This is a genomic window from Maribacter sp. MMG018 (genome assembly GCF_018100785.1).
In the GTDB taxonomy this organism is placed as follows: Bacteria; Bacteroidota; Bacteroidia; order Flavobacteriales; family Flavobacteriaceae; genus Maribacter.
Window position 1 is genome coordinate 865,073 of sequence record NZ_JAGJEC010000001.1, and the last position, 230,686, is coordinate 1,095,758.

A 230,686-nucleotide genomic window follows, 5' to 3' on the forward strand; every position below is an offset into this window, starting at 1 on the left:
TAGGACTCTTGGGCGTTGGTATAACTGAAAAGAAATACGAAGAAAGGAATAAGGATTTTCTTGAGGCTCATAGCGATTGAAATTGATGAATTTTGAGATATAAAAAAATGAACAACTATAAAAGTTTACAATTTAATAATAATCGCCTGAAAAATGTAAGAATGAGGATATCTTTAAAAACTAAGTTAGTTAGCGGGTTGTGCATGTAACAACTTCATTCCGGTAGAAGATCTAGGTTTAAAACCTGTCCAGTCTTTTTCATTCGAATTTTCCTGTAGGTTTAAAAACTTGTCGTTGTCTTGGTTTTTAAGATGCTTACCTATGAACGCGGTTACAAAATGTTGATTGATGTTATTCATTTTGCGTTGATCCCATGATGGTTCTGCGTATCTATAGTACTCATCTATATGTAAACCAGGTGCTAAAGCTTCCGCTGGTGGAGGGTTAGGCGCTACGTTATGTCTTGCATTCATATAGGTCAATAAGTACCGGTCTGCATTGATTGCACCTTCATAAATTGCTTTAATTCCTTTTTCGTAACCCGATATGTCATCTTGGCTTCCGGCAATAAAGAATGTCGGAGTTTTTAACCCTTTTAATCCTTCTGCATCCCAAACGCCACGCTCCATTCCCCACGGGGCAAATGCTACAATTGCTTTAATTCTAGGGTCGATCATTTTTTCGTACGCTGCATTGCCTGCCATATTTACGGACATTGCAGTGCTACCGCCTGTCATTCCTTTAAAGAATTGACCTAAGCCGGCACTATACCCGGCTCCGCCAACATTTAAAACTCCGTAACCGCCCATAGAATATCCTATTATAGCGGTGTTGTTGGCATCTACTAATCCTTCAACAATATTTTTGGAACCTTTAGCGCCTAATTTTTCCATTTCATTGATTACGAAACGAATGTCTTTTGGTCTGTTCAATAAGGTGCTTTGAAAAGCATTGGCATCTTTAAAAGTAGAATCTGTATGGTCAATAGCTGCAACGATATAGCCCTTCGATGCTAAATTTTCTGTCAAATAGGTCATTAGGTATCTAGAGCCTACGTAACCGTGAGATACCACTACCAATGGGAATTTCTTACCTTTCAGTGCTTCTGCATCTCTGTAAGCCCTTCCTTTAAAAGTAAACGGTATTAATGGTCTAAGCGTATCGCCTCTTGTTCCCATTACTTCATCATAAACTACGGTTTTGGCAGTATCGCTTACACTTGCAGGATACCAAACTTCAATAGTAATAGGGCGGTCATAAGTTGGGTCTTTACCTTCTTTTGAATTTAAAATATCGACTTGATAGGGGTTTGTTAGGTGTACGGTCTGTACACCAACTTTATATTCGCCCCTCGCACTTAATTCTGGTGCGTCGGGCATTTGGTCTCCGTATAAGAAGTCTGGTGTTTGGGCATTTACAGTATTAATCGTTAATCCGTTAAAAAGGAAGGCGATTAACGATATCGAAAATAAAAGTGTTTTAAATTTCACAATTGTTAGTTTGTTGGCCTAAATATAATAATACTTTAAATAATTAGTATTTTCTGTTTAAGATATTCAATAAGAATTTTTTATAAGGATGCCGCTCTTGCTTGTTCTTGAATAAATAGAATTATCTATTACTACTGAGAATTAACCATTGAAATGTTTAACTGATTCTCAATTTGATAATTATGCTTGTTTATAAATGCTAATAAAATCTTAAAATTAATATTTACACGTCAAAATGTTTAATTTTATTAAAGACTAACATCAAACTATCAAAATGAAAAAGCACCTTACCAATGCCGGCATAATCATGCTGGCACTTTTACTATTGCCTTTATCCTTGTCATCACAGAGAAGAAAGAAATCTCAAAGTACCACACCTACCTACCCAGAAGAATTATATTCTAGTTTAGATTATAGATTGATAGGGCCGTTTAGGGGCGGACGCTCTGCTGCGGTAACTGGAGTACCGGGAGAACCGAACCTGTTTTATTTTGGTGCCACGGGTGGTGGTGTTTGGAAAACAATGGATGGCGGTAGAACCTGGGAGAATATCTCCGATGGTTATTTCGGGGGAAGTATCGGTGCCGTTGAGGTCGCTAAAAGCGACCCCAATGTTATTTATGTAGGCGGAGGAGAAAAAACCTTGAGAGGGAATGTTTCTTCGGGATACGGAATATGGAAATCTGAGAATGCTGGAAAAACCTGGGTTTCGGCAGGGTTAAAGAATAGTAGGCACGTGCCCAGGATTCGTGTACACCCTACGGATTATAACATAGTTTATGCTGCAGTTTTGGGTGATATCTATAAACCTACAAAAGAAAGAGGTATCTATAAGAGTATTGATGGAGGTAAAAATTGGAAACAAATACTTTTTGTAAACGAACAGGCCGGTGCCGTAGACCTTACTTTTGACCCCAACAACCCAAGAGTTTTATATGCATCTACTTGGATGGCACAAAGAACCCCCTATAGTTTAATTAGTGGAGGAGAAGGATCGGCCTTATGGAAAAGTACCGATAGTGGTGAAACATGGACAGAAATTTCTAAAAACGAAGGTTTTCCAACGGATACTTTGGGAATTATCGGGGTAACGGTTTCGCCAAAGAATTCGGATCGTGTATGGGCCATTGTTGAGAACAAGGAAAAAGGAGGGTTGTACAGGTCAGATGATGGCGGTAATAAATGGACCTTGGTAAACAGCGAACGTAAATTGCGCCAAAGGGCATGGTATTATACAAGAGTGTATGCCGATACCGAAGATGAAGATGTGGTTTATGTACTAAATGTAAGCTATCATAAATCTACCGACGGCGGTAAGTCGTTCAAATCTTTCAATGCACCGCATGGAGACCATCATGATCTATGGATATCTCCAGAAAATGGAAAGCGTATGATTATCGGTGATGACGGTGGCGCACAGATTTCATATGATGGAGGCGAAACCTGGAGTACTTATTATAACCAACCAACGGCCCAGTTTTATAGGGTAACTACCGATAACCATTTCCCGTACCGTATTTATGCGGCGCAACAAGATAATTCTACCGTGCGTATAAACCATAGAAGCGATGGTTCTGCGATTACAGAAGATGATTGGGAGCCAACAGCGGGTGGAGAATCAGCATGGATCGCCGTGGACCCCAAAAATGATGATATCGTATACGGAGGTAGCTATGGTGGATTCTTAACGCGTGTGAACCACGAAACGGGAACGGTAAGAGGTATCAATGTTTGGCCGGACAACCCTATGGGTGCTGGGGCAGAGGCTATGAAATATCGCTTTCAGTGGAATTTCCCGATAATCTTCAGTAGACATGACCCTAAGAAACTATATACTTTTTCCCAACACGTTCATGTTTCGGAAAATGAAGGTCAGAGCTGGAAAGTGCTAAGTGGAGACTTAACCCGTAACGATCCTACTAAACTAGGTTCTAGTGGGGGACCTATCACACAAGATAATACCAGTGTAGAGTATTATTGTACCATTTTTACGGCAAACGAAAGTCCTTTAAAAGAAGGTTTGTTGTGGGTTGGTAGCGATGACGGACTAATTCATGTCTCAAAAGATGGGGGCGGAACATGGGAAAATGTGACTCCTGCCAATATGCCGGAATGGAATATGATCAACAGTATTGAACCGTCCGCTTTTGATGAAGGTACCTGTTATGTTGCGGCTACACGGTATAAATTGGGCGATTTTAAACCTTACTTGTACAAAACTACCGATTATGGACAGACTTGGACTAAAATAACCAATGGCATCAATAATGAACACTTTACAAGGGTAGTACGTGAAGACCCAAAAAGAAAGGGATTGCTTTATGCCGGTACAGAAACGGGGATGTACATTTCTTTTGACGACGGTGCCAATTGGAGCTCCTTTCAGATGAACTTGCCCATAGTCCCTGTAACGGATCTAACTATTAAAGACGATAACTTGATTGTGGCGACACAAGGGCGTAGTCTATGGATTATTGATGATTTGACCGTATTGCATCAATTGGACGAGAGTAAAAAATCATCCAATGCCATTTTATACAAGCCAAAAGATTCGTATCGTACAAAGGGGAGAACGGCAAGAACACCTTCTAAAACGTCCGGTGAAAACCATCCAAACGGGGTAGTCACACATTTTTATCTTAAAGATCTTTCAGAAAAAGATAGTGTGTACCTAACATATACCTCTATGGCGGGCGATACACTTGCAACATATAGCAATGTTGCCAAGGAAAAAGATAAAAAATTGAAGGTTGAAAAGAGGGGGAACACCTATGTATGGAATACGAGGGGAAAAGGAGCCAAAAAGTTGAAAGGAATGATTTTATGGGGAGCGAACTTGAACGGAGCCAAAGCTGTTCCCGGAAATTATAAGGTACACCTAAACGTGAACGGGACATCCGTATCGGAAACTTTTAAGATTCTTCCCGATCCAAGGGCGGAAGTTTCTGTTGCCGATATGCAAAAACAGTTCGATTTTATCACCGATGTCAACAATACTATTAATAAGGCGCACACCTCTATCGAAAAGATAAGAAATGTAAACGGGCAGTTAGATGCCTTTATCAAACAGTATAAAAATAACGACTCGGTTAAAGATTTGATTTCCAAAGCCAAAACAATGAAAGAGAATTTAGGGGAAGTAGAAAAGGCATTGTATCAAACTAAGAACAGGAGTAATCAAGATCCGTTGAACTTTCCTATTAAGTTGACCAATAAGTTGGGACACTTGAACAGACTGGTGAGTATGGACGATTTTCCTCCAACGGATCAAGATATTGCCGTGAAGAACGAACTAACGACCAAGATCAACAGTGAACTGGATAAGTTTGATGCCGTTATGTCAAAAGAGCTTCAAGAATTTAATAAATCTTTCAACGATCTTAACCTGAACTATCTGTTCGTTGAATAATTAAGGGCCAAATAGGTCAAGAAACCATGAAAAAAATTATAATAAGCCTCACTTTTGGGTTCTTGGCCTTTGCTGCCTTTTCCCAAGCCGCAAACGAATATTTTAAACCAATAAAGTACCGTAACATTGGCCCGTTTAGAGGGGGGCGATCGGTAACCGCTTCCGGGGTTGTTGGTGATCCAATGACCTATTATATGGGCACCACGGGTGGTGGTCTTTGGAAAACCGAGACTGCAGGCCAAAAATGGGAGAATATTTCTGACGGGTATTTTAAAACTGGATCTGTAGGTGCGGTAACCGTTTCAAGATCAAATCCTAATATCGTGTATTGTGGAATGGGAGAGCACGCCCCAAGAGGGGTAATGACCTCCTATGGAGACGGCGTATATAAATCTACCGATGCCGGTAAGACCTGGAAACATATAGGTCTTGAAAAAACACAGCATATTTCTAGGATAATTATCCACCCTACGAATCCGGATGTGGTGTATGTAGCCGCGCAAGGGGCCTTGCACGAAGGTACTTCTGAAAGAGGCATCTATAAGTCTGTAGATGGCGGAAAAACATGGAAAAACACCTTGTTCGTGAATAATTTGACGGGGGCCTCCGAACTGTCCATGGATGCCAATTATCCCGAAATAATGTATGCCGCTATGTGGGAACACCAACGTAAGCCCCATAAGGTAATAAGTGGAGGGGAAGGCAGTGGTCTTTATAAATCTACCGATGGGGGAGAAACTTGGTTCAAGATACACAAAGGTCTGCCCGAGGAAAAAGGAAAGATGGCGATAGCGGTGAGTCCTTCAAACTCAAATAAGGTGTATGCCTTGATCGAAAGTGATTCCAATGCCGATAAAGGCGGATTGTTCGTTTCTTCAGATGCAGGTGCTTCTTGGTCTATGGTCAGTGGAGATAATAGGTTGGTGCAAAGGGCGTGGTATTACATTGAGGTTTTTGTTGATCCTAACGATGAAGATACGGTCTATGTGTTAAGTGCACCGGCATTACGCTCTACCGATGGTGGCAAGACATGGAAAACGATTCATATACCACATGGCGATACGCATGATCTTTGGATCAATCCCCAGAACTCCAATAATATGGTATTGGCCGATGATGGCGGAGCCACCATTTCTTTTGATTTTGGAAAAACATGGTCTACCCAGAACAATATGCCAACGGCCCAATTTTATAGGATCAATGTAGACAACCTGTTCCCATACAATATTTATGGCGGTCAGCAAGACAATACCTCGGTTCGTATTGCTAGCCTGTCGATGGGCAGACGCAGTATCAACGAACAAGACTGGACGTATGCCGCGGGAGGGGAAAGTGCTTTTTTGGCCTTTGACCCCGATAACCCGCGATATGTACTTGGAGGTAGTTATTTAGGCACCATAGAGGTGTTGGACATGGAAACCAAGGGTTCTACCAATATTATGGCGGCACCCATTCAATACTTGGGTCGTGAGGCAAGGAACATGAAGTATCTTTATAATTGGAACGCACCTATTATTGGCTCTAAACATGAGCCCGGAACCTATTATCACGGAGCTCAATTAGTGTTGAGAACAAGGGATATGGGAGTTACATGGGAAGAAATTTCTCCCGATCTTACAAGGGATATTGATGAGAAACAAGGTAATGGAGGTGGGCCATATACCAACGAGGCCGTAGGCGCCGAGAACTATGGCACCTTGGCCTATATGATAGAGTCTCCCCATGAAAAGGGTGTTTTTTGGACCGGTAGCGATGATGGTTATGTGCATGTTACAAGAAATAACGGGGAGCATTGGGAAAACGTAACCCCAAAAGGATTAAAAGAGTGTTTGGTCAATGCCATCGAGGTTTCTCCACACGATCCCGCAACCGCTTATATTGCTACGACAAGATATAAGTTCAACGACTATACCCCGGCGATATATAAGACCACAGATTATGGTAAATCTTGGACGAATATAAGTGAGGGTATTCCATACGGTTCATTTACAAGGGTTGTTAGGGAAGACGAGAACCGAAAAGATCTACTTTACGCAGGTACCGAACAGGGAATGTACATTTCGTGGAACGGAGGTAAGAAATGGGAGCCTTTTCAACTGAATTTGCCCATTACTCCGATTACGGATCTAAAAGTGCATCAAGGTAATTTGATTGTGGCCACATCGGGTCGTTCTTTTTGGATATTGGATGATCTGGCTGCGTTGTCTCAATATCAACCAAAAAACAAAGAATTGAAAATTTTAAAACCGGGTGTCACCTACGCCGGGTCATGGGGAAGTTCCTTAAACAGCAGTTCAGAAAAAGTAACCGGCACCGATGATTTTGAAGGGGTGAATCCGGCGAATGGTATGGTCATCTATTATGAATTGCCCAAATTGGAAGATGGCACAAAACTATCTATGGAGATTAGGGATGTGAACGGAAAACTGATTAGAACTTTAAGCTCTGAAAAGGATCCTAATTATAAACCCCATAACGGGGGAGGTGCACCACCGGCTCCAATTCTTTCGAAAAAGGAAGGGTTGAACCGTTTTGTATGGGACATGGGGCATTCTATAATACCCAGTATTCCAGATACCTATATCGAAGCGAATTTTAGAGGGCACAAAGCCATTCCCGGTGTTTATGATATAAGATTGACCGTAGGAGATAAAACAGTTTCGACAAAAGGAGAGATCAAGGCTGTGCCAACTTTTGAGACCAAGCCGGGGCAATATGGGGAATATGATGTGCTCATGACCGAAATGGAAAAGAAAATCACCGATATGCACCATATGGTGAATCGTTTGTATGCTATACAGAAAGATTTAAAAGAAGTTCTAAAATCCGTAAAGGACGAGGCCATCAAGAAAGAAGGAGGGGCATTGTTGGAAAAAATGGATGCTTGGGACCATGATATGATTCAGCGAAAATCACAGGCCTATGACGATGTTGAGAATTTTCCGAACAAATTTACGGCAGAGTACCTGTTTTTGTTGAACCAAACAAGTGGCAGTATCCCTAGGGTGAACCAATCTAATTTGGATAGAAAAAAAGAACTGGACCAACGGTGGATACAATTAAAGAACAGGGGAGAGGAAATAATGAAAAAAGACTTGCCCGCGTATAACAAACTACTTTGGCAGGCAGGTATAGGGGCGTTAAGGATATAGTGGTTTTGAATGGGGATGTACAGGTTGGCATGTAATTAGTTTTGCTAACTTTGGTTTCTCTGTTTAAGTTAAAGGCATATATCGATGACCGAATATTATAATTATATAAAAGCCCTGCATTTAATCTTTGTTATTACATGGTTTGCAGGGCTTTTTTATATTCCAAGGTTGTTTATTTATCATATCGAAGCGAACCAAAAACCTTCGCCCGAAAAGGAAATAATCAGCGAACAACTAAAACTAATGACCAAAAGGCTGTGGTATATTATTACTTGGCCATCGGCTATTTTGGCTACGTTTTTTGCTATTTGGTTATTGATATTGGCACCTCAATGGCTGAGCCAGTCATGGATGCACGTTAAACTACTGTTTGTAGTATTGCTCATTGCCTATCACCTTAGAAACCATAGTATATTTAAGAAATTTCAGCGTGATGAGATCGTTTACAGCTCCAATTATATGCGTATTTGGAACGAAGTAGCTACCTTGATACTCTTTGCCGTTGTCTTTTTGGTGATATTGAAAAGTGCCTTCAACTGGATTTTTGGGGTCGTGGGAATCGTCTGTTTGGGAGTGTTACTTATGTTGGGTATTAAACTATACAAACGCATAAGAAACAAGAACCCGGAAGCCTAACGCATAACGCAACCAATTCTATTGGATGGCTATCTGTGCATGAACATCCGATTTTGGTGCGATATTTGCTAACTTTGATGAAACTTCGATCCTTTGTTCAGTAAATTTTCTCTAAGATCCCGGATTTTTATATCAATGATTCTATTGGTATTGGTCGCCTCTGTGCTGATCATGGGGGTTACGATATATCAGTTTAGGGAAATAAATATCGATTACCATCAAAACAGGATGGAAAGAAAGGAAGAACAGATCAGGCAAAGTATTGATCTAGCGATTCAAAAAACAACATATCCGGTAACTACAGAAAATTTAGGACTAATATTTAAAGATGAAATTTATGAGATTGCGGTAGTACAGAACATGAACTTTAACCTGTATACCTTAGATGGTCAACTTATAAAAAGTTCTAGGCCGAAGTTTGATAACGATCCCGTGCCCACTTGTTTGTCAGCGGAAGTTTTAAATAATCTGGAGGCCAGCGTAGATAAACGCTATGTAGAGAAGAACTCAGCGGCCGGTGATCAATACCAAGCTTCGTACACATATATTTCCGACAGGCAGTTTAAACCTATCGGCATTCTTAATTTACCGTATTTTGAAGACAATTCTTTCAATGATAAAGAGTTGAAAGAGTTTTTGGCCAGATTGGGGGGCGTCTATTTCTTAATGCTCTTATTGGCCATAGGTCTTGCATATTTTGTTTCAAAGTACATTACAAGGTCTTTAGAAACTATTTCTGGAATGATGGAGAGAACCGACCTTACCAGACGAAATGAGAAAATACATATCGACAAGCCTGGCGAGGAAATCGAGAAATTGATCTCTTCTTATAACGCGATGATAGACGAACTTGGGCAGAGTGCCGCCAAATTGGCAAAAAGCGAGAGAGAGCAGGCGTGGCGGGAAATGGCCAAGCAAGTAGCCCATGAAATAAAGAACCCTTTAACTCCAATGCGTTTGAGCGTTCAGAGTTTTCAAAGAAATTTTGACCCTAACGATCCCGATATCAATGAAAAAGTGGATGAATATTCTAAAACACTTATTCAGCAAATAGATACTATGAGCAGCATAGCCTCGGCTTTTTCCAATTTTGCCAAAATGCCTGCGCAGCAGAACGAGACGTTGAACATAGTCGAAGTCGTGAAATTGGCATTGGATATTTTCAATGAGGATTATATACATTTTATTACCGAGGAAGAAAAGATTATTGCCAAACTAGACCGTACGCAGTTGGTCAGGGTGGTTACCAACTTGGTAAAAAACGCCATTCAGGCTGTTCCAGATGTAGAATCGCCCAGAATTTTGGTTTCTGTGGCCGTAGAGGATGATATGGTAAAAATATCGGTTGCGGACAATGGCGTGGGTATAGAAAAAGAATTAGAGGATAAAATTTTTGAACCAAAATTCACTACCAAAACAAGTGGTATGGGCTTGGGCTTGGGTATGGTAAAGAATATTGTCGAAACTTATAAAGGAACTATTAAATTTACGTCACAACCAGGCAAGGGTACCGTATTTTGTGTGAAGTTCCCGAGAGAAATAATGTCCAATAAATAAAATAGAGTTTATGTCTTATAATACAATTCTAGTTACAAAAAAGGAAGTGGTGGCTACGGTGGTCATTAATCGTCCAAAAAAATTGAATGCCCTTAACAAAGAAACCATTCAAGAACTTCATGAGGCCATTTCGGCACTGAACGATGATGAAGATGTTAAGGTAATCGTTCTTACAGGTAGTGGTGAAAAGGCTTTTGTGGCAGGTGCCGACATTTCTGAATTTGCCGATTTTTCTATGGAAGAAGGTCAAAAATTGGCTGCCAAAGGCCAGAAACTGTTATTCGATTTTGTGGAGAGCATGTCTAAACCTGTGATTGCCGCTGTTAACGGTTTTGCTTTGGGAGGTGGTTTAGAATTGGCTATGGCCTGCCATTTTAGGATAGCCAGTGATAATGCTAAAATGGGATTGCCAGAGGTTTCCTTAGGTCTTATTCCCGGATATGGAGGTACACAGCGTTTACCACAGTTGGTTGGTAAGGGCAGGGCAATGGAGATGATCATGACCGCCGGTATGATCTCTGCCGAGCAGGCTAAAAATTATGGCTTGGTGAACCATGTAACTTCGCAAGAAGATCTATTACCGTTATGTTATAAAATAGCCGATAAAATATGTAATAATTCTTCAGTGGCCATTTCATATGCAATAAAAGCGGTAAATGCGGGTTTTATGAATACTGTTAACGGTTATGAACAGGAAATAGAGGCCTTTGGAGCTTGTTTTGGAACAGACGATTTTTCTGAAGGTACTACGGCCTTTCTAGAGAAAAGAAAAGCAGATTTTCCAGGTTCGTAACACTAAACCGGATCAATTATGCTTAATAAAATTATTGTCTTTTTATGTATCACGATGACCGTTGGGGCCTTCGCCCAAATGAACGATATAACCTATACTATAGGTGAAAAGTATAATGATAAATACAAATATTCCAATCTTTTGGCCATTGCGGACGATGGTAATGGAGGTACGGTAATCGTTAGGTCGTACTATACCGGTATCGTTCTTAAGCCTAAAGGTTATTTCGTAGAGCATTACAATAAAGATTTGGAATTGTTGTCCGAATTCAACTATAAGCTCAAGAATGCGAATTTTGTTAATGCCTACGTTAAGAACGGACAGGTATACCTACTTTTCTTAGAGTACAACTATAATAGAAAGGCTTATGAGTATCAGGTTCACAGGAGCCCCTATACAGACTATCATTTTACAAAAGAAACAATACTGAGTATTGTTTCAGAACCTGTGACACAGCCGTTGGACCGTAATTTTTACAACCGTAATTTTTCATCGGGATTTACCACTTCTGTGTTGTTCAATGATGAGAAATCTGCATTTGCAATTACCACACATTTCAAGAAACGTAAAGAGAACAAACATTTTATATATGTGTTCGATGCCAGTCTTAACAAATTGGTAGAGCACGATTTCTCGGAAGAAGTTGAAGAAAAGAATTATGCCTTTGAGACCGTGACTTTTTCTGAGGACTTGAGCAATGTTTATTTAGTGGGCAAAGCTTACTTTAAAAAGAAAAGGTTCAATGCCACAGAACGTAAGTTTCAATATGAAATGGTGCGTGTCTCCGCTTCTGGAAGAAGTGTACAGTCTTTCTATACCCCTGGAAAATTCCCAGAGGCGTTAAAACCTATCTTTCGGGGAAATGAATTGCTGTGTCTTGGTTTTTATGCCGACAGAAAGGATAATAGGTACAATGGTATTGCGTATTTTAAGCTAAATCGCAACACGCTTAACATAGAATCACAAAAATTCAATCCTTTCTCCCAGCAGTTTATGATGGACAAATTTGGCCGGGAAGAAGACAAGACCATAAAAAACCTCATTTTTAAAAGTATGGATATTAGTGCAACGGGTGAAATTCTTTTCAATGCGGAAGAGTATTTTACCAGCACCAGTACACAAGCCAATACCAGTGGTGGTAGGGTTATGGTGACCAGATATCATCATAACGATATCGTAAGTGCCAAACTACAGGCCAATGGAGACCTTATTTGGGCCAGGAATATTAATAAGACCGAAGTTACCCAAGGTGACGATGCTTATACTTCTTATAGCGCCTATACAAAAGGCGGGACTACCTATTTCTTTATTAGTACCGCTTCTGAAAACCCACAGCAATTAAGTGCGGAACGTATTATGTTTAAACAAGGGCTATCTCGTAACAGAAATATCTTTTTGATAAAATTGGACGGAAACGGTAAAATGAACTATGAAAAGGTAATCGATGATGGCGATGCCAGATTGCCCTTGATGGTTTCTAGGCCTCACATAGATAAGTCAAAGGACGAACTTATGTTCTACGCCAAAAGAGGGTCTAAAAAGCAATTGGTACGCGTAACTGTTAATTAATATGAGTTATTGGATTTATTCCATATTTTTGGAATAAATCCAATAAAAATGAATATCGAGAACCCCTTAAAAGGAAGGGGGGCACAAAAGAACACCCCTAATAGATTTCTTCGAGACATTTATGAGACCAGAAACGACTTTCTGGAATATTGTCGTATAGAAGGGGAAGAGGCAGATAATAACCGTACGCAGTACATTCCCATTTTTCCTAAAACCATCGTCAACAAGGTCACCAGTGCCGATGTAGGTATGATGTATTCCATGAATACCTACCAAGGGTGTGAACATGGCTGTATTTATTGCTATGCAAGAAATACACATGAATATTGGGGCTATAGTGCCGGGTTGGATTTTGAACGTAAGATCTTGGTAAAAAAAGATGCTCCCAAATTATTGGAGGCAAAGCTAAAAAGTAAAAACTGGAAAGCTTGTACGATCGTGCTTTCAGGAAATACCGATTGCTATCAACCTGTGGAGAAAAAAATGGAAATAACCCGCGCCTGTCTAGAGGTTTTCTTAAAGTACAGACATCCCGTGGGTATCATAACCAAAAATGCCCTCGTTTTAAGGGATTTGGACCTCCTTGTCGAATTGAACAAACATAGGTTAGTGGGTGTCAATATTTCGGTCACTTCTTTGAGTGAGGAAACAAGGCGAATTTTGGAACCTAGAACTACGACCATTAAAAAGCGATTGGAAACCATAAAAGTACTTTCTGACAATGGTATACCTGTAAATGCCATGTTGGCACCTATCATACCCGGAATCAATAGTCATGAAATATTGAACTTGGCGAAAGCTTTTTCGGAAAACGGGGCAAGGTCCTTTGGCTTTACGGTTGTGCGTTTAAATGGGGCCATAGGCGAAATATTTACAGATTGGATTAAAAAAACCATGCCCAATAGAGCGGATAAGGTTTTGCATCAGATACAAGAATGCCATGGGGGATCTTTGAACGATAGTCGTTTTGGTATCCGTAACCGCGGAGAAGGTATTATTGCAACCCAGATACATGATATGGTCCGCTTGGCCAAACATAGATATTTTATGGGTAAGGAGTATCCGAAGTTGAACACGACTCTTCATGAAGCTTATAAAACGGGGCAAATGCGTTTATTTTAAATAATTGAGTATTTGATTAAGGTTTGCCAAGGGGGGAAACAAAAAAAGCTACAACCAAGGTCGTAGCTTTTATCGCATTTTCTTTTATAAGGTGTTAGCTTAGTTCCCATCCTTTTCGGTAACTGCCTTTTACCCATTCATTGGCTTTATCCCAATTGGTTACTTTCATGTTATCACCGTCCCATAGAATTTTACGACGGCCCGGGTATTCAAAAGGATCCCAATCGCCCAATTTTTTACCTGGTTTCAATTTTTTGTACTGGAATGCCTTTATGGCCAAGTTACCCATCAAAACAGCTTCTGTCAATGGACCAGAGCGTTTAAAATCAGAAGAGGTTTCTTTTCCTTCCAAACATCCTTCCACAAAATTACGCTGATGTCCTCCCGTATCACCTTCTATTCTTTTTAGATAGGGTTTTGGCGGGGTCAACAGCTCCATGGTGCTAGAAGGCAATAACCTTGCATTTCTAGAATAGGTATCACAAACCAAAATGCCCCTTGTACCATAAAAAATACTTCCACCGCCACTATCGCCAATAGTTTCGCCGTCTTTTAGCTCATCGGGCAGGTCGGGCAGTAAACCACCGTCATACCAGTTAAGGGCTACGTCTCCGTGCTCGGCGGTATTGAATTTTAATCTTACTATCGAAGAAGCAGGGCAAGATTCACTATAGTCGGCCTCAACAAAATCACCTACCCAATTGGTAGTGCAACTTGCTTCCGCCTCTGTAGGATAACCAAGGTCTAAAACACTAAAAGGAGTTTCCATGATATGACAGCCCATATCGCCTAGGGCACCTGTGCCAAAATCCCAGAATCCTCTCCATTTAAAAGGAAGGTAGGCATCGTTGTAATCTCTCATTTGCGCGGTACCCAACCATAAATCCCAATCCAATCCTTTTGGTATACGATCTTTACCCGTGGGCAGGGGTACCCCTTGTGGCCATACGGGCCTGTTTGTCCAGCAATCTACTTTGTATACCTTGCCTATAATTCCAGATTTTATCCATTCTTTTGCTTCACGGCTACCATCACTAGAGGCTCCTTGGTTGCCCATTTGCGAAATGATTCCGTTTTCTTTGGCCACCTTGGTCATTATCCTGGCCTCGTTTATATTATGTGTCAAGGGTTTTTCAACATACGCATGTTTTTTGGCCCGCATAAATGGGAGCGCAATACTTGCGTGCATATGATCTGGAGTGGCAACCATGATAGCATCGATATCTTTCAGTTGCTTGTCATAGACTTTTCTAAAGTCCTTATATCTATTTACATCCGGAAACTTTTTGTACGTTTCTGCCGCTCGCCTGTCGTCTACATCACAGAAAGAAACGAATTTTACTTTTTTGGTCTCGTGTAATCCTTGAATAACACCTGCTCCACGACCACCGACCCCAAAGGCCCCCATGTAAAGGGTGTCACTGGGTGGAACATGGGTTTTGCCCATAACAAAACTGGGCACAATGGTAAATGCCGCCGATGCTGTTGCGGCGTTTTTGATAAATTTTCTACGTTGCATGATTATTGTATTTGGTCTAAGGGATTAAGGTACAAAAAATAGAAATTCATTAAAGAAATAGGCGATGTTTATTGAATTAATAATTTAAGACCCTTTTGATTACTGTTTAAATAAGGTATTGTGAAATCTGTTGTCGTTGGCTTTTATGGATGCTTAAAATGCATATTTATGTAAAGAAATCATCTATTGTTTAAAATTGTCTTAAGGTATGATCCAAATATACTTTGGTAACGTATAACCCTTTAGAACAAAACACCATAGGACATATTTATGAAAACAGTAAACACACCATTACTTCAGAAAAAATCGAACGAAGACGACGATCAGATCTCACCGAATTTTAAAAACGGATTCTTGCTAAAATCAAGAGTGCAATCGTTTCTAGAAAATGCCAATGCTTGGGGAGTTTTTGTTATGGGAAGCACCTTTGTCTTAATGTTGGCCTCTATTTATGTCGTGTATGTTTTACAGACCGATTATGAGCAATTTAATATAGAGAGAAGAAGCACTACGTTCGGAATGATCTTTATGGTCATTGCAGGTTCTCTATTTCTGTTCAAAGCAGGGTTTTTTGTTTATACGTTGTACAGATATTTTCGTTACAAGCCAATTTCTTCCGTTAGTGACGAAGAATTGCCGACCTGTACGGTAATCGTACCCGCTTATAACGAAGGGAAACAGGTTTGGGACACTTTAATGAGTTTGGCGGAAAGCGATTTCCCTAAAGAGAAACTTCAATTACTTTCTATAGACGATGGTAGTAAAGACGATACCTGGTATTGGATGCAAGAGGCCAAAAAGAAGTTGGGAGATAGGTTGGCCATTTATCAGCAACCCGAAAATAAAGGAAAAAGGCATGCCCTTTACCGTGGTTTTAATGAGGGTACCGGAGATGTGTTCGTAACGGTAGATAGTGATTCTATTGTTAAGAAAGATACATTAAGAAATTTGGTGAGTCCGTTTGTGACGAATGAAAAATGTGGTGCGGTCGCCGGTAATATTCGTGTATTGAACAATAAAGAAGCACTTATACCAAAAATGCTGGATGTAAGTTTTGTATTGAGTTTTGAGTTTGTTCGTTCGGCAGAAAGTAGTTTAAACTCTGTGCTATGTACACCCGGGGCATTGGCCGCGTATCGTAGAACGGCCGTTTTTGCTTGCCTACCAGAGTGGATCAACCAAAAATTTATGGGGCAACCTTCAGATATTGGTGAAGACCGTGCGATGACAAATATGATCTTGAAACAAGGCTATCACGTATTGTTTCAGAGAAATGCCTACGCATATACCAATGTGCCGGAAAAATATCAAGGTCTTTATAAGATGTTTATCAGATGGGGCAGAAGCAATGTACGTGAGAACATCGAGATGTCGAAATATGTATTCAAGAACTTTAGGGAGGGCTCTAAAAGCGGTACTAGATTGTTGTTTTTCAGTCAGGCTACAAAAATTGTAATGAGCTATCCTTTCTTATTGTTTATGATGTTCTTTGTACTTACACATCCTTTATTGTTCGTAAGCACTACTTTGTTGAGTATTTTAATACTATCAACGTTCCCGGTAATATTCTACGCCAAAAGATACAATTTCGTAGAATCTTTTTGGGCATACTCATATAGCATATTGTATACGTTCGGTTTGTTTTGGATTACCCCTTATGCTATAGCAACGGCCAATAGAAGAGGATGGTTGACAAGAGGTCTGCCAGAAAAAAAATAAACGGATAAAATTGTTTTTACGGGGGGGTAAGGTGAACACCATACTCCCCTTATTTTTTTATGAGGGACGCTGAGGTGTTAAAGGGTCCCATTCCTTATAAAATTGTTCTAAAAAGTTGAGCATATATTGATGGCGTTGCTCTGCCAATTTTTTACCGGTTTCGGTGTTCATCTTTTCTTTTAGCAATAATAGTTTTTCGTAAAAGTGGTTGATGGTCGGCGCTACCGATTTTTTATATTCTTCTTTTGTCAGGTCTAGTTTTGGAGCTATTTCAGGGTTGTAGAGAGGCCTGTTCTTAAAACCACCATAGTTAAAGGCCCTAGCGATACCAATGGCCCCTATGGCATCTAAACGGTCTGCATCTTGAACAATTTTTAGCTCTTTAGAGGAGAAAGAATTTTCTTTATCCCTCTCCAAACTATTTTTAAAAGAGATGTTCTCAATAATTTTTACAACATGGTCTATTGTTTCGTTTGAAACGTTTAAGGACGTTAAAAAATCGGTTGCCATCCTAGGCCCTATTTTTTCGTCTCCATCATAGAATTTGGCATCGGCAATATCATGCAGCAAAGCTCCTAAACTAACCACCAAGGTGTCTGCCTCTTCGTTTTTTGCTATAAGTAACGAGTTGTTGTAAACACGTTGAATGTGAAACCAGTCATGCCCACCTTCGGCATGTTTTAATGTGTCTTTTACAAAATTGATGGTTTTTTCGACAATTGCTGTGTCTGTCATTTAAAAGAATTTATTCCAGATACTACCGCAGCCTCTGTTTTGGCTATTAATTCATCGATATTACCTTTGTTTTCTATAGGTTCGTGTACATCAAAAGATACTTTGGCCCCAAGGCCCATGGGGAATTTTCCATAACGGACCAGTTTCCAAGAATTGTTGATGCTTATAGGGACTATTAGGGCAGAAGGGGCTTTCTTTAATAACATTTTAAGTCCCATAGGTTTAAAAGGCTTGGGATGACCGTCTCTACTTCTTGTGCCTTCCGGAAAAATAACGGCTGTTCTGTTGTGCTTTTCAATATAAGAACCAAGTTTTGCTATTTCCATTAGAGAAGCCTTGGCATCTTTTCTGTCTATTAAGACCGATCCCCCATGAACCAAATTGAAAGATACGCTTGGAATACCTTTACCGAGTTCTTTTTTACTGACAAATTTGGGGTGATGTTTGCGCATGTACCAAATTAATGGGGGTATGTCGTACATACTTTGATGGTTGGTAACCACGATCAACGGTCTGTTTTCGGGTATGGTATACGGATTGGTGAATCTGTAGGTGGTGCCTAATATATTGGTACACCTCATTAAAGACCAGTTAAGTACACTGACCACTCTTTTTAAACCTATATAGCCAAATAGTTTTAGGCCCAACCATTGTAAGGGGTGAAAAATTGCCAAGCATAAACCAAAGGCCAAAAAGAAAATAGGTGTAATGACGTATGATAAAACCTTGCTCATAATGCAAAAATAAAAAACCGCTCTTTTACGAGCGGTCATAAACTTTTAAAATAATCGAAGCAAAATGCCTAACAGAATTCGTTATATGCCTGGATCAAATTTTCGGCGATCATTTCTGCAGGTCTCCCTTCAATATGATGGCGCTCGATCATGTGTACCAATTCTCCATTTTTGAACAACGCCATAGATGGTGAAGAAGGAGGAAATGGAACCATTAAATCTCTTGCTGCATTTACCGCTTCGGTGTCTACTCCTGCAAACACGGTAACCGCATGATCTGGAGTTTTTTCGTTCTGTAAGCTCATTTTGGCAGCTGGCCTTGCATTGGCGGCGGCACAACCACAAACTGAATTTACCACTACCAATGTAGTGCCTTCTTGTTTAATAGCTTTTTCTACCGCTTCGGCCGTGTATAATTCTTCGAACCCGGCAGAAGCCAAGTCGTCTCTCATTGGTTTTACTAATTCCGCAGGATACATAGTCTTTTTTTTTAATTAAAAATCTGATTAACAAAGATAACCAATTAGAACTATTTCTTTATGTACCTTAACTTTTCCTTAGTTCTATAATCTCTTGTTAATATTTTATCTTTGGCAAATATCAAAATTGTGAAATGATTAAATGGATAGGAGCCTTGATAGGCTTTTTTATTAGAGGTCTTGCGGGTGCCATTCTTGGATTTTTCGCCGGCAGTGTCTTAGATAGTATGTTTGGGTCAGGTTCCGGTCAGGCACAAACTGTTTTTAAGGATTTTACCAGGCCTAACGTGTCCCCTGCAGATTTTGAACTCAATCTATTGTCGTTGTGTTCTATTGTAATAAAAGCAGATGGTCAAATAAGCCGACAAGAAATGGATTATGTGCGACAGTATTTTGTTGTCACTTATGGCAAAGACAAGGCCAATGCTATTTTTAGGACATTTAACGAGATAAATAAGAAAAGAGAAATTTCGGCGCAGCGGATATGTTCTTTTTTAACTCAGCGCACAAGGTATGAGGTAAGATTGCAATTACTACATTTTTTGTTCGGAATAGCACAGGCAGACGGTAATGTAAGTGCTCCGGAGATAAACAAAATTCAAGAAATCGCAGGTTACTTAAGGGTTTCTTCGAACGATTTTGAAAGTATAAAGGCAATGTTCATAAAGTCTGCCGACAATGCCTATAAAATATTGGAGATAGACAAGTCCGCATCGAACGACGAGGTTAAAAAAGCTTATAGGTCTATGGCCAAAAAGTATCACCCAGATAGGGTAAATACGCAAGATGCAGCTATTAAAAAAGGCGCGGAAGAGAAGTTTAAGCAGGTGCAGTTGGCCTATGAGACCATTCAAAAAGAACGTGGAATAAATTGAATGTAATTTAAGTTTGTTATGGAAGATTTTTGGTTTTATTTAAAAATGGGTCTGGATCATGTTCTGGATCTTGGGGCATACGACCATATTTTGTTTTTATCGGCCTTGGCCATACCGTTTACCTTTAAAAGTTGGAAAAAGGTACTTGTTTTGGCTACCGTGTTTACCATTACACACTGTCTCTCTTTAATGCTGTCGGTTTATGAGATAGTGGTGATGGATGTGTCTCTTATAGAATTTTTGATTCCCGTTACCATATTTCTTACGGCGATCTTTAACATACTGTATCAAAAAATGTTAGAGGGCAGTAAGAGTATAGGCCTGCATGTGATCGCTACCGCCTTTTTTGGTCTGATCCATGGTTTTGGGTTTTCAAACTATTTTAAAATGTTGGTTTCTGGGGAAGATGAAAAGGTTACCCCACTTATAGGTTTTGCTACTGGAATCGAAATTTCTCAGGTTACGGTCGTAATGATAGTTTTAATACTTGCCTATATCGTTCAAACCATTTTAAAAGTGAAACAACCTGTTTTTGTATGGGCGGCCAGTAGTATAGTGTTGTTGATTACAATACCGTTGTTATATCAGACGTTTCCTTGGTAGAGAGTTGTTAAAAATGTCTCTATCCTTTTGTAAAGGGGCCAGAAAGCAGGTATATTAGATAAACCGTGGCTTATGTCACATCCGAGATGAATAAATCGAAACAACAGAAATATGACAGGGCCTATTTAAGAATGGCCAAAGAATGGGGCAAATTGTCCTATTGTAAACGAAAGCAGGTAGGTGCTATTATAGTTAAGGACCGTATGATAATTTCAGATGGTTACAACGGTACCCCTACAGGTTTTGAAAACTATTGCGAAGATGACGAAGGGTACACCAAATGGTACGTTTTGCACGCCGAGGCAAATGCTATTTTAAAGGTAGCTTCTTCTACACAATCTTGCGAAGGGGCCACTTTGTATATTACACTTTCGCCCTGTAGGGAATGTAGTAAGCTAATTCATCAAGCTGGCATAAAACGTGTAGTATATCAAGTTGGGTACAAAGATGACTCCGGCCTTAAATTTTTAGAAAAGGCAGGGGTAGAAATCGAGTATATGCCCGAAATAGACGATTAGGTCTTAATTTAAAATCAATGAAGAACAAGTACAGTTACCTAATACCAACCATAATAGCCATGGCTTTGGCGCTCGGTATCTTCTTAGGAGGTAAACTGAACTTCAATGATACGCCAGAAAAACTCTTTACGACCAATTCTAAAAAAGACAAACTTAATCGGCTTATAGATTATATAGATTATGAATATGTAGACGATGTAAATACCGATAGTATCGTAGATATAACGGTTAATAGCATCTTAGAAAAATTAGATCCCCATTCTGTCTATATTCCAGAAGAGGAAATGACCCGGGTCTCAGAGAATATGAAAGGTGATTTTGTCGGTATCGGTGTTAATTTTTATCCGTATCATGATTCTATCGCCGTAATAAGGGCCATTAAAGATGGGCCAAGTTTTTCAAAAGGTATCAAACCTGGGGATAGAATTTTAATGGCCGATGATGATACTTTATATGGCAAAAGAATGCCCAATGAGGTTATAGTCGATAAACTTAAAGGTAAAGAAGGGAGTCCCGTAAAATTAACTGTCTATAGAAAATCTGAAGATAAAACGTTTACCGTTACGGTAAATAGGGGCGTAGTACCCATAAAGAGTATAGAGTCTTACTTTATGTTGGCTGATGATATGGGTTATATTAAAGTAAACAGGTTTGCGGAATCTACCTATAAAGAATTTAAATCTGCATTGAGGGAATTACAGAAAGAAGGAGCCAAGAAATTGGTTTTGGATTTAAGGGACAATCCTGGTGGATACTTGGGTATAGCGGAACAAATGGCCGATGAATTTTTGGAAGATGGAAAGCTTATTCTTTTTACTAAAAACAAAAAAGGAAAGATAGATAAGGTGTATGCAACGGACGACGGTAGTTTTGAGGACAAACCCGTTTATGTGCTGATCAACGAACGTTCTGCATCTGCCAGTGAGATCATAGCAGGGGCATTACAAGATAATGATATAGGAACCATCGTAGGAAGAAGGTCTTTTGGAAAAGGTCTTGTACAGCGAGAAATGGCCCTTGGAGATGGTTCAGCGGTTCGTTTAACGGTTTCTAGGTACTATACCCCTACAGGTAGAAGTATTCAAAGAACATATGCGAACGGTAACGATGATTATTATCAAAGGTTTATGGATCGTTACCACAGCGGTGAAATGATTTCGGTAGACAGCATCAAAGTTGCCGATTCTTTAAAGTACACGACCCCAAAGGGAAAGGTAGTCTATGGTGGTGGTGGAATTATTCCCGATGTGTTCGTGCCTATTGGAACAAATGAAGAAGAAGCCGTTGAAAGTATGGACAACTTAGGGTTCTTGTCCTTTTTTATCTTTGAACACCTTGACAAGGAAAGGGAAATGTATGCCGATTATACCAAAGAGGAATTCATCGATTACTATAAAGTAGATGACTATTTGTTCGAAAAATTTGTCAATTACTCGCTAGATCGCGATTTAAAGATGGATTTTTACGATTACGAGGCTAGTATAAAACTATACTTAAAGGCGGCATTGGCCGAGCAATTGTTCGATGCAAATGCCCATGCAAAAATTAAAAGCGCCATCGACCCTATGCTTATAAAGGTCAGAGAGTTGGATGGCGATTCTTTAGGGGTTGGGCAAGAGGAGGCAATGCACGCCAATAACTAATCTTCGTCTATATTTTTTTGTATTTTTTTGCTGGTATAAAAAATCAAGATCAACACTATGGCACATAGTGAAGCCATAATACCTATAATGGCGACAATACTATTGCCCTCGAAAGGGTCTGAGAAATCTACCAATGTAATGTTATATGCGATAAGGGCAATTGCCACTACAACCAAAATAATATAGAGTGTCTTATTCATAACCTATGATATTAGGTACAAAAATACGCTCTTTTTTACTGGTTAAAAAGCTCATTTATGTTCGCGGCGAACAATTTAACGGCTATGGCCATTAGAATAACGCCAAATACCTTCCTGATTACGTTGACACCGTTTTTTCCTAGAATTTTTTCCAGTTTTGTGGATGACTTAAGAACTATATAAACAAAGATTATGTTTATAACGATGGCAATGATTATGTTTTCAACATTATACTCGGCCCGTAAAGAAAGTATAGAAGTCAATGTACCCGCACCGGCTATTAAAGGAAAAGCTATGGGTACAATGGAAGCACTTTCGGGCTCGTCGTCTTTGTAGATAGTAATGCCCAATATCATTTCAATGGCCAAGAAAAAAATAATAAAAGCACCTGCTACGGCAAAAGAATTAACGTCTATACCAATTAAATCGAGTATTTCTTCCCCTAAAAATAGAAACGCGACCATAATGCAGGCGGCCACTACGGAAGCTTTTTCAGATTGTATGTGGCCTACCTTTTTTCGTAAGCCAATAATGATAGGGATACTTCCTAAAATATCAATAACTGCAAATAATACCATACTGGCCGTTGCAATCTCTCTTAAGTCAAAATTAAGGGTCATTTGAAAAATTTTTGCAAATCTACGTTTATAAATATGTCTTTGGATGTTTATTTGTAGAATATTATTGCGACCCCAATTTTAGAAATAACGTATCTTTCGGGTTTAAAATAAAATATGTTTCAGTTAGGTAAGAGTATAGTTTCTGAAGAAATTATAGAGAACGATTTTGTTTGTAATCTTAACGCATGCAAAGGAGCATGCTGTATCGATGGTGATGCCGGTGCCCCTTTAGAAGAAGAGGAAACGGAGATAATGGTAGATATCTACTCAAAGGTAAAACCTTACCTGAGACCCGAAGGCGTTGCCGTTATTGAGGATCAAGGGGCCTTTGTAAAAGGGGAAGATGGTGAATGGGAAACACCGTTGATAGAAGGTAGTGAATGCGCTTATGTTATTTTCGACGAAAAGAATATTGCCAAATGTGGTATAGAGGAGGCTTATAACAATGGTGATATAGATTGGAAAAAACCGGTATCCTGTCATTTGTATCCTATCAGAATACGGGAATACACAGAATTAACTGCCGTTAACTATCATAAATGGCATATTTGTGATCCAGCTTGTGCCTTAGGGGAAGAACTTAAGTTGCCGATCTACAAATTTGTAAAAGAAGCTTTGATTAGAAAGTTCGGGGAATCTTGGTATAAGGAATTGGAAGAGGTTGCTGAAGAACACCTTAAATCGTAGGGATGTGCAACATAATTTTGGTGCCCGAGGGTTTGTTGTCCTTATCGTAAATATCTATGATCTCTACCTGAAAAGAGTTTTCATAGTCTTTTGAGAAGTTGGCCAACCTTTCTTTGGTAATATCTATTCCTACAGATTTTCGTTTCAATACTTTATTGTTCTTTATTTTTTCTGCGGCATCACGTCCTACACCATCATCTGTAATCGCTATTTTTATAAAACCATCCGGTCCCTTGTTTATATCAAGGGTAATGTTTTTTTCCCCTTCCTTTGAAGAAAGACCGTGCCATAGGGCATTTTCTAAAAAAGGCTGTAATATGAGCGATGGTATTTTTACTACATGAACATCTATATCATCGTGTATGTTCACCTTAAAGTTTATTTCGTTAGAAAACCGTATGTTTTCAATGTTCATATATAACTCCACGGTTTCTAGCTCTTCGGCCAACGAAATTTCTCTTTGTGAGGAAGCTTCCAGTATTTTACGTACCAGTTTAGAGAACTTATTTAGATAATGAACGGCGTTTTTCTTTTCGTTGTTTATAATATATAGCTTAATTGAGTTAAGCGAATTGAACAAAAAATGCGGATTCATTTGGCTGCGAAGCATGGTTTGTTCCAAGGTTAAAAGTTTTTTTTCGTTATTTAGTTGGTATTGCCTGTATAGAATGTAGAGAATACCGGTGAGCAAGGCCAGACCAATACCGATAACGAGCAACATGGTCTTGTTTTTGCGAAGCCTTGTTCTAACATCCTCGTTTTCTTTTGCAAGTGTTTCTAACTGGTTTGTACGTTTTTCTGCTTCGTACCGTATGATCATGTCGTTTACGTACCTTAAATTAAGGTTGTTGGTTACTTGGTCTTCATATTTCTTCGATTCTTTATAAAAGACCATGGCTTTTTTGTAATCATCTTTTTTCATCCATAGTTCGGATAAAAACTTATTGGCTTCGGCAATTTCTGAAGGAAAATTATATTTTGTAGCAACGGATAACCCTTCTGTAAGATAAGTTTCTGCCGAAGTGTAGTCACCAACATTAAGGTAGGCCCAACCTAGGTTGATCAATACGGTAGAGATGATTGCCTGATCCCCAAGAGTCTTTGATCTTTCGAGGGCCGATGTCAGTAGTTCTAACGCCTCGTCTGTTTTTTTCTGATGCACATAAACATGGGCTATACTATATTGACATATGATCTTTCCTTTTTCAGAATTTATCTTTTCGTTGTATTCCAAGCTTTTTTCAAAGTTTTCCAGTGCCGGCTCTAACTGTGCCTGTGCTTCATAACATTCTCCGATATTTTGGTAATTTATGGCCAGCCCAAGCATATTGTTCAGTTCTTTTTCCAATTTCATGGACTGCTGAAACTTTTCAATGGCAAGGTCATATTGTTCTAGCAATTGGTATATGTTTCCAATGCTGTTCAGTGATACGTTAATACTTCGTTTAAGACCGTTAGAAGGGTTTTTTACCGTCTCGGCGAGTTCTAACGCTTCTTGACTGTAATCTAGTGCCGATTTGATCGCATCCGTTCTTCTGAATATAACACTGATCATATTAAGGCTATAGACCCTAAATTCTAAATTATCGGCTTCTGTGGCTATATGTAATGCTTCTTGAAAAAACTTTAAGGCTTTTGAAAATTGAGAAATATCCCGGTATACCCTACCCATATGGTTTAGGGCATAGATCTGACCTTCGGGGTAATGTCTGATTTCAGACCTTTTAACAACATATTTCATCAAGGTTGTATCCTTACGAAATGGGCGCAGCACTTTATCTATTTCAGAATAGGTGAGCGGGGCGGCAATAATTAGGCTGTCTACCGAATGTTTAAAGTTTTGGGAAACTTCTTGTGAGTAGGAACTTTGAAATATGAAAAAAGAAAATATCGAGACAATGATACTTCTACAAAAAAAGAATAATCTTGATGGGTTTAAATACAATGGTTTCAGAGATTCATACGATGCCATAAATTTCTCATAATAAATCTAAAAAGTCCGATTTCTTTTGTCTTGAAACAGGAATTTTATGGTTAGATTTTAAGACGACATAGCCATCTGTCTTAAGAAATTCTTTGATCTTATTGAGGTTAATGATGTAAGAATTATGGATTCTGAAAAAGGAATCATCGGGGAGTATCGTATTTACTTCTTTTAGTTTTTTTGTCAATACTATTTTTTGGCCGTCCGTTAGAAAAATAGTACTATAGTTTCCATCCGATTCCGCGTAAAGTATTTCATCGCTTTCAAGAAAAAGAAGTTTTCCGTCGGTGTTAAGGGTAATTCTTTTGTTTACCGAGCGAGAGTTGAAGTTTATAAGGATCTGCTCTAATTTTTCTGCGGTAAAATTTTTGGCATTGAACTTTTTGATCTTTACAATAGTGTCTTTAAGATCATCGGTATCTATGGGTTTTAGTAAATAATCAATGGCTTCGTTCTTCAATGCTTTGATCGCGTACTGGTTGTAAGCGGTTGTGATGACAACCGGAAAATTTTTGTTCGTCAGTTTTTGTATGAATTGAAACCCGTCCATTGTGGGCATCTCAATATCTAAAAACAAGCAATCTGGGGTGTTGATTTCTAGATACTCCAGTGCTTCGAACGGATTGGTGAAGGAAGCGGTCACATTTATTTCTTCACTGAAATTTGTGAGTTCCCAAGAAAGGCTCTGTAAGGCCTTTATTTCATCATCAACTATAACTGCTTCTAACATAGACATATGAATGTTGTACAATAAGGGAAGTTAAACAAAATTAAAGTTTACCAATTAGCGAAATATGATTTTTGTATCAATGGAAGCTAATCAAGTATAATCGGTATTAAATATATATAATGTTGTATAAATATAATAAAATCAGATTCTTATAAGAAAAGTAGCACAAGGTGATGAGTTTTTCCGTCTGTTTGTTTTTGGGTTTCTCCGTTTACACAAAAAAAACAGCAGATTATACATGTTAGTATTTACGATTTGATTCTTGCTTTAATTTAGGGGTAAATAATTTTCAATAAACAAAGCATACATGTGTTAGGTCTGTAATTAATTATGATTATGAAAAGATGTTTGATAATGTTCGTGGTTTTTTTGTTTTTGGTAATTATAGCGGCCAAGTTGGAAAGTAGAAATAATAAAGAGCCCTATAAAGGTGAAATTGTTATGGAAACTATAAATGTAAAGGGGTCTTATGACCATAAAAAAATAAGATAATAATCTCGATAAAGTGATGTACCAATTTTTTATTAAAACTACAAAGTTTGTTGTGTTGGGATTATTGCCTTTTTTGCTTATTTCCAATTCAGGGAAGGAAATTGGGTTGGTGGACTTGGAATACGATAAAACCTATTTGTCGGAAAGCGACCTGAAAGCGTATGTTGCATATCCATCTAAAGTGGAGTACCATACGAATCATGAAAAATTGAACGAAGGTGGGTTTTACAATACGTTAATGTTGAGCTTTGGGGATATAAAGGATAGTTCAAAGGCGACTATGGAATTTTTAATTTCTGAAAAAGGGGAATCCAAAGAACTGTCCAAGGGTATTTATCCAATAAATGAGATAGAAGGGTTTATAAATAATTTTGACGGAGTTTTTGGAGTGGCCAATGTAAATAAGCTCGGAGAGAAGCCATTTTTTGCCAAAAAAGGGTTTATACAAATCAATGAATTGAATATTAAAGGTGTTAAAGGATATATGGACGTAACACTGGTAAATGAGATAGGAATGACCATCAGGGTTACAGACAACTTTGATACCTATAAATAATGTACGGCCCAAAGAATATATACATATTCTGGCCAATGTTTTGAGCGCCAAAAAAGTAGCATTGACAGGTAACTGTTAAGTTGCAAGACTAATAAAAGGTTTCGGGGGAACTACCTTAATTAGCGCTTGGTGGGCATTTTCATTTATGAAGCATTGGGGGTCGTATTTTTTGCAATTACTTCTGTATTCTTAAGGCCAAGGCGATATGTCGCTTTGGCTTTTTTTAATAGGAATACTAAGTTCAGAGGCCGCATATGTTTTTGCCTTTCCATAGATGTTAATAATGGAATATATAACCTGTTCAGATGTTAAGGGTTAAGTCCTCTAAGAATGCGGTCTATAGATTATGAACGGAAAATAGATACATGTAAACACCTATTATTTTGTGAAGATGACAGATTAATGGTCTGTATTTTCTTTTCTAAACAATTTTTAGGGTTTTGGGTTTAACCACTTATGACAAGTGCCGTAAATAAAGGCATTTGTTATGGGTTAACTTGTGTTGGCCCTTGTCAAATAGCCCTCAATATTATGTTTTTTGATACTATAGATTGTTGATAAACAAGTTTTTATGTTTTTTGGCGCATTTGTGGCATGGTTGGTTACATACGTTGTACCTGTTTAGTGTATGGTTTCATAGTTTCGATTTGTAATCGAGAGAAAAATAAATTGAACAATTAAAGAATATGGAAATGGTGCAAAAAAAGATAGACAGTATGGCATTGGTTTTTTTAGTGATGATGATTATGGCCTTGGTAATGATATTAGCGGGCTTACCTAAGATCGGGTTTTACGGCCTATAAAAGAGTATAGTTAAGTGTAAAAAGAGATAAAGTTTTGTTTTAACCAATATTAAAATTTAGAATGATGAAAACCTTAAGAAAAAATCGAGTAAAAAAAGCTATAATGGTTTGCGGTGTATCGGCATTGATGCTTATGGGATGTGGCAAGGAAGATGCCATAAACCCATTAGGCGGTTGTTTTGGAGGTGCCGTGTGGACAGATAATATTTTAGATGAGTTGACAGAATGGGAGGCTGCGGCTCAGGCGTATTCCGATAACCCTACCGATGAAAATTGCAATAGATATAAAGAGGCCGCTAAGGACTATCTTGATTCTTTAAAGGGTATGGCCGATTGTGTACCTGGTACCAATAAGGCAGAATATGATCAAGCCATTAAAGAAGCAAAGGCAGAGGTTGACAGGGAAGGTTGTGATTAACATTGCACGACACTTTATGTAGTCGCATTACATTATACGGTGCTGCGCAATGATCTATTAAATGATGGAGTTATTTGTTAGTGTTTAATAAGGTCGTTAATATGGGTTAGGTTCCATAAAAATGTTTTTATGGGATTTAACCTGTTAACGACAGAATTCGTCTTTTTCGGTCTGCTAGTATAGTTTAGCTTCTTTTTATAATAATGATAACATATTTTGGAGGTACAAAATAGTGCCACGTATGCGATAAGTAGGTATAGATATGAGTACATATACCAAAGAAACGAAAAAGTAGTATAATTCTTACATTTTATATAGTGTTTTGTTGGTAAAAATCCTTTTTTTCGATGAAATACACCTTTTACCCAGCCTTGAATACCATAATAAAGGCGTATACAACAAGGCTAGGTTTTATAAAGTACCGGTTATTTTTGGCTTTTACCTTAAGTTTAAAGGAAGCTGTCTACATTTATATAGGCATCTATAACCGCCTGTTCTCCTTCTTTACCTGTTTTAGAATTACCGTGCTCCATACCTAGAACTCCTTCGAATCCTTTTTCGTAAATCCATTTGAGTACATTTTTGTAGTTGATCTCACCCGTTGTTGGTTCTTTGCGCCCAGGGTTGTCACCTATCTGTATGTATCCAATTTCGTCCCAAGTAAGATCCATGTTATGGATCAGGTGGCCTTCGGTCTTCTGCATATGGTATATATCGAACAAGATTTTACATGCGGGACTGTCAACTCCCTTGCATATCATATAGGTCTGGTCTGAATTTTGTAAGTACAGGTCGGGTGAATCGGAAAGGGGTTCCAATACCATGGTAAGGCCATGGGGTTCCAAGATTTCCGCGCCTCTTTTTAAGGCCTCGATAACATTGCCATCTTGTACACCAATGGGCAAACTTCTTTCAAACGCACCAGGTACAACGGTCATCCATTTGGCATTGACCCTTTTTGCAACTTCAACGGCACGTTTGCAGCCATCTAAGAATATATCAATATTTTCTTTTTTTCCAGCGGCCAAGGTATTGGCCATGTTGCCGCCTTTGTCAATTACAAAAACACCCATGGTCATTCCTCGTTTTGCAAGGGTTTCGCCAATTTTGGTCTGCATGGCAACATCTCTTTTCATCATTCCGTTATCCTCAAAGGCGGTAAAACCTTGGTCGGCCATAAAGTTAATCTGGTCAATGGGGTCTTTTCCGGCCAGCTCTTTGAACATGCCCAGATGAGGTGCATATTTTAAATTAAACTTATGGGGTTCTGATATCTTTCTGGTTTCATGGGCAAAGCTCAGTGCTCCCCCGAATGATAGGGCTCCTCCTGTAAGAGCAGATTTTTGAATAAAACTTCTTCTTTTCATATGGTTGTTGAATAAGAGGTTATTGGTTTTGTTTTTTGTGCAAAGCAAAAGAGTTAAAGGAGGTGATTACCTGCCTTTAACTCTTTATTGTACATGTGTTTATTATTCTTGTTTACAGAGACCAAGCTTTTCCTTGGGAAAGTTCTTGGGCATCTCCACAACCAATATATTCTCCTGGAACGGGAAGATAGGCCAAAACCTCTTCTCCTACATATTCAGAGGTTTTATACCCCCAAATTGTTAGGCCTCGTAGATTGTTTGCAAAGGCAAAACGAGCGGTTCCGTCATCTAATGTAGCAGATTTTCCTTCTGCTATCGCCTCATTATAGGTGGTTATGGATTCGAACATTTTGGCCTGATCATCTTTAGAAGTTTTAAGGGCACTTGCCAAGACAGGTTCTAGATCTTCAGGAGTAAGATCCTGTGCATTTTCTTTTCCAGAATCTTTTAACGCCTTGTCTATAAATTTGCCCATGGTCATTTTAAAGAAATCCTGATTTTCTTTTTCCATAACATCTTGGGAAAACTTGTCGATAAAAAGATCCACCTGTACCTCTGATGCTGAAAGCGTATCGGTCTTGGGGATGATGATATCCACCAGTTTGGTAATAACGCTGCCTTCGGCCTGCGTAAAAAATTCAGGCGTCCATTGGGCAACGGTTTCCCCCTTACAACTTTGCATGATACTTATAAGGGTAGGAGTCGCCACGGTATATCCCATGGCAAGTCCCATATTTTTGAGTGCTTTTCTTCTATCCATTATATATTTCCTTTTTTAAGTTCTTGAACTGCGTGGTTTGCCGCTCTAGCCGTAAAGGCCATATAGGTCAATGATGGGTTTACGCAGCTAGAAGAGGTCATAAACGATCCATCGGTAACATATACATTAGGTACATCGTGTAATTGATTATGTCCGTTTAGTACAGATGTTTTTCTGTCTCTACCCATTCTTGCAGTACCCATTTCATGAATTCCAAGACCAAGGCCAGTTGGTCCATCATGTCCTTTTACATCTTTGAATCCGGCTTTTTCCAACATTTCAACAGCAGATTCCTGCATGTCTTTACGCATGTTGAATTCGTTTTCTTGAAGATCTGCATCAAAAGTAACGGTAGGTAGGCCCCATTGATCAAGTTTGTCGTAATCAAGGGTGAATCGATTGTCTTGATAAGGGAGTACCTCACCAAACCCGCCAATACCCATTCGCCATCCTCCGGGCTTCAAAATATTCTCTTTCAGGTCTTTTCCATAGGCAAGCTCTGCAACCGTTTCTTCCCAGTTGCCCCTACTGGCACCTCCTTGGTAACCGAATCCACGTTTATAGTCTTTTCTGTTTGAAGAACCACCAAGGTTTCTAAATCTTGGAATATAGACACCATTCGGTCTTCTGCCTTTGTAATATTTGTCGTCATAGCCTTCAAATACACCACTGGCACCTACCCCTAAGTGGTGGTCCATGATGTTACGGCCCAATTGATCGGAATCGTTGCCCATACCATTAGGGAAACGGTCAGATCTTGATTGCATTAAGATAGATGTAGAGGCGATCGCAGAGGCGCAAAGGAAAATTACCTTGGCCTTGAACTCGTATTTTTCTTTGGTCACCCTATCTATTACTCTTACCCCCGTAGCTTTTTTAGTATCTGGGTCGTATATTACTTCATGTACTATAGAATCTGGTCTAAGGGTCATGTTTCCGGTAGCTTCCGCAGCCGGAAGTGTAGAGGAAAGACTACTGAAATAACCTCCAAAAGGACAACCTCTGATACATCTGTTTCTAAATTGACATTTTGTTCTTCCGTCGAAAGTTTTATCTCCCGTAATATGGGCTACTCGGCCCACGGTAACGGCTCGGTCATCAAAGGATTCCATTACCTTGTTCTTAAAGTGGTCTTCTACACAGTTCAGATCCATAGGCGGAAGAAAATCACTGTCCGGTAATTGAGGAAGATTAAGTGCTTCTCCACTAACCCCGATAAAATTTTCTACTTTGGAGTACCATGGGGCAATATCCTTATATCTAACGGGCCAGTCTACGGCAATGCCATCTCTTTGGTTTGCGGTAAAGTCGATATCGCTCCAACGATAACTTTGGCGACCCCATTGTAACGATCGTCCTCCAACGTGGTAACCGCGCATCCAATCGAAACGTCTTATTTCATTATAAGGATGTTCCAAATCGTTTACGAACCACATATGGCTGGCTTGGTTGGTCGTATAGCCGGTTCTGTGTTGTTTGGGCTGCTTCTCTATGATTTCTTTAGTAGCAACGCCACCGTTAGGAAAATCCCAAGGGTCTTTGTTGGCCGTGACATAATCATCGATATGCTTCACCATCCTTCCCCTTTCGAGAACAAGGGTCTTCAATCCGTTTTCACATAATTCTTTAGCGGCCCATCCTCCGCTAATACCTGTTCCGACAACAATCGCATCATACGATTCTTGTTCTTCGTTATAATAAAATTTGCTCATAGAAACTGTTTATTCCCTAAATTTATTAAATATTAAATTAATTCTATACATTTATTCTTTATTCTTCTTGCGAATATGACATCATTATAGATGTTTGTTGTGTTTAAAATTCATAGAAAAAGAAGGATAAATAAAATTAAATCAATTAGTTAACAAATAGAATAACCAGCGATTAAATGAAAAGAAGAAATTTTATTAGAAAGACCGCCGTTGCCGGTGTAGGGGTATCATTTTTGGGTACCTATGCATGTAAAGAGGCTAAAAAGGAAAATAAAAATGCCGTGGAAGCGGAAGGGGCCACTGAATTGGCCAAGCCGTTTTTTGAATTGTCATTGGCCCAATGGTCTATTCATAGAATGATCAGGGAAGAAGGCGTGGATCCATATACCTTTGCTGAAAAGGCTAAAAATTGGGGATTTACAGGGTTAGAATATGTTAGTCAATTATACAACCCCGAACTGTCGGACGCCAATTATTCTGAAGAAGCTATGGCCGCATTTGTAGAAAAATCCAATGCCGAAGCGAAAAAGCATGGAATGAAAAATGTTTTGATCATGATCGATGGGCAGGGGAATTTGGCTGTTAGTGATGAGGCAGAAAGAAACGAAACGGTAGAAAAACATAAAAAATGGGTAGATGCAGCTGCAGCGATGGGTTGCCACTCTATACGTGTAAACCTAAACGGTAGTAACGATCCCGAGGAATGGAAGAAGAATTCTGTTGACGGACTCACAAAACTAGCTACCTATGCAAAAGAAAAGAACATTAATATTTTGGTTGAAAATCATGGAGGTCTTTCTTCTAACGGGGCCTTGCATGCTGAGGTAATGGCGATGGTAGATATGGATAACTGCGGTACATTGCCCGATTTCGGTAATTTCTGTATCACAAGAAAACCCGATAGTTGGGACTGTGAGGTAATGTACGACAAATACAAAGGTGTTAAAGAGCTGATGCCGTATGCAAAGGCGGTAAGTGCTAAATCCAACGTTTTCGACGCAGAAGGCAACGAGGTAGAGATAGATTATGTTAAGATGTTGCAGATGGTGAAAGATGCCGGGTATACCGGTTTTATTGGTGTAGAATATGAAGGAAAAGAACTTAGCGAAGAAGAAGGCATAAAAGCTACACGTGATTTATTGTTAAAAGCGGCTAAAGCAGTTGTTTAGTAAAGCTTTGATTTGTTATGAAAGTATTCTTTAATGAATTGTTCGACTACAATTTTTATTGTAACAAGAAAATTATAGACGAGTGTGTTAAACTAGGTAAAGCTCCTGAAAAAAGTCAGGAGCTTTTTAGTCACATTCTAAACGCACATCATATATGGAACTCAAGAATTTTGGGAAAACCTTCGGAATATGATGTATGGCAAAAACATGACATTAAAGATTGGTCCGATATACATTATGAAAACCAAAGAAATTCATTTGAAATAACTACAAATGCAGATGAATTCGATAAACGTATCGACTATGAGAATTCTAAAGGTAGGCTGTTTACCAATACCTTACAGGACATGCTCTTTCATATTATAAATCATTCAACAGCCCATAGAGGGCAAATTTTAACAGATTTTAGAAACAATGGGGTCGACCCCATTGTTATGGATTATATTTTTTATAAAAGATAAATAGATTATGAGTATTGGAGTAAGAGCACAATTATGTGTTATGATGTTCTTGGAATTTTTTATATGGGGAGGTTGGTTCGTAACCCTTGGTACCTTTTTAGGTAATAATATACAGGCCTCGGACGGTGAAATCGCCTTGGCATTTTCTACACAATCATGGGGAGCTATTATAGCTCCTTTTATTATAGGTCTCATAGCCGATAGGTATTTTAATGCGGAAAGAATTTTGGGTGTTTTACACCTGTTGGGTGGCGTGTTATTATACCTTATGTACGGCACTGAATCTTTTAGTGTTTTTTATCCTTATGTATTGGGTTATATGATATTATATATGCCGACGCTGGCATTGGTGAATTCGGTTTCATTTAACCAAATGAACAATCCGGCCAAAGAGTTTTCTGTTATACGGGTCTTTGGTACCTTGGGATGGATAATCGCGGGCTTGCTGATCAGTTATTTGTTTAAATGGGATTCGGATGTCGGTATCTCCAACGGTCTTTTAAAGAACACCTTTTTAATGACTGCCATTGCTTCTTTGGTATTGGGCGTGTTTAGCTTTACATTGCCTAAAACACCACCTAGGGCAACAAGTTCCGAGAAATTGAACCTGCAGGAAATTTTAGGTTTGGATGCCTTAAAATTGTTTAAGGACAAGAATTTTCTTGTTTTCTTTATTTCTTCTGTGTTGATATGTATACCGCTGGCCTTCTATTACCAGAATGCCAACCCTTTCTTGGTGGAAATAGGAATGCAGAACCCCACAGGAAAAATGACGCTAGGGCAGATTTCCGAAATTCTATTCATGCTTTTGCTGCCTTACTTTTTTACCAAATTCGGATTTAAAAAAACCATAATGGTTGCCATGTTGGCCTGGGTGGTCCGGTATATTTTGTTTGCCTACGGTAATGTCGGAGAGCTTAGTTTTATGTTGTTGCTGGGTATTGCCCTGCATGGTATCTGTTATGACTTTTTCTTCGTTTCCGGTCAGATATACACAGATAGTAAGGCCGGAGAGAAATTTAAAAGTTCGGCCCAAGGGCTTATTACCTTGGCGACCTATGGCGTGGGGATGTTAATAGGATTTTGGATCGCCGGTAACATTTCAAATAGCTATTTGTTGAGTGATGGTACTCACGTTTGGGACATTATTTGGTTGTATCCGGCCGGTTTTGCATTTATAGTTTTGATTTTGTTTTTGCTTTTGTTCAAAAAAGAAAAAATAGACTATAAGTCTTAGAATTTTTATAAATTGAAAACTTGATAAAACTTAAAAATAAGATTACAACATGCCAAAGAAGATTAGATTAGGAATATTAGGAGGAGGAGGAGATTCCCTTATCGGGGTTTTACACAGGGTAGCTTCACAAATAAACGATAATTACCAGATAACGGGTGCGGTATTCAATCCTGATTATGAAAAGAATTTAGATTTTGCCAAAGAGATAGATGTTCCTTTAGATAGAATATATAAAGATTTTGATACCCTTGTAGAGGAAGAATTGAAATTGCCTGAAGATGAACGTATACAGGTGTGTTCTGTTCTTACGCCTAATTTTTTGCATTTTCCAATGGCCAAAAAATTGTTGGACAACGGTTTTCATGTGATTTGTGAAAAACCTATGACCACAACTTTGGAAGAGGCCAAGATTTTGTTGGAGGCCCAGCAAAAATCAGGTGCCGTCTTTGCCCTGACACATACTTATACAGGGTATCCTATGGTACGGCAGATGAGAGAAATGATAAAAGCCGGCGAAATTGGTAAGATCCATAAGGTAGATGCACGGTATTATCAAGGCTGGATAAACGAAATAATCCATGATAAGGACAAACGTAATTCTGTATGGCGCCTAGACCCCAAAAAGGCTGGTATTAGTTCTTGTATGGGTGATATTGGGGTACATGCCTTTAATATGGTAGAGTATACTACGGGGTTAAAAGTAAAATCTGTTCTTTGCGATTTTAATTACCTTTACGATGACAACCAAATGGATGTGGACGGTACCGTACTTATTAGAATGGGAGACCATGTAAAAGGGGTTATTCGTGGTAGCCAAGTCGCAACAGGAGAAGAAAATGGCCTTGCCATCGCTATTTATGGAGAAAAAGGAGCTTTTAGATGGGAGCAAGAAAATCCGAATTTCCTATATAAATTAAGTGATACCGAGCCGGTACAGATATACAAACCAGGGCATGCCTATAACTCTGAACTGTCATTGGACGGTACTAAGTTACCTGCAGGACACCCAGAAGGTATTTTTGATTCTATGGCCAATATTTACTTAGGCGCTGCACGTGCTATAAGGGGAGAAAAATACAATGATGGCGAGTTTCCGACCATTGTTGATGGTGTAAGGGGTATGGACTTTATTGTGTCTACCGTAGAATCCAATAAGAACGGTAATACATGGGTCGCCTTAGAAGACTAAGGTCGAACAAATAGTAAGTAATAAAAAAAGGGCGTTTAAACGCCCTTTTTTATTTTAAAATACCTTTTTAAATTCTTGGCAAACAATGATCATACTATCTCTTGGTTCGCGTCCAAAAGACCCTAGTTCTCTGGTGTAGTATTCCCAATGCACCTTTTTCCAATAGGCAAGACTTTTATCCCCTTCACCTTCTTTTTCGGCATATGATTCGTTAATACTAAAGTAAGGTCGTAATGTTACCGATGTTAATTGAATGATACATTGTGCTTCTCCCTCCCAATTTGTAATTACTATAAAGTCTCCTATTTTGGGCAATTTCTCTTTTCTATGCTGTATACCCAATAAAGAACTGGAAAAGGCCTTTTTAATACCTTTTTTCGTTAAATCGGCACAATTGTTGGCATCTTGTTCGTTATCATAAAAATGCATGGTCTTGGGGGCTTCGTGGAATGCATCTTCTAGATGTTTGTCCAAATAATCTCCCCACATGTTTCTTGCCGAAGTATTTTCCATAAAAGTTAGTGTTTACAACGAGTGTAATTTACTTTCAAAAGAAAGAAAATTCAAAACTTCCAATATAATTAAATCGATATTTTATAATCTAATAACGTTTTATCGTTTCTTTTTAAGAGAACTTACCTGTTTTTAACGCTTTGGCGGCATGGTTTGCAGCTCTGGCGGTAAATGCCATATAGGTCAATGATGGGTTTACACAACTAGAGGACGACATAAAGGCACCATCGGTAACATACACATTTGGTACTGTGTGTACTTGGTTGTGTTTGTTTACGATAGATGTTTTCGGGCTATGACCCATACGGGCACCTCCCATTTCATGAATTCCCAATCCTGGCCCAGAAGACTCTTCGTAAGGTTGAACATCTTTAAAACCGGCCGCTTTGAACATTTTTACGATTTCTTTTTTAATGTCTTTTCGCATGTTGTATTCGTTCTCCTTGAACTCTACATCAAAATCTAATTGGGGAAGGCCCCATTTGTCTTTTTCGGTTCTACTCAGCGTAACCCTATTATCATCATACGGTAAGAACTCTCCGAAACCGGTGACACCGATTTGCCATTTTCCAGGCCTTAAAATTTGCTCTTTTAAGCCTTGGCCGTAACCAAGTTCTGCCACCGATTCAGACCAATCTTGGCGACTTGCAGTACCTTGGTAACCAAAGCCCCTGAGGTATTCTTCTCTTTTTGTCTTTTCGTCGAGGTTTACAAATCGGGGAATATAGAAACCGTTGGCCCTTCGGCCTTTATAATATTTTTCTAAATAACCGTCAACTTTTGCCGTTGCCCCTAATTTATAATGATGGTCCATAATACCTCTTCCCAAGGCATCTGAATCATTGCCCAGACCATTTGGAAAACGTTCCGATTTTGATTGTAGCAAAATACCTACCGAAGCCATTGCAGATGCACATAGAAATATCACTTTTGCCTTAAACTCTAGTTTTTCATGTGTTTCTGCGTCTATTACCTTTACTCCTGTCGCTTTTTTGGTAGTGTCGTCGTAGATGACTTCATATACGATGGAGTTAGGTCTTAAGGTCATGTTTCCGGTGCGTTCCGCTGCTGGTAGCGTAGATGAGTTGCTGCTAAAATACCCCCCGAACGGACAACCTCTTGAGCATCTGTCACGGTTTTGGCAAGTTCCCCGGCCTTCTATATTTGCATTTGGATCCGTAATATGGGCCGTTCTTCCAATGGTGATCAACCGACCATCATCAAATTTCTCTGCAGTAATTTTTTTAAAGTCTTCCTCTACACAATTAAGTTTCATGGCAGGCATGTATTTGCCATCGGGCAACTGCTTAAGGCCAAGATTTTCGCCGCTAACCCCTATATATTCCTCTACCTTGTCGTACCATGGTGCAATGTCCTTATATCTAACGGGCCAATCTACCCCAATGGATTCTTTTTTGTTCGCTTCAAAATCGATATCGCTCCAACGATAACTTTGACGGCCCCAAGTAAGCGATCTACCACCGACTTGGTAACCGCGGATCCAATCAAAACGCTTGGTCTCTACATAAGGATGTTCTAGGTCGTTTACAAAAAAATGCTTGTTGTCATCTTTTGGCGCCCATAAAACACGGCTTTGTACGTGGTATTTTTTTTTGTCTTCTTTAGATAGTTCCCCTTTGTTGGGGTAATCCCAAGGGTCATCGTTCATGGTCGGATAATCTTTGATGTGGGTAACCATGGGTCCACGTTCCAATACGAGGGTCTTTAGTCCGTTTTCAGTAAGTTCTTTGGCTGCCCAACCTCCACTAATTCCTGTGCCAACCACAATGGCATCGTATATTTCATCCTGATTCATCCTTAAAATTTTATCTTTTTCTGATGGTATTTCCTATATTTATAAATTGTCGGCAAACAAATAAAGAAATACATAAATATTTCTCTAAATATAGTGTTTATTCACATATTTATAATTGGCAGATTAACAACAACATATAATAATAGATAGTAAATAAAGCATGAAAACAATTAAGGGACCGGGAGTATTTTTAGCACAATTTGTTGATAGCAAACCACCGTTCAATAGCTTGGACGGATTATGCAAATGGGCTTCGGATTTGGGATATAAGGGAATTCAAATTCCTACATGGGAAAGTTTTTTGATTGATTTGGACAAAGCTGCCGAGAGCCAAGTGTATTGCGATGAGCTAAAGGGCAAGATCAACTCTTATGGGCTGGAGATAACCGAATTGTCCACACATTTGCAAGGGCAATTGGTAGCGGTACATCCTGCATATGATTTAATGTTCGATTCTTTTGCCCCAAAAAATGTTCACAACAACCCTAAAGCAAGAACAGAATGGGCGGTAGAAACCGTTAAAAAGGCCGCAACGGCCAGTAGAAGACTGGGGTTGTCGTCACATGCTACTTTTTCAGGTTCTTTGTTGTGGCATACAATGCATCCATGGCCGCAAAGACCTGCCGGATTGGTAGAGATGGGCTTTGAGGAACTTGCCAAAAGATGGATGCCGATATTAAACCACTTTGATAAGGAAGGTGTAGATGTTTGTTACGAGATACACCCAGGAGAGGACTTGCACGACGGTGATACTTTTGAACGCTTTTTAGAGGCTACAAATAACCATAAAAGAGTAAATATACTCTATGATCCAAGTCATTTTGTATTACAACAATTAGATTATATAGAGTATATAGATTTCTATCACGAGTTTATAAAGTCTTTCCATGTCAAGGATTCCGAATTTAACCCTACGGGAAAAAAAGGAGCTTTCGGAGGATACAACGATTGGGGCAACCGTGCCGGTCGTTACCGTTCTTTGGGTGATGGACAAATAGATTTTAAAACCATCTTTTCCAAATTAACCCAATATGGTTGTGATGTATGGGCGGTTATGGAATGGGAATGTTGTATAAAAAGTCCGGAACAAGGTGCTAGGGAAGGAGCTGTCTTTATTAAAGATCACATCATAGAGGCTACCGAAAAGACCTTTGATGATTTTGCCGGTGCTGAAATAGACAAAGAGATGCTTAAAAAAATGTTGGGAATTTAATCAAATCATAGATACATGAAAAACGTAGTAATGGCAGCCATGCTAACCCTCTTGGTAATTGGTTGTAAGGAAAAACAAAAAGAGACGAGCACAGAGAAAGCGGAAGAAGTGGTTTCTGAACAAAAAATGCCGTCCGCCGAAGGGGAATGGACCATGATTTTTGATGGCAAATCGTTTAATGGTTGGCATGAGTATCTAAAAGATGGTGTTTCTGAAAACTGGAAGATCGAGGATGGTGCCATGGTTTTTTATCCTCCAAAGGAGCGAAAGGATGGAGAGCAATTTAATTTAGTCTCCGATACTGAATATACAGATTTTGTGCTTTCGTTGGATTGGCGCATTTCAGACGCAGGAAACAGTGGTGTAATGTGGGGCGTTAAAGAATCTCCCGATTTGTCGCAACCTTATTTAACAGGACCCGAAATTCAGGTGTTGGACAACGATAAACATCCAGATGGAAAGAATGGAACCAGCCATCAGGCAGGCGCCTTGTACGATATGGTGCCGCCTTCAAAAGATGTTACCAAACCTGTTGGTGAATGGAATACGATGGTCTTTACCGTTAATCATAAAACTAATGAAGGTAACGTTGTCTTAAATGGAGTTGAAATAGTTAAGTTTTCTGTGAACGACCCAGAATGGGGAGAAATGGTCTCAAAATCGAAATTTGCCGATTGGGAGCATTTTGCTAAATACACTACAGGAAAATTTGCCTTGCAAGACCATGGTAATGAAGTTGCTTTTAAGAATATAAAAGTAAAAGAACTGTAGACATCTGTTTTAAACCAAACCAACCGAACATGAAAAATAATTACATGGCTATCGTATTGATAGCATTATTACTTGCCTCTTGTCAAGAAAAAGTGAAAGAGGAGGTACAAGAAGAAAAAACAGAAGTGGAGAACAAGGTGATTGTGCATGAAGAGTATAGTGGCACAGAACCTACAAAGCCAGAAGAAACCGAGTTTTATGAGCCAAAGGTGCCCGTAGTACGCCCAACCTCCCAGAACGGAGCTCCAAGCGATGCCATAGTCCTATTCGATGGTACTGATCTGGACCAATGGATCTCTAGTGTAGATAGTACTGCTGCAAAATGGCATTTGAACGATGATGGTAGTATGACGGTGAACAATAAAACCGGTGACATTCAGACCAAACAGAATTTTGGCGATATTCAGTTACATATAGAGTGGAAGTCACCATTGCCGGTTCAAGGAGAAGGACAGCACAGGGCCAATAGCGGTGTCTTTTTAAATGGAATATACGAGGTTCAGGTGTTGGACCAAAATGATAATCCTACATATGTAAACGGACAGGTAGCCTCTATTTATAAGCAGCATGTGCCTTTGGCAATGGCATCGGTACCGACGGGTGAATGGAATACCTACGATATTATATACCATTCCCCTGAATTTAATGACAGGGGCGAAAAGATAAAGTCGGGTACTATTACCGTAATACATAATGGTGTTCTGGTACAGGATCATGTTGAGATAAAAGGTACCACCCCATATATAGGCTGGCCTAAGAACCCCGCACATGGCAAAGGACCATTGCGTTTACAGGATCACAGGGACGATAGTCGTGTAAGTTATCGAAATATATGGGTAAGAGAGTTGTAAGACACACCCTGTAAAAGGCAAAACAATTACCTTTGCTAGAAATCTAAATTCAACTTATGATTCAATCCATGACTGGATTCGGGAAGTACGTAGTTCAACTTCCTACTAAAAAAATTACGGTAGAAATAAAATCGCTCAACAGTAAGAGTATAGATTTAAATGCACGTATGCCATCAGCTTATCGTGAAAAGGAACTTGAGATAAGAAAACGTATTGCCAATTCGCTACAAAGGGGCAAAGTTGATTTTAACCTTTATATAGAGATTACCGGTGACGACACTTCTGCGCAAGTGAATGAAAGTGTGGTAAGGCAATATATGGATCAATTAAAGTCTATTGCCGACGGTACCGACATTCAGCTTATGGAGATGGCCCTGCGCTTGCCAGATGCCATGCGAACCGACAGGGAAGATATAGATGAACAAGAGTACGGGGCCATATTGGAAGCGCTGAACGGTGCCCTAGAGGAAATAAATAAATTTAGAACCGAAGAAGGCAATGTTCTAGAAAAGGATTTTCAGGAGAGAATACAGGTTTTAAAAAATCTATTGGAACAGGTCTTGGCAATGGACCCAGAACGCCAAGGTACTATTAGAGAACGTTTAGAAAGAGCCGTGCAGGACCTAAAAGTTGAGGTCGATGCCAATAGGTTTGAACAAGAACTTATCTATTATTTGGAGAAATACGACATTACCGAAGAAAAAGTACGTTTGGCCAATCATCTGGATTATTTTGAAAAAACACTGAAATCCAAAGATAGTAATGGTAAAAAATTAGGGTTTATTTCGCAGGAAATAGGTAGAGAGATCAATACTATAGGATCAAAGGCCAATTATGCGCCAATGCAACAATTAGTGGTTCAAATGAAAGATGAACTGGAAAAGATAAAAGAGCAAATGTTAAACGTACTGTAATGGAAGGAGGAAAACTCATTATTTTTTCGGCCCCTTCGGGAAGTGGTAAAACAACGATAGTACGTCATTTGCTCGGGATTCCGGAATTGAACTTGGCGTTTTCGGTTTCTGCAACCTCTAGACCTAGAAGAGGGAAGGAAAAGAACAAAGAACATTATTATTTCATGACCGTTTCAGAATTTAAAAATCATATAAAGAACGATGATTTTTTAGAATGGGAAGAAGTGTATCGCGATAATTTTTACGGAACCCTGAAGAGCGAGGTAGAACGTTTATGGGCTCAAGGAAAGAATGTGATATTCGATATTGATGTGGCTGGAGGTCTTCGTATAAAAAAGAAATTTCCAGAGAGAACGTTGGCTGTTTTTGTAAAGCCCCCAAGTGTAGACGAACTAAAGATCAGACTTAAAAAGAGAAGTACCGAGAGCGACGACAAAATAAATATGCGTATTGCAAAAGCATCGGTAGAATTGGCCACTGCACCCCAATTTGATAAGGTTATAAAGAATTACGATCTGGAAGTTGCATTAAAGGAAGCGGAAAAACTGGTGGCGGATTTTGTAGGGGCTGAAATTAGGGAGGACTAACAGGTAATATGGCCCTTTTTGATGTCAAAAGTATAATTGAGAATAGATAGATGAAAAAAGTAGGTCTTTACTTTGGTACTTTTAATCCTATTCATATTGGTCATTTAGTGATTTCGAACCATATGGTGGAGTTTTCGGAACTGGATGAGGTTTGGTTCGTGGTAACGCCCCAAAGTCCTTTTAAGACCAAGAAAACGCTTCTAGATAACCATCATCGCTATCAAATGGTGTTGGAGGCCACAGAAGATTATCCAAAATTGAAACCTAGCAATATAGAGTTCAATCTACCACAGCCCAACTACACCATAAATACCTTGGTTCATTTGGCAGAGAAATACCCGACAGGATATCAGTTTTGCCTTATTATGGGAGAAGACAACCTAAAGGGTTTTCATAAATGGAAAAATTATGAGACCATATTGGAGGACTATGAAATATATGTCTATCCTAGAATATCAAAAGGTCAAATAGAGCATCAATTTAAAGAACATCCATCTATACATCGGGTAAACGCCCCTATTATGGAAATATCTTCCACTTTTATAAGAAGAGAGCATAAGAACGGTAAAAATGTAAGGCCCCTATTGCCATTTGCGGTATGGAAATATATGGATGAAATGAACTTTTACCGTTGATCTAATTTAGTTCCGAAACTTTTGTAAGGGTATCAGTGCCAAGGTACTTGTCATCATTGTTATAATACCACGAACGTACTTTTGGCATTTTTATGTCATTGATATCGGTGGTTCCCTTTAACAAGATGTATTCTCCGTCGTTTTTAGATTCATCATGGTAAAATTGGTATACTTCCATGGCATAGGTGCTGGGGTCAAAATAAAAGTACCACGTATCTTTTCCGACGTTTTCATCGTATTTTACCTTTAACACCAAATATTCTTTTCCCTTAAATGATTTTTTAACCACTTTCTTGTCTATGATGGTTCCCGGGTTTTTTAATTTCATGGGTAAGCCATATAGGTACGTGTAGTAATTTTTCATCATTTCCGCCCTTTCGCAGGTAAGGTTCAATTCTTTTATGTCGGTTTGGTCAATTTCTGTGCTTCCATTCAGTTTTATAGTGCAATCCCCATTGTTTAATTCGGATTCTATGACGTTGCCGTCCTTTGAAACGATCGACTTAAAGAAGTTGGCCGGAAAATTGATCTGTACCTCGGTTTTTCTTAAACTGCTGTTAGGGGTCTCCATTTCAATAAACAGTTTGCCTTTAAAAGCAGGCCAATTATTATTGGGGTCGTGAAAAGAAATGGCTTTCTCTAGAAGTTGATCGCCGGTAAGCTCTTGGCCAAATGCGGCAATATTTAAAATGAGGGCCAGAGATAAAAAAAAGTACCTTGTCATATCGTTGTTTTATACGGACAAGGTACTTATAATTTTGGAGTTATGGGAGACTCTTATTTTTGGTGTTGCTCTGAAATGGTTGCGGGTTCTACAGAGCTATCATGTTCGTCATGGTACTGTTGTAGCAAGTTCATGGTCGAGGTCATTAAATCTTTTGTTTCAAGAAGTAACGAGAAATATAAGGTAGTGTTTTTAGGACTGGATTCCTCTGTACGTGTTCTTGCCACTTGGGTCTTTATTTTATCCGACACCATATCGAACAGTTCTTGTTTTTGTTCCAAGACCTTGCCGATTTCCTCAAATGACTGATTGGCAAATGCCGTTTGTGTCTGGTTTAAGATATCCTCAAGCTTAAGGTCAATCTCCTTCAATTCCTTGATTTGGTTGTATTTAAGCTTTTTGTGGTTGTTGTTTACATGTTTGTGGCTCACTTTTCCGATGTATTCCAAAGATTGGGCTATATCTGTCAAATAACCAAGAACATTAATGTAAAAGTTACTTGCGCCAACACTGTTTTCATCAAGGTTTTTTATGAAATAGAAAATATGATCGCGTAAATCATCGATTTCGTTCGACAGTTTTTCTCCTTGTTTCTTATTTTTCTTCAATAAGTTGACATCTTGCTTGGCAAGTCCGTTGATAGAGTTTTTGTATATTTTATTTGTTCTTTTAAGAACATTGGAGATATTGTCGGCACTTTCTAGTATCACACCTTGTATAGAGCTGCTTTCCGCTCTGTTCAGCGAATCTTCCTCACGTAGTTCCTTACTTTTTTTGTTGTGCGATATATAACTTCTTACCAATAACAAGATCGCTGCGAACAAAAGAATTGCTATGGCGGCACCTTTACCAAAACTGATCAAAGTGAGTATAATACCAGAGGCTACAAAAGCGATAATGGCCGTTCCGAACCACCCTCCGATAACATTAAGTACACCTGCTACCCTATATACGGCACTTTCTGCACCCCAGGCCCTGTCGGAAAGTGAGGTACCCATGGCTACCATAAAGGTTACGTATGTAGTTGACAAGGGCAGTTTATAAGAGGTGGCAATAGAAATCAATATTCCCGCTACCATCAAGTTTACGGCGGCACGAACCATGTCAAAAGCCGGAAGATCCTTTAGGTCCTTCTTCGATACATTGTTAACAGGGGGCTTATTAAACTGTTGGTCAATTTTATTTTGCCAGCTTTTTGGTAATATATAACTGGTCATTTCCGACATGGCTATGGCCAACCTGACAAATCCCCTTGAAAGAAAATTAGGTTGAAAACGTTCTTTGGTGTCTTCTTGGCTAGAAAGGTCTATCGAAGTTTGTACCACTTTTTTTGCTTTACTGGAAAACAGCAAGGTTATGACCATGATCATACCTGCAATGAACAAGAGCAAAGTGGGGGTGGCCACCTTTTCTGCCAATATGCCCATACTAAATTCTGTAGCATCTACACCCGATGCGAGCCATGCTTCGTACGATTGCCATGCGGCGATAGGTACACCTATAAAATTCACCAAGTCGTTACCGGCGAAAGCAAGGGCCAAGGCAAAGGTACCAACACCGATTATTAATTTGTAAATGTTGGTTTTTGCAAATTTTATTAAAATAAATGATAGGGTGGACCATGCCAGGAAATTTAAAAGAACCACCAAAATTAGATTGTGCTGTAAGAATTCCTTAATGGTAACACCGCCGATGATATCAAAACTTTCATTGGCAAAAGACGTTCCTCCTATACCCTTTATCAATATAAAATAGGTGATTGCGGAAAGGGCAAATCCACCGAACAGGGCTCCTACCCAAGAGGCCTTTTTTTGAAAGTCATAGGATAACAGCAATCTTGAGACCCATTGAACAATGGCCCCAACGGTAAATGCCACTATGACCGAGAGTAGTATTCCGAATATTATCTGTATGGCCTTATCGTTGTTAATGTACTTTACTACATCTATAAAGTCGCCTTGGGCCGCTCCGATCTTGATCAATGACATGGCAACTGCCGCACCAAGTAGTTCAAATACGATAGATACCGTTGTTGAGGTCGGCATACCTACGGTATTAAAGAAATCCAACAACAAGATATCGGTAATCATTACCGCCATAAAAATGAACATAATCTCGTTGAAATAAAATTCACTGGGATTAAATATGCCTTTTCTCGCCACTTCCATCATTCCACTGGAAAAAATGGCCCCTGCGGCGATTCCAAAACTGGCGACAATCATTATGGTTCGAAACGAAATAGCTTTGGAGCCGATGGCGGAATTTAAAAAGTTTACCGCATCGTTACTGACGCCTACCACAAGATCTGCTATAGCCAAAATAGCTAAAGCGATAAGCATTAAAAAATAGATGTTATCCATAATCGATTGTTCTATCAATTTGCAAATATCATTATCGTTGGCCGCTGTAATGTTACCTTAAGGTTATATTTTTCAGAAATGAACCTCGAGTTGCAATCTGTACATTAAATTATTCTGACCAGTTTCTAAGGTTAGGTGGCTTAGGTCGGTCTGAACCTTTAACTTATGGCCTACCACGTATTTAGAAATTCCTAAGGTATATTGTGTTCTAGAATTATTTTCGTTAAGCTCTTGATCTAGTCTAATATTCGTATACCGAGCGGATACTTCCCAATCATTTTTAAGCAAATAACCGGTTTGCAGGTTTAGTCCGTCCCCGATCTGTACTTCATCTCCGGTAAGGGATCCGTCCGAATTTTTGGCAAAGGGGTCGTCGGCCGTTCTGTGCGCATATTCGCCCATGAAAGAAAAACCGTTGTATTTGAACATGGCATCAACGAAGATGGTGTTGATGTCGGTGGCAAAGAATCCCGTATCGTTCACCATATAAGAACCTTGGTTGCTTCTTGTCTTTACTGCGTTTTTGTTAATGTCGTAGGTGGCCGCAAGCATTAATTTTGGCTTTTTTTCACGTATAAGGTCGGCTCCTACGTAATCACCTTTGCCCAAGAAATTACCAAAAGGCAATAATTCTATTCGGGTCGTATATTGGTGGCCTCCAAGGTTACCACTGGTAATATTTCTTCCTTCCCCTTGGGAGACGGCGAATATTTCTCGAATCATAAATTTTTCTGAGATATTGAATTTATGTCTTAATTGAAACCCTATATCGCGATCTATATTAAAATTGCTGTTCAATAAAGAGCGATCTACCTGTTGTAAATTACCTGATGAAATAACGCGTTCTATATTTCCGGGCAGTTTTGCTTGGCCGAACCACAATACAAAATTCTTGTAAAAATTCCATTTTACTACGGCATCAAAAATATATCTAGGGGCATTCCCCGTAAATTCTGAAGCACCCGAAAGGTCTCTATTAGAAAGTCCGAGTTCTAGTTTATAAGTCAATTTTGGGGAATAAGCATATCCGTTAAACTTAAATCGAGCCCTTCTGATCAAAAAATTTTGTTCAGGATCCACTAAGCTATTACCACTCGTATTCCAATCGGCAACTGCTTGTATTTGCATTCTGGCCCCAACTTTCATGGTCCAAGAGCTATCTCTCCCCACAAGGTTCAGGAGGCCATTGCCAAAAGAGGGTGCATTGGTCTCTTGGCCTATTATGTAAAATGAATTACATAATAATACCGCAAGGCAAAGAAGATTGATTTTCATCAATTATTGGTTTTTGTCGAATGCAAAATACTCAAAACAAACATTAACTCGGTGCTCTTTGAAAGTTAATTGGTGTCAATACTATGAGTGTTAGGAACAATGATGTGCCTGAGAGAACTTTTAAGTCTGTATAATGTAGGCTTGTAGGGATACAAAAAAGCTACCTTGGTCTAGGTAGCTTTAAGATTCCAAAAAAAAACTAGTCGACAAAAACCAATAGTAAATGAAATCCGGTATTTAAAAAAAGACAAAGTTGGATTTGGTGAACAAACTATTATTGTTCGCTTTTACTGGCCAATTTGATCTGTTTGGGGTTCGTGTTTACTTGGGCCAGGTCTATAGTCGGTAGGGCCTTTGCTTGCAGACCGCATTGAATGTATGTGCTCTCGTTTAGGCTTATGACTACTGGTAATTCCATTTCTTCATAACCCAAAAAGCGAACCAGAAGGGTGTACTCCCCAGGGGCAACATCGGTAATCTCAAAATTGCCATTGAAATTTGTATGGGTAGACCAATCGGTATTTTTTAAACTTACGGCTGCCATTAGCAAAGGTTCATTGAACATTTCCGCATTTAGCACCTTGCCGGTTATGGCGCCTGTAGACTGCGCAAAAGTTATGGTAGATATAAGGGTTACGACGGTAATTAGCAGTTGTTTCATCATCAAGCGATTATTTGCTTGCAAATAAAGTCATCATAGGTTAAGCTAAGGTTAGGTGCAGATTATTAGTGTATTTCCAAAAGGTTAAGATATGGCAAGTTACTTATAATTCTGATTGGAATAGAATGTCGTCTAATATTCAAAAAATGTATCTTGCGCCCAACTAAACAAGTATCATGGATTGGGAGCAATTACTTTCTTTACGTAGAAAGGGAGACACTAATAAAAGACTGCGTAACGAGCAGAACGAGACCAGGTTAGGTTTTGATGTAGATTATGACCGTATCATTTTTTCGGCCGCGTTTAGGAGCTTACAGGATAAAACTCAGGTAATTCCACTTTCTAAGACCGATTTTGTGCACACAAGGTTAACCCACAGTTTAGAAGTGTCGGTGGTAGGTAGAAGCCTTGGGCGGCTTGCGGGCAAAAGAATTCTTGAAAAACATCCATACCTCAAAGAAATTCATGGGTATAAGTTCAATGATTTTGGGGCTATTGTGGCCGCCGCCGCATTGGCACATGATATTGGCAACCCTCCTTTCGGACATAGTGGTGAGAAGTCTATAGGAGAATATTTTAAGAACGGTAAGGGCAAGAGGTTCAAGTCTGAACTTTCTGATAAGGAATATCAGGATATTATAGATTTTGAAGGGAATGCAAACGGGTTTAAGTTATTGACACAAGATAGGGCCGGAGTACCTGGTGGCCTGCGTTTAAGTTATGCCACCCTTGGGGCCTTTATGAAATATCCGAAAGAATCGCTGCCCAAAAGACCATCAAAACATATTGCCGACAAAAAATTCGGTTTTTTTCAAACGGAAAAAGAATCTTTTTTTGAAGTGGCAAAAGATTTGGGTCTGATACAGACCAGTATTGGACCCTCTGTTTCTTTTGCACGGCACCCTTTGACCTATCTTGTGGAGGCAGCAGACGATATCTGTTATACGATCATAGATTTTGAAGACGGTATTAACCTTGGGCTGATCTCGGAAGATTATGCTTTGGAATACCTTATTAAACTGGTAAAAGACTCTATAAATACCAAAAAGTATAATTCTTTAAAGTATAGAGAAGATAGGTTAAGTTATCTGAGGGCATTGGCCATAAACACCCTAATACAAGATGCGGTATCCATTTTTATGGATAACGAAGACAAAATACTGAACGGTACATTTGATGTTTCGTTGTTGGACAAGAGCAAGTACGAGGCTCAGGTAAAGGATATTATTAGTCTTAGTGTACAAAATGTTTACAGGGCAAAAGAGGTAGTGGAAAAGGAGATAGCCGGTTACAAGATAATTGCCGACATTCTTGAAGTGTATACAGATGCCTTGGTAGAAAAGAAGAACCAAAGTGCCTCGAACTACCATAATCTAATTTTAGAAACCCTGCCCGAGTTTTATCAGCGAACAGAGATTTCTTTATATGAAATATTGTTGAATACCTGTTGTTATGTGGCGAGTTTATCCGATAGTTCAGCAGTGCATATACACAATAAAATTAGTGGTAAGCAACTTTAAAAATCATAGGCGATGCCTACTGCCAACACTTGCTTAAATTGAATTTTGGGTACGCCGGGGTCGATTACCGTGCCATCATCGTTCTGTACCTCGTCAAACAAAATGTCGTCATCGTAGATCATTTGTGCGCCAATGGTTGTTTGTATGTATTTGTTGACCTTGAGCGTTAAATTTAGTTCCCAATCCACATCAACATTGCCAAAACTGTTAAGGTAGTCGGTGTATAAGTTCAATCTGCTTTTCATTTCCACGTTCTTGGCAAGGTTTACCTGCCAATTATGGGTAATAAGTATACCCAGCTCCATAAGATGGTTTTTTCCGGGCGTAATTACATTTCCATCATCGTCCAATACCGCTTTTTCTACACCAAAAGAACCTTTGTCGGCGAGATCTTGATCCAATACAAAAGTAGATTTCATGGTCAAAGGGGAGAGATAAAGGTTAAATTTTTGATTTTTACTTATATAAGAGGTACCCGCACCAAATAATAGATAACCCGGGGCCATGAACCTAGAGATCGGGGTGGCCCTGTCGGGGTACGTATACCCATTTGAAAACTGAGTATTAAAATTTAATTGAACAGAGTAATACCAATTACTGATCGTATCACGCCTGTAACCTAAATTGGAGCTAAGCCTAATAACATCTTCTGATTTTCTCAGCTTTCTTCCTTCCTGTGCATTTAGGCCATATCTAAGTTCGACATTGTTGTCCCATTTGACATACCTGAACTTATAATTTCTGACAAATTTTATAAAGCCGAGTCCACTTACAGCATTGTCTCCACCAGCATTCCAGTTTACAAAGGCCGCCTCGCTTACATTAATGCCGAACAGATTTTCCTTTGTCCAAAAAGAAGGCACCCTAAACCTATCATACCTATCTTTTAAGGGTTTTGTTCTTTTAAAGGATATTACGGGATTGGTCAAATTTACCCCCCTTGGTATGTGTTTGATTTTTTCTTGGGTTTTTCTAATTACTATGGTGTCAATTGCCATGGTATCAATCACAATTGAGTCTGGAACGATAGGAGAAGGAATAGTGTCTTGTGCAAAGACCATAAAGGTCGTCAGAAAGAAAAAACAAAATAATGATTTTGCCCGGTGTTCAAATGCGCTCATAAAATATTCTCTATGTATGATTTTATTGAATTTTTGTCCAAAGCAGCTATTTGATAAAGTTCTTCTGGGGTTCCATGGGGTAAAAATTCATCCTTGACACCAAATATCTTAATATTTTTGTTTAATCCAAGTACATTGGCCAATTCAAGAATGCTACTGCCAAATCCTCCAGAGGCACATCCGTCCTCTAAAGTTATAATGTGTTCGTAGTGCTGAAATATTTCGGACACCCTCTTGGTGTCCAAAGGTTTTATAAAAGGGAAGTTATAGTGCCCTATTGCATCGGTGTTACATAGTTCTTTTGTAATTTCTTTTGCCATGTTTCCTATTGGTCCAGTACTAAGAATAGCTATTTTATGTCCTTTTTTGAGCTCAAAAGATGTGCCGATCTTTAGTTTTGTAAAAGGTTGTTTCCAATTAAGTATATGGCCTCGGCCTCTAGGGTATCTTATGGCAATAGGTTGGCCTAGCCCCAATTGGGCCGTAAACATTATGCTTCTTAGTTCTATCTCGTCTATTGGGGAAAATACGATGAGGTTTGGAATACATCGTAGATAAGCAATATCAAAAACCCCGTGATGGGTGGGGCCGTCCTGCCCTACAATTCCTGAACGGTCCAGACAAAATACAACAGGAAGATTTTGAAGGGCCACATCGTGTATGACCTGATCGTAGGCCCGTTGTAGAAACGTGGAATAGATGTTGCAAAAAGGAATCAAACCCTCGGCGGCCATACCGGCGGACAGCGTTACGGCGTGTTGTTCTGCTATACCAACATCAAAGGCTCGTTCGGGAATCTTTTCCATCATAAATTTTAATGAACTGCCTGTGGGCATTGCAGGGGTAATACCTACAATTTTTTCATTCTGTTTTGCCAGTTCAACAATGGTGTGGCCAAAGACGTCCTGAAATTTTGGAGGTTCTTGGGTCTCTTCTTTTTTGTATAGTTCTCCTGTTTTTTTGTCAAACCTACCTGGTGCATGGTAGGTTACTTGGTTTTCTTCCGCTTTTTTTAGTCCTTTTCCCTTTGTGGTTATAATATGAAGTAGTTTGGGGCCGTTAATCGATTTTAATCTTTCCAGTTCTTGAACCAAAGTAGTAATATCGTGGCCATCGATAGGCCCACTGTAATTAAAATTTAAGCACTCGAAAATGTTTTCGTCTTTGGCGGTCCCTTTTTTTACGTTCGTCAAATATTTTTTTAAGGCTCCAACACTGGGGTCTATCCCAATAGCGTTGTCGTTAAGTATAATTAGAGCGTTGGTGTCGGTAACCCCTGCGTGGTTCAACCCTTCGAACGCCATTCCGCTTGCGATCGAGGCATCGCCGATGACCGCAATATGTTGTGTTGTGGTATCTCCTTTTAGTTTGGAGGCGATGGCCATTCCTAAGATGGCAGAAATGGACGTTGAGCTATGGCCGGTTCCAAAAGCATCATATTCACTTTCTGACATTTTTGGGAAACCACTAATACCGTTCAATTGTCTATTGGTGTCAAAAACATCTTTTCTGCCGGTCAGAATTTTATGTCCATAAGCCTGGTGGCCTACATCCCATATTAATTTATCTACCGGGGTATTGAATACATAGTGTAGTGCGACCGTTAATTCTACCACGCCCAAGCTTGCTCCCAAATGGCCTTCTTTTGTAGAAACAATATCAATAATAAAGTCCCTTAACTCTTTTGCCAATAGAGGTAACTGCCCCAAGGTCAGTTTTTTTAGGTCGCTAGGTGAATCTATATGTTTTAATAGTTTGCTCACGGTACAATGGTAAGGAACAAAAATACTTCTTTTAAACACAAAACAATTGTTTTTAATACTAGCTGTCAAAAGAAGCAAATTGTATTTTTGGCATATGGTTTTACCGTTTGATGATACTTATTTTATGAAAAAGGCCCTGCAAGAGGCAGCGTATGCCTTTGAGAGCGATGAGATTCCGGTAGGGGCCGTTATTGTGGTCAAGGATCGTATTATTGCCCGTGCCCATAATCTTACCGAAAAATTGAACGACGTTACGGCACATGCAGAAATGCAGGCAATAACCGCGGCGGCCAATTTTCTTGGGGGTAAATACCTAAGGGATTGTACCCTTTATGTGACCTTGGAACCCTGTCAAATGTGCGCCGGTGCATTATATTGGAGCCAAATAGGTAAAATCGTTTATGCCGCATCGGACCCTTCCCGTGGTTATAAAGCAATGGGTACAAAGCTGCACCCGAAAACAACTGTACTAGGGGGAGTTATGGAATCTGAGGCATCAGAATTATTAAAGCGTTTTTTCGATAAAAAACGAAACTGATTTTCTAGGTATAAAAAAACCACGCTTTGGCGTGGTTATGAGTTTTACAAAATGTAATACGATGATTATAGGACTTTTACTTGTCCTGCAACTATTCCTTTTCTTCCTTCTTCTTCAATGTATTCTACTTTGTCACCTTCCCTGATTTCGGTTCCGTTTAGAGCGGTCGCATGGACAAAAATGTCCTTTCCTGTGTCGTCGTTGGTAATGAAGCCATAACCTTTGGATTCATTAAAAAATTTTACCGTGCCAGTCATTAAAATAAAAATTAAGTATTAGTTACCTAATTTAATAATTTTAGGCCAAGTATAGAAGTGATTTTTAATTTTTATTGTTCGGAATGTGTTGATTGTCAGACTCTAGTGGTGGTTTTCCCTGCATTTTACGAATGTTTTCTTCGGTAAGCATATAGTCTTTCATTTTTTTTCCACGACTTTCTTTTATTAAAAACAGGGGCATGGCAATTAAGAACAGGCCAAGGGTTCCCCCTCCAATATATTTGTTCGCCTGCTCTTCTTGTGAGTCTTCTAGCGTAAATCCGTAGATGATGGCACCGAAAGAAAGTAATACTATCAATGTAATAACGTACTTCATGGGACAAATTTAGTAAAAGTGGGCAATTTGATATAGAGGTGCCTTTATGCAGACTTATGAACCGGTAAAATTTATGAGTTCTCTTCGGTACGCTGTCAATAATTTTGATTTGGAAACAAATCCAAGATATTTTCCATCTTTTATAACAGGTAGGTTCCAAGCACCGCTATTCTGAAATTTCTGCATTACTGCCTGCATGTTGTCTTTGCCATAGTAAATTTGTTCAGGCGGTTTTTGCATAAATACTTTGACCTTGGTGGTTTTGTATAAAGAAGTGTCGAACATGATCTCGCGTATATCGTCTAACAAAATGATACCGACCAGCGCTTGTTTGTCATTGACTACGGGGAAAATATTTCTACTTGATTTTGCTACGGATTCATGTAGCATTTCCCCGAGGGTCATTTCTAATTTTACGGTTTTAAAGTTCTTTTCTATAATATCATCTAGTTGCATAAGGGTCAATACCGCATGATCTTTGTTATGTGTCAATAGGTCTCCTCTTTGGGCTAATTCTCGGGTGTAGATGGTATAGTCTATTGCGTTTTTTTTAATCAGATAAGAGATAGAGGCGGTAATCATCAAGGGAACAAAAAGAGCGTAGCCACCAGTAATTTCCGCTATTAGGAAAATAGCCGTTAGCGGGGCGTGCTGTACGCCCGAAATGAGTCCGGCCATTCCAATGAGCGTAAAGTTGCTTTCGGAGACCGAAAAACCGAGGCCTAAATTGTTTATTACCTTTGCCACTACATTTCCCAATGCACTGCCCATTACCATTGTTGGGATAAAGATGCCACCACCGCCACCGGCTACAAAAGTAGTGGTCATGGCTACGGCTTTAAATATGGTAATACCGAACAAGAGTGCGATTACCATCCAAATATTGTCTATGTAAGCGTCAAAAGGGGTTTTGCCCAAGGCGTGTATATGGTCTCCGATCAAAAGATTGTTGATAAACCCGAAACCTTCACCATATAATGGAGGGATCATATATAACATGATACCAATGGCAAGACCACCTACCAAAAGACGGTATTTAGGACTTTTGATCGGTTTAAATAATTTGAGGATACCAAAGTACATTTTGGTAAAGTAAATAGAGGCCAAGGCCGTACCTACGCCCAATACGATATAAAAAACGGTATCCTTAACTTCAAAATCGCGTGTAATATTAAAATTGAAAAGTACTTCGTTGCCCAAAAAGAAATAGGAGGTAAGTACCCCTGAAATAGATGCCAATAACAGTGGAAGCATAGAGATCATGGTTAGATCCAGACTAAATACTTCTACTGCGAATATGATAGCGGCAATCGGTGATTGAAAAATGGATGCGATGGCCCCTGCAGAGGCACAGGCGATCAACAAAGAACGTGTTTTTGCATTAATATGAAATAACTTTCCCAAATTAGAGCTAATAGCCGCCCCTGATGCTACCGCAGGCCCCAATAGACCAACAGATCCACCAAAACCAACGGTTAACGGCGCCACTATTAATTGGGTCAAAATATGTTTTCTTTTTATACGGCCTTTGTTTTTAGATAGGGAAAACAAAATAGAAGAGACCGCATGTGTCAATCTTTCCTTATGTACGTATTTTACGTAGATGTAAACAAGGGTAAGGCCAATAATAGGTAGTATAAAATATAGATGGGTGCTAGAAAAAATGATTCCTTTTTCTAAGGTGGCCTCAATAAAATAGGTAATGTTCTTTAGGGTTACGGAGGCCAACCCAGCTAGTAATCCGACAACAACACTGAGAATATGAACAAATGTTCTCTGGGAAATATGTTTATATCTCCAAATCAATATACGTTTTAACAAGCTTTTGTTTTGATCGGGCATTACTTAAAACTTATTTAAAGGTATATAAAAAACCCGCTTTAAAGCGGGTTTTTGTCTTACTATAAATCTAATTTTAAATTTAATTCTTTTAATTGCTCTTCATCGATCGGCGCAGGTGCATCGATCATAACATCGCGTCCGCTGTTGTTTTTTGGAAAGGCAATGAAGTCTCGAATGGTTTCCTGTCCTCCTAAAATAGACACCAATCTGTCTAGGCCAAAGGCGATACCACCATGTGGTGGAGCGCCATATTGAAAGGCATCCATTAAAAATCCGAATTGGGCCATCGCCTCCTCTGGCGTAAAACCTAGGTGTTTGAACATAATTGATTGGGTCTCCTTATCATGTATACGAATAGAGCCGCCACCAATCTCGTTTCCGTTCAACACCAAATCATAGGCATTGGCTCTTACGGCACCTGGGTCGGTATCCAAAAGCTCTAACTGACCGGGTTTTGGAGAGGTGAACGGATGGTGCATGGCGTGGTAATGGCCAGTTTCCTCGTCCAGTTCCAATAAAGGGAAATCTACCACCCAAAGAGGGGCAAATTCATCTGGGTTACGTAAACCTAAACGTTCCGCCATTTCCATACGAAGAGCGCTCATCTGGGCTCTTACTTTGTTTTTATCACCGCTTAGCACACATATCAAGTCTCCTGGTTTTGCGCCTGTAGCTTCTGCCCATTTTGCCAAATCGTCTTGGTCGTAAAACTTATCTACTGAAGATTTAAAGGTTCCGTCCTCATTACATCTACAGTATACCATGCCCAAGGCACCTACTTGAGGTCTTTTGACCCAATCGGTAAGTTTGTCTATCTCTTTACGTGTAAAGGAGTTTCCTCCCGGAACCGCTATACCCACTACCAATTCTGCACTGTTGAACACATTAAAATCTTTGTGCTGTGCAACGTCGTTCAATTCTCCGAACTCCATTCCAAAACGGATATCAGGTTTGTCGTTACCATACTTGGCCATGGCCTCGTCGAAGGTAATTCTTGGGAATTTGTCAATTTCGACCCCTTTAATCTCTTTTAGTAAATGCTTGGTAAGGCCTTCAAAAACATCTAGAATGTCCTCTTGTTCAACAAAGGCCATCTCACAATCTATCTGGGTAAATTCTGGTTGCCTGTCGGCACGTAGGTCTTCGTCCCTAAAACATTTTACGATCTGAAAATATTTATCCATACCACCGACCATTAATAATTGCTTAAAGGTTTGTGGCGATTGGGGAAGGGCATAGAACTGACCCTCGTTCATACGGCTGGGCACTACAAAATCGCGTGCTCCTTCCGGGGTAGATTTTATAAGGTACGGAGTCTCTATTTCTATAAACTCTTGATCGGATAAAAATTTACGTACCTCCATAGCCACCTTACTTCTAAAAATAAGGTTGTTTTTTACAGGGTTTCTACGAATATCCAAATACCTATATTTCATTCTAAGGTCTTCTCCGCCATCGGTTTCGTTCTCTATTGTAAACGGAGGAGTTTTAGATTCGTTTAAAACAATCAGTTCCGATACCAATACCTCTATGTTTCCGGTAGGTATATTAGGGTTCTTTGAAGCTCTTTCTATTACGGAGCCCTTTACCTGAATTACGAATTCCCTTCCAAGATTTCGGGCCCTTTCCAGAAGTTCTGATGAAGAGCGGTCTTCATCAAAGACAAGTTGGGTTATTCCGTATCGGTCCCTGATATCTACCCAGATAACAAATCCCTTGTCCCGGGTTTTATGGACCCATCCGGATAATGTTACGTTTTCATTGATATGGGTTTCCCTTAATTCTCCGCAATTATGGCTTCTATACATAATGATTGTATTAATAAAGGGGCAAATTTAAGAAGAGTTAGCGATTAAAGTTCCATTAATAAAAATCGATTTTCTGTCGAATATATGAAGAATATTCAGGTGTTTTTATTTTCGTAAGTTATTATAAATGAGTTTATTGCGATTCTAATGTAAATTTAATGTTAAGTAAATGTTACTAAAACGTTTGTTTAGAGCCGAAAAAAATCTATATTTGTTATTATAGTGTTAAGTGAATATGAATTAATATAAAAATATACAGCATGAAAAAAATACTTTTAATAGCGGTTTTGGCCTTTTCTTTTGGCGCATATGCCCAAATAGAACCGAAATTCGAAAAAGATGGTAATATGATAAAGGCAACTTATTATCATGCCAATGGAGAAATATCTCAACAAGGATATTTTTTAAATGAAAAGCTTCAAGGTAAATGGAAGATGTTTAACGAGGATGGTGATAAAATTGCCGTTGGCAACTATGATAAAGGAATAAAGACCGGTAAGTGGGTTTTTTGGGAAGGAGATACGGTAAAAGAGGTAAGTTTTGATAATAATAAAATTGCCAGTGTGGAACAGATAGATTCGAAAAAATCGATTGTTACCAATAGATAAGACCAATATAATAGATATTAAAAGGCCCGGTACCATTGGTACCGGGCCTTTTTGTTTGAATTATCTTTTCACATTTTCAATACTAAGCAACACTCTCTATGGTAGAGGTGTCTTTGTTCGGTTCTTTTTTGCCGATGCTCTTAAGCTTAATTTTTATACGGTACACAATATTGAATAATACGGGTACGATGATCAAAGTTAAGAACGTGGCTACGATCAAACCAAAGATTACGGTCCAGGCAAGTGGGCCCCAGAATACAACATTGTCTCCACCTATGTAAATATTGGCATCGAATTCTGAGAAAAGAGAAAAGAAATCGATGTTCAATCCTATGGCCAATGGTATAAGTCCGAGAACTGTAGTGATTGCTGTTAAGATTACAGGTCTAAGTCTGGCCTTACCGCCCACGATCATGGTCTCCGTTGCTTCTGGCAAGGTCAATAGGTCGCTGTCGTCCATTCCCAATTTTACCTTTTTACGGTCTATGAGAATTTGGGTGTAGTCTAACAACACTACCCCGTTGTTTACCACAATACCTGCCAATGATATTATGCCCATCATGGTCATCATAATTACAAACGACCAACCTGTTAGCATTAATCCTCCGAAAACTCCTATAAAACTTAGGAATATGGCGATCATAATGATCAGTGGTTTGGAAATACCGCCAAATTGAAAGATTAAGATCAACATTATAAGTCCCAGACCCGAGAAGAAAGCACCGATCAAGAACATTTGTTGCTTCATTTGTTCTTCGAGTTGTCCTGTGTAATCTATTTTCACGGTGTCGGGCAAGCCTTTAAAGCTCTCCATTTCTTTTTGGATTTCCCCTACAATGGCCCCAGCGTCGGTAAAGCCCGGTTTTAGTCCAGAATAAATGGTCACGACCCTTTTTCCGTCTCTATGCTTTATAGAGCTAAAACCAGAGGTGTTTTTTTCGGTAGCTACGGCAGAAACGGGAATTTCTTTGATTTGACCTGTCGCGGCATCCCTAAAAATGATGTTTTGGTTGAACAGGGCACTTTTATTATAGCGCAGATCTTCGTTAAATCGAATATTGATATCGTAATCTTCTCCATCCTCTTTATAAACCCCTGCTTTTTCACCAAAAATGGAACGCCTTAATTGATTGCCTACTTGGCCGACGGCCACACCAAGTTCCCCCGCTTTTTTACGGTCTACGATCACCTGCATTGAAGGTTTTCCCTTGTTTACATCGATCTTTAGTTCTTCGATACCTGCAATGTTCTTTGTGTTGATGTAATTTCTAATATCCTCTGCAGTATTGATCAGTTCATCATAATCCTTTCCTTCGAGTTCTATGTTTATAGGGTACCCTGCTGGAGGACCGTTAACGTCTTTTTCTACAGAAATGGCAACACCGGGGTAAACACCTTCTAATTCCGCTTGAACCCGCGCCCTTATATCTTCGGTGTTTATGCCTTCTCTGTATTTATATTCGCTGAAGTTGACGGTAACCTTGCCCTTGTGGGGCATCTCTGCAGAAGAACCTCCATCCGTAAGCGGGTTTCCGGCTCCTTCGCCTACTACAGATACCGCTGAGGACATCATAAAGTTTTCGCCGTTCTTTTTATACTTGGGGTCATCCATAATGGCATAGACCTGATCTTCGATCTTTTTGGTGATTTCGTTGGTCTTCTCGATCGATGTGCCTTCTGGATATTCTATATATACATAGATTTCGTTAGGCTTGTTGTCTGGAAAGAACTCTATTTTAGTTCTACCGCTACCTACCGACATGCCAAATAACATGAATACTCCGATCAACAATAAAAAAGTAATGCCAAAATACCAGTATACGTTGCTTCCCCGTAGGGCGTGTTTTAAACGGCGTTCGTACCAATTTTCGAAACGTGACATGGTATTTTTTTGAAAACTTATGGCAGTACCTTTAATAATGTATTTGTAGGCCCAGAACATAATTGCGGTTAAGATCAAAACAGATCCCAGACCTCGCATTGCGCCACCAAAAACCAATATCAATATACCAAGAACACCTAAAATTGCGCTCATTTTTATAAGCTGTTTTACGGTTAGTTCCTTTTCGTCGGTACTCATAAACTTGGAGACCAACATAGAATTCATGAAAATGGCAACAAACAGTGACGAACCTAGAACTACGGATAGTGTAATGGGAAAGTATATCATAAACTGACCAAAAATACCTGGCCATAATCCTAATGGAACAAATGCCGCTACGGTAGTTGCCGTAGATATAATAATGGGGAACGCAATTTCACCGATACCCTTTTTTGCGGCTTCTATGCGGGGCATGCCCTCATCCATTAAACGGTAAACGTTTTCCACGACCACGATACCGTTATCTACCAACATGCCGAGCCCCATGATCATTCCGAAAAGAATCATGGTATTTAGGGTATAGCCCAACCATGAAAGTATTACGAACGACATGAACATAGACATGGGTATGGCGAAACCTACAAACAGGGCATTTCTAAAACCTAAGAAGAACATTAAGACCGTAACTACCAGGATAATTCCGAAAATGATATTGTTGACCAAGTCATCGACCTGGTTCAAGGTTCTAGAGGAAGAGTCGTTCGCAATAGAAATATGAAGGTCTTTCGGAAAGTAGTTTTCCTGTTCATATTTAACGAGTTCTTTGATCTTGTCGGCCGCCGAAATGGCATTTCTTCCCGCTCGTTTTTTAACATCCAGCATAACTACGTTTTCGCCAAATTCACGGGCATAGGTAGTTCTGTCCTTTGCTCTAAAATTGATTTGGGCAATGTCTTTTAAATACACTGCGCCATTCTCTGATTTTACTACAAAGTTGTCTAGTTCTTTAGGGTCTTCTATTTCTCCGAGAATACGTATGGTACGTCTTTGCTCACTTGTTTTCAGGTTTCCGGCGGACATGGTCATGTTTCCATTGTTGATCGTATTGATCACATCCTGAAAGCTAATTTTGGCGGCCATCATTTTATAGATGTCTACGGCCACTTCTACCTCTTTGTCCTGTGCTCCACGAATATCCGCTTGTTTGATCTCAGGTAGGTCCTCGATTTCATCTTGAAGATATTCCGCAAATTCCTTTAGTTTCTCCACGGGATAGTCTCCCGTAAAGTTAATGTTCATTATAGGAACCTCTTCAGAAAAGTTAAGGTCAAAAACATTCGGTTCTACCTTTGCCCCGTTAAAAGTGGGCCAATCTTCACTTGCTTTTTCACTATCTACCTCATCTTTAACCTTTTGCTTGGCTTGCTCTACGGTAATTTCTTCATCGAACTCAACCGTTAAAATAGCATAGTCTTCTTGTGAGGTAGAGATAATCTCTACAACATTGCTGATGTTTTTTAACCGGTCTTCCAGAGGGTCCGTAATCAATTTTTCTATATCCTCGGCGGTATTGCCAGGGTAAGGGGTGCTTATGTATATTTTGGTTTCTACAATTTCCGGAAAATCCTCTCTGGGCATTGCCATGTAAGCCGAAAAACCAAGCCATAGAAAAATAGCGATCATTACATAAATAACCGAAGGATTGTCAATGGCCCAAGAAGATAAACTGAATTCCTTATCGGCGTTTTTCTTTATTTTGTTGCTCATCGAATTCTAGTTTTGAATTTTTACCTTTTGTCCGTCCTTAACACTTCTGGCCCCTTCTTTAATGACATGGTTGCCATTTTCCAATCCTGAAAGAATCTCTACTTGTGACCCTTGTACCTTACCGGTAGTAATAATGGTTCTTTTTACAATGGACTCGTTGTTATCGTTGGGTTCTTCGGCAACAAAAACATATTGGTCTCCATCGGCATTTTCAGATATAATACTCGAAGGTAAAAGAATGGCGTTATCGCTTGTATAGTCGTTCAGGTTTACCTTGGCCGTTAGGTTGGGCTTGATCTTACCGTTTTTATTGGGTACAGGTATTTCCGCACTAAAGGATCTATTGGACGGATTTATAAAATTACCGGTTTCCCTGATCTTGGTCTCCACACTGTCCCCAAGTACTGGAAAATAGACCAAGGCTTTCTTACCTTTTGAAATAGAGCCTATGTAAGTTTCTGGTACGTCTACCTCTATATACATATCGCTAAGGTTTACGATCCTAAAGACTTCTGATCCCGGGCCTGGGGAAACAACGGTACCCTGATCTTTGATGACGTCATCTATAATGCCGTTAAAAGGAGCGCGAATGGTTGCTTTGTCCAACTGACTTTCTACTTGTCTTACAGCTTCTTGGCGGGCTTCATATTCGGCCTTGGCCGATAGAAACTCGATCTCGGAGCCGATTTGTTGTTCCCATAATCTTTTTCTTCTTTCAAAAGTAGTTTTAGCAAGATCGGCCTGTGTTTTTAACTGAGATAACTGATTGCCCATACCACCATCGTCTATAATGGCCAAAGGTTGACCTTTACTTACACGTTGTCCTTCTTTAACATATACCTGTCTAAGAATACCCGACATTTCTGGATATATAAGCACATTTTGTTTTGTGGTCACATCACCTTGAAGTTCTAAATAATGGTCAAATTTTTGCGACTGTACCGTTAAGGTATTTACCAAGGGTAATTTTTCGGTAACGTCCATGGTCGAAATAACGGAATCCAATTGTTTTATTTGACTGTCTAATAGCTTTTGTTGGTCTAATATTTCGCTCTTTTTGGCCCTCAAGGCCTCTAAGTTACCCTGGGCTATGACTCCTGCAACAGATTGGTCTTCTCCGCCTCCACAAGATAAAAATGCCAAGGATATGGATAGGAATAATATTTTTTTCATAATGATTTTTTTAGTGATTGATTTTCTTTAGGATTGTTCGTTTAATATGGTTTCCAATTCCGTTTTCTTGTTGATTACCTCTACCATGTCCTGTAAGTATTCTTGTTGGGCGGTATACAATTGTATCTGCGCTTGGCGCAGTTCAAAGCTGGTAGCAATACCTTCGGTATATTTTATTTGGTTTTTTCTTTCAATACGTTCTGCCAAGGCCAAGTTGTTTTTAGATGTTTGGTATTCCTCAATGGCCAATACGTAATTACTTCGGGCGTTTTCTAATTGTAACTTTATTTGTTGTTCTGCTTCGGTAAGTTGTGTTTTTGCTTTTTCCAAGGCAATTTTTGCACGTTGGGTACTAGCGTTTCTTTTTAATGAACTGAATATGGGAATGTTAAGGTTAAAGCCCATTATAGAAGAATTGTACCATTGTTGTTCGCTATCTAAAAAGCTGAATGTGTCTGAATAGGCACTGGTACCATAGTTTACAAAGGCATTTAAAGTGGGCAAGGCCCTACTTTTTGCCAACTTCCATTCAAAAAATCGTTGTTCGTTCTGATTAAGGGCCAGTTTGTAATCAACATTGTTTTCTATTTTAAAATCGGACTCTAGAAGGTCTAAATCTATTTTTTTCTCCGTTAGGTTTTCAAGGTCTTCCTTTAATTGGGTAGGATGGTCCAAATCTAGCCCCATTACCACATTTAACATTTGTAGCGTAATCTTTTCTAACCGTAGGGCATTTTTTAACTGACTTTCAACAGAAGACAGGGTGATCTGAAGTTGCTCTACACTTTCTTCATCGGCTAAGCCATTTTCAAAAAGCTTGGTAGTTTCATAAAGATTTTTCTCTAGGGTCTCTTTGTTTTTTTCGAGTATGGCAACACTCTCTTGAGCCAACAATACATTGCCGTACGATTCAACTACCGATTTTCGCACCTCAAGGGCCGTTTTTTCTTTGTTATTGGCACTATAGCTTAAAAATGCCTTGGTTGCCTGTACCCCGACAATATACGAACCATCAAAAATTTGTTGGGTAAGTGTGGCCGTGGCGGTGGTCGTTTGTGGTTGTGAGAAAACAACGTCTACATAAGTTCCGGCCTCGCCACCGAAAATTTCGGCGGGTATCACCGTTACAGGCTGTTTTAATTGATTTTGATAGCTGATTTCACCATTTATCTGTGGTAAACCGGCCGCAATGGTCTCCCATTTTTGCTTTTGGGCATCTATAAGGTCCCTGTCGGCATTAATGGCGCTATAGTTGTTCTCAAGGGCATAGGCTATAGCTTCGTCCAAAGTAAAGCTGTTAGTCTGTTCTTGACCATAGTTGAAATGTACAACTATAATAAAGAGAAAAATAAATAGAGGATGTCGCATTTATTGTTGGTTTGAATTGATGATTGTGTTTAGGGTGTCTTTTCCTTTTTTTGTCACGATTCCACGTAAATGGTATTCTAAAAAGTCATCCATTAATTTTGAAATAGGAAATTTGTCTACAGGAAAAATGTTCTGATCCTTAATACTGTTAATTCCCGAATAGTACATTCTTGCTATAAATTCAGGGTCTAGATTAGGACGGTAAATCTCTTGTTTTATTCCTCGCTCCACATTGGAAAGAAGGCATTTCTGCATTTTGCTCAACTGCAATGACTTCATGTTCTCATGAATTTTTGGGTAATATTTCATGAGCTGAAATTGAGGAGAGGTTTTTTCGTCCTTCAGGTGGGACATTACATATTTTTTTATCTCATAAAGCTCTTCGATAGGGTTTTTGCCCTTTGCAATTATAGAATCAATGCCCTCGTTTATAGCGCATATCTTGTTCATTACACAGTCTTCGATCAATGCGGTCTTATTGTTATACTCCGCATATATTGTTTTTTTAGATATACCGATGGCACTGGCTATATCGTCCATTGTAACGCTCTTAAAACCATAGTTTAAGAACATATCCGTAGCCTTTTCCTTTATTTTTGTTTTCATAATCCAGCGCAAAGATAGGCTAGGAAACTTTTAAAACTATAAAAGTTTCTAAAGTTTTACATTTTGTTAACATAAGTGCTACTGGCCTATGGTTTTTTCTTGTGCTTCTTTTCGCCTTTCACATTTTCCGATGAATGCTCACGTTTATTGGGGGTACTTTTGTTTAAGCTCCAAAAGAAGGCTTTGTTCTTAATGTGGTATTTTCTTTTGGTATTGTTTGTCTTACTTTCCATGAGGTTTATTTTTGTTTCTTTCGAGGTAATTTTTGTACGCTTGTTCTCCTTCTTCTTTCCAGAATTCATCATAGTGTTTCCAGTCAGAAAAATCACATTTCCAATCTTTACAATTGGGGCCGAAAAAACGTTTCTTTTTTGATTTTCCTTTTTTGTCGTGGCTTTTGTCACCACCTCCACCAAATCCGAATAAGATTTTGGCGAGTATCAAAATGCCCAATGCTTTCCAATAGTCTACTTCGGGCAAACCAAATAAGTAGGGCATTAGCCAGTTCCATAACAGCATTACAATGTATCCTACCAAAAAGGCGATCGCTATGCCCAATATGATAAACATGATTACTTTGAATATTTTTTTGATCAATTTCTTGGTCTTTTTTTCCATATGTTTTTCCATGATGTCTTGTGTTTCCATAGTTTTATTTTTTTAGTGACTCTAGTTTTTTTGTTAAAATGGACATTGCCCTATGTCTTCTAGACATTAGTGTGCCGGGCGGTATGCCGGTTTGTTCCGATATTTCCTTGTAAGTGTAATTTTCAAAATCGACCGCAATAATTATATCCCTGTAAACAGGTTTTAATTCTGTTATGGCCACTTTTAGTTTATGTATTAGTTGTGCCGGATATTCCTCAGAGAGGTCTTCGTAAAATTTGCTGGCAAAATCGGTCCATAACAATTCTACCGTTTCGTCATTATGAATCCTTTCTTTTTTGGTTCGCATAACATCTATGATCCTATTCTTGATTGCATTGTACACGAAACCACCAATATTATGTATTGGAAGAGCATTTATAGGTCTAGAGAACAATCGAAGGGCAACATCTTGTATAATATCTTCCGCATCGCTTTCTGCCGTATGGTCGATTCTTGACCGCACAAAGTTTTTGAGCGAGTGATATTCCTCTTCAAAGAAGTCGGTAAGGTTATTGTCTTGTTGTTTTTTAGAAACCATTAAAGGCTTTTTCTAGGGTCTTCAATATTAAAGACGATGGTTTTGGAAACCATTGCATTTTTTTTCGAATATTTTCATATAACATCTGACGGATATATCGGCTTTTTGTAACAATGGATGTATTTTTGAAAAAAAACATGCTATGCATTCCATTGAATTTTATCGTTCAGAATTCATCTCTTATTTAGATTCTAAATTAACGGACAAAGAGCCGGTGAATCTTTATGAGCCTATAAACTACATTCTCAAATTGGGGGGTAAAAGGCTTAGGCCCACTTTGGTTTTGCTCACGGCCGAAGTTTTTGATGCCAGTTATGAAAAAGCGTTGGACGCCGCATTGGCCGTAGAGGTATTTCACAACTTTTCGCTAGTTCATGATGATATTATGGATGCGGCGCCCGTGAGACGTGGAAAGGCAACTGTACATGAAAAATGGGATGTAAATACGGGTATTCTTTCTGGTGACGCTATGCTGATTTGGGCATATCAATTGTTCGAGAACTATAAAACCCATATTTTTAGGAGTCTTGCGGAACTTTTTAGCACAACCGCCCTGCAAGTATGCGAAGGGCAACAGTACGATGTTGATTTTGAGACACGTGACGATGTAGCGCTTTCCGATTATTTAAAAATGATAGAATATAAGACAGCTGTCTTAGTGGCGGCGGCAATGAAAATGGGTGCCATTGTAGCCGAGGTTCCAGAAACATCGCAACAAGACATGTATAATTTCGGACTCAATCTAGGTATAGCATTTCAAATTCAAGATGATTATCTGGATGCTTTTGGTGATCCCAAAACATTTGGCAAACAGGTTGGTGGCGATATTATAGAGAATAAAAAAACGTATCTTTTTATAAAAGCGATGGAATCGGGTTCAAAAACGGTTAAAAAAGAACTTATGGACCTATATTCCATTCAACCTCCGGAGCCAGCTGAGAAAATTGAGGCCGTAAAAGCAATTTTTGAGGAGAGCGGGGCATCCGTTGCGGCGCAGGAGGCCATTAGGGCATATACCGAAAAGGCCTTCGTTATTTTAGACAGCCTAAACTTATCACAGGAGAAAAAAAGTATTCTTAAGAATTTTGGCGAAAACTTAATGAGGCGTACGGTTTAGAACATACGGTTCAAAAAAGCCTTAATGAAAGGTTTTTTAGGGCAACCCATTATGTAATATATGTCTTCCCATAGGGTGGTATTTTCATCTAAGAATTTAAAGATCAACTGGGGAGGCCTTTTTTTGAACAAGCTTTGAAAAATAGTATATCCGAGAGCATTATTGGTGTGTAGAACATCCAAGAACAACAGGTCATAATACCAGAATCGGTTTTTAGAGCCAAAATCGGACAAGGGTTTTCCGCTTTTTAAATGTGCGATTAATTGTGGTACTTTTTTGGATGTACTTAAAAAAGAGTAACCGGTACTGGGTTTTGCCCAACCACCGGCAGTGCCAATATTCAATACTCTAGTTGTATTATGCGAGTCAAAATTATAACAGGTCATGGGAATATTGCCTTCTTCGGTTTCCAAGATTTCATAATCGTAACAGTGTAGGTGTTCTGACAAGTAGTTTTTAAGGGCGTTTTCATACTCGCTTTTAGGTAATGTTTCTTCAGAAAATAAGGTGTATTCCACTAAAGCGGTATTGTTCTTAAAAGGTAGTACGTACATGAATCTTGTATTTCCCTTTTGTGGAACGGAAAAATCCATATAGGTAGCTTGGTCTATGTCGAATATAGGGTCTTTGGTCTTTATCGTCCAACCTATAAAATGTTGCTGTAATACCGGATATTTTTTTTGGTCCCGCATAAGCCCATAATCGAACATGCCTGTAAAAACCTGTTTTCCGGCGTAGTTGTTGTCCAGGGTTGTTACTTTGGCCTCTGTATTGTTTTCTTCTATATGGGTAACCGTTTCTTGTCTAAACGTTATGTTCTCGTATTCTTGTAGGCGATTAATATGATAAGAATAAAAATCTATGCCGCGAACCATTTTATATGTATAGGGTGAAATGGAGAAACGCTCAGAAAAATCAGGGCCGGAAAACAGGATGTGGTTCCATTTTTTAGAAACTATTTCATCAAACTGGCCACTTCCTTTCTCCCAAAAACACCATGTTCTGTCGTTGACGGTTTTCGGGTCTTTATCCAATATAAGAATAGATTTATTGTTGAAATAGGCATCTTTGCCCATAGTATCTGCCAACATGAGCCCCGCAGCACCTGCTCCTACAATTATATAATCGAAAACCGAATCGGACATGTATCAAAAATAGCAATTAATACTACCTAGCTTAGGGTATATGATTATTAATTAATACGATAACGTACACCAAGAAAACCACGGATACCTTGATTGGGTCCATAAACGTACGAGGGATCAAAAGTTAGGGCATAGGGGTTGTTGGGGGTTGCCAAGGGGCTGCCGTTACTATCAAAAGTCACCTCTTTATCAAAAGGGTCGTTCGCCCTTGCGATTATAAAGGGGTTGCCTCGGTTCGGTGTCCAGTTCAGCAGGTTTTTGATGCCGCCATAAAACTCGAGTTTATCTAGGCCCTTATAGGTGAATTGTATGTTTTGAATACTCCATGCCGGAGAATAATCACTTCTAGGGTCTAGGTCTCCCAATGTGGGCAGTCGCATGGGGCCATACAGGTTTCCGGTATAATCTACACTTAGGTCCAGGTTGTTAAAAGTATATCCTAAATTCCAGGTTCCGGTATAGGTTTCTGTTAATATTTGCCGAGTTGTAACGCCATTTTCTGTTTGACTGACATCTTGAAAGGTAGCCCCTACTAAGAATTTAAAACCACTTGGGAAAGAAACATCAACATTGGCGCTAATTCCTTTAGATACCGATTTGCCATTTAAGTTGTCGTAGATAATTTTGTTGGGGTCGGTATCGTAATCGGGTAAAATAGCGTTGCTGAAATGGGTGTAGAACAGCGATGCATCAATACTGGCAAATGTACCGTTGCTACCATATATTTTCTTAAGGTAATTAAGGTTTACGTTAAAGGAACGTTCCGGATCTAGGTCTTCGGTTACCACCACGTCCCGTGCTCCCGTTAGGGCGGCATGCTCTTCCGTAAAAAGGTTTACGACCCTAAATCCCGTTCCGGCATTTAACCTTATAATGTCGTTGTCGGTCATTTTCCATCTATAGGCGGTTCTAGGGGTAAGAATGCTGCCATGTCTTTTGTCATAATCGTATCGTAAGCCTACCAATAGCGAGTGTTCTTTTGCCAAACTTATCTCGTCTTGAACAAATATACTTGGTATCACTACTTCATCTGCGGAAACCGTTGCGGTCGTATTATCATCATAATAATTATATCTTATAGCTGTTCCTAATAGAAGGTCGTGGGCATTTATTTTTTTGTCCCATGTAAGCTGTCCGAAGCCTATACGCTGATCGGCCAAATATGCTACATCACCATAAACCGAGTTTTGGTTATGGTCATTGTAAGAAAAGGAGAATAATAACTTTTCTTTAACCGGTAATTGGTATTTGCCCAATATTTCCCATCGACGGGTATAAATACTCTCGCCATAGATTTCATCTCCACCCCTGTATGCGGGTGTCCATTGTAGTTCCCCTCCCCAACGGTCTTCATAGAAGAAACGACCGGCCAAGGAAAAGATGCGGTTTTCTTTTCTTTGGAAATTCCATTTTTGAAAAACCGATATTCTATCCTGTAGGGTTAGATCTGTAAAGTTGTCACCATTATTATCTATTACTTGGTCAAAGTTGAAATAGTTTACACCCAAAAGTAAATCGGTACCTTGGCCAATGCCTATTTTGGCGCCAACGTCCAGGTTGTATTCTCCCCAGCCCGTTGCAAAAATATCGGCAGCAAAATCAGGAGCGTCGAAGCTGTTTTTTGTTATTATGTTAATAAGCCCGCCTACGGCCTCACTACCATAAAGGCTAGAGGCCGGTCCTTTTACGATTTCTATTTGTTCGATCAGTGAATTGGGTATGCCAGATAGGCCATATACCGTGCCCAAACCACTTACAATGGGCATGCCATCTATTAATACCAAGGTGTAGGGGCCTTCCAATCCATTTATATGTATATCTCCGGTATTGCAGACATTACAATTTATCTGTGGACGTACGCCGTTTACATTTTGTAGTGCCTCAAAAACACTTGCAGTCGGATTTTTTTTAAGAAAAGTAGGACTGTAAACTTCTACGGGAACAGGACTTTCTGAACGTTTTACCGCTTTAAGCGTTCCGGTAACCACCATCTCGTCTAAATTTTCGGTGGTAGCGGTGAGGTTTATGGTTAAGGATTTGGATTGTCCGGGAGCCAAAACAATTTTTATGACGGAAGGTTTGTATCCAATAACAGAAGTTATGATAGTATATGGGCCGGGGGCGATACCGGAAAGTTTATAAACACCGTTTTCATTTGAGGAAGTTCCTATTTCGGTGTTTTTAAGATAGATGTTGGCAAAAGGTACAGGTTCGTTGCCGGACATCACGGTACCTGATATGGTGATATCCTGAGCAAAAATGAAGGAATTAAAAACAATTGTGCACAATAAGCATAGATTATGTTTCATTTGATTGGGAAATATATATTTAGTTCAGGTTAAAATTAATTTTAGACAAATCTAAATATTTGTTTTTATATATAAAAATGTATTTTTGTACAGCATTAAAAATTAGGCATGACACTTTCGGAAGAAGACTACATAAAAGCTATTTATCATTTAGGTAAGGGTTTGGACCAAGCTGTCTCTACAAACTCAATAGCGGAACAGATGGATACCAAACCCTCGTCTGTGACGGATATGGTAAAAAAACTGTCGGAAAAGGATTTGGTTTTCTACAAAAAATATAAGGGCGTTCTACTTACCGAGACAGGAAGGTTGTCTGCTTTGTCCATTATTAGAAAGCATAGGTTGTGGGAAGTTTTTTTGGTAGATAAATTAGATTTTGCCTGGGACGAAGTGCATGAGGTAGCCGAGCAATTAGAACATATTAAAAGTGAGAAGCTTATAGATAAACTAGATGCTTATTTAGGGAATCCCAAAGTGGATCCGCATGGCGACCCTATTCCCTCTAAGGATGGGGAGTTTAAAAAATCGGTCAAGAGGTTGGTTACTGAACTTCCTATTGGATCGCAAGGTATATGTGTGGGGGTGAACGACTCTTCGGTCGCCTTTTTAAAGTTTTTGGACAAGAATAATATTTCATTGGGAGATACCCTTGAAATTTTGGATAAGGAAGATTTTGATGGATCTCTAAGTATTAGGGTCAAGGGAAAAGAAATGAGGATTTCTGAACAAATAGGATCCAATCTTTTTTTGGAGGTGCTTGAAAAAGATTAAATAAAATAGGTATGCAAGAAGTTATAGATTATTTTGAATCGATCAATCCCGTTTTGGCCGCATTTTATGCGACTTTGTTTACTTGGGGGCTTACGGCGGCGGGCGCTGCATTGGTTTTTTTGTTCAAGACGATGAACAGGGCCATTCTCGATGGTATGCTCGGCTTTACCGGTGGAGTAATGGTAGCGGCCAGTTTTTGGAGTTTGCTGGCACCGGGTATAGAAATGAGTCCTGGAGAGGGATTTGTAAAGGTGGTTCCTGCAGCGGTTGGATTTCTTTTAGGGGCCGGATTTATATTTGGTCTGGACAAGATTCTTCCACATTTACACATTAATTTTAAAGAAAGTGAAGCCGAAGGTGTTAAAACACCTTGGCATAGAACTACTTTGCTGACCTTGGCCATAACCCTGCACAACATTCCGGAAGGGTTGGCCGTGGGGGTTCTTTTCGGCGGGGTTGCAGCTGGTTTTGATGGAGCTTCCATTGGTGGGGCGGTTGCCTTGGCATTGGGGATAGGCCTACAGAATTTTCCCGAGGGTTTTGCTGTGGCAATGCCTTTAAGAAGACAGGGGCTTAGTAGGTCAAAAAGTTTTATGTACGGTCAGGCTTCGGCTATTGTAGAACCTATCGCGGCCGTTTTAGGGGCGTGGGCGGTGTTGACCTTTCAGCCAATACTGCCATATGCTTTATCTTTTGCGGCAGGTGCCATGATTTTTGTGGTGGTCGAAGAGGTAATACCAGAAACCCAACAAGATAAATATACGGATATTGCCACCATGGGCTTTATCGGTGGCTTTATTATTATGATGACGCTTGATGTTGGTTTGGGATAAAATGCTGGTTATCCCATAAACTATCCTAAAAAAATAATTTTTTAAAAATAAAGGAGTTATTCTATCTACAAGGGACATTTGAGAAAGCAAATGACTGATAATTTGTTCTAAATTAGTGGGGATAAAACCATAAGTAACGTAGGTATGGCCAAAAAAGGTAGGCACTGGATATGGAATTTGTTACTGATTATTACGGTAGTCGTATGCGTATCCGTTTTAACGATGCATTATAAAAATTGGATAAAAGTTACTTCGAACAACATTAGGATCTTATCGGGTTTTTATTCGGAAAATGTGGCCTATACCGAATTGGATAGTGTGGTGTTCGTTGAGAAAATTCCACCTATGATAAGGGTAAACGGTTTTTCGGCACTAGAGAAGGAAAAAGGTATTTTTAGGGAGTTCAAGGATTCTTTGACCGACAAGAGTATTCATGTTTTTGTGGATAATATTACCCAACCCAAGATAAAACTGGTATATAAGGACTCTTTAAAACTGTATTTTAATCTTAAGGACTCGGTAGAAACGGTGAACATGTATGATGCCTTGCAAGAAAAGCTCATGCAAAATGAAAGTCCCGATTAAGGTGTTTGTGCTTTAAAAGTGTTGTGACACTTTGTTTTTTTAGAATTTACTCAATAAACCTGTTCCGTTTTATAGATCTTCAGATTTTCATTATTCATATATTTGAGAAAAAGTTAAATGGTACTTCTTACCCAATTTATAGGTGCACTCTTTGGTCTATTGGCGATTATCTTCGGCGCTTTTGGCGCACATGCCTTAAAAAAATCTTTTAATGCGGAACAGATTGCTAGTTTCGAAACCGGTGTTAAATATCAAATGTACCATGCATTGGTGCTGCTCATGATCGGTTTTAACCTAAATCTAGAAACTTCATTGGAGAAGTATATGGTGTATTGCCTTATAGTGGGCACCTTTCTTTTTTCTTTTAGTATCTACGGTTTGTGTATAAGTGGTGCCAAGGGTAATAAATGGAGGTTCTTAGGCCCTGTAACCCCTCTTGGTGGGGTGCTCTTGGTTATAGGTTGGGGGTTGTTATTGTATTCGTTTATTAAGAATTTTATATAGTCCACCATACCTACAGCTCGGTATTCTTTTGTTAGGTGTTTTTTAACAACAGAAACTAGTATTCTGGTTGTACCTCTGATTTAAATTCTTTGATAGCCGTATTTGGAGCCATTATCGTGTAGCCTTCCCAGAATTCCGGGTCATAATCGGGCATGTACTGCGGGAGCACGTCATTTTTTTCTTTAAAGGCCGAAAATTGACTTTCTTTTATAGGTTCTTCATCAAAAACCACCACTTCGTATTTATTGAGGCCACCAAAAGCGGCATCGATCTTAAGATGCAGTTCGTTTTGTTTTCTGCGCCCTTTTACATTTTTGTTTTTTTCTATGATCTTAATAGGTCTTTTAAAACCTACCCGGTTCCCTTTGGTGATTTCATAATAGCGTAAACTGTATAGTCCGTCATCGCCTTTACCGAAAAGAATACTGCCTTTGGCCAAATATTCATTCAAAGAGACCCCTAAAAGACTAAAGGTTCTAAGGGGTTTTACATTTTCAAAATCCATTTTTACAATGGCAAAGTCATTGGCATCAACGTATAATTTTCCTTTAAAATCTTCAGAACGTTTGGGTTCGAATGCGATAACATAAAGGGCCTTGTCACCAATATAGGTGAACTCTTCCAAAGACAGATTGTAACGTCTGGGCTTCCATATAATGTTATAATCAGAATCTTCAAAAATGGGAAGATTGGCGTATAAATTTCCCAAGGTTCTTTTTTTGTAGTTGGCAAAGAACTTTTTTCTGTTCTTTTCTTCTTCCAAACGCTTGTTTACGGCTGCTACATCGCTAGAGTCCATCTCTGTTTCAAAAAGGTCTTCCGCATCTACCTTGGTGCCGAATAGACCAGATTTTACCTTAAAATAAGAATCGGTCTTTACATTTTTTTTAATGATCTGGTTAAAACGCTTTTCTAAATTGTCGGCATCTAATCGTTTGCTTTTATCATATAGTTCAGAGGCTTTTATAAGGTCTAGTTTTTGTTCGTCCTTATCGTTGGTTCCATAGAAGTCACCTAGAACTTCGGTATAGTAAGTGTCGCTTTTTGGAATAGAGCGCACTACACTATCTAAAAAGGACCTGTTAAGGGCGTCGATAGTAGATTCTTTGATTCTATAATCGGTTTTTATGATGTTGTTCTGATATGTTTCCCTTAAAAAGAGTCTTTTTTTTGTAAAACCAAATCGGTAGTTCTTTAAAAGATTTTCCTCTACAAGACCTATAATTTCTTCTGGTGTGTAGTTTTTGTTCGAAACTATAACTCCGTTAAGTTCAATGGCTTTTGGGCTCATCAAAATTCTATTTTCCTTAAATTCATTCAAGGGTTTGGATATGGATTCGTACCCGATACATGAAATAAATAGGGAATCTGTTTCTTTTACCTTTTCGTCTATCAGAAAAGAAAATCTTCCTTCTTCATTGGTGATAACCCCTTTGTTATTCAATAATACGGTAGCGTAGGGGATAGGTTCTTGCGTAACACTATCCAGTATTCTTGAGTTAAGCGTTTGTGAAAAAAGTAAATAAGGGGAACAGGTGGAACACAGAAGAACAAGTATTGTCGAAATTCTTTTCATAAAACTGGTTGCTTATGTACAAACTAAAGTATACCCTAGCACATAACCATGCTCTTTTGCATTTTATTGGGACGCTTTTATTGATTTTTTAACGAAAGTAATTCTAAATCAATGTGATAAAAATCAACTACATCCGCAACCATCTTGCCCACAAGCTTTTTTACTTGGTTTTTTACTGGTTAAAAAACTAGGGAGAAAGAATTTTTTAACGATATAACCTACGGCAATCGCCAAGGTTATATAAACTAATATTTGTTGAAGTAAATCCATATCTATTTTAATAATTGATAGGCTATTAAAGCTACAATATAAGCAAAAAGACTCATGAACACTAGCTGGCCGGCCGGCCATTTCCATGAATTGGTCTCTCTTTTTACAATAGCCAAGGTACTCATACATTGCATTGCGAAAGCGTAGAACAATAATAACGAGATACCCGATGCCAAGTTAAACAATGGTTCTTTTGTTATAGGGTTTACTTCTGCCGCCATTCTGTGCTTTATGGTTTCCTCCTCATCGTTTCCAACACTGTAAATGGTAGCGAGGGTACCTACGAACACCTCTCTTGCGGCAAAGGACGTTAATACCGCGATGCCTATTTTCCAATCATATCCCAAAGGCCTTACCACAGGTTCTATAGCTTTGCCCATGATGCCCATGTAAGAATGTTTTAGTTTGTAGCTGGCAATTTCTTGGTTCAGGGCTCTTTCTTCTAAAATAGCGGTATGAAGGGCTATGGAGTCTTGGTATGCCTGGTCAGATTCTTTTAGTCCCGTTGTGGGTAAAGTAGCTTTGTATTCCGCTATTTTGTTTTCGATATAAGATTCGCTGTAGGTGTTAAAGCCTTCTGCTTCGATTCTTTTGGTGACAATGGTCTCGGCGTTCTTAAAATCATCAGAATGCCCATTTGATCCTAAAAACCATAGAATAATAGAGATGGCCAAGATGATTTTACCGGCTCCAAAAACAAAACTCTTTGTTTTTTCCAGTACGGTATAAGCTACGTTTTTGAGAAGGGGCAATTTGTAATTCGGCAACTCTATAACGAAGAAGGTCCTGCTCTTTATTTTCAATATCTTATTAAGGACCATCGCAGATAGAATGGCGACACCAAAGCCAAGTAGGTATAGTAGCATTAAGGTAAGTGCCTTATAACTTAAACCCAGTACGTTTCCTTCGGGAATTACCAGGGCAATTATTATCAAGTATACCGGTAACCTGGCAGAACATGTGGTAAAAGGTGTTACCAGAATGGTGATTAATCTTTCTTTCCAATTTTCTATGGTTCTGGTCGCCATAACGGCAGGTATGGCGCATGCGGTACCCGAGATTAAGGGTACTACACTTTTTCCGCTGAGACCGAACGGACGCATTATTTTATCCATTAAGAATACCACGCGACTCATATAGCCGGTTTCTTCCAGTAAGGAAATGAACAGGAACAAAAATGCTATTTGGGGGATAAAGATGACGATCCCGCCAATACCGGCCAAGATACCTTCTGCGATCAAATTGGTGAATGCCCCGGATGGCAAGGTGTCCTTTACCCATTCGGTGGCAGAGGCAAAGAAGCCGTCTATCAGGTCCATGGGGTACTCGCTCCATCCATAAATAGCTTGAAAGATGGTAAGCAGAATTACAAAGAAAATGAGATAACCAAAGATCTTATGGGTCAAGATCTTGTCTAAGGTAGCCCTAAATCCTTTTGCGGCGTTAACATCTATCTTGTATGTTTCCTTAAGAATACCGTTGATAAATTGGTATCTAAGTATGGTTTCTTTTTGCTGTAACCTTTTCAGCTCCGATTTTGATTTTGTTGCAAAAGAGGATGTATCCGGAATCAGGTTTTTCTGAATCGGCATAAAGTTTACATCTTGTGTAATTACCAACCATAGTTTGTATACATCTTCTTTTGGGAAAGCGTTTTTTAATCTTTCAAAATAATCGGGCGCTATGGCGGTAGTATCTACATTCGGAACTTTAGAAATGTTTTTGTAATCGGCAATTAATTCTTTTAACCTGTCAATGCCCGTTCCTTTGCGGGTACTTACCAGGGCCACTTTGGCATTAAGCTTCTTTTCTAAAAGCTCAATGTCTATGCTAATACCTTTACGAGACATGCGATCTGCCATGTTAATGACCAGGATCGCAGGTATTTTTAAATCTTTTATCTGCGTAAATAAAAGTAGATTTCTCTTTAGGTTTTCAACATCGGACACGACCAAGGCCACGTCCGGATGGTCTTTATCGTTTTTGTTAAGAAGTAGTTCTACCGCTACACTTTCGTCCAAAGAAGTCGTATTAAGGCTATAAGTTCCCGGTAGGTCGATAATATGCGCCTTTACCCCCCTTGGTAATTTACAGATACCTTCTTTTTTTTCAACGGTAATACCAGGGTAGTTTCCTACTTTTTGATTGAGCCCGGTGAGTTGATTAAATACAGAGGTTTTACCAGTGTTCGGGTTTCCGATAAGGGCCACATTGATTTGTTTGCTCATAACACAACATCTTCTTCTTCAACAATATCCAATGCGATCTGTTCGGCCATAGAACGTCTTATGGCAATATGCGAACCATTAACATTTATGTATATTGGATCTTTTAAGGGGGCTACTTGTACAAGTTCTATTACATTGCCCGGAAGACAACCTAATTCCAATAACTTTATAGGTAGTAAGTTTTCGGTAAACTCTTTGATAATGCCCTTTTGGCCCCGTTTTAAATCTGCGACAGTAGTTTCCAATCTTTATTTAGATTCATTATAAGTAATCAAAAATAACTCAAATATTTCAATTAAAAGAATTAAAGAAAGTTAATTTAAATAGGAGCTATAGGCTTACCGAATTAGTAAATACTATTCCTTATAACTAGCTTTCAGAATTTCTAGATCACTTAGTAATTTTTGTATTTCTTCTTCTTTGGTGCCGTCATAAAAGCCCCTTATTCTTTTTTCTTTATCTACCAGGATAAAATTTTCTGTATGGATCATATCAAAAGGACCTCCGTCACCGTCCGTTTTGACCGCCAAGTACGATTTTCTAGCCAATTCATAGATTTGTTTCTTGTCTCCCGTCACCAAGTTCCATTTTGTATCGTCCACACCTTTTTCCAGGGCATATTTTTTTAACTGTGCCACAGAGTCTATCTGTGGGGTTACCGAATGCGATAGCAATAGCACGTCATCTCCTACCTTGTCTTGTATAGAGGCCATGTTCTTTGTCATTATAGGGCAAATGGTAGGGCAGGTGGTAAAGAAAAAATCCGCGATATATATTTTACCTTCATAATCGGCCTGTGTAATGGTTTTTCCGTTTTGGTTGGTAAGTGAAAAGTCGGCGATGGTGTGGTATTTTCGTATATGTTGAATCTCTTCGGCCACCAATTCGCTATTTACCATGGCCGGGGAGTATATGGGTAGTATTTTTTTTGGCGTTAAGGCATTATAAAAAAGATACACGACCACTGATGAAATTAGTAACAGGACAAGACCAAAAATCTTATATCCACTGAAGAAAGAGCGCATATTTATTTTTTTGACAAAGGTACATTAGCTTTGTGAAGGTTTCAAGCATATTAGGGCATATACGTGCCAAAATATTCTTAAAATAGTATGGGTGCAACGAGTTTCTTTTTTTAAGACCTTGTAAAAATGTACTTTTGTCAGATTTAAATTTTAGAGAACGCTAATGAGTCCCATTTTAATTAAGACTATTCAATTTTTTTTAAGCCTTTCATTATTAATAGTGCTTCATGAGCTTGGGCATTTTATCCCTGCAAAATTATTTAAGACCCGGGTAGAGAAATTTTACTTGTTTTTTGATGTGAAATTCTCTCTTTTCAAAAAGAAAATCGGCGAGACCGTATACGGTATCGGTTGGTTGCCTTTGGGCGGATACGTTAAGATCGCGGGTATGATTGATGAAAGCATGGATACCGAAGCCATGAAAGAGGAGCCCAAACCTTGGGAGTTTAGAAGCAAACCTGCATGGCAACGATTGATCATAATGCTGGGCGGGGTAACCGTTAACTTTATCTTGGCGGTGATTATCTATATAGGTTTGGCCTATGCGTACGGAGATCAGTTTATAGCCAACGATAGTTTAAAAGACGGTGTTTATGTGAACGAAACCGAAATAGGCGATAAAGTAGGTATAAAGACCGGCGATAAAATTTTGGCCGTAGATGGTGAGCCTGTAGAGGACTTTAATAAGATTTTTATAGAGCTGGTGAACGGAAGCAATTTTACCATAGAGCGTGATGGTGAGATCATAGAAAAAGAAATACCGGTAGACTTTATTGCGACCTTGTTGGAAGATGAGGATAAAATTAGGTTTTTAAGTCCGCGATATCCATTTGTTGTTGGTTCTATACCTGAAGAATCCTCGAATAAAGATTCGGGCTTACAGGTAAAAGACGAAATCGTAGCTATTGGTGGCGACTCTTTTACTTATTTTGATGAGGCAAAGGAGATTCTTCAAAAATATAAAGGTCAAAAAGTAGACCTGTCGGTAAAAAGGGAAGGTAGTGGTCAAATACAGATTCCTGTTGTTATAAGTGATTCAGCAACCATAGGTGTAGGTCTTGGGGGCTTAAGTTTTGCGGATCTTGAAGACAGGGGAGTGCTGAAAATTAAAACGAATACCTATTCGTTTGTAGAATCTATACCTGCAGGTATAGATAAAGGGGTAAGTACCCTTAGTGGCTATGTAAAGCAAATGAAGAAAATCTTCAACCCGTCTACGGGAGCTTATAAGGGAGTAGGAGGTTTTGCGGCTATCGGAGGTTTGTTTCCCAGCGGATGGGACTGGCCCGCTTTTTGGAATGCAACCGCGTTTATATCTATTATTCTGGCATTTATGAACATACTGCCCATACCTGCATTGGACGGTGGACACGTGATGTTTCTGTTGTATGAAATGATTACCGGAAGAAAGCCGAGCGACAAGTTTTTAGAGTACGCTCAAATGATAGGGTTCTTCTTGTTGATAGCATTGTTGCTATTTGCAAATGGTAATGATTTATATAAATGGTTATTTAAATAGAAAAACATCTTTTTTTGTTTGGGAGATTTTAAAAAACATTTATATTTGCACCCGCTTTAAAGGATTAAAGTAAGGTATTTTCCTCCTTAGCTCAGTTGGTTAGAGCATCTGACTGTTAATCAGAGGGTCCTTGGTTCGAGCCCAAGAGGAGGAGCAAAAAAGAAATCCAATCTAATTTATTAGGTTGGATTTTTTGTTTTAGGTCAAGTATCATAGGGCCTTGCAAGTTTTTTAGGTAATTTATTGTTGTAGTCAATAACCGTAATTGTCTTTTTAATTTTAATGGAAGCAAGAGGCATATTTTTAAAAAGACCAATTTCTTTTCTTATTTTTTGGTGCTTGGGGTTTGGTTACTCTGTTTAATGAAAATAGACAATTTTTTAATTAACATTTTATCCTCCATTCTTGTTGTAATGGTGTTATTGTGATAATTAAAAAAATAATGATAATCGTTAATTTTTAATTGTATTTCGTTATTTTCGATGTTGTTAATTAAATACTTGTTTATGACAGCGATTAAGCATGTGCTAGCAGCATTCTTATTGGTCTTTATTTTAGTTCTATTAGGTTATTATATAAGACCAGAAAATCCGGTGGTAATTATTATCTGTTTTGTAATCATTGGGTTTTTTGTTTTCAATTTGACGATTAGAAAGTCACTTGCTTATAGAAGGTATTTTGAAAGTAAATACAATCTATTTACCTCAAAGGTGAGATCTGAGAAAGTTTTTGATATCCCTGAACATCTCATGTTCGAAAAAATAATTGAGGTTATCGATAACTCTGAATTTAAATTGATTGAAGCTGATAGGGGGGCATATGAAATTTTGGCCATTACGAGGATGACATTGATGTCTTGGGGAGAGAATCTTTATATAGATTTTGAAACCAAAGGGGGCAAAACAATAATGAAATGTTGTTCGGTGACTTTCTTTCAGATATATTCTTGGGGTAAAAATGAAAGGAATTGGGATGTTCTTTTAAATAAAATTGAGAGCTCGTTAACGATATAAATTGGGGTATGGCAATTATAGTGAACTTGGATGTGGTATTGGCGAAAAGGAAAATGAAATTAAAAGAACTGTCTGAAAAGGTAGGCGTGTCTACGGTTAACTTATCTATTTTGAAGCAGGGGAAAGGTAAGGCAATTCGTTTTTCGACCTTAGATTCTATTTGTTCAGCTTTGGATTGCCAACCTGGGGATATTTTAGAGTATGTTGAATAGATTATACCACATACGACGGTTATGCTGTCTAAATGTTAAACACTATTGTCTATAGCTGCCAAGGTTTTCGATTGAACAAGATGAACAATACTGGTTTTACCTTATCTGAAAGTTTTTTGCGTAGAATCTTAAATCCTCTGGTAATTTGAGCTTCTACGGCCTTTACCGAAATCTCTAGATGTTCGGAAATTTCAATATTTGTTAGTCCTTCTTTTTTACTTAACATAAAGACTTGCTTGCATTTTGGAGGTAGATCTTCCATCATGTTTTTTACGTCGGCGATAAGTTTCTTTGTACTTTCCTCGTCTTCCGCTACAATGGTGTTAAGGTGTTCAATATACTTTTTTTCAATCCGTAATAAAGATTGTGACTTTCTGTATTGATCTATAAACTCGTTATAGACAGATTTGTATAAAAAGCTTTTTAGTGAATGATCAGGGTTTAGCATGTTCCGTTTTTCCCATACGTTTATAAAAACGTTCTGTACAATATCATCTGCCAGCATACTATTGTTCACAAGGCTGTTTGCGTAAACGCATAACCTATGGTGATAAGAGTCTACCAGAAAAGAAAATGCCTTCTTGTTATTCTGTTGAAGACATTTTATCAAAACTTTATTGTCCTTGAAATCCATCATTCTAAATCCATCGCTCTATAAAAATAGTATAAATATGAAATGAAACAGAAAAAAAATTGCTGGAGGCATAGGGTGTGTATTTTGAGAATCGTATTAGAAATATAATTGATTAGCTTAATGAAAGATAAAAGAATCGAAGAACTGATTGTAAAGTTTATTTCGAAGGCCATAACAGAACCTGAACTAGAAGAATTGTCCGATTGGTTGGACCAACAAGAGAACGAACAATTGTTCAAAGATTTCATTCAGGTAAATTATGCCTTGGATTATAATATGTCGAACTTTGATTCGGAAAGGGCAAAGCTTGTTTTATTGGACAAAATAGGAGGCTCAGATGACGCCAACCCTGGAAAAATAAGAAAACTTAAGTTTTATAAGTATGCGGTTGCTGCGGCAATCGCTATTCTTGTTTCCCTTGCTGTATTTTACTCTACAGAGGATTTAGAACCAACTTCAGAAATCATAGCAAATACCGAAGCTTCTATTCTTCCTGGAACGGATAAGGCTATACTCACACTTGATAATGGTAAACATATCACCCTGGAAAAAGGAAAACAGGTGCGTATCGATGAGGTCACCAGTAATGGAGAAAGTCTTCGATATAAAAAGGGACAAAAAGGAAGCCAAGAAATAGTGTATAATTACTTGACTATTCCACGAGGGGGGCAATTCTTTGTAGAGCTATCGGATGGCACCAAGGTTTGGCTCAACTCAGAGTCTAAATTAAAATATCCGGTGTCTTTTGTTTCCGGAGCGCCCAGAAGTGTGGAGTTAATTTATGGAGAGGCCTATTTCGATGTTTCTCCAAGTACAGAAAATAATGGAGCATCATTTCGTGTGCAAACAAGAAACCAAAATATAGAGGTACTTGGCACTGAGTTCAATATTTCGGCATACGAAAACGACCAAAGCATTCACACAACCTTGATCGAAGGAAGTATTGCTGTAAGTAATGGTGCCGAAGGCAAAATACTTGATCCGGGTATGCAATCCATCTTATATATGGATGAGGCCGAAATTCAAGTGAAAAATGTTGATGTCAATTACGTTACGTCATGGAAAGATGGACTGTTCATGTTCGATAAAAAGCCTTTGGGGGAAATGATGAAAGTATTGGCTAGATGGTATAATATAGAGGTGGAATTCGAAAACCTGGAAAAACGGGATTTGGAATTTTCCGGAATATTGAAAAGAGGAAATGAGATAAACGTATTATTGGAAAAAATAGAACATACAGGTCTTGTGAAATTTTCTATACAGGACAATAAGATATTAATAAAGTAAAATAATAGGATATGATGAAATAAAATAAAAAAGGAATAAAGCTATCACCGTCCAAAGTAGCAGCTAAATTCCTTTAAGTGATCAATTAAACGAATTGTTTAACCAATACCAATACAAATATATGAAAATCGGAATGACCCCAGTCTTTGTATGTCGATTACAAAGGCTAACTAAACTAATCATGAGGACCTTTATTTTTTTGTTTTTGACTTCAGTTTTCGGTCTGAGCCCAAAATCAGGGTTTTCTCAGAATGCTGACATATTCATTAATACAGAAAAAGTAGTTTCTCTAAAAGAGGTTTTTGAACTTATCAAGGCCCAAACAGATTATGAATTCGTATACGCGGACGACCTTGTGAAAGATGCTCCTAAAATTCTTTTGAAAGAAGGGAGTGTAAAGGTGGGAACCTTGTTAAAAAAAGGCTTGGACCCCATATTTTGTACCTACGAATTTACCGATAACACCGTAATCGTTAAACGAAAGATACACCCTGTATTAGGTGTTCCCTTACAAGAAACTTTTTCTGTTTCAGGTACGGTCAAGGATAAAAATGGAATGCCGATTCCTGCGGCATCCGTATATGTTGCCAGCAATGAACCGTCAAGGGATGCAGATCGCCCCGATGACTTTATCGTAAGAGGTACAGTTACCGATTTTGATGGTAATTTTAAAATAGACGCAAGTCTCGATTATTATTTAGCTGTTTCTGCATTAGGTTTTGAGTTTAAATATCAGAAGATTACGACCAAACAAGATTTTTACGAAATTGTGCTTGATGAAAGTGCCAGTAGGCTCGATGAGGTTGTGGTCGTAGGTTATGGTACCACTGTAAAGAAAGACCTAACGGGTTCGGTAGGCTCGGTTAAAAGTGAAGAAATAGTACAATATAAGAGCCAGACGGTAGATAATGCCCTTGCGGGCAAGATTACAGGTGTAAATGTTATGAGTGCCGGTGGTCGTCCAGGGCAAGGTGGTGTTGTTCAGATCAGGGGCCTCAGTTCACTTAGGGGTGACAACCAGCCATTGTATGTGGTAGATGGGGTTCCTTTTGTTGTTAACCCTAGTGTCGACGACGGTTCTGGTGCCAGTGGCCTTTTTAGTACGGGTTTGACAAGTATAAATCCATTGGCGGCCATTAACCCTGAAAACATTGAACGAATCGACGTGTTGAAAGATGCTTCCGCCGCAGCTATCTATGGTTCAAGAGCGGCCAATGGGGTTATATTGATTACTACCAAGAGGGGAAAAGCTGGGGAGCGTACCAAATTTAACTTCAGCATAAGTTCCACTGTAAGCAATCCGATTAAGACATATGATTTTTTGAATGCGGCCGAATACAAACAGTTTGCCCTTGAACAATCACAAAGTGTTCTGGACAATAGTGCTTATCCAGAGGCACAATGGCCCTATTTGCATCCAAAGGAATATGAGGTGGTCAACAACCCCGATTTTTTCGGAAATGGAGATACCGATTGGACGAAGGCCATTACCAATAGCAATGCCCTGTGGAGGCAATATAATCTGGGGGTTACTGGAGGCACCCAAAAGGCTGCATACTCCCTTTCCGCCTCTATTGCCGATCAAGAGGGAATCGTGGTGAACAATGACGTAAAGAGATATAATGTGGCTTCTAATTTAGATGTGAATGTTACCAAGAAATTACGGGTTGGAGGTTCTATCAACTATAACCATATGATAGATGAGATTTCCGGTATTACGGGAATTGGACAAGGGTCCTTTTCTTCAGCTGCCGCTTTCCGACCTGATATTCCTATTTATGACGCGAATGGAAACTATACCAAAGCTTACAGTGATAGATATGGAGAAGTATTCAATCCATTGGGTGACCAAGGTAGAATAACGAATAAGACAGTATCGAAAAATCTATTTGGCGCCTTTTATGCAGAATGGGAATTTTTGAAAAACCTTAAATTCAGGTCTCAGGCCAGTATCGGGGTAAATGACATAACAAATACCGTGTTCACCCCGTCGTTTACACAAGATGCCCTATTTGATGGGAGATACCGTGGGGCCCCAGGAGCCAATCTTGTCGACCTGCGGGTAGACGGGTTTAATACGGCATTTGAAAATACACTTTCCTATTCCAACCTTATCGGCGAGAACCATAAAATAGATGCAGTGGCGGGTATTTCGTATAACCGGAACAGGGATGATAGGCAGTCGGTGCGTTATAGGGAATTTCCTGATGATTTTATCTTAATTAATCCTGGATCGGCCAATATCGTGGAGAATAATACATCCGATCACTTTGAGGCCGTTCTGAATTCTGTATTCGGTCGAGTCAACTATGGATATAAAGAGCGTTATCTGGCCACCTTTACCTTAAGGGCGGACAAGTCGACAAAATTTGGCCCTGGTAACCAAACCGGTGTTTTCCCTTCCGGGGCGTTGGCATGGAACATGCATAATGAGTCTTTTCTAAAAGACAGCAAATGGTTGGATCAACTAAAGTTAAGGGCAAGTTTGGGTCGTACCGGTAGTGACAATCTTCCCTCGTTTACTTTCTTGCCGACATTTTCCGCCACTGGAGGTTACAATGTTAGTAAAGGAACCATATCAAGCGACGTGCCCAACCCGGACATAAAATGGGAAACAACAGACCAATTGGATCTAGGTCTTGAATTGGGTCTGTTCGATCAACGATTGAATGCAGAGATGGTTTATTTTGAAAAAAACACCTCCGATCTAATACTTGTAGTCCCTATTGTGAATGAAACCGGTACGTTGCAGCAAAACCAGAACGTGGCGGACGTGACCAACAAAGGTTGGGAATTTTTGCTCGGAGCCGATATAATCAGAACAGAAAACTTCTCTTGGAATTCCTCGTTCAATATCAGTTTCATAAAGAATAAAGTGGAAAGCCTGAATGGGGGAAGTGTCAATTTATATGGTAGCCCAGGGGTTGTGGAAGGAGAGCCTTTTGGGGTGATACAAGGGTATAATGTGCTGGGTATTGCACAAACACAGGAAGAAATAGATGCCCTTAATGGCCAAGCGGCGGCCAATGGTGCGCCAGGAGGGGTTTACAGTAGTTTGTTGCAGGGGCCAGGGGATTACATTATGGAGGATATTGATGGCAACGGTTATGTTGATTCGGAAGATAGGGAGGCAATTATTGGCAATGTGAACCCCGACTATTTTGGTGGTTGGTCCAATACGCTCACGTATAAAAATCTGGATTTCAGTTTTAATTTTCAATTTGTTCAGGGAAATGACAAAATCTTTGATCTGTACAATAGGTTTACCATGGTGGATGTCACGGAAAATGTCATTAAAGACCATTTAAACCTTGTATGGTCTTCCTCCAACACAGACGGAACCCTTGCCCGTTTGAGGTCACCATCCTATGATGGGGGCAGGACAAATTCAAGATCTATAGTGGATGGTAGTTATGTAAGGTTAAGGTATGTAGGTTTGGGCTATAGGTTTCCTCAAATGTCCTGGATGGATAAACTTGGAATCACCGCAGCCAAGCTGTCGATCAGTGGAAACAATCTCTTGACCTTTACGAATTATCCAGGTCTCGATCCCGAAGATCAATCTGCTTTTCGAAGGGGCAATATTACCGATTTTTCCAGTTTTGGTGATGATGGCAGTGGATATCCCCAGGCCAGAAGCTTTACACTTACACTAAACGTAACCTTTTAATAAAGAACATTATGAAACAATATATATATAAAGCATATGGGATGGGTGTCTTCATCTGTCTTTTAATTTTCAGTTCATGCGATCTTACTACGGCCGTCGATGATGTAGAACCATTATATACAATATCTGCCGATGAGGCTATTTATGATGAAAAATCAGCGGATCTGGCCCTTTTGGGGGTGTATTCGGGAATGACACAGTATGGACTGGATTTCCCGACTGTATTTTTTGTTCCCGATATTTTTCTGGGTTATAGTAATGCCGGATTTTATGCTAATAATGAGGAGCAATTGGGGTGGTCTTCAAACAACCCGATATTGACGGGCTCAATTCAGCATGGGGCATACACAAGGTTTTACTCTTTGATCAATAATGCCAATTGGGTAATTGAACAGACCGGTATGCTGTCCGATGATATATTCGATACTCCGGGAAGAAGGGCAGAGGTGATAGCAGAGGCTAGGTTAATGCGTGCTTTGGCTACTTTTTATTTACTAAGGGCTTACGGTCAATTCTATGATACGTCATCTGAATTTGGTGTGGTATTGCGTACGGACCCTGCCCGTTATGAAGAAGAATTGCCAAGAAGTTCCGTTCAAGAAACCTATACGGCAATTCTAGCAGATATCGAGGATGGTATTGCGAATGCACCGGAGAATAGGGGAAAGACGTTTACAAACAAAACATTTGCCAGGGCGTTCAAGGCCAAAGTATTGCTTTATATGGGTGATTATCAACAGGCAGCTTCCGAAGCAAAAGCGGTTATTGAGAACCCAGGATCGGGTTTTGCCCTTGAAGCCGACTACGCCAGTATTTTTGGTCCTCATGATAGTCCGACATTGTTCGAAAAGAGTGAGATTATCTTTGGTATACCGGGAGTGGAAACTCCTGAAGGTACCGGTGTAGGTTGGGGTAATTTTTATAATGGCTTTTCGGCCGGGGTCGATCCTGTTTATTTTGATATGGTGAATACAGGTACGTTGACCATTGGAGGCCAGACAATTGCCCATGACGGTGGGCGGGTCGAATCAATTACCGACCCTTTTGGCGGTTCCTTGGGTACGCCATTAATGACCAAATATTCTGATTATACAACCGATTATGAAATGCACTACGTGATGCGTATGGCAGAAATATACCTGATTCATGCAGAAGCTGCCGCTAGAGCTTCCGGGATGGTAACCCCGGAGGCGTTAAGCTCATTAAATGAGGTAAGAAAAAGGGCAGGGGCTACCACAACCGGAGGCGACGGGTTCGAAACTTACCCTGAAAGTATTTCATTGTCAGAATTTTTAGAAGCTGTTCGTATAGAGAAACTTGTGGAACTTTATGCCGAAAATGGTGAAAATTGGTTCGATGCCGTACGATATGCCTATGAGGACGGAGGGTTTAATTCTGGTTTTCAGGTTTCAGAAATAAAAGCCACGGCTACCGATCCCAATAAATTTATTTTTCCAATACCCCAAACCTCTGTAGAGGTCAATTCATTATTAGTTCAAAATCCGGGGTACCAATAGAATTTTCCTGACAGATAAATCAGTTGGATAAGGTTATGGAAAGGTAAAACGCCCTTTCCATAACCCTCCAATAAACTCAGTTTCCTGATAGGGATTAATATTGGTGCAATGGACAATATCTGTCGTGACCTTTTTTGCTTATCTCTTGATTTCAATTTTTGGCAAGTTCATAAAGAGGCCTTTAAGGAGACTTTTATACTATAAACAATTAAACTTTTACATCAAAAAATGAAAATATATATCAAAGCGACGATTTTTGTCCTGACAGGACTTTTACTTATTACATCATGTAAAAAAACTGAAAAAAGACCTCCGAATCAATTTACATTGGAAGGTGAAATAAAAGGGTTAAAATCTGATTTTTTCTTTAGACACCCAGATAAAGAATATACAAGGGAAACCCCTCCGGATACCATTCACGTAATAGACGGAAAAATCAAATTTTCAGATACCATTTCGAAACTTTCATTGATCAGGGCCTATACAGATTATAAAGATGAGGACAGTAAGATATTCAAGAAAGCGGCCGACGGAGGGTATTTTCCTGTGAAATCAATGTACTTAATGTTTTTTGCTTATCCCGGGGCGGATATTAAAATACAAGGGGAGGCCAGTGATTTTATAGATGCGTACCCCAGTGGTGATGCATATAACAATAGTTTGGCCGCTGTAAACAGACTTACCTTTCCGAACATAAACAAAAGTGCCAATCTTATGGTAAAGGCTACTTATGAGAAAGATTCCGTGGTTATAGAACAACTTCAAAAAAAAGCTGAGGAAATTAGTAAAAAAGGAAGAGAGGCTTTAATTGAGCATGTTAGGGAACATCCAAAATCATTGGGGGCCCTGTGGTATTTGGAAGACATGATTATGCGTGGCCAAATAGAAGATACAGTTGCGATCGATCTATTTAATAATGTCTCTAAAGAACTCAGTGACCTAAGTTTTTATAAAACGGCCGAAACCCGTATTCAAGGTATTAGAGCTACTGCCGAGGGTATGCCGGTGCCAGCTATTAAAACCAATGCAACCTTGGAAGGTAGTGAGTTCGATATCGCATCGTTCAAAGGAAAATATGTGTTGATAGATTTTTGGGGTATTTGGTGTGGACCTTGTGTCAAAGAAATGCCCAAAGTAAAGGCCTTTCAAGAAAAATACAAGGACAAGCTCGTAGTGTTGGGAATAAACTCGGGCGACACAAAAGAAAAAATAGAAGAATTTATCACCGATAACGGCTATGACTGGCAGCAATTAATGAGTGATAGAGGGAATACTCCCGATAATTTCGTAACCCGTTTCAATGTAAAAGGCTTTCCCACAAAATTCATTGTAGATCCTGAAGGAAAAATTATGAAAAGATATTTAGGAGGGGGAGAAGATGCATTTGAATTATTGGAGGAACTTTTAAACTAACAAGTGTCTATACTAAAACTTAAATCATGAAAATGTCTTTAAAAATAAAATCAGCACTAATACTTGGTTTGGTAATAGTATTACCTCTTACTGGCTGTAAAAAAGAAGCACCTTTTGAAGGTTATACTATATCTGGTGCAGTAAAAGGTCTAGATAAGGCCAAAGTAAAATTAATTGAAATGAATTTTACGGACAGGGGATCCAAACCTAAGGTAATTGACAGTACCCAAATGACAAATGGTGCTTTTACATTTAAAGGAACCGTTGAACATCCTGATCGAGTGTTTATTGAGATAGGTGATGAATTTCACAGTGAATTCTTTCTAGAAAACAGTGACATTACTCTAGAATTGGATACAGGAGAGTCTAAACGTGGTCAGCTTAAGGCAAAAGTAACCGGTTCAGCATTGCAGCAGGTTTATGAAGTGCAGCAGGCGAAAATAGACAGTATCATGAATCAAGAGAAATTTGCGCCCTTACAGGCCATAAGACCCAAAATGGAAGCGGCTTATAAGTCTAAAGATGAAGCTAAAATAAAAGCTTTTCAAGAATGGAGAGCCCAATTTAGCGACTTGGAAAGTCAACGACAAAATGAGCGGAGATCTTTTATGATTCAGTATGCAAAAGATCATCCTGATTCTCCAGTAGCTCCTTGGATTTTAGCCTTTCAGTTTAGCGAAGGGCGTATGTCCAAAGAAGAAATGAAGGCTATTTACCCCATTTTTACAGGGGGTGCCAAACACACGGCGATGTTTAAATATTATGAAAAAACATATAATGATATTTTTAAAAACTTAGGTGTTGGTAGTATGGCTCCAGATTTTATTTTAAACGATGTTAACGGAAAAGAAGTTTCCTTAAAAGGTGTTGAGGCAAAATATAAATTAGTCGATTTCTGGGCATCTTGGTGTGTGCCTTGTAGGGCATCATTTCCACATTTAAAAGAATTATACAAAAAGTATAAAAAAGATGGATTTGAGGTTATAGCCATTGGGACGGCAGATGCTGAAGCAAAATGGAGAAAAGCCATTGAAGAAGACCAAACACCTTGGATGCATTTAAATGATACAGATCAAGACCATCAATATGGTATTGTTGCCCGTAAATATGGAGTCCCATTTTTACCAACCACATTTTTAATGGATGAAAACGAAAAAATTATTCTTAGAAATCCTTCAAAAGAGGAGTTGGATGCAAAATTGGAAGAACTCTTTGGGTATTAAGAATAAATAAAACTAAAAACCATGAAAAAAATATTAAAAACAATACTGCCAATGGCCATCCTGCTATTGGTAACCGCAAATTGCAAACAAGAAGAACCCTTTGATGGTTATACCGTTACGGGTACTGTTAAAGGCTTGAATACTGGCTGGGTCAAATTAACAGAAGCTGCAAACCGCAATAAAGTTATCGTACTCGATAGTACAGAGATAGTAAACGGTACTTTTGAATTTAAAGGAAAAGTAGAAGCCCCAGATATGGTGAATCTGGTTATTGAAAATAAAAGCGCATGGTTTTTTCTAGAAAACAGCGATATAAATATAGCAATAGATTGGTCTACAGTAAAGCCAGAAGATTGGCAATTTACTCCAATCGTTTCAGGTTCAAAATCAAATGACGAGTTTGAGCGGTTGGAAGCTGAATCTCAGGCCATCTTTAAAAAACCAAAATATGCGCCCCTAGATTCTATTCAGGTAGCTTATGCCAAAGCCAAAAAGAATAATGACCCTAAATTATTAGAAGAAGCAGAGGCGTTACAAAAAAAACTAAGTCCATTGTCTGAAGAGCGCAGAGCAGAATATACCAAGGCAAAATATAATCACGCAAAGAATAATCCAAGCTCACCTGTAGCAGTTTATTTTTTAGGATATCAATATACAGAGGGACGAATGAGCAAGGGCCAACTTAAGGAGTTTTATAATCTTTTTCAAGGTGATGCAAAAAAAACGGCTTTTTATAGAAACCATATCACCAAAGTTTATAAAGATGTATTTGAGAATTTGGGAGAAGGGAATAAAGCTCCTGATTTCACTTTAGATACAGTTGATGGAAAGGCACTTTCTTTGGCTGATGTAAAAGGAAAATACCGTTTAATCGATTTTTGGGCAAGCTGGTGTATACCATGTCGCGAATCATTTCCTCATCTAAAGGAATTAAGAAAAAAATACGGGACCGATAATTTTGAGATTATAGGTATAGGTACGGCCGATGCAGAAAACAAATGGAGAAAAGCTATTGACGAAGATCAAATTTCATGGATACAAGTATATGATGATGCAGGTATGGGTGATGAAAAGAGAGCACCCTATGGTCCGGTTGCCAAATTATATGGAGTGCCACATTTACCTACTACATTTTTAATAGATGAAAATCAAACAATTCTGCTACGTAATGCTACAAAAGAGGAGTTAGACGCTAAACTTATAGAACTTCTTGGTTATTAATGAAATGATATGAAAAACTACATTAAACTAATAGCAACGCTCGTCTTAGTACTAAGTATAACGACCATAAAGGCACAAGACATTGATAAACAAGATATAAGTGTACTATATGTTGGCTACAGTTCGGAAAAACCAATGCCCGAAAATTTAGAGTCCGCGAGAATAAGCGGAGGTATGACACCAGAACGTTTCAAGGAAGAATACGGAAAAAGAATGCCTGCATTTGAAGACTTGTTAAACAAGTATTTCACAAAGGTAACCAGTGTGGACCCAAGAGATTATTTTTATTCTGAACCGGATGCTTTTCATGACCTAAAGGTAGATGAGGATATCATAAGTCTGGGTGTCGCAAACACTGATATAGAAGTGCTTGATAAGGCGATAACAATGATGGCATTTATATTTATGGGAGCTCACTCGTTTTTGCAAAGTACTTCTCGGTAGGTGAGTTCTCTGAAAAGGATAAAATTGTTGCCAGTCTATATTATCAAACCTGTGACCGGTATAAATGCTTTCCACCTAATACAAAGACTAAAAACTTAAGTGTTCTATAATTAACATTTTTTTTAAATAGGGTGTAGACTTTTAAAATCGTACTACGCCTAAATAACCTATATAATGATGAAAATTTTAACTAAAACGAAAATAATTTTCTGCACGATCGCAGCCATGGGGCTACAACAATTTGTAAATGCCCAGAATGGTACCGATAAATTCTCGAAAGTGAAAGAACTTGGTGGCATCGAAGAATATATGTACGAGCCAAATGGAATGAACCTGCTGTTGTTACAAGATAATGCGGCACCTGTTGTAACCGTGCAGGTGGTTTATAGAGTGGGGTCAAAACATGAAGTTCCGGGAAATACAGGCTCTACCCATTTGTTGGAACATTTAATGTTCAAGGGAACGACTAAGTTTCATAAGAGCAAAGGAACCTCTATTGATAGCAAGTTAACCGGTATAGGTGCCCGGATGAATGCTACTACTTGGAATGATAGAACCAACTATTATGAAACCATACCCAGTGACCAATTGGAACTTGCATTGGACATTGAAGCCGACAGAATGAGGAACTCTTTATTGCTAAAGGAAGACAAGGAGGCCGAAATGACTGTAGTACGTAACGAGTTTGAACGTGGTGAAAATAGTCCTTTCAACGTCTTGAACAAAGAAATTTGGGCCATGGCCTATATGGCACACCCTTATCATCATGCGACTATTGGTTGGCGATCGGATATTGAAAAAATGCCGATCGAGACCTTGCGTAAATTTTATGATACGTACTATTGGCCCAATAATGCAACGCTAACAATTATCGGAGATTTTCAGAAGGCCGATGTTTTTAATTTGGTAGATAAATACTTCGGAAAAATACCAAAGGCGCCCCATATAATGCCCCAGCCTTACACCGAAGAACCCGAGCAACTGGGTCCAAGAAAGACCATTGTCAAAAAGAATGGGCAACAAAGTATAGTTTCCATTGGGTATAAGATTCCAGGTAAATTACATGAAGATATGCCTGCCTTAACGGTTTTAGGCGAGATTTTGGGAAGTGGAACCTCATCTATATTAAGTAAAAAATTCAAAGATACCGGTTTGGCTTATTCGGTTTTCGCAGAACCGTCAACTTTCAAGGATACGGGGTTATTTACCATAGCTCTTATTTTTGATCCGGCCTCTAGCCATGAAGACTTAAATAATCAGCTTTTGGCCGTAATCGAAAAGATAAAAAAAGAAGGGGTTGACCAAGCGGATGTGAATCGTGTCGTAGCTAAACTAAAAGCACAGACCATATTGTCTAGAGATGGTTCTGGTAGTATTGCCAGTCAACTTAACGAGGCTATTGCCGCAGGCGATTGGACAGATTATGTGACAAATACCGAAAAACTTGCAAAAGTTACGGCAGAAGATGTAAAACGGGTGGCCGCTACATATTTATTGGAAAATCAAAGTACAACGGGCTACTTTGTTGCGGACACGGGCTCAGCCATGGCCGAAGGAGGGCCAAAGTCTAGCAAACATCATGAGGTTAATGGTAAATATTATTATAGACATCCTGATTACACCGATGAAGAAACAGGTTATTCGGTATATAATATAGAGACTAAAGTATCTACTACAGCTAACGAAACACCTGCTAGTGAAGAGATAGTGAATAAGGTAAAGGATAAAAAATTCACTAGAAAAAACATTGAGGGTATCGATGTTGTGACCGCCAAAACCGGTGTTAAGGACTTTATCACGGTTTCTGCGAGTTTTCCTATTGCAAATTATCACAATACAAACGGGAACAATGTAGTGCCAATGTTGACAGTTGGAATGCTAGATAAGGGGACAACGGAACATGATAAGTTCAATTTTTCTCAAAAGTTGGACAAACTAGGAGTTAATTTCAATATAAACGCAGGTACCCATCACGTTCAAATTGGATTTAAATGTCTAAAAAAAGACGTGAATGAAGTAGTGGCGCTATTAGCCGAGGAATTAAGGTACCCCTTGTTTGATGCCAAAGAGTTTGATCTGCTCAAACAACAGATAATCGGTAGTATTAAAAGAGGTATTTCAGATCCGGCGACCCAAGGGTCTATTGCCCTTTCCCAGGCTATTTACCCAGAGGGGCATCCAAATTATAAGTATGATGTTCAGTCGACTATCAAAAACATTGAAAAAGCGACCTTAAATGAATTGAAAACATTTCATAGCAACTATTTCGGGACAAAAGGAATGCATCTGGTAGTTGTCGGTGATGTGGATACCAATGAACTGTACAAATCATTGAAGAAAGCTTTTAAGGGCTGGAATGGAGGCCAAGTTTCTTCTTCTACTTATAAAGAACCATCAAAAACGAGTGCTTTGGAAAAAGTTGTAACCATTCCTCAAAAGCCCAGTGCTCAATTATTTATAGGTCAATATACAGGTATCAAAAGAACCGACAAGGATTATGTGCCTTTTTACATGGCGACGAGTATTTTGGGCGGAGGTTTCTCAGGTAGATTAATGCGTACGGTCAGGGATGTAGAAGGATTGACATATAGTATAGGAGCAGGCCATTCTGGTCATGAAAATTCCGGTGGACATTGGTTGGTATATGCTACGTTCAACCCTAGCTTATTTCAAAAAGGACTGGACGCGACTATGGTGCAGATAAAAAAATGGGTAAACGAAGGGGTTACCAAAGAAGAATTGGCTGCAAAAAAATCGAATATAACAGGTAGCTTCAAAGTGAGTTTGGAAACCACCTCAGGACTTTCAAGAACTATTTTGAGTTTCCTTCAAAGAGGATGGGAGCCCGATTATATAGATCAGTATCCAAAAGATGTAGAATCGGTTACCTTAGATCAAGTAAATGCCGCAATTAAGAAATATATAGATCCGGATAACTTGATTGTAATTAAATCAGGCTCGTTGGACAAGGAGGGCAAACCACTTGTGGAATAGAACATAGTTTTAAATTATTCGAATTATTTAAAAATAAGATCAAAAGAATTTTAAGGGGGTGTTTTCTATAAAAGCCCCCTTTTTAAACCAACCCAAATGAAAGCGAAAACATTACTTTTTCTCGCGTTGCTCATAATACAATCATATGTGTCCGCGCAAATTCTAGACCCGGTTAAATGGTCTACTTCAGTTGAAAAAATTAGTGATACCGAGTACAAATTAATATCCAAGGCATCAATTGATCCCGGTTGGCATCTATACTCGCAAAATGTTCCGGAAGATGGGCCGATACCAACAACGTTTAGTTATTTAAACGAGGATACGTCCTTTGTACTGGTTGGGGGCACTACAGAGGAAGAAGGCCATACGGTGGACGATCCGATTTTCAATATGAAAATTAAATTTTTTGAAGACCAAGCCACTTTTGAACAGATTATAGAGGTGTTCGAGATTAAAAGTACTTATAAGGGTATTGTTGAGTTCATGGTCTGTGATGATCAAAGATGTCTTCCCCCGACCGAAGTGGATTTGGTGTTTGAGATTCCGAATGTGGATAAGACAATAGTCCCAAATGAAAAAAACAACGCAAAAAATAGTACAATAACAGATGAAAGGGAGGTTGGTGCCATAGCCAAATCAAAATCATCGAGAGGGTTGTGGGCAATTTTCTTTATAGCTTTTATATCTGGCTTTGCGGCTCTTTTGACACCATGTGTTTTTCCAATGATTCCATTAACGGTTAGTTATTTTACCAAACAGAGTAAGAATAAGGCGGTAGGAATTAAAAATGCCGTACTTTATGGAATTTCGATTATAGTAATATACGTATTTTTAGGAAGCGCGGTCACCGCTATTTTTGGGGCAGACTCCCTCAATGCCTTAGCCACTAATGTCTGGTTCAATATTATCTTTTTTCTATTACTTGTAACCTTTGCGGTTTCTTTTTTGGGCGCCTTTGAAATTACATTGCCACATTCTTGGGCTAACAAGATAGATGCCCAATCTACAAAAAGTGGATTGATCGGTATATTTTTTATGGCATTGGCATTGGCTATTGTTTCTTTTTCTTGTACCGGTCCTATTGTGGGTACACTTTTGGTTGAGGCAGCTTCAAAAGGAGGCACTGCTCCAATAATCGGAATGTTAGGTTTTTCACTTGCTATTGCATTACCGTTTGCACTGTTCGCGGCATTTCCCGGATGGTTGAACTCACTTCCAAAATCAGGAGGATGGTTAAACACGGTAAAGGTGGTGTTGGGTTTTTTAGAACTGGCATTGGCGTTTAAATTCTTGTCACAGGCAGATTTGGTTATTCAGTTACATTGGTTGGAACGTGAGGTGTTCATTGCAATTTGGATTGCTATTTTTGGCGCTTTAGGGCTTTATCTTCTTGGGAAGATACGATTACCACACGATTCTCCCATGACCCATATTTCTGTAGGTAGATTAGGACTGGCATTGTTAACCTTGACTTTTACCATTTATATGATACCGGGCCTTTGGGGTGCTCCATTAAATCTGATAAGTGCTTTTCCGCCTCCTTTAGAATATAGTGAATCGCCTTATGGAGTAGGGTATTCTAAGGTAGGTGCAGGAACGGTATCGGCGGATCATGGAGATTTGCCCGATGGGGGACATCTTCTGGCTCCTCATGATATTTTGGCTTTTAATGATTATGATAAAGGGCTGACATACGCCAAAAAAGTAGGCAAACCGATACTGATAGATTTTACAGGATGGGCCTGTGTCAATTGTCGGAAAATGGAACAAAATGTATGGCCCAAACCTGCGGTACTAGATGTTTTGAAGAACAAAGTAGTACTTGTTTCATTGTATGTGGACGATAAACGACCCTTGTCTACGGGAGAAGAAGTAGATTCTAAATTAAAACCAGGTAAAAAATTAAAATATATAGGTCAAAAATGGAGCGAACTACAAACAATAAGATATAAGGCAAATTCGCAACCCTTTTATGTGCTAATGGACCATAATGAAGAGAATCTCATAGATCCAGTAGGATATACACCCGATACTGATGAATATTATCGTTGGTTAGAGGATGGAATTTCCAAGTTTAAGGCATTACATTAATTTTTATGCTTTTTTTTTATTTAATTTATGAATTAGCTATAGACGGAATCACTTTGGCTTAAAGGCCAAGGTGATTCTTGATTATGAATCAGGTAAGAATATGAGCGGAACGGATAAAAACCAAAATAAAGCATCATTGGAAAATTACTTCAATGAATTTAGAAATCATATCGTAGGTGTTGATGAGGAATTCCGATCCCCGTATGGTAATCAGAAAATCTTGTATGCAGATTGGACCGCAAGTGGTAGATTGTATAGACCTATAGAAGAAAAACTGCTCTATGAAGTTGGGCCTTTAGTAGCGAATACACATACCGAAACCTCTTTTACCGGGGCATCAATGACGAACGCATATCATCAAGCTCGCAATATTATTAAAGAGCATGTTAACGCATCAAAAGATGATATTCTTATTACTGTGGGTACGGGGATGACGGGGGCTATTAATAAATTTCAACGTATTTTGGGATTAAAGGTGTCCGAAAACCTAAAAGAACATACACATGTTCCGGATGCTTTGAGGCCTATAATTTTCATTTCGCATATGGAGCATCACTCCAACCAAACTTCTTGGCTGGAAACCATTGCAAAGGTCGAGGTTATACCTGCTAATGATGAAGGGCTTCCATGTCTATTGGAACTGAAGAAACTGCTGGATAAATATAAAGATTGGCCTTTAAAAATAGCCGCTATTACAGGATGTTCCAATGTCACCGGTATTAGAACAAATTATCATGAAATAGCTACATTGATGCATCAGAACAATGGTTTGTGCTTTGTTGATTTTGCATGTTCCGCCCCGTATGTTCATATTGATATGCATCCAGAAAATAAAGATGCATATTTGGATGCAATCACTTTTTCCCCACATAAATTTTTGGGAGGTCCAGGATCGTCGGGAGTTTTGGTCTTCAATAAAAAGTTATATAAGAACCTAGTGCCGGACAATCCGGGAGGAGGAACGGTATCCTATACCAATCCATGGGGCGACCATGATTATATAGATGATATAGAAACTCGTGAAGATGGGGGTACTCCGGGTTTTTTACAAACGATTAAGGTAGCATTGGCCATTAGGCTTAAAGAGAAGATGGGGGTTCAGAATATCTTGGATAGAGAGCATGAAATGAACTCATATATCTTTAATAGGCTTTTGAACATAAAAAATCTACACATTCTTGCAGAACATCACAGAGATCGTTTAGGAATATTCTCTTTTTATATTGATGATGTTCATTACAATTTGATAGTTAAACTTTTAAATGACCGTTTTGGTATACAAACAAGGGGTGGTTGTTCGTGCGCGGGTACTTATGGCCATTATTTGTTACATGTAGACCAACTGAAATCTAAGGCTATAGAGCAAAAAATTCTAGAAGGATGCCTTATAGAGAGACCGGGGTGGATTCGTATGTCGATACACCCGACAATGACACAAGAAGAATTGACCTATATCTGTGATGCCATCGAAGCTACGGCAAAAAATCATGAAGATTGGGGAAAAGATTATAAATACGATAGTGCAAAGAATGAGTATGTTCATTTAGGGAAGAACAAATCGGAGAACGAAATTATAGCTGATTGGTTTAATTTATAGTGATATACGGCCATTTTAAACGACACAAAATTAGCGATTAGCCCAAAATTTTTGCAAAGTTGTAGGTAGACTTCACCAAGTTCACATAACTCGATTCCATGGCCTCTTGCAGTGTTGTAATACCCTGTACAATGGCCGTTACGTAGTCGAGGCCTAATTGTTGTTGTTGCGCTACCGTAAGTTGTAGCGATCCGCATAGGGCGGCTACGGGAATATTTTTACTTTGCCCCGATATCACGACCCCCTGAATGGTCTTGCCCGTTAGGGTCTGTGCATCCAATTGGCCCTCACCGGTTATAATCCAATCACTGCCTTCAATGGCCTTGTCAAAATCTGCCAGTTGCTTGATGAGTTCGATACCCGATGTAAGTTCACCGTTCAGAAAGGCCACGGCACCCCCACCGATTCCACCGGCGGCACCGGCACCCTTTATTTTTTGAAGATCCACACCAAATTGCCCTAAAACAACCTTTGCATAGTTGCGCAAGCCGGTGTCAAGCTGTTCAATTTCTCTATCGGATGCTCCTTTTTGGGAGGCAAAAACATGGGCCGCCCCTTCTTTACCGTATAACGGATTGTTTACATCGCAGGCCACTTTTACTTCTACTTCCCCAAGTCTGGGGTGTACATTGGAGGCATCAACGCTTTTAACGGCCGACAAACTTCCGCCTATTGGTTTTAATTCGATACCGTTGCCATCTAGAAATCGATAGCCCAAGGCAGAGGCCATACCCATGCCGCCGTCATTGGTGGCACTACCGCCGATACCCAAAATAATTTTTTTAGCGCCCTTGTTCAACGCATGTACAATAAGCTCGCCCGTACCCAAGCTGGTAGAGCGCATGCAGTTTTTTTCATCGTCCTTTAATAATTTGAGTCCCGATGCCTCCGCCATTTCAATATAGGCCACGCCAGTTTCCGGGGCATAGAGGTAAGAAGCCTCTATGGTTCTGAACAGAGGGTCGTGAACGTTTACCTTCACTTTTTCTCCCTTGAGGTAGTGTTTAATGACTTCCATGGTGCCATCGCCGCCATCGGCCAAGGGCATTTTTAAGATTTCGGCATTCTTAAAGACCATTCGGAGCCCTTCCTCGACCGCATTACAAAATTCGAAACCGGTCAATGAGCCTTTAAATTTATCGGGAGCTATTACGAATTTCATAGGTCGGATCAATTAAGAATGTTTGGTAAAGATATACTGAACAAGACAATTGCGACAAAGTAAGTACCCAAGATCGCTACTTCTTTTTTACCCGCATAGTAGACCACTTCAAGGCCTTTGTTGGCCTTTCGCTTGATCGTAAAACTTACGGCCAAAGCTACGAGTATGGTAACCAAGCAGCCGAGGGCGTTCCACCAGAACCAAAATATCTGCGGTACATAGAGCCACAGGTATATATTGAACAATACCCCTACGACAATACCGATATTGGCACCTAAGGCGTGTGTTCTTTTAGTTAATATGGCCAAAATAAATGCGGCTAATATAGGTCCGTAAAAAACCGAACTGATCTTATTGATCACCTCTATCACGGTACCTTCTATATTGCCGGCAAAAAAGGCAAAGAACAAACACACGAGTCCCCAGAAAATCGATAATAATTTGGAGTAGGTCATATATTTTTTATCCGGTATATTCGGATTGAACCTTCTAACAAAATCTTCCATGGTGACTGCCGAAAGGGAATTTACCGTAGAGCTTAGGGTGGACATGGCGGCCGACATAATTGCTACGATCAATATTCCGATTACACCGTTCGGTAAGTACTTTATAATAAATACAGGTACCATTAAATCTGCCTTTTTTCCTTGTAAAGAGCTAATGTTGGACTGGTATACCGCTTCCATCTGTTCTTGAAAGCTTACATCTTGTAGCAACAAGGTGCCTAGAACAAGACCCATAATACAATAGGTCAGGGTAAAGGGAAAACGAAGGAGTCCGTTTGCCATCATCAGTTTCTTCAGGTTGGGCATACTGCTTGAAGACAGTAGTCTTTGCGACTGTGTTTGGTCGGTTCCATAATAGGAAGCATAAAGAAAAAAACCACCGATGACCATGGGCCAAAATCCGAATTCGTCATTGCCATCTGCATTGTTAAAACCCCATTTGCTAAAATCGACCGCCGTAATCCTATCCGTATCTACATGGGTAAGAAAATTGTCTATGCCGCCCAATTCGCTAAATCCATAAAAAAGACAGATGATAATACCCAAGAACAAGATGCTCATTTGAATGACATCTCCCCAAATAACGGCTTTCATCCCTCCTTGAAAAGAGTATAGCATGGTAATAAGACCGATGATCAAAATAGAGATCCAAAAATCCAATTGAATGGTCGCTTGTAAGATAAGGGCCATCGTATAGACCATAACCCCGGTTGCCACTGAACGGCTTATCTGAAAAACAAAACTGATCAGAAGCCTTGAAGAGGCATCAAAACGCTTTTCCAGATATTCATAAACACTTACGATTCCAGATTTATATAAGGTGGGCATTATCGCTATAAGCAAAAATGCCATGGCCAGGGGCACACCGAACTCATAGGTCAGCCATTGCATACCTCCACCGTCTTTAAGGCCTACAAAGGCAGGTGCCGAAATAAAGCTTATGGCCGATAGCTGGGTAGCCATGGCCGAAAGGCTCAGGGGTAACCATGAAGTTTTACGGCCACCTAAAAAATAATCTCCGCCCGAGGTGTTTTCCTTGAATATAAAGCCCAACCCTATAAACCCGATCAGGTAAACAATAATGATAATGTAGTCGATGTAGTTCATAGGGTTGGCTTATTTTTTTAGTTATGATTTCATATTAAATTTCAATTCTTTTTATGTTCATTATGTTCAATGAATATGTTTTGAGATACAATTGCATTGTTGGGACTAGTGCTTAATTCTTCATAAAATCTATAATCAATGCGGCGGTCCATGAAAAATTATTTCCCCCATACCCCACTGGTTCATATTCGGTATTGTCTTTACGACAATCAAAGTACTCATAAAAACCGTATCTCTCAACTAGTTCTATACTATCCTCCTTGATTTGTGAGGCCAAATCCGTAAAGCCATAGTTTCTAAGTCCTAAATAAAGCATCCAGTTCATATTGATCCAAATCGGTCCTCTCCAATATTTTTTAGGATTGAAGCGCTCATCCGTTGGGTCATAGGAAGCACATAGGTATTTGTCGTCACCACCAAATTTATCGATCATCGTTTGTACCAAAACCTTTGCCCTTTCGGCACTGGGTATATTGGCAAAAAAAGGAGAAAACGACGAAGAGGTAATGTAACGTAGCGCTTTTTCGTTTCTTAGATCGTAATGTACGTAGGCTCCCAGTTCGGTATCAAATAACTTCTTGTTAAAACTCTTAATGCTTTTAGATTGCCATTTTAAAAGTGTCTTTACTTTATCTTCATTTCCCCCTATTAGTCCGTATAGATCGATCAATGCTTGGTTCGACTTTATGAGCATGGAGTTGAACAATGGGTCTTGTACCAAGAAAGGTGAGAGTTCCGCTATTTTGGCATCGTCATAATTGTTTTGCTTGGCAATGTCGATGATATAAAGGTAATGGTCGTATTCCCTTTGTGAAGGCCGTTGAGAAGCATCTACGTGTGTGGTATCTTTTCTGACAAAATTGTATTCAGGAGGATTCATGGTATCCCAAATATCGTCCCATACAGGAGAATTATCCGTGCCGGATTCCCAGTTGTGATAAATATATACGAGCCCTTCGTTATGTGGGTCGCGGTTTTCATAAAAATAGACATGATTGTCGTACACTTTGTCTATCTGCGTTTTGATAAAGTTGAGCATGTCTTCCTTATCTTTTGCGATACGATACATTTCTTGGAGTACAAATCCGGATACAGGTGGTTGCGTCATGCCCGTAGATCTGTATTTTTTGGAGGACAGCGGATGTAGTTCCGATTGATGAAAATCAGCACCTGGAAAATAAGAGTCGTTCTCCGTATGAAAAATAATATGGGGAATAAAGCCATTTCCCCATTGCGAATCTAGCAATGTTGTCATTTCCGTTTTTGCTTTTTTTACGTCGTAATGGGCGAAGCCAATGGCAATAAAGCCGGAATCCCATTTCCATTGAAAAGGGTATAATCCTGCACTGGGGATGGTAAAACCACCTTTTTGATAATTGGAGTCCAATACTTTAATGGCCCTCTCGTATAATGCTGTATTCATATAAGTACTTATAAAAACATATTGGCAATTATTTGAATACCAATGTGTTTAACGATTAAACTCAAACTTTTTAACCACTGGGGTTAGTTTTGGCAAAATTTTCTTTCTACAATTATTCAATCTTTAAGTTGAGGAGTGAAATTATATGAATATCATAATCAATCGACAAAATATTTAGTGATTTATTATGCAAACGTTTGCGGTAACGTTTGCAAAAAGATTATTTTTGATTTTATACCCTTTTAATCATGGCCAAGAAGAGAAACACGACCTTAAAAGAACTGGCACAAGAATTAAATTTATCGATATCGACAGTTTCTAGAGCTTTGAACGGACATCCGGACATAAGCTCTGAAACGATGGAAAAAGTGAAAAGATTGGCCAGGCAAATGCATTATGTGCCCAATTTGTTCGCAAGGGGGTTCCGATCTCGCGAAACCTATATTTTAGGGGTAATAGTACCTAGTATTTCACACATGCTTACCGCTACGATGTTAAAGGGTATTTTGGAAGAAGCGGAGGTAAGGGGGTACCGGGTCATTATTTCCGAATCTAAAAATAATGAGACCAAACAAGTGGAAATGCTGGAGACCATGACCCAATTCGGGGTAGATGGGGTATTAATGTCATTGGCCAGAAAAACTACCAAGGTAGAGGAAGTGTTACAAGTTTTAGATCGATTACCGATTGTTTTGTTCGATAAGGTTTCGAACAAAATACCCTGCACCCAGGTCGTTATCAACGAAGAAGAGGCCGCTTTTAATGCGGTAGGGCATTTAATAGAGTTGGGTAAACGGCGTATTGCCATTATAAAGGAAACCGAGAACAGCTATAATTCCGAAAAACGGTATGCAGGTTACCTAAGGGCCTTGAATGCCCACGGTATACCAATTAACGAAAAGATTATTTTAAGTACGGAAGATATATCGATAGACCGAGGCAAACACCTGACAAGAATTCTTCTTAGCATGAAAGAACGCCCCGATGCTATTTTTGCCATCACCGATGATGCGGCTATCGGAGCCATTCAGACCCTACATAGGTTCAAGGTTGACATTCCCGAGGAAATTGCCGTGGTGGGCTTTAGCAACTCTGCCCACTCTACGATCATAGATCCGGCCCTTACGACCGTAGACCAGCCTGGGGATCGAATTGGGCGGACTGCCGTCAAATTCTTGATCGATGAGATCAAAAATCCCAAAAATGAAATTGTTACCAAGACGGTGGAGATAAAAACCAATCTTATTGTAAGGGATTCCACTTTGGGTTCCTATGTGTAGAACTATCTAATAATTAGATGTTTATGGTTTCTTCTGTTCTGTCGGTACTCTGGGGCCATCTTTGGTTTGTACATAAATATTTATTCAATAATTTTTATTTTAAGAGCATAATCAATCATTGCTTAAATTTTAAAACCTTTATTATGAGTAGATTTTTATTAGTTGTAATACTGTTTGTAAGTTTTCAATGTTACCCACAAAAACGTGTTTCCCAAATAAATTATTACTCCGTCGACAATGAAACAAACGAAGAAAATTTGATAAAGACTTTGGGTTTTGTTTATACCGGTGAAAAATTGACAAAGATTAATGCCAAAGGGTATAACGGAAATAACCCCTATCATAACAATATTGAGTTTAAATATAATGGTGATGAGATAAAAGCATACTCGGGAGATGGGGATACTATGTTCGAGCGCGTTTCAGAAAACGGGAGGCCTGTAAGGGTGTATTATGGATACTATGGTAGGGAATTGAATCTTGAATATGATGCCGATGGTAATGTTGCATCTTTGATTATAGATAAAAGGTTAATTGACCATATGGTATATTGGAAGTACGACCACGATCAAAACAGGATTGTTACAGCTTATAGGGCAGGTACCAAGAAAAAGAAAAAACCAAAGAAAAAAGACCTTGAAGAATATCCTATGACCTATGTTTATGATAATGGCAAACTGTCTAAAATAGAAACTGGTGAAACGAAATTAAGTTGTGAATACGAAGATGATATGGTTACCATAACACATGGTAGATATTCCAAAGTGTTTAAATATGATGAGAACAATATTCTTAAATTAAAGAAGTAGTTTATAAAAAAGGGGATAGCAGTATTAAAAAGGCGGTGTTTACCTATGAGGACGGAAAAGGCAACGAAGACCTATATCTAGGGTATAAAGATGATGACTTATTTGCCTATATCTTAAAACCGAAATACAGTACCAAGTAAGTTGTTTTGTTTGCGGCTTAATTTTTTAGTACATCATGTAATGTCTTAATACGAACGGCCCTTGGTTTCATTTGAGAAACGGGCCGTTATAGTTTTATTCGACAGTAAATTATGGTCTCTGCTGATAGGAACCAATGCATTGGATTACCGAGTGCGGTGCATACCATAAAAGGTTAACTGAATTGCTTCATTAAATCGGAAACCACGTTTTCTATTACCTTGTTCTTGTTTATTTTTTCCAAGATCTTAGGGGGTACTTTCCGTTCCTTGCAATCAGAAATTGCGCATCGCTCACAGGTGACACCCACCATTTCCCGCTTAATTTTAGGGTCGTCCAAAAAGGCTATTTTCTTTTTTAACTGCTTATCTATAAGTAGTCCAATACTAATGCTCCTGTATTGGTTGTCCTTAAAGGGGTCCTTGGTCGCCGAAGAAAACAACAGGTATGAGATATTGCCCGGATATTCTGAAATCTGAAAGTCGAAGACATGATCTTTCTCTGTCTTTGCAATGTCTTTTAATACCTTTAACGAGACCCATCTTCTACAGTAATGCTCATTGGTTTCGTTGCCATGTGGCGATTGCTGACTCGGTAAATGTAATTCTTTGTTGAGATAAAAATTAGAACTGCCCGCTTTATGGGTAAACCTTAAAAAGAATAGGTTCTGAATATTAAAATCTTTTGGCAATAGATTGGTCAAGCGTTGGTAAAAGGTTTCGGGTGAGCTGGTAAACTCTGAAATTATCTTGATAAATACTCTTTTGTTAAAGGTTTTTTGCTGAAATAGCGTTTTTAGCTGATCGATCATGACTTCTCTGGGCAACACCAATGCCCCTGCAAAATAAGAGGCATAAAAGTTATTGAGCACCTGTTCAAAATTCTCGAACTTGATCCAGGGAAAAGTGTAGAGCCTTAGGCTATACCCTAGGTAATTATAGGCTATTTCCTTGGCATAAATAAAAATACGTTGCGCCTCATCTAGGTGATTGGCAAGCAGTAATGTTTTGGTCTTAGGAACAAAGACCGAACGAAGGTCGTACAGCTCCTTATGTTTTTTTAAATCCGAATTATTAATGTTGCACCCGTATTCCTCTACTAATATTTCTTCCAGCTCTTTTGCCGATACGGGCTTTTTTCTATCTACCTGGTATGCCTCGCAGAATTTAACGACTTGCTGTTCTAGCTCTTCAAAATAATTGTAGTTGGATTGTTGGTAAGAGCGGAGTGACGAAAGGTAAAAACTCTCTCTGTTAAAATTGTAGTGCTTTGCTACCTCAATGATCGTTGTAATAAAAGCATTGACCTTTCCCGGGGCATTGGCAATAATATCGATAAGGTCACTTTCCTTTATGCCAAAAAGCTCTAAAGGTATTTCCTTTAGTACCCTCGACTGTAAAATTTCACCAATGGGAGCTAGGTTTTTATCTAGCTGTAAAGAGACCAAATGGTCGTAAGGCACCTCTAATTTTTCTGATAAAACGACAATTTTATCGGTCTTCGGATATTTTTTTCCATTTTCAATTTCGTTCAAATAGGACTTTGATAATCCTGTGAGTTTCGATAATCCGAACAAGGACAAATTCTTGTCAGTCCTTATCTGCTTTAGCTTCAGCCCAAATATAAGTTTAATATCATCCTCTTCCATAAAAGCAAATATACGCAATTTAGATAGTCTGTATTTTTAGCGTAATTCAATATTTTGCGAACGTTCGCTTGTTTGGTAACGTTCTTTTTTTTAACATTGTTCTCATAAAACAATTTAATTATGGAGAATTACAGCGCAACCATACAAAGCGAATGGCAGTTCAACAGAGAGGTAAAAAATTACTATCCTGATTTATTGACCGATGAGGCAATGGCCTTTTTAACGTCTTTACATCGTCGTTTCAACGCCGACCGGCTAGAGCTTTTAAAAAGAAGACAACGGCAGCAGGCGATATTCGATGAAGGTAAGTTTCCGCAGTTTCCCATAGAGACAAAAGAACTTAGGGAGTCTGACTGGAAGGCTGCTCCCATACCTGCGGATTTATTGGATCGCAGGGTAGAGATAACCGGCCCCGTAGATCGTAAAATGGTTATAAACGCCCTAAACTCTGGGGCAAAGACCTTTATGGCGGATTTTGAGGACAGTAATGCCCCGTCTTGGGAAAATTGTCTTGAAGGGCAACAAAACCTTATAGATGCCAATAATAGATCTATCACATACCACGATTCTAAAAGAAACAAGACCTACGCCCTAAAAGGTGAACCTTGTGTTCTATTGGTGCGACCAAGGGGGTTGCATCTGAACGAACGGCATGTTCTTATAGATGATGCAGAAATGTCCGCAAGTCTTTTCGATTTTGGACTTTATGTATTTCATAATACCAAAACACTAATGGCGAATGGTACTGCGCCATACTTTTACCTTCCAAAACTAGAACATTATTTAGAGGCGCGTTGGTGGAACCAGGTGTTTGAGTTTGCTCAGGAGTACTTAGAAATTCCAATGGGTACCTTCAAGGCTACGGTACTTATAGAGACCATTACCGCAAGCCATCAATTGGATGAGATCATCTATGAACTTAAAGATCATATTGTAGGTTTAAACTGTGGTCGTTGGGACTATATCTTTTCGTACATAAAGAAGTTTAGAAACCATGAAGATTTTGTGGTGCCCAATAGGGATCAAGTGACCATGACTTCTCCTTTCATGGATGCATATTCAAAACTGGTGATACAAAGGTGCCACAAGCGCGGAATATTGGCCATAGGCGGTATGGCTGCACAAATACCGATTAAAAACAACGAGAAGGCCAATGCCCTTGCCCTAGAAAAAGTGCGTCTGGATAAAGAGCGGGAGGTAAAGAACGGTCATGATGGTACTTGGGTGGCCCACCCGGCACTGATCGGTGTGGCCATGAAGGAGTTTGATAAGCATATGCCTACGCCCAACCAATTGCATGTTACCAGAAACGATATCAATATTACCGAAAAAGATTTAGTAGAGCTTCCAAAAGGTACGGTTACCGAAGAAGGAATACGAAAGAACATCAATGTGGGAATTCTTTATCTAGAAGCTTGGCTCCAAGGTAATGGGGCGGTTGCCCTCTACCACCTAATGGAAGATGCCGCAACGGCCGAAATTTCTAGAACACAGGTTTGGCACTGGTTAAACAAAAACGTGGTTTTAGAGGATGGTAGAAAATTCGATGTTGCTCTTTTTGATGCCATATTCAATGACGAAATGGAAAAAATCATTACCGAAACGGGTCCGGATCAAATAAAGGACACCCAGTTTCAAAATGCCTTTGATTTGTTCAAAGAATTGGTGCTGTCAAAAGAATTCGAAGAGTTCTTGACCATACCGGCTTACAAATATCTATAAAAAACAAAGTCATGAAATATTCTAAAAACAATCTATTGATTACCAATTGGGGAATAAACAATACGATTCAGTACATCAGCCCCACAGACGCTCTATCCTTAATAAAATAAACCCTTAATTCATTGCCATTATGATAAATTATAATTCGGCCATTGACGTTGTTCGTAAAATAAAGGCCAAACACGGAAATACCTGGGCTTCCATAAACCCAGAGAATGCGGCGCGTATGATCGCCCAAAACCGCTTTAAAACAGGATTGGATATCGCCAAATACACCGCCTCCATTATGCGTAAAGACATGGCGGAGTATGATGCCGACCCTACCAACTACACCCAATCATTGGGTTGCTGGCACGGTTTTGTGGCGCAACAAAAAATGATAGCAGTGAAAAAACACCACGGCACCACATCCAAAACATACTTGTATTTGTCCGGTTGGATGGTGGCAGCACTACGTTCGGAACTTGGTCCTTTACCGGATCAGTCCATGCACGAAAAAACCGCAGTGCCCAAATTGATAGAAGAGATTTACACCTTTTTACGCCAAGCGGATGCGGTAGAACTCAACGACCTTTTCCGTCGTTTGGATGCCGGGGAGGATGTACAAGATGAGATAGATAATTTCGAAACACATGTAGTGCCGATCATTGCCGATATAGATGCAGGTTTTGGTAATGAAGAGGCGACTTATTTGTTGGCAAAAAAAATGATAGAGGCCGGTGCATGTGCCCTTCAAATAGAAAATCAGGTGTCCGATGCCAAACAGTGTGGTCACCAAGACGGTAAGGTAACGGTGCCGCACGAAGATTTTATTGCCAAGTTAAATGCCTTGCGCTATGCCTTTTTAGAGTTGGGCGTAGAAGAAGGTATAATCGTTGCCCGTACAGATTCTGAAGGTGCCGGTCTTACCCAAAAGTTGCCTGTGTCTCAGAAAGAAGGGGACTTGGCATCGCAGTACATGGATTTTATAGAGGCCGAAGAAGTATCTGCCGATGAGGTAAAGGACAACGATGTGCTGTTTAAACGTAACGGTAGATTGGTGCGGCCGGTACGAATGCCAAATGGCCTGTATAAGTTTAAGGAAAACTCCAACATAGACAGGGTGGTGCTAGATTGTATAACCAGCCTGCGTAATGGTGCCGATCTACTTTGGATCGAGACCCCGACCCCGCATGTGGGACAGATAGCGCACATGGTAAATAGGGTCAAAGAGGAAATACCCAATGCCAAATTGGTCTATAACAACTCGCCCTCTTTTAATTGGACGCTCAACTTTAGGCAGCAGGCCTACGATGCCATGAAAGAGGCGGGTGAAGATGTTTCCGAGTATGACCGCGAGGCCTTAATGGATGCCAAATATGATGGGTCGGAATTATCTGCCCGTGCCGATGAAATGATCCGTTCGTTTCAGTTGGAAGCATCCAAGCACGCAGGGGTTTTCCATCACTTGATTACCTTACCTACATACCATACGACAGCGTTGCATATGAATGATCTTGTAGCGGGATATTTTGGAGACATGGGTATGTTGGCCTATGTAGATAGTGTTCAACGACAAGAAATACGTAAAGGTGTTTCTTGTGTTAAACATCAGCGTATGGCAGGTTCGGATCTTGGGGATGATCATAAGACCTTTTTTGCGGGAGAAAAAGCCCTCAAGGCAAGTGGTGAAAAGAATACGAGCAATCAGTTCGAGTTCAATAAAAAAAGTGCAAGAAAAGAGCCGATACTTGCAAAGTAAGATTATCTGAACATTGTTAAAAGGCGGCACTACCTAAGTGTCGCCTTTTAAACCAGTTCATAAAGTGAGAAATAAATGTTACCTACTACATTGTTTACAACAGCGGATCTATGTGATCAATATCCGGAACAAGTGCTTTGTGCCGATTCTATTTTTCAGGATTTTGGAAACAAAAATTCGTTCTTTGGAAAAATAACCACCTTAAAATTATTTGAAGACAATACAAAGGTGCGCCAGCAATTAGAATTGGACGGAACAGGAAAAGTATTGGTGATAGATGGGGGAGCTTCGTTACGGTGTGCCCTAGTGGGTGATCGGTTGGCGGCATTGGCCATTAAGAACCACTGGTCGGGCATTATTATCAATGGTTGTATTCGCGACAGCGCCCTTATCAATACCATGAATGTTGGTATTAGGGCCCTCAATACATGTCCCGTGAAAAGTATTAAACGCAATAGCGGTGAAAAAGACATTCCCGTCAAATTTGCCGGAGTTACCTTTGCTACGGATCACTATGTTTATGTAGATTCGGACGGAATACTCTTGAGCGAACAAAACCTGTTGGACTAAAAAAAAGAATATGAAACATAGAAAATTACTGATGATTCCGGGGCCTATAGAATTTGAACCGGAAGTTCTACGGGCTATGGGAGTAGCAACTACCAGTCATGTAGCACCTAATTTTATAGAGGTTTTTGGAAATAGTCTCGAGTTGATGAAGAAAATATGGAAGGCTCCAAATGGTCAGCCTTTTATAGTTGCGGGAAGCGGTACGTTGGCCATGGATATGGCAGCGGCCAACCTGATAGAAAACGGAGATGCTGCTTTGGTGGTTTCAACCGGATATTTTGGGGAACGCTTTCAGGATATTTTGGAACGTTATGGTGCTAGCACCACTCTATTAAAGGCTCCTATAGGAGAAGTGGTGAGTTTAGAGGCTATAGAAAAAGAGCTTAAACAAAAGCCGTATAAAATGATGGTTTTTACCCATGTAGATACCTCTACAGGGGTTTTGGTAGACCCCGAACCTATGGCCCAATTGGCACAAAAATATAATGTTATAAGTGTTATGGACGGTGTTTGCTCGGTCGGGGGAGAAGATATTAAGCAAGAAAAGTGGGGTATAGATATTGTTCTCACGGGATCTCAAAAAGCCATTGGTGTTCCACCAGGTCTTGCATTGTTGGTTGCTTCCCAAAAAGCTATGGAGGTATGGAAAAATAGGAAAACACCGGTGTTCAACTACTATGCGGATTGGAACAATTGGTTACCTGTTATGCAGGCCTACGAAGAAAGACGCCCCTCCTATTTTGCGACACCTGCCGTTAACTTGATCTTGGCCTTGGAAACAAGCTTAAAAATTTTGGATTACGAAGGTATGGGCAACAGGGTGAAAAGGCATCAAAATTTGGCTCGGGCATTTAGAGAAGCTTTAAAGGCTTTAGATTTGACGATCTTGCCCAAAACACCATCCATAGCGGCCAATACCTTAACAGCGGCATACTATCCCAAAGATATAAATGCAGCAGCGCTACGTAGTAGAATGGCCGAGAACAATGTAATCATTGCCGGAGGGCTGTTGCCCGAAATAAAAACCACTTATTTTAGGGTAGGTCATATGGGCTCGGTCTCCGCAAATGATCTAGTAGCGGTGTTAAGTGCCTTAGAGCGTGCTTTGGCAGAGCTAGACTATTCTTTTAAACCAGGGGAAAGTCTACAAGCATTTCAAAATGCGATTTTACGATCTGGAAATTAAAACAATAGCTACGTATATGATGTTTTGCTAATGCGAATCTAGGTTGAAAAAATCCCCGACGCTTGTCGGGGATATATATTTTAATGAACTATGGGGTGGGTTGTTGTTTTAGGAAGTCGGACTTGATTTTTTTACGGTCCAGTTTGCCCGTTTCGTTCTTGGGGATGTTTCCCACAAAATAAAATTCGGAGGGAATCTTAAACTTGGCCAAATGCGTTTTGCAAAAGCTTTTAAGCTCCTCTTTGTCGGGCTCGGGCTCCGCTACCAGAAAGGCCACTCCGCATTCGCCCCATTTTTTATGGGGCACGGCGATCACCACGGCTTCCCGTATGTTCGGGTGCTGTAGCAAGGCCCGCTCTACCTCGGCGGGGTACACGTTTTCGCCTCCGCTGATGTACATGTTCTTCTTGCGGTCCATAATATAGATAAAGCCCTCATCGTCCATTCTTCCAATGTCACCGGTACGTAGCCAATGGTCTATTTTTGCCGCTTTGGTGGTTTCGGGATTCTTCCAATATCCGGGCATGACCATGGGGCCGCCGATCAATATTTCACCGGGGGTATCGGTAGGGGCGTCGTTTCCGTCTTCCCCTAAAATCCTTACATCTACATAAAAATTGGGCTTACCGATAGAACCTTGTTTTCTATGGGCATCGTCTTGATGCAAAGAGGTCAGGTTGGGGCCGGCTTCCGTAAGTCCGTAGCCCTGTCTGATAGGTACGTTTTTACGGTGGAAGGTTTCGATAAGGTTCAAAGGCATACTTTCCCCGCCTACTACAATATAGTGGAGGCAGCTTATATCGGCCCTTGTAAATTCCGGTAGTTCGGCCATCATTTTTAACATGGTGGGCACGGCCATAAACAAGTCTAACCGTTCCTCGACGATACAGTTGAGCACTGCCAGGGCATCAAATTTTTTGAACATGATCACCGTACCGCCCCGATGCAGCACGGGCGTTAAAAGCACGTTCCAACCGCCGGTATGGAAGAGCGGCATGCAGTTGAGGGTAACGGTGTCGTTATTGATCAATAGGCTCTGGGTGGTGTTTATACTGTTCCAAAAAAGCATTTTATGGGTATAAAGAATGCCCTTGGGAAGCCCCGTAGTGCCACTGGTGTACAGTATAAATAGGGGAGCGTCTTCGGTGAGTTTCGGTTCGCTTGCCCGGGGAGCCCTCTTTCCTATAAAATGATATACGGATGCGAGGTCTTGGAACTTGGTCTGTACATTGAGGTCGTCATGCGCCACACAACCATCGGTATAGGCCAGTTTGCACTGCGAGTCGCTCAAAAGCGCCTCAATTTCCTTGGGTGCCAATCTAAAATTTATGGGTACCAAGATGATGCCCGTCTTTTGGGCGACGGCAAAAAGAATCACCTGTGCCAGGTGGTTTTCGGCAATAATCGCCACCCGATCGCCCATGGCCATTTGGTAATCCTCCCGTAGGTGTTGTGCCAAGGCATTGGCCGCCGTATCTATTTCTTTATACGTGAGGCTCCTGCCCGAAACGGGATCCTTGACCGCCGTTTTATTAGGGTGGTAGTCCGCCCACTTGTTAAACCAATCAAAGGTATTGAACATAGGTATTCTAGGTATTCTTATAGTATAAATGCATTTGCCGCAAAGGCCAGTCCTCCTCCAGATCCGATAAAAAACAGGGTGTCGTCCTCTTTTACCTTTTGCTGTTCCCATGCCTCGTGAAAGGCCATCGGTATACAGGCCGAACCCGTATAGCCGTAGTGGTGCATCACGGTGTGGGCCTTGTTCTGGTCCACATCCAAGATACGAAGGGTTTCTTTAATCGCATTGATATTGATCTGGGTAATAAAAAATTGATCTACTTCCTTTATACCGACATTCATATTGCCGGCAAGCTCTTTGGCCAGGCCGCTCCACATTTGAGGATTCAGCTCGGGCGGAAATTTTTTTACGAACTTCAGTTTGTGGTCGTTTTGCTGTAGCACCTCGTCCGATATCGGTTTTTTGGTGCCTCCGCCATAAATACCCATCCAATCGGTATACTGCCCTTGCGAGATGAGCTTTCCGGTTTGGTGACCCTTGTGTTTCTCTTCCGTAGCCGTAAGTACCACGGCCCCGGCGCCATCGGCAAAGAGGGTGACGGTCTTCTTGTCCGTCTTGTTTAAATATTTGCTCATGGCATAGGCCCCCACCACCAGTACGTTGTTTACCGATCCGCTACGGATGTAATGGGTGGCCGTTTCTGTGGCCGTCACAAAACCTGCACAGGCGGCATTTAGGTCAAAAGTACCTGCGTTTTTGGCCCCCAACCGATGTTGCAATACTGCGGCCGTTGATGGGGAAATGTATTCCGGGGTATCGGTGGCTACGATGATCAGGTCGATATCGTACGGATTCAGTCCTGCATTTTTCAGGGCTTCCGCTGCGGCACCATGGCACAGGTCGGCGGTAGATTCGTTCTCTTGGCACCATCTACGTTCGTAAATCTGCACGTTTTCACGTAACCAGGTATCCACATCCTCGCCCAAAAGCTCGTTAAAATAGGCATTGGGGAGTATTTGATCGGGAACGTACATTCCCGAAGCAATGATCTTTGCGTTCTTCATAAATCTTATTTGTAAGGGTCTTTAATCCAGATGAATTTTTGTTTCCAGAACATAGAGTCCGCGTGTGGGAGGTGCAGCGGTAAACTCGCGCAGCTCGTTGTTGAACAGGTTGGTGGCCGCCAAGGAAACGGTAACCTTGTCGCTTACCCTATACCCGATATTCAGGTCCATGGTAACAAATCCGCCCAAGGGACCGTAGTTATAGGCATCTCCACTAGGCGCATCCTCCACAATGGGAACCCCTCTATAGGTCATTCCCGGAAGGGTCTCGGAAGCGATCTGGAAACTGGAGAAGTAATTGTATTTCTGTACCGCTCTTCCGAAAACAGAGCCAAAAAAACGAGAACCGTAATAGTTGATGCCGAGTCCGCCCTTGTTTTTTGGTGCATTGACCAAGAAATCGAGGAAGTTCACCTCGCCATCGTTGTTAAAATCGTTCTCCATATTGTCCTCATCATAAGAGTAATCGAAATAGGAATAGTTGGCCGTCATACTCCATTCCGGAGAAAAGGAATAGGTAAGGCTAAGGTCGGCCCCGTAGGTGTTCACTTCCCCAAAATTGATATAGGTAGCCACCAACCCATTATACACTCCATAGGCGGCCTGCACCTCTTCAATAGGGGTATCGCCGCGTTGGGTAGTAACGCCCACAACGGTAACGGGACTCAAAAAGTCTTTGTTTATATTGTAATAGGCATTGACATCGGCATACAATTTATTGGCAAGGGTACCTCGGTAGCCTATTTCATAGGTACTCACCTTTTCTACATCCTGGGGGTCTACCTTCGAACCATCGGCCAGGGTAAAACCTTCCGCGTTACCTAGAATAAGGCCTCCAAAAAGGTTGCCGTACATATTTAAGATCGTTGGGGCGGCGATACCTTGCCCGTAAGTAAGTCTAAAACTTCCTTTTTCCAGCTCTTTTGAAATACCGAGCTTGGGAATAAAGTTGGTGCCGTAGATCTCATGGTTGTCTACACGTGCGGCGCCCAAGGCCTTGAATCCGCTTCCAAAATCATAGGTCAGGTGCAGGTAGCCACCCAACTGTGAAACATCGATGGAGTCGTCTTCGTTCTCGTCCAAAAGATAGGTCCCCAAGCTATTGGCCATATCCTTTTGGTATTGTACTCCCGTAATCAGGTCCAATTTTTCGAACAAGGTATTGCTGTACTGTACTTCGGCGTTCCATCGTTTTGAATCGTCCTTAAAACGGGCACCGCTGAGATAGGAAAACTCACCTGCCGCTTCCTCGGGACTCAACCCAGAATCGATGCCTACGTAGTATTGCTTTGTACGGTCGTCTATGGAATAGGTGTCATCGGTCTTACTGGTGGTGAAATAGGTCTGCGCAAAAAAGTTCTTGGTGTTGAACCGTAGTTGGAACACATTGATGCGCCAATCTATGATCTGGTTTCTACCTACATTGGTAGGAGAAAGGTAGGTACTGTTGCTATGGCCGTAGGTAGCGATAAGGTCGGTACCGGCCTTTGGCGTAAAATAGGCACTTGCCTCGGTCTTAAAGAATTCGACATTGTTGTCGAGCTCAAATTCTTCATAAGCTTCTTTAACGCCATCCATTCCCGGACTTCCATCGGCCAATTTACGGTCTATGTAAACCGAATCCGCATAGTGGAATTCCTTGGCCTTGGTGTATTCACCAGTAGCCTTGAAGGCCCATTTATCGTTGAACTTTTTAGCGAATCGCAATCTTCCCGAATAGTAGGCATCACCATCTCCGGTGACACCAAGGTTACCTGCAACCGTCAGTCCTTCGTGTTTACGTGGATCTTTGGTAATGGTATGAATGAGTCCGTTATGGGCATTGGGACCGTAAAGCGTGGCATTCGGACCCAAGATAAGTTCTACCTGCTCGGTATCTTCCTTGATGGTGGTGGTCAAAGGCCCCATGGGAAGCCCCGTAGCGATCAAGGACGAAAAGCGATTGTCTACGACCTGAAGGTTCTTGGAGTTGAAATTGGAATTAAAACCACGAATATTAAAGGCCGGTGCGGCGATACCCGCCCTAAAATAATCGACCCCTTTTTTGCGGGCCAGCAGCTCTGCGGGGTTACCGGCATAACGTTCTATTTCACGGGCTCCGATGGTAATTACGGTGGCGGTGGAACTGGTTAGTTTTTCCGCCTTTTTTGATCCGGAATACACCACTACCTCGTCGAGAAAGCTACCAGGGGACAGTACAAAATCTATGGTGGTGGTCCCCGAGATATCCACGTTTTTTGAGGACGCCGAAAAACCGACGTACGAAGCCTCGAGCAAGACCTTTCCCGTAGGCAGTGAAAGTTCGTAGTTACCATCCATATCGGCAGTGGTTCCCACCCCGAGTTCAATGGCATATACGGTGGCACCCGATAAACCTATGCCCTCCTCATCGGTGACCTTTCCGGTAACCGTGACTTCTTGTGCGTTCAGGGCTATACAGCCTACAAAGAACAGCATCATTACAGCTAAATGTTTCATTTTCGTTTGGTTTTATGAGTTAATTGATTTTAAATTTTGTTGTTGTATTTCTGTTTTAGATTACTTGCCATCTATTGTTTCGATAATACAGGTGTTTACGGCATCACTTTGGTCCCAGAGCACAAAATGCCCGGCTTCGTCCAACTGTTGTATTCTAATTTTTGGATAATCTATGCGTAGTTTTTCTAAGAGGTCATCCAAGCTAAGTTGGGGATGAAGTATCTTGTTCGGTATCAGCATGTCGTTCTTGCCATAAATGACCTGTATAGGTACCTTTATATCCGCTATCTTATCGTATACCGGTTCGGCTAGCATGGCATGGATACTCCGTACTACGGTAGATACATAGGTCTTATATTTTTCGGTGTCCTTTTTGATTTCGAACCGATCATTGACCATAAATTGAGCATCATCGGGAACCTTCGCTCCATAAAAATTGATATTGAAGTTTTGTTGGATCTGTGCGTCGGTCAGGTTCAGGTAGAGCTGATTGTTGACCACGGCTTGAAACCAGTTTTTGTCGTCTTGGCTAAATTGCTCGAGTCCGGCAGGAGCCAACAACACCATGTTTTTTAACCAGTCGGGCTGTTGTGAGGCAGCCAATTGCATGGCTATTTGTCCCCCCATGGAATGCCCTACAAGCGTTACCCGCTCCCATTTTTTTAGGGTGATGAATTCTGAAACAACCTTGGCGTAATTGTCCATTCCCGGTACAAAGTCTCCTAGCTTGGTGTTTCCAAAACCGGGAAGGTCCAAGGCGACCACCTTTGCTTTTTCCGACAAGGCCGGAATGTTCTTTTGATAGGCCTTGGCGTTGCTGCCCAACCCATGGATCAAGACCACGGTATGGTCTCCAGTGCCGGCTTCATGGTAACTTAGGGTGATATTACTGGTTGGCAACAATAGTTCCGATGACTTTATTTCTTGGCTCATAAGCGTAGAAAGGGTTAGAAAAATGAGGGACGAAAACAAATACTTAACTTTCATGGGACATGGTTTTCATAGGTTTGACTAGATAAATGGCCGTGCCCACCGCCGTAGACACCATCAAGGCAATAGCCGATGCGATGGCGGGGTTTTTTACCGTGGCCCCTTCCATATAGGGCGTCAGTTCCAGATAATAGATACCAAAATGGACGACTACCGCCACAATAGAGGAAACAATGGGGATATATCTGTTGGTGGTCTTTGTAAAAATGCCGAAAAACACGGGTACAAAGGCGGCCGAGAAAAAGGCATATACCCCATTTTGTGCAAAAATGCCCACACTTAAACTGGGGTTTACCAATTGCCCGTAAGAGAGTATAATGGCCGCGACCGCTACCAAAAAGGTGATGACCCAATTGATGTGGATAGCGTTGACGTTTTTTTTGTATTTGCCCACGATGGGCATGATCAGATCGTTGGTCAAAGTGGTGGGGATGGACTGTATCAGCCCTTCCAAAGTAGAGAGTCCCGCTGCGATGAGTCCTAAAATAACCAGGATACCCACATAGATAGGGAAACGGTCTACCACGTAGGCGGGAATGATGCCGTCCATACTTAATAATTGCCCACCGTCCATAAGATCGGGAAAATTAAGGCGGGCGTAAAATCCTGTTATCACTACCGAAAAGAAGATGACCAACAGCAAGATCGAATAGATCAAAAAGCGATTTACCTGTTTGTCATTTTTAATAAGCAGCGATTTGGTCAAAATATGGGGCTGACAGACAATGGCGATACCAACGATGGCATTGCATACGACCACTTCAAAGAAATCGCGAAAAAGGGGGCTTGACTCATTAAAGGTTTTGGTCAGGTTGGGATCTATATCGTTCAACCTAGAAAGTATCGACTCACCACCACCTGTAAAAAAGTATTCCGCCCCCGAACCCAACAACAATACGGCTACAATGATCATCATGATGGCTTGCAGGGAATTGGTGTAGACCATAGAGTTGGCTCCACCGGCCAACATATAGGAAAACACCACGGCCACCAGAATAATTAAAATGGTAAGCTCATCGGCAGACACTGCCTTGGCGATCACTTTGGTGATCCCAACACAGATCAATACAATAAACGTTATCAAAAGGGTACTTAAAAGTCCGAAAAACAATTTTAGAAAAGGGGACCCGTAACGTTTGCCCACCCAATCGGCAATGGTCAGCGATTTTACGTTAATGCCGTACTGGCGGAACCTTTTCATTAGTACGATTAGGGCCACAAAAATGGCCAAGGGCATTACCACTCCAAAGGCTAGATAGGCACTTAGGCCGTACAACGAAATAAAACCCGGGTTGATGATAAATGTGGCCGCACTGGTCAAAGAAGCCGCCAATGAAAGGGCCACCGAGAACGAAGAAAACGATTTACTGCCCAAAGCATAGGTTTCTATACTTTCGTCCTTTATTCTTGACTTTATGACCAAATAACATAATACAGCCAAAAATGCCAGCAGTGATATAAGTGTTATTTGAGGATAATATTCGTTCATTCGTAATTTATCAATATGTTTTTTGAGTAATTCTTATTTTGTGTTCGACTAAATATAGAAACAAAGAATTTTAGTATGAATGTTTATTTTTAAAATTTATGAGGTAGACTTTTTTAATTAATAAATGTGAGTAGATGCTTTTTTGTGGCTATAAAAATGAATTTTCATCAAGGAATTAATAATGGTAAGATTCTTTGTAATCCCTATGTTTATTGATATTAATCATAAAAAAACAAATGAATTATGAGATTTTAAAAAAATGATTTAAAAATTACTATGAAGAGATATGTATTAAAATTAAGGATGTATGCTTCTAAATTCAATAAAAAGTCAATATCTTATAATTAATATATAATTGACTGAATTTAAAGTAATTATTATTTTTAATTGTGATTAAAAGTATTTAGTCGATATTATATAATTGAATTTTTATAATTTTATCTTGTAAATAAAACGATAGCTTTGGCCTAAAACATACAAGATGAAGAGATTAAAGGACAAAGTTGCCGTAGTTACCGGAGGGGCCAACGGCATAGGAAAGATAACCGTTGAGAAATTTTTAAAAGAAGGCGCCAAGGTCGTCTGTTGGGACATCAACCAAGATGCAGGAGAAAAATTGATGGCGGAACACAAGGGAGAAAACTTAAAGTTTCAACAGGTAAACACGGTAAATAGATCCGAGGTGGACGAAGCCGTATCGAGTATTGTCAAAACATATGGTGGCATTGACATCTTGATCAACAATGCGGGTATAACAAGGGACGCTACCTTGCGGAAAATGACCCAAGAGCAATGGCAATCGGTATTGGATGTCAACCTAACCGGGGTGTTTAATTGCACACAGGCCATATCGGAACACATGGTAGAAAAGGGCAGTGGAAAGATCGTCAGTGCATCTTCGGTAGTGGGACTATATGGTAACTTCGGACAAAGCAACTATGTAGCCACAAAGAGCGGCGTTATTGGCCTTACCAAGGTATGGGCGCGTGAATTGGGTCGTAAGGGCATCAATGTAAATGCTGTGGCACCGGGATTCATCGCTACCGAAATGGTAGAGACCATTCCCGAAAAAGTAATCAAGGACCTGGAATCAAAAACTCCCTTGGGTCGTTTAGGAAAACCGGAAGATATTGCCGATGCCTATGTATTTCTATCATCGGAAGAGGCAAGCTTTATCAATGGGGCCACCTTGAGCGTTGACGGGGGACTTGTAATGTAATGAAACTGAAAAAATTTTCGAAGTTTGTCGACTCACTTTTACCCCATGAGGTACTGTTGTTGGAGCGTTGTGCCCAATTTCAGGATGTGGACCGCATCGAAATTTTTGAAACCGTAAGGCACAATGTTCTTACCAATGCTAAAAAGAAGGCGTTTTCGCTGAGTTGCGACAAGCGAAAATATTCGCATATGATGAACTGGATGCAGGCCCGTTTAGACGAGCATTGCACCGACAACTACTACGAAAGCCTTAACTATTTCGACAACAAGATAAAGACCGATGCCCTTTCGTCTGAAGAGGAACGGATATTGTTGAAGCTCATTAAAAACTACGAGCCCCACCATTTTCATTTTATCCGTTTTTATGAAGTGGTCAAAAACTACTTGAACTTTCTGTTGGTACGGGTTCGGCTGAACGATTATGAGCTGATCAACAAGTTTGTGCATAATTACCACGACGACTATATACGGAGTAAAAATATTGGTGATAGAATGACCCAGGCCACTTCCGATATCGTCACCGATTACCATAGCGGGCGCCTTACCCAAAATTCGCTTAAATGGTCCCCGTGGCTGGAACGCCTGTTTCGAGACGAATCCATCGACGGATTCAACCGTTATCAAACCTTGATTCTTTTGTCGTACCTCGCCCTTTTAAAGAACGATCTATTGGAACCTGCCATTGGGTATTACGATCAGCTCGAGGCAAAATTAAAGGACGGGTCGTACTACTCCAGAAAGCTATTGCTCAATTTTTACGGCAATCGGCAGTTGATTCTAATGAAACTGCACAAATACGACCAAGCCTTGTACTATGGCCGCTTGTCGATCAGTGAACAAGGGCACGATTACATCATGTACCTTAATAATTACTGCTTTAATCTACTAAAGTTGGAAAGGGCAAAAGAAGCCTTGCAATTACTAAAGGATGCCCTTCCCTTTGCCCGACAAATGTCGAACAAATACAACAAATCGCTCTTTATCTCTTCTTTGGTGAAGTGCTATAATGACAACGGACAGTTTAAAAATGCACGGCAGTACGCCGAAAACCAACTGGTTCAGTATGAAAAGGACATCCTGGAACACAATTGGAACAAATTTTTTAGGACCTATCTGGAAACCCTCTTGCATCTGGGCGATTACAAGCACGCAAAGAAGACCATAAAGCGCTACGGACTTTTAGATCGGGAGAGTGCCGAGCTCAAGGCTTATGCTGGCTTCCCTTACTTTAAATGGTTCATGACCCTGATCGATTTTAAGCAGGGAAACATCAACGGGGTGCGATTTAGGAAACTGATCCTGAGGGAAAGGGAGCATTTGACCCATTCGCAGAACATACGACCTTCCGAAAGTGTAATGGTATTACTGGAGGATGCGTTAAAGGAATGATATTTAAGTCTTAAACAATAAGAAAGCTAAAAAAGAAACAGACTCTACGCCAATATTATTCTTTGGTTTTTTTCCAAGCTTCGAACTTTTCTTTGGTCTCATTATTGGTTAGAGGGTAGAGGCCGATAATAGTTTCACCTTTTTGTACGCTTTCCATGACAAATTCCTCGAAGAGGGTCATTTGTAGGCATTCGTCCGCGACATCATCGGCCATATGGGCCGGAATTACCATAACGCCATCGTCATCACCTATTATAATATCACCAGGAAAAACAGCTACGTCACCACAACCTATGGGGTCATTTATGGCTATGGCATGGTGAAGGGTAAGATTGGTGGGTGCAGAAGGTCTGTTGTGATATGAGTTGAAGTCCAACGCGGCAATCTCGGCAGCATCCCTAAAACCACCGTCGGTAACTATGCCTGCAACTCCACGGACCATTAATCTTGTAATTAAAATAGATCCTGCAGAAGCTGCTCTGGCATTCTGTCGACTATCGATCACCATTACGGCACCAGGTGGACATTGTTCTACGGCTACCCGTTGTAAGTGCTTAGGGTCTTTAAAAACTTCTATTGGGTTTAAGTCTTCCCTTGCCGGGATGTAACGTAAGGTATAGGCCTCACCGACCATGGTAGGTCTTCCTGATTTTAACGGACGTACATTTTGTACAAATTGATTTTTAAGCCCTCTCTTAAAAAGACAGGTAGCAACCGTTGCGGTACTAACTTTTTTTAGTTTCTCTTTTGTAGTCATTGTTGTGTCGTTCATGGTAAATGTTCCAATCCTTTTGATCAGGGGTTAATGGCGTAAAATTTTAAAAAAGACAGGATTTTTAGGATCTTTTATTTTTTAAACCTGCTTTGTAAGTATATCTCAGTTTTATGTTAAAAATTTGGAGGTTTTACAAATATATGTATTTTTGGTAAACCAAACTGGTTAACCAATTGACAATATGAAGCAAATATCATCTCTTTTATCGCTTACTTTTCTTTTGATAATATTTTCATGTTCAACCGAGCCTACGCTGGATACCGTTAAGAACGTGGCCGAATTTGAAGAGCGATTGAAAACGGTACGCCCTGGTGACAGTATTGTATTGGCCAATGGAATATGGTCAGATTCAGAATTGCTGTTCGAGGCGAAAGGAACAGCGGATAAGCCAATTACCTTGACCGTAGAGGAAAAAGGTAAGGTCATTTTCGAGGGGGCATCCAATTTAAGAATCGCAGGAGAACATTTGATCGTGAAAGGTCTGGTCTTTAAAAATGGTTATACACCTACCACCGAAGTCATATCATTTAAAAAAGACAATGAGACCTTGGCATACAATTCTAGATTAACGGAATGTGTGATAGATGGTTTTACCAATCCAGAACGTCATGAGCCGGACACGTGGGTGGCCCTTTATGGTAAAAACAATAGGGTAGACCATAATCATTTGGTTGGCAAGACCAATAGGGGGGTGACTATGATCGTTAGGTTAAATTCTGAAGAGAGCCAAGAAAATCATCATCGTATAGATCATAATTATTTTGGCCCGCGCTCTACTTTGGGTTCTAACGGTGGAGAGACCCTACGTATCGGTACCAGTCATTATTCGAGAACAAATTCTTATACGGTTGTAGAGGTAAATTATTTTGATAGGTGTAATGGGGAGCTAGAGACCGTGTCCAACAAGTCTTGTTCCAATACATACAAAAACAATGTTTTCTATGAATGTAAGGGTACCCTTACCCTGCGCCATGGAAACCGAAACATTGTAGATAGCAATGCACTAATTGGAAATGGAGTGCCAAATACAGGTGGTTTGCGCGTAATAAACGGGCAACAGACAGTTACGAACAACTATGCCTTTGGGCTTACCGGGATTCGTTTTAGTGGGGCTTTGGTCGTAATGAACGGAATCTTTAATTCGCCGATCAATAGATACGACCAGGTAAAAGACGCCATTATTAAAAACAATACGTTTATTGATAGTGACCATATACAACTTGGGGCCGGGGCTGACGAAGAAAGAAACGCTCCACCGGATAACTCCGTAATGGCAGACAATATTTTTTATAACGAAAACAAGGATGATGTTTTTACCGCCTATACGAATATTAGCGGTATCAAGTTTGAGAACAATTTGATCAGTCCCAATATTCAACCTATTGCTAAAGAAGGGTTTAGGCCATTGCAATTGAGTTTTGTTAAAAATGAGCAAGGTTTTATGGTGCCTGCGGATACTACCCTGAACGTTGGCGCTAAAATAAGCCCCTCTATTGCGACCAAAGAGAATACCGGGGTATCTTGGTATTCAAAGGATGATGGAAAAGCAACTTTGTCCTCGGGGAAAACAATTAAGGTCAAGGCCGGACTTAACTCTCTGGTCGATGCCGTAAAGAAATCATCGCCAGGAGATATTCTAGAATTGGGAGATGAGGTCTATAGCTCAACAAAAACGATTGCCATAAAACACCCTTTAACGTTTAGGGGTGTCGGAGAGGGTAAATCTAAATTGCTTTTTGAAAAAAAATCACTTTTTGAAATTAACAATGGAGGAAGCCTTAAGTTGGAGAATTTGATATTTGATGGTAAAAATTCACCTGATCGTACCGGTAATTCGGTAATTACCACTAGTAAATACTCGATGAACAAAAACTATAAATTGTTCGTAGAAAACTGTGATTTTGTCGATTTGGACGTAAACCACTCCTATGATGCGATTCGTGTATACAAAAATACGTTTGCAGATACTATAAGCATTACCAACTCGCGCTTTAAAAATATTACCGGAAACATTATGGCCTTAGATGCCGAAACCGATGATATAGGTATATATAATGCCGAATATGTAATCATGAAAAACAACAGTTTTAGTGATGTTGGAGGTGCCGCACTTCGTCTTTATAGGGGCGGAAAAGATGAAAGCACCTTTGGGCCATTCTTAGAAATGGAACACAATGTATTCGATAATGTGGGGCAGGACAAAAGAAACAGGTATGATGCTACCGTATCATTATACGGTGTTCAAAAGATTGCCATAAAAAATAATATCTTTAAAGATAGCAAAGCTGTAAACATGCATTTGGTAGTGGGTGAACCCATTGTTAATGTAAAAAATAACGCTTTAAGCAATACCCCAAAACTTACTGTTACGGGCGATCAAAAATATACCGTTGAAAACCAATGGGAGCTTGCTCCAAAATTCTCTGATAGTATTTACTATACTTTAAGTGCAGATTCCCCTTTAAGAGGAAAAGCTACTGATGGGTCGGATTTAGGCTTAATAAAAAAATAACTATGGGTATGTTAAGATATGTAAGAGGAGTGGTATTGGCAGGTTGTCTACTACTAATTTCTAACCAAATATGTTCACAAGAGCATCCAAGCTTGGTACTTACCAAAGAGGGAGTGCAAAAAATAAGGGCAGAATTGGGTAATGTGCCTTTGTTCGATGCCTCTTTAAAAAAGCTCAAAGAAGAGGTGGATGCTGAAATTGCCTTAGGGATAGATACTCCTATACCTAAAGATTTTTCTGGTGGCTATACCCATGAGCGTCACAAAAAAAACTTCGTTATTCTTCAAAAGGCAGGCGTGCTTTTTCAAATTTTGGAAGACGAAAAATATGCACATTACATTAAGGACATGTTGTTTCAATATGAAGGCATGTACAAAGATCTGCCATTGCACCCTAAAGAAAGGTCGTATGCCAGGGGGAAACTTTTTTGGCAGTGCTTAAACGACTCCAATTGGTTGGTTTATGTTAGTCAGGCCTATGATTGTATTTACGATTGGCTTACAAAAAAAGAGCGTAAACAATTAGAGAAAAACCTCTTAAGGCCTTTTGCGGATTTTATATCGATAGAAAACCCTCAGTTTTATAATCGTGTGCACAACCATAGCACATGGGGGAATGCAGCGGTAGGTATGATCGGTCTGGTAATGGACGATGACGAATTAGTAGATCGTGCGTTATACGGTATCGAAGATGATGGATTAGAAATCGGCGGTAAGGATAATGATGGGGGAACCATTAAGATCGAAGGGCAAAAATCTGGGTTTTTGGCAAATGTAGACGAGCCCTTTTCTCCAGATGGTTATTATACCGAAGGCCCATATTATCAGCGTTACGCCATGTATCCATTTTTAATCTTTGCACAGGCATTACACAATGTTCGTCCAGACGTTAAGATTTTTGAGTACAAAGACAGTGTGTTATTGAAATCGGTTAAAACCTTGATCGACCTCTCGGATGCGGATGGTGAATTTTTTGCCTTGAACGATGGTCAGAAAGGTATGTCGTACGCCTCCAACCAAGTTGTAAGTGCCGTAGATATTGCCTATAATTTTGGAGGTAAAGACCCTCAGTTCTTAAGCATTGCCGAAAAACAGGGACAAGTCTTGCTAGATGATTCCGGATTGGCGGTAGCCATGGGTATACGGGATGGAAAAGCAAAACCTTTTATAAAAGAATCTGTAAACCTGACCGATGGTAGCGATGGCAAGCAAGGAGGGGTCGGCATTCTTAGGTATGGAAACGAAGATTTGACCTTGGTCTTTAAATATGCCGCACAAGGTCTAAGCCATGGGCATTATGACAAGTTATCCTTTTCAATGTTCGAAAAAGGTGATGAGCTTTTGCAAGATTATGGTCTGGCCAGGTTCGTTAACATTGGACAAAAAGGAGGGGGCAATTATCTAAAGGAGAACACCACCTGGGCAAAACAGTCGATTGCACATAATACCCTTGTACAAAACGAGACATCGCATTTTAAGGGAGAATATGAAATTGGGAGCCAACATCATTCCGAACTCTATTTTTTTGATGCCTCCAACAAAGAAGTACAAGTGGTAAGTGCTAAAGAAAAAAGTGCCTATCCCGGTACGGAAATGCATAGAACCATGGCTATGATAAAATGGCCTCATTTCAAAAAACCATTCGTTTTGGATATAATGAAGGTAAATTCAGAAAAAGAAAATCAATATGATCTTCCCTTTTATTTTCTGGGGCAGGTGATAGAGGCTAATTTTGAATACAAAGCCCCCACGATGTTACATGCGTTGGGAAAAGAAAATGGATATCAGCATTTGTGGCTGGAAGGCAAGGGTGTGCCGACATTGGACAATGCTAAATTGTTATGGTTGAACCAAGGAAAATTCTATTCTTTGACCACTACCGTGAACAATATGGACGAATTATTGTTTACAAGAATAGGCGCCAACGACCCCCAATTTAATCTAAGAAGGGATGCAGCCCTTATGATCCGAAGAAAAAATACGGCAAATACTGTTTTTGTCTCGGTCATAGAGCCACACGGAAGCTATAGCCCGGTATCTGAACTGGCTTTGGATTCGAACAGTAATATTGCCCATATTGAAGTCCTTTTTGATGACGATAACTATACGGCAGTGTCAATAGAGGGTGTAGGTGGCCACAAAGCACTTTTTATCCTTTCAAATAGAGAGGCTTTAAAAACCGAAGAACATAAATTACAAATAAACGATAAGGAGTATCAATGGAATGGTCCTTTTTATTATATCATTACAAATAAATAGATAAGAATATGGCAAAATTTGAACCAAGTAAGGAATTTATTTTAGACCAAGACCTAGAGTGGGAAACGGTAGGAGAAGGTGTAAAGAGAAAGATTATGGGGTATGACGACAACATTATGTTGGTAAAGGTACATTTTCGGGAAGGAGGAATCGGTTATAAGCACGAGCACTATCATTCTCAGGTCACTTATGTAGAAAGTGGAGAGTTTGAATTTTCTATCGGAGAACAGACAAAAGTCGTCAAAGGAGGAGATACGGTGTATATTCCGCCTCATGTATTACATGGTGCCATTTGTACGAAAGAAGGAATTTTGATAGATGTATTTAGCCCCATACGAGAAGATTTTATGGAAAAGTGATTATGAAATGAACATCATCTTCAATAACTAATAATTAAAAAAGCAGGGCCTTTTAATATGGGATCTATTGATACATCGCGTCTGGGAAGATTAAAAAAAGGTCTCAAAAATTTTGGTCCTGCTTTTTTTATAATTGGTTATGTCGTAGGTACGGGCAGTGTTACCTCTATGGTGGTATCGGGGGCCAAATACGGGCTGAGTCTTTCATGGGCATTGTTGTTATCTTGCTTCTTTACTTACTTTTTGTTAGTGGCGATCAGTAAATTGACCATCGTATCGGGGCATACCCTGATGTTCAATTTTAAAAAGACCTTCGGGAAACCACTGACCATTTTTATAATATTGGCATTGCTGGTATCCATTGTTTCATCATGTATTGGTGTTATGGGTGTGGTAGCCGAGGTAACTATGGAATGGATTTCTGTAAAAACCTCCATTTCTTTTCTTAACGGCCCAATAGTTTCCATTTTTTTTATTGCGATTTTAATTGGTCTTTTTTGGACCGGCAAGCATGCGAATTTTATAAAGGCCATGAGTATAATGGTCGGTTTTATGGCGTTGGCCTTTATAATAACAAGCTTTATGGTGGTAAAGGAAGCAGGGACTTCGATAGCCGAGTTTTTTCCTGAATTGCCAAAAGGTGATAACAATGGGTTGGTAATTGCCGGAATAGTAGGTACGACCATGGCTGGGGTGTGTTTGGCCTCGCGCAGTATTTTGGTTCAGGAACAGCATTGGGGCCTAAAAGATTTAAAGACAGAAAATAAAGATGCCATGTCATCGATGGTGATGACCTTTTTTATTAGTCTGGCCATTATGATCAGTGCAACGGGAACCCTTTATTTTCAGGGTAAACCTGTAGACGATGCGACGGATATGATGCATGCATTGGGGCCATGGGCGGGAGATTTTGCCCTTACCTTGTTCACACTTGGAATTATCGGTGCAGGACTGTCCTCCATTTTTCCCAACCTATTATTGTTTCCTTGGTTGGTGGCAGATTATACGGGTACGGAACGGAACATGAAAAAACCACTTTATAAACTTATTGTGGTATTGGTGGCCCTGTCTGGTTTGATCGTTCCTGTTTTGGGGGGTAAACCCGTTTGGATATTAATTGCCTCTCAGGCATTAAGTCCGTTTGTAATGCCCTTGATAACCTTGTTTTTGTTGATATTACTTAATAAAGACGATATTATGAAAGAGCATAAGATTACCTTATGGATGAATTTGGCGCTCGGCGCTACCTTTATATTCAATTGCTATATGTTGTACGTTGCCTTAAAGGGGTTTATGGATTTTATATAAAACAAAAACATTTGTATTAACTTGGTGGGTAGCACAATAGTATTTTTGAAGCCAGTTCAGATTTAAAGACAACTTCATCAATGGCAGCTGAAAAGAAAATTTCATCTCCTTGTTTAAAAGTGTATTCTTTTCCTCCACACATGATACTGCCTTCCCCGAAGTAGATAACGGCCACAAAAAAACTGCCGTTCGCTTTTGCGGTATATTCGCCGTCTAGATCAAGCTCTTTTAGCCCAAAACAGTCCGTATGGGTTTCGTTAAAGATAGATTTAAGAGTGAAATAATTGGAAGATGCTATAGTTACCGGTTCCACTTTCCATCGTTTTAATGCTTCCTCATAAGAGCAGCCATCGTAATGAAAACAGTTCAACATATTTTTTTCTCCTACCCCTTGATGAATCAATTCATCAGAAATTTCCAATCCGGCAGGGGTGATTTTTTCAACACGCATGGTGTAATCGGTAGGTTCCTGTACTTCCATTAAAAAGCAGCCACTACCAATGGCATGTGGTACACCTCCATAGATCATATAGGCGTCTCCCGGGTTTACTTCTATCTTATGTAGGCAATGTAGCATACCATCGATATCTTGGTCTATAAACAGAGATTCCCATTGCTCTTTGGTTACCCCTTCCTTGAACCCCATGTAAATAACGCTTTTTTCACCATTGATCTCGCGTTTGTTCAATACGTACCATGATTCTGTCTTGCCAAAGGCAGAATTGAGCATGGTGCGCGCGTATTCTTTATCTGGGTGTACTTGTATCGTCAACCTTTCCTTAGAATCGAGCATCTTGATCAATACACCGGTGGTTCCAAATTTGTCGGCCAGTTTTTTGCCTAGATAAAGTTCTTTGTTGGATGCTACCAATTCTTTAAGCGAATAGGAGCCATTGGGTGTCTCTACAAGTGAAAGCCCCTCGTTTTTAGGTCTTCCCTTGCCTCTAGCCGTCACTGTAGACATGATCCATTCTTCTGGCATACTGCCATCAACTTCGGGGGTGTCTTTCTTCCATTTATCTATTAGTGCCCCGCCCTCGTATGTTCGCCAAACCCTATTTGAAAATTGCTTTAAGGGAATATGGGCGTATTGCTCTAAATCACTCTTCATTATTTTATGTTTATGGATCTTTAAATAGTGTTGGAAATTAATGAAAATCAAATCATTGGGTTGATTAAAAGTCATTAAAAGCCAAAAAAATGTTGAAAATCTGGTGCGGAAAATCGGTCAAATTTAGAAATAATAGGATGATTTTAAGGGTAAATAGGACAAATAAATAGGCCAAATAGAAAAAAACCGAAAATAATTATTCCGTTAACAAGTTACGATATCCCTAATATTTTAAGGCTTTGTGAGTCTTATTGTCAAAAAACACCCCGTCAAAAATTGTTAAACTGCAATTTTCTCTTTTTTTAACGAAAAAATAACATATATTTGGTAAACCAAATTGGTTAACCAGTATGGAAAACCAATTCGGGTAATAAGTATCAAGTAATATTAATTATAAAAACAATCTATGAAATGTTGAAATAGGGTATAAAAAAAAGGACGGGTGCACGCCCATCCTTTTAGAATCATTACTTCATTCTGAAGGGAAGTAATACTAAAACATGTAAACATTGCTATTTACACATTTCCTACAAAAATAGGGTTTTCATTCAACTTAAATGAAAAGGTGTGATTAGTAAATTGAAGATTATGGTGTGATGATAGCAATCACATTAGTTTATCCAAGCCAAAAAATGGCATCGATTAATTCAATAAAACTAACTTAATTTAACACAAATGAATTTAAAAACGAAACTAACATTGATAACGGCATTGATAATCAATGCTGTATTGATGGCACAAAGTGATTATACTTTGACTGGTACGGTAACAGACGAGGCTAACGTTCCCGTTCCCGGGGTAAACGTCATTATACAGAATACTACTACTGGTACCTCTACCGATTTTGACGGTAATTATTCGATTACGGTCAAGAGTGGTGATGTATTGGAGTTTTCATCGCTTGGATATTCCAAAAAAGTGATAACCATTAATGGGCAGCAAACCCTGAACGTTGTTCTTGCAGAAGATGCAAGCCAATTGGAAGAAGTGGTTGTCGTTGGTTACGGTTCTCGTAAGAAGAGTGATATTACGGGGTCGGTTGCCTCGGTAAAATCTGAAGAGTTGAACGCGTTCCCATTAGCTAGTGCAGAACAGGCACTTCAGGGGCGGGCCGCTGGTGTAGTGGTGCAATCCAATAATGGTGGTGAGCCAGGCGCTCCAATTTCTATTAAGGTTAGGGGTAATACATCTATAGGGGCCAATAGCGCACCTCTTGTGGTGGTAGACGGTTTTGTGGGGGCAACAATGCCACAACCAAGTGATATACAGTCTATAGAAGTTCTTAAAGATGCTTCTGCAACGGCCATTTACGGTTCTAGAGGTTCTGGAGGGGTGGTATTGGTTACTACTAAAAAAGGTAGAAGCGGAAAGATATCTGTAGAGGTAAATACCAATTATTCTATTCAAAGTACGGCAAATAGACTGGATCTATTGAATGCGGACGAGTTTGCAAGGTATCAGCAAATTATAAACCCCGCATATGTACAGGGTCCGGAAGATACAGATTGGCAAGATGTAATCTATACTACAGGTAGTACAGAAAATCATCAGTTCTCTTTTTCTGGAGGCTCCGAAAAAATAAACTTTTATGCTTCGGCAAACTATTTTAAGCAAGATGGTATTGTCGTTAATTCGGATTTTGAAAAATTAACTTTTCTATCAAATATTGATGCTCAGGTGACCGATAAGTTAAAGTTGGGCATGAATCTTTTTGGTAGTAGGGGAGTTAAAAATGGTGTTCTTACACAATCTACCGGTTCAGATCCACTGGGTAGTGTAAACGGTGGTGGAGACGATGTTGTGTCGCTGGCATTTAGGTTTACTCCAGATAGGGGTATATATGACGAAAATGGTGATTTTACACAAAACTCTGTCGGAGACGGTGTCGAAAATCCATATGCGGTCGCCAACGAATTAAGAAATGAGACCACAACCGATAGTTATAGAACAAATTTATATGCAAACTATGACCTTTTGGAAAACCTTACGTTTAAAACCACATTTGGTTATAGTACGCTTAATGAAACCGTTGGATATTTTAAACCGCAAACTTTTCAACTTTCCACAGGAGGGGCAAGTTTGTCCGACCGTAGGACTACCAATGTTTTAAGTGAAAATTATTTGACGTACAATGCGAAGATCGGAAAAGGCAACCTTACCTTATTAGGAGGGTATTCTTACCAAAAAACAAAGACCATACGTTTTTCCGCAAGTACCCAAGAACTTCTTTCCGACGACTTTCTTTGGTATAACTTGGCTGCCGGCCATGTAGAAACGAGAAGGGTTTCCTCTTCTTTCTCAGAATCTGAGATCCAATCGCAATTCGGAAGATTGAATTATGATTTTGACGATAAATATTTATTGACCGCTACCGTAAGAAGGGATGGTGCATCCAACTTTGCTGAAAATGAAAAATATGCCATTTTCCCATCTGGAGCCATAGGTTGGAAAATATCCAACGAAAACTTTTTAAAGGACAGCGAAACTATTTCCAACTTAAAGTTAAGGGCCAGTTACGGTGTTACCGGTAATCAAGCGATTTCTCCATATCAATCATTGGCAGAACTTGCGGTTACACCATCTACGGCAGTAGCAACAGATCCTTCTATTTCTGTTAGTCAAGAGGCCAATCCGGATTTAAAATGGGAATCCTCCTATCAAACAAACGTAGGTTTGGATTTAGGGTTGTTCAACAATAGAATTTCTCTTTCATTGGACTATTATAATATAGATACCAAAGACCTATTATTGGAAACAGCTACCTCACCTGCATATAGCGGTGCCACGGATCTAGAGGTTTTCTCAAACGTAGGGGAAATAAACAATAGGGGATTTGAGATTTCTTTGAGTACAAGAAATATAAGTAATGATAATTTTAGCTGGACTACCGATTTTAATTTATCCGCCAACAAGAACGAGGTAATAAAATTAAATAACGGAGATATTATAGATAGTGCAGCCCCTGGATACTTTTCTTCCGGTAAGGACACCTATATTTTAAGAGAAGGTGAAGCTATAGGTCTTTTTTGGGGACATGAATATAGAGGTGTTTACCAAGGAGGCGATTTGCCTGCCGGAACGGCACTTAAAGGTTCGTTCTCAGAACCGGGCGACCCATTGTTCACCGATGTAGACGGTAGTGGCGAAATTGATACCGGTGATCAAAAAATAATAGGGGATCCAAATCCTGATTTCACTTTTGGGTTTACCAATAATTTTAGATACAAAAATCTGGACCTGAATATATTTTTCCAAGGTTCTCAAGGTGGGGAGATTATGAATCTTACCAATGTACAATTGTATAACGGCGACTCAAATTCGGTTTCGGATATCTTTAATGCCTGGACGCCTACCAATACAGATACGAACATACCTTCCAATAAGATCAGGGATAGGGAAATTTCCTCACGTTTTATAGAGGATGGAAGCTACATAAGGTTAAAAAATATAGCTATAGGTTACAATTTTCCAACGGACATTGTAGAGAGGTTCGGGGTAGATAATTTAAGAGTGTCGGTAAGTGCTCAGAACTTATGGACCATTACAAATTACTCCGGTTTAGATCCTGAAGTAAGTTATTTTGGAAGTGGTGGTGGAGATACAGGCTCTGCAAACGTAGTTCAAGGACATGATTTTGGTAATTACCCAACTGTAAAATCTGTGAATTTCAACCTTAGTTTAAAATTTTAATCAATAATTAAAAAAACATATATATATAATGAAGACATATAAATATTTATTCTTATTGATAGGATTATCAATTATAGGATGCTCAGATTTAGAAGAAGATCCAATTACCGAATTAAGTCCCGATGACTATTTCAGCTCTTTGAGCTTGGAACAGGTGGAAGGTTTTACAAATGGGGCTTATGCACATATGGTTCACAGGAATTTTATGTCTAGGGAAATGACACAGACGCTTATGTTTCGAAGCGATATGATGGCCATAGGAAGAACCGGGGCGCAAGAAAGGATCGACCATGATGATTTTACCGTACAAGCAGATAACGGGTTAATTGCCGGAGGAAACAATACGTATTGGTCAAAGGTGTATCAAATTATTGGAGCTGCCAATGAAGCGGTCAAGGCAGGGGAACTGTTGACCGAGGGAGATGAGGCAGAGATCAATGAAGTTGTGGCTAGAGCGCGTTTTGCCCGAGCATTCGCATATTTTCATTTGGTAAGACAATTTGGGGATATTCCTTATTTAGACCATACTACGGCATTATCGGAAGCGGCGATCGCTCCAAGAACACCTGCAGCTACCGTTTACGAGAACATAATTGAAGATTTGGAGTTTGCCAAACAATGGTTGCCCAATACACAACCTTCTAGGGCCATACCGGCCAAGTCGGCGGCAAGTTCTTATTTGGCACTGGTGTACCTAACGTTAGAAGAGTGGCAAAATGCCTATGATGAAGCAAAAGAAGTCATAGACAACGAAGGGGTTTATAACTTAGGGCTGGAACCTGACTTTCAGAGTTTGTTCGATGCCTCTAAACAAGATACTTCGATAGAACCCATTTTTGTGTTGGATTTTACAGGTATTTCCGATGGAGACCAAGGTAGAGACTATCAAGCGGCATTTACCGGTATTAGAGGTGATGACCAGTACGTTAAAGCGGACGGAAGCTCAACCGGAGGAGGTTGGTCCGTAGAGGTACCGGCACTTAAAGTGTATACTACTTGGGATGACCAAGATTATAGAAGGGCCGTTACTTTTGATGATAAGGCGCTTCAAAATGGCGTTGTAACGGAATATACCGATTTTGTCGAAGGGTCCGGAGGTTCGGCAGTAAACCGTCCTCACGTTGCCAAGTATACCCGTTTGGCGGATGGTACGTCTACAGAAGGTAATGGTAGAACATCGATGTCCAACTATTATATGATGCGTTATGCAGAGGTGTTGATGATCGGGGCAGAGGCTGCGAATGAATTGGGAATAACGGCCGATGCCGAGAGTTGGGTAAACAGGGTAATGGCAAGAGCTAGGTCTGGTGGAGTTATCAGTGGTGGTGTCAATGACGGAACCGTGATACCCGAGAGTACAGTTCCTGCAGATTTTTCCGGTTTGTCTCAAGACGATTTTAGATCTAGGTTGTTGGAAGAACGTAGGTTGGAGTTTGCTTACGAGATGAAGAGATGGTACGACATTGTTAGAAGAAAATTAGGAGATGAGGCCTTCGGTTCCAATGGGTTGGAATCGGAAGTATCGACAGAGTCGGGAGTTGGTCCAGGACCAAAATCTTTTGACCCAAGTAGAGATTACTTGTTGCCGATCCCTATTTCTGAAATATTGATAAACCCTAACCTGACACAAAACCCAGGGTATTAAGATCATAATTTTTTGGATCCGGTTAGTTATGCATTTTACTTATAGTGACTCTAAGAAATTGCATTATGTATAACTGATGTTTGAAAATAAAAATAGTTGTTTGAGTTGAGTTGGTTTTTGGGATTTTACTGGCTTGTTTATCAAGCCAGTAAATCTTCCAACTATAAATTTGAATAACTTTAAAGTAATTAAACGGGTTAAATATTTGATAACACAGTTATTTTTATAAATTTGAATAACCAATCTGGTTAACCAATTTTTCAGGTCACGATATAAATGCATATATGAAGTTAGAAATCCTTACGAACAATGACAATCAAGAGATTCAAAACGGTATAATTTCCAATATCCGTGATTTGATAAATTATAAAAATCTTGAGCCAGGCGATAAACTTCCTTCTGAAAGAATGTTATCGGAAAAGTTTGGGGTAAGCAGAAGCAATGTTAGGGAGGCTATTCAAAAATTGGAGTTCTATGGTATATTAAAATCAAAACCACAAAGTGGAACTTTTGTGGCGGATATAGGGCAAGTAGCCATGAACGGTATGTTAGATGATATTTTGAGATTAAAGACGCCGGACTTTAAATCGTTGGTGGAGACCAGAATATTGTTAGAGTTGAAAACCGTAAGGTTGGCATCCCAAAGAAGAACGGATAAGGATTTGGAAAAAATGGAGCAGGCTTTGGAAGCTTATAAACAAAAGGTTACCAACGGAGAAGATGCCGTACAAGAAGATTTGCTATTTCATTTGGCAATTGCCAAGGCCAGTGGCAATAGTACCATGAATACATTTATGTTGATCATTACCCCTGAGATAATCACGAATTTTGAAAAGTATCATGTATGTGATAAAAATCAGGCATTTATGGGTATTCAAGAGCACCAAGATATTTTTGAGGCCATTAAGGCGCAAGACCCACAGTTGGCCAAAGAAAAAATGAAAATACATTTTAAGACATTGTATCAGTACTGTTATAATATTTAAGATCAAAACATGAACAGAAAGACAAAATTGCACGCTTTTGTCTTTCTATATAATTATAAATGAAGGGATTTAATACTAAACTCTGCTCTACAAAATTACAACATGCTTAATGTTCGTTAAGTATTTTTCAAATTTTTAGTCAAGGTTTAAGTATTTGGAAATAAGAGGATATTGTTTCCGGTTGTGTGCCATTTATGGTATACATACATGGGAAACATATGCCAAGTAATCTTTTTTCGAAAAATAGTCAATATGAAAGTTAAAGGTTTAAGATGGTGGATTATCACGTTGATCTGTTTGGCAACGGTTATCAATTATATAGATAGGACGGCATTTGGTGTTATGTGGCCAGAAATGGGCAAAGACCTTGGGATGGATGAGTCCGATTATGGTATAATGCTAAGTATTTTTATGGGTACCTATGCCATAGGTAAGTTCCTCTCGGGTAAATTATACGATATTATCGGTACAAGAATGGGTTTTGTGGTATCGATCGTTGTTTGGTCGGTAGCTTCTGTATTTCACGCCTTTGCCAGAGGGCTTGTGTCGCTTACCATTTTTAGGGCCCTTTTAGGGCTGGGCGAAGCAGGTAATTGGCCAGGAGCGGTAAAAAGTAATGGAGAGTGGTTTCCTGTAAAACAACGTGCCATAGCACAGGGTATATTTAATGCGGGGGCATCACTGGGAAGTGTAATAGCACCTCTTTTGATCGCTTATTTATACGGGCATTTTGGTTGGCGTACTACCTTTATCATTATTGGGGCAGTAGGGTTGTTATGGGTAATTCCATGGTTGTTCGTTAATAAGTCCAAACCTGGTAAACACCCTTGGATCACAGAAGAAGAGCTGAAGTTTATTAACTGTGATAGAATTGGTGATCTACCTAAGGAAGACAACGAAAAGGGATTGTCGGTTCTTCAGATTCTGAGTTACAAAGAATCATGGGGCGTGTTGGCCTCTAGGTTTTTTATAGAGCCAATTTGGTGGTTGTTCGTAGGGTGGATGCCTCTTTACCTGAATTCTAAATTCGGTTTTAGTGTAGAGGAAATTGGCTCGACGATTTGGATATCCTACCTAGGAGGTATGGCAGGTAGTATCTTCGGTGGATGGTACAGTGGTAAATTGATGGAAACAAAATCAGTGGATGCCGCAAGAAAAATAACCATAACCATTGGAGGGGCGTTGATATTCCTTGGCTTGTTGGGTATCATTTTCTTGGTAAACGAAAATAACCCAATGACCTTTATTTACATAGTGGCCATCGTTCTTTTTGGTTTTCAGTTTGCCATAGGAAATATACAAACAATATCAAGTGATTTGTTCAGAGGCCCGTCGGTAGGTACTTTGGCCGGACTGGCCGGAACCGTAGCGGCGGTATCGGTCATTATCATGAACTCGTTGATACCTATGATAGCGCAAGTATCCTATACCCCTGCATTTATTGTAATAGCGGTATTGGCACCAATGGCCGTACTATCCATTTATACATTGATAAAAAGAATTAGACCAGTAGAAATTGAATCAGCATAATCAGATTAATATTTAAATAGTTATGAGTTTAGAGAAAAAAGTAGCAGTAATTACAGGAGCAACCGGAGGTATTGGTTTTGAAGTGGCCAAAAGATTGGGACAAGACGGTTATATTGTTATATTGAACGGTATTGACGATGAAGCAGGTGCAGAAAGGTTAAAGGAACTTTCAGCAGAAGGTATTACTGCAGAGTATTACGGCTTTGACGTTACAAATGAAGAAGCTGTAACCTCCAATATCGTTACGATAGGGGAGAAGTATGGAAAAATTGATGTGCTTGTAAATAATGCAGGTGGATTGGGCGGAAGATCGCGATTTGAAGAAATGACGACGGAGTTTTATAGATCGGTAATGGCATTGAATCTAGATTCTGTGTTTTTTGCTTCAAGAGCTGCTATTCCTTTCCTTAAAAAAGGAGATTTACCTACGATCATCAATTATACATCTATCGCAGCTTGGAATGCCGGTGGACCTGGTGCGGGAATTTATGGTACCTCTAAAGCGGGTGTACACGCCATAACAAGAGCATTGGCAAAAGATCTTGCCGAGTATGGAATTAGGGTGAATGCAGTATCTCCAGGTACGATAGACACTCCTTTTCATGCACAGATAAAATCGACGAAACCTGAAGTGTTCGCGTCATGGAAGAACAATATCTTGTTAGGAAGATTAGGTCAGCCTGAAGAAGTGGCCTCGGTTATTTCATTTTTGGCAGGAAAAGACGCTGCCTTCCTTACAGCTGAAACTATCCAAATCGGAGGTGGACAAGGTTTAGGAATTTAAAAGAGACAACAGACCAATCAATAAAAGTAAGATCATTTAATATGAAAAAAGTAGTAACATTTGGGGAGATTATGCTTCGTTTGGCGCCCCCGGGTTTTTTGAGGTTCTCCCAAGCCACTAGTTTTGATGTGGTATATGGGGGCGGTGAATCCAATGTTGCCGTATCGTTGGCAAACTATGGTATTCCCGTAGATTTTGTAACACGACTGCCAAAAAACGATATTGGAGAATGTGCGTTAATGGAAATGCGCAAACGAGGGGTAAATACACAAAATATCATTTTTGGAGGTGACCGTTTGGGAATCTATTTCTTGGAAACTGGAGCGGTAAGCCGGGGTAGTAAAGTGGTCTATGACAGGGCGCATTCAGCTATTAGTGAAATAAAGCCCGGAATGATCGATTGGAAAAAGGTGTTCGATGGTGCCGGTTGGTTTCATTGGACCGGAATTACACCGGCCATTTCACAAGGAGCTGCCGATGCGTGCTTGGAAGCGGTAAAAGTGGCCAGTGACATGGGAATCACTATTTCTACCGATTTAAATTACAGGGCAAAACTTTGGAATTATGGTGGAGACCGCGAAGCTATAATGACAGAACTAACGTCTTACTGTGATATTATCTTGGGTAATGAGGAAGATGCGGAAAAGCATTTTGGTATAAAGCCCGAAGGATTGGATATTACCACTCAGGGTGAACATGTAAAGGCAGAGGCATTTTTATCGGTCTGTAAACAGATGATGAAAAAGTTCCCAAAGGCCAAAAAGGTGATAACTACATTAAGAGGTTCGATTTCAGCTTCTCACAATACATGGGCGGGTGTCTTGTATGATGGTACAACCATGTTCAAAACACGGGAATATCAAATTACAGATATCGTAGATCGTGTAGGTGGTGGCGATTCTTTTATGGGAGGACTTATTTACGGTTTATTGACATATCCAGGTGATGATCAGAATGCATTGGATTTTGCCGTGGCGGCATCTTGTTTAAAACATACTATAAAAGGAGATGCCAACTTGGTCACTGTAGAAGAGGTCAATAAATTAATGGGGGGTGATGCCTCGGGCAGGGTGTCTAGATAATCGGCAATAATTAGTTTTATTTTTCCATAATTTAAGAGCATGTCAACAAAATCCATATTAATTCTTTGTGGTGGCGGTCCTGCTCCCGGCATAAATTCTGTAATCAGTACGGTTGCAAAGGCCTTTTTAAAAGATGGCTATCGAGTGCTGGGCCTGCACGAAGGGTTTAAAGGAATATTTGACAGGAATCCTAAAATTAAGGAATTCGATTTTTCTCATGCTGACAGAATTTTTAGTAGGGGCGGTTCAACTTTGATCATGAGCCGCTTTAAGCCCAAGAATGAAAAGCTAAACACTAACCTTTTTAGCAAGAACAATGTAAAACTGTTGGTTAGTATCGGTGGGGATGATACTGCATCTACTGCCAACAGAATTACGGGCTATTTAAAAAAGGAAGGGATTTCCATTTCCAATATCCATGTTCCAAAGACCATTGATAACGATCTGCCTCTGCCCGATAGGAATCCCACATTTGGTTTTCATTCGGCCAAAGATGAGGGAGTGAGAATTGGGAATACCACGTATGAGGATGCCCGTACTAGCCAAAACTGGTTTGTAATGTCGACTATGGGCCGCTCGGCAGGCCATTTGGCATTCGGTATCGCCGCAAGCTGTCATTTTCCGATGATGGTTATTCCAGAAATGTTTCATGGCACCAATATTACTTTTGATAAAGTAGTGCGTATGGTTATTTCTTCGATGATAAAAAGAAAGATCAAGAACATACATTATGGAGTTGCCCTTATAAGTGAGGGGGTTTTTCATAATATGCCCAAATCGGAACTGGATAAATGTGGTATCAACTTTACATACGATGCGCATGGTCACCCAGAATTGGGCAATGTGAGCAAGGCCCATATATTTAATATGCTGGTACAGCAAAAATTAAAGGAACTGGGTATAGATATTAAAAGTAGACCTGTAGAGTTAGGTTATGAACTTCGTTGTTGTAGGCCTATTGGTTTTGATCTAACATTATGTACCTTGTTGGGGCTTGGAGTTAAAAAGTTATTTGATGAGGGAAAAAGTGGTTGCATGGTTACGGCAAATTCTAGAGGTGAAGTTACCCCTCTTTTTTTGTCCGATATACAAGATGCATCCGGTAAAATAGCTCCTAGGCTGGTAGATGTCGATTCTGAGTTCGCAAAACTATGTTTTCAAAATCTATATTATTTAAATACCGATGATTACGACGAGGCCAAAAAGTATGTAGACAATCCTTCGGCGTACGATTTCGATAAAATTTTAAAAGAAAAATAAGAATATAAATGGCACAATTTTCAAGAATAGAAGTAGCGCGGGTTATGCAAGAGTCTGGGATGGTTCCCTTGTTTTACCATCCTGATGTGGAATTAGGTAAGAAAGTACTCAAGGCATGTTATGATGGCGGGGCAAGATTGATGGAGTTTACCGCACGTGGCGATTTTGCCTTTGAGGTGTTTTCAGAACTGAACAAATATGCAATAAAAGAGCTTCCAGGTATGATTATGGGGGTTGGTTCTATCACAGATGCGGCTGCCGCTAGTATGTTTATGCAAATGGGAGCGAATTTTATAGTGACCCCTTCTTTACGCGAAGATATTGCTACCGTATGCAATCGTAGAAAGGTTTTGTGGTCGCCTGGATGTGGTTCGTTGACTGAAATTAACAGGGCCGAGGAATTGGGCTGTGAAATTGTAAAGTTGTTCCCAGGAGCCCTATATGGACCTGGTTTTGTAAAAGGGATCAAAGGGCCACAACCTTGGACAAGTGTTATGCCTACAGGAGGTGTAAGTACGGACGAGGAGAATCTTAAGGCGTGGTTTGATGCCGGTGTTACCTGTGTAGGAATGGGCTCAAAACTTATCAGTAAAGAAATTTTGGCTAAAAAGGACTTTGGTGGGTTGGAGAATACAGTTCGCGAAACTTTGGCGAAAATCAAAAAAATGAGAAACTGAACAGTACCCTGTTCTTAAACCTGTTTATACTATAAGGTGGTATTGACCGCTTATATTGGATGTAAAAGCGTGGGGGAATAGAAGTGTATATGTGAAGGTTGGGTTCGTACACCGTTATTTAATATGCTTGTTGCTTGATTTAAATACAGGCTCGTTTTTGCGCTATAATTTTTTGGTAAATGTATCGTATTTAGGGTGTGGTTTTTTAGTTTATCGAGTATTTTTTATAACTATAAGTTTATTATTTTTTAATTATAGATAACTTGTAGTTATCAATATTTGATTTGAACAAGGACTTCTGTTTGGTTTTAAATTGCTATATATCATTTATTTGTATGTAATTTTGGTCTTATTTTTGATTGTCGCTACCGGGTATCAATCCTATGAAGGTGTGTTTTTTTCGGTAATCTTATGGTATGTAAGGTTTCTTGAAGGCTTAAAATTGAAAAACTCGCTGTAGAAAGTTATCTATACCGTTCACCGAAGGCTCAAACCATGGGTGGTATAAGATAAATGAGTGGGGGGCCGTTTCAAAGGAAATAACCTCCGAATAAATATTATAATTACGAAGCATTTCTATAAAGTCATCCCTTCCGGCATGCATATGTGATACCGAACTGTTGATAAACAAAGAAGGGGGAGTTTTAGAATTTACATGGGTAAGCGGAGATGCCAACTTCCATAATAATGGGTTTTCTTTCTTGTTGTATCCGAACCAATGGGTGGCAGCGGAAATATTCTCGTTCTTCTCGCCACTGTCCGGATGTATAAAGGAAAGTGTACCATCTATATCTATAATGGCGTTTACATGTGATGATACTTCTGAAAAACAACCGTCATTTTCAAATATCGCTTTGTTGGCCGTGGTTCCTAGAAAGGCTGCTAACTCGCCACCTGCAGAAAAGCCGGAAACAACTATTTTTTCCGGATCTATATTGTAGGTTTCTGCATTGGCCCGTACCCAACGTATAACAGCTTTTAAGTCATAAATGGCGGAGGGAAAAAGAGCCTCGGTAGATAGTCTGTATTCGGGCGTAAAGCACACATACCCTCTATTGGCCAGTTGTTGTGCCAAAGGATGGTGTTGGCTTCTATGGCCCGTGCGCCAACCGCCACCATGAATAATGATAATGGCCGTTTTTAAAGAGGAAGAAGATGTATCGTTCTTAAAAACATCCAATTTAAGTTCACGTTCTCCCCATGAGCAATAGGTAATATCACGTTGTTCTTTTACAGTTTCAAGATCAAACTCTTTAACGATTTTAATTTGCGGGTGATCTTTTACATCTTTCGCATAGGCAGATGCTACGGTGAAAGAAGTATCCCTGATACCCGTAATACCCTCAAAACTTTGGGCGGCAATATTCTTGCAAACAAACACCGTAAAGGCAAAAAAAGCAAATAACGAAACTTTTAAATTCATAGACCTTCCTTATTTGACGGAGCTTGGGTGATCTGCTTTTCTCCCTCTTTATGATTCTGCCCTAGAAATCTAGGGAGTTTTTTTATGTTATATGATTTTTGGTCGTGCCCTTTTTACGGACCAATAGACTTTTTACCACTAACAAAACCGACCCATCTAAAAATAGAAATGATCGATATTATTTGATGTACATCAAATATTAGGTGCAAATATGGAAAATATGAGGTTAAAAACCTTGTTTTTTTTACTTTTTACAATTTTTCTTTTGTGAAATTTCCATCGACTAATCGCCATATATTCAAAGGATTGTCATCTTTTAACTCCTCTGGTAATAGTGCCTGTGGATAATCTTGGTAGCATACAGGGCGAACAAAACGTTTAATGGCGTTGGTGCCTACCGATGTAGAGCTTGGTGCGGTAGTTGCCGGAAAAGGACCGCCATGTACCATCGAGTGGCACACTTCTACGCCCGTAGGGAAACCATTGATCAATACGCGCCCTACCTTTTGTTCCAATATTTCAAATAATTCCCCAAAATTTTCCAGGTCTTCTTCGGTGCCATGTACCGTAGCGGTTAGGTGACCCTCTAGTTCTTTTGCCGCTTGTAGCAGTTTTTCTTTAGATACATCGGCCACTACGACAGAAGAGGGGCCAAAATTTTCTTCGGCAAGAGCACCATTGGATAAGAAAGTTTCGATATTGGTTTTAAATACGGTAGAAGCTACTTTATTGGCACCTTCCCCATTTTTTCCTTTCGCAACAGTTTCTAGGTTTTCTTGTGATTCAAAGTACTCAATGCCCTTTGTATAGGAAGATTGAATGCCCGAAGTTAACATGGTTCCTGCTTCTTGGGCATTAATTTTGTCTTGTAATGTATTAATAAAACCATTTGTAGGACCATCGGAAAGAAAGGTCAGTCCAGGATTGGTGCAGAATTGACCGACTCCCATGTTAATGGAGTTGGCCAAGCCTTCCGCGATTTTTTCTCCACGCTCTTTAAGGGCTTTCGGTAAAATAAATACGGGGTTGCTACTACCCATTTCAGAGAATACGGGAATTGAAACAGGTCTGTTGTTCGCATATTCGAAAATGGCCATGCCTCCACGGTAAGATCCCGTAAAACCTACGGCCTTGATGCCCTCATGTTTTACCAAAACTTCACCTACCTCAATTGAGTTTCCTTGTAGTAAGGTAAATGTTCCTTTTGGCATTCCTGTTTTTTCTATAGCCGTTTCAATTGCTTTTGCAACCAATTCGGTAGTACCCGGATGCGCGGGGTGTCCTTTATATACTACAGGGCAGCCCGCCGCCAAAGCAGAGGCGGTATCCCCACCTGCCGTAGAGAATGCCAAAGGAAAATTACTGGCACCAAATACGGCAACGGGACCTAAGGGAATCATCATGTGCCTAATGTCCGATTTGGGTATTGGTGTTCTATCCGGTTGTGCTTTGTCTATTCTAGCATCTACCCAAGACCCTTCTCTTACGACACTTGCAAATAATCGTAATTGGTTCATGGTTCTGCCTCGCTCTCCTTGTAAACGCCCTACGGGCAATGCTGTTTCTAAAGTACCGCGTTCTATGAGCTCATCCCCCAGATTTTCAATTTCAGTCGCTATCTGCTCTAAAAAGAGCGCTTTTTGTTCGTTTTTAACCTTTCTATATGTCTGAAATGCCTCTGAGGCCTCGTTTACGGCTTCATTTATCTCTGATTTGGTCGCATTTTTATAGTCACCTTCCAAAACTTCGTTTGTAGCCGGATTTACTGCTTTAAAATAATTTTTTTCGCTGCTCATAGTAATTCTTTAAAATTTGTATTAAAAAATACATGATAAAAATAACGAGATTATATTAGGCTTAGGCCCTTTTTATAGACCATTTTATCCATTTCTTTTCTAATGGATAATATATTATAACCTAAGGATAATATACTATAATGGCTATGCCCACATTTATGTCACATGGGTTTATTATGGCCATCTCGGATCAACCATGAAAGTGTATCACTTCATCTTTTTCGTGGGTGCCAAACCCTTTTATAGGTCGAACAATCTTGGCAACCATAAGCTTAATTCTGGGATATAGGTAACCAGAAACAAAGCTATTATCATTGCTACGAACAAAGGCAACAACGGTTTAAATACTTTTTGTATGGTGGTTTTTGCGACACTTACACCCACAAAGAGTACAGATCCAACTGGCGGGGTACAAATACCTATGCAAAGATTTAGGATCATAATGATTCCAAAGTGAACAGGGTCTAACCCTAATTTTGTGACCACTGGTAAGAAAATAGGTGTAAAGATCAATACGGCCGGGGTTATATCCATGAAAATACCCACGAATAATAATAGCAGGTTTATGATCAATAGAATTACAATTTTATTATCGCTAAGGCCCAATAATCCTGAACTTATGTCCTGTGGAATGTTTTCATAGGACAAGGCCCATGACATACACATAGAAGATCCTATCAATAACATTACAATGGCTGTTGTGGCAGTTGAATCCAATAGTATTTGTGGCAATTTAGGTATTGATATTTCTTTATAAATAAAGCCAAGGATCAAACTGTACAACACGGCAATTGCCGATGCTTCGGTGGCCGTAAATATACCGGAGACGATACCGCCGATGACTACTACCAACATAAATAGACTTGGAAGGGCGTCAATAAGTGTTTTTCCTACTTCTTTTAGAGTACTTCTCTTTCCGACTTTATACTTTTTCTTTTTCGCCCAGAACATGGCCACGATCATCAAGAAGAGTCCTGTCAATATCCCCGGAATATATCCCGCTAAAAACAATGTGGCTATAGATGCACCACCACTGGCCAAGGAATATACTATTAAGATATTACTGGGAGGTATGACCAGCCCTGTAGTTGCGGAGGTGATGTTCACCGCTGCGCCAAATTCTTTTGAATAACCTTCTTTTTCCATTTCTGGCCCTAGAATGCTCCCCATGGCAGAAGCCGAAGCTAGGGCAGAACCGGCAATGGCACCCATTAACATGGCGGCGATTACATTGATCAAGGCCAATCCGCCAGGGAGGGAACCCACCAGTGTTTTTGCAAATGCAATGAGCCGGTGGGCAATGCCACCTTTGTTCATTAGCTCGCCCGAGAGTATAAAAAAGGGTATGGCCAAGAGGGCAAAACTATCCAATCCGGTAGCCATTCTTTGTGAAACCGTTGTGAAAGCGGGCATTGCAGGTATACTCACCAACATGGTTAAAAGAGACGATATTGCAATGCTCCAGGCTACCGGTGTGCCAATGGCCAATAGGCAGATAAAGCTTATGACCAATACTAGAATAGGTATGTGTTCCATCATGATTTACGTATTAATAGATCCGATGTTTTATAGTATATGATCAAAAAGCCACTGATGGGAATAATAATGTACACTACAGCCAAGGGTAATTGCAAAGCGGGGGATTGTTGCCCTAGTACATAAGAGATATAGACCAAGCGGGAACCTCCTACAACGAAAGCAAAGAACACAAAGAGAATGATCAGTATGGTAACAATGGTCTTGAACCTGTTTTGTGTTTTTATATTGTAACGTGTGGGTAAAATATCAATGGTGACATGTAGGTTTTTGCCAGAAACATACGCCGCTCCCAGAACTCCGACCCAGATCATGAGATAACGAGCAAGCTCATCGGTAAAAGAACTTGGGTTTCCTGTTACGTACCTTGTAAATACCTGCCAAAGTACGTTTATGACCATGACGGACATGATAACAACAAGTGTTTTGCTTATAACACTATCAATTTTTGATCGTAATGCCATTGTATTATTGGTTAGTTGGTTTTGTTTCTTGTATCTGTTTTATCAAAGGGTAGATTTCCGTGTCATTTTTATATGAGTCATAGATTGCTTCCACTTTGTCCGCAAATGCCTTTTTATCGGGTCTTAAAATTTCTACGCCGGCTTTTTCTACTTCCCTAAGAGCCTCTGCTTCGGCCTCTGCCCATAATATTCGTTGGTATTTTACGGATTCTTTTACCGAGGCCCTTAACCAGGTTTGCTCTTGTTCCGTTAATTTGTTCCATGCATAGGTACCTATCAATAGCGCATCGGGTAAAACGGTATGTTCGTCCAGCGAATAGTATTTGCAAATCTCATAGTGTCTAGACAGGTAAAAACTGGGAGGATTGTTTTCGGCGCCATCTACTACGCCTTGTTGCAAAGAGGTGTAAAGTTCTCCCCAAGAAATTGGAGTCGGGGATCCGCCCAAGGCTTTTACCATGTTCACAGCAGTAGCACTTTCCATGACCCTTATTTTTTGCCCTTTAAGGTCCGAAGGTTTTAAAATGGGCTTTTTCATGGTGTAAAAACTTCGGCTTCCGGCATCATAGAACCCCAAGCCCTTTAGCCAGTATTTTTCACCTTCGTTTAAAAGTGTCTCACCTATGGGGCCATCCAAAACATCAAAAGAATGTTGACGATCCCGAAATAAGAAAGGTAGGCCCAGTACTTTTGTTTTTGGGGCAAAGTTTTCCAAGACCCCCACAGATACCTTGGTCATATCTAAACTTCCGATCTGCAAAAGCTCTAAACATTCCCTTTCGGTGCCTAATTGCTGACTGGGGTAGATTTTAAGTCTTAGTCGACCTCCAGAACGCTCAAAAAGATCTTCGCCCATTTTTACCATAGCCTTGTGCACAGAATGGCTTACATCAAGGCCATGGCCTAACCGTAAGGTCTTTACATCTGAGTGCGTTGAACAGCCCATGAAGAATGTGGAAAGTAACAACATGAATATTCGGACGTTTTTCATTTTAGCTGCGTGTTTTCTGTAAACCCCATTCCTTACTACAGGCCACATTAATGTTAGTGGCTGGGGTAGATCTTAAAAATCTCTTTGGATCCGATATTGAGGTGGTTTCCCTGAACGTTGTTACTTTCTTCATGGTCGGTTATATGGTTGGTCGGTTAAAAATTGAAATATTCTTTGGCATTGTTGTAGCAGATATCTTGAACGATCTGACCTACCAGATCAAAATCTTTCGGTATTTCCCCTTTCAACATTTCTTTTCCGAACAGGTTACAAAGTACCCTTCTGAAATATTCATGTCTTGGATAGGATAGAAAGCTTCTAGAGTCTGTCAGCATTCCTATAAAACAGCTTATGAGACCCATATTGGAAAGTGCGTTCATCTGTTTGGTCATACCGTCTTTTTGATCTAAGAACCACCACCCGGAGCCGAATTGTATTTTGCCCTTGGTTCTACCGTCATTGAAATTACCGATCATTGAGGCCAAAACTTCGTTGTCGGAAGGGTTCAGGTTATAGAGAATCGTTTTGGTCAGTTTATCTTTCGAATCCAGGCTGTTTAAAAAATTGGAAAGGGTAGAGGCCTGTGGGTAATCTCCGATAGAGTCCCAACCGGTATCCGGCCCTAACAAACGGTGCATTCTTTCGTTATTGTTTCTTAAGGCGCCCAAGTGAAACTGTTGTATCCATTGTAGGTTATGGTATTGCTCGCACAGGTATAATAATATGGCTGTTTGAAATTTCTCTTCCTCTTCTACCGTGATCGTTTTATTGGCCCTTCTTTTTTGAAAGATGTTTTCTATTTCGGTATCGGTATAGGTCTTGTACGGAATGTAACTTAAACCGTGATCGGATAATTTACAGCCGTTCGCATTAAAATAATCCAATCTTTTATAAAGTGCATCGCAAAGTGATTGGTATGTAGTAATATCCACTCCGCTTGCTTCTGCCAACTTATCTAGATATGAATTGTAGTTGCTGTCAGCAATTAATATGGCCTTATCGGGCCTAAACGATGTACTTATCTTTACTCCGAACCCATTTTTTGCAATATGGCGATGATGTTCTAGATTGTCGATAGGGTCTTCGGTGGTGCAAACTACCCTAACGTTCATTTTTTTTATCAGACTCTGACAGCTGTATGCGGTAGTTTGTAATTTTGCGGTAGCTTCGGTATAAATTTCATTGGCCGTAGAGGAATTTAATAAAAGGTCTATGTCAAAGTATCGTTTTAGCTCTAGATGCGTCCAGTGATATAGTGGATTTCTTAGGGTGTAAGGCACAGTTTTTGCCCAATGTGAAAATTTTTCATGGTCAGCGGCCGTACCGGTAATATATTTTTCTTCGATTCCGAAAGTACGCATGGCCCTCCATTTGTAGTGATCGCCATTGATCCATATCTGTGTTAGATTGTTATATATGTGATTCTCCGCAATTTCTTTGGGTGGAAGGTGGCAATGGTAATCGATAATGGGCATCGAAGCCGCAAATTCATGATAAAGTCTTTCAGAAAAATCATTTTCCAACAGAAAGTTATCATGAATAAATTTTTCTGTGTTTGGGGTCAATGTGTTCATTAATTTTCGTTTGATGGTTTTTCGATGGTAGCCGGTATCGTATTTTTTCTAATTTGAATAATCAACAATTAAATGGTTTTTTAGGTGATAGATGTTGTATAAAACTAAGTATTTTTTGTTTGTTCTGTAATTTACAAGATTACCGAGTGTAATCAGAATTTATATTTGTTATAAGTATCACAAGTTGAATAATATGGTATTGTTACTTGTTGATAATTAGTTGTTTAAGCTGCGTGTATTTTCTTTTGGGCCTTTTGGTTCTATCCAATTAACGGCCACTGGTCATTCGTGTTTATTTCAGTTGTAGAATAGGTTGTTTGGGGTTGATTTTCAGTCATTTCACATAATTAAAGCAATTTTAAAGAGAAGTGTTGTTCTACATTTGTCCCGAAATAATATTTAATAAAATCGAATAATTATAGATATCATGAAAAAAATAACAACCCTATTGGGTATAGGATTATTGGGGGCATTATTGATCTCGTTTACAGGAATCAACAAAATGTCGGTAAAAGATGATTATAAAAGTAAAGATCTTCTTGGGCTGTCACATAACCCCTTTGCAGAAGGCCTTAGAATGGAAATGGAATCTGCCAACATGAAGGCCGATGACCTGATGTTGGTCGAAGAGGAAGAAGAAATCGTTTTAGGATTTGATACGGCAGATTATTTGCCTTTTGGATTTAATGCATACGAGGGTATGGAGGTGGATCCCGATGATATTATATTAATGGAGGAAGAAGAGAAAGTAGAGCTAGGTTTTGACGTGGCTCCGTATCTGCCCGAGAACTTTGATCCATTTGCCAAATAAATGGATTCCAAGCTTATTTTGTTTTCTTTACAGGTCTTCGATTTATCGAAGACCTGTTCTTGAAAATAGTCTTGATTAAAACCGACCAACTAAAATTGATGTAAATTTGAGATACCGCCAATGAATAATCCAATGATGCTAAAACCGGTAAAATATACCCAAATAATAAGGGTGGCACTTTTATTGGCACTTCTTATATCGTTACCTAGAACCATTTATCTATATAATATGATAACGGAGGGTACAATGGATTTCTCCGGAAAATGGGTCGTTGATTTTTTATACCGCTATGTTTTCTTTTTCTTCTTTGCTTGGGGTGTATTGGAATTGAATACGAACGTAGGTTACCTAAGATTTAAAGGGTCTCATATTGCAAGAATGGTTTTGATGCTTGTAGCGGATATTATTGTTCTTATATTATTTTTAAAATTGTTCGGCCACTTTTTTCATTATGTAATGGGGGTAGAAATGGATTCTAAAGAACGGGGCTTTACCAAATTTAATTATATCATTTTATTGGTAGTACTATTCTTTATCGCCCGTGTTCTTAGATTGCAGGCAGATCAACAAGAAAGTAGAATAGAAAACGAGAAACTAAAACAACAAAACCTGCAGAACGAGTTAAATGCCCTAAAAAACCAAATAGACCCTCATTTTTTATTCAATTCACTGAATTCACTGACGTCGTTGATAAGAGAGAATAAAACGGCAACACAGTTTGTAAAAAAATTGTCTTACATGTATCGTTATATACTACAGAGCGGAGATTCGGATCTGGTGAGTATTCGTGAGGAACTTAAATATCTGGACAGTTATGCCTATTTAATGGAAACCAGATATAGGGATCGGTTACATATAGATGTACAGATAAATGAAGAATGTCTAGAGGAAAAAGTACCTCCGATGGCCCTGCAATTATTAGTGGAAAACGCGGTAAAACATAACGAGATTTCAGGGTCTAACCCGTTGACAGTAAATATTTTTGATAAGAACGGGTCTCTTTTTGTGGAAAATATCATAAGACCAAGAACAAACTTGGCGGACGGTACAAAAAACGGATTGATAAACCTTCAAAAAAGGTACGAGCTTTTATTAAAAGAAAAGTTGACCGTTAGAACTAGTGACAATATTTTCAGTGTAGAACTTCCTTTAACCAAATAATTATGAAAGTCGTAATCGTTGAAGATGAGCTTGCGGCCAGTGACAACCTTACCTATTTACTTAAGGCGGTAGATGCGCATATAGAAGTTGTTGATGTATTAGATTCCGTTAAAAGTGCGGTAGCGTATTTTAAAAGACCACACGGGGCGGAATTGATTTTTATGGACATTCATTTGGCGGACGGTATTTCTTTCGAAATATTCGAGAAGGTAAATATTGCCACTCCCATTATTTTTACGACCGCCTATGATCAATATGCCTTGAGGGCTTTTAAGGTGAACAGTATCGATTATTTGTTGAAACCCATAGACGAAGATGAGCTGAAAGATGCCATAAATAAACTAAAAAGCCATGTAAAAGAGCCCGTAATTGCCGAGAATCAAATTAAGGGCCTACTCAGCTTGATAAACGGAAAAGTTAAAAATTATAAAACCACGTTTTTAGTAGGGCACCGTGATCAATTAATTCCTTTAAAAGTAGCCGATATCGCGTATTTTAAAATAGATATGGGTGTTGTAAAAGGGGTTGCTCTGAGCGGCCAATCGTATGTGGTGGACGGGAAACTAGAAGAAATTGAAGAGGAATTGGATCCCGAGAATTTTTATAGGGTAAACAGACAGTTTATTATTAGAAAGGATGTCATAGAGAATATCAATTATTACTTTAACGGAAAATTGATCGTTAACGTAAGACCAGAGTCAGATGAACGCATTGTGGTCAGCAAGGCAAAGGCCACAGAGTTCAAAAACTGGGTAAATTCATAACCTTCTTTCTGTCTCTCTACATAGAAATATTGGTGTACGATCTCACAGAATTGTTTCTTGAAAATAAAAAATACCCGACCACCCCATGGGAGTGTTTCGGGTATTTTACCAAACCAACCAACTAAATTTATTTTGTGCTGTAGGTTACCGCTATGGTTAAAAAATCATCGGAATCATTGTAATAACCGGTCCACATATCGGTTAATGGCAAGTTTTCGGTAACTGAAATGACCTCACCTAAACTTTGGCCGGTTAAATCACAAAGTTTTTGGGCCTTGGCCGTTGCATCTGCCAAAGCAGTTTTTAACAAAGAGTCCATTGTTTTTTGGTCGATGGATGTTTTAAAGGAATATTGTAGTGTCACACCGTTCATCTTTACGGCCAATAATTTTTTTACAGTATCTTCAGAAGTGGTTTCAAACTCTAATACGGTGCCTTCTTTTTGATACCCGGCGGTAAGAAATTCCATGTCTTTCTCAACAAATTTTTCAGGGTCGAAACCTGTTTTTTTCAGAGCTTCAAAGTATTTTTCCTTAAATTCTTTAAGCGATTTAATTTGTGGGTCCGAATAGTATAATTGGTCCATATTCAAAGTAGCTTTTACTTTATGGGCCGTTACGTTTCTCTTTACGCAGGCCATACCTGTAACAGAAATTGTTTTTTGAAGGTCTTTGTTTTGGGCATTTACGGCCGTAGCGCCGATAACGGCACATAAAATGATAAATTTTTTCATGATTTTGATATTTGTTGTTTTAAAGATTAAAGGGTAAAAAGAAAAGAAGCGGCGATCATCCACACACCTACTATAAGTCCTAAGATGCCTAGCTTACCTTGTTTGGGTGCGATCTTACTTCTTAATTCGGCGGCTTTTTCCTGAGCTTCCGTGTTGTTTGACATAAAGAGTTTGTTTATAAGTCCAAAGCCCAGCATAAAACCCAGACCAGTCTGTACTAGACTTCCTGCAAATAAGGTAATCCACCAAATAGGAGCGGTTGTCAACCAGCCGATATTTAAGATGGCAGTGATGATGCCCCATACTCCAAGAATGCAGAAGACAAGGCCGATCCACCCTTGGTAAGGTTCAATTTTTTCCAATAGCTCTTTTGCGTTGGGTTTTTTTGAAAGCACTAATGAAGGTACTGCGATGATACTTAATAATACTAGGGTGATTCCGTTGATCATAATTTTGTTTTTAAATATTTTACGGTGTAAAAGTATTGTGGTTCAGAGCCACAAACAGCCCCTTATCCCGTAGAAATCACTCACTGAAAACAGGGAGCTATGATTCTACCAAACCTAATTTGATTGCGTATTTTGTGAGTCCGGCAAGGTTTCGGACTTCTAGTTTAGAGATGAGGTTTTTACGATAACTTTCAATGGTGTGCTTACTTAAAAATAGCTGGTCGGCAATTTCTTGGGTCGTAAATTCCTGTGCTATTAGTTTTAAGACCTCTTTTTCTCGTTTAGACAATGAATCCTCAATATTCGTTTCATTAGAAAACATGCCTTTCAAGTAAACGTCCTTTATAGACTGAGAAAAATATTTGTCACCTTTTAAAATGGTTTCAATAGCTAATAAAAGCTCATCTTTTTCCGCATTTTTTGGTATGTAGCCATCTACATTGTCTTTTGTTAATGTTTGTACGCTCTTAGTGTCGTGTAACATGCTTACGACCAAGGTCTTTATGCTTGGGTGGTTCTTTTTAATATGGCTGTTTAGCTCTATACCATTGAATTCTGGCATGTTTATATCGGTTATAACAAGGTCGATATCCTCATCTTTGTTGATATCAAGATACTTGGCCACATTTTTACCGTTATTGGCGGTCAATATAATTTCATACGTTTCTTTGTGAGCCAAAATACTCATGAGGCCGTCCAAGAACATCTTATGGTCGTCTGCAATGATTATTTTATATTTTCTCATCGATATCTTTTATAGGTATGGTTATGGTAAAAGCGGTACCTCTTCCGGGGGTACTATCTAGAACGAGGTTTCCGTGTAATTGTTTTATTCTGGTATTAATATTGGTAATGCCGATGCCATCATGGGTTTTTTTCATATCAAATCCGGTTCCATCATCCTCGAACAACAGTTGAAGCGTATTGTTGTAAAAACTGAGATGTAACTCTATAGAGGTCGCATTTGCATGTTTTAGGGTGTTGGTGGTCAATTCTTGTATAATTTGATAGAGTTCCACTTTGATCGTTTCGGGTAACCCGTTTATTTTTTCTTCGGGATGGGCAGAAAAAGCTATACTTAGGTCAGATCCATTTTTAATTTTATCCAGATAGTCGTTAAGTAGAATGGTAAACGCATTTTCGTTGAATTTCTTGGGAATTAGGTTATGTGATATTTCCCGAACCAGTTCGTAGGTCTCGTTTACCTGTTTCATTATACCTTTTTGGGTGTCGTTGGGTTTTTCTACGTTTGACAGTTGTAGCTTAATACCAGCTAGGTTGCCCCCAATACTATCATGCAGTTGTTGGGCAATTCTTGAGCGTTCTTCTTGCTGTGCGCTCAATGCTGTTCTTGCTATTTTGAGTTCTTGTTCGTTTAACAAAGAAGTTATTTTTCGATTGTTCAGTTCTTGTTGTTTTACCGCCAAAAGGCTTTGTGTCTGTAGTTTTTGATAGTAGACATATAACAAGGTGATAATAGGAATCAGAAGCACAAGAAAACCGTATAGAACTGCTTTTTTGATAGTTTTTTGGCGTTCAATTTCATTTTGTTTGGCCAATTGGGTTTTCTTAAGTTCTACTATTTCTTTTTCTTTTTGTAGCGTATTGTACTTGTATTCAAGGTCTTTGATGGTTTTTATGTTCTGGTTTTCCAGTATTTCTTCGGAGACGGCATTGTAACGGGTCATTAAATTGTAGGCATTCTCATAATCGCCTTGGGCAACATATACGTTTCTAAGTCCTTGTATTATACTTTTTTGCAGTTCTAGACGATTCCAGTTTATAGCGTTTGCATAGGCCATGGACAGCACCATTTGCGCGGTTTTAAACTCGCCGAGCGCACTATATGCATCTCCGTAATATAGTACCGCATTCGTATATAGGCCATAATATTGTTTTTCGATACTGGCCTTCATCACATGTTCAAAATGTACCAAAGCCTTGTCATATTTTTTGCGGACAAGAAAAATGGAGCCCTCGTTTAATTCGATCTGTAATATGAGCTTGTCCATCGATGGGTTATTGGCCGCTGATCTTGCTTTTTCGTAATAAGATAGCGATAGGTCGTAATCCTCATATTCTAAAGTCGCGAGTACTCCCAAAAGGTAATAGGCATTTGCCCTTACCTCGTCATTGTCGGTTTCTTGAGCACATTTTTCAAAAATGCTCTTGGCACTGGAGTACTCCCTTTTTCGTAGATACACTTTTCCCAGGCCGAGCTCTAGCCAAAATACTTCTGTAGAGGAAACGGAAAGAGAGTCGGAAATAGTTATGCCGTCCAAATAATCTTTTAGGGCTTCATCATTAAATCCGATTATTAATTTACCGTCACCCGCCAATTTTTTTGACCTTAGAACGTGTAACAAGCTATCTTTTAAGTTGTTACTCCCTTTTATGAGGGCACTCATTTTATTGCTATAAAAATTTACAGAATCCGCATTTCCGTGTTTGGCATGTTGTTCTCCTATTTCATAGAGTATGCGAAGTCTTTGGTTGGAGGTTTTGGCCTTTTTTAAACTGGTGTATAACGAGTCGGGAATCGTTTTTGGAATATGCCCGAAAGCGGTTATCCTTATATCTTCTTGAGAAAAAACATGGATACAGGAAAACAGCAGAACTAAAAATAAGCCTGTAGTTTTAACCGCCTTTGATATAGGCTTGCCGAGACTTCGATGTCTTAAAATATGGTTGGCTGATTTGACTAACAATACGCTAATATTTATTTAGGTCAAAAATAAGGCATTTATAACCTTGGTAATACCCTGTTTACAGTGAGCTTTTTTCTTGTTGATACAGAGGTGTATATCCTGTTGGTCAATAAAAAATTATAGTTAGACTTTGGTTATGGCCAAGGTTTTTAGGTATGATAAATTACAACACTTATCTTATTGTATCTTTGAAATACGGCTATCTAAAAATATTGCATATATATTTTTAGTATTGTTCGGGTTGTTTTTTGAATACAAAATTTATGGCTTAAGATGAAAAACGATACCCTTTTTAATGAGTTTCCAGAAATTTCTGCGAAGGCATGGAAGCAAAATATTCAATTTCAATTAAAAGGTGCTGATTATAACAAAACATTGGTTTGGGAGTCCCCTGAAGGTATTAAGGTAAAGCCCTTTTACCATAGTGATGATATTGTTGGGAGCACTGGTAATGTGCCTGCTATAAACCATAGCTGGGCCATTGGCCAAACAATCTATGCCGGCCATGAAGAGCAGGCGAACGAGAATGCGAAAAAGGAACTGGGCAGAGGAGCGGAAGCAATTTTGTTTACGGTACCTACAGAGAAGATTTCCGTGAAAACCCTTTTTAAAAATTTGGATACGAAAAAAACTCCCCTGTACTTCGATTTTCAATTTTTGTCCGCGGATTATATTGGGTCGATCGTTGCTTTGCCCCAATACAATGGAGGCAAAATGTTTATGAACGTGGATATTATAGGTAATTTGGCACGGTCTGGCAACTGGTATTTTAACCTTAAAAGAGATCATGAAATATTAAATGGCCTACTTAGAGGTTCTTGTGAAAATGTATTGAGTGTTGATGTTTCGTTATATGAAAATGCAGGAGCCAATATAACCCAACAATTGGGCTATGCCATGTCTCATGCCAATGAGTATTTGAACCATTTGTCTGAGAATGGCCTTTTGGGGCAATTAAAGAATATCACTTTCAAATGTGCTACAGGCGGCAATTACTTTTTTGAGATAGCAAAATTTAGGGCTTTACGGCTATTGTGGAAAACATTGGCAGAGGAGTATGGTTTAGATATCGAATGTCATATTATGGCTTTTCCATCCAAGCGCAATAAGACCCTTTACGATTATAATACGAATATGTTACGTACAACTACCGAATGTATGTCGGCCGTTTTAGGCGGAGCCAATACCATATTCAATCAACCATATGATGCCATCTACCATAAAGACAATGAGTTCTCTAAACGTATTTCATTAAATCAATTACTGTTACTAAAAGAGGAAGGCTATTTTGATAAAGTTTACAATGTTGCCGACGGGGCCTACTATATCGAAAATTTGACCGGCCAATTGGCAGAAAAAGGGTTGGAATTGTTTAAATCGATTGAAAAGGGCGGTGGTTTTTTAAAACAGTTAAAAACCCATACCATACAGCAAAAGATAAAGGAATCGGCTCAAAAACAACAGAAGAGGTTCGATGCCGAGGACGAGGTGCTGGTAGGAACCAACAAATACATCAACGAATCCGACAAAATGAAGGATGATCTAGAGCTTTATCCTTTTGTAAAGCAAAAGCCTAGAAAAACATTGATAGAGCCTATTGTAGAACGTAGATTGGCGGAAGCTATAGAACAAAAAAGAATTGGAAATGAGTAGAAGGGACATACAGCATATTCATTTAAAGAAAACCAATAATCGTTTTGGCAGTAATAATATTGGAACGGACGAACCTTTTGTGACGGCCGAGGGGATCACATTAAAAAAGAACTATTCCGATAAGGATATTGAAGGGGTGGAACATTTAGGTTTCTCGGCAGGAACGCCTCCTTTTTTACGAGGGCCATATGCCACTATGTATGTTCAAAGACCTTGGACGATTCGCCAATATGCTGGTTTTTCCACTGCCGAGGAAAGCAATGCTTTTTATAGAAGAAACTTGGCGGCCGGCCAAAAAGGGCTATCGGTCGCTTTTGACCTTCCTACCCATCGGGGGTATGACAGTGATCATGAGAGGGTGGTCGGTGATGTTGGAAAAGCAGGGGTCGCCATCGATTCGGTAGAGGATATGAAGATACTTTTTGATGGTATACCACTGGATAAAATGTCGGTATCCATGACCATGAACGGTGCCGTTATACCAATACTGGCATTTTTTATTGTCGCGGCAGAAGAACAGAATGTTTCCAAAGAAAAATTGATGGGAACCATTCAAAATGACATACTTAAAGAATTTATGGTGCGTAACACCTATATATATCCACCAAAACCCTCTATGCAGTTGGTGGCGGATATTTTTGAGTATACCAGTAAATATATGCCCAAGTTCAATAGTATAAGTATATCGGGCTACCATATGCACGAAGCGGGCGCACCCGCACATTTAGAGTTGGCCTATACCTTGGCGGATGGATTGGAGTATATTAGAACAGGTTTGAGTGCAGGACTGAAAATAGATGATTTTGCCCCAAGGTTATCGTTCTTTTGGGGAATTGGTATGAACCATTTTATGGAAATAGCCAAGATGAGGGCGGCCCGTATGCTGTGGGCAAAGTTGGTAAAACAATTTGATCCGCAGAATCCTAAATCATTAATGTTGCGTACGCATTGCCAAACAAGCGGTTGGAGCCTTACCGAACAAGATCCATTTAATAATGTGGCACGTACGACCATAGAAGCTGCTGCTGCGGTATTTGGAGGAACCCAAAGCCTACACACCAATGCATTGGACGAAGCTATTGCCCTACCAACGGATTTTTCCGCCAGAATTGCCAGAGAAACACAGATATACCTACAAGAAGAACCGAAAATAACCAAAACGGTGGATCCATGGGCAGGAAGCTATTATGTTGAAAAGCTTACTCATGAATTGGCACATAAGGCGTGGGAGTTAATAGAGGAAGTAGAGGAATTGGGAGGCATGACCAAGGCTATCGAGGCAGGTATTCCCAAAATGAAAATTGAAGAGGCTGCAGCAAAGAAACAGGCGAGAATAGATGGCGGTAAAGATGTTATCGTTGGGGTAAACAAGTATGCCCTCGACCGGCAAGATGACCTTAGTATTCTGGAGGTGGACAATGAAAAAGTTCGAAAAAAACAATTAGATCAGTTAGCTGAACTTAAGAAAAACAGGGATAAAGAAGCCGTTGATCAAGCGTTGAAAAATATCGCCAAAGCGGCAGAGTTGAGATTAAGAGGAAACAAAGAGGCCGACAATTTATTAGCTTTAGCGGTAAAAGCGGCAAAAGTCCGGGCCACATTGGGCGAAATAAGTGACGCATTGGAAGAGGCTTTTGGTCGGCATAAAGCAATAACAAATACCATTACAGGCGTGTATTCTAAAGAAATTAGTAAAGATGACAGCTTTAAGAAAGCGATGGAACTGGCCGATCGTCTTGCGGAACAAGAAGGACGAAGGCCCCGAATTATGATTGCAAAAATGGGGCAAGATGGGCATGACCGTGGGGCAAAGGTAGTAGCTACTGCGTATGCAGATCTAGGTTTTGACGTAGATATAGGTCCTTTGTTTCAAACTCCGCAAGAGGTCGCTAAACAGGCCGTTGAGAACGATGTACATATTTTAGGGGTTTCTTCGTTGACCGCAGGCCATAAAACATTGGTGCCGGCAGTAATCAAAGAATTAGAAAAATATGGTAGGGAAGATATTATGGTAATAGTAGGTGGCGTGGTGCCAAAACAGGACTATCCGTTTCTTTTGGAAAAAGGGGTGACGGCCATATATGGGCCTGGTACCAAGATTAGTGACGCCGCCATTGAAATTCTAGAGATTTTGCTCGATTGATAAGATGTTTCATTAAACAAAAAAAGGATCGCACTAAGCGATCCTTTTTGTTTGCGGATATATAATTTATGCTGCCGCTACTTCTTTCGATTTTTTGTTTTTCATCCAAAAATATAAAAAGGTAAATAGTACGATCAATATAATCGGAAAGATGGTAATGGTACGCATTGTTTCTTGGCCTGCAACCAATTCTAGCTCGTCACCGGTTAGTCCTCTGGCAGCAACCGCCTCTAGGTCGTTATCGATCCATCTTCCTGTGATAGGTTGAAAAATGGTTTGCGAAAACATCCCTACCGCTCCTATGATGGACATGCCCAAAGCACCGCTTTTGGGAATCTTATCGGCAACAAAACCAATCATATTTGGCCAAAAATAAGCTACACCAAGAGCAAAGAATACAGCAGCAACATAGGCCATGGCCCCTGTTTGCGTACTAAATAAATAGATGCCCACTGTTGCTAGCACGGCGGATCCCAAAAGAACGCCCGTTTGGTCGAACCTCTTAACCATATTCCCGCCAAAGTATCTGGCAACTGCCATAATACCCGTTACCAATGCCAAGATCAGCATAGGTTGTGCACCACTTTTCGCTAGGATTATACTGGACCATTGCTGTGGTATAAATTCAGATGCGGCCGTCAAAGACATACAGATAATCATAAATATGAACAACGGAGAGATCATAGCCTTTAAATTACCCTTTAAAGTCGCACCTTCCTCCACCTTGGCTTTAGGCCAAGATTGTCCGAAGAAAAGATATCCGTAGATGATAGTTGGCACCAAGATGATCCAAATTTGGGTTTCCCAACCTAGTCCGGCATCGGTCATAAATTTAGATACCAAACTTCCTATAACGATACCTCCTGGAAACCACATGTGAAATTTATTCAGCATGGTGCTCATTCGTGTTCCTTGGTACGCATCTGCGATCATGGGGTTACAGGCAGCTTCTGTACAGCCGTTACCCAAACCGATCAATAGAGTGGATATTAAAAGTCCTATGTAGCTACCGGAATAAATGGTAAGTATTATACCTATGGCATGGGCAAAAAAAGCAAATTGCATAATGGCCTTGCCACCTACTTTGTGGTAGATAAGACCTCCAATAACCATAGAGATGGGAAAACCTAGAAACCACATGGAGTTGATAAAGCCTAATTGTTCGGCGGTTAAACTTAATTCTTCACCAAGTTGAGGTAAAATACCTGCTCTTATACTGAAAGAAAAAGCGGTGGTAATAAGGGCAAAACAGCTAGCATAAAATAGCCTGTTCGCATTAACATTAGAAGTTGAAGTTGAGCTCTCCATATTTTGTTGGTTTTGTTGTTATGTTTTTGGTTAATGTGCTAAACTAATAAAAATGAAATAATATCAACACTTTTTTAATAAAATCGTACTTTGATTGCAATTTTGTGTAAAAATTGTGCTGTTTGCTCATTTTTTGATGTTATTTGTGCAATTGTAGGGTAGGCGGTTATGCTATACCAAGTTGATAATGAGTTGTTAAGTGACTTTTAAGATGTATAGACCACTATGAAAATGTTCGTCAAAAAGATTATTTATGTTTTTATAAGTTTTGCGATTTTGGCTTGTGCGGATCTAGATAGAAAAATCGAGGAAAAGGAAACGAACAACAAGGTTTCTGGTGGTGTAGATTATAACCCAGAGGCCAATGTAGCCAAATTGGGAATCACGTTCAGGGATCCAGGAAACCCTGTAGCAAACTATGTGCATGCCGTACAAAGTGGAAATTTATTATTTCTTTCGGGTAAAGGGCCAAAACAGGCAAATGGGGAAAATATAGTTGGTAAAGTTGGGGCCGACCTAACCGTGGAGGAAGGGTATGCCGCTGCACGCGAGGCAGGAATAAATCAATTATCGGTACTAAAGGCGGAGTTGGGCGATTTAAGAAAAGTAAAAAGAATTGTAAAAGTAAAAGGGATGGTCAATGCCGTTTCGGGGTTTAAGGACCACTCAAAGGTAATTAATGGATATTCCGATTTAATGGTGGCTATTTTCGGAGAAAACGGAAAGCATACAAGAGCTGCGGTAGGTATGGGATCGTTGCCTGGCAATATGGCGGTTGAGGTTGAAATGGTGGTTGAACTTTGGGAGGATTAGATACAATTTTTGTTACTTGCCCATTCTTTTATAAAGGCCTGTCCGTTCTCTTTTTGATCTTAGGTTGAGATAAAAAAAGGCTACTGGGTACACATTACAGGGCGACAGGTTTTATGGATCGTTCATCTGTAGAAATCATGTTTTATCGGACTTTCAATTTAATATAATATAAGGTTATTCTTTTTGTTGAATACGCAAAATGAGGGGTCTGAATATTATAATTGTGTAATAGTTACTTTTTTTTGTCTATAAAATGAAAATAGAATACTTAAAATAAAGAGTCAGGTCATATATGTAAACCAAAAATAACCAAGACATATGCAAGAGCGTGGTGAAAGGGCATTGGGATCTAATACCAGTTTTAATGCCGATCATAGGTACAGCACTACTAATGGAGAGAGTAAAATGAGGATAGTTAAAACTTCCGAAAAAGCTATTTGGGATAATTTAAAGAAAGGGGATGAAGGAGCTTTGGGGGAGTTGTATAATTTACATGTAGATGACCTTTTTTCTTATGGTATTCGCCATTCGCAGGATAGAAATTATGTGATGGACTGCATTCACGATGTGTTTCTTGATCTGTACAAATACAAGAAGAGTATACCAGCTTTAGAGGATGGTAAATATTACCTGTTCAAATGTTTAAAGCGAAAAATTAATAAGAAGTACCAACGTCGAATAGTTGTTTTGTCGGAAGAAAACGATTATCTGCTAAAAGACAGTCTTAAAAATCACATCAAATCCCATGAGGATACTATAATAAAGGCCGAGCGGAAAAACGAAAAGAACGAAAAGCTTACGGCGGTACTGGATACCCTGTCCCAAAAGCAAAGAAGGGGCATATACCTCAGGTTCAACCAAGAAAGAAGCTATGAGGAAATTTCTGAAATAATGGGGGTTACGGTGCAAACCGCAAGAACCATCGTTTACAGGGCTCTAAAGGCATTGCGCTCTTAAATCGCAAAATTTTAATAAATACAACAACAAATACTGTCTATGAAAAGTGCGAATGTTACTTTATGTGTGAAAGAAGATTAGACAAGTAGTCCCAAATTAATATAGAAGATCAGTTAAATAATGAAGGATAAAAGATCGGATAAAAAAATAAAATATTTACCAATTACATTTTCCGAAAAAAAGGATTTGGAAAATAGGATACTCAATTCTGTGCAAAAACATAAGTATAGAAAAAGAAGGGTACGGTTTTTGGCTGCCTTTGCGGCATCGACATTATTCTTGGGTGGTCTAGGGTTTTACTTTAGCCAGTCCACTTCTGAGCCTATGTCCATTACAGATTATGTTAACTCCAATGTTTCTGAGCATAACGTTAACTCCGATAAGGTGACATTGATCCTTGGTAAGGAAAATGAGATAAAAATCGACGAGGATGGTGCTATGGTGACCTATTCAAATTCGGGCCAGGATATTTCGGTGGGGTCTACCAAGACTATTAGTCAAAAAACGACCATAAAAGATGAACCGGTTTACAATACCTTATTGGTGCCTTATGGTAAAAAACTGAAAACCAAACTGTCCGATAATAGCGTGGTATGGTTGAACTCGGGCTCAAAAATGGTGTATCCGGCAACGTTCAGCGAAGATAAAAGAGAAGTCTATATAGAGGGGGAAGCCATTTTTGAAGTTGCCCATAACAAGGAAAAACCATTTTATGTGGTTTCTGGAAATCAACGGATAAAAGTATTGGGCACCGTGTTCGGGGTTACTAATTACCAAGACGAAGGCTCCATAAATACGGTCCTTAAAAGCGGTAGCGTAGAAATTAGTTATCAAGGCGATTCTAAAACGTCGGAACCTATGGACAAATTTAGGATTACCCCTGGTACCAAGGCCAGTTATAACAAAAAGAACAAAAGTATTATTTCTGAAAAGGTAGACGTGGAGTCCTATTTTTCGTGGAGGGATGGCTACCTGGTTTTTAAACAAGACGATTTAAGGCATATCATGAAAAGGATATCCAGATACTATAATTTAAAAATTGTAGGTATCGAAAAAATATCGTCCAATGAGACGTTCTCGGGATATTTGGATTTGAACGAGGATATTACGAAAGTAATGGAAAGTATAAAAGAAAGTTCGGTTATCGATTACGGGCTTTCTGAAAATGAAATAACGATCTATTAACCAAAAACCATTTTATGAATTGAAAGAACAAATTATTTGAATTAGTAAAAAGCCAGAAGATGTTCCAGCATCTTCTGGCAATTAAATCAACATTGCTGTGCTGAACAGCAACATTTTATAACCAAAACAAAAGTATGAAAAAAACCTTAAGTTCGGCCGTATTGGTCATTATGAGAACATTTTTGCTGTTTATTGGTATTGGGCTCACGTCTGTTTATGCTAATGTTATTTTGGCCCAAAACGAGGTGCAAATAAATGTTAAGAATATTACTATCGAAGAATTTTTTGAAGAAATTCAGAGTAAGAGTGATTTTGTCTTTTTCTATAACGACGATGTTCTTAAGACCGAGAAGAAAATTTCGTTAAAGCTAAAGAAGGCCAAAGTATCTAAGATACTTGATCGTGCACTTTCTAATACAGGCTTAACCTATAAGATCATAGGCAAGCAAATAATTGTCAAGGAGAGAAAGATCCAACCCGAAAATACCCCAAAAGAAGAAGTGATAAAGGTCGTACAACAGACGGTTACGGGTGTGGTAAGCGATGAATCGGGACAACCGCTTCCCGGGGTAAACGTTGTTGTTGAAGGTACTACTACGGGAACGCAATCTGATTTTGATGGTAACTATGCCATTAATGCAGGGGAAAATGATGTGTTGGTGTTCTCTTATTTAGGTATGTTGACCCAAAAAGTAAATGTTGGAGGTAAAACCAATATTAATGTGACGCTTAAAGAGGACGTGGCCTCTTTGGACGAGGTTGTGGTAGTGGCATATGGTACCCAGACAAAGGAATCGGTAACAGGATCCGTAGGGGTTGTAAAAAGTGATGAACTTGAGCAAGTGCCGACTTCTTCATTTGAACAGTCTCTTAGGGGTAATGTAGCAGGTTTACAGGCATCGGCTTCCGATGGTGCGCCAGGGGCAAATACCCAAATAAGGATCAGGGGTATAGGTTCTATCAACGCTTCCAGTGAGCCATTGTATGTAATCGACGGTATTCCTTTGCAATCGGGTAGTCAGGCATTAAATGATAATGATGGGGCCAGTTCAAATGTTATGGCTTCCATAAACCCCAACGATATTGAAAGTATAAGTGTATTAAAAGATGCTGCCTCTACTGCAATTTACGGATCTAGAGGTGCTAACGGGGTTATTTTGATTACCACTAAAAAAGGTAAGTCTGGTAAGGCAACTATCGAATTAAAAACACTTACCGGTTTTAATTCACAGGCTTCCAAAAATATATTAAAGCCATTGAATGCGGCTCAATACAAAGAATTGTTTATAGAAGGGTATGTAAACCAAGGAGATACCTACGAAGAAGCTCAGGCAAGATTAGATGCGAGATTCACACAACAAATAGACCCTTCTACAGGCGAACCTACAGACACTGATTGGTTAGATGCCATTACTCGTACAGGAGTTACCCAAAGTTATGACCTAAGTGTAAATGGTGCTACCGATAAAGTTAAGTACTTTATGTCTGCCGGGTATATGGATCAGGAAGGATATATCATCGGTTATGGTTTTAAGAGATATAGCACCCGTGCCAACTTAGAGTACAAGGCAAGTGACTATTTGACCATATCCAACAACATATCTATTTCGGATATTAAGTCGAGCACGGCTCCTGATGCCGGTTCTTGGAACAACCCTTTTAAAAACACTTTAGAATTATCGCCACTTATTCCTATTTATGATGAAGAGGGAGAATACAATGCGGAACATGTAAACTATTATCCTATTGGATCTAACCCAGTAGGTAGTTTGAGCGGTGATGATACATGGGAAACCAAGACTACCCGTATTATAGACAACTTTGCCGTTTCTGTAACTCCGGTGAAAGATTTGGTGTTCAGGTCGCAATGGAACTTCGACGTTTTTAATATTAACGAATCGCAATACTATAACCGTCGTTACGGGTCTGGATATGATTATAACGGATATGCCTATGAAGGTACCGTAACCGGAAAAACATGGGTTGGTACACAAACCGTTAATTATAATTTAGTATTGAACAATGACCACTATTTAAGTTTTCTTGGAGGTTATGAAGCCCAACAGACCATTAGGGAGACGCACTGGGGTTCGGGAACAAATTTTCCTAACGATATAGTTAAGACATTAAGCAGTGCTTCTTCTGAATTTACGGTGGGGGGAACTAAATCGGAATACACCTTCAACTCTATGTTCTTAAGGGCCAATTATAATTACGCAAGTAAATATTATCTTTCAGGTAGTATAAGGCGTGATGGTTCCTCAAGATTTGGTGGCGATAACAGGTTTGGTACTTTTTACTCTATCGGCGGTAGCTGGAATATAAATAGAGAGTCCCTTTTTGACGATGTTGACTTTATCGATATACTTAAGCTGAGAAGTTCTTTTGGTGTTACAGGTAACGCTGCCATCGGAAATTTTGCATCCCTTGGTTTGTACACCTATGGTCAAGATTATGACGGGGCACCAGGTGGTAGTCCTTTACAGTTAGAAAACTCGGACCTTACATGGGAAACGCAGGAGAACTTTAATGTAGGTTTGGATTTTGGGTTCTTCAACAAGATAAACGGTACGGTCGAATATTTTAAAAGAGTTTCTTCCGACCTTATTTTAGATGTGCCAATTTCTAGAACTACAGGTTTCACCGATCTTACTCAAAATTTTGGTGAAATGACCAATTCCGGGCTAGAAATTTCTTTAAACGGAGATATCATCAACAAGAAAGATTTTAGATGGAGCCTTGGGTTCAATACCACCTTCTTGAAAAATGAGATTACCAAGCTTACGGAAGATTATACCGATGGCGCCTATAGAAGACAGGTAGGACAAGATTTTCAGTCTTTTTACTTGTATGATTGGGCCGGTGTAGACCAGACCAACGGAGACCCACAGTGGTATACCGATGAGACTAGAACTACCATTACCAATAATATTGGAGAGGCTGAACGCTTTTTGGTAGGTAAGTCCGCTACACCTGATTTCTATGGTGGTTTTAATACCGTTGTATCCTACAAAGGGCTTAGTTTAAGCGCCAATTTCATGTACTCTTATGGTAATTATCTATTTGATAGTAGGGCAAGGGGATCTTTGGGAGATGGTAGGTTGACACCAAGAAGTACAGCAACATATTTGTTCGAGAACAGATGGGTGGAAGGAAAAACAGATGCCCTGTTTCCTAAATTCGTTTGGGGAGGACAATCTGGTAGTAACGAGGGAAATCAGACAAGATGGTTATATGATGGTAGCTATATCCGTTTAAAGGATTTAACTATAGCTTATAATTTTCCTGAGAAGATAGCATCCCTATTGCATATCAATTCAATGAGAATGTATGCAAGGGGTACCAATATCTTAACATTTACAAAAGATAAAGATCTATATATAGATCCAGAACAAGCTATAAATGGAAGCTACCTTGGAACCACCCCGGCAATGAAAACAATTTCTTTAGGCTTGGATATTAAATTGTAAACTAAAAAAAGACTAATGAAAAAATATAATAAAATAATAGTATTGATCGTGATAGGGTTTTTCTTATCATGTTCAGAATCGTTTTTAGAGGTTAGCCCACAGAGTTCTGTTTCAAATGAAGAGGCATTAACCAGTTTAGAAGATCTTGAAACTTCAATTTCTGGAGTATATAATGAATTGCAAAGTGCCTATTACTACGGTAGGTATATGTTCTTGATACCGGATGTCTTGGCAGACGATGTCAAACAAAACGAGCAGGCCAATAGGGTAGTGGATTATGCGCAACATGTACAAAGTGTTTCCGATGCCCAGGCCAATTCTTTGTGGACAGGGTTGTATTATACCAACAATGCCTTGAACAATATAATCAATTCGGACATAGAGGTGTCAGATGCGTCGCAAGACGAAAAAGACCGCATTATAGGAGAGGCCTATGCATTAAGAGGCTTGGTTTATTTTGATTTGGTAAGGCTTTTTGCAAATCATTATACCTATACTGCAGATGCCGGTCATTTAGGGGTGCCGATCATATTGGATTTTGATTACACGCTAGAGCCGTCAAGAAATACGGTTGCCGAAGTGTATGATCAGGTTATAGCGGATATGACTACAGCACTTACTTTAATGGATGATACGTCTAGAACCGGAAATTCAAATACACTATCATCTACAGCTGTCAAAGCACTATTGTCTAGAGTGTATTTGTATATGGAAGATTGGGAGAATGCGGAAGCAATGGCTACACAGGTGATTGAAACAGGAGGTTATAGCTTGGTGGATAATGCCGATTATTTAACCTTGTGGTCTCAAGACAACACTTCTGAATCTATATTCGAAATATCGCAGACCGAATCGGATAACCAGGGAGGAGACAACTTGGGCGCAATGTATGTAGTGGACGGATACGGAGATTATCTGCCTTCAGACGATGTAATATCTTTATATGATGTCGATGATGCCCGATTGCAGGTTTTTATAGAAGATGGTCTTTTGGCAGGGGACTATGCCCCATATCGAATGAACAAATATCCTGATGTACTTGGGTACGATAACATAAAAGTAGTGCGTCTTGCTGAACTATATTTGATCAGGGCGGAGGCAAGGGCCCAAATTGGTACTGACATTTCAGGAGCCCAAGACGACTTGGATATGGTTCGCCAAAGAGCTCTTCCGACAGCACCGGATGTTACGGCTACCGGAGATGAACTCTTGGAAGAGATTTTACTAGAAAGAAGGTTGGAACTATGTTTTGAAGGGCAAAGGCTTTGGGATTTGATGAGGTACAAGCAAGATATTGTAAGAAACCAATGTACGGCCAGTATCTGCTATATACCTTATGGTGACGATACCAATATATTGCCGATTCCACAGAACGAAACGGATGTTAATCCGAACATAGAGCAGAACCCAGGTTATTAATCGTTGATACGAAACCTATAACCTCTATAATTAAAGAGGTTCTTAATAAGATTGTATACATTGGAGAAACATCAGGTTTACATGATGTAATTCCCCCTCTCCAATGTATTTCAATTTGATTTAAAAATTAGTGACTAAAACAACTTAAAAATTTAATCTTTTGGATAAAAGCAGAAGAAATATCGCTAAAATGTTATCTCTTGGAGCTATTTTTCCAAGTCAGATGGCCTATTCCTTTTCGTCCATTATGGAGTCTATACCCACAAATGGCATGGGACCGGTTGGAGCGGCATGGGACCAACCCAAGAAAAACATAGAAAAGCTATATAAGAACGCCATTGTCAACGATGGTCTGATCATTTCCCGTAACTGGAACGAAGATTCGTTCGAGGCCTTGGCCCAATCGGGCTATACCGGATTCAACGCTTCCGTTGATTCGGGAAATTTAGAGAAAGGACTTAGAAACTTGAACAACTGGCAGACCATCATAAAAGAAAACCCCGACAGATTGATCTTGGGTACAAGTGCCGATGATTATTACCGTGCCAAGGAAGAAGGAAAGGTAGTGGTAATGCTAGGTTTTCAAAATTCTACGATGGTCGGTAGGTCCATCAAAAACCTCGATAAGCTGTACGATGCCGGAATGCGTTGGATGCAGCTTACCTACAATGAGCGGAACTATTTGGGAGATGGGAGTACGGAACGTACAAATTGTGGCCTGTCCGATTTTGGCATAGAGGTCGTAAACCGTATGAACGAGCTGGGTATAATGATAGATTTATCGCACTGCGGAGAACAGACCACCAATGATGGTATAGCATTCAGTAAAGCACCTGTCTCGATCAACCACTCCATGTGCGAGGCATTGCACAAGAACCACCCACGGGCCAAGACCGATGAACAGATCAAGGCCATGGCCGACAAGGGCGGCATTATCGGTATTATTTGTCTGGGCTATATGATCGGTCCGAACCTAGGTACCGATACGACCTTGGAAACCTATGTGGACCATATAGACCATGCCGTTAAGATTGGAGGTATCGATCATGTAGGGCTGGCATCCGATTTTGCGATCCAGGGCTTGGAAGCGACCGGGGCCACGCGTGAAAATTGGTATGTACCGCGCTTAACACGTTTTAAGCCATCGTATAAGGTACAGTGGCCACCATGGATTCCCGAACTCGATAAGCCCGATAGATATCTGCAAGTGGCCAAAGTATTGGACAAAAGAGGCTATAGTACCGGGGATATCGAAAAAATATTAGGTCAGAACTGGCTTCGTTTTTACAAGGATACCTTAAAGCCGTAATAATTTCTTTCTGTCTATCAAATACATTTTAACCCACTATATTTTTTAATATCGACCTATGAAATATCCTATCGGAATAGTTGTTTTGGCAATAAGTTTGTTGGCCTCGTGCAACGACTCAAAAGTAAAGGAAAACAACAAGACCGTTTACGATGTGGTGTTCCGTGAAAGCCTGGCGGGCACATATGAAAAATGGCCAACTTCTGGTCATAGTTTTAAATACTATTATACGTACACCGATAGAGGCCGTGGACCGGAGTTTGATGAGGAAATATCGCTTGACAAGGAGAACTTCATTACCGCCCAGACCGTAAAGGGTATCAATTATTCCAAGGTATCGATAGATGAAAGTTTTTCGGTCGGTGATGGAACGGCTACCATCAACAATATGTTCGGTACGTCGAAGAACGATTTTAACGGAGGTCAACTTTATTTCCGTTTCGATGGTTCGCCCGCGGTATATGAAATTCTTGCGCAGCTTGCCCTGAAGTCCGAAACGGGCAAGGTGGCACTGTATCCGAAGGGAGAAGCAGAGTTGGTGAAAAATACACCGTTAAAACTGTCCAATGGTACCGCATTAGACCTTCTTACGATAAAGGGGTTGGATCTTAACCCTACCTATATCTGGATGCAGGATGGGCAAATGGTCTGTAAGATAGCGGGTAACCTTCATATCGTCAGAAAGGATTTTAGTGATTTTCGCCCTGAGATGAAGCAGATCCAGGATTCTATCGAAGACCAAGGTCTCATCGCAGCCGCTAAAGATCTTAGTCATGCCATTGATAAGGTAGTGGTCAAAAATGTAAACATATTTACCAAGGAAGGATCTTTGCTTCCGAACCAAGATGTTTTCGTAGACGGCGAAATCATTGAGGCAATCGTACCAACGGGTCAAAAAACTATTTCTGGCGATGTTCAGGTCGTTGATGGTACAGATAAGACCCTTATGCCGGGCATGTTCGATATGCATACCCATAATTCGAAGTTCAGGGGGGCGTTATATCTTGCCGGAGGAGTCACCTCGGTAAGGGATCTGGCCAATAACAAACAGTTATATCGGTTAAGGGACCAGTTCGAGAACAATGAGATCATTGGGCCGCATATTGTAACTTTTTGCGGTATAATAGATGGTCCTGGTCCGTTTGCGAATCAAAGAAACGTGGTGGAAACACTTGAAGAAGGATTGGCGGAGATAGATGATTATAAAAGATTGGGCTATCAGCAGATTAAATTGTACAGTTCTATAAAACCCGAATGGGTAGCTCCGTTGACTGAAAAGGCCCATGCATTGGGCATGCGGGTGAGTGGGCACATTCCTGCGTTCATGAATGCAACACAGGCCATTAACCAAGGGTATGACGAGATTCAACATATCAATATGCTGTTTCTTAACTTTTTATCCGACACCATAGATACTAGAACGCCACTGCGCTTTACAATGCCGGCACAATATGGTGCCGACCTTGACCTTGAATCGAAGGAATATACCGATTTTGTAGACCTGTTGCTAAAGAAAGATATTCTGGTAGATCCCACGGCGGCCATATTTGAAAATAAGTTTTTGGCTCAGTTGGGCGAGGTAAGTCCCACCTATAGCATGGTTGAAAATAGATTCCCTGTCATTTACCAGCGTAGTTTTTATGCCGGTGGCTTGCCGCAAGAAGGGGAGCAGATCGCAAGGTACAAGGCCAGTTATGACAAAATGCTGGATGTAATTTCAGATTTGTACCATAAAGGCGTTGACATCGTTCCTGGAACCGATGGCTTGCCCGGATTTTTATACCATCGCGAACTTGAACTTTACGTAAGGGCAGGTATTGCTGCTAATGAAGTGTTGAAATTGGCCACTATAAAGTCTGCCGAAATAACGGGAGTATCCGATTCTTATGGTTCGGTCGAACCCGGAAAAAAAGCGGATTTGATTCTTATAGACGGAAACCCTTTGGAAGATATCAGTGACATCCGCAAAGTGGAATGGACCATAAAGGGGGGTAATCTATACTATGCGAAGGAACTGTACAATGCTGTAGGGATCGATCATTTTAAATAAATCCGTAGAAACGGATAAACAAACCAATCATTTTACATAAAAAAACAATAATGAAACAGATATATATATTTCTTTTTTCACTTTTTGTAGCTACCGGTTATAGTCAGTCTTCTGAGTTCTTTACCAGTGGCAGGTTAATTTTAGGTACCTATAAAGAACGTACGGCCTCTATGGGCTTGGGAGATATAGATAAAGATGGAGATATAGATATACTCGTCGCCAATGGCCGCCATTGGCCAGGCCAGAATCGGGTTTTCTTTAATAATGGCAGAGGGGTATTTACCGTTTCGCAGGTTTTGGGAGACGAGCAAGAAACCAGTTATTCGACCGAGCTTGCCGATTTTGATAACGATGGTGACCTAGATATTGCCGTGGGTAACGATATGGCACCTAATTACATCTTTATCAATGATGGAAATGGCAAGTTTACAAAAGGCTCAAGATTCGGTGAAGCCTATGCCCCAACAAGAAATATAGTGGTTGCGGACATCGATTCCGATGGCGATCTTGATATTCTAATAACCAACCGCGGAAAAGAAAATGAGATATGCCTTAATGACGGAAAGGGAAATTTTACCAAATCTATAGGTTTTGGCTCTAAAAAAGATTCTACCATAGATGTTGAAGTGGCGGATATGAACGGAGATGGCCATAACGACCTTATTTTGGCCAATAGGGACGAGCAGCCCAATTTTGTGTATCTCAATGATGGTAAGCTAAATTTCTCAAAAAGAATACCCTATGGTACAGGTACGGACAATACAAGATCCGTTGCTATAGCCGATATGGACAAAGATGGGTATTTAGATATCGTAACGGCCAATATAGGAGAACCAAACGCGATATACTTTGGAAGTAAAAAGAATGATTTTGATAAAAAAATGATGTTCGATGCCAGCTCCGATAAATCATATTCCTTATCGGTCGCAGATGTGGATATGGATGGCACTATGGATATTGTAATAGGTAATGTGGCGGCACCCAATACTGTTTTTCTAAATCAGGAAGACGGTAAAAGTTGGAAAAAAATAGTATTGAGCGATAAAAAATTCAATACGTACGATATTATGGTCAGTGATTTGAACGGGGACGAAAAACCGGACATTATCGAGAGCAACTCCGACGAGCTGAACCTGTATTATTTTAACAAATATGTACCTAAGTTCCCTTGATCCAAGGGTGTTTATGGAACGAGAAAAGATAGAAGAAAAATTATAAGACCAATGAAGAGTATTACTAGTTACACGACATCGATATGTGCAGGGGTGTTCCTGTCCATATCTTTGGTTTCATGTTCAACGGAATCGTCAAAATGGGACAATTTTACCGATGAGGGAACATTTATAGTGCACAGGAGGCAATCGCCGATCGGTGAGGAGACCTATGAGGCGTACACCGAGAACGATACCATATATGTAAAATCGCTCCAGGGCGAAAACGAGCGGGGACGCATCTCGGGGGTATTGTCGGAATTGCGGCTTACAAAAGACCTGGAGCCTGTTTACTACAGCAGCAAAAGAATCTCCAAGGATACCACCAATATTCTTGAAGTGGAGAAAATAGGTCCCGACGAGATTACCGTTTGGGAAAAACATTTTGACAAGGTAACGCAAAAGGTTTCGGGCCATTTCTTTCCCCTCCACAGTAATATTCCTGCAGGCATAGAGATGATGCTGTACCATTGCTATTTTAAGTATGGGCAAGAAAGCCTGCCCACCTTCCCCAGGGGCGAGGTAACGGTGGCCCATAGGGCCAAGGATACGGTGACCGTGGGCGGTGAACAAAGAATATTGGATAGATATGTCGCCACCGGTATCAACTGGGGCGGTAGAACTATTTGGTTGGACGAGTCCCAGAATTTGGTCGCCTTGGTGAAGGCGAACACCCAGATCAGGGAAATGATCAAAGAAGAATATGAAGAGGCACTGCCAACTTTTATCCAGGGCAATGTAGAGGAGCAAATGGCCCAACTGGCCGAGTACACCCAAAACCTGAAAGGCCCGGAATATCCAGTGGTGGCCTTGGTAGGGGGAGATGTAGTGGATGTGGCCGGTGATGGGGTTAAAAAGGATATGACGATCATTGTCGAAGAGGGCAAGATTGTCGAGATCGGTAAAAGGGAGTCCGTAAAGGTGTCAAAAGGGGCCAAGGTAATCGATGTAAAGGGTAAGACCTTGATCCCGGGACTATGGGACATGCACGCCCACTCCAACCAGGTACAATGGGCACCTGCCTATTTGGCCGGTGGTGTTACCACGATCAGGGACAACGGAAACGAACTGGAGTTCGCTACCTCCTTCAGGGACGCCATTGCCAAAGACGGGGCATTGGGCCCCGATATCCTTTTGGCGGGTATGACCGACGGCCCAGGTATAAAAGGTAACGGTGTAATACGTGCAAGGTCGGTAGAAGAGGCAAAGGAAACGGTAGCACTGTACCATAAGAACGGTTACAAGCAGATCAAGATCTATACCTCCATAGAACCCGAGATGTTGAAGGTATTGACGGAAGAAGCCCATAAGGTGGGCATGACGGTAACGGGCCATGTACCCGCCTTGGTGAACGATGCACGGTTGGCGGTAGAAGATGGTATGGATATGCTAAGCCATTACAATAGAATTTTGGCGGCATTGTTTACGGATAAGAAAGTATCTGACCTAGGTCCTTACTTTATGGTAGATAATGAAGTAACGGACGAAATGGTGAACAACGCCATTGCCTTTTACCTAAAGCACGGGACTGTTCTGGACGTTACCCTTGGGTTGGGCGTAATACGTACATTGCCAAAAGGGGAACCTATGGAAACCCTGGAACCGGATGCTTATAGAATGGCATATGAACTTTTTGAGAGTAAAAGGTTTAGAGCTGGAACGTCCGAAGTTCGTGCTAAAAAATTAAAACAAAACATTATTAAATCTGCCGAGGTCATTGGTAAGTTCTATAAAGCAGGGATTCCCGTTGTTGCCGGTACCGACAACTTTGCTCCGGGATTCGGACTCTTTTTAGAAATAGAGACCTATAATAAGTACGGGGGGCTAACTCCGTTGGAAGCTATTAGAACGGCGACCATAGTGCCCGCCAAGGCTATGGGTATGGGAGATATCACGGGAAGTATAGAAGTTGGCAAAGAGGCGGATATCGCCATTTTGGACAAGAACCCGTTGGAAAACATAGATAATATTAGAAGCGTCTCCGCGGTAATGACCAACGGAAATTATTATGAAAGCGAAGGGCTGTGGATGGCGGCGGATTTTAAACCTAATAGAGATACACAGAATTGATTATGGAAAACATAGTATACGATCCGGAAGCCCGGTTGAAAGACTTGGGCATAGCGTTACCAAAGGCACCTGACCCGGTGGCCAATTATGTGAACGGTGTACGTGCGGGCAACCTTATTTTTTTGGCCGGAAAAGGACCTAGGTACGCCAATGGAGTGGAGATTACCGGAAAACTGGGAGATGATATTTCTATAGAAAAGGGCTATGAAGGGGCCCGTTTAACGGCCATCAACCAGATTGCGGTTCTTAAGGGGATGCTGGGCGACCTAAAAAAAGTAAAAAGGGTCGTAAAGGTCTTGGCCCTGGTAAATTCCACACCCGATTTTATAGAGCAACCCAAGGTAATAGATGGTTTCTCGGATCTGATGGTGGAGGTTTTCGGGGAAAGGGGCATCCATGCCCGAGCGGCCATCGGTGTGGCAACATTGCCGAGGGCACAGGCCGTTGAAGTGGAATGTGTGGTTGAAGTGGAAGACTGACCACATGCCCGATGAAAGGTAATTATGCCGAACCGTTAAAAACGATTACTATGGATGGACATCATCGTTCATTCAAATTATAAATACAGATTATTATAGTTAACTACCCAATATATGACGACAGCTACCCAAACGAACCCACTTTGGAAAGAAAGTAAGGTCAAGAATTATTTGCCCCATATGACGGTCCCCGAAGTGGAAGAGTTTTTAAAGAGATCCGATATGGCGATTATTCCCATCGGAGCATTGGAACAACATTCGAGCCACCTGCCCATTGGAACCGATTTTATAAATGGAATAGAGCTTTGTAAGCTTATAGCCCAAGAGCGTGATATTTTAGTGGCACCGGTGTTAATGGCAGGCCAGTCCCCTTATCATATGGCATTTGCGGGCACCATTACCCTAAGTGCGGAAACTATACTGCGTGTACATATGGAAACCGTAGAGAGTCTTATAAAACATGGGTTCAAACGTTTTGTGTTGATGAACTCCCACGGGGGCAACACGGCGATCACCACTTTTTTGGTAGATCAGATAAACCAAAAGACTTCGGCCGTTGCGGTAGATTTTGGCGTTGCCATCAAACCTTATCTACAAAGTGGGGAAGAAAAAGAGACTCGGGCACTGGATCGACATGCCGGTACGGGAGAAACATCCAATTCCCTGTACCTGATGCCAAGCTTGGTACAATTGGATAAAGCCAAACCAACTAAATTATCATTGCCAAAGCATTTGGCGAATATGGTGCCCGCAGTCATTAAAGAAGAACCTACCGAAAAATTATTGTTTCTCTCCGAAGGTTTAAAGGCCGAGGAAACGGGTAAAAAAACATCTACCATCGAAATGACCAAAACAGGCGTTTGGGGAGAATTGGACCCTAAGGAGGCTACCGTGGAAAGAGGCGAGAAGGATACGAAAAATGTGATCAAGGCCTGTACCGATTTTATTGATAAATGGAATGAACTGATTGCTGTCTAAGATTCTGGATAATTTTTAGTGGACCGAACACCGATATAGCATTATGAAAAACCATTTGTTGCTGACTGTTTTATTTTTATCCAAAAGCCTTTGTTCTTTTGCACAGGAATTTCCTTTGTTTCCAGAACCCAACGTGGTGTTTGAAATTAAACCGTCTACAACAGATCCTAGAATAGAAAATGCAGATACGCCCCACTTTGTTGCGTACGATCCTACCAACGATCAAGGGAAGTTGTTGCTTTTTATTCCCGGTACGAACGGTATAGCCCTAAGGGGGCCAAAACAGCTTTTTTATACTGCGGTTCAGCAAGGGTATGCCGTAATCAATCTTTCGTATATAAACACTCCGGCGATCGCACGCATATGCAAAGGGAATGCGCTGGTAGCGAACTCTGATTGTGCCGAGGAATTTAGAAATAGAAGGGTATATGGCGACACTACGTTTAAGCTTATCGATGACAAGCCCTATGATGCCATTTTGAACCGTCTTACAAAGCTTTTGGAGTATCTGGCCAAGAACGATAAAAACCTGGACTGGAGCCGTTACTTGGAAAATGGTGAGCCAAAATGGAGCATGATAGCACTTGCCGGACAGTCTCAAGGCGGTGGAATGTCCGCTTTTATAGCAAAGACCCATGTTGTGGCCCGGGTAATCGATTTTTCTGGGGGTTGGGACTATTCCGCTAAGGACAAAATAGCCAACTGGTATTTTAAAAATAGCAAAACGCCCCTTGATCGCTGGTACGGAACCTACCATGTAGAGGAACCTACCGCGGCAACTATAGTAGAGACCTACAAGGCGATGAATATTCCCGAAGATCACATTTATGCTTTTGACCTAGAGGTGCCAAAAGGAAAAAGGGCACATTCCAATGGGGTCCGGAATACAGGATACAGAAATCAATGGGTGGAGTTGCTCGGTAAAGGAAATTGATACGATTGAAAGGACACAGGTTTATGAATAAATATCTCTATTGCTTATTGATTGTGGTACTTACAGCCTGCAATCAACCTGAAAAGGATAAAAAAACAGAACCCAACGGTTCTGAAAAAATAGATTCGGAAATGAATGTATTGGGATTGATTGGGGGAACATCATGGCACTCCACGATAGAATATTACAGTATGATCAATCAATCGGTGAACGATCACTATGGAAACAATACCAATCCTCTATTATTGGTGTATACACTTAACCAAGCGGAGGTGCACCGTTTTCAAATAGAGAACAAATGGGATTCTATAGCCCATATGTTGGTGGAAGCGGGGAAGACGCTTAACAAAGCAGGTGCGGGCGCTGTTCTTTTCTGCGCCAATACACCCCATAAAGTATATGGTTCCGTTCAGGAACAACTGGATTTCCCCATCATACATATAGCCGATGCGACGGCGAAGGCCATCAAAGAAAAAGACTTGAAAAAAGTGCTTTTTATCGGTACCAAGTACAGTATGGAGGAACCCTTTATCACAAAAAGAATCGAAGACAATGGTATTGAAGTACTGGTTCCGCAAGAACAGGAGGTAATCGATGAACTACATAGGATCATCATAGAAGAGCTCACCTATGGGGAAGTAGAGGCCTCTTCGAAGGCTTACGTGATGGATGTCATAGAAAATGCAAGGCAGCAAGGGGCCGAAGGGGTTATACTCGGGTGTACGGAGTTTCCGCTGATGATTTTTCAGGAAGATGTGGAGATCCCCGTTTTTAATACCACCGAGATCCATGCGAAATCGGGGGTCGATTATATTCTAAAAAGATAACTATGCGAATTACCAAACAAAAGATAGGTCTTGTCCTAGGGCCGCTGGCTTTTTTTTATATTCTGTTTTTCTTTCATCCGGAAGGGTTGGGCGATAGGGCCAATGCGGTTTTGGCATCGGTGGCCTGGGTGGCCATATGGTGGGTTACGGAGGCAATTTCCATTATGGTGACGGCCTTGATGCCCATTGTTCTCTTTCCGCTTTCGGGCGGGTTGGAGCTGAGCGCTACCACGGCATCCTACGGGCATAAGTACATCTATCTTTATATAGGAGGGTTTATCTTGGCCATAGCGATAGAAAAATGGAACCTCCATAAGAGGATAGCCCTGTCCATAATCAAATTGGTGGGAACCAATATCAATAGGATCATTCTTGGTTTTATGGTAGCCACGGCACTCTTGTCGATGTGGATCTCCAATACGGCGGCGGCCGTGATGATCTTGCCCATGGCCATGGCCATTGTTACCCAATTAAAGGACAACCCGAACACCATAGAGAACGAGAATGTCCTTTTTGGAAAAGCTTTGATGTTGGCCATAGCCTATAGTGCGTCCATCGGGGGCATCGCCACTTTGATCGGCACCCCTACGAACCTTGTCCTGGTAGGGGTAGTACAGACCACCTTCGAGAAAGAGATCACCTTTTCGCAATGGTTCGTTTTTGGTTTTCCGATAGCTGTCATCTTATTGTTCGTATGTTGGAAGTATTTGACAAGCTTCGCCTTTAAGTTCAGGCAAAAGGCATTTCCGGGCGGACGGGAGGAGATAGAGTCACAATTGAAGTCCTTGGGCAAAATGTCCTATGAGGAAAAAGGGGTTCTTGTGATCTTTTTTATTGCCGCATCCGCATGGATCTCTCGCTCTTTTTTGCTTCAGAAAATAATGCCATCACTGGACGATACGATCATAAGTATCATATCGGCTGTTCTTTTGTTCATAATACCTTCCGGTAAAAAAGGGGAACCTTTGCTTACCTGGAAAGATGCGGTCAAGCTCCCTTGGGGAGTGGTATTGCTGTTCGGGGGCGGTTTGGCCCTGGCGTCGGGATTTGAAAGTAGTGGATTGGCCCTGTGGATCGGGTCCAAATTGATGGCCTTAAAGACGGTTCCCTTTATAGTCCTGTTGTTGATATTGATAACCACGGTCAACTTTTTGACCGAAATGACTTCTAATATAGCCACGACAGCGATGTTGTTGCCTGTGCTTATATCATTGGCCCCGGTCTTGGGGGTACACCCCTATTACCTGATGATCGGTGCCACCGTGGCCGCATCCTGTGCTTTTATGTTACCGGTGGCAACACCCGCCAATGCCATCGTATTTGGGTCTGGCTACCTGAAAATAAGCGATATGGTAAACAAGGGAATATGGCTAAACCTCATTTCCATAGCGTTGCTGACCGCGTTCGTTTATTTTCTCCTTCCCCTTGTGTGGGACCTGGGGACAATAGGATGACGAGAATTGTTTAAAATAAAAAAACAGCACCTACTTAATTTTAGTAGGTGCTGTTTTTTTATAAAACGGTTTAAAAATAAAAAGTAGCCTCGGCAAGAATCGAACTTGCATCTAAAGTTTAGGAAACTTCTATTCTATCCATTGAACTACGAGGCCAAATAGGCACGCAAAAATATAATTTTTTATCAATCTACACCACATCAAAGTTGGTGTTTTGTTGATATGTTCAATTTCTTTTGGCCCAAATCTCGTACATAGGCTCTCCCTTGCTGTTTTTGCCGGTGTGGTGCCAATCATTTCCCTTGATCTCGTAATTAAAATTAAGACTGGCCCCTACACGGGAATTATCTCTTGAAAAAAATTCGATGTTCTCTGTGTAAACACCATTTTCGGCCGTATAGCTACCTCCTCCCGTTCCAGAAAATTTCATGGTCTCGGTATGATAGGCGACCCATTGAAAATATCCGTCCTTTAAAAACTTCAATGTTTTTCTTGGGTTTTCTTCTCCTCTTCTTTCTTGGCCGGTATCTGGCCCTCTGGTGGCAAATAGCCATTGTCCGTCCAGGTCTTGTTGAAGGCTTTCCATTTTTAGGAATATAAGTGTCGGTTTTTCCTTTAAGGTCAATAACTCGTTATCGATCATAAAGGGAATCTCCAATTGCTTCAGTTGGTCTTTTTCATAGTTCGAATTAAACTCTAAGGATACTTTTAGTACGTCGTCGTTTATGGTAAAGAATCCGCCCACGGTCTTTATAAAGGTAGCCGGAGAAGTTTTATATACGTTATAGATTATATAATCTCCATTAATTTTAATCTCATGACGTTCATTTCCGGTGTCCGAAACATAGATGCCCGATGGAATTTGGGCCTTTACCGTGATGGTAATGAGCAAAAAGACAATAAAGTAAGGTATAAATCGTGGTTTTGAATATTTCATTAGTATAGTTTTAGGATTAAAAATAACTAATTACTGGATTGATAATAAACATTTTACGTGAATTTTAATTGGAGATTTGTTAATGTTCGAATTTTTTTTGTCCATTTGGCGTATTTTAAAAGAAAAGGGTTGTTTTTTCATTTTTTTTGTTTTCATTTGTCCCTTTAAATTAGAGGATACTCTAACTATAAGTTTTAGGCTTTTAGCTGAACATAATGCAATTTGTTTCTATGTTCGGGCTTTTGGGAATTAGGAAGTCAAACCCAAGGGCAGCTTATGAGATGAGCGACCGAATTTTAAAGCTAACTTCCGATTTTAATACTTCTATTGTGCAAAGTCAGCACATCTATTTTTTCATTCCTACTACCCGGGAACAGATTCGTATTTGATTTTGATCGTAGCCATCATGTTTTCTTAACATAAAGTGAGCCTTGCGCATCAATTTTTAAACGAATTTTCAATCTTAATAATTGCTGTTCTTAAATGAATACTAAATATATTGATCTGATCGATCAAACTTATTTTTTTCCGCAAGAAGAATTTAATCTTGACGGAGACCTTCTTAGATTTCACGACATTCCCCTGAACGAATTGGTGGAAGAATATGGTAGCCCTTTAAAATTCACGTATTTGCCCAAAATATCGGAGAATATAAGTAGAGCCAAGAATTGGTTCGCAAATGCCATCGAAAAAAACAATTATAAGGGCAAGTACCATTATTGTTATTGTACAAAAAGCTCGCATTTTCAACATATACTGCACGAGGCCCTTAAGAACGAAATACATATAGAAACCTCTTCGGCCTTTGATATCAATATAGTAGAGCAGTTAAAGAAAGATGGAAAGTTAAAGGATAATGCCTTTGTGATCTGTAATGGCTTTAAGCGAGACCAGTACATAGATAATATTGCTAGGTTGATCAATGAAGGGCATAGCAATTGTATTCCCGTTATAGATAATTATGAGGAGATAGAGCTTCTTTCACGTGGTATAGAGGATACCTTTAAGGTCGGTATCCGTATTGCATCCGAAGAAGAACCTAAATTTGAGTTTTATACTTCTAGGTTAGGTATTGGTTACAAGAGTATAGTGCCTTTTTATGAAAACCAGATCAAGGATAACGATAAGGTAGAGTTGAAAATGCTCCATTTTTTTATCAATACCGGTATTCGTGACAATGCCTATTATTGGAACGAACTGGCAAAATGCCTTAAGGTGTATGTGCGCCTAAAAAAGATGTGCCCCTCTTTGGATAGTTTAAATATTGGGGGAGGTTTCCCCATAAAGAACTCATTGGCTTTCGAGTACGACTATCAGTATATGGTAGATGAAATTTTAAACCAGATCAATATTGCCTGCGCAGAGGCAGATGTGCCCGTCCCCCATATATTTACCGAATTTGGAAGTTTTACGGTTGGCGAGAGTGGTGGGGCCATTTATGAAATACTATACCAGAAGCAACAGAACGATAGGGAAAAATGGAATATGATAGATTCATCCTTCATTACCACCTTACCCGATACATGGGCCATAAACAAACGTTTTATTATGCTGCCGATAAACCGTTGGCACGATGAGTATGAACGTGTGCTGTTAGGGGGACTAACATGTGATAGCGATGATTATTACAATAGCGAGCAGAACATGAACGCTATATATCTGCCAAAATATAAAAGGGACAAACCTTTATATATCTGTTTTTTTAATACCGGTGCGTACCAAGAAACTATAGGCGGTTATGGTGGCTTGCAACATTGTTTAATACCACAGCCCAAACATATTCTTATAGATAAGGACGAAGAAGGCAATATGATCACAACACTCTTTAACCCACAACAAAAATCGGACGACCTATTAAAAATACTGGGTTATGAAAGTAAGGTAGAAAAAGAGAAAGAGCCCATTATAATGGAAGAAATACCAATCTAACTTTAAACCAATTAAAATTTTAAGTAATGAGTACATCGAAGAATTATGCGGGTATCCCTGATACATTCGCACAATTGGAAACCGCCAAGGTTATTTTGATACCCGTTCCGTATGACGGAACAAGTACATGGGGCAAGGGTGCCGACAAGGGGCCGGATGCATTTTTAGAAGCCTCTGAGAATATGGAGCTTTATGATATAGAAACCGATACAGAGGTGTATGAGCAAGGGGTTTATTTGGCGGACGCCATTACCGAGAACAGCTCGCCAGAGGCAATGGTAAATGCAGTGCATAAGGTGACCAAAGACTATATTAAACGCAATAAGTTCGTTACATTGTTCGGAGGTGAACATTCTATCTCTATAGGCAGTATAAGGGCCTTTAGCGAATGTTTTGACAACCTTACGGTTTTACATATCGATGCGCATGCCGATTTGCGAGAATCTTATGAAGGTACCAAGTGTAACCATGCCTGTGCCGTACACGAAGCAAGCCAAACTACGAATTTGGTACAAGTGGGTATCCGTTCTATGGATGCCATTGAAAAAACGTTTATGGACGAGGAAAAAACCTTCTTCGCCCATGATATGGTAGCCGATGAGTATTGGATGGACAAGGTAATAGATACCATGACAGATAATGTCTTCATAACCTTTGATCTAGATGCTCTGGACCCCTCTATTATGCCTTCTACGGGTACACCCGAACCGGGCGGTCTTTTATGGTACGAGTCGTTGGAATTCTTGAAACAGGTGTTCGAAGAAAAAAATGTGGTCGGTTTTGATATTGTAGAACTTTGCCCTAACCCTGCCGACAAGTCGTCAGACTTTTTGGCGGCAAAACTATACTACAAAATGTTGAGCTATAAGTTTATGGGGCAACAAGTAGAGGATAATTATGACAATACCTACGATGTAGATTATAAATCCAGCAACAGTTTAAAATTTAATGATGATGAAGAATAAGGGAGCTATCTCTAATTTTATAGAGAAGTACTATTTGCACTTTAATGCCGCTACAGTAGTAGATGCCGCCAAGGCATACGAAGCACAATTGGATAACGGGGCCAAAATGTTGGTGTCGTTGGCAGGTGCTATGAGTACGGCAGAACTGGGAAAAATTTTTGCAGAGATGATCCGTCAAGATAAAGTGCATATTGTTTCATGTACAGGGGCTAATTTAGAAGAGGATATCATGAACTTGGTGGCACATTCGCATTACAAGCGCGTACCGGAATATCGTGACCTCACCCCGCAGGACGAATGGAATTTATTGGAAAAAGGATTGAACAGGGTTACCGATACCTGTATACCCGAAGAAGAAGCTTTCCGTAGGTTGCAAAATCATATTTTTAAGATATGGAAAGCTGCCGATGATAAAGGCGAACGTTACTTGCCACATGAGTTTATGTACAAGTTGTTGCTTTCGGGTGTTTTGGAAGAGTATTACGAAATAGACCTTAAAGATTCTTGGATGTACGCCGCTGCCGAGAAAAACTTGCCGATCGTATGTCCGGGATGGGAAGACAGTACCATGGGCAATATTTTTGCGTCTTATGTAATGAAGGGGGATTTAAAGGCCAGCACCATGAAATCGGGTATTGAGTACATGACGTTTTTGGCCGATTGGTATACCGATAATTCTGAAAAGGGAATAGGCTTCTTTCAGATAGGAGGGGGTATTGCCGGTGATTTTCCTATTTGCGTAGTGCCCATGTTGTATCAAGATATGGAACGTACAGATACTCCTTTTTGGAGCTACTTTTGTCAAATAAGCGACTCTACTACCAGTTACGGGTCTTATTCCGGAGCTGTGCCCAACGAAAAGATCACTTGGGGAAAATTGGATATAAATACCCCAAAATTCATTATCGAGAGTGATGCGACCATTGTTGCACCATTAATTTTCGCATACCTTTTGGACTTATAGCTATGGACAAGAATGCACATTTAAAAAGAGTCATTGTTGATTTTAAGAAATTGACCCCCGAGGTATTGAAACTTTTGGTAGAAAGATACCCCGATGGGTATGATGACAGAAATATTATCTCGTTCAAAAATGCCCAAGGAGAACGTATAGAAGCAGTAGAGGTGTTGACCGAGGATACCAAGTATTTGGTAAAGATCAGTGCCAAGCTAGAGTATACTATGGAGAATTATGATGAGGATGACTATGAGGATTTTGACGATGACGACCCAAAAGCGGTAATAGCACCCAACCCAAAAGACATGGTAGACGGTGACGACGAGGACTAACACAGGTCGCCACCGCTATGGTGATAATATCATTACAAACATATTACGGGCCCTAGTTTTCTAGGGCCATTGCCCTTGCGACAAATAGGGTTATGGTCATACTACTATACGTACTTTTCTGGAATGACTGATTTTTAGAAAAATCTAATGAGAGCAACTTTCTTTATTAGTTAAGTAAAAATTTCTAACTTTCATTTTAATAAACAACAAACCGCTGTAAATCATTTTGGTATGGTAGGGTGCAGCGGATAAAAAACCATTCCCGTGAAATTCAAGAGTAAGAAAGACACCTTGTTCAGTTTGGTGATATTGGGTACGTGCGGTTTAATGCTGGTATTAACGGTTACAGGTATTCTAAAGGGAGAAATGGATCCCGATGAATATTGGACCTTGCCTATTGTAATCGGTGTTTGCCTGGCATTATTGTGGTTTTATTTTGGCACTTACTATGAACTGGGCAAAGAAGGCCTTACTTACAGAAGCGGACCGATCCGCGGAAAAATCCGTTTAGACCGCATTACCGAAATTGTAAAAGGAAAGACCCTCTGGGTAGGTTTTAGGCCAGCGACCTCTAGAAAAGGACTCATTGTTAAGTACGATACCTATAACGAAATTTATATAAGTCCACTGACGAATGAATCGTTTGTCAAAAAAATACTGGAACTAAAAAGCGATATCAAAATAAGTGAATAAACGGTACCCAATTTGTGGTCGGGTACCGTATTCTTATTCTGCTTCTGCTTTGTTCTTTTTTAGGTTTGACAGCATTGTAGCGGTCGTTTTATCTAGATCAAAGTCCGCTTTCCATCCCCAATCTGCGCGGGCATCCGAATCATCGATACTACTGGGCCAAGAATCTGCGATTGCTTGTCTAAAATCGGGTTCGTACGTAATGGTGAAATCAGGAATATGCTGTTGAATGTTTTGGGCGATATCTTCGGGTTTAAAGCTCATGGCCGCCAAATTATACGACGAGCGTACTTTAATGTCCTCGGCATCGGCTTCCATAATCTGTAGGGTTGCTTTTATGGCATCGTCCATATACATCATGGGCAGTACAGTGTCCTTCTTTAAAAAACAGTTGTAGGTGCCTTCTTCAAGTGCTTTATGGTAGATCTCTACGGCATAATCTGTGGTGCCGCCACCTGGCATGGTTTTCCAACTGATCAGGCCGGGATAACGAATGCTGCGTACATCAACATCAAAGTTTTTAAAATAATACTCGCACCAACGTTCTCCAGATTGTTTACTAATACCGTAAACGGTACTAGGTTCCATAATCGTGTTTTGCGGGGTAGCTTCTTTGGGCGTATTGGGTCCAAAAACAGCAATACTGGAAGGCCAGAATATCTTGTCCACTTTCTTTTCCTTGCCCAAATTCAGTACATTGAAAAGAGAGTTCATATTAAGGTTCCATGCGCGCATTGGAAATTTCTCTGCCGTGGCGCTCAACATGGCGGCCATCAGGTATATTTCACTAATTTCATAGTAGGCGATTATCTCCTCTAAAGCATTGGAATCGGTAGCGTCCAAGATTTCGAAAGGTCCCGAATTCATCAATGTTTCGTTACCCTCCCTTATATCACTTGCTATGACATGGTCGTTGCCGTATTTTTTTCTTAGGGTCATAGTCAACTCCGTTCCTATTTGCCCACAAGCACCTATAATCAAAATGTATTTCTCCATTAAAAAAAGAAGTTAAATAGCTAATTCGGTAAAGATAACTTTTCTTAAAATTTGTACATTCGTTCTATGCCTAAAATCTACTTTTTTATTTCTTTGGTTCTACTTTTAGGGTCGTGCAAAGAGAATGCTTCGGAGACTGTTGCCGGGCAAACCTCCGATTGGAACGTGATGGTGGATAAATTCCCAAAAAAAATCACCTTAAGTCCTAAAGCCATGGAGCTGGTTGCCGAGTGGAAGGAATACAAAGAATTGGAAATAAGTTTTGATCGTTTATATACGGTTGAAAATACAGAAGATTTGATATTGGTAATAGAGGAATTGATAGAGAAACAAAAGTTGTTTGAGAAAAGTGTTTATCCGAAAGAATTGGATATCCCTCAGGTAAAAGGCCGCCAAAAGGTTTTTAAAACCTACATTCTAAAGATAAAGGGAAATTTGGCATATAGGCAGGATCCCCAAAATAGCATTGAAGAAATGATCGAAGCCTTTAATATTATGCGTGATCAGTTTAATGTAGTCGTAAATAATACCTTACCTCAAGATTTAATTTCGAATGAAGAAAATTAGCTATTTACTATTTTTATGTGCTATGCTGGCGACGGCTCAGGATACGGATAAGGCGGAAGTTGCAGAAGCTTTGGATGCGTGGCATTCGGCGGCTGGCAATGCTGATTTTGATGCTTATTTTGGACTCATGACCGACGATGCTGTTTTTATCGGTACCGATGCCATGGAAAATTGGGGGTTAAAGGAATTTAAGGCTTATGCAAAACCTCATTTTGATAAAGGAAGGGCTTGGAGTTTTACGGCCGTAGAGCGAAATATATACTTGAACGATACCCATGATCTTGCATGGTTCGATGAGCTTTTAGATACCCAAATGAAACTATGTAGAGGGTCTGGTGTATTGAGAAAAGAGAATGGTACCTGGAAAATTGCCCATTATGTACTATCTATTGCCGTACCCAACGAGTATGTAGACCAACTGGTAGAAATTAAAAAGGACAAGGATAATTCACTACTGAACGAATTGACTAAAAATTAAAAAAGCGGGCCTTGGCCCGCTTTTTTAATAGGTTTCCCAATAAATTATTTTTTAGGTTCTTCGGCAGTTTGTTTTCTGTTTAACAAAGCTTGTTTGCTAAGACTTGCCAAATTAAAGTTCGGATCTATGGCCAAGGCTTCGTCTATGGTCGCAACGGCAGCATCAATATTATCTTTGTCCTTATTAAACTGTACCAAAGCCTTTAAATGAAGAAAAGCGGCCTTTAAAGGCACCTCATAAGGTTGTTGACGCTCATAAAAAGCATACTTCATATCATCTTTTGAGTTGGTTATACCATATTCGATATTGGTCATAGCACCGTCGTTGTCACCCAACTGAATTTTTAAATCTGCCAGTTCATAGGCCAAATAAGCATTGGGGTTTCTTTTGTACAAAATTTCAAATTGCTCCAAAGCCCTTTTGGGTTGGTTCAAGGCTTTTAGTGAAATGGCCTTTACCTGTACGGCCAAATCGGAATCGGTCTCTACTTTCTCTATACCTATGGTGTTCAAGGCCTGTAAGTGTTGATTGTCGTTTGCATAGATATAGGCCAAGGTGTCCATTCTTTCTTTGGAAGGCGAGAGTACATTTAGGTGTGTAAGTGCATTTATGACCCCGTTTATGTCTCCTTGAAGCCTCATTTGGCGATAAAATTCTTCGTAATGCTTTTGTAGTTCACTTTTAGTTTGCGCACTTCCGGCAAAGCTTACCATTAGAATAAGCGCAAGAATCAATTTTTTCATTATTCAGTGTTTTTTTGGTAAGCTAAACTATTAAAATATTCTGAACGAACTTGTTAACGAAAACATTAATTGAAATAAAAAGAAATAGGCGTTTAAAAACGCCTATTATATTCTGTAATTACTATTTATTGGACCAGTATATGCCGCCTTTTTTGATTGGTGACGGTATTTAATAACTGTGCATAAAAACCAAGGCTTTTATCATCTTTTTCTATACAGGACCGTAAAAAGGTCTTTAGGTTGTTAAAAATGAGATCGGTATGCAAAACGGGCAGGTTTATGTTGATCTTTCCTGCTTTGTATGTTGTATCGTCCATTATGATATCCATCTTAATGCGATGTCTATGATAATCGATAGATACATTGGCGGCATTGTAATATTTCTTTAGTAATGCAACATGTAACTGACGGTATTTCTTGGTTTTTCTCGGATTGTTGCAACTTTGTGAAATAAGACTTTCAAACTCCATGAGAATCCTCTTTCTAAGATTAGACTTTTTCATGATTTTTTTATTTTGAAGTTACTTAAAGATATAGGTTAACTTCTTAACTATCTAAAAATCAATTGATTATTATGTATAATAAGACGATTTATGTTGTGAAAACTAAAATAGGAGTGGTAAACTATTCTTGCAATGGTGTTAAATAAGTGAATTTTTTAGCGATAAATGGATGGCAAGAGGTGATTTTTTTAGGGTTTTTAGATTCAAATGATTGATATTCAGGTTGTTTTATATTTCTTTTAAGGGCTTCGTGAGAATAGTATTGTTGTTTTGTTGGATGGTCTGGGTACACCCCGTTCAACAATGTTCCCCAAATGTTTTCTGTTAATACACCTGTTATAAGGCGAATACAATCGTTTAAATGGATGAGGTTGATAAGGGCATTTCCGTTTTTTAGGTTTTGCCTGCCAGAAAGCATATTTATAGGGTGCCTATCGGGGCCTATAAGACCTCCGAACCTTATAATGGTAGTTTTAAAGTTATCGTTTCCTATAAAAATATTTTCCGTTTGTAATAGTTGTCTGCCAGATTCTGATGAAGGTAGGGGAGTTGTTTTTTCGTGGACTTCACCTTGAGAATCACCATAAACAGCGGTACTGCTGATAAAAACAACCTTTTTAATGGACGATTTGTTCAGTTCGGTAACCAAAAACTGCATCTTTTTTACATAACTCTCCTTCTTTCCTTTTCCCCTTAGTCCGGGCGGTATATTTATAATCAATATATCTACATCTAATAAAAAATCATGTATCGGACCTTCTATACCTTTTTCTGAAATCTTTATATGGTATGGAGTAATGTTTTCATTGGTCAATAGTGCCAATTTATCAACGGATGTGGTGGTACCCTTAACAGCGAAACCTTCTTTAATGAAGTTTTTTGCCAACGGAAGGCCTAACCATCCACACCCTATTATCCCAATTCTTTTAATCAAATGTTAGTTTTTGAACGGTTAAAATAGCATCGTTCAGTACAAAAGGCATCGGAATGTTATTTTCCGGTCTTTCGGGTACGGTAAACCGTTCATTGTTGAGCAGGTCGTTAGATGCCTCGTAAAAGGTTAATTCCAAAGAATCGTCATTAGGGAACTCTAAACTTAACTCTGTATACTGATTGTCGCTGATGTAATGGGTTACTAATTTGCCGTTTCTTCTATTTTTTAAATAATGATCCGAAAGAACAATACCATTTACCCTGGCTTTATTGATGGAAACGTTATTCGTAAATATTTCCAACCTGTTTACATTACGTTTGGGTGTAATGCAGATTTGCAACCTTCTTGTTTCTCCTATGACCGTGTCTTGCGAAACTTCGAGGGTCGGCGGTGTTATGTCTTTTAACGGGGCTGTTGCGGTATAAGTAAAACCTGATCCGTACTTACTACTGATGGTTTTTGCCGAAAGTTTTTCGGGAGTAGTTTTTTCGGGGTCTATGTATTGTTTTGTCCAATTGGAAAGGGTTTTTTCGTAGGTGGCCCATTTTGCCTGATTCTTGTCTACATCCAGCATATATACCAAACTGGTAGGTTTGGCATTCTCGACGGTGAAGTCAGAATCGAAATGTGCAGAAGCCATAAAACCTACAAATAGCAAAAAGCTGATCAATGCCATGCTTCTTTTGTTCTTGTATCTCGTGATCAACGGTAAAAGAAGGTAGAAGGTAAGGGTCGTAAATATGGTGGATGCAACCATCATTTTTAAGCCTAGGGCAATAGGGAACAACTGGATAAAAGGAGCAAATATGAAAATTGCGGGCAAGGCCAAGAACAATAATAAAAATCCGTTGGGGTTTTTCTGGTTTATTACGATGTAAAATGCAGCCAACGCTCCGTATACCGGAATTATAAAGAATGCTGCCCCATCTAAATATAGGCATAACAATGTGCAAATGACAAGCCATAGAAAAAGGGGCGCCACCAACAAATTTGGGGTTTTAACTATTTTTAATTTATGGTACGCATAAAAACAAACACTTACCGAGAAAAAAACAAAAGCAAAAATATAGGCATGCCCGTTATACGTAAAACCATGTAAAATATCTGCATATTGTGGGTAGATAAATTTTAATGCCGACCAAGCAAAATAACCTACAATACCATTGATTGCAAGAGAGGTCAATAGAGGAAGAAAACCTTTTAAGATATCTTTTCCGTTCAATACATTTTTTTTGAACCCGAGGACCAATAATACCAAAAAGGCCACAAAACCCATCAGTAACATGGGCCAGAGCCACTCAAACGGGTATGAAATCAATTTAAAGAAAGGGATGTTGAAATAAACGGAATCTTTTAGACTTCTGACCGTACTCAAATCTATCTTGCTAAAATGATCTAAAAGGGCAACCAAATAACTTCCTTGATGTGCTAAAGTATTACGGTCCAATCGTTCATAGGTATCGTGTGCCGTATGGTAATCAAAATGATCGTCAATGAAGGCAAAGTTGAAGCCGTCTATATCTGCATTTTCCCTAAAAACGGTCAAATCGGTATCGTTAGGTAATAATTTGTAAATGCTGTATGCCAAAGAATTGGCAACAGGGTAATCGGGGTCTGCTTTTATAAACTCTTTGATGAGGTTATTGTTGCCTCTATTGGTTTCCAATAGCATAATTCCGGGGCCCCCACTGCCACGAGCCTCGAAATTTAGCACCAATCCTACGTCTTTGGTCCATGGATGTTCTCTTACGAACAGATCGGCACCGTTAAGCCCCAGTTCTTCTGCATCTGAAATAAGAATGATGATATCATTTTTTGGAGCTTCCTTCTTTGCTAAAAAGGCCCTAACACTCTCTATTATGGTAGCTACTCCACTGCCGGCATCACTTGCGCCCAAAGAAGAGTGGGGGCTGCTGTCGTAATGACTTAATAACATAAGGGCTTTTCCTTTTTCGGTACCCTTTATACGAGCGATTATATTAATGGCTTTGCTCAAATTGCCCCAATCACCAGCGGTATACCCTTCTTGAATCTCTGTTTGTAGTCCTAGTTTTTCCAGTTCGGAAACAATATACGAGCGGACTTTTTGGTGCGCGGGAAAACCTACTGCGTGCGGTTCTTTGGATATCTCTTTGACGTGGGTTAAAGCTCGGTCGGTTGAAAAAGAAGTAGTGTCCACTTTTTTATCTGGAGAATAAATGGGTGTCATGGACCTAAAACTCCAATAAATAGCTAAGATAATAAGTAGTAGGGTGGTTACGGTCGTGGTTTTTTTCATAAATTTTTGATTCTGGTTAAAATTATAAAATATTAAAGTAATGACACGTTATAACGAATTTTTTTAGTAAATACATTATTTTTTAATATATTTATTAATTAACCTTCAATATAAACGTTATGGGAATCAAAAGCTTTCAAGGAATTCGTAAGAATGTTAAAAAAGAATTTGATGCTCCAATACTGGTTGCTGATCATATGACCAAAAAATTGATCACTTTTAGGCCTGATCAATCAATTCTTGAGGTTATGGAGCAATTTGCGAAGCATCATATCTCTGGGGGACCCGTTATTGATGATAACGGATTTTTGGTCGGTATTATATCTGAGGCCGATTGTATGAAACAAATCTCGGAAAGTCGCTATTTTAATCAACCTATCTTAGACAAGAGTGTTGAGCGTTTTATGACAAAGGAAGTGGAGACCATTCCGCATGATATTACCATTTTTGATGCTGCGGGTATTTTTGATATGCATAACCGTAGAAGACTGCCCGTAATGAAGAACGACATATTGGTAGGGCAAATAAGTAGAAAAGATATTGTGGTCGCGGCACTTAATTTAAGCGGGCACAATTGGAAATAGTTTTTTTTCGATTAATTAGTTAGAAATAGTTTGTTGCAAAAAATGCTTCTACAGGAAGCATTTTTTATATAAAGGTTTTTCGGAAGCACTTTACTTATTCTCTTTTTACGATCATGTAATAATCGTTGTCTAAGGGTAGGTACCCCAAATCGTATATAAAGTAATAGGTAGTTCCCTTTTTTGTAGTGTAAAGGTTGGTGATATAATCAAAATCAAAACCTCTGTGCAATAACTGGGTTCTTGTGGTTCTGGTCTTGCCATCGGTTAACTTAAAACTCTCCAAAATGCGATAATTTTTTCGTAGGCGGTTGTTGATATTGCGCATTAGGTTTTTACTGTCTTTGTTGACCCTGTTGTTATAGGCGTTTCTACAGTGGTCGTTACAGTACTTTTTATCTATTCTGCCTATGATTTCAGTACCACATTCCAAGCATTTTTTTTTCATGCTATTGTTTTTTGTAGTTGAATTTCATTTCTTCCTCGGTACCATCTTCATGCCCTATAACTACATAAATGTTCACTTCTTGGTCAGAAATCCGCTCCATGGTAAAACCATCAAAATATATTTTGTTGTCCTCTAATTTGACTAGTTTAAAGTCTACCGTGTCTTCTTTCTCTTCCCAACCGGTAAGGTCTCCGTTAAAATGTTTCAATTGCAATAAGAGGGTGTTTTCTATTTCTTTAATATGGCCAAGCTCATAGAAAGTTACCTTGCCATCCGCCACAAGTTTAAAAGAAAACATCATACTGCCACCCAAAGGAGGACTCCAAATTTCTTCGGTGATGCCTCCAAAAGCTTCGCCTTTCCAATGCCCTGTCATCCATGCTACTTGTTCTAAGGTTGCTTTTGGGGAGTTGAAACCCTCTTCAAAAGAGAGGGTATGTTGTGAATAAAGCGAGAAACAAAAAAGAAGTAATGCCGGTACTATTAATTTCATGATCGGAGTTTGTAACAAGTTACAAATTATCCAGTTACAAAAAATACCGGTTTATAGTTCATAAAATTCGATAGGTAAATTATCGGGGTCAGAGATAAAGGTGAATTTTTTTTCTGTTGTAGCATCGGTGCGAACCGGTTCGGCCAATATTTTATGTTTTTCGCAATGGGCCATTACCTCATCTAAGTTGTCTACGGCAAACGCTAGGTGACGTAAACCACAGGCTTCGGGCCTAGATGCTCTCTTTGGCGGATCGGGAAAAGAGAAGAGTTCAACCACATATTTTCCGTTAAGGGCCAGATCCAATTTATACGATTGCCGCTCCTCCCTATAGATTTCCCTTATAATCTGTAAGCCCAATACCTGTGTGTAAAAATGTTTTGATCTTTCGTAATCGGAACAGATTATGGCTATATGGTGAATGTCTTTAAGCATTACAGGGTAACTTTTATTTTATGTTTTGCCAATAAGCCGGGCAACGCTTCCAAACTAAAATGGGCATGGGTCAATTTGTTTTTACCAGGATCTAGAACAATGTTATAAGATGAGCGTAAGTCTGCCTTCATTAGATCGGTATTAGAGAAAATAGCTTTGTCCAGGTCACAGTTTTCAAATTGTGAATTATGTAAGATGGCTTTGGTAAAGTCTGCCGAAATTAATTTACAATCGGTAAAGCATTGGTTTTTTAAGGTGAGTCCGTAAAAAGAGGTAAGGTTGAGAACACAATCCAAAAAAGTGAAATTCATTAAAAAATCATTACAATCCTCAAATTTTAACCCGATCATTTTACAGTGTTTAAAATCCACTTCCTTGAAAGTGGTGTTCGTAAGATTGGCATTGCTTAAATTACAATCTACAAAAGTACACTCCATAAAATTCTGATTGTCCAGGTAAGCGCCGGAAAAATTACAACTCTCAAAAGTGCAGTTTTCATAGGCTGCCCTTGGCAGGTTATTTTGGGTGTAATCTTTTGACTTAAAAATCTGGTCATAGATAAAATCTGACATGGTATGATCTTATGTTACTATTTTGGTTCTTGGCAAGGTGTCGAATATAAATTTAACAATTGCCTATAATTCATGTTTATTTTAAATGATCAAGATACTAAAACCGGTAAGGTTTATTTTAAAATCGAAAGGTATTTAATAAGGAGTCTTCCACATGTCTTTGAGTGTAGTTGCCATTTGGGCGATTGTTGTAAAAGCCAGTAATATTTGTGGAATTTTTTAAAAAATGGGGGGCATTTTGCTAAAATGGTTTTAATGATGCCCGTGTTTCGGTTTTCGGTTTAAACTTAATAAGTTAGTTGGCCGGATTTGGGTAAAAAAGACATTGTTTTTTGGGAGAAAGTATACATATTGAACGGTTGAAGGAGTATTTTTCGGAAGGCAATACTACCACATATTTAAAAGATCATATAATCTGTGATATTCATAAAAAGGTAAAAACTTTTCGTTGGCTTATAGAGGGTAGCGTTGATTATTATATTGCCGTAGAGAATCCGGATAACGATCTTTTGGTCTGTACTATTTCGGAACCTTATACAACACTTGGTCTAAATGGGTTCAATCAGCGAAAGCGTTATACCTACAAGGCCGTAATTGCTTCGCCAAAGGCCATTTTTTATGAAATACCCCTTAAAACACTAAAAGATTTTATTCGGGAGGATACTCAAAACTTATTGCTTAAGAGTATCGGGGTAAAGCTTTACCGTCAATTAAGAACCGCTCTTCTAAAGCAAACAGAGTTGTTGAATCCGGTACGGTTTCAACCTTTTGTAGAAGACCGTGAGTTCTATATTACCCCTAATTCAGAGCAATCTGAGATAGTATCGTTGATGAGGCGATCGCCCTTTCTTGATTTTTTTGAGGAAAAGTACCTAAAAGCTATGGCGGATATTGCCGAAAGAAGAGAGTATGAACCGGATGAGGTACTTTATGTGCAAGATGGTTCCAGTAACGGACTTTTTATATTGATACATGGTGAGGTTGCGATCAAGAGGGTGGAAAATAATATAGAGATCCGACAGCGCTCTATTAAAAATTCGGGATTTATTTTTGGATGGTCGTCCTTGTTGGAAGAGAAAGATATCTGTTCGGCCATAACTACACAAAAGACATCGGCCTACTTTATTCCTCAACGAGACTTAATACGGTTGTTTGTTCGGGACAAAGCTTTTGAAACTCTTTTTTATGAGAAATTGCTTTGGCTCATGGGCAATCAGATGAACGCGGCCTTCGTGCGTTATGTAGGGCTATTGGGCAAGCATAACCTGCAGGCGGTATATCAATTGATAAATAATAATAAGTCTAGAATTAAACTGGCTTCCCCATTGCACCAAGTACCGCATTTGTTGGCAAATATTAATACCAAGCCTTTTGCTTATTCCGCACTGACCAATATATTGAACAATGGTACTGCCCTAGAACGGCATTTGGCATCGCTGAGCTTGGAGTTGCTCTCAGAGGACAAAAAAGAGCTTGCCTTTATAAATGGGCTACGTAATATTTATGAGGTTGTGGCCGAACGGGAGAATGTTGATTCTGAAAAGAGTCGAAAAGCTTGTGCAGAGGTGACTTCAAAAGTTTTTGACAAAGTACCCCACGTCATAGAAGGATGGGAGAATCTACCCGATAATCCAGGAAATATTTTTATTTACAATCACCTGGTAAACGATACGTATTATACGCTTAACAATAACTTTCAAATTACGCTCGATTCGCATTTTTTGAGTGCTATGGTCCTATATAGAAAATATGGGGAGCCGGGTATAAGAACCGTTAGAATAGGAAAGGGGCAAGAATATGGGCATCAAAATTATTATGACCGCTTGGGGTATATAAATGTTTACACAAAAGAGTCAGAAGAGACCACGGCGGAAGAAAAGAAAGCATCTAGAAGTATCTTTTATAGCAAGGCTTCCAAATATCTGGAAAACAATTATAATCTGATCATAAGTCCCGAGGGTACTTCTTATAGAACCGAAGAATCGCCCGGACCTTTTAAATTAGGTAGTTTTAAGTTGGCGATGAATTCTTTTCCAGAACCCTATATAGTACCGGTGGTTATGGTTAATTTTGATCATAGAATAGGAAAATCGCTTTACTATTGTAGTATTAAAAAGCCCTTTAAGTTGAGCGATAAAGTGCCTTCCAGAAAAATGGGAGACCTTGTAGATTTTGTAAATGAGTATCAGTTGCAATACAAGAAAGATGTTAAACAGGCGATAGACAGGGCAGAAAATTTATTTATGGCACCTACCAAATCAGAAGGTCAAGAGCCTCCAGAAATATGGAGAAATGAAATCAAGAGGTTAAAAAGAAGAATTGCACAGTTAAGTTCACAAGAAAATTTGATTGCATTTTACGGTAGTTCTTCTATTCGTTTATGGGTGAATATGCAACGAGACCTTGCGCCAATGAATGTGGTGAACCTTGGTTTTGGTGGATCTTCGTTTGCTTGGTGTATTCACTACTTTGAAGAAGTGTTTAAAGACGCCAACCCCTATAAAATTGTTTTGTATGCCGGGGAGAACGATTTAAGCGAAGGCAAGACACCACAAGAGGTGTTGGCAGATTGTAAAGAGCTTGTGCAGTTGATTTACAATAAGTACCCGGGTATAGAATTGGCTTTGATAAGCCTAAAACCGAGTGTTGAAAGAGAGGCTCTTATTCCATTGATCATGGAAACGAACCTCTTGCTTTCAAAATATATTATATCAGAGCTTAATGCACAATATATCAATGTCTTTGGACAAATGATCACTACCGAGAACAGACCTATTCCCGAACTATATATGTCCGATGGGCTCCACCTGAACAAAAGTGGTTATGCTCTGTGGAGCAACGCCATTAAAAAAGCGTTACTTGCGACCGATAATCTGGAAACAGAGCAATGATTAAAGCTCTGATAAAGAGGCGGGATATTTAATCTAGACCTCCTCTTCTGTTCGGGCTCTTTGGTGTTGGCCATTCTCGTTGTTCACCTGTTCTTGGATTTATGCCCAATACTGCTTTTTCGCGTGATGTTCTTTCTGGATCCTCGCAGGCCATATAAGTTAGTATTGCCGTTAGAATGGCATTGTTGCGAACATCGTCGAAAACAATTTTGTCATAGGTGTCCAAATTTGTGTGCCACGTATAATTCCAATAGTCCCAACTTAAAGAGCTTAATGAAAAAGCCGGAGCTCCCGCAGCTACAAAAGAAGCGTAATCCGATCCCCCACCTCCCGGAGCACCTGGGAAGGTAGTCTCGATTTCATTTTTATACGCTTTTGGTACCGCCTCTAACCATTTTCCTAAATAGGCATAGGAATGTAAAAATCCTTGACCGGATATTCGAACAACCCGGCCTGTTCCGTTATCTTGGTTAAACAGAGCCTGTAGGCCGGCTACTATTTTGGGATTGTCCTCTACAAATGCCCTAGATCCGTTTAAACCTTGCTCTTCACTTCCCCAATGGCCTATTATAATGGTTCTTTTGGGGTTGGGGTATACCTTTTTAAGAATGCGTGCGGCCTCTAACATGGTAATGGTTCCTGTGCCATTGTCGGTAGCACCCGTTGCTCCGTCCCAAGAGTCGAAATGAGCGGAAAGTATAACATATTCGTCCGGTAGTTCTGTACCGGGTATGGTGGCAATTGTATTAAAAGTAGGTACCTCGCCTAGCTCTTTGGATTCGGCTACAATTTTAATTTCTGGTTTTGCTCCATGTTCTACCATACGGTATAACATTCCGTAGTCTTCCAAAGAGATATCTACGACCGGAATTTTGTCTGTTCCGGCACTGAATATCTTGTTGGAGCCAAAACCTTTAGACCATCTTGATTGAGCAATGCCGACAGCTCCGGCTTTTTCCAATGCTTTGTTGATGGTTCTGCTAGAGTATCCGGTGTTGTTCATGTTTTTACGCCATTCCTTTTCCATTTCCTCCCTTTCTTTTTTCATTTTGGCAAATGAAGCTTCAGTGGCGAATTTTTCCCAATTATCATCGGGTCTTCCGGTGGGTTGTGGCATACTTACCATTCCGATCTTGCCTTTTACGTTTGGTAGCCATTTGGCAAAGGCGAGTGAATCTGATACTTTGGGTAAAGCTATCAATTCGGCAGTAACCCCTTTTTTGCCTGTACTTGGGTTCCATGCCAATTGTGTGGCGTGTAAAGAGGCCACTCTAGGCGAAACCATGTCTACGTGGGTAATGCCGCGCTCCCAACCGCGCCATGTTCCCCATTGCTGGTTCTCCGCACTTATACCCCATTTTTTATAGGTGTTAACGGCCCAATCGTGTGCAGATTTCATTTGGGGCGTACCAACCAATCGTGGACCATTATAGTCCATTAATTCGTAAGCCAATTGTTCTAGTTGAGAATTTTCAATGGCTTCTTTCTCTATGGCCGCAACAATTTCTTCGGTAGTTTGTGACCAACCGACGATGGCCGTAAATAAAAAACAAAAGAATGTTAGAAAGTTCGATTTTTTCATTTTCAGTGTTGTTTGGAATTAGTTAACAAGTTAAGGAATATAGGTCGAAAACGGAATATTGCTTCTTTGTTTTAATACGTCTGTACTGGTTACAGATATCATTACAGAGATTTATAGGTACCATATCATGGGCACCACGTGGTATTTTCCTATAGGTTGGGCCTAGAGAAGTTACATTTAGGCAATAGCTTCTTTAATTTTTCAACTCTTTTTGATTAAAAATGCAGTCGTTCGTAGGTTCTTCGTTTCTTAAAATTGCGATGGTGTTTTTTGCCGTTAGCATGCACATATGGTTATAGGTAGTCTTTGTTAAACTACCTATATGGGCGGTTATGCATGTATTTGGTAAATTTAATAAAGGGTCGTTTGGTATTGGTGGTTCGTCGGCCAAAACATCGGCGCCAAAACCTCCTATTTTTTTATTGTCAAGTGCTTCGTAAAGAGCCTCTTGGTCTATTATTTTGCCTCTTGCGGTATTGATGAGTATGGCAGAAGGTTTCATTTTGGCCAAAGCATCTTTATCAATTAATTTTTCGGTCTTTTGGGTTAACGGTACATGTAGGCTGATACAGTCGGCCGTACTAAGAACTGTTTCAAAAGACTTAAAAGGGTAGGGGACATCTTCTTTTTTTGAGCTCCAATAGATAACGTTCATCCCGAAGGCGTCAGCTATTTTAGCAACTTTTTTGCCAATATTCCCTAGGCCCAATATTCCCAGTGTTTTACCGTGTAATTCATCCCCGACATAGCCTCCCCGTTCTGTCCATCGGTTTTCTTTTACCATGGTAATGGCGTTGTAGAGATTGCGTTGCAACATTAACAATAACGAGATAGTGTGTTCTGCGATAGTATTTGCATTGCTGTTTGGGGCGTTTACCACTTTGATGCCTCTTTTAGTGGCTTCGGTAACATCAATATTGTCCAAGCCAACACCGCACCTCGAAATAACCTTAAGGTCTGGGCATGCATTCATAAGTGAAGATCGTACCTGACCCTTGCCTCTGGTAATTATGGCATCTATTTGATGTTCTTTTGTATGTTTCTGTATCGAAGGTTCGTCGTAACCCTGTAAAATGATCAGGTCTTTGTCCGACATTAATAAATGCATCGCATCATCTGCAATGGTCTCTAGAAGTAAAATTGTTTTAGACATCTATTTGTTATGATATAGGGTTGCATCTTTGGTCTTGTAACCTCTAAAATCATTTCTTCCAGAGACATAGATACCATCCTTATAAAGCTCGTCCTCAAATATTTTAGGGTCTATATGGGCACCGGGCTCCGATGATAGTTCCACTAAATTTCCAGAGGGGTCACGTATAAACATCTGAATGGCGCCATCTGGTAATTGTCGTACTTTTCCCCAAGGTCTAATATCTATGATACCTAATTCTTTCATACGAAAAAATATAGTATTGATATCATCGACCTGTACACATATATGTCCTCTGAACGAGTAGCTGTCTTCCCATTCCGTTAGGTGTAACTGCTGTTCTTCGTTGAATTTAAAGAATGCCGTAGGGTAGTCGAACAAAAATGCGGGAATGGGCTCTAGTCCCAGTTCATTTTCGTAAAACCTACAAGCTTCCTCTAAGTTGCTAACGATCAATGCTACATGATTTATCTTTACTGCTTTTGCCATGGTTTATTGTTTAAATTCTTTTACGAAGTCCCAATTAGGGTTCAATCCCAATCCGGGTTTATCGGGAGCTGTGATCATGCCTTTGTCGTCTACACTAATTTGTTCCTTTACGAGGTCGTACATCATGGGGTTTCCGCCCAAAGAAAACTCGATAACGTTGGCCGATGGAGATGCGAATGCCACCGATACCCCCGCCATGAAAGAAAAGGCCGATCCCCAACAATGGGGGGCTAACTCCAATTGATAGGTATGTGCCAATTGCGAGACCCGCATAGCTTCGGTAATACCTCCGATAATGGCACAATCTGGTTGTAGAACATCCAGTGCACGTTCCGCTATCATATCACGTATATCAAAAGCGGTATATTCACTTTCTCCGGCAGCAATGGGAATATCGGTACTAGCCCTAACTTCGGCGGTTCCAATTCTGTTGTCAGGGCTAATGGGTTCTTCAAACCAGTATAGGTTGCAATCGGCAACACCTCTACAAAATTGTTTTGCCTCCGGTACACTAAAGGTGCCATGGGCATCTGTCATTAATTTAATATGGTCCGGTAGGGCCATGCGTGCCGCTTTTACCCTTTCTATACTTGTCTTCACAGTTTCGTCCATTACGCCTACACGCATTTTTACACCCGAAAACCCTTTAGAGGTATAGCTTTTTAACTGTTCGCCAATAGCATCCACTTTGGCCCAGCCACCACTGGCATAGGCGGGCATTTTATCTCTACAGCTACCACCTAAGAGTTCCACTACCGGAACTCCTAACGATTTTCCTTTAATATCCCATAGTGCGGTATCTATACCGCTTAGTGCAGAAATGGTAAGTCCCCTTCTTCCCAAGATAGGAAACTTACGGCCCCTAGATAAGGCATAATGGTCTCTGGTGCCGTTGTAGGCCTGTTCCCATATTCGAGAAATATGTCTGGCGTCTTGGCCGATCAATTGTGGTTTTAATTCGTTTTCGATACAACTGACAATACTGGCGCAGGAACCTGAGGAGCCAACGGCCGCTTTTGCTTCTCCAAAACCTTGAAGGCCCGATTCTGTGGTAACGACTACCAAGGTCATATCAAAATTGGTGAGAAGTCCGTAATCGCTAAAGTGTTGTTTTTCTTTTGGAATGGGACATCGCAACCAAAAAGCTTCTATGTTGGCTATTTTCATGTTATTTTATCAGTTTGGTTAAGGTTTCAATGGATTTTCTTGTCAGCATGGTATAAAATTCATCGGTAATGGCGGAGCTTCCATGGTCTTCCAAAAATTTCTTTTGTTCGGCAGATAGCCCTTCTGGGTTGGTGTCTATGGAATTTGGATAGGGGTTCGCAGGTGTGCGGTCTAAGGGAGCACAGAACTCTACAGAAAGTACTTTGTCGTAGTCAATCTCTTTAAGCGTAGCAATAATTTTGTTCCAATTTAAATGGCCCATACCCGGAGCCATGCGATTGTTGTCGGCAACATGAAAGTTCACCAAGCGTTTGCCTACTTTTTTTATCGTTTTGTATAGGTCTTCTTCCTCTAGGTTCATGTGAAACGTATCTAGGCAAACCCCACAATTACTGCCTACGGCCTCTGCCAAGGCAAGGGCCTGTTCACCACGGTTGATAAAATAGGTTTCAAAACGGTTAATGGGTTCAATACCAATTTTTAGACCAAGGTCTTCGGTATACCTATATATTTCCTGTATGCCCTCTACGGCCCATTCCCATTCTTGGTCGGGGGTAGCATCGGGAATGATCTTGCCAACGGTCGCCGGAACCAACGATATTACCGATCCCCCAAGTTCTGAGACCATTTTTGCAATATCCTTTACATACTGAACCGACATTTTTCTCTGGGCAACATCTTTTGCCAAAAGGTTACGGTCTTCCAACATCAATGTCACAGACCCCCAACATTTAATGCCATATACGTCCAATAATAATTGCACTTTTTGGGTGTCGTAATTTTCAGGGGTGCCCTGTATTTCTATATATCCGTAATCTAATTTTGATATTCTGTTGAGGGTGTGTTCTAGTGTTTCGGCCCTCATCCAATTGTGTATGGCTAATTCCATAAGTTATTTTGATTGGTGGTGTTAATTATGTGTATGCTATTGATGTTGTAGTGCTGTGATAATAAAATACGATGGCGATTTTTATTCTGTATTTGCATCTTGTATCACTAATTTGTTCCATTCTGGATGCCGTTTTAGATAAGAGGCCACAAAAGAACAAAGAGGAATCAGTTTTAATTGCTTACGCTCTATATCTTCTAACACTTTGGAAATCAATTTTGATCCAATTCCTTTTCCGGCCAAAGATTGGGGTACCTCGGTATGTGTCAAAAATATTTTATCCTCTTTTTTTGTGTACTCGATTCTTGCTATGGCATTTTCGACCCTTGCTTCATAGCGGTTTTTAGAGGGATTGTCTATTACTTCAAAATCTGTATGCATGGGGTGTTACTTTAAACTTTTAAGGTAGCAAAAAAATGCTTGTGATGCGAAAATAGGAGATAAGCGTTTTTTTATGTAATTATTTTATTTGTATAAATAATTGATATTTAGTTGTTTAAAAGTTTACAAATGATTGTAAACGATTACAAACGAAATTAAGTGTTTTGTTACCGACTCGTGTTGGACGATGGTTTTAGGTTTGCAGTGTCGGATCAAGGAGGTTCGATGGTATTAACTGTTTAACGATAAAACAAATAATTATGAACGCACTTAAAAACAAAGTACAGTTGATTGGAAACTTGGGGCAGGACCCAGAAATTATTACCATGGAAAATGGCACCAAACTAGCCAAGTTTTCTTTGGCGACCACAGAGAGTTATAAAAATGCGAAAGGGGAAAAGGTAGATGACACCCAATGGCATAACGTTGTTGCCTGGGGCAAGACCGCAGAGATTGTAGAAACGTATTTGCTAAAGGGGAAACAAGTAGCGGTAGAGGGTAAGTTGACACATCGTTCTTACGAAACAAAAGAAGGGGAAAAGAGATACATTACCGAGGTACGGTGTAACGAACTTTTAATGTTAGGAAAGTAATAGCTTATATAAACCCCGGGCAACATAACGTGTTCGGGGTTATTTTATACCCTAAAGGCAATGATTGTTTTTTAAGGGATTTTGAATAGGTTGTTACCTCTTTATTTTACGAATTAGTTTTTCAAGGTTTTTTTTGTCCGGTACGGTAGTAATTTCTTTTTCCAGTGCATTTTCAAAGTAATCCAAGGCCAACCGGTCGTATCCTTTTTTATAATTGTAAAGACCTGCTAAATAATAGGCCTCCCAGAAATTGGGGTTCAGTTCGATAAGTTGGTCCAAAACGGGTTTTTCGATTCTTTCTTCATCGGCTATGGCGTCTTGTACTTGGTTTCTCAATACCCGGTATTGTTCGTAGTTTTTATATTCTTTACTTTGTAAGAACGGGTCTTTGGCAATGTTGAGGTCGTTTTTTGCTACATCGTGCTTAGGGTCTTTTGCGGTATTAAAAATCTCGTTTAGGTCATATGCTACAAATTCCCCTAATTGATATGGGTTGCTAGAAACCCATACCAATAGTTCTTCTGGTTTAAAAACGATGCCATGGTGTGCCAACAATTGATTCAGCGCTTTTTCGTTGCCATAACCGATTTTCTTTTCGTCCAACCCTTCTTTATCCCTTAAAATATCTACTACCTTTTTGGGTGTTACCTTTTGCGTTTCGTCTAAAAGCTCTTCCATGCGTTCATACCTATATTGCGAATGACTTTCTAAAATATGTTTTTGGTTCTTTTTGTCATTTGAATAAGCGGCACTTTGAAAGTGGTTGGCACAGATCAGTTGATTGGAATTTTCTACTTCGTAAACCCCAAAGTTTTTTGGGGAAACCTCTATGATAGCCGCTTTCTTATCTTTTGCACTACCTACAAAAATGGATTCCGATACGAATACTTCGCGCTTTTTTGCAATTTCAATGGCCTCATCTATCGTTGAGGCATATTGTAGTATTTCTCTTGTCACCAAAGAAACGGGAGTTTTGGCGACTAGGGGAAATTGTGATTTACCGGCGTTTATGGTGACGGTAAGTCCTTGGTCGTTCATACCCGATACAACCCCGATCATTCCGCCCCAGGTAACCGACATAAATGCATGGCCTTCATCTGGTTTTATAAAAGCGATAATTTTATTTTTTGAAAAATCGTCCCCTGCGTAAAAGTCGAAATTACGGCCTATCAATAATTTGCCATCGTCGGTGTGGTCTCCCCACGCCGCAAAAGAAGAACAGCCGACCAAAGCCAAATCTTGCAGGGCATGGCCGATATCATGGGCACCATGAAAGTACATGACCCTTTGGTAGGGTTTGGCGATATAGTCGTAATCGGGAGATGCATAGCGTGAAACACCATACAGTTCTACCTTATATTTTTCGTCAATGTTCAGATACATTTTACGGTTAAACCATGCCAGAAATTTACGAAGTAGGTTCTGATATCCTTTGGAGGGGACCAGTTCGTCTATTTTTTTTATAAAAAAATCTTCCTGTTCGTTAAACAGTTCTTGTGTTAAGTGCCCTGTTTTTAGACCTAGTTCTAAGGGGTTTCCGGTTACATATAGCTCCCAGAGCCCTTGTTGGTTCTTTCGCAAGAAATTATCTTCTATAATAAAGGTAGTATCGTTGATCTGTACCCGCTCTGAAATTTCTGTTCGATATTGTGAAATATCGAGTTCTTCTTTTAATGATTTGGATACGCCGCATGAAACCATGCAGCCCATGAGCAAGAAAAGAACAATAAAACGATGTAAGGTGTTTAGGTATCTCACTAAAGAAGGTTTGCTAGGTTTTTATGTGTTTTTTTTATGGCCAGTTCATCTTTATAATCCAACCACTTTTGTCCCCAATGTTTTCTTGTAAAATTATCGAAATGACGCATGATCATTACATTATATAACATTTGCATGAATTTTTTCGGTTTTCTGGGCAAGGCCCTCAGCGTCATAGAGAAACCACCGTCCAGGTACTTTATATAATGCCAATAGCCACTGGGCATAAAAAGCGCATCACCATGTTCCATATGTGCGGTAATACCCTCTGCATATTGCAGCGCTGGATAGGCCTCAAAATCAGGATTATCCATATCTATGGACTCTAAATTATGAATGGAATATGGAACCCTGTATAAGTATTTAGTTTGATCGGGAGAAAATAAGGTTACATGTTTATGGCCGTCAAAATGAAAATGCATACTGTCCGGCAAATCAATGTCGTAATGCATAAATACCTTAGATTCGCCACCGCCAAAGAATAGGGCCGGAAGTTTTTTGAAAAACTTGAGCCCTATATCGGGGTATTCAAAGTCTTGGGCTAGATCGGGCATCTTTTTTAGTATTTCATAAAAGAAGATCCTAAGGTCTGTAGGCTTTGTTTTTAATATTTCTATATACGCTGCCAGTTTCATTTCCTGTACCGGTTCGTATACACTTTGTTTGTCTTTTGCAGGTTCGTTGTTGTACAACGGAACCACTTGGTCGCCAGCTTTCTCTTGAATGTAATCTAGGGTCCATTTTTTATAGGCGGGCCAGTTTTTGGTCATACCCTTGATCAATACCGGTTTTTGGGGTCGGTAATAGTTCTTTACAAAATCTTGCTTTGAAACGTTTTCTAGAACGGTGATCGGTGTAGTCTTAAAAGTTCCCATTAGACTATGGTTTTTTTATTTTCTTTCTCTAAAAGTTTCTTTTTGATCTTATTGACCAAGTAAGGGCCTCCCAAAATTTCTGAACAGGTAACCACTCCACTTATGGTAACACCTAAAATGCCGTGCATGTTTAGACTTTGACCTGTTAAGAATAGATTTTCGATTTTTGTTTTGGGCGATATAAAAGATTTTAAAGGATCGTTTACATCTTTTACATAACCGTACATAGAACCTTGATGGTTGCCAATATAATCTCTGTAAGACAATGGCGTGGAGGCATGTACCGACTGTATGCACTCTCTGATATTAGGGAACTTTTTTTCTAATTCTTTTAAAAATATTTCTGTTTTCTGTTTTTTGAAAGATTGGTATCCAGCACCTCTATCGTTTTTTTGTGACACGGTGTTAAAGGTGTCCTCCCATTCCAAGATTTCTTCATATCTCATATAGGTGATCGCCGTAAGCTGCTCTCCCCATTCATCTTGGTTTTTTCTGGCTCCCATACAAACCATGTATGTTTCTGGCCAGGTTTCCTCGGTGTACTTATGGCCCTCCCAAACTTTTTTGTAATCTTTAAAATGGTAATAGTTCTTGTTTAGATATTTAAAGGTTTTGGGCTTTAGCACAATGTGGATACTAAATGCGGAAATGATACTTTCCATTTCCTGTATTCGGTAGTTATACGATTTTCTAAAGTTTTCTTCACCTACCAGTTTTAGGGTGTATTTGGGTTCAATGTTAGATATAAACAGATCTCCGTACACGATACGGCCATCTTTTGTAGTGGCGGATACCAACTTTTTGTTGTTACAGGTTATATCTACTACCTCACTATGTTTATAGGCCTCCCCACCATTTTCTTTTAGTTTTCTTACAAGAAGTTTTGTAATCTGGCTACCTCCATCCGCACACCTATAGGCACTTTCTATATAAGAATTAATGGATAGGGCATGAACATATAGAGGGGTTTTGTCGGGGTCACCGGCATATAAGAGGTTGGATCCTGCCAAAACGGCCCTAAGTTTCTCATTTTTGGTAATACTGTCAATATAGCCCTTGGCAGTTTGCTGAAATAATTCTGGATCGTTACCGTAAGGTTTGCCCTCCTCCAGTTTGTACAAGGGAAATTTATGACATATTTCCTGTAATTTGGCACTATACGCTTCTATGGCGTTGCGTTCTTCAGGAAATTTTTTGATCAATTGAGCTATAAAATTATCATATCCCTGAGCATGCGGATATACTTCGTCATCATTGCCAAAAGAAATGATATCGTAACCGTCTTCATCCAATCTTTTAAATTGGAGACCGTCTAAAATATCCAGATAATCAAAGTACTTATAAAGGTTCTGGCCTTCCGAAAGTCCTCCGATATAATGCACCCCGGTATCAAAAATAGTACGCTCGCGTACAAAGGTCTGAAGATTGCCACCGTACTGGTTGTTCTTTTCCAAAACACAGACACTACGACCTTCACGTGCCAGAATGTTGGCCGCAACAAGACCTCCCATTCCGCTACCTATAATAACTACGTCGTAATGTTTTTTCAATGTTGTGTTTTTTTGTTTAGTATAATAAAATTATCACTTTGATCACTAATGGAGAAATCTGTATGTGAAACTTCTTTCAAATCAATATTTTCTTTTGGTTCTAAAAGAATTATCGTTTGAATATCAGGGTTTTTGATTTTTGTTAGTTCGAACTCATTAAGGTGTACAATTAGCAAGTTTGTCGATTGCGACAAGGCCTCTTCCGCGGTACGGTATACGGTGATCTTGCTATGGTTCTTTGTCAGAAAATTTTGCTTTAAGGCTTCTCTGGATAGTGTGTCGGATAAATAAGTATGTATTCTTCTGTCCAGTGAGTCCAACGATAACAATAGGTCTAACTGCCCGTCATCTGCCGAAAGATGAACAATAGTTTCTTTGGGGGATATTGATCTAATGATCTTGTGGTATATTTCAGAATATAGTTTTAGGTCGGTCTTGACCCTTTTGTACATTGCGTCACCTTTATAACGGTAGTTTTCAAGTAAGGTTTTTTTCCAATAATCGGAACCTTCTTTTTGCTCACGTAACCGTCTAAACTCTTTTCTAAAGTAAGCGCCTACCAATTTGCCTTTTTTGGTATAATCCTCCCCATATTCTTTAGAGGAAACCGGTATTCTTGGCAATAACTCTACGGTGATACTGCCATCCCTAATTACAAAACTGCCTTTTGGTAAAACTTCTGAGTTGCCATGAATTAATACGGGCAGTAGATCCAAGTTTAATTTTTCGGCCAGGTAAAAGGCACCTTTATGGAATCTTTTGATCTTATTGGTCGTGGAACGTGTTCCTTCGGGAAAAGCAATAAAAGAAAAGCCCTGCTCCAGTTTGTTCTTTAAATATAGCTCTCCATTTTCTATCCCCCCCGAAACCGGATAAGCCCCTGCTAGCTTGGCTGCCCTTCCGAATATGGGTGAGTTGTAAACCCAATCGTTGACCAAAAAGATAATTTTTGGGTGTAACATACCAATACATAGAATATCTAGAAAAGAGGTATGGTTGGCAATGATCATTACCGGTTTTTCAAAGGTTTCGTTATGCGGGTTTACCACTTGTTTTTTTACAAAGGGGTTGGTGTACAATACCGATTTCATGAGAATGGAGACCGCTTTGTGAAATCGTATGTTTTCTTTTTGCGCTTGATCGGGGTTTATTTTGGTTACGATCCACGCGTATAGAGAGAAAACAATACCGCCAAGACCAAAATAAATGAAAGACAATACCGAATGGATGAAATATCTTAATGAAATGGGTCTTTTATCCTTATTTCCTATAAAAAGTCGAAATAACTGCGGTTGCAATGTAAAGGCCACAAAGGCGGCAGAAAATATTCCGATAAGAGAGACCCTTGAGATGGCATATAGTGCAGGATGTTTGGCAAAGACCATGACCCCAACACTGGCTATGGTCGTAATAATGGATAACAATATAGAGGTCTTATGTGTGGGCAGTGTTTTAACACCGGTCCTATGCTCGGTCAATAGGCCATTGGTAACGAAGATGCTATAATCCACGCCCAAGCCAAAAATGAAACTGCAGATAATAATGTTAAAAATATTGAACTCTATATTCAGCAACCCCATGATGCCAACGGTTAAAAACCATGTTAGAAAAATGGGTATCGCCGTTACCAAAGTCAATGATAGACTTCTGTAAAACAGGGCAAGTATAACCAATACGGTGATCAACGATAACGTCAACAAGCGGTTAAAGTCATTTTTTAAAGTGCCCAAGAACGACTCGTTCACTTGTTTTCTATTTATAAGCAAGGTATTCCGCTCGTCTTTAAATCGATCTTTTAAAATATCAAATTGGTCGTCGTTCAATTTTACCAACGTAGTGGCCGTAGTGCCAGAGCTATCTGTAACTATATAGTCGTCTATGCTCAACAACGGAACTTTCTCAAGATCGGAAAGGGGCATCGGGGTGAAATTACCATTGAGCCAGGTATAAAAATTTTGAAAGGTACTTTCTTTGAATCCTAGGTCTTTCGAGAAATTATTAAGGTTTTTTTCTAAGGAATCTATTTTTTTTGACGTCCAAAAATTGCTCCATGAATTGATTTTTTCTTTTTGGGTCTTAGAAGATTTTGCAAGACTGGAGACCGAGGTAAAGTTGATAATCTCGTTTTTTTCTTTTAGTTGCCTTAGGTCTTCGTAAAAGGCATCGTTTTTTTGTAAAACCTTTTCCCGATCCTCTCCGTAAGTAGATAGATAAACGGATTTTGATTCTAGGTCGGTAAGTTTTTCGAGCTTTAGTTTTGCCTTTGTAAGTGCTTTGGACTCATAGTTTAGTTTACTGATATCTTGGTTAAAAGTTACTTTGTTGTAATAAAAGGCGCTTGTTACTATACCTATGACCAAAAGTCCTATGGCCCATTTGTTTTTATGAAACTGAAATGCGGCCAAGTGTTCCAGAAAATTGGTTTTCTTTTTTACACTTTCTTTATAGACATATACCTGTGGTACAAATAACAAGGCAAAAAGGGACGCTCCGGTCACACTTACAGAGGCAAAAATACCTAGGTCTTGTAGCGCTTGTGAGTCTAGGAACAAAAGGCATAAAAAAGCGGAAGCCGTAGTAAGACTGCTCATTATAATAGAGGGCGCCACCTCGTTATAGAGCATTTTTATACTGTGTCCCTTTCTAATATGGGTAAGTATGTGTAGGGCATAATCTAAGGTAACACCCAATAATATAGCGCCGATACCCAATGAAATGGCAGAAATATATTCGCGTACCAACGATAGGAATGCCATTGCGACCAGCGCCCCAAAAACGGTGGGGGCAAACAGAATTAGTGGTAAAGTGAACTTTTTGTAAAAGACTATTAAAAGGATCAGCAAAAGTATCATGGCGATACTTACCGTAAACAAAATATCATTTTTTACCTGCTGTGCATTGGCCACGGCGACCATGGCGGCACCAAAAAATGACACTTCTATATTGTTTTGGTATTTGGTCTTGAATTTGTTTTCCAGAGTATACAATCCGTCCGATAAAGGTTTGTTCTCTACCGTGGCGCTAGATGGGTTTACAGGGGTTAAAAAGAGTAAAATATTTGTTTCTTCCTTGTTCAGTAAAAAGCCATTATGGAGTTTAAAATCTTCTGCTACCCCTAGTTTTTGAAGTTTTTTTAAAGCAATAAATGATAGGCCCAAAGGGTCTTTGAGGATGCTTTTTTTAGAAATAATACCGGACGGGGATATAAGCGTTCGGTAATTTTGTTCCATTTGACGTTGTATACTGTCCTTCGATAATTTAAGGTCTATGGCCTGATAATCTCTCTCCTCAAGAAACAGAGGAAGGTGCTCGTATACGAGATCTAACATATGAAAGACTTCGGTATCGTTTACCTTGCCCTGAACCTTTTTGACATAGGGTGAAAGGTCTTTTAAAACACTGTCCGTAAACTCAGAGGCATACTGGGTGAGTTCATCTATAGAGGTATTGGGGCCTTTTTCAATATTAACGATGATCTTATCGGTAAATGAAATGGACTTAAGTACTTTTTGAATTCGAAGTGTTTCCTTATTGGAGGGAATTAAAGCGGTGATATCATCTTTAAAATTGACTTTTGAGGCTAAAAACAAAAGAACAAATACCATTAGCAAAAGTAACGATATGCTAAGGCCCTTGTGGTTTTTTATAGAATGATATGTCTTCAGAAAAAAATTACCCATTATTAACGGCTATTTTCCGCTTTCCCCAATATGTAAGGGTAAGATAGCCAATTCCCCCTAAAATTAAAGCGCTGCCCGTTGCGAATAATAAGCTACCGATAATATATGCTTTTAGGTGTGTTAAGAAATCAAAATTTTGATGAATGGCATCTAATGAAAAGGTAAATGATTCTCCTAAGATCCAGCTACCGATCTTTAAGCTTGCCAGCACCACAAAAGGAATAAACGGTGGTAGGCTTACATTGGAAAAAGCAAAGGCAATGGGCTTGTTCAATTTAAACAGAACGGCCAAAAACAAGACCAGTACGGTGTGAAGCCCCCAAAATGGACTTAGCCCTACAAAAACACCCAAAGCAATGGAAAATGCCTTTTTAGACGGTGGGTCGTTACTTCCCATTACATCCTCTAAAAGAAATTTTTTAACTCCTTTTTTTTTAAGTTTTCTGAAAAAATTACGTGGTTTAATATAGAAAACGGTTACTAGCACGAACCACGTGTTCAAGATACTTATACGCGTAAAATCGGGTACGGTTCTAAAATGTGATACACGATCTTTATCGTCATATAATATTTTTACCGGAACGTTTTTTACCAATGTTCCGTGCCAAGATGCCTTTACGATCACTTCTATTTCAAACTCGAACTTAGGGGTGTAAAGTTTTAACTTCTGTATCTCCTTTAAAGGGTACAAACGATAGCCACATTGTGTGTCGGTAAGCCAAGTTCCCGTTTCGAACCAGAACCAAAAATTGGAGAACTTGTTGCCGAAGCTACTTTTTCCGGGTACGTCAGATTGCGACATGTTACGGGCGCCGATGTAAAGTACGTTCTTGGTTTGCTCGGTTTCTAGGGTATCTAAAAAAATCGCAATATCCTCTGCAAAATGTTGTCCGTCAGAATCTATGGTAATAGCAAATTCGTACCCCCTGTCCAGCGCTGTTTTAAAACCAACTTTCAAGGCTTTTCCCTTACCTTCATTTTTTTTAAAGTGAACCTTTTCTATCTGTGGAAAGGTTTCCAGGATTTCGGGGGTGCTGTCGGTGGCTCCATCGTTTACAACAATAATATTGCTGGTGTATTCCAAAACACTGTTCAAGACCTTTGCCAAGGTTTTCTCATTGTTATAAGTAGGTATTATAACACAGCAACGATGTTGTTGCATTCTCTCTTGTATGGCAGTGGGGGCGGGCACGTTTATATGATGGATGTTGTTTTTTAGTTAGTGGATAATGGTTTGGGCAAAGATACGCATTAGAGAAAGCTAAAAAGAGGCCTTTTCTTCTTCTGTAAAAAGTTTTGATGTATGAATATAATCTCGGATCAATGTTTTTATCGAATTGTTATCCAATTTATCATGATTTTTAAGAATAAAATTTTTGTCCTCTTCGATCTTGGTATTGTACTTAAGGATCTTTGGAGCGTTTTCTTGAACACTTAGCCTAATAAAATGGAGTTCTATACTGTCGGGGTTCAATGCCAAGGCAGACTCTATGATATCTGCCCCTTTTTTAAAGAAATTTTTCTTTTCCTTGATACTCTTTGCATGTTTGGCCTTTAAGGTCAGAGTAGCGCCTTTGTAACCGTAAAGGATAATATTGTCGGCTTCGGAGACATTTGACAGATCTTTGTATAGTTCGTCTGTAACATTGGGATCTTCTATGGCCATAGGGTACATTTTGCGCACCTCTTTTAGGTTCATTGAAAAAAGAAGTAAAAAAACCAAAGGACCAAAAAGTAATGATTTCATTAATTTTTTATTTTAAACGTAGCGTTCAATTTTAATGCCAAGGTTTCATCAAAACTTACCGTGTTTTTCACTTTGATGTCGCCATCATTTTCTGAAAGTGCTAAATGGAACTTTATTACTTCGTTTTTATGAGGATTGATAATGGCCATAAACTTTACATTCGAAGCCACGGATAGCGCTAGGTTTTTATCCAATGATTTTTCGGTGAGCTCTTTTATGATTTGAATAATACAAACCCCTGGCATAACCGGGTGTCCGGGGAAGTGACCTTCGAAAATACTATGGTCTTTGTTTAATTTGATAATGGCCTCGACCTTTTGCTGTTCATGCTCATATTCCAATATTTCGTAAAGACCGTCGATTAACATATATGTTGTTTTGTATCCTCAAAAGGAAGCTGTTTAAATGGCAGTCAACCTAATTTGGAGTTTTATATTATTATGTGTGATTTGTATATAATCTACAATGTTATTACTTATTTTCGAGAATTTAATAACTACTTTTTCTTTTTGATTTGCAATATGTGCAATTTGAGTTAAAGTATCCGATTCAAATAGGTAAAAATATTTTTTAGCTCTATTTTGGGTCTTTACCAAACTTTTATTCCCGTTTTTAAAGGTGTCTATCGAGGGTATGTGTTCTTTTATAAGACTTCGAAAATCCTTTTCTAAAATATTCAGCAATAACTTACGGTCCATTTCTTTAAGAATACGGTTTACCTTAAAACCGTCGCCTTCAAAAGAAAAATCGAAAATAGTATTGCCAAATTCGGTAGTGAACACTACCCGGTGATTGTTCTCCGCTATTTTTTTAATTATTAGAATACCTCCAAATTGTTTGTCGAAAACAAGAATGCTGGCTTTATAGACATAATCATGGTCTACATTTGAGAAATACGGATTGGTAACTTCAACAGATGTGGAGGTCGACTGGTCGTAACCCATTTTTTTTGGGTAGGGGGTACAACCAATAAGTATTACGAAAATACTACTGAGAAAAAACCGCATCTGGTATTGCTTTGTTTTCTATCCTGTTATGAAAAATAATCAGGGTATAATCGTTGCTGGGTTCTATCATTTTTACCCTGGTAACTTCGCCGGTTTTGGAGAAGGATATATGAAATGTCTTTATAAATTCAGAAAACTGTGTGTCTTTGGGGGTGAAATGTACAATGCTGGAATCATCGGTCTTAAAATAATCGATTTCAAATTCGTCTGAAATAAACATATCTCCGTTAATACTGGCGGTAATTAACTGGTTTAATTGTTTAAACAGTTTGTTGGAGCCAACATTCAGGTCGCTCTTGTTTCCATTGTCGTTTATGTAGAGCTTTTCGTTCTTAAAAAGTATCGAATATGAGAAGGGGGCGGAGTATTGCCAAAGTACCTTGTCCGGTGCCTGAAAAGCAAGTTTGCCGTTAGATTCGATATCGTTGGAAAGAAAATCTAAATGTTTGTACTGTGTAAAATCGCTCAGAATGGTTTTGGTGACGGCGGCCTTTTCTTTGACCATGGTGCGTAGAACCTGCGCTTCGGCAGATGTCATCTTGGTTTGTGCCGTAACCGCTTCTATGAACAAGAGTGTTATTACCAAAAATTTATTCATAAGCTTTGATCTGTAGTATTTGGTCTACTGTAACCGATTCTAGTTTTTTCTCATCCAAAAATAACAATAACCGTTCCAAAACACGCACACTTTTTTCACTGGTATCATGTAATAGAACAATGTCGCCTTTTGAAATTTTAGAAGTAATTCTCTTAAGAACCATATTTTCGTTTCTCGGGGTAGTATCCAAAGAACGTACGTTCCAGCCTATAGAGGTTAGGTTCAATTTTTTTACACTCTTTTCTATACTGGGGTTGGTTACTCCAAAGGCAGGTCGATACAATTTCATTTGTAGGCCACTGATATTTTTTACCAAATCTATGGTCTTGAGAAGCTCTTTACTTACTTCTTCCTCGTTAAAAAAGCCAAAAGACCTTACGTGTGTATAGGTGTGGTTTCCAACGGTGTGCCCGCCGTCTATGATTGCCTTGAAAAGATCTGGGTTCTTCTGCACTTGTTTTCCGACACAAAAAAAGGTGGCCTTGGCATTGTGTTTTTTTAAAAGCTCTAATACTTGGGGCGTATATTCTGGATGTGGGCCATCATCAAAGGTTATGGCAACAAGGTTGTCTTTAATACTTTTATTGCTGTGTAGGGATTTGTAGTGATAGTTCCATCGTATAAAAAAAGAACCGCATGCGGTAATCAAGAACCAAGATAGAAAAACGAGTAGGTATACTGTTAACGGAATAACGGTAAAAAAAGAAAGACCCAGCAACATTACCGTTAGAATGATGAAAACAGTATTTACGGTCTTACGCCTTAGCATTTTTCCAACAATACCAGGCTATGGTTTCGTCCTCGGTATTGGTTATATAACAATAACCTTTTAGGCTCGGTTATGTTTTTGTCGTTAAGCTTCACTATTTTCGGTACCTCACCTGTTTTGAATATTTTATTGGCCAACCAGAACCCAAAACCGGTTGCGGTATCATATTCGCCCGAAAGATGTTTAAAAACAAGTTGAGGTGTGTTGTCAAAAATCGAAGAGCAGAGATTGGTGTAAAAATGATCATACTCAACATCACCATTGTTGCCTAAAATTACTCCGTCCAGGTCTTGTACAGAAAGTTCGTTGTCTTTTAGAAAACCGGTAATTACATCTGCGATTTTATCTTTTTCCAATGTGTTGTATATACCAATGGATGTTAATTTGGAATAAGTAGATTTCCCTTTTTTGTTGGAAAGCACAAAAAAATGAGATCCTTCACCGATTACGGCCCCTTTGGTGTTCGAAGAAAGTACTTCTTCCATGGTCACGGGTTTGTCTTTTACATGACCTATGAACCTATGTGTGTCCACATGGTGGTCTACCATCTCATCTACACCACCCACTAAAATATGGGTAGCTTCATTTGCCTGTAGCTGTAATTTTGCATCCCATAGGCTAGACTCAAAGGAAATAGAGGCATTAACGTATGTAAAATTATGACCTTTACAACCCATATCGAGTGCTATGGATCCTGCAACGGTGTTATGTGACGATTGTATAAATCGGGTAGGGGTCAAATATTGTTCATCGTTTTTGATGATGTCGCTTACGAATTTTTCAGAATCCCCAAGGCATCCCAATCCTGTACCGACAATAATGGCATCTACATTTTGCAACCCTGCCTCTTTCATTGCGTTTTTAGAGCTTACTGCGCTCATTTTAATGCCCTTGGCCATTCTGCGGGCAGCAGCGGGCGGAATGTACTCTTTGTAATTAGGGTCCACAACCTTTAAGGTGGTGTCGTTATACGTAACGATATCCTCTAAAAACTGCGTGCTGTCAAATGTTTTTTGAACAGATACAGAACCTATACTATTTATGTAAACTTCCTTTTTCATGCCTCTTTGGTAAAAATAAGAGTAGAACAATTACCTCCAAAACCAAAAGAATTAGAAAGTACCGTATTAATTTCTTTATGCTTTAATGCCGTCTCTGGAACAAGATCGAACTCGCTCATAGGAGTTTTAAAACCAATGTTAGGGTATATTATATTGTTTTGAATTGCCAAAACGGAATAGATGGCCTCTACACTACCGGCTGCGGCCAAGGTGTGCCCTGTAAAAGCTTTGGTAGAACTAAATTCAGGAACGTTGTTGTCGAAAATTCGTAAAAGTGATCTTCCTTCTGAAAGGTCGTTGTTCGGGGTTGCCGTCCCATGGGCATTAATATAATCTATATCTGAAGGTTTTAATCCTGCTACTTTAAAAGCTTTCTCCATAGCTAAAACGGCACCGTCGCCATTTTCGGAAGAGGCTGTTTGGTGAAATGCATCGTTCGCATTGCCATACCCTTTTACATAAGCCAGCACTTTCTTGTTCTCTCTAGAGACGATCTCGTCCGACTCCAATACCAAAAAGGCTGCCGCTTCTCCTAAATTCAACCCTTTTCTATGTTCGTCAAAAGGAGTGTTGTAGGTATCGGAAAGTATCATAAGGGTTTTAAAGCCGTTTATGGTAAATTTAGATAAACAATCAGATCCCCCTACGATAACACGGTCCAGTTCACCGGCTTTTATCATTCTTGCCCCTAACATAATTGCGTTGGCAGATGAGGAGCAAGCTGTGCTTATGGTGGTTACAAAACTTTCTGCAAGTCCAATGGCATCCGCTATTTTTTGGGTGGAGTCACCGGCATGCAAGCCGTTGATATGGTTCCAGTGCTCATCACTTTCATAATAGTCATAGAAGTATTGCTCCGCCTTGTCCATACCTCCGACAGTGGTGCCCGATATAAGACCGGTTCTACAATCTTTAATGTTGTCAATACCAGCTTGGGAAATAGCTTCTTTGGCCGCAATGATGCCCAAGAGGGGTGTTCTTGAATAAGAATTGGGAGCTAGGCCCAACTGTTTTTCGAGCATATCGTTGGTTTGGGAAATTTCCCCTACCATAATATCGTTCTTATGAACCGTGTTTATTTGGGTAATACGTGAAATACCCGTTTTATTGGATGTTAAAGAAGTTAAATTTTCTTCTACATTGTTTCCAATGGAAGAAATTAACCCCATCCCGGTAATAGCAATTCCTCGGTTCATTGAAAGTAATTAAAATTACTGCTGATCGCATTTAAATGCGATCAGATATATGGTATCCTTATGCTTTGTTGGCAGAAATGTAAGCGGCCATGGTATCTATTGACTCAAAAATTTTTCTTCCCTCTTTAGGGTCGGCCAATTTTATGCCGTAATCCTTATCGAGCATTACGATAAGTTCTAAGGCATCGATAGAGTCTAGCCCTAGGCCGTCGCCGAAAAGTGGATCATTGTCCGCAATTTCATCAACGGATACATCCTCTAAGTTTAATTGCTCTATGATCTTTTCTTTTAATTCTAATTTCAAGTTACTCATTGGTCTCTAGTATAATCGATTTATTTCGGCTTCGGAGTGCACAAAAGTACCCTTCTTTGCCACAACATACAAAAATGCATTATATTTTCCATTATCCACATCTACCCAGCCACATAATGCTTTTTCCGCTTTATTGCTATCCAATAACTCGTTAGCATAGGTGCTTAAGGTTTCAGGTGCAAACTCGTCCGTTACAAAAAAGCAATTCTCCGAGTACAATTTATGTTTTATACTTATTTCTCCCATACATATATTAGGTAGGGTGTATACGAATACCGCCGGACTTGGGTAGTACTGCTCGGCATTCTTAATGGATTCTTGGTACGTGCGATCCGTATCCAAGCTAGAAGCTTTGTTAGATAGAATAAGGGCTATGTTTTTTTCTTTTTCGTTTTCCAACAATACATGTGCCGCCAAGAACCCAAGTTTGCTGAGGTTGTCCATTTTAAAAAATTTGGGGTAATCTACGATCAATTTTTTGTAGGCCGCTTTCATGACCAATTTAAAATCGGTTTCCGATGTTTTAAAAACAGTTTTTCCGTTTACGGACACTTCCCCATCTTTTACATGGCAATAATTTTGTATGTAGAAATTGTTTTTCAAAAATTCTATTTCCTTTTACAGACGAACAAGGTATGGAATTCCCCTAAATTAATATCTTCTTTAACACGCAATCCTGCTTCATCGGCTAGTTCAATAAGCTCGGTGGCCTTGTACATTTTACTGTTGCCATTGGCAAGTGCCGTAAAATATAAAGAGGTTGCTTCCAAGGTGAATTTTGCGTTGTCGAATTTTTGACGGTCCGTATATGTTTCTATGATGATGAGCTCGGTTTCTGGATCCATTGCCTTTACGGCCGTCTTCAGTATTTTTAAAATTTCCTCTTTTGAAAAACAATCTAAAAATTGGCTCATCCAAATCGTATCGGCACCATTTGGTATACTGGGGTTTTCTGACAGCCAATCTATTTCAGTGCCACTGACCCTATCGCCAAAACCGGCATCTGAGGTGTTTTTTAAAGCTTTTTTTAATTGGCCGGGTAAATCAAAAATGCGCACGTTTATATCATCATCGTAAGAACAGCATTGAATGGCGAACTTACCTGTGTTGCCGCCAATATCGAATAGGTGCTTTGGTTTGTGTTTAAAAACGATTTTTAGGGCCTCGTCGAAAATACCATCAGAATAAAAATGGTCAAAATCGAACCACGATTTCTGAATTTTGGGGTTTAATTGTGAAAGTCCCTCGTAGATGGTTTTCCAATTGCCCAATTCTTTTAAGCCTGCCGGTTTTTGTTCTTTTATGGCTTCTTGTAAATGAAATAACCCTTGGTAACAGACATCTTGGGTAAAATTCAGGTTTACCTCGGTCATGGGATTATAGCTCAAGAAGTACCCAATTTTACTAAGTTCGTATTTTCCATTATCGTCTACATAAACAATATCGGCACTTTCGGCGATTTCTAAAAGTACACTAAGGCCATATTCACTAATGGAAAGGGCTTGTGAGATTTCTTTGAGCGTAACGCCACCTTTGGCATTGTTCGCAAAGATATAATCGAAGATACCAAGGTTTTTTAGGGAAACTGTTGTTTGAAAAACAAAAGGGGCAAAAGCTATCTTTTGTGCCTCTTGTAGTGCATCAATAGCTTTGATGTTCTTTTTTGACATTACGTTCTTTCACAAAATTAAAATGGCGAATTTAATACTATCCCATTTATTTTCAACTATTCTTAGGCTTTTTGAAAAATGACGGCGGTATTTGAACCTCCAAAACCGGAAGCCGTTTTTAAAAAAGTGTTTATGTTTTTTGGAGTGGTCTCTTTAATTATGTTCAACGGTTGAGAAACCCCCAGTTCTTTAAAACCCAAAGATGCGAATAAGGTATTTTGATGTAGTGAATGCATCCCGATGATGGTTTCCAATAGGCCGGAAGCTCCTAATGTGTGTCCAAAATATCCTTTTAAACTGTTCAACGGTGTATTTGATAAGTTTGCTCTTCCAAAGGCAATAGATTCCATTTCATCATTGTACATGGTAGCCGTACCATGGGCCGAAACGTAATCGATATCGGTGGCTTGCAGTCCCGATTGTTGTATGGCGGCCTCTACACTTCTTAAAAGTCCCTCGCCTGTACGTGATGGACCCGAAATGTGATTGGCATCGTTACAAGAGCCCTCGCCCAGCACTATTACCGACTCATCGGTTGTTTTAGATGCGTTATTGGTTACTAATACACTGCTTGCTACTTCACCTATGTTTATTCCGGTCCTGGTCTTGCAATAGGGCCTACACGGGTCTGTGCTCAGGGCCTGAAAGGCATTAAAGCCCGAGAGTATAAATTGTGTTACCAAATCGCCTGCAACAATAAATACATCATCGTACAAACCTTGTTTGATGAAGCGTTTGGCCGCTGCAATGGCCAGTACACCAGAAACACAGGCGTTAGAGATGATGATAGGCTTGTTTTCGAAACCGAAGAATTGCTGTATTTTTTCTCCAAGAGCGGGTAAATATGCCCTGCTTTCCGGATATGGGCTTTCGTTTTCCAGCACATCGATATTGCCCTTGGTGGTTGAAATGATAAGCCCGGTTCTTTTTGTCAATTTTATACCGGCCTTCTTTAGGCTATCGGACAAGGAGACCAACATCATTTTCTCTAAACGTGTATGCTCTTCGTTCGGTGACAATGCCTTGTAATGTTCCTGCAGTTCTTTTTGATGTACCCTTGATGAACAAAAAGGAGTGTCAAGAATCTTTTTATCCTCATAAATAGAAAGTCCGGTAACTTGGTTACGTATACTTTCTATCGCAGAAATACTGTCAAAACCAAAGGAAGAAACAATGTTGTTATGTGATAAATAAACTTTACTCATTAATTAAACCTACTTTTTTCTTCCAGTTTAAAAAGAACTCTGGAATAACCAAGGATAGTTCTCCTTCTAATTCTACAAATACCTGAACCGTTTCCCCGACGCATACGACCTCGCCATCAGGGTTGTATATTTCATATTTAAATATCATTTTGGCGGCGGGGGAGTCTATATAGGTCGTCTTTATTTCTGCCACATCGCCATATCGTAACGGAAGCTTATGTTCGCAAGTGGATTTTACGATCGGTGTAGAAAAATTATGTGCTTTTTGGTCTAGATATGAAATTCCATGGTGCCGCCCAAAGGCTTCCCTTCCGTCTTCAAAATACTGAATATAATTACCGTGCCATACAATGCCAAGAGGGTCTGTTTCGGTAAAACGAACCCGTATCTTACTGGTATGGCTAATTTCTTTTTTGTTGCTAGACTGCATTTTTTCTTTCGTTATATAGGATCGCGATTACAGTTGTGGCTATAAAAAATAGTAGAAGTAATGCCAGTTCCGGAACAATTTCTTTGAACCCTACATTGCGTAAAAATACGTCATAAAAGGCATTTAGACCCCAATTCATCGGAGATAGCTTAGAAATTGTTTGCATAAAGGGAGGCATGGCGAATACCGGTACCCAAACTCCGCCGATCGCCGCCAAAATTACTACGAATGTAGCGCCAAAAGGGGCCGATTGCTCTTGTGATTTGGCAATGGTACCTAATAATAAGCCTAATCCCACGGCCGCTAGGCCTGCAAAAAGGGCAACGAGCATGAGAAGTGGAATTCTTCCCGAAACATCTAGTTTAGGAAGTCCTAATGTCGGAAATAGATATATTCCTACCAGTAGCATCAATACAAACTGTATTAAAGATACGGTTAGAAAAACCAAGGTTTTTCCACCCAATACTGTTGCATACTTGACGGGTAGCGTTCTTAAACGTACAAAGGTGCCCTGGTTTTTTTCGTTTACCATATTGATGGACAATGGTAGTATTATAAAGAATATGGCAAACAGGGTCCACGCCGGTATATTGTGCTGTGTTGAGTTGGGTATTGTTTCTTTTTTATGTGTGTTGGGTATTATTTCCTTGAAAGAAATAAAGCTCTTGGTGTCAAATAAAGGTTCGGTAGGGTCTTCGCCCAATTCTTCTTGAAAAGCTTGATAGATGGATTGACTCTCTATCTGAGCGATCATTTTGTCTACATTGTTTCTTACCGAGCTCTTGAAGGCTTGTTGTGCGGCAGGATCAAAATAGAGCCTGATTTCTTTTTGGGATATGGGGCTACTGTTGATGGGGGTGCTTTCTTCTTCCACCCCGAACTTGGCCAGAATGCCCGTTACGTTTTGCCTTATTTTTAGATTAAGGTCTTTGGTCAGGTCTTTGGGCAATATGATGGCCAATTGATAAGCTCCTTTTTGAACTAGGTCCTGAGCTATGGATTCTTGTTGTTCAGGTACTATTTCAAAAAGATTTGAGTCTTTTAAACTCTGTTTTACTTGGTTAGAAACATCACCTTTGTCCAAATCTACCAAGAGTACAGGTATTTTATTTTCCTGTATGATCTTAAAAGTGTTGTCTTGTATAATGGTAATGGTAATTACCAAAAGTAATGGCATTAAAAACAATACCGCCAAACCACCAAGATCTCGGGTAAGCAATAAGAGCTCTTTATGTGCGGAAACCAACAGTTTATGCATGGTCACGTAGAGCTTTGCCTGTTAACGATAGAAAAACACCTTCTAAATCTGTAATGTCTTCCTCTTTTTGTATTAATTCTTGCGGTGTTCCCATACATACAAGTTCGCCATGGTCTATGATACCCACGGTAGTGCAAAATTGCTCCGCTTCGTTTAAATGGTGAGATGTGTAGATTATAGTGGTGCCCGCTTTGTTCAATGTTCTTAAAAACTCTATAATCACGGTCTTTGATTGTACATCTACCCCAACCGTAGGTTCGTCCAGAAAAAGTACTTTAGGTTGGTGTAACATGCCGGCAATAAGATTTACACGGCGTTTCATGCCCCCAGAAAATGCTTTTACCTTTTTATCGGCAAATTCATGAAGACCCAATATTTTAAGATGGGAAAGTATGGTTTCTTTTAAATCGTTTCCTTTTAACCCGTACATACTTCCGAAATAATTTAGATTTTCATAAGCTGTTAGGTTAGGGTATAGGGCATACTCTTGGGGTACGATGCCTATGAGGTGTTTTAGTTGGTTTTTATGGGAACTAAAATTTAGGCCGTGTATGCTAAAATTGCCCGATGTTGGTTTTATAAGGCCGCATAACATAGAGATAAGGGTAGTTTTGCCTGCTCCATTGGGCCCCAAGAGACCAAAAATTTCACCTTCACCAATTTTCAAGTCCAGATCGGAAACAGAAAAATGTGCTGCATCCTTGTACTTTTTTGAAAGTTGGTCGATTTGGATCATGAAATAAAAATCAATTTAAGAATGTTTTACACCGATTTCTTTAAGGCCTTGAAAAAAGATTCCTCCCTAGCGGCCAATGCTTCTAATTGGGTGGCAACATCTTCGTAACCATTGCTCTCCGCATTCCTGTTTTTGTATATTCTAGATGCATCTACGGCAAAATCGCGCCAAGCATCGCCAATAGAGGTCATTTCTTTTGACAGCTCCATTAGCTTGTCGTTTTCTAAAACTTCACTGGCCTCTTGTAAAAATGCACCATAAATATATCTAAATCCACCACCGCCGGTTCCTATTTCCTCTTGCATTCTAACAATTTGACCTAAATAGTGGTTGGCTTTTTTTGTCCCCAGTTTATTGGGCCATTTTCTAATGTTCTTGGCTACCCATTTCATGGCCTTAACGCCAACAATAGGTACGGGGGCGGTCATGTCGCGAGAGGTTTGTTTAATGCCTTTTACTATAGCGGTTTTGAGCTCTAATTTCTCAGGAAAAGCCGTGGGGTAGTACATATGGCCTTTTGGTGCAAAGGCGCCCTTGGCGAAGCGTACTTTCTCTAACTCTTTACTGCTGAGACTGGTAACATCTTCCATAACGGGGTCGCTTATTAAATAGCGATCGCCCTCTTTGCCGTACACCACCATATTGTGTGCATTGAAATGAAAACGGTATTCATCGGGGAAATAGATTAAGTTGTATACCCCTACCTGTAACCCGACGGGGTTGTTGTTGGCAAGGTTTTGGTCCAATCTTTTTTTTGCGAGCTCGGGGTTGGTGAACTTTTCGCGTTTCATTTTAATGCCCGTACGTTTAGCGAATTTATTAAAGATGAAACCGGGCATAGATCGGTATGTGAAGACCGGGGCATAATTGACTTTTAAAAAAGGGAGGTAGCTGAACAACAACCCCGAACCTATGCCAAAGACCATTGGTTCGCTTATTTCAAAGCCATTATGACGCATTAAGTTGGATACCACGCCATTTTCACAATGGGCGGCCTGGTTATGGGTAAAGTCTATTTTAAGATTCTCCGCCATTAAATGTTTTTAGTTGATTGATACTGATGTCGAACACATCGGCATATTTTTGTAACGTTTTGTCGCTTAGTTTTTTGAAAACAGAAGGTTTAAAATGTCTTTTGACCCTCCATTTCCATAGGCCTACATAACTGGCCAGTACGGTGAGATCCATTTTGTGCAATTCCATATAATACTCTATGGGGCTGGTCTGGTTGTTGGCTACCCGTTCTTTTGCCAGGGCAATACGTTCTTCGATTTCCTTGATGGCATTGTCAAGTGCAATGGTCTTGGGGTCCCAACCCGTGCTTAACGAAGTGGTGTATTTGCCATTTTCATCAACGGCATACATCATTTCACGAATGTTGGCGGATGCAAGATTACTTTTGTCTTGAGGTACTTCCTCTTTTTTCATAGTTACACTTCTTGGATCAGACAATTTAAAGTACAATCTACGATTAAATCATCATTTCTAAAAGTACTGGAACTCATGGTACAGATACTTAAACCTTCTGTATCGTATCTAGAAATGAGTTTTGCTTTCGTGACTATGGTGTCGTTGACCTTGGGCAAACCATAAATTTCCACTTTTTTAATAGCACTTATATAGCCTACAAGTTTGTTGCTGGTGCCTTCTAAATCCTCTTTGTCAAAATAGCTTTGTCCTACAATGGCGGAACAGGTTTGTGCGGCATTTTCTATAAGGCCGGCCTCAACAAAATAATTATTGTCGATAAAAATACAATCGGAGGTGATATGGAATTCTGTGATTACGGATTCTGGACCTATAAAAGGCATGTTGCTTACCAAAAGCATCGGGGGCCTGTGTGGCAAGAACTTTTTGATGTCTATTTTATAACGGCCTTCTTCCATAGTAGTTAAGCTAAAACTGTTTTTATTTCGCTGTTCGCTACTAGTTTATTGTTGCATTCTACCTTGGCCTTTACCAATGTTACGCCCATAATATCATGTAGAATATCGACGGTGGTCACCAATTCATCTCCTAGTTTGGGCAATATGAAAATTTCGGCTTTTTTTATTGCCCCGATATAGCCAATGGGTGCAGGTTCGTTTTTTAGATAATACTTGTAACCGGTATGCATGGCAACTGTCTGGGCCATGTTTTCAATTAATCCCGGTTCGTTAAAAACATTGTCTTTGTAAAAAAGATTGTCTGCTTTAATGGTGAAACCAGAAGTAATCCGATCTTCGCTAAAATGATGCAATTTGTCCACCATTATAAAGGGCCATTTCTGGGGTATTAGATCGATAATAAAATCGAAATTTGCAATGGGTGGTTTTAATAGGTTCATTTAACAAACGGTTAAATAGGCGTACATGTATGAAAAACGGGCACTTTCGGGAACATGTAAAAGTATTCTGTCTCCTTTTTTTAATTTGCCCGAAGCTACTAATTCTTCTAACATTACGTATATGGATGCGGCTCCGATATTACCAATATGTTCTAGGTTCAGAAACCATTTTTCCCAAGGCATTGGAATTCCTTGCTTTTCCATTTCCTCATACAGCCCTTCTTTAAAATAATAGGAAGAAATATGAGGTAGGTAATAATCCACGTCCTCAGGGCCAATACCGTGTTTTTCGTAGGTCTGTTTTAAACTATCTACACCTTTGACCAGTATGTTGTTGCCTAATAACCTGGTGTCTTGCTTCATAGCGAATAGGGACATTTTCCCCCATTCGGTAGCAGGAAATTCGCTCCAAGGTTTTAAATCTCCGTCCTCTTTTTTTTCTGCCCCGGCGTACATACATGCATCCATTTCAAAAGCGTAGGAGTAGCCGTCCATCCACTCTATTTTCAAAGGCGTCGGCCCGTTGGGCTTACTTTCTAAAAGCACCGCTCCGGCACCGTCGGACAACATCCATCTTAAAAATTCTTTGTTGAAGGCCAGCATAGGGTTGTCCTCCAAGCTTTTTAAATGCTCCACTTCGTTTTCGAACACGTCGTTCTTCATCCAAGAAGAGGTTCTTTCAGAACCAGCGCATACTGCATTCTCCACTTGGTCGGTCATAACCGACAGGTATCCGTATTTTAAGGCGTTCATTCCTGAACAACAAGCACCAGACGGAGAATTGATCTCCATATTGGTGTTTTTTAAATACCCATGTACCATAGCGGTATGTGAAGGTAAAATTTGATCGGGACTAGAGGTGCCGCAGGATAATAATTGAATGTCTTTGGTCGTAAAACCGTCGTCGCACAATTTTTCTACCACCTCTTTGGTCAATTGGGCATTGTTATGTGTTGGATTGCCATTTTCGTCGATTGCGTAATAGCGTTGTTTAATCTGATTGTTTCTGAGAACTATACGACGAGCTTTCGAGGCCTTCCCGTTGATAACCCCTAGTTTTTTCTCCATTTCCTCATTGGAGACAGGTTTGTTTGGTAAAAATTTGGCAATTTTTGTTATAAATACGTCTTTCATTAATTCTCTTTTAACTCAACCGATGAAAAATAAGCTATGTCTTTTTTTCTTCGTTTATAGCTCGGTAAATAAGCTATCAAAAATACGATAAAAACTATAGGGGCTATGACCCATATGGCAAATAACAAATAAATTTTGAACAAACCAATCCATTTCAGGCGTTTGGGGGTTCCAGGGGCTCCTTTCTTTATAATTAGATTCGCCCATTTATTGAATAGTATATTACCGCGCTCGTCCGTCTTTATTAAAAAAGGATTAACGACCAGACCTCCCATTTTTACCAATTTGTCTTGCAATTGGATAAAATTATTGGAAAGCAATGCTTCTTTTATCGGGGTTCCGAACCGTGCCGCTTCTTGTATGTCTTTGTCGGACACGCCAGGTTTTGGAAAAATTCCCAAATAGCGGTCTTTTTTTCCCGAAAGCATCCAGTGTGCAATGGTAATTACACTAATGTTGTTCATATTACGGTCCACTAGGGCTACATGGCCCACTAAATTTGCACCCGCATCACGTAACAGGCGCTTCATTTTTTCTTGCGCCATGAGCCACATGTTTCTACAGGCGACGACCGTGACTACGGGAGTGTCCTTTAATACTTTTTTAGCCGCTTCTGATTTTAAAAATGAGTTTATCGGAATTGATGGCGTAAGATACCAAACCTGATAACCTAACAGCACAAGATCGTATTTCTTATTCAAGATCTCTTTGGACGGGGGTTGGAAATTGCGGGGTATCTGTAAAAAGGACTCGGGGAAGACATCATAGAATTTCTTGTTCTCCCAAGGAAACTCAAAGATTGGGTCGGGTATTATTTCGAAGTAATTAATGTTTATACCTTCGCCATGTATTTCTTTGGCCATGTTTTCCAATATGGTCAAGAGTTGACCCGTTTGGGTGTAATAAACAATTAATACTTCTTTCATTTTTTTAGGCTGTCTTTCCAAAAGTCAAAATAATTAAACCATTGCAGGGGGTATTTTTTTAATATCCATTCCATGCTCAGGGTATATTCTTTGAGCAGGGCCTGAGGGTCTCTGGCCTTTGCTACCGCTTTTCTCGCATATAAATGGTACTCTCTTTCCGGTCCTTTCATGACATAGACGAACAGTACCGGAACTTTTAAGC

The 230,686-nt window shown here is 39.7% G+C and carries 199 protein-coding genes and 2 tRNA genes (2 of these 201 cut by a window edge); 97 read left to right on the plus strand and 104 right to left on the minus strand.

Annotation, left to right across the window (positions count from 1 at the left end):
* Together J8L85_RS03790 and J8L85_RS03795 are read right to left on the minus strand one after the other, a co-directional pair.
* On the minus strand, window positions 1-71 hold the 5' portion of the coding sequence (locus J8L85_RS03790) for a S41 family peptidase (RefSeq protein WP_211014694.1). Its footprint begins 3,088 nt before the window's first position; 71 of the gene's 3,159 nt are visible here — the first part of the coding sequence; it begins with the start codon at window positions 69-71; its stop codon lies off the left edge, out of view.
* 114 nt (window positions 72-185) lie between these two features.
* Complete coding sequence (locus J8L85_RS03795; RefSeq protein WP_348771720.1) at window positions 186-1,490, minus strand: dienelactone hydrolase; 1,305 nt, start codon at window positions 1,488-1,490, stop codon at window positions 186-188.
* A gap of 274 nt (window positions 1,491-1,764) precedes the next feature.
* Here J8L85_RS03795 and J8L85_RS03800 point away from each other — a divergent pair, with 274 nt between their 5' ends.
* The 7 genes from J8L85_RS03800 to J8L85_RS03830 all read left to right on the plus strand — a co-directional run bounded on the left by J8L85_RS03800 (window position 1,765) and on the right by J8L85_RS03830 (window position 13,728).
* Window positions 1,765-4,899: a glycosyl hydrolase gene (locus J8L85_RS03800; protein ID WP_211014696.1), complete on the plus strand. Its 3,135-nt coding sequence runs from the start codon at window positions 1,765-1,767 to the stop codon at window positions 4,897-4,899.
* A gap of 26 nt (window positions 4,900-4,925) precedes the next feature.
* On the plus strand, window positions 4,926-8,051 hold the full coding sequence (locus J8L85_RS03805) for a glycosyl hydrolase (RefSeq protein WP_211014698.1): 3,126 nt from the start codon (window positions 4,926-4,928) through the stop codon (window positions 8,049-8,051).
* A gap of 84 nt (window positions 8,052-8,135) precedes the next feature.
* The gene (locus J8L85_RS03810) at window positions 8,136-8,687 is read left to right on the plus strand and encodes a CopD family protein (RefSeq protein ID WP_211014700.1); all 552 of its coding nucleotides are present in this window, start codon (window positions 8,136-8,138) and stop codon (window positions 8,685-8,687) included.
* Between the two features lie 135 nt (window positions 8,688-8,822).
* On the plus strand, window positions 8,823-10,244 hold the full coding sequence (locus tag J8L85_RS03815) for an ATP-binding protein (RefSeq protein WP_211014702.1): 1,422 nt from the start codon (window positions 8,823-8,825) through the stop codon (window positions 10,242-10,244).
* A gap of 10 nt (window positions 10,245-10,254) precedes the next feature.
* Window positions 10,255-11,037, plus strand: coding sequence for an enoyl-CoA hydratase-related protein (locus tag J8L85_RS03820; protein ID WP_211014704.1), 783 nt, complete (start codon window positions 10,255-10,257; stop codon window positions 11,035-11,037).
* 18 nt (window positions 11,038-11,055) lie between these two features.
* The gene (locus J8L85_RS03825) at window positions 11,056-12,606 is read left to right on the plus strand and encodes a hypothetical protein (protein WP_211014706.1); all 1,551 of its coding nucleotides are present in this window, start codon (window positions 11,056-11,058) and stop codon (window positions 12,604-12,606) included.
* 48 nt (window positions 12,607-12,654) lie between these two features.
* Window positions 12,655-13,728: a PA0069 family radical SAM protein gene (locus tag J8L85_RS03830; protein WP_211014708.1), complete on the plus strand. Its 1,074-nt coding sequence runs from the start codon at window positions 12,655-12,657 to the stop codon at window positions 13,726-13,728.
* Window positions 13,729-13,822: 94 nt separating this feature from the next.
* On the opposite strand, the gene J8L85_RS03835 is transcribed toward J8L85_RS03830, so the two are convergent.
* Window positions 13,823-15,247, minus strand: a complete 1,425-nt coding sequence (locus tag J8L85_RS03835; protein ID WP_211014710.1) for a Gfo/Idh/MocA family oxidoreductase — start codon at window positions 15,245-15,247, stop codon at window positions 13,823-13,825.
* A 270-nt stretch (window positions 15,248-15,517) separates the two neighbouring features.
* On the opposite strand from J8L85_RS03835, the gene J8L85_RS03840 reads away from it, so the two are divergent.
* Window positions 15,518-16,966 carry a glycosyltransferase family 2 protein gene (locus J8L85_RS03840; RefSeq protein ID WP_211014712.1) on the plus strand — a complete coding sequence of 483 codons (1,449 nt, stop codon included), beginning with the start codon at window positions 15,518-15,520 and terminating at the stop codon, window positions 16,964-16,966.
* Between the two features lie 57 nt (window positions 16,967-17,023).
* Here J8L85_RS03840 and J8L85_RS03845 read toward each other — a convergent pair whose 3' ends face one another.
* The 3 genes from J8L85_RS03845 to J8L85_RS03855 form a co-directional block, all read right to left on the minus strand.
* The gene (locus tag J8L85_RS03845) at window positions 17,024-17,701 is read right to left on the minus strand and encodes an HD domain-containing protein (RefSeq protein WP_211014714.1); all 678 of its coding nucleotides are present in this window, start codon (window positions 17,699-17,701) and stop codon (window positions 17,024-17,026) included.
* A complete protein-coding gene (locus J8L85_RS03850; RefSeq protein ID WP_211014717.1) occupies window positions 17,698-18,435 on the minus strand; it encodes a lysophospholipid acyltransferase family protein in 738 nt (245 codons plus the stop codon). The genes J8L85_RS03845 and J8L85_RS03850 overlap by 4 nt, the downstream gene beginning before the upstream one ends.
* A 68-nt stretch (window positions 18,436-18,503) precedes the next feature.
* Window positions 18,504-18,914 carry a BrxA/BrxB family bacilliredoxin gene (locus tag J8L85_RS03855; RefSeq protein ID WP_211014719.1) on the minus strand — a complete coding sequence of 137 codons (411 nt, stop codon included), beginning with the start codon at window positions 18,912-18,914 and terminating at the stop codon, window positions 18,504-18,506.
* 134 nt (window positions 18,915-19,048) lie between these two features.
* On the opposite strand from J8L85_RS03855, the gene J8L85_RS03860 reads away from it, so the two are divergent.
* The 4 genes from J8L85_RS03860 (at window position 19,049) to J8L85_RS03875 (ending at window position 22,553) form a co-directional block, all read left to right on the plus strand.
* Window positions 19,049-19,789, plus strand: coding sequence for a TerB family tellurite resistance protein (locus J8L85_RS03860; protein WP_211014721.1), 741 nt, complete (start codon window positions 19,049-19,051; stop codon window positions 19,787-19,789).
* 18 nt (window positions 19,790-19,807) lie between these two features.
* Window positions 19,808-20,392 (plus strand): HupE/UreJ family protein, encoded by a 585-nt coding sequence (locus J8L85_RS03865; protein WP_211014723.1) that lies wholly within the window; start codon window positions 19,808-19,810, stop codon window positions 20,390-20,392.
* A gap of 86 nt (window positions 20,393-20,478) precedes the next feature.
* Window positions 20,479-20,910, plus strand: a complete 432-nt coding sequence (locus J8L85_RS03870; RefSeq protein WP_211014726.1) for a dCMP deaminase family protein — start codon at window positions 20,479-20,481, stop codon at window positions 20,908-20,910.
* Window positions 20,911-20,927: 17 nt separating this feature from the next.
* Window positions 20,928-22,553 (plus strand): S41 family peptidase, encoded by a 1,626-nt coding sequence (locus J8L85_RS03875; protein ID WP_211014728.1) that lies wholly within the window; start codon window positions 20,928-20,930, stop codon window positions 22,551-22,553.
* On the opposite strand, the gene J8L85_RS03880 is transcribed toward J8L85_RS03875, so the two are convergent.
* Together J8L85_RS03880 and J8L85_RS03885 are read right to left on the minus strand one after the other, a co-directional pair.
* Window positions 22,550-22,753: a hypothetical protein gene (locus tag J8L85_RS03880; RefSeq protein ID WP_211014730.1), complete on the minus strand. Its 204-nt coding sequence runs from the start codon at window positions 22,751-22,753 to the stop codon at window positions 22,550-22,552. The two genes, J8L85_RS03875 and J8L85_RS03880, sit on opposite strands and share 4 nt — an antisense overlap.
* 35 nt (window positions 22,754-22,788) lie before the next feature.
* Window positions 22,789-23,373: a MarC family protein gene (locus J8L85_RS03885; protein WP_211014733.1), complete on the minus strand. Its 585-nt coding sequence runs from the start codon at window positions 23,371-23,373 to the stop codon at window positions 22,789-22,791.
* Window positions 23,374-23,487: 114 nt separating this feature from the next.
* Between J8L85_RS03885 and J8L85_RS03890 the strand changes: the two genes are divergently transcribed.
* Window positions 23,488-24,060 carry a DUF3109 family protein gene (locus J8L85_RS03890; RefSeq protein ID WP_211014735.1) on the plus strand — a complete coding sequence of 191 codons (573 nt, stop codon included), beginning with the start codon at window positions 23,488-23,490 and terminating at the stop codon, window positions 24,058-24,060.
* On the opposite strand, the gene J8L85_RS03895 is transcribed toward J8L85_RS03890, so the two are convergent.
* Window positions 24,050-26,032, minus strand: coding sequence for a tetratricopeptide repeat protein (locus J8L85_RS03895; protein ID WP_211014737.1), 1,983 nt, complete (start codon window positions 26,030-26,032; stop codon window positions 24,050-24,052). The two genes, J8L85_RS03890 and J8L85_RS03895, sit on opposite strands and share 11 nt — an antisense overlap.
* Before the next feature lie 7 nt (window positions 26,033-26,039).
* On the minus strand, window positions 26,040-26,774 hold the full coding sequence (locus J8L85_RS03900; RefSeq protein ID WP_211014739.1) for a LytTR family DNA-binding domain-containing protein: 735 nt from the start codon (window positions 26,772-26,774) through the stop codon (window positions 26,040-26,042).
* 336 nt (window positions 26,775-27,110) lie between these two features.
* Here J8L85_RS03900 and J8L85_RS03905 point away from each other — a divergent pair, with 336 nt between their 5' ends.
* From J8L85_RS03905 to J8L85_RS03915, 3 genes are all read left to right on the plus strand, one after another.
* A complete protein-coding gene (locus tag J8L85_RS03905) occupies window positions 27,111-27,266 on the plus strand; it encodes a hypothetical protein (RefSeq protein ID WP_211014741.1) in 156 nt (51 codons plus the stop codon).
* A gap of 52 nt (window positions 27,267-27,318) precedes the next feature.
* Window positions 27,319-27,822, plus strand: a complete 504-nt coding sequence (locus J8L85_RS03910; RefSeq protein WP_211014743.1) for a hypothetical protein — start codon at window positions 27,319-27,321, stop codon at window positions 27,820-27,822.
* 864 nt (window positions 27,823-28,686) lie between these two features.
* Complete coding sequence (locus tag J8L85_RS03915; RefSeq protein WP_211014745.1) at window positions 28,687-29,043, plus strand: hypothetical protein; 357 nt, start codon at window positions 28,687-28,689, stop codon at window positions 29,041-29,043.
* Window positions 29,044-29,492: 449 nt separating this feature from the next.
* Here the strand turns inward: J8L85_RS03915 and J8L85_RS03920 are convergent, their stop codons facing one another.
* From J8L85_RS03920 to J8L85_RS03930, 3 genes are all read right to left on the minus strand, one after another.
* On the minus strand, window positions 29,493-30,410 hold the full coding sequence (locus J8L85_RS03920; RefSeq protein ID WP_211014747.1) for a TIM barrel protein: 918 nt from the start codon (window positions 30,408-30,410) through the stop codon (window positions 29,493-29,495).
* Window positions 30,411-30,522: 112 nt separating this feature from the next.
* The gene (locus tag J8L85_RS03925) at window positions 30,523-31,170 is read right to left on the minus strand and encodes a gluconate 2-dehydrogenase subunit 3 family protein (protein ID WP_211014749.1); all 648 of its coding nucleotides are present in this window, start codon (window positions 31,168-31,170) and stop codon (window positions 30,523-30,525) included.
* Complete coding sequence (locus J8L85_RS03930) at window positions 31,170-32,882, minus strand: GMC family oxidoreductase (protein ID WP_211014751.1); 1,713 nt, start codon at window positions 32,880-32,882, stop codon at window positions 31,170-31,172. Before J8L85_RS03930 ends, J8L85_RS03925 begins: the two co-directional genes overlap by 1 nt.
* Before the next feature lie 176 nt (window positions 32,883-33,058).
* Between J8L85_RS03930 and J8L85_RS03935 the strand changes: the two genes are divergently transcribed.
* The 4 genes from J8L85_RS03935 to J8L85_RS03950 are packed head-to-tail and all read left to right on the plus strand — an operon-like array spanning window position 33,059 to window position 36,938.
* Window positions 33,059-34,051, plus strand: a complete 993-nt coding sequence (locus J8L85_RS03935) for a sugar phosphate isomerase/epimerase family protein (RefSeq protein WP_211014753.1) — start codon at window positions 33,059-33,061, stop codon at window positions 34,049-34,051.
* A gap of 17 nt (window positions 34,052-34,068) precedes the next feature.
* Window positions 34,069-34,512: a DinB family protein gene (locus J8L85_RS03940; protein ID WP_211014755.1), complete on the plus strand. Its 444-nt coding sequence runs from the start codon at window positions 34,069-34,071 to the stop codon at window positions 34,510-34,512.
* 7 nt (window positions 34,513-34,519) lie between these two features.
* Window positions 34,520-35,749 carry an MFS transporter gene (locus J8L85_RS03945; RefSeq protein ID WP_211014757.1) on the plus strand — a complete coding sequence of 410 codons (1,230 nt, stop codon included), beginning with the start codon at window positions 34,520-34,522 and terminating at the stop codon, window positions 35,747-35,749.
* 49 nt (window positions 35,750-35,798) lie between these two features.
* On the plus strand, window positions 35,799-36,938 hold the full coding sequence (locus J8L85_RS03950; RefSeq protein WP_211014759.1) for a Gfo/Idh/MocA family oxidoreductase: 1,140 nt from the start codon (window positions 35,799-35,801) through the stop codon (window positions 36,936-36,938).
* A 54-nt stretch (window positions 36,939-36,992) separates the two neighbouring features.
* Here J8L85_RS03950 and J8L85_RS03955 read toward each other — a convergent pair whose 3' ends face one another.
* Together J8L85_RS03955 and J8L85_RS03960 are read right to left on the minus strand one after the other, a co-directional pair.
* Complete coding sequence (locus tag J8L85_RS03955; protein WP_211014762.1) at window positions 36,993-37,451, minus strand: ASCH domain-containing protein; 459 nt, start codon at window positions 37,449-37,451, stop codon at window positions 36,993-36,995.
* Window positions 37,452-37,563: 112 nt separating this feature from the next.
* Window positions 37,564-39,267 (minus strand): GMC family oxidoreductase, encoded by a 1,704-nt coding sequence (locus J8L85_RS03960; RefSeq protein ID WP_211014764.1) that lies wholly within the window; start codon window positions 39,265-39,267, stop codon window positions 37,564-37,566.
* 160 nt (window positions 39,268-39,427) lie between these two features.
* Between J8L85_RS03960 and J8L85_RS03965 the strand changes: the two genes are divergently transcribed.
* The 6 genes from J8L85_RS03965 to nadD are packed head-to-tail and all read left to right on the plus strand — an operon-like array spanning window position 39,428 to window position 44,238.
* Window positions 39,428-40,480: a sugar phosphate isomerase/epimerase gene (locus tag J8L85_RS03965; protein ID WP_211014765.1), complete on the plus strand. Its 1,053-nt coding sequence runs from the start codon at window positions 39,428-39,430 to the stop codon at window positions 40,478-40,480.
* Window positions 40,481-40,495: 15 nt separating this feature from the next.
* On the plus strand, window positions 40,496-41,251 hold the full coding sequence (locus J8L85_RS03970) for a DUF1080 domain-containing protein (RefSeq protein WP_211014767.1): 756 nt from the start codon (window positions 40,496-40,498) through the stop codon (window positions 41,249-41,251).
* 29 nt (window positions 41,252-41,280) lie between these two features.
* Window positions 41,281-42,102, plus strand: coding sequence for a DUF1080 domain-containing protein (locus J8L85_RS03975; RefSeq protein WP_211014769.1), 822 nt, complete (start codon window positions 41,281-41,283; stop codon window positions 42,100-42,102).
* Window positions 42,103-42,158: 56 nt separating this feature from the next.
* Entirely contained in the window at window positions 42,159-43,016 is an 858-nt protein-coding gene (locus tag J8L85_RS03980; protein ID WP_211014771.1) for a YicC/YloC family endoribonuclease, read from the plus strand.
* On the plus strand, window positions 43,016-43,603 hold the full coding sequence (gmk, locus tag J8L85_RS03985) for a guanylate kinase (RefSeq protein WP_211014773.1): 588 nt from the start codon (window positions 43,016-43,018) through the stop codon (window positions 43,601-43,603). Before J8L85_RS03980 ends, gmk begins: the two co-directional genes overlap by 1 nt.
* 50 nt (window positions 43,604-43,653) lie before the next feature.
* Window positions 43,654-44,238, plus strand: a complete 585-nt coding sequence (nadD, locus tag J8L85_RS03990; protein WP_211014775.1) for a nicotinate (nicotinamide) nucleotide adenylyltransferase — start codon at window positions 43,654-43,656, stop codon at window positions 44,236-44,238.
* Window position 44,239: 1 nt separating this feature from the next.
* On the opposite strand, the gene J8L85_RS03995 is transcribed toward nadD, so the two are convergent.
* The 4 genes from J8L85_RS03995 to J8L85_RS04010 form a co-directional block, all read right to left on the minus strand.
* A complete protein-coding gene (locus J8L85_RS03995) occupies window positions 44,240-44,962 on the minus strand; it encodes a DUF6503 family protein (protein ID WP_211014777.1) in 723 nt (240 codons plus the stop codon).
* Between the two features lie 53 nt (window positions 44,963-45,015).
* Window positions 45,016-47,322 carry an inorganic phosphate transporter gene (locus tag J8L85_RS04000; protein ID WP_211014779.1) on the minus strand — a complete coding sequence of 769 codons (2,307 nt, stop codon included), beginning with the start codon at window positions 47,320-47,322 and terminating at the stop codon, window positions 45,016-45,018.
* A gap of 72 nt (window positions 47,323-47,394) precedes the next feature.
* Window positions 47,395-48,597: a porin gene (locus tag J8L85_RS04005; RefSeq protein ID WP_211014781.1), complete on the minus strand. Its 1,203-nt coding sequence runs from the start codon at window positions 48,595-48,597 to the stop codon at window positions 47,395-47,397.
* Window positions 48,598-48,871: 274 nt separating this feature from the next.
* Entirely contained in the window at window positions 48,872-49,261 is a 390-nt protein-coding gene (locus J8L85_RS04010; protein WP_211014783.1) for a carboxypeptidase-like regulatory domain-containing protein, read from the minus strand.
* A 173-nt stretch (window positions 49,262-49,434) separates the two neighbouring features.
* On the opposite strand from J8L85_RS04010, the gene dgt reads away from it, so the two are divergent.
* Window positions 49,435-50,778 carry a dGTP triphosphohydrolase gene (dgt, locus tag J8L85_RS04015; protein WP_211014785.1) on the plus strand — a complete coding sequence of 448 codons (1,344 nt, stop codon included), beginning with the start codon at window positions 49,435-49,437 and terminating at the stop codon, window positions 50,776-50,778.
* Here the strand turns inward: dgt and J8L85_RS04020 are convergent.
* Window positions 50,775-51,899, minus strand: coding sequence for a DUF3078 domain-containing protein (locus J8L85_RS04020; protein ID WP_247656547.1), 1,125 nt, complete (start codon window positions 51,897-51,899; stop codon window positions 50,775-50,777). The genes dgt and J8L85_RS04020 overlap by 4 nt on opposite strands.
* Window positions 51,896-53,662: a 1-deoxy-D-xylulose-5-phosphate synthase gene (locus J8L85_RS04025; RefSeq protein WP_211014787.1), complete on the minus strand. Its 1,767-nt coding sequence runs from the start codon at window positions 53,660-53,662 to the stop codon at window positions 51,896-51,898. The genes J8L85_RS04020 and J8L85_RS04025 overlap by 4 nt, the downstream gene beginning before the upstream one ends.
* Before the next feature lie 94 nt (window positions 53,663-53,756).
* On the opposite strand from J8L85_RS04025, the gene J8L85_RS04030 reads away from it, so the two are divergent.
* Window positions 53,757-54,200, plus strand: coding sequence for a nucleoside deaminase (locus tag J8L85_RS04030; protein ID WP_211014789.1), 444 nt, complete (start codon window positions 53,757-53,759; stop codon window positions 54,198-54,200).
* Window positions 54,201-54,265: 65 nt separating this feature from the next.
* Here J8L85_RS04030 and J8L85_RS04035 read toward each other — a convergent pair whose 3' ends face one another.
* The 4 genes from J8L85_RS04035 to aspS form a co-directional block, all read right to left on the minus strand.
* The gene (locus tag J8L85_RS04035; RefSeq protein ID WP_211014791.1) at window positions 54,266-54,457 is read right to left on the minus strand and encodes a cold-shock protein; all 192 of its coding nucleotides are present in this window, start codon (window positions 54,455-54,457) and stop codon (window positions 54,266-54,268) included.
* A gap of 64 nt (window positions 54,458-54,521) precedes the next feature.
* A complete protein-coding gene (locus tag J8L85_RS04040) occupies window positions 54,522-54,794 on the minus strand; it encodes a hypothetical protein (protein ID WP_211014793.1) in 273 nt (90 codons plus the stop codon).
* Between the two features lie 54 nt (window positions 54,795-54,848).
* Window positions 54,849-56,636, minus strand: coding sequence for a chloride channel protein (locus tag J8L85_RS04045; RefSeq protein ID WP_211014795.1), 1,788 nt, complete (start codon window positions 56,634-56,636; stop codon window positions 54,849-54,851).
* A gap of 59 nt (window positions 56,637-56,695) precedes the next feature.
* Entirely contained in the window at window positions 56,696-58,444 is a 1,749-nt protein-coding gene (aspS, locus tag J8L85_RS04050) for an aspartate--tRNA ligase (protein WP_211014798.1), read from the minus strand.
* A gap of 260 nt (window positions 58,445-58,704) precedes the next feature.
* Between aspS and J8L85_RS04055 the strand changes: the two genes are divergently transcribed.
* Window positions 58,705-59,052, plus strand: a complete 348-nt coding sequence (locus J8L85_RS04055) for a nicotinic acid mononucleotide adenyltransferase (RefSeq protein ID WP_211014799.1) — start codon at window positions 58,705-58,707, stop codon at window positions 59,050-59,052.
* 82 nt (window positions 59,053-59,134) lie between these two features.
* Here the strand turns inward: J8L85_RS04055 and J8L85_RS04060 are convergent, their stop codons facing one another.
* The 7 genes from J8L85_RS04060 to J8L85_RS04090 all read right to left on the minus strand — a co-directional run bounded on the left by J8L85_RS04060 (window position 59,135) and on the right by J8L85_RS04090 (window position 66,974).
* The gene (locus J8L85_RS04060) at window positions 59,135-62,641 is read right to left on the minus strand and encodes an efflux RND transporter permease subunit (protein WP_211014802.1); all 3,507 of its coding nucleotides are present in this window, start codon (window positions 62,639-62,641) and stop codon (window positions 59,135-59,137) included.
* Window positions 62,642-62,647: 6 nt separating this feature from the next.
* Window positions 62,648-63,814, minus strand: a complete 1,167-nt coding sequence (locus tag J8L85_RS04065) for an efflux RND transporter periplasmic adaptor subunit (RefSeq protein ID WP_211014803.1) — start codon at window positions 63,812-63,814, stop codon at window positions 62,648-62,650.
* A 27-nt stretch (window positions 63,815-63,841) separates the two neighbouring features.
* The gene (locus J8L85_RS04070; protein WP_211014805.1) at window positions 63,842-65,182 is read right to left on the minus strand and encodes a TolC family protein; all 1,341 of its coding nucleotides are present in this window, start codon (window positions 65,180-65,182) and stop codon (window positions 63,842-63,844) included.
* Window positions 65,183-65,788 carry a TetR/AcrR family transcriptional regulator gene (locus J8L85_RS04075; protein WP_211014807.1) on the minus strand — a complete coding sequence of 202 codons (606 nt, stop codon included), beginning with the start codon at window positions 65,786-65,788 and terminating at the stop codon, window positions 65,183-65,185.
* 86 nt (window positions 65,789-65,874) lie between these two features.
* Window positions 65,875-66,021, minus strand: a complete 147-nt coding sequence (locus tag J8L85_RS04080; RefSeq protein WP_211014809.1) for a hypothetical protein — start codon at window positions 66,019-66,021, stop codon at window positions 65,875-65,877.
* Window positions 66,011-66,436 (minus strand): hypothetical protein, encoded by a 426-nt coding sequence (locus J8L85_RS04085; RefSeq protein WP_211014811.1) that lies wholly within the window; start codon window positions 66,434-66,436, stop codon window positions 66,011-66,013. The genes J8L85_RS04080 and J8L85_RS04085 overlap by 11 nt, the downstream gene beginning before the upstream one ends.
* A gap of 4 nt (window positions 66,437-66,440) precedes the next feature.
* Window positions 66,441-66,974: an RNA polymerase sigma factor gene (locus tag J8L85_RS04090; RefSeq protein ID WP_211014813.1), complete on the minus strand. Its 534-nt coding sequence runs from the start codon at window positions 66,972-66,974 to the stop codon at window positions 66,441-66,443.
* Window positions 66,975-67,116: 142 nt separating this feature from the next.
* Here J8L85_RS04090 and J8L85_RS04095 point away from each other — a divergent pair, with 142 nt between their 5' ends.
* Entirely contained in the window at window positions 67,117-68,091 is a 975-nt protein-coding gene (locus tag J8L85_RS04095) for a polyprenyl synthetase family protein (RefSeq protein ID WP_211014815.1), read from the plus strand.
* On the opposite strand, the gene J8L85_RS04100 is transcribed toward J8L85_RS04095, so the two are convergent.
* Together J8L85_RS04100 and J8L85_RS04105 are read right to left on the minus strand one after the other, a co-directional pair.
* Window positions 68,088-69,236, minus strand: coding sequence for a lycopene cyclase family protein (locus J8L85_RS04100; RefSeq protein ID WP_211014817.1), 1,149 nt, complete (start codon window positions 69,234-69,236; stop codon window positions 68,088-68,090). The two genes, J8L85_RS04095 and J8L85_RS04100, sit on opposite strands and share 4 nt — an antisense overlap.
* Before the next feature lie 47 nt (window positions 69,237-69,283).
* Window positions 69,284-71,545, minus strand: a complete 2,262-nt coding sequence (locus J8L85_RS04105; protein WP_211014819.1) for a TonB-dependent receptor — start codon at window positions 71,543-71,545, stop codon at window positions 69,284-69,286.
* A gap of 108 nt (window positions 71,546-71,653) precedes the next feature.
* On the opposite strand from J8L85_RS04105, the gene J8L85_RS04110 reads away from it, so the two are divergent.
* The 4 genes from J8L85_RS04110 to J8L85_RS04125 all read left to right on the plus strand — a co-directional run bounded on the left by J8L85_RS04110 (window position 71,654) and on the right by J8L85_RS04125 (window position 74,238).
* Window positions 71,654-72,316 carry a metal-dependent transcriptional regulator gene (locus J8L85_RS04110; protein ID WP_211014821.1) on the plus strand — a complete coding sequence of 221 codons (663 nt, stop codon included), beginning with the start codon at window positions 71,654-71,656 and terminating at the stop codon, window positions 72,314-72,316.
* A gap of 11 nt (window positions 72,317-72,327) precedes the next feature.
* Complete coding sequence (locus tag J8L85_RS04115; protein WP_211014823.1) at window positions 72,328-73,149, plus strand: ZIP family metal transporter; 822 nt, start codon at window positions 72,328-72,330, stop codon at window positions 73,147-73,149.
* 144 nt (window positions 73,150-73,293) lie between these two features.
* The gene (locus J8L85_RS04120; protein WP_211014825.1) at window positions 73,294-73,734 is read left to right on the plus strand and encodes a hypothetical protein; all 441 of its coding nucleotides are present in this window, start codon (window positions 73,294-73,296) and stop codon (window positions 73,732-73,734) included.
* 117 nt (window positions 73,735-73,851) lie between these two features.
* A complete protein-coding gene (locus tag J8L85_RS04125) occupies window positions 73,852-74,238 on the plus strand; it encodes a DUF423 domain-containing protein (protein ID WP_211014827.1) in 387 nt (128 codons plus the stop codon).
* A gap of 55 nt (window positions 74,239-74,293) precedes the next feature.
* On the opposite strand, the gene J8L85_RS04130 is transcribed toward J8L85_RS04125, so the two are convergent.
* The 4 genes from J8L85_RS04130 to J8L85_RS04145 all read right to left on the minus strand — a co-directional run bounded on the left by J8L85_RS04130 (window position 74,294) and on the right by J8L85_RS04145 (window position 79,337).
* Window positions 74,294-75,814 (minus strand): carboxypeptidase-like regulatory domain-containing protein, encoded by a 1,521-nt coding sequence (locus J8L85_RS04130; RefSeq protein WP_211014829.1) that lies wholly within the window; start codon window positions 75,812-75,814, stop codon window positions 74,294-74,296.
* A gap of 272 nt (window positions 75,815-76,086) precedes the next feature.
* Complete coding sequence (feoB, locus tag J8L85_RS04135; RefSeq protein ID WP_211014831.1) at window positions 76,087-78,312, minus strand: ferrous iron transport protein B; 2,226 nt, start codon at window positions 78,310-78,312, stop codon at window positions 76,087-76,089.
* Entirely contained in the window at window positions 78,309-78,557 is a 249-nt protein-coding gene (locus tag J8L85_RS04140) for a FeoA family protein (protein WP_047246683.1), read from the minus strand. Before J8L85_RS04140 ends, feoB begins: the two co-directional genes overlap by 4 nt.
* Before the next feature lie 111 nt (window positions 78,558-78,668).
* Complete coding sequence (locus J8L85_RS04145) at window positions 78,669-79,337, minus strand: SCO family protein (RefSeq protein ID WP_211014833.1); 669 nt, start codon at window positions 79,335-79,337, stop codon at window positions 78,669-78,671.
* A 163-nt stretch (window positions 79,338-79,500) separates the two neighbouring features.
* Here J8L85_RS04145 and rseP point away from each other — a divergent pair, with 163 nt between their 5' ends.
* The 4 genes from rseP (at window position 79,501) to J8L85_RS04165 (ending at window position 82,081) form a co-directional block, all read left to right on the plus strand.
* The gene (gene rseP, locus J8L85_RS04150; protein WP_211014835.1) at window positions 79,501-80,856 is read left to right on the plus strand and encodes an RIP metalloprotease RseP; all 1,356 of its coding nucleotides are present in this window, start codon (window positions 79,501-79,503) and stop codon (window positions 80,854-80,856) included.
* Window positions 80,857-80,936: 80 nt separating this feature from the next.
* Window positions 80,937-81,010, plus strand: a tRNA-Asn gene (locus tag J8L85_RS04155).
* A 352-nt stretch (window positions 81,011-81,362) separates the two neighbouring features.
* Window positions 81,363-81,869, plus strand: coding sequence for a hypothetical protein (locus tag J8L85_RS04160; RefSeq protein ID WP_211014837.1), 507 nt, complete (start codon window positions 81,363-81,365; stop codon window positions 81,867-81,869).
* Between the two features lie 8 nt (window positions 81,870-81,877).
* On the plus strand, window positions 81,878-82,081 hold the full coding sequence (locus J8L85_RS04165) for a helix-turn-helix transcriptional regulator (RefSeq protein ID WP_211014839.1): 204 nt from the start codon (window positions 81,878-81,880) through the stop codon (window positions 82,079-82,081).
* Between the two features lie 49 nt (window positions 82,082-82,130).
* On the opposite strand, the gene J8L85_RS04170 is transcribed toward J8L85_RS04165, so the two are convergent.
* Window positions 82,131-82,718, minus strand: coding sequence for an RNA polymerase sigma-70 factor (locus tag J8L85_RS04170; RefSeq protein WP_247656548.1), 588 nt, complete (start codon window positions 82,716-82,718; stop codon window positions 82,131-82,133).
* Window positions 82,719-82,835: 117 nt separating this feature from the next.
* On the opposite strand from J8L85_RS04170, the gene J8L85_RS04175 reads away from it, so the two are divergent.
* The 10 genes from J8L85_RS04175 to J8L85_RS04220 all read left to right on the plus strand — a co-directional run bounded on the left by J8L85_RS04175 (window position 82,836) and on the right by J8L85_RS04220 (window position 100,172).
* Window positions 82,836-84,002: a FecR family protein gene (locus J8L85_RS04175; RefSeq protein ID WP_211014842.1), complete on the plus strand. Its 1,167-nt coding sequence runs from the start codon at window positions 82,836-82,838 to the stop codon at window positions 84,000-84,002.
* A gap of 181 nt (window positions 84,003-84,183) precedes the next feature.
* Window positions 84,184-87,672 carry a TonB-dependent receptor gene (locus J8L85_RS04180; protein WP_211014843.1) on the plus strand — a complete coding sequence of 1,163 codons (3,489 nt, stop codon included), beginning with the start codon at window positions 84,184-84,186 and terminating at the stop codon, window positions 87,670-87,672.
* 11 nt (window positions 87,673-87,683) lie between these two features.
* Window positions 87,684-89,189: a RagB/SusD family nutrient uptake outer membrane protein gene (locus J8L85_RS04185; RefSeq protein WP_211014846.1), complete on the plus strand. Its 1,506-nt coding sequence runs from the start codon at window positions 87,684-87,686 to the stop codon at window positions 89,187-89,189.
* A 228-nt stretch (window positions 89,190-89,417) separates the two neighbouring features.
* Window positions 89,418-90,602 carry a TlpA disulfide reductase family protein gene (locus tag J8L85_RS04190; RefSeq protein ID WP_211014847.1) on the plus strand — a complete coding sequence of 395 codons (1,185 nt, stop codon included), beginning with the start codon at window positions 89,418-89,420 and terminating at the stop codon, window positions 90,600-90,602.
* A 26-nt stretch (window positions 90,603-90,628) separates the two neighbouring features.
* Complete coding sequence (locus J8L85_RS04195; protein ID WP_211014849.1) at window positions 90,629-91,825, plus strand: TlpA disulfide reductase family protein; 1,197 nt, start codon at window positions 90,629-90,631, stop codon at window positions 91,823-91,825.
* Between the two features lie 21 nt (window positions 91,826-91,846).
* Complete coding sequence (locus J8L85_RS04200) at window positions 91,847-93,046, plus strand: TlpA disulfide reductase family protein (RefSeq protein WP_211014851.1); 1,200 nt, start codon at window positions 91,847-91,849, stop codon at window positions 93,044-93,046.
* 9 nt (window positions 93,047-93,055) lie between these two features.
* Window positions 93,056-93,490 (plus strand): hypothetical protein, encoded by a 435-nt coding sequence (locus J8L85_RS04205; protein WP_211014853.1) that lies wholly within the window; start codon window positions 93,056-93,058, stop codon window positions 93,488-93,490.
* 174 nt (window positions 93,491-93,664) lie between these two features.
* On the plus strand, window positions 93,665-96,484 hold the full coding sequence (locus tag J8L85_RS04210) for a pitrilysin family protein (RefSeq protein WP_247656549.1): 2,820 nt from the start codon (window positions 93,665-93,667) through the stop codon (window positions 96,482-96,484).
* Between the two features lie 96 nt (window positions 96,485-96,580).
* The gene (locus J8L85_RS04215; protein ID WP_211014856.1) at window positions 96,581-98,575 is read left to right on the plus strand and encodes a cytochrome c biogenesis protein CcdA; all 1,995 of its coding nucleotides are present in this window, start codon (window positions 96,581-96,583) and stop codon (window positions 98,573-98,575) included.
* 100 nt (window positions 98,576-98,675) lie between these two features.
* Window positions 98,676-100,172, plus strand: a complete 1,497-nt coding sequence (locus J8L85_RS04220; RefSeq protein WP_211016284.1) for an aminotransferase class V-fold PLP-dependent enzyme — start codon at window positions 98,676-98,678, stop codon at window positions 100,170-100,172.
* A gap of 37 nt (window positions 100,173-100,209) precedes the next feature.
* Here the strand turns inward: J8L85_RS04220 and J8L85_RS04225 are convergent, their stop codons facing one another.
* From J8L85_RS04225 to J8L85_RS04235, 3 genes are all read right to left on the minus strand, one after another.
* A complete protein-coding gene (locus tag J8L85_RS04225; protein WP_211014858.1) occupies window positions 100,210-101,334 on the minus strand; it encodes a glycerate kinase in 1,125 nt (374 codons plus the stop codon).
* An 8-nt stretch (window positions 101,335-101,342) separates the two neighbouring features.
* Window positions 101,343-102,947 carry a sodium:solute symporter gene (locus J8L85_RS04230; protein ID WP_211014860.1) on the minus strand — a complete coding sequence of 535 codons (1,605 nt, stop codon included), beginning with the start codon at window positions 102,945-102,947 and terminating at the stop codon, window positions 101,343-101,345.
* 112 nt (window positions 102,948-103,059) lie between these two features.
* Window positions 103,060-104,370, minus strand: coding sequence for a trehalase family glycosidase (locus tag J8L85_RS04235; RefSeq protein ID WP_211014862.1), 1,311 nt, complete (start codon window positions 104,368-104,370; stop codon window positions 103,060-103,062).
* 248 nt (window positions 104,371-104,618) lie between these two features.
* Here J8L85_RS04235 and J8L85_RS04240 point away from each other — a divergent pair, with 248 nt between their 5' ends.
* Entirely contained in the window at window positions 104,619-105,650 is a 1,032-nt protein-coding gene (locus tag J8L85_RS04240) for a LacI family DNA-binding transcriptional regulator (protein ID WP_211014864.1), read from the plus strand.
* Between the two features lie 143 nt (window positions 105,651-105,793).
* On the plus strand, window positions 105,794-106,459 hold the full coding sequence (locus tag J8L85_RS04245) for a hypothetical protein (protein WP_211014866.1): 666 nt from the start codon (window positions 105,794-105,796) through the stop codon (window positions 106,457-106,459).
* A 313-nt stretch (window positions 106,460-106,772) separates the two neighbouring features.
* On the opposite strand, the gene J8L85_RS04250 is transcribed toward J8L85_RS04245, so the two are convergent.
* On the minus strand, window positions 106,773-108,245 hold the full coding sequence (locus tag J8L85_RS04250) for an XRE family transcriptional regulator (protein ID WP_211014868.1): 1,473 nt from the start codon (window positions 108,243-108,245) through the stop codon (window positions 106,773-106,775).
* Between the two features lie 120 nt (window positions 108,246-108,365).
* Between J8L85_RS04250 and aceB the strand changes: the two genes are divergently transcribed.
* From aceB to J8L85_RS04270, 4 genes are all read left to right on the plus strand, one after another.
* Window positions 108,366-109,967 (plus strand): malate synthase A, encoded by a 1,602-nt coding sequence (aceB, locus tag J8L85_RS04255; protein WP_211014870.1) that lies wholly within the window; start codon window positions 108,366-108,368, stop codon window positions 109,965-109,967.
* 130 nt (window positions 109,968-110,097) lie between these two features.
* Window positions 110,098-111,708 carry an isocitrate lyase gene (locus J8L85_RS04260; protein WP_211014872.1) on the plus strand — a complete coding sequence of 537 codons (1,611 nt, stop codon included), beginning with the start codon at window positions 110,098-110,100 and terminating at the stop codon, window positions 111,706-111,708.
* Between the two features lie 75 nt (window positions 111,709-111,783).
* On the plus strand, window positions 111,784-112,278 hold the full coding sequence (gene rraA / locus J8L85_RS04265; RefSeq protein ID WP_247656550.1) for a ribonuclease E activity regulator RraA: 495 nt from the start codon (window positions 111,784-111,786) through the stop codon (window positions 112,276-112,278).
* A gap of 10 nt (window positions 112,279-112,288) precedes the next feature.
* Window positions 112,289-113,464 carry an alanine--glyoxylate aminotransferase family protein gene (locus J8L85_RS04270; RefSeq protein ID WP_211014874.1) on the plus strand — a complete coding sequence of 392 codons (1,176 nt, stop codon included), beginning with the start codon at window positions 112,289-112,291 and terminating at the stop codon, window positions 113,462-113,464.
* An 88-nt stretch (window positions 113,465-113,552) separates the two neighbouring features.
* Here the strand turns inward: J8L85_RS04270 and menE are convergent, their stop codons facing one another.
* Genes menE through J8L85_RS04295 form a run of 5 tightly spaced genes read right to left on the minus strand, consistent with a single transcriptional unit; the run spans window position 113,553 to window position 121,007 of the window.
* Window positions 113,553-115,046: an o-succinylbenzoate--CoA ligase gene (menE, locus tag J8L85_RS04275; RefSeq protein ID WP_211014876.1), complete on the minus strand. Its 1,494-nt coding sequence runs from the start codon at window positions 115,044-115,046 to the stop codon at window positions 113,553-113,555.
* A 17-nt stretch (window positions 115,047-115,063) separates the two neighbouring features.
* Window positions 115,064-116,050: a ketoacyl-ACP synthase III gene (locus J8L85_RS04280; protein WP_211014878.1), complete on the minus strand. Its 987-nt coding sequence runs from the start codon at window positions 116,048-116,050 to the stop codon at window positions 115,064-115,066.
* A gap of 21 nt (window positions 116,051-116,071) precedes the next feature.
* Window positions 116,072-118,528, minus strand: coding sequence for a TonB-dependent receptor (locus J8L85_RS04285; RefSeq protein WP_211014880.1), 2,457 nt, complete (start codon window positions 118,526-118,528; stop codon window positions 116,072-116,074).
* A 60-nt stretch (window positions 118,529-118,588) separates the two neighbouring features.
* Window positions 118,589-119,515 carry an alpha/beta hydrolase gene (locus J8L85_RS04290; RefSeq protein ID WP_211014883.1) on the minus strand — a complete coding sequence of 309 codons (927 nt, stop codon included), beginning with the start codon at window positions 119,513-119,515 and terminating at the stop codon, window positions 118,589-118,591.
* The gene (locus tag J8L85_RS04295) at window positions 119,505-121,007 is read right to left on the minus strand and encodes a sodium:solute symporter (RefSeq protein WP_211014884.1); all 1,503 of its coding nucleotides are present in this window, start codon (window positions 121,005-121,007) and stop codon (window positions 119,505-119,507) included. The genes J8L85_RS04290 and J8L85_RS04295 overlap by 11 nt, the downstream gene beginning before the upstream one ends.
* Window positions 121,008-121,488: 481 nt before the next feature.
* On the opposite strand from J8L85_RS04295, the gene J8L85_RS04300 reads away from it, so the two are divergent.
* Both J8L85_RS04300 and J8L85_RS04305 read left to right on the plus strand, forming a co-directional pair.
* On the plus strand, window positions 121,489-122,226 hold the full coding sequence (locus J8L85_RS04300; protein ID WP_211014886.1) for a beta-ketoacyl-ACP reductase: 738 nt from the start codon (window positions 121,489-121,491) through the stop codon (window positions 122,224-122,226).
* Complete coding sequence (locus J8L85_RS04305; protein WP_211014888.1) at window positions 122,226-123,614, plus strand: hypothetical protein; 1,389 nt, start codon at window positions 122,226-122,228, stop codon at window positions 123,612-123,614. The genes J8L85_RS04300 and J8L85_RS04305 overlap by 1 nt, the downstream gene beginning before the upstream one ends.
* Before the next feature lie 55 nt (window positions 123,615-123,669).
* Here J8L85_RS04305 and J8L85_RS04310 read toward each other — a convergent pair whose 3' ends face one another.
* Window positions 123,670-124,386 (minus strand): ribonuclease activity regulator RraA, encoded by a 717-nt coding sequence (locus J8L85_RS04310; protein ID WP_211014890.1) that lies wholly within the window; start codon window positions 124,384-124,386, stop codon window positions 123,670-123,672.
* A gap of 184 nt (window positions 124,387-124,570) precedes the next feature.
* Between J8L85_RS04310 and J8L85_RS04315 the strand changes: the two genes are divergently transcribed.
* From J8L85_RS04315 to J8L85_RS04330, 4 genes are read left to right on the plus strand one after another with little or no spacing between them, the layout of a single operon-like run.
* Window positions 124,571-126,901: a chondroitinase-B domain-containing protein gene (locus tag J8L85_RS04315; RefSeq protein ID WP_211014892.1), complete on the plus strand. Its 2,331-nt coding sequence runs from the start codon at window positions 124,571-124,573 to the stop codon at window positions 126,899-126,901.
* A gap of 2 nt (window positions 126,902-126,903) precedes the next feature.
* Window positions 126,904-129,159: a heparinase II/III family protein gene (locus J8L85_RS04320; protein WP_348771722.1), complete on the plus strand. Its 2,256-nt coding sequence runs from the start codon at window positions 126,904-126,906 to the stop codon at window positions 129,157-129,159.
* An 8-nt stretch (window positions 129,160-129,167) separates the two neighbouring features.
* Window positions 129,168-129,518, plus strand: coding sequence for a cupin domain-containing protein (locus J8L85_RS04325; protein ID WP_211014894.1), 351 nt, complete (start codon window positions 129,168-129,170; stop codon window positions 129,516-129,518).
* Between the two features lie 57 nt (window positions 129,519-129,575).
* Window positions 129,576-130,826, plus strand: a complete 1,251-nt coding sequence (locus tag J8L85_RS04330; protein ID WP_211014896.1) for an Nramp family divalent metal transporter — start codon at window positions 129,576-129,578, stop codon at window positions 130,824-130,826.
* Between the two features lie 16 nt (window positions 130,827-130,842).
* On the opposite strand, the gene J8L85_RS04335 is transcribed toward J8L85_RS04330, so the two are convergent.
* On the minus strand, window positions 130,843-131,937 hold the full coding sequence (locus J8L85_RS04335; protein WP_211014898.1) for a type I phosphomannose isomerase catalytic subunit: 1,095 nt from the start codon (window positions 131,935-131,937) through the stop codon (window positions 130,843-130,845).
* A 675-nt stretch (window positions 131,938-132,612) separates the two neighbouring features.
* On the opposite strand from J8L85_RS04335, the gene J8L85_RS04340 reads away from it, so the two are divergent.
* The 8 genes from J8L85_RS04340 to J8L85_RS04375 all read left to right on the plus strand — a co-directional run bounded on the left by J8L85_RS04340 (window position 132,613) and on the right by J8L85_RS04375 (window position 143,591).
* Window positions 132,613-135,627 (plus strand): TonB-dependent receptor, encoded by a 3,015-nt coding sequence (locus J8L85_RS04340; RefSeq protein ID WP_211014900.1) that lies wholly within the window; start codon window positions 132,613-132,615, stop codon window positions 135,625-135,627.
* A gap of 28 nt (window positions 135,628-135,655) precedes the next feature.
* Entirely contained in the window at window positions 135,656-137,272 is a 1,617-nt protein-coding gene (locus J8L85_RS04345) for a RagB/SusD family nutrient uptake outer membrane protein (RefSeq protein WP_211014902.1), read from the plus strand.
* Window positions 137,273-137,556: 284 nt separating this feature from the next.
* Window positions 137,557-138,258 carry a FadR/GntR family transcriptional regulator gene (locus J8L85_RS04350; RefSeq protein WP_211014905.1) on the plus strand — a complete coding sequence of 234 codons (702 nt, stop codon included), beginning with the start codon at window positions 137,557-137,559 and terminating at the stop codon, window positions 138,256-138,258.
* Between the two features lie 252 nt (window positions 138,259-138,510).
* A complete protein-coding gene (locus tag J8L85_RS04355) occupies window positions 138,511-139,788 on the plus strand; it encodes an MFS transporter (protein ID WP_211014907.1) in 1,278 nt (425 codons plus the stop codon).
* Window positions 139,789-139,810: 22 nt separating this feature from the next.
* Complete coding sequence (locus J8L85_RS04360) at window positions 139,811-140,572, plus strand: SDR family NAD(P)-dependent oxidoreductase (RefSeq protein ID WP_211014909.1); 762 nt, start codon at window positions 139,811-139,813, stop codon at window positions 140,570-140,572.
* A gap of 41 nt (window positions 140,573-140,613) precedes the next feature.
* The gene (locus tag J8L85_RS04365; protein WP_211014911.1) at window positions 140,614-141,654 is read left to right on the plus strand and encodes a sugar kinase; all 1,041 of its coding nucleotides are present in this window, start codon (window positions 140,614-140,616) and stop codon (window positions 141,652-141,654) included.
* A 39-nt stretch (window positions 141,655-141,693) separates the two neighbouring features.
* Complete coding sequence (locus J8L85_RS04370) at window positions 141,694-142,914, plus strand: 6-phosphofructokinase (protein ID WP_211014913.1); 1,221 nt, start codon at window positions 141,694-141,696, stop codon at window positions 142,912-142,914.
* An 8-nt stretch (window positions 142,915-142,922) separates the two neighbouring features.
* On the plus strand, window positions 142,923-143,591 hold the full coding sequence (locus tag J8L85_RS04375; RefSeq protein ID WP_211014915.1) for a bifunctional 4-hydroxy-2-oxoglutarate aldolase/2-dehydro-3-deoxy-phosphogluconate aldolase: 669 nt from the start codon (window positions 142,923-142,925) through the stop codon (window positions 143,589-143,591).
* Window positions 143,592-144,027: 436 nt separating this feature from the next.
* Here J8L85_RS04375 and J8L85_RS04380 read toward each other — a convergent pair whose 3' ends face one another.
* From J8L85_RS04380 to uxaC, 6 genes are all read right to left on the minus strand, one after another.
* Window positions 144,028-145,014, minus strand: coding sequence for an alpha/beta hydrolase (locus J8L85_RS04380; protein WP_211014917.1), 987 nt, complete (start codon window positions 145,012-145,014; stop codon window positions 144,028-144,030).
* A gap of 251 nt (window positions 145,015-145,265) precedes the next feature.
* Window positions 145,266-146,810 carry an aldehyde dehydrogenase (NADP(+)) gene (locus J8L85_RS04385; protein ID WP_211014919.1) on the minus strand — a complete coding sequence of 515 codons (1,545 nt, stop codon included), beginning with the start codon at window positions 146,808-146,810 and terminating at the stop codon, window positions 145,266-145,268.
* Between the two features lie 240 nt (window positions 146,811-147,050).
* Complete coding sequence (locus J8L85_RS04390; protein WP_211016290.1) at window positions 147,051-148,346, minus strand: TRAP transporter large permease; 1,296 nt, start codon at window positions 148,344-148,346, stop codon at window positions 147,051-147,053.
* Window positions 148,346-148,810, minus strand: coding sequence for a TRAP transporter small permease (locus tag J8L85_RS04395; protein WP_211014921.1), 465 nt, complete (start codon window positions 148,808-148,810; stop codon window positions 148,346-148,348). Before J8L85_RS04395 ends, J8L85_RS04390 begins: the two co-directional genes overlap by 1 nt.
* A gap of 4 nt (window positions 148,811-148,814) precedes the next feature.
* Entirely contained in the window at window positions 148,815-149,801 is a 987-nt protein-coding gene (locus tag J8L85_RS04400; RefSeq protein ID WP_211014923.1) for a TRAP transporter substrate-binding protein, read from the minus strand.
* 155 nt (window positions 149,802-149,956) lie between these two features.
* Window positions 149,957-151,375, minus strand: a complete 1,419-nt coding sequence (gene uxaC, locus J8L85_RS04405) for a glucuronate isomerase (RefSeq protein ID WP_211014925.1) — start codon at window positions 151,373-151,375, stop codon at window positions 149,957-149,959.
* Between the two features lie 427 nt (window positions 151,376-151,802).
* On the opposite strand from uxaC, the gene J8L85_RS04410 reads away from it, so the two are divergent.
* The 3 genes from J8L85_RS04410 to J8L85_RS04420 all read left to right on the plus strand — a co-directional run bounded on the left by J8L85_RS04410 (window position 151,803) and on the right by J8L85_RS04420 (window position 154,111).
* Window positions 151,803-152,186, plus strand: coding sequence for a hypothetical protein (locus J8L85_RS04410; RefSeq protein WP_211014927.1), 384 nt, complete (start codon window positions 151,803-151,805; stop codon window positions 152,184-152,186).
* A gap of 120 nt (window positions 152,187-152,306) precedes the next feature.
* Window positions 152,307-153,347: a histidine kinase gene (locus J8L85_RS04415; protein WP_211014929.1), complete on the plus strand. Its 1,041-nt coding sequence runs from the start codon at window positions 152,307-152,309 to the stop codon at window positions 153,345-153,347.
* 2 nt (window positions 153,348-153,349) lie between these two features.
* Window positions 153,350-154,111, plus strand: a complete 762-nt coding sequence (locus J8L85_RS04420) for a LytTR family DNA-binding domain-containing protein (protein ID WP_211014931.1) — start codon at window positions 153,350-153,352, stop codon at window positions 154,109-154,111.
* A 127-nt stretch (window positions 154,112-154,238) separates the two neighbouring features.
* Here J8L85_RS04420 and J8L85_RS04425 read toward each other — a convergent pair whose 3' ends face one another.
* The 4 genes from J8L85_RS04425 to J8L85_RS04440 form a co-directional block, all read right to left on the minus strand.
* Entirely contained in the window at window positions 154,239-154,844 is a 606-nt protein-coding gene (locus J8L85_RS04425; RefSeq protein WP_211014933.1) for an SIMPL domain-containing protein, read from the minus strand.
* 26 nt (window positions 154,845-154,870) lie between these two features.
* Window positions 154,871-155,293 carry a hypothetical protein gene (locus J8L85_RS04430; RefSeq protein WP_211014935.1) on the minus strand — a complete coding sequence of 141 codons (423 nt, stop codon included), beginning with the start codon at window positions 155,291-155,293 and terminating at the stop codon, window positions 154,871-154,873.
* A 97-nt stretch (window positions 155,294-155,390) separates the two neighbouring features.
* Complete coding sequence (locus J8L85_RS04435; protein ID WP_211014937.1) at window positions 155,391-156,038, minus strand: response regulator transcription factor; 648 nt, start codon at window positions 156,036-156,038, stop codon at window positions 155,391-155,393.
* Window positions 156,025-158,001: an ATP-binding protein gene (locus tag J8L85_RS04440; RefSeq protein ID WP_211014939.1), complete on the minus strand. Its 1,977-nt coding sequence runs from the start codon at window positions 157,999-158,001 to the stop codon at window positions 156,025-156,027. Before J8L85_RS04440 ends, J8L85_RS04435 begins: the two co-directional genes overlap by 14 nt.
* Before the next feature lie 273 nt (window positions 158,002-158,274).
* Between J8L85_RS04440 and J8L85_RS04445 the strand changes: the two genes are divergently transcribed.
* Window positions 158,275-159,654 (plus strand): methylmalonyl-CoA mutase subunit beta, encoded by a 1,380-nt coding sequence (locus J8L85_RS04445; protein ID WP_211014941.1) that lies wholly within the window; start codon window positions 158,275-158,277, stop codon window positions 159,652-159,654.
* A complete protein-coding gene (gene scpA, locus J8L85_RS04450) occupies window positions 159,647-161,797 on the plus strand; it encodes a methylmalonyl-CoA mutase (RefSeq protein WP_211014943.1) in 2,151 nt (716 codons plus the stop codon). The genes J8L85_RS04445 and scpA overlap by 8 nt, the downstream gene beginning before the upstream one ends.
* 66 nt (window positions 161,798-161,863) lie before the next feature.
* Here scpA and J8L85_RS04455 read toward each other — a convergent pair whose 3' ends face one another.
* Entirely contained in the window at window positions 161,864-163,105 is a 1,242-nt protein-coding gene (locus J8L85_RS04455) for an MFS transporter (protein ID WP_211014945.1), read from the minus strand.
* Between the two features lie 225 nt (window positions 163,106-163,330).
* Here J8L85_RS04455 and J8L85_RS04460 point away from each other — a divergent pair, with 225 nt between their 5' ends.
* The 14 genes from J8L85_RS04460 (at window position 163,331) to J8L85_RS04525 (ending at window position 182,261) form a co-directional block, all read left to right on the plus strand.
* Window positions 163,331-163,918 carry a RidA family protein gene (locus tag J8L85_RS04460; protein WP_247656551.1) on the plus strand — a complete coding sequence of 196 codons (588 nt, stop codon included), beginning with the start codon at window positions 163,331-163,333 and terminating at the stop codon, window positions 163,916-163,918.
* 318 nt (window positions 163,919-164,236) lie between these two features.
* Window positions 164,237-164,875, plus strand: a complete 639-nt coding sequence (locus J8L85_RS04465; protein ID WP_211014947.1) for a sigma-70 family RNA polymerase sigma factor — start codon at window positions 164,237-164,239, stop codon at window positions 164,873-164,875.
* A gap of 120 nt (window positions 164,876-164,995) precedes the next feature.
* Window positions 164,996-166,060, plus strand: coding sequence for a FecR domain-containing protein (locus J8L85_RS04470; RefSeq protein ID WP_211014949.1), 1,065 nt, complete (start codon window positions 164,996-164,998; stop codon window positions 166,058-166,060).
* Window positions 166,061-166,194: 134 nt separating this feature from the next.
* Window positions 166,195-169,530: a TonB-dependent receptor gene (locus J8L85_RS04475; protein ID WP_211014951.1), complete on the plus strand. Its 3,336-nt coding sequence runs from the start codon at window positions 166,195-166,197 to the stop codon at window positions 169,528-169,530.
* 15 nt (window positions 169,531-169,545) lie between these two features.
* Entirely contained in the window at window positions 169,546-170,949 is a 1,404-nt protein-coding gene (locus tag J8L85_RS04480) for a RagB/SusD family nutrient uptake outer membrane protein (RefSeq protein ID WP_211014953.1), read from the plus strand.
* Between the two features lie 160 nt (window positions 170,950-171,109).
* Window positions 171,110-172,258: a membrane dipeptidase gene (locus J8L85_RS04485; RefSeq protein ID WP_211014956.1), complete on the plus strand. Its 1,149-nt coding sequence runs from the start codon at window positions 171,110-171,112 to the stop codon at window positions 172,256-172,258.
* Window positions 172,259-172,316: 58 nt separating this feature from the next.
* Complete coding sequence (locus J8L85_RS04490) at window positions 172,317-174,308, plus strand: amidohydrolase family protein (protein ID WP_211014958.1); 1,992 nt, start codon at window positions 172,317-172,319, stop codon at window positions 174,306-174,308.
* Between the two features lie 50 nt (window positions 174,309-174,358).
* Window positions 174,359-175,480: a VCBS repeat-containing protein gene (locus J8L85_RS04495; RefSeq protein WP_211014960.1), complete on the plus strand. Its 1,122-nt coding sequence runs from the start codon at window positions 174,359-174,361 to the stop codon at window positions 175,478-175,480.
* A gap of 51 nt (window positions 175,481-175,531) precedes the next feature.
* Entirely contained in the window at window positions 175,532-177,589 is a 2,058-nt protein-coding gene (locus J8L85_RS04500; RefSeq protein WP_211014962.1) for an amidohydrolase family protein, read from the plus strand.
* 2 nt (window positions 177,590-177,591) lie between these two features.
* On the plus strand, window positions 177,592-178,068 hold the full coding sequence (locus J8L85_RS04505; RefSeq protein WP_211014964.1) for a RidA family protein: 477 nt from the start codon (window positions 177,592-177,594) through the stop codon (window positions 178,066-178,068).
* A gap of 114 nt (window positions 178,069-178,182) precedes the next feature.
* Window positions 178,183-179,046 (plus strand): creatininase family protein, encoded by an 864-nt coding sequence (locus J8L85_RS04510; RefSeq protein ID WP_211014965.1) that lies wholly within the window; start codon window positions 178,183-178,185, stop codon window positions 179,044-179,046.
* Window positions 179,047-179,089: 43 nt separating this feature from the next.
* Complete coding sequence (locus tag J8L85_RS04515) at window positions 179,090-179,980, plus strand: hypothetical protein (protein WP_211014967.1); 891 nt, start codon at window positions 179,090-179,092, stop codon at window positions 179,978-179,980.
* A gap of 23 nt (window positions 179,981-180,003) precedes the next feature.
* Window positions 180,004-180,807 (plus strand): amino acid racemase, encoded by an 804-nt coding sequence (locus tag J8L85_RS04520; RefSeq protein WP_211014969.1) that lies wholly within the window; start codon window positions 180,004-180,006, stop codon window positions 180,805-180,807.
* A gap of 2 nt (window positions 180,808-180,809) precedes the next feature.
* Window positions 180,810-182,261 carry a DASS family sodium-coupled anion symporter gene (locus J8L85_RS04525; protein ID WP_211014971.1) on the plus strand — a complete coding sequence of 484 codons (1,452 nt, stop codon included), beginning with the start codon at window positions 180,810-180,812 and terminating at the stop codon, window positions 182,259-182,261.
* An 84-nt stretch (window positions 182,262-182,345) separates the two neighbouring features.
* Here the strand turns inward: J8L85_RS04525 and J8L85_RS04530 are convergent.
* Both J8L85_RS04530 and J8L85_RS04535 read right to left on the minus strand, forming a co-directional pair.
* Window positions 182,346-182,417, minus strand: a tRNA-Arg gene (locus J8L85_RS04530).
* A gap of 70 nt (window positions 182,418-182,487) precedes the next feature.
* Complete coding sequence (locus J8L85_RS04535) at window positions 182,488-183,198, minus strand: hypothetical protein (protein WP_247656552.1); 711 nt, start codon at window positions 183,196-183,198, stop codon at window positions 182,488-182,490.
* 483 nt (window positions 183,199-183,681) lie between these two features.
* On the opposite strand from J8L85_RS04535, the gene J8L85_RS04540 reads away from it, so the two are divergent.
* The 5 genes from J8L85_RS04540 (at window position 183,682) to J8L85_RS04560 (ending at window position 188,075) form a co-directional block, all read left to right on the plus strand.
* Entirely contained in the window at window positions 183,682-185,127 is a 1,446-nt protein-coding gene (locus tag J8L85_RS04540) for an arginine decarboxylase (RefSeq protein WP_211014973.1), read from the plus strand.
* Between the two features lie 26 nt (window positions 185,128-185,153).
* Window positions 185,154-186,092, plus strand: a complete 939-nt coding sequence (gene speB / locus J8L85_RS04545) for an agmatinase (RefSeq protein WP_211014975.1) — start codon at window positions 185,154-185,156, stop codon at window positions 186,090-186,092.
* A complete protein-coding gene (locus J8L85_RS04550) occupies window positions 186,082-187,056 on the plus strand; it encodes a deoxyhypusine synthase family protein (RefSeq protein WP_211016295.1) in 975 nt (324 codons plus the stop codon). The genes speB and J8L85_RS04550 overlap by 11 nt, the downstream gene beginning before the upstream one ends.
* A gap of 2 nt (window positions 187,057-187,058) precedes the next feature.
* Window positions 187,059-187,382, plus strand: coding sequence for a hypothetical protein (locus J8L85_RS04555; RefSeq protein ID WP_211014977.1), 324 nt, complete (start codon window positions 187,059-187,061; stop codon window positions 187,380-187,382).
* Window positions 187,383-187,646: 264 nt separating this feature from the next.
* Window positions 187,647-188,075 (plus strand): PH domain-containing protein, encoded by a 429-nt coding sequence (locus J8L85_RS04560; RefSeq protein WP_211014979.1) that lies wholly within the window; start codon window positions 187,647-187,649, stop codon window positions 188,073-188,075.
* A gap of 33 nt (window positions 188,076-188,108) precedes the next feature.
* Here the strand turns inward: J8L85_RS04560 and J8L85_RS04565 are convergent, their stop codons facing one another.
* Window positions 188,109-189,068, minus strand: coding sequence for an NAD-dependent epimerase/dehydratase family protein (locus J8L85_RS04565; RefSeq protein WP_211014981.1), 960 nt, complete (start codon window positions 189,066-189,068; stop codon window positions 188,109-188,111).
* A 66-nt stretch (window positions 189,069-189,134) separates the two neighbouring features.
* Here J8L85_RS04565 and J8L85_RS04570 point away from each other — a divergent pair, with 66 nt between their 5' ends.
* Window positions 189,135-189,635: a hypothetical protein gene (locus J8L85_RS04570; protein WP_211014983.1), complete on the plus strand. Its 501-nt coding sequence runs from the start codon at window positions 189,135-189,137 to the stop codon at window positions 189,633-189,635.
* On the plus strand, window positions 189,622-190,113 hold the full coding sequence (locus J8L85_RS04575) for a nuclear transport factor 2 family protein (protein WP_211014986.1): 492 nt from the start codon (window positions 189,622-189,624) through the stop codon (window positions 190,111-190,113). Before J8L85_RS04570 ends, J8L85_RS04575 begins: the two co-directional genes overlap by 14 nt.
* A gap of 44 nt (window positions 190,114-190,157) precedes the next feature.
* Here J8L85_RS04575 and J8L85_RS04580 read toward each other — a convergent pair whose 3' ends face one another.
* The 4 genes from J8L85_RS04580 to J8L85_RS04595 form a co-directional block, all read right to left on the minus strand.
* Window positions 190,158-190,856 carry a hypothetical protein gene (locus J8L85_RS04580; protein ID WP_211014988.1) on the minus strand — a complete coding sequence of 233 codons (699 nt, stop codon included), beginning with the start codon at window positions 190,854-190,856 and terminating at the stop codon, window positions 190,158-190,160.
* A 125-nt stretch (window positions 190,857-190,981) separates the two neighbouring features.
* Entirely contained in the window at window positions 190,982-191,359 is a 378-nt protein-coding gene (locus tag J8L85_RS04585) for a hypothetical protein (RefSeq protein ID WP_211014990.1), read from the minus strand.
* A 121-nt stretch (window positions 191,360-191,480) separates the two neighbouring features.
* A complete protein-coding gene (locus J8L85_RS04590; RefSeq protein WP_211014992.1) occupies window positions 191,481-192,293 on the minus strand; it encodes an NAD-dependent epimerase/dehydratase family protein in 813 nt (270 codons plus the stop codon).
* Window positions 192,286-194,571, minus strand: a complete 2,286-nt coding sequence (locus J8L85_RS04595; protein WP_211014994.1) for a M28 family peptidase — start codon at window positions 194,569-194,571, stop codon at window positions 192,286-192,288. The genes J8L85_RS04590 and J8L85_RS04595 overlap by 8 nt, the downstream gene beginning before the upstream one ends.
* A gap of 119 nt (window positions 194,572-194,690) precedes the next feature.
* On the opposite strand from J8L85_RS04595, the gene J8L85_RS04600 reads away from it, so the two are divergent.
* Window positions 194,691-195,155 (plus strand): CBS domain-containing protein, encoded by a 465-nt coding sequence (locus J8L85_RS04600; RefSeq protein ID WP_211014996.1) that lies wholly within the window; start codon window positions 194,691-194,693, stop codon window positions 195,153-195,155.
* Between the two features lie 94 nt (window positions 195,156-195,249).
* Here the strand turns inward: J8L85_RS04600 and J8L85_RS04605 are convergent, their stop codons facing one another.
* Genes J8L85_RS04605 through J8L85_RS04620 form a run of 4 tightly spaced genes read right to left on the minus strand, consistent with a single transcriptional unit; the run spans window position 195,250 to window position 197,100 of the window.
* Window positions 195,250-195,600, minus strand: a complete 351-nt coding sequence (locus J8L85_RS04605) for a hypothetical protein (RefSeq protein ID WP_211014998.1) — start codon at window positions 195,598-195,600, stop codon at window positions 195,250-195,252.
* A 1-nt stretch (window position 195,601) separates the two neighbouring features.
* The gene (locus J8L85_RS04610) at window positions 195,602-196,093 is read right to left on the minus strand and encodes a DUF6265 family protein (protein ID WP_211015000.1); all 492 of its coding nucleotides are present in this window, start codon (window positions 196,091-196,093) and stop codon (window positions 195,602-195,604) included.
* 51 nt (window positions 196,094-196,144) lie between these two features.
* Window positions 196,145-196,528, minus strand: coding sequence for a VOC family protein (locus J8L85_RS04615; protein ID WP_211015002.1), 384 nt, complete (start codon window positions 196,526-196,528; stop codon window positions 196,145-196,147).
* Window positions 196,528-197,100 carry a pentapeptide repeat-containing protein gene (locus J8L85_RS04620; protein WP_211015004.1) on the minus strand — a complete coding sequence of 191 codons (573 nt, stop codon included), beginning with the start codon at window positions 197,098-197,100 and terminating at the stop codon, window positions 196,528-196,530. Before J8L85_RS04620 ends, J8L85_RS04615 begins: the two co-directional genes overlap by 1 nt.
* 332 nt (window positions 197,101-197,432) lie before the next feature.
* On the opposite strand from J8L85_RS04620, the gene J8L85_RS04625 reads away from it, so the two are divergent.
* Window positions 197,433-199,991, plus strand: coding sequence for a cyclic nucleotide-binding domain-containing protein (locus J8L85_RS04625; RefSeq protein ID WP_211015006.1), 2,559 nt, complete (start codon window positions 197,433-197,435; stop codon window positions 199,989-199,991).
* Between the two features lie 28 nt (window positions 199,992-200,019).
* On the opposite strand, the gene J8L85_RS04630 is transcribed toward J8L85_RS04625, so the two are convergent.
* The 6 genes from J8L85_RS04630 to J8L85_RS04655 form a co-directional block, all read right to left on the minus strand.
* On the minus strand, window positions 200,020-201,573 hold the full coding sequence (locus J8L85_RS04630; protein ID WP_211015008.1) for a M20/M25/M40 family metallo-hydrolase: 1,554 nt from the start codon (window positions 201,571-201,573) through the stop codon (window positions 200,020-200,022).
* Between the two features lie 193 nt (window positions 201,574-201,766).
* Window positions 201,767-202,726, minus strand: a complete 960-nt coding sequence (locus tag J8L85_RS04635; protein WP_211015010.1) for a hydroxyacid dehydrogenase — start codon at window positions 202,724-202,726, stop codon at window positions 201,767-201,769.
* Window positions 202,727-203,215: a VOC family protein gene (locus J8L85_RS04640; RefSeq protein ID WP_211015012.1), complete on the minus strand. Its 489-nt coding sequence runs from the start codon at window positions 203,213-203,215 to the stop codon at window positions 202,727-202,729.
* A 3-nt stretch (window positions 203,216-203,218) separates the two neighbouring features.
* The gene (locus J8L85_RS04645; RefSeq protein WP_211015014.1) at window positions 203,219-204,382 is read right to left on the minus strand and encodes a mandelate racemase/muconate lactonizing enzyme family protein; all 1,164 of its coding nucleotides are present in this window, start codon (window positions 204,380-204,382) and stop codon (window positions 203,219-203,221) included.
* Window position 204,383: 1 nt separating this feature from the next.
* Window positions 204,384-205,271 (minus strand): sugar phosphate isomerase/epimerase, encoded by an 888-nt coding sequence (locus J8L85_RS04650; RefSeq protein ID WP_211015016.1) that lies wholly within the window; start codon window positions 205,269-205,271, stop codon window positions 204,384-204,386.
* An 81-nt stretch (window positions 205,272-205,352) separates the two neighbouring features.
* Window positions 205,353-205,652, minus strand: coding sequence for a GNAT family N-acetyltransferase (locus J8L85_RS04655; RefSeq protein ID WP_211015018.1), 300 nt, complete (start codon window positions 205,650-205,652; stop codon window positions 205,353-205,355).
* 260 nt (window positions 205,653-205,912) lie between these two features.
* Here J8L85_RS04655 and ssb point away from each other — a divergent pair, with 260 nt between their 5' ends.
* Window positions 205,913-206,245, plus strand: a complete 333-nt coding sequence (ssb, locus tag J8L85_RS04660; protein ID WP_211015020.1) for a single-stranded DNA-binding protein — start codon at window positions 205,913-205,915, stop codon at window positions 206,243-206,245.
* 93 nt (window positions 206,246-206,338) lie between these two features.
* Here the strand turns inward: ssb and J8L85_RS04665 are convergent, their stop codons facing one another.
* From J8L85_RS04665 to J8L85_RS04790, 26 genes are all read right to left on the minus strand, one after another.
* Window positions 206,339-208,003 (minus strand): C45 family peptidase, encoded by a 1,665-nt coding sequence (locus J8L85_RS04665; protein ID WP_348771723.1) that lies wholly within the window; start codon window positions 208,001-208,003, stop codon window positions 206,339-206,341.
* Window positions 208,003-208,878, minus strand: a complete 876-nt coding sequence (locus J8L85_RS04670) for a cupin-like domain-containing protein (protein ID WP_211015022.1) — start codon at window positions 208,876-208,878, stop codon at window positions 208,003-208,005. The genes J8L85_RS04665 and J8L85_RS04670 overlap by 1 nt, the downstream gene beginning before the upstream one ends.
* Entirely contained in the window at window positions 208,878-210,428 is a 1,551-nt protein-coding gene (locus tag J8L85_RS04675; protein WP_211015024.1) for an NAD(P)/FAD-dependent oxidoreductase, read from the minus strand. Before J8L85_RS04675 ends, J8L85_RS04670 begins: the two co-directional genes overlap by 1 nt.
* Window positions 210,425-214,033: an MMPL family transporter gene (locus tag J8L85_RS04680; protein WP_247656553.1), complete on the minus strand. Its 3,609-nt coding sequence runs from the start codon at window positions 214,031-214,033 to the stop codon at window positions 210,425-210,427. Before J8L85_RS04680 ends, J8L85_RS04675 begins: the two co-directional genes overlap by 4 nt.
* Window positions 214,034-214,100: 67 nt before the next feature.
* Entirely contained in the window at window positions 214,101-215,270 is a 1,170-nt protein-coding gene (locus tag J8L85_RS04685; RefSeq protein ID WP_211015028.1) for a DUF2062 domain-containing protein, read from the minus strand.
* Window positions 215,271-215,369: 99 nt separating this feature from the next.
* Window positions 215,370-215,855 carry a hypothetical protein gene (locus J8L85_RS04690; RefSeq protein ID WP_211015030.1) on the minus strand — a complete coding sequence of 162 codons (486 nt, stop codon included), beginning with the start codon at window positions 215,853-215,855 and terminating at the stop codon, window positions 215,370-215,372.
* Window positions 215,855-216,223 (minus strand): 3-hydroxyacyl-ACP dehydratase, encoded by a 369-nt coding sequence (locus J8L85_RS04695; protein ID WP_211015032.1) that lies wholly within the window; start codon window positions 216,221-216,223, stop codon window positions 215,855-215,857. Before J8L85_RS04695 ends, J8L85_RS04690 begins: the two co-directional genes overlap by 1 nt.
* Window positions 216,224-216,256: 33 nt before the next feature.
* Window positions 216,257-216,862, minus strand: a complete 606-nt coding sequence (locus tag J8L85_RS04700) for a hypothetical protein (protein ID WP_211015034.1) — start codon at window positions 216,860-216,862, stop codon at window positions 216,257-216,259.
* On the minus strand, window positions 216,843-217,460 hold the full coding sequence (locus J8L85_RS04705; protein WP_247656554.1) for an outer membrane lipoprotein carrier protein LolA: 618 nt from the start codon (window positions 217,458-217,460) through the stop codon (window positions 216,843-216,845). The genes J8L85_RS04700 and J8L85_RS04705 overlap by 20 nt, the downstream gene beginning before the upstream one ends.
* Window positions 217,453-218,229 carry a polysaccharide deacetylase family protein gene (locus tag J8L85_RS04710; RefSeq protein ID WP_211015036.1) on the minus strand — a complete coding sequence of 259 codons (777 nt, stop codon included), beginning with the start codon at window positions 218,227-218,229 and terminating at the stop codon, window positions 217,453-217,455. Before J8L85_RS04710 ends, J8L85_RS04705 begins: the two co-directional genes overlap by 8 nt.
* On the minus strand, window positions 218,223-219,290 hold the full coding sequence (locus J8L85_RS04715) for a beta-ketoacyl synthase N-terminal-like domain-containing protein (RefSeq protein ID WP_211015038.1): 1,068 nt from the start codon (window positions 219,288-219,290) through the stop codon (window positions 218,223-218,225). Before J8L85_RS04715 ends, J8L85_RS04710 begins: the two co-directional genes overlap by 7 nt.
* Window positions 219,287-220,486 (minus strand): beta-ketoacyl-[acyl-carrier-protein] synthase family protein, encoded by a 1,200-nt coding sequence (locus J8L85_RS04720; protein ID WP_211015041.1) that lies wholly within the window; start codon window positions 220,484-220,486, stop codon window positions 219,287-219,289. Before J8L85_RS04720 ends, J8L85_RS04715 begins: the two co-directional genes overlap by 4 nt.
* A 58-nt stretch (window positions 220,487-220,544) precedes the next feature.
* The gene (locus J8L85_RS04725) at window positions 220,545-220,799 is read right to left on the minus strand and encodes a phosphopantetheine-binding protein (protein WP_047246587.1); all 255 of its coding nucleotides are present in this window, start codon (window positions 220,797-220,799) and stop codon (window positions 220,545-220,547) included.
* Window positions 220,800-220,805: 6 nt separating this feature from the next.
* Window positions 220,806-221,402 (minus strand): 3-oxoacyl-ACP synthase, encoded by a 597-nt coding sequence (locus tag J8L85_RS04730; RefSeq protein ID WP_211015043.1) that lies wholly within the window; start codon window positions 221,400-221,402, stop codon window positions 220,806-220,808.
* 5 nt (window positions 221,403-221,407) lie between these two features.
* Entirely contained in the window at window positions 221,408-222,469 is a 1,062-nt protein-coding gene (locus tag J8L85_RS04735; RefSeq protein WP_211015045.1) for a methyltransferase, read from the minus strand.
* A gap of 62 nt (window positions 222,470-222,531) precedes the next feature.
* On the minus strand, window positions 222,532-223,674 hold the full coding sequence (locus tag J8L85_RS04740) for a beta-ketoacyl synthase N-terminal-like domain-containing protein (RefSeq protein WP_211015047.1): 1,143 nt from the start codon (window positions 223,672-223,674) through the stop codon (window positions 222,532-222,534).
* Complete coding sequence (locus tag J8L85_RS04745; protein ID WP_211015049.1) at window positions 223,667-224,104, minus strand: acyl-CoA thioesterase; 438 nt, start codon at window positions 224,102-224,104, stop codon at window positions 223,667-223,669. Before J8L85_RS04745 ends, J8L85_RS04740 begins: the two co-directional genes overlap by 8 nt.
* Window positions 224,094-225,362, minus strand: a complete 1,269-nt coding sequence (locus J8L85_RS04750; protein WP_211015051.1) for an ABC transporter permease — start codon at window positions 225,360-225,362, stop codon at window positions 224,094-224,096. Before J8L85_RS04750 ends, J8L85_RS04745 begins: the two co-directional genes overlap by 11 nt.
* Window positions 225,355-226,098 (minus strand): ABC transporter ATP-binding protein, encoded by a 744-nt coding sequence (locus J8L85_RS04755; protein WP_211015053.1) that lies wholly within the window; start codon window positions 226,096-226,098, stop codon window positions 225,355-225,357. Before J8L85_RS04755 ends, J8L85_RS04750 begins: the two co-directional genes overlap by 8 nt.
* A 26-nt stretch (window positions 226,099-226,124) precedes the next feature.
* Window positions 226,125-227,132, minus strand: coding sequence for a BtrH N-terminal domain-containing protein (locus J8L85_RS04760; RefSeq protein WP_211015055.1), 1,008 nt, complete (start codon window positions 227,130-227,132; stop codon window positions 226,125-226,127).
* On the minus strand, window positions 227,116-227,526 hold the full coding sequence (locus tag J8L85_RS04765) for a hypothetical protein (protein ID WP_211015057.1): 411 nt from the start codon (window positions 227,524-227,526) through the stop codon (window positions 227,116-227,118). The genes J8L85_RS04760 and J8L85_RS04765 overlap by 17 nt, the downstream gene beginning before the upstream one ends.
* A gap of 2 nt (window positions 227,527-227,528) precedes the next feature.
* Window positions 227,529-227,984 (minus strand): ABC transporter permease, encoded by a 456-nt coding sequence (locus tag J8L85_RS04770; RefSeq protein ID WP_211015059.1) that lies wholly within the window; start codon window positions 227,982-227,984, stop codon window positions 227,529-227,531.
* Window positions 227,985-227,989: 5 nt separating this feature from the next.
* A complete protein-coding gene (locus J8L85_RS04775; protein WP_211015060.1) occupies window positions 227,990-228,424 on the minus strand; it encodes a hypothetical protein in 435 nt (144 codons plus the stop codon).
* Window positions 228,425-229,558 (minus strand): beta-ketoacyl-ACP synthase III, encoded by a 1,134-nt coding sequence (locus J8L85_RS04780; protein ID WP_211015062.1) that lies wholly within the window; start codon window positions 229,556-229,558, stop codon window positions 228,425-228,427. It abuts the gene before it with no gap.
* Window positions 229,558-230,484, minus strand: coding sequence for a dialkylrecorsinol condensing enzyme DarA (locus tag J8L85_RS04785; RefSeq protein ID WP_211015064.1), 927 nt, complete (start codon window positions 230,482-230,484; stop codon window positions 229,558-229,560). Before J8L85_RS04785 ends, J8L85_RS04780 begins: the two co-directional genes overlap by 1 nt.
* Window positions 230,481-230,686 carry the 3' end of a lipid A biosynthesis acyltransferase gene (locus J8L85_RS04790; RefSeq protein ID WP_211015066.1) on the minus strand. It continues 682 nt past the right edge of the window, so the window shows 206 of its 888 coding nt (coding positions 683-888); its start codon lies beyond the right edge, outside the window — the gene reads right to left on this strand; the stop codon is at window positions 230,481-230,483. Before J8L85_RS04790 ends, J8L85_RS04785 begins: the two co-directional genes overlap by 4 nt.

What these genes read in the sequence shown, in the direction of transcription:
- J8L85_RS04005 (WP_211014781.1), bottom strand. Translation starts at nt 48,597, where the DNA reads ATGAAAATCAATCTTCTTTGCCTTGCGGTATTATTATGTAATTCATTT.
- J8L85_RS04480 (WP_211014953.1), top strand. Translation starts at nt 169,546, where the DNA reads ATGAAAAAATATAATAAAATAATAGTATTGATCGTGATAGGGTTTTTC.
- J8L85_RS04695 (WP_211015032.1), bottom strand. Translation starts at nt 216,223, where the DNA reads ATGTTAATCGACGGTCTTTACGAAATATTGGAATATGAGCATGAACAG.
- J8L85_RS04130 (WP_211014829.1), bottom strand. Translation starts at nt 75,814, where the DNA reads ATGAAAAGAATTTCGACAATACTTGTTCTTCTGTGTTCCACCTGTTCC.
- J8L85_RS04180 (WP_211014843.1), top strand. Translation starts at nt 84,184, where the DNA reads ATGAGGACCTTTATTTTTTTGTTTTTGACTTCAGTTTTCGGTCTGAGC.
- rraA (WP_247656550.1), top strand. Translation starts at nt 111,784, where the DNA reads ATGTTACCTACTACATTGTTTACAACAGCGGATCTATGTGATCAATAT.
- J8L85_RS04365 (WP_211014911.1), top strand. Translation starts at nt 140,614, where the DNA reads ATGAAAAAAGTAGTAACATTTGGGGAGATTATGCTTCGTTTGGCGCCC.
- J8L85_RS04075 (WP_211014807.1), bottom strand. Translation starts at nt 65,788, where the DNA reads ATGAAAACAAAAATAAAGGAAAAGGCTACGGATATGTTCTTAAACTAT.
- J8L85_RS04315 (WP_211014892.1), top strand. Translation starts at nt 124,571, where the DNA reads ATGAAGCAAATATCATCTCTTTTATCGCTTACTTTTCTTTTGATAATA.
- J8L85_RS04460 (WP_247656551.1), top strand. Translation starts at nt 163,331, where the DNA reads ATGAAAATGTTCGTCAAAAAGATTATTTATGTTTTTATAAGTTTTGCG.
- J8L85_RS04160 (WP_211014837.1), top strand. Translation starts at nt 81,363, where the DNA reads ATGACAGCGATTAAGCATGTGCTAGCAGCATTCTTATTGGTCTTTATT.
- J8L85_RS03980 (WP_211014771.1), top strand. Translation starts at nt 42,159, where the DNA reads ATGATTCAATCCATGACTGGATTCGGGAAGTACGTAGTTCAACTTCCT.
- J8L85_RS03920 (WP_211014747.1), bottom strand. Translation starts at nt 30,410, where the DNA reads ATGAAAAGAAGAAGTTTTATTCAAAAATCTGCTCTTACAGGAGGAGCC.
- J8L85_RS04215 (WP_211014856.1), top strand. Translation starts at nt 96,581, where the DNA reads ATGAAAGCGAAAACATTACTTTTTCTCGCGTTGCTCATAATACAATCA.
- J8L85_RS04195 (WP_211014849.1), top strand. Translation starts at nt 90,629, where the DNA reads ATGAAAATGTCTTTAAAAATAAAATCAGCACTAATACTTGGTTTGGTA.
- J8L85_RS04260 (WP_211014872.1), top strand. Translation starts at nt 110,098, where the DNA reads ATGATAAATTATAATTCGGCCATTGACGTTGTTCGTAAAATAAAGGCC.
- J8L85_RS03940 (WP_211014755.1), top strand. Translation starts at nt 34,069, where the DNA reads ATGAAAGTATTCTTTAATGAATTGTTCGACTACAATTTTTATTGTAAC.
- J8L85_RS04425 (WP_211014933.1), bottom strand. Translation starts at nt 154,844, where the DNA reads ATGAAAAAATTTATCATTTTATGTGCCGTTATCGGCGCTACGGCCGTA.
- J8L85_RS04455 (WP_211014945.1), bottom strand. Translation starts at nt 163,105, where the DNA reads ATGGAGAGCTCAACTTCAACTTCTAATGTTAATGCGAACAGGCTATTT.
- J8L85_RS04280 (WP_211014878.1), bottom strand. Translation starts at nt 116,050, where the DNA reads ATGAAGAACGCAAAGATCATTGCTTCGGGAATGTACGTTCCCGATCAA.
- J8L85_RS04360 (WP_211014909.1), top strand. Translation starts at nt 139,811, where the DNA reads ATGAGTTTAGAGAAAAAAGTAGCAGTAATTACAGGAGCAACCGGAGGT.
- J8L85_RS04555 (WP_211014977.1), top strand. Translation starts at nt 187,059, where the DNA reads ATGGACAAGAATGCACATTTAAAAAGAGTCATTGTTGATTTTAAGAAA.
- aceB (WP_211014870.1), top strand. Translation starts at nt 108,366, where the DNA reads ATGGAGAATTACAGCGCAACCATACAAAGCGAATGGCAGTTCAACAGA.
- uxaC (WP_211014925.1), bottom strand. Translation starts at nt 151,375, where the DNA reads ATGAACACATTGACCCCAAACACAGAAAAATTTATTCATGATAACTTT.
- J8L85_RS04220 (WP_211016284.1), top strand. Translation starts at nt 98,676, where the DNA reads ATGAGCGGAACGGATAAAAACCAAAATAAAGCATCATTGGAAAATTAC.
- J8L85_RS04020 (WP_247656547.1), bottom strand. Translation starts at nt 51,899, where the DNA reads ATGAGCGCATTTGAACACCGGGCAAAATCATTATTTTGTTTTTTCTTT.
- J8L85_RS03935 (WP_211014753.1), top strand. Translation starts at nt 33,059, where the DNA reads ATGAAAAGAAGAAATTTTATTAGAAAGACCGCCGTTGCCGGTGTAGGG.
- J8L85_RS03965 (WP_211014765.1), top strand. Translation starts at nt 39,428, where the DNA reads ATGAAAACAATTAAGGGACCGGGAGTATTTTTAGCACAATTTGTTGAT.
- J8L85_RS04710 (WP_211015036.1), bottom strand. Translation starts at nt 218,229, where the DNA reads ATGCTAAGGCGTAAGACCGTAAATACTGTTTTCATCATTCTAACGGTA.
- J8L85_RS04330 (WP_211014896.1), top strand. Translation starts at nt 129,576, where the DNA reads ATGGGATCTATTGATACATCGCGTCTGGGAAGATTAAAAAAAGGTCTC.
- J8L85_RS03820 (WP_211014704.1), top strand. Translation starts at nt 10,255, where the DNA reads ATGTCTTATAATACAATTCTAGTTACAAAAAAGGAAGTGGTGGCTACG.
- J8L85_RS04400 (WP_211014923.1), bottom strand. Translation starts at nt 149,801, where the DNA reads ATGAAAAACGTCCGAATATTCATGTTGTTACTTTCCACATTCTTCATG.
- J8L85_RS04030 (WP_211014789.1), top strand. Translation starts at nt 53,757, where the DNA reads ATGGTTTTACCGTTTGATGATACTTATTTTATGAAAAAGGCCCTGCAA.
- aspS (WP_211014798.1), bottom strand. Translation starts at nt 58,444, where the DNA reads ATGTATAGAAGCCATAATTGCGGAGAATTAAGGGAAACCCATATCAAT.
- J8L85_RS04670 (WP_211015022.1), bottom strand. Translation starts at nt 208,878, where the DNA reads ATGGGAACTTTTAAGACTACACCGATCACCGTTCTAGAAAACGTTTCA.
- J8L85_RS04435 (WP_211014937.1), bottom strand. Translation starts at nt 156,038, where the DNA reads ATGAGAAAATATAAAATAATCATTGCAGACGACCATAAGATGTTCTTG.
- J8L85_RS04640 (WP_211015012.1), bottom strand. Translation starts at nt 203,215, where the DNA reads ATGGCAAAAGCAGTAAAGATAAATCATGTAGCATTGATCGTTAGCAAC.
- J8L85_RS03855 (WP_211014719.1), bottom strand. Translation starts at nt 18,914, where the DNA reads ATGTATCCTGCGGAATTAGTAAAACCAATGAGAGACGACTTGGCTTCT.
- J8L85_RS04510 (WP_211014965.1), top strand. Translation starts at nt 178,183, where the DNA reads ATGACGACAGCTACCCAAACGAACCCACTTTGGAAAGAAAGTAAGGTC.
- J8L85_RS04305 (WP_211014888.1), top strand. Translation starts at nt 122,226, where the DNA reads ATGAAACTGAAAAAATTTTCGAAGTTTGTCGACTCACTTTTACCCCAT.
- J8L85_RS04620 (WP_211015004.1), bottom strand. Translation starts at nt 197,100, where the DNA reads ATGTCAGATTTTATCTATGACCAGATTTTTAAGTCAAAAGATTACACC.
- J8L85_RS03825 (WP_211014706.1), top strand. Translation starts at nt 11,056, where the DNA reads ATGCTTAATAAAATTATTGTCTTTTTATGTATCACGATGACCGTTGGG.
- J8L85_RS04750 (WP_211015051.1), bottom strand. Translation starts at nt 225,362, where the DNA reads ATGCATAAACTGTTGGTTTCCGCACATAAAGAGCTCTTATTGCTTACC.
- J8L85_RS04600 (WP_211014996.1), top strand. Translation starts at nt 194,691, where the DNA reads ATGGGAATCAAAAGCTTTCAAGGAATTCGTAAGAATGTTAAAAAAGAA.
- J8L85_RS04370 (WP_211014913.1), top strand. Translation starts at nt 141,694, where the DNA reads ATGTCAACAAAATCCATATTAATTCTTTGTGGTGGCGGTCCTGCTCCC.
- J8L85_RS04110 (WP_211014821.1), top strand. Translation starts at nt 71,654, where the DNA reads ATGACACTTTCGGAAGAAGACTACATAAAAGCTATTTATCATTTAGGT.
- J8L85_RS04095 (WP_211014815.1), top strand. Translation starts at nt 67,117, where the DNA reads ATGCATTCCATTGAATTTTATCGTTCAGAATTCATCTCTTATTTAGAT.
- J8L85_RS04060 (WP_211014802.1), bottom strand. Translation starts at nt 62,641, where the DNA reads ATGAGCAACAAAATAAAGAAAAACGCCGATAAGGAATTCAGTTTATCT.
- J8L85_RS04415 (WP_211014929.1), top strand. Translation starts at nt 152,307, where the DNA reads ATGAATAATCCAATGATGCTAAAACCGGTAAAATATACCCAAATAATA.
- J8L85_RS04535 (WP_247656552.1), bottom strand. Translation starts at nt 183,198, where the DNA reads ATGAAATATTCAAAACCACGATTTATACCTTACTTTATTGTCTTTTTG.
- J8L85_RS04350 (WP_211014905.1), top strand. Translation starts at nt 137,557, where the DNA reads ATGAAGTTAGAAATCCTTACGAACAATGACAATCAAGAGATTCAAAAC.
- J8L85_RS03830 (WP_211014708.1), top strand. Translation starts at nt 12,655, where the DNA reads ATGAATATCGAGAACCCCTTAAAAGGAAGGGGGGCACAAAAGAACACC.
- J8L85_RS04715 (WP_211015038.1), bottom strand. Translation starts at nt 219,290, where the DNA reads ATGAAAAAGGAAGTTTACATAAATAGTATAGGTTCTGTATCTGTTCAA.
- J8L85_RS04390 (WP_211016290.1), bottom strand. Translation starts at nt 148,346, where the DNA reads ATGGAACACATACCTATTCTAGTATTGGTCATAAGCTTTATCTGCCTA.
- J8L85_RS04445 (WP_211014941.1), top strand. Translation starts at nt 158,275, where the DNA reads ATGAAAAACGATACCCTTTTTAATGAGTTTCCAGAAATTTCTGCGAAG.
- J8L85_RS03840 (WP_211014712.1), top strand. Translation starts at nt 15,518, where the DNA reads ATGAAAACAGTAAACACACCATTACTTCAGAAAAAATCGAACGAAGAC.
- J8L85_RS03805 (WP_211014698.1), top strand. Translation starts at nt 4,926, where the DNA reads ATGAAAAAAATTATAATAAGCCTCACTTTTGGGTTCTTGGCCTTTGCT.
- J8L85_RS03845 (WP_211014714.1), bottom strand. Translation starts at nt 17,701, where the DNA reads ATGACAGACACAGCAATTGTCGAAAAAACCATCAATTTTGTAAAAGAC.
- J8L85_RS04785 (WP_211015064.1), bottom strand. Translation starts at nt 230,484, where the DNA reads ATGAAAGAAGTATTAATTGTTTATTACACCCAAACGGGTCAACTCTTG.
- J8L85_RS04240 (WP_211014864.1), top strand. Translation starts at nt 104,619, where the DNA reads ATGGCCAAGAAGAGAAACACGACCTTAAAAGAACTGGCACAAGAATTA.
- J8L85_RS04295 (WP_211014884.1), bottom strand. Translation starts at nt 121,007, where the DNA reads ATGAACGAATATTATCCTCAAATAACACTTATATCACTGCTGGCATTT.
- J8L85_RS04580 (WP_211014988.1), bottom strand. Translation starts at nt 190,856, where the DNA reads ATGAAAAAATTGATTCTTGCGCTTATTCTAATGGTAAGCTTTGCCGGA.
- J8L85_RS04500 (WP_211014962.1), top strand. Translation starts at nt 175,532, where the DNA reads ATGAAGAGTATTACTAGTTACACGACATCGATATGTGCAGGGGTGTTC.
- J8L85_RS04650 (WP_211015016.1), bottom strand. Translation starts at nt 205,271, where the DNA reads ATGGAATTAGCCATACACAATTGGATGAGGGCCGAAACACTAGAACAC.
- nadD (WP_211014775.1), top strand. Translation starts at nt 43,654, where the DNA reads ATGAAAAAAGTAGGTCTTTACTTTGGTACTTTTAATCCTATTCATATT.
- J8L85_RS04105 (WP_211014819.1), bottom strand. Translation starts at nt 71,545, where the DNA reads ATGAAACATAATCTATGCTTATTGTGCACAATTGTTTTTAATTCCTTC.
- J8L85_RS04040 (WP_211014793.1), bottom strand. Translation starts at nt 54,794, where the DNA reads ATGAAGTACGTTATTACATTGATAGTATTACTTTCTTTCGGTGCCATC.
- scpA (WP_211014943.1), top strand. Translation starts at nt 159,647, where the DNA reads ATGAGTAGAAGGGACATACAGCATATTCATTTAAAGAAAACCAATAAT.
- J8L85_RS03930 (WP_211014751.1), bottom strand. Translation starts at nt 32,882, where the DNA reads ATGAGCAAATTTTATTATAACGAAGAACAAGAATCGTATGATGCGATT.
- J8L85_RS04085 (WP_211014811.1), bottom strand. Translation starts at nt 66,436, where the DNA reads ATGGAAACACAAGACATCATGGAAAAACATATGGAAAAAAAGACCAAG.
- J8L85_RS04705 (WP_247656554.1), bottom strand. Translation starts at nt 217,460, where the DNA reads ATGAATAAATTTTTGGTAATAACACTCTTGTTCATAGAAGCGGTTACG.
- J8L85_RS03925 (WP_211014749.1), bottom strand. Translation starts at nt 31,170, where the DNA reads ATGGATAGAAGAAAAGCACTCAAAAATATGGGACTTGCCATGGGATAT.
- J8L85_RS04745 (WP_211015049.1), bottom strand. Translation starts at nt 224,104, where the DNA reads ATGCAGTCTAGCAACAAAAAAGAAATTAGCCATACCAGTAAGATACGG.
- J8L85_RS04515 (WP_211014967.1), top strand. Translation starts at nt 179,090, where the DNA reads ATGAAAAACCATTTGTTGCTGACTGTTTTATTTTTATCCAAAAGCCTT.
- J8L85_RS03890 (WP_211014735.1), top strand. Translation starts at nt 23,488, where the DNA reads ATGTTTCAGTTAGGTAAGAGTATAGTTTCTGAAGAAATTATAGAGAAC.
- J8L85_RS04205 (WP_211014853.1), top strand. Translation starts at nt 93,056, where the DNA reads ATGAAAAACTACATTAAACTAATAGCAACGCTCGTCTTAGTACTAAGT.
- J8L85_RS03975 (WP_211014769.1), top strand. Translation starts at nt 41,281, where the DNA reads ATGAAAAATAATTACATGGCTATCGTATTGATAGCATTATTACTTGCC.
- J8L85_RS04355 (WP_211014907.1), top strand. Translation starts at nt 138,511, where the DNA reads ATGAAAGTTAAAGGTTTAAGATGGTGGATTATCACGTTGATCTGTTTG.
- J8L85_RS03915 (WP_211014745.1), top strand. Translation starts at nt 28,687, where the DNA reads ATGATGAAAACCTTAAGAAAAAATCGAGTAAAAAAAGCTATAATGGTT.
- J8L85_RS04175 (WP_211014842.1), top strand. Translation starts at nt 82,836, where the DNA reads ATGAAAGATAAAAGAATCGAAGAACTGATTGTAAAGTTTATTTCGAAG.
- J8L85_RS04080 (WP_211014809.1), bottom strand. Translation starts at nt 66,021, where the DNA reads ATGGAAAGTAAGACAAACAATACCAAAAGAAAATACCACATTAAGAAC.
- J8L85_RS03880 (WP_211014730.1), bottom strand. Translation starts at nt 22,753, where the DNA reads ATGAATAAGACACTCTATATTATTTTGGTTGTAGTGGCAATTGCCCTT.
- J8L85_RS04200 (WP_211014851.1), top strand. Translation starts at nt 91,847, where the DNA reads ATGAAAAAAATATTAAAAACAATACTGCCAATGGCCATCCTGCTATTG.
- J8L85_RS04190 (WP_211014847.1), top strand. Translation starts at nt 89,418, where the DNA reads ATGAAAATATATATCAAAGCGACGATTTTTGTCCTGACAGGACTTTTA.
- J8L85_RS04210 (WP_247656549.1), top strand. Translation starts at nt 93,665, where the DNA reads ATGATGAAAATTTTAACTAAAACGAAAATAATTTTCTGCACGATCGCA.
- J8L85_RS04735 (WP_211015045.1), bottom strand. Translation starts at nt 222,469, where the DNA reads ATGTCAAAAAAGAACATCAAAGCTATTGATGCACTACAAGAGGCACAA.
- J8L85_RS04145 (WP_211014833.1), bottom strand. Translation starts at nt 79,337, where the DNA reads ATGCGCTCTTTCTTCAGTGGATATAAGATTTTTGGTCTTGTCCTGTTA.
- J8L85_RS03800 (WP_211014696.1), top strand. Translation starts at nt 1,765, where the DNA reads ATGAAAAAGCACCTTACCAATGCCGGCATAATCATGCTGGCACTTTTA.
- J8L85_RS04700 (WP_211015034.1), bottom strand. Translation starts at nt 216,862, where the DNA reads ATGCGGTTTTTTCTCAGTAGTATTTTCGTAATACTTATTGGTTGTACC.
- speB (WP_211014975.1), top strand. Translation starts at nt 185,154, where the DNA reads ATGAGTACATCGAAGAATTATGCGGGTATCCCTGATACATTCGCACAA.
- J8L85_RS04300 (WP_211014886.1), top strand. Translation starts at nt 121,489, where the DNA reads ATGAAGAGATTAAAGGACAAAGTTGCCGTAGTTACCGGAGGGGCCAAC.
- J8L85_RS04505 (WP_211014964.1), top strand. Translation starts at nt 177,592, where the DNA reads ATGGAAAACATAGTATACGATCCGGAAGCCCGGTTGAAAGACTTGGGC.
- J8L85_RS03945 (WP_211014757.1), top strand. Translation starts at nt 34,520, where the DNA reads ATGAGTATTGGAGTAAGAGCACAATTATGTGTTATGATGTTCTTGGAA.
- J8L85_RS03950 (WP_211014759.1), top strand. Translation starts at nt 35,799, where the DNA reads ATGCCAAAGAAGATTAGATTAGGAATATTAGGAGGAGGAGGAGATTCC.
- J8L85_RS04540 (WP_211014973.1), top strand. Translation starts at nt 183,682, where the DNA reads ATGAATACTAAATATATTGATCTGATCGATCAAACTTATTTTTTTCCG.
- J8L85_RS04385 (WP_211014919.1), bottom strand. Translation starts at nt 146,810, where the DNA reads ATGAGCAGCGAAAAAAATTATTTTAAAGCAGTAAATCCGGCTACAAAC.
- J8L85_RS04395 (WP_211014921.1), bottom strand. Translation starts at nt 148,810, where the DNA reads ATGGCATTACGATCAAAAATTGATAGTGTTATAAGCAAAACACTTGTT.
- J8L85_RS04775 (WP_211015060.1), bottom strand. Translation starts at nt 228,424, where the DNA reads ATGAACCTATTAAAACCACCCATTGCAAATTTCGATTTTATTATCGAT.
- J8L85_RS03905 (WP_211014741.1), top strand. Translation starts at nt 27,111, where the DNA reads ATGAAAAGATGTTTGATAATGTTCGTGGTTTTTTTGTTTTTGGTAATT.
- J8L85_RS04610 (WP_211015000.1), bottom strand. Translation starts at nt 196,093, where the DNA reads ATGAAATTAATAGTACCGGCATTACTTCTTTTTTGTTTCTCGCTTTAT.
- J8L85_RS04605 (WP_211014998.1), bottom strand. Translation starts at nt 195,600, where the DNA reads ATGAAAAAAAAATGCTTGGAATGTGGTACTGAAATCATAGGCAGAATA.
- rseP (WP_211014835.1), top strand. Translation starts at nt 79,501, where the DNA reads ATGAGTCCCATTTTAATTAAGACTATTCAATTTTTTTTAAGCCTTTCA.
- J8L85_RS04340 (WP_211014900.1), top strand. Translation starts at nt 132,613, where the DNA reads ATGAATTTAAAAACGAAACTAACATTGATAACGGCATTGATAATCAAT.
- J8L85_RS04680 (WP_247656553.1), bottom strand. Translation starts at nt 214,033, where the DNA reads ATGGTATTTGTTCTTTTGTTTTTAGCCTCAAAAGTCAATTTTAAAGAT.
- J8L85_RS03970 (WP_211014767.1), top strand. Translation starts at nt 40,496, where the DNA reads ATGAAAAACGTAGTAATGGCAGCCATGCTAACCCTCTTGGTAATTGGT.
- J8L85_RS04550 (WP_211016295.1), top strand. Translation starts at nt 186,082, where the DNA reads ATGAAGAATAAGGGAGCTATCTCTAATTTTATAGAGAAGTACTATTTG.
- gmk (WP_211014773.1), top strand. Translation starts at nt 43,016, where the DNA reads ATGGAAGGAGGAAAACTCATTATTTTTTCGGCCCCTTCGGGAAGTGGT.
- J8L85_RS04235 (WP_211014862.1), bottom strand. Translation starts at nt 104,370, where the DNA reads ATGAATACAGCATTATACGAGAGGGCCATTAAAGTATTGGACTCCAAT.
- J8L85_RS04120 (WP_211014825.1), top strand. Translation starts at nt 73,294, where the DNA reads ATGGCCAAAAAAGGTAGGCACTGGATATGGAATTTGTTACTGATTATT.
- J8L85_RS04780 (WP_211015062.1), bottom strand. Translation starts at nt 229,558, where the DNA reads ATGAAAGACGTATTTATAACAAAAATTGCCAAATTTTTACCAAACAAA.
- J8L85_RS04345 (WP_211014902.1), top strand. Translation starts at nt 135,656, where the DNA reads ATGAAGACATATAAATATTTATTCTTATTGATAGGATTATCAATTATA.
- J8L85_RS04430 (WP_211014935.1), bottom strand. Translation starts at nt 155,293, where the DNA reads ATGATCAACGGAATCACCCTAGTATTATTAAGTATCATCGCAGTACCT.
- J8L85_RS04310 (WP_211014890.1), bottom strand. Translation starts at nt 124,386, where the DNA reads ATGAACGACACAACAATGACTACAAAAGAGAAACTAAAAAAAGTTAGT.
- J8L85_RS04225 (WP_211014858.1), bottom strand. Translation starts at nt 101,334, where the DNA reads ATGAAATTCGTAATAGCTCCCGATAAATTTAAAGGCTCATTGACCGGT.
- J8L85_RS03885 (WP_211014733.1), bottom strand. Translation starts at nt 23,373, where the DNA reads ATGACCCTTAATTTTGACTTAAGAGAGATTGCAACGGCCAGTATGGTA.
- J8L85_RS04740 (WP_211015047.1), bottom strand. Translation starts at nt 223,674, where the DNA reads ATGAGTAAAGTTTATTTATCACATAACAACATTGTTTCTTCCTTTGGT.
- J8L85_RS04250 (WP_211014868.1), bottom strand. Translation starts at nt 108,245, where the DNA reads ATGGAAGAGGATGATATTAAACTTATATTTGGGCTGAAGCTAAAGCAG.
- J8L85_RS04115 (WP_211014823.1), top strand. Translation starts at nt 72,328, where the DNA reads ATGCAAGAAGTTATAGATTATTTTGAATCGATCAATCCCGTTTTGGCC.
- J8L85_RS03815 (WP_211014702.1), top strand. Translation starts at nt 8,823, where the DNA reads ATGATTCTATTGGTATTGGTCGCCTCTGTGCTGATCATGGGGGTTACG.
- J8L85_RS04565 (WP_211014981.1), bottom strand. Translation starts at nt 189,068, where the DNA reads ATGGAGAAATACATTTTGATTATAGGTGCTTGTGGGCAAATAGGAACG.
- J8L85_RS04420 (WP_211014931.1), top strand. Translation starts at nt 153,350, where the DNA reads ATGAAAGTCGTAATCGTTGAAGATGAGCTTGCGGCCAGTGACAACCTT.
- J8L85_RS04725 (WP_047246587.1), bottom strand. Translation starts at nt 220,799, where the DNA reads ATGAGTAACTTGAAATTAGAATTAAAAGAAAAGATCATAGAGCAATTA.
- J8L85_RS03860 (WP_211014721.1), top strand. Translation starts at nt 19,049, where the DNA reads ATGATTAAATGGATAGGAGCCTTGATAGGCTTTTTTATTAGAGGTCTT.
- J8L85_RS04720 (WP_211015041.1), bottom strand. Translation starts at nt 220,486, where the DNA reads ATGAACCGAGGAATTGCTATTACCGGGATGGGGTTAATTTCTTCCATT.
- feoB (WP_211014831.1), bottom strand. Translation starts at nt 78,312, where the DNA reads ATGAGCAAACAAATCAATGTGGCCCTTATCGGAAACCCGAACACTGGT.
- J8L85_RS04495 (WP_211014960.1), top strand. Translation starts at nt 174,359, where the DNA reads ATGAAACAGATATATATATTTCTTTTTTCACTTTTTGTAGCTACCGGT.
- J8L85_RS04475 (WP_211014951.1), top strand. Translation starts at nt 166,195, where the DNA reads ATGAAAAAAACCTTAAGTTCGGCCGTATTGGTCATTATGAGAACATTT.
- J8L85_RS04335 (WP_211014898.1), bottom strand. Translation starts at nt 131,937, where the DNA reads ATGAAGAGTGATTTAGAGCAATACGCCCATATTCCCTTAAAGCAATTT.
- J8L85_RS04690 (WP_211015030.1), bottom strand. Translation starts at nt 215,855, where the DNA reads ATGAAATCATTACTTTTTGGTCCTTTGGTTTTTTTACTTCTTTTTTCA.
- J8L85_RS04770 (WP_211015059.1), bottom strand. Translation starts at nt 227,984, where the DNA reads ATGGAAGAAGGCCGTTATAAAATAGACATCAAAAAGTTCTTGCCACAC.
- J8L85_RS04245 (WP_211014866.1), top strand. Translation starts at nt 105,794, where the DNA reads ATGAGTAGATTTTTATTAGTTGTAATACTGTTTGTAAGTTTTCAATGT.
- J8L85_RS04065 (WP_211014803.1), bottom strand. Translation starts at nt 63,814, where the DNA reads ATGAAAAAAATATTATTCCTATCCATATCCTTGGCATTTTTATCTTGT.
- J8L85_RS04645 (WP_211015014.1), bottom strand. Translation starts at nt 204,382, where the DNA reads ATGAAAATAGCCAACATAGAAGCTTTTTGGTTGCGATGTCCCATTCCA.
- J8L85_RS03995 (WP_211014777.1), bottom strand. Translation starts at nt 44,962, where the DNA reads ATGACAAGGTACTTTTTTTTATCTCTGGCCCTCATTTTAAATATTGCC.
- J8L85_RS04055 (WP_211014799.1), top strand. Translation starts at nt 58,705, where the DNA reads ATGAAAAAAATACTTTTAATAGCGGTTTTGGCCTTTTCTTTTGGCGCA.
- J8L85_RS04165 (WP_211014839.1), top strand. Translation starts at nt 81,878, where the DNA reads ATGGCAATTATAGTGAACTTGGATGTGGTATTGGCGAAAAGGAAAATG.
- J8L85_RS04325 (WP_211014894.1), top strand. Translation starts at nt 129,168, where the DNA reads ATGGCAAAATTTGAACCAAGTAAGGAATTTATTTTAGACCAAGACCTA.
- J8L85_RS04570 (WP_211014983.1), top strand. Translation starts at nt 189,135, where the DNA reads ATGCCTAAAATCTACTTTTTTATTTCTTTGGTTCTACTTTTAGGGTCG.
- J8L85_RS04765 (WP_211015057.1), bottom strand. Translation starts at nt 227,526, where the DNA reads ATGAAAAAAGAGGAAGTACCTCAAGACAAAAGTAATCTTGCATCCGCC.
- J8L85_RS04685 (WP_211015028.1), bottom strand. Translation starts at nt 215,270, where the DNA reads ATGCAACAACATCGTTGCTGTGTTATAATACCTACTTATAACAATGAG.
- J8L85_RS04470 (WP_211014949.1), top strand. Translation starts at nt 164,996, where the DNA reads ATGAAGGATAAAAGATCGGATAAAAAAATAAAATATTTACCAATTACA.
- J8L85_RS04100 (WP_211014817.1), bottom strand. Translation starts at nt 69,236, where the DNA reads ATGTCCGATTCGGTTTTCGATTATATAATTGTAGGAGCAGGTGCTGCG.
- J8L85_RS03900 (WP_211014739.1), bottom strand. Translation starts at nt 26,774, where the DNA reads ATGTTAGAAGCAGTTATAGTTGATGATGAAATAAAGGCCTTACAGAGC.
- J8L85_RS04615 (WP_211015002.1), bottom strand. Translation starts at nt 196,528, where the DNA reads ATGCTTAAAGACATTCACCATATAGCCATAATCTGTTCCGATTACGAA.
- J8L85_RS04230 (WP_211014860.1), bottom strand. Translation starts at nt 102,947, where the DNA reads ATGAACTACATCGACTACATTATCATTATTGTTTACCTGATCGGGTTT.
- J8L85_RS03895 (WP_211014737.1), bottom strand. Translation starts at nt 26,032, where the DNA reads ATGGCATCGTATGAATCTCTGAAACCATTGTATTTAAACCCATCAAGA.
- J8L85_RS03875 (WP_211014728.1), top strand. Translation starts at nt 20,928, where the DNA reads ATGAAGAACAAGTACAGTTACCTAATACCAACCATAATAGCCATGGCT.
- J8L85_RS03955 (WP_211014762.1), bottom strand. Translation starts at nt 37,451, where the DNA reads ATGGAAAATACTTCGGCAAGAAACATGTGGGGAGATTATTTGGACAAA.
- J8L85_RS04410 (WP_211014927.1), top strand. Translation starts at nt 151,803, where the DNA reads ATGAAAAAAATAACAACCCTATTGGGTATAGGATTATTGGGGGCATTA.
- J8L85_RS04760 (WP_211015055.1), bottom strand. Translation starts at nt 227,132, where the DNA reads ATGGCGGAGAATCTTAAAATAGACTTTACCCATAACCAGGCCGCCCAT.
- J8L85_RS04490 (WP_211014958.1), top strand. Translation starts at nt 172,317, where the DNA reads ATGAAATATCCTATCGGAATAGTTGTTTTGGCAATAAGTTTGTTGGCC.
- J8L85_RS03810 (WP_211014700.1), top strand. Translation starts at nt 8,136, where the DNA reads ATGACCGAATATTATAATTATATAAAAGCCCTGCATTTAATCTTTGTT.
- J8L85_RS04000 (WP_211014779.1), bottom strand. Translation starts at nt 47,322, where the DNA reads ATGGATAACATCTATTTTTTAATGCTTATCGCTTTAGCTATTTTGGCT.
- J8L85_RS03850 (WP_211014717.1), bottom strand. Translation starts at nt 18,435, where the DNA reads ATGAGCAAGGTTTTATCATACGTCATTACACCTATTTTCTTTTTGGCC.
- J8L85_RS03835 (WP_211014710.1), bottom strand. Translation starts at nt 15,247, where the DNA reads ATGCAACGTAGAAAATTTATCAAAAACGCCGCAACAGCATCGGCGGCA.
- J8L85_RS04125 (WP_211014827.1), top strand. Translation starts at nt 73,852, where the DNA reads ATGGTACTTCTTACCCAATTTATAGGTGCACTCTTTGGTCTATTGGCG.
- J8L85_RS04520 (WP_211014969.1), top strand. Translation starts at nt 180,004, where the DNA reads ATGAATAAATATCTCTATTGCTTATTGATTGTGGTACTTACAGCCTGC.
- J8L85_RS04090 (WP_211014813.1), bottom strand. Translation starts at nt 66,974, where the DNA reads ATGGTTTCTAAAAAACAACAAGACAATAACCTTACCGACTTCTTTGAA.
- J8L85_RS04320 (WP_348771722.1), top strand. Translation starts at nt 126,904, where the DNA reads ATGGGTATGTTAAGATATGTAAGAGGAGTGGTATTGGCAGGTTGTCTA.
- J8L85_RS04375 (WP_211014915.1), top strand. Translation starts at nt 142,923, where the DNA reads ATGGCACAATTTTCAAGAATAGAAGTAGCGCGGGTTATGCAAGAGTCT.
- J8L85_RS04170 (WP_247656548.1), bottom strand. Translation starts at nt 82,718, where the DNA reads ATGATGGATTTCAAGGACAATAAAGTTTTGATAAAATGTCTTCAACAG.
- ssb (WP_211015020.1), top strand. Translation starts at nt 205,913, where the DNA reads ATGAACGCACTTAAAAACAAAGTACAGTTGATTGGAAACTTGGGGCAG.
- J8L85_RS04755 (WP_211015053.1), bottom strand. Translation starts at nt 226,098, where the DNA reads ATGATCCAAATCGACCAACTTTCAAAAAAGTACAAGGATGCAGCACAT.
- J8L85_RS04070 (WP_211014805.1), bottom strand. Translation starts at nt 65,182, where the DNA reads ATGCGACATCCTCTATTTATTTTTCTCTTTATTATAGTTGTACATTTC.
- J8L85_RS04380 (WP_211014917.1), bottom strand. Translation starts at nt 145,014, where the DNA reads ATGAATTTAAAAGTTTCGTTATTTGCTTTTTTTGCCTTTACGGTGTTT.
- J8L85_RS04635 (WP_211015010.1), bottom strand. Translation starts at nt 202,726, where the DNA reads ATGTCTAAAACAATTTTACTTCTAGAGACCATTGCAGATGATGCGATG.
- J8L85_RS03865 (WP_211014723.1), top strand. Translation starts at nt 19,808, where the DNA reads ATGGAAGATTTTTGGTTTTATTTAAAAATGGGTCTGGATCATGTTCTG.
- dgt (WP_211014785.1), top strand. Translation starts at nt 49,435, where the DNA reads ATGGATTGGGAGCAATTACTTTCTTTACGTAGAAAGGGAGACACTAAT.
- J8L85_RS04010 (WP_211014783.1), bottom strand. Translation starts at nt 49,261, where the DNA reads ATGATGAAACAACTGCTAATTACCGTCGTAACCCTTATATCTACCATA.
- J8L85_RS04655 (WP_211015018.1), bottom strand. Translation starts at nt 205,652, where the DNA reads ATGCATACAGATTTTGAAGTAATAGACAATCCCTCTAAAAACCGCTAT.
- J8L85_RS04465 (WP_211014947.1), top strand. Translation starts at nt 164,237, where the DNA reads ATGCAAGAGCGTGGTGAAAGGGCATTGGGATCTAATACCAGTTTTAAT.
- J8L85_RS04035 (WP_211014791.1), bottom strand. Translation starts at nt 54,457, where the DNA reads ATGACTGGCACGGTAAAATTTTTTAATGAATCCAAAGGTTATGGCTTC.
- menE (WP_211014876.1), bottom strand. Translation starts at nt 115,046, where the DNA reads ATGTTCAATACCTTTGATTGGTTTAACAAGTGGGCGGACTACCACCCT.
- J8L85_RS04290 (WP_211014883.1), bottom strand. Translation starts at nt 119,515, where the DNA reads ATGAAAGTTAAGTATTTGTTTTCGTCCCTCATTTTTCTAACCCTTTCT.
- J8L85_RS04285 (WP_211014880.1), bottom strand. Translation starts at nt 118,528, where the DNA reads ATGAAACATTTAGCTGTAATGATGCTGTTCTTTGTAGGCTGTATAGCC.
- J8L85_RS04045 (WP_211014795.1), bottom strand. Translation starts at nt 56,636, where the DNA reads ATGCCCGATCAAAACAAAAGCTTGTTAAAACGTATATTGATTTGGAGA.
- J8L85_RS04630 (WP_211015008.1), bottom strand. Translation starts at nt 201,573, where the DNA reads ATGAAAAAATCGAACTTTCTAACATTCTTTTGTTTTTTATTTACGGCC.
- J8L85_RS04585 (WP_211014990.1), bottom strand. Translation starts at nt 191,359, where the DNA reads ATGAAAAAGTCTAATCTTAGAAAGAGGATTCTCATGGAGTTTGAAAGT.
- J8L85_RS03870 (WP_211014726.1), top strand. Translation starts at nt 20,479, where the DNA reads ATGAATAAATCGAAACAACAGAAATATGACAGGGCCTATTTAAGAATG.
- J8L85_RS04185 (WP_211014846.1), top strand. Translation starts at nt 87,684, where the DNA reads ATGAAACAATATATATATAAAGCATATGGGATGGGTGTCTTCATCTGT.
- J8L85_RS04595 (WP_211014994.1), bottom strand. Translation starts at nt 194,571, where the DNA reads ATGAAAAAAACCACGACCGTAACCACCCTACTACTTATTATCTTAGCT.
- J8L85_RS04575 (WP_211014986.1), top strand. Translation starts at nt 189,622, where the DNA reads ATGAAGAAAATTAGCTATTTACTATTTTTATGTGCTATGCTGGCGACG.
- J8L85_RS03960 (WP_211014764.1), bottom strand. Translation starts at nt 39,267, where the DNA reads ATGAATCAGGATGAAATATACGATGCCATTGTGGTTGGCACAGGAATT.
- J8L85_RS04525 (WP_211014971.1), top strand. Translation starts at nt 180,810, where the DNA reads ATGCGAATTACCAAACAAAAGATAGGTCTTGTCCTAGGGCCGCTGGCT.
- J8L85_RS04270 (WP_211014874.1), top strand. Translation starts at nt 112,289, where the DNA reads ATGAAACATAGAAAATTACTGATGATTCCGGGGCCTATAGAATTTGAA.